The organism is Mucilaginibacter gotjawali (assembly GCF_002355435.1).
Taxonomy (GTDB): domain Bacteria; phylum Bacteroidota; class Bacteroidia; order Sphingobacteriales; family Sphingobacteriaceae; genus Mucilaginibacter; species Mucilaginibacter gotjawali.
Map to the genome: position 1 here is coordinate 6,107,139 of NZ_AP017313.1, position 230,686 is coordinate 6,337,824.

Below are 230,686 nucleotides of genomic sequence, written 5' to 3' on the forward strand. Positions count from 1 at the left end.
AAATATCTTGAACAGCCCATAATGGTACCGGTGGTGCCCATCGAGCTAACAAAATGGGTGATCTGCCCTTCGGTATCTTTCCAGATCTCCGGGCCGGTAGTATGGTAATGGGCCAGGTAATTATCCGGGTTGGCAAACTGGTTTAACAGAAAATATTCGCCGCTGGCGCCTTTTTCTTCGGCATAATCCCGGCAAAGTTCAATACCTTCCAGCAGGGTAACCTTCGCGCCAAAGGCCTCCATGGTAAGTGTCCGTTCGCGGGTGGAGTTATCAGGCATGACCAGTTCGATCTCCAGCCCGTACAGGGAGGCGATCATCGCCAAAGCGATACCGGTATTGCCGCTGGTGGCCTCGATCAGTTTGGTGCCGGGCTTAATGTCGCCCCTTTCCATCGCACTTTTGATCATGTTTTTGGCTGCACGGTCCTTAACGCTTCCCCCGGGGTTATTGCCTTCCAGTTTGCCAAAAATGCGCACGTTTGGGTTTGGGTTGAGTTTTTTAATCTCTGCCATCGGGGTATTGCCGATCAGATCAATAATGCCTGCCATAAAACTTAAACTTTTTTCTTTTTAAATACGCTGATCTCCGACTTATGGTATACTGTTGAATGTGCAGGAACGCTTTTGGTAAGCCAAACATTCCCGCCGATAATGCTATCGTGGCCGATAACCGTTTCGCCGCCTAAAATGGTAGCGCCTGCGTAAATCACCACGTTATCTTCAACGGTGGGGTGGCGCTTGCTGTAAGCCATGCTTTTGTCAACGCTAAGAGCGCCTAAAGTAACCCCCTGGTACAGCTTTACATGTTTACCGATGATACAGCTTTCGCCGATGACGATGCCAGTGCCATGGTCGATATAGAAATATTCGTCGATCTGCGCTGCCGGATGGATATCGATCCCGGTTTTTGAATGCGCCCATTCTGTCAGGATCCGAGGCAGCAGCGGTACCTGGTGTTTGTATAAACTATGTGCCAGCCGGTAAAACGAAATAGCAAAAAAGCCTGGATAGGTACGGATTACTTCAAATTCGCTGCGTGCCGCCGGGTCGCCGTTAAAAATTGCCTGGATATCTGAATTTAAAACCCGGAAAAGGTTGGGCATTTCTTCAAAAAACAATTTGGCCAGCAACTCATTATTACAATCGCGGCAGGCGCGGGTAGCATTTAAAATATAGGCGAGCTCATTCTCCAGCCGGATGAATTCATTTTTTACCTGCTTAAAGTCGATATAGTCCTGTTTGGATTGTTCAGGAAACAATAAACGGATCACCTGCAGGGCCCATGCCGTAATTTCCTTATTGGAGGGCACGGCATCCACCAGCTGGTGTTTGTTGTAAATCTCCCTGTAAAATTGATCGTCCATTTTAAATTTAAGTCTATGATCGGAATGCTAAAAATCAGGTAAAATAATCGTTATAAAAAGACTTTCAAACCCGGGCGTACAAGTTTATATAAAATAATGTTGTTTGTTTGTAAAAAGAAGTGGAATAGTGATTAGAGACTGGAGATCAGAGATTAGGCCGAACTTGTGTCTTTTCCTGATTTCCAATCACCGGTCTCTAATCTCTAACAGAATGTTGATTAGAGTTTGGAGATCAGGTCGAAACTAATGTCTTTTCCTAATCTCTAATCTCCAGTCTCTAATCTCTAACACCATGCAACGACGTTCATTTGTGAAAACATCCTTACTGGCAACCGCAGCAACGGCGGTAAGCCCAAAACTAGGCAGCGCGGCCGAAAAGCTAAAAGGCTACAGGGAATTTTACGAACTAAGGGCTTATACCCTTAAAACAGAACAGCAGCAAAAGCTGGTTGAAGGCTATTTTAAAGATGCGCTGATCCCCGCGTTAAACCGTTTGGGCAGTAAGGCTATTGGTGTTTTCGCAGAGTTGAAACTTGCGGGGCAAACAAAAATCTATGCGCTGATCCCTTATAATTCATGGGACGATTTTATCAATGTGCAGGATAAACTGGCTGCCGACGCCGCTTATTTGGAGGCCGGTGCCGCTTACCTAAACGCCCCGGCGACTGATCCGGCTTATGAAAGGATAGAAAGTTCGCTATTAAAAGCCTTTGCCCATATGCCCAAAATGCAGGCGCCTGCACAAAAGCCGCGTATTTTTGAGTTGCGCCGTTATGAGCACGCCAGCGAAAGCGCAGGGCAAAAGAAACTGGAAATGTTTAACGATGCCGGCGAAATAGATATTTTTAAAAGGCTTGGGTTTGACCCCGTATTTTTCGGTGAAACCATTATCGGCGACCTGAGGCCCAATCTCACCTATATGGTCACTTTTGATGATATGGCCGCGCACGACAGCCATTGGAAAGCTTTTGGGAGCGATCCGGAGTGGAAGAAGATCAGCGCCATTCCTGAGTATGCCGATGCAAAGCTGGTTTCGCGCATTACCCCCACCTTTTTGGTGCCCTGTAAATGCTCTCAAATTTAATGTATTAAATTAGTGGCATTTTTTGATTGTGTCAATAATACACATATATTTACCTCACCAATTTATAAATCATGACAACCAGACGATCTTTCCTCAAAACTTCGGCGGTGCTTTCTGCCGGGCTGTTAGTGGCCCCTAAATTATTTGCTTACGATAAAAAATATATCGGGCTGCAGTTATACACCGTTCGCGACGCGATGGACAAGGACCCCCAGGGTACCCTGGCTAAAGTGGCAAAGGTTGGCTTTAACTCGGTTGAGGCGGCAACTTATACCGGCAGCGAAAAGTTTTACGGGATGGATGGGCTAACTTTTGCCAAAGTTTTAAAAGACAATGGCCTGAGTTTGATCAGCAGCCATTATCGTTTGGGTGAGGACATCCCCGGAAGTAAAGGCACGCTGTTAAATGACTGGCAGAAAGCAGTAGATGATGCCGCTCAAATCGGCCTTAAATATATGATCTGTGCATGGCTGTCCCCTGCCGAACGCGGGCTCCTTGATCATTACAAAAAAATTGCGGGTGATCTTAACACGGCCGGCGAAATATGCAAAAAAGCAGGTATCCAGCTTTGCTACCATAACCACGATTTTGAATTCATCAAACAGGATGGTAAATATCCGTACGAAATGCTGCTCATCAACAGCGACCCAGACCTGGTAAAAATGGAAATGGATATGTACTGGATGACCAAAGCCAAGCAAGACCCGATGACGCTGTTTAACCAATACCCGGGCCGTTTCCCGCTTTGGCATTTAAAAGATATGGACAATACGCCTGAACAAAAATTTACCGAAGTGGGCAATGGCATTATCGATTTTAAAGCCATATTAAAACATGCCAACAAAGCGGGGCTTAAATACTTTTTTGTTGAACAGGATATTTGCCCCGGCGATCCTTTCGACAGTATCACCAAAAGCTATAATTATATTAAAACCAATTTGGTTTAACGATCTAAAATCAATCATCTCTGGCCGGGCTTTCAATTGAAAGTCCGGCTTTTTTACGCGTTGAAGTTTGTTTAAAACATGGAATATGCAGCGGGTTCAGGTTTTAGTTTCCCGGTAACCAGCGCTTCAAGGGATTGGCCTATGGCCAGCTGAACATCATGGTGCGGTTTTTCCAGTTGCTGCAGTTGTTTAAGCTGATCATCCTTGATGCCTTCGTTATTTAATGCCTGTAAAGCAATGCCGGCCGCATTTGAAAGATTGTCAGACAGGTCGGCGATCTGCTGCAGGTACGGCGAGTTGGCCGCCAAAGCATCAAACCTCGCCTTATTACTTTGCCACCTTTGCAGTTGCGATTTAATTTGCGCCAGGCTGGCCGCATCGTGTTTATCCAGGTAGGTTGCTACCCAATGCCTGAAATACCAGCCGGTTTCCGAGTCCGTATGTACCGCATCGGCGATACCAACCAGCGGGGTGGTCAGGGTAGTTTTTGCATGAACCTCACCCGGAGATAATAGCGCTGCCATCAGGCGTTTGTATCCTTTTACCTGGGTGTAAACATTGCAAAGGGTTATGGCCGGGTTCAGATCCTCGTCGTTTACCCAACGGTCGGGTATTTTGATATAGTTGCCATATTCATTTACCGCCCTGTCGTTCAGTTCAAAATCCACGGCCCATAAACGGCGGTACATATCATCGGCATCCCTTACACCGGCAGCCGACCAGAATCTTTCTGCAATTGCGGCAGTACGTGGCCAAACGCGGATCTCTTCGTTGCCGCCGTCCACCAGTTCGCTCCACATCGCCGCTTCTCCGCCCAATATGCCTTTATCAGCCGCGGTTGCAGTAAGGTTGGCCGGAACCGGGTCGGTTAAATAGTGAATATAAGCCGGGAAATATAAATCCAAATAATAACCTGCTGAAACGATCACCTGGTTATGATGCCCTACAATGCTTTTTACCAGGGTATCCGCCGGCGCTGCAGGTTTCCATTTTTGGATGATCACATCCTGCGGAACAGTAGCGTTAAAGGTCTCTTCCCAGCCAATGATGCGTTTATTATATTTTTGGGCGATGCCATGCATGCGGTTAACAAAATAGGCCTGCAGGTCATCCGTGGTTTTCATACTTTTGGCTTTCATAAAGGCGGCTATTTGCGGGTTTTGTTTCCAGGCTACCCCGTTATTTTCATCTGCGCCAACGTGCAGGTACGCATCTGGAAAGATCCCGCTCATTTCCTTAAAAAAACGGTCGAAGAAAACGTAGGTGGTTTCTTTAGTTGGATCGATGGTGGGCGTTTGGGTTTGGTTAATCAGCTGCATGATCTTCCCAAGGCTGGGGTTTTTGATCGTGTCAACATTAAAACGCCTGGCGGGTTTGTAGCTGGCGGGGTAGCTGGCTAAAAAAGGATAAGCCGCTAAAATGCTTGAACAATGGCCCGGCAGGTCGAATTCAGGTACAATGATGATGCCCCGGTCATGTGCGTAATTCACCAGTTCTTTAACTTGGTCCTGGGTATAAAACGAGCCATTTGAGCCGTTTTCCTGCAGCTTCGGATAAACTTTCGATTCTACCCTGAAGCCTTCATCGTCCGAAAGGTGCAGGTGCAAAACATTCATTTTTACGATAGCCATCGCATCCACATTCCGTTTCAAAACGTCAAATGGTATAAAATGCCTTGCTACATCAATCATCAGCCCGCGCCATTTAAACCGTGGCACATCATTGATCTCAACAGCCGGACAATAAAAGCCGCTACCGGCAGGAGTTACCAACTGGTAAAGCGTTTCAAGGCCCCGCCCGGCGCCGATATCGGTGGGTGCGGTCAGCGCAATTTTTTCAGGGGTAACTGTTAAGGTATAACTCTCATCCATCCCTATTGCAGCGTTTATACTTTTTTGGTAACTGATCGTCAATTGCGCATCCGCAGGGTTCTCCTTACCTGAAATATATTCCTGCGGAAAAACAACACCGGTACGCTTTCCGAGCGTCAGGTAAAAACGGTTAGCTGCCGCAATCAATTTAGGGCTGCCCGGCCCGTTTATGCCAATAGCGAACCTGCCTGTAAAAACAAACTTACCGGTTTGCAATTTAACCGCTTGCGGCCGTGGCATCAGGTTAAGGGAATCGGGGGCCTGGGCGCCGGCTGATAAAAGGCCTGAAAAAATGAGCAGGGTTGTAAAAATGATGCGCATAATTTTAATTTAAATAGACAGTTCTTTCAATTGGGTTATTATCGCTAATCCTTTATCGGTGCATATTCCCCTTAAATAGATCACAATGGTATGTTTGATCAATTCACGCTTCAGGGTGAAGTCTTTATAAGTGCGATTGCGGGTAACCGAAGCATACATTACTGTAAGCGATTCCAAAACAATAGGGGCCTTCAAATAAGCCAAAAAATACCCTTCATTTATTCCCTGCTGAATAAGTGATGTTACCGTTTCAAGTGCGCTGCTTACATACTTTTTCATCACCTTATCCTGTAATTCGGGATAATAATAATTCAGGTCGTGGTAAAACAGGTGTGTGGTCCCAAAATCCAGTTCTATCGCTTTTGAATAGATGCTAACCAGGCCGGCCACGGGGTTAGGTGAATCACGGAGCATTTCCGCCATTCCTTTTTCGGTATCCTTATAATGCAGGCCCAGGCATTCTTCCAGCAACGCTTCCTTATTGCTGAAATATTTATACATGGTTTTTGTAGAGATCCCAAGTACCAATACCAGCTTTTGCAGGGTCATCTTGCGGATACCATGTTCAAGGAATTGCTGCAACGAAGTCTCCATAATTCTTTCTCTCATCAGTATTGCGGAAAATATTATTCAAAGATAATTTTCCGTTTGGTATTGGAAAATATTAGTAAAAAAATATTTTCCAAAAATTCTCTCTGCTTTAATGAATATATTTTCAATTCATAAATCGCAAATGGGATAAATTCCCGTATGTTGTATATGATGAAGAACAAATTACCCCGTTTCCTAATGGCTATACTATTACTGGTAGCTGTAAATTTTAAAGCCCGGGCGCAGGCTGCAAAAAGCACGCTGGCCGTGGGCGACAAAATGCCAAACTTTTCGCTGACCGACCAGGATGGAAAAGTTTATAATAGCAACGATCATACTGGCAAAAACATCCTTGTTATTTATTTTTACCCCAAAGATGAAAGCATGGTTTGCACCAAAGAAGCCTGCTCTTTTAGGGATAGTTTTAATGATTTTACCAGCGCCGGGGCAAAGGTTATCGGCATAAATGCCGGTACAGTTGCCAGCCATAAGGCATTCAGCGAACATTATAAACTGCCGTTTACATTGCTTAGCGATCCGGATAACAAGGTGTATGCCCTGTTTGGGGTAAAAAATAAAATGTTCATGACCGGCAGGGAAACGTTCATTGTGGATCTTCATGGCCGGATCGTTTTTGCCTACGAAGCCATGATGCAGGGTAAAAAGCATGCAGACGATGCGCTGGCGTTTATAAAGGCGCAGCGTAAATAGTTGATTGGGTTGATTAGGTGAATGGTTGATTAAGTTTGACCTATTTGACCAGTATGATCGCCCCAAGACAAAAAATAATTTTAAAATAGATATCGATGATTGAATGATTAAATTTTTAACCCAATCAACAATTCAACTTAATTAACTAATGATCTCCATCTTCTTCCTCTGCCACAGGTACCAGTCGCCCTTTTTCCAGGCATTTTTTTTGCGCAGGTGTGCTTCTCATAAAATGTTTAAAATGAATGGTTTTTGGGAGAGGACATTTTATTTAGCTACTTTTATTTTACAGGGATTCTCATTTTTAAAATCCAGGGCTTATACTATTACGCACTGGCTCCCCATTATCAGATTACGAAAAGCATAACCCAATGATCACTGCATTAAAAATCCTTTTTAGTATCCTGTTTGTGAGTATGTGCTATACCGTTATCAGCACCAGCATGCATAGCAATTTGTTTGAGCAATGGAATTTTCTGGCGACCATTCCCTGGATGCGTGCTACCCTTTGGGATTTTTATGCCAATGTAACCGTGATATTTTTGTGGGTATGTTATAAGGAAAATAGCGTGTTTTTGCGGATTGTGTGGTTAATATTGCTGGTAACACTGGGCAGCATAGGCTCTTGTGCCTATGTGCTGATCCAGCTTTTCAGGCTCAAACAAAATGAAGGTTTAAAAGAATTATTTGGCAAGCAAAATGGATAACAGTTCAATTTACGCACTGGTGGGCTATTCGGCACTGGCCTGTTGCGTCATCATGTTTTTGGTATGGCTCTGGTCGCTCAGGATAAAAAATGCAGGAGTAGTTGACATCTTCTGGTCATACAATTTTCCGATAATAGCCATCATCCTGTTGCTGCTGGCGCCGGGGTTTGAAACGCGAAAGCTGCTGCTCTGCGGTATGGTGATCATTGCCGGCGGGCGCCTGGGTACGCATTTGGCAGTAAGGGTATTAAAACACCTGCGGCAGGAGGAGCCGCGATACGCACAGATCCGCAAGGATTGGGGGAAAAATGCGGAAGTAAAAATGGCTTTTTTTTTCCAGGCGCAGGCCCTTTCGAACGTTTTGCTCGCTGTCCCATTTTTTATCATCACACTGAATACCGCCCCGCAACTTGGGGCGCTTGAATATGCCGGGACCGCTTTATGGCTGATCAGTGTGATTGGCGAAGCAACAGCTGATGCGCAGCTGGCCGCGTTTAAAAAAGACGCTGCCAATAAAGGCAAAGTTTGCGATACCGGCCTCTGGGGCTATTCAAGGCACCCCAATTATTTTTTTGAATGGCTGATGTGGGGCTCCTATTTTGTTTTTGCCCTGGGTTCCCCTTATGGCTACCTGGCCATTATCAGCCCGGCTATCATCCTTTACCTGTTGTTAAAGGTAACCGGCATCCCAGCTACCGAAGAGCAATCCCTGCGCACAAAGGGCGAAGCATTTAAAAAATATCAGCAAAAAACCAGCGCTTTTGTGCCCTGGTTTAAGAAGGCGTAGTGCGCCAATGTTTTATTTTTTACCCGTTCCGTTTTGCAGCCCTGAAAGGGCGCGATATGTCTGCGATGGGCATAGCCCATCGGACAAATAAATAAAAATAAAGCTTTTAAATCTGTTGCAATCTTTCACTACTTTAGCTTTTCAAACTTAACCTGCATGAAAAAACAAATTTTTACGCTCCTCATTTTCTGTGCATTTATAAGCCGGTCACTCGCGCAGGACCACTTGCTTTGGATGCAGCAACCTGCCATTTCGCCCGATGGCAACTGGATCGCTTTTGAATATAAAGGCAACCTGTTTAAGGTCTCATCCGCCGGGGGGCGGCAGTTCCTTTAACCATCAACAGCGCCTATAACGGCTACCCGGTTTGGAGCCATGATGGCAAGTCGATCGCTTTCGCGTCAGACAGGAATGGCAATTTTGATGTGTTTATTATGCCCTCAAGCGGCGGTGCCGCCACCCGTTTAACCTATAATTCGAGCAAGGATATCCCTTACGATTTCTCGGCTGATAACCAGACCGTTTATTTCGGCACCCGCCGCTATGATGTGGCCAGTTCCGTTCGGTTTCCGGATGATTATTATTTCACCAAGTTATACCAGGTGCCTGCAAAGGGCGGCCGCAGTATCATGGTAAATTCTGCCGGTACCGAATATGTTCACTTTAACAAAGCAGGCGATAAATTCATTTTCCAGGACCGCAAAGGCTACGAAAATCCCTACCGCAAACACCATACTTCAGCGGTTACCCGGGATATCTGGATCTATGACCTGAAGAATAATGCTTATACCAAAGTATCGCCATTCGTTGGCGAAGACCGCGAACCTGTTTGGGGCGACGGCGATAAATTTTATTACCTGAGCGAACGTAACGGCAATCAAAACCTTTACGGCTCCTCAGAAGCGGATATCAATAACATCACCCAATTGACTCATTTTGAAAAAGACCCGGTACGTAACCTGTCCAGAGCTGATAATGGCACCTTCTCTTTTACCCAGGACGGTGATATTTACACGTTGAAAGAAGGCGCGCAGCCCCAAAAAGTATTGATCACCGCGACAGCTGATTTCAACGGCGACCAGGTAAAAAATATCCCTGTAATGGGCCAGGCTACAGAAATGGCGGTATCTCCTGAAGGTAAAGAGGTGGCTTTTGTTTACAGGGGCGAGATCTTTGTTACCTCAGTTGACGGCAGCATTACCAAACGAATAACCAATACACCCTACCAGGAGCGGATGATCCAGTTTAGCCCGGATGGCCGCAGTATTTTGTATTCGGTTGAAAATGGAAAGTCGTGGGACATTTACAAAGTATCCATCGCCAATAAAAACGAGCCCTACTTTTATGCCTCCACCACCCTGAATTTTGAGCCGGTAATCGCTACGGATAAGGATGAATTCCAGGGCGTTTATTCGCCGGATGGCAAAAAGATAGCTTACCTGGAAGAAAGGAATATTATTAAGGTTTATGATATCGGCACTAAAACTTCAACTACTTTGCTGCCCGAAGGCGTAAATTATTCGTATGCCGATGGTGACCAGTATTTTACCTGGTCGCCTGACGGCAAATACCTGCTGGCGCAATCAAGCGAAGGGCATATTTTTACCAACCAGGTCATTTTATTTAAAACCGATGGCAGTGGCAAACGGGTTAATTTAACCCAAAGCGGTTTCAATAACGGGCAGCCGCAATGGGGAATGGGCGGAAAAATGATGTATTGGTTCTCGGACAAAAACGGTATGAAAAACCTGAGCCGCGGCAGCCAGAGTGATATTTTTGCAATGTTTTTTGACCAGGCCGCCTGGGATAAATATCAGCTAAGCAAGGACGACATCACCATACGGAACGAACAGGAAAAACGCGATTCGGCAGAAATTAAAAAGAAGCTGGCGGCAACAAAAAAAGGGAAAGATACAGCCAAAGTAAAAGCCCCTGATTTTGTGCCTAACCTGGATAACCTTGACAACCGCACGGAGCGGCTTACCATCAGCTCAACCGATATTGCTGATGCCAAACTATCGCCCGATGGCGAAAAGCTTTATTACCTGGCCCGGTACGATAAGGGCTACAATTTATGGGTAACCCAGCCACGCACCAACGATACCAAAATGCTGGCCGAACTAAAAGACCCCAATGGTTCGCTGGTGATGAGCAACGATGGAAAATCCTTATTCCTGCTGGCCGACGGCAGCATTATGAAAGTAGGTGTGGATGACGGCAAAGTAACGCCCGTTCAAATAAAATCAAATATGGACCTGGATGCCGCTGCAGAAAGGGCTTACATATTCGACCATATTTACAAACAGGTACAGAAGAAGTTTTTTGACCCTAAACTGCAGGGTGTAGACTGGAAATATTACCACGACAATTATGTGAAGTTTTTGCCCTCCATCAATAACAATTATGATTTTGATGTATTGCTTAGCGAGTTTTTAGGCGAATTGAACGCTTCGCATACGGGCAGTGGTTATGGCCCCCGTTTTCCTGACGGCGATGCGACAGCCTCATTAGGTTTATTGTATGATAATTCCGTTGGCGGCAACGGCCTGAAGGTAGTGGACGTTATTGCCGGCGGTCCTTTTGATATCGATAAAACTAAATTGAAAAAAGGCGATATCATTGATAAAATTGATGGTATGCCGATTACAGATAATGAAGACTGGGCAAAATTATTGAATCATAAGGAAGGGAAATACACCCAGGTAAATTTCCATAACCCAAAGACAAACGAACAATTCCAGGAAACGGTAAAACCTATCAATACCGGAATGGAAGGCAATATGCTGCTTTATAACCGCTGGATAAAAAAGATGGAACATTTAACCGACAGCCTATCCAACGGGCAGGTGGGTTATGTGCATGTGCGCGGTATGGATGACCCAAGTTACCGGGTTACATTCGACAAGGTTTTGGGTAGAAATATTGATAAAAAAGCACTGATAGTTGACACCCGTTTTAACGGCGGCGGATGGCTGCATGATGACCTGGCCACCTTTTTGAGCGGGAAAGAATATTTAACCCTGCGCCCGCAAAGCAATAAAACCCAGGGCGGAGAATCCATGAACAAATGGACCCGGCCAAGCTGCGTTTTAATGAGCGAAGGCAATTATTCAGACGCGTTTATTTTCCCTTACGTTTATAAAGAATTGAATATTGGAAAGCTGATCGGCATGCCGGTAGCCGGTACCGGAACAGCCGTATGGTGGGAAGACCAGATTGATAATACCATATTTTTCGGCATCCCGATGATCTCCACCTATGGCATCAATCAAACTGAACCTACCGAAAACCACCAGCTGGAACCGGACATAAAAATAAGCAATGATTATGTAAAAGAACTGGCCGGAGAAGACCAGCAACTGGAAACAGCCGTAAAGGAAATGCTGAAACAGATTAATTGATTTTGTGATTACACCGATTTTTTTGTGATTGCACCAATTGAATCCCAATCGGTGTAATCACTTTCTCAAAAAATCGGTGTAATCATTCCTTTTTGAAATCCTTATGTACCACTAAAAAACTTGCCCGTTCTGTTTTATGAAAGGGCACATCCCAGTTACCCTGGTAGGTGATCTTTACGGGCAATAACTCGCCATTTACTTTTCGCAGCTCAATATTCATCTGCACATCAAAGCTAAAAAGCCAGTTGTCGTATTTTAGGTCGACATAGCGGCCAAGGATTTGGAAGTTGCGCATATCAAATATAGTAGTCATTTCCTTTACCACCACGTCATTATCTCCTTCGCTTGGTTTTCTTACCACCCTGAACCGATACACCGGGATAGAATCCAGGTATTTACCGCGCGTGAACTGGTAGTAATAGTAACCCCGCATATTGCGCGAAAACAGCTCTGTTTTGCCGCTGATAAAAGGCAGGCCGCTTACTTTATGCCCCGGCGAAAATATCAGCGTCTTTAATTTATCCTTATACGATTCGTTTTTACCGCCCGATCCCGGTAGCGCCGGGCCTTTTACAAAGTCCGAATTATAGGCATTCATAAAAATAAAATCAAACATCTCTACCGTATACAACTGGTATTTGCCGTTGGATTTGTAAACGCTGCCGGTATCCTGCTTTACCAGGAAATCCATCCGGTGTTTCCCGTTCACGTTGCTGTGCCTGATCTTGCGGTAAATGCGCCCGTCAACCTTGTTCTTTTTATTGTAGGTATAAATGCGGTTTTCGGCAATGAAATCGTATTTTTTCATGTTGCGGAAAGCCTGGTAAAAACCGGTATCAGCCAGAACGGCATCAATAAAATCCTGCGCGGTTAAATGATGCGAGTGGATATTGATGGCCGAATCAATAGTGATGGTACGGATGGAATCTGGATTAAAACGCTTGATCTGTTGTGCGTAGGCGGCCGGAATGGATATTATTAGTACTGAAAAGATTATATACAGCTTTTTCATCATTTAATTGGGTGAGACCGCTAAATTAACGATAGTGAATGTAGCAAAAAATGACAACGATCAGGAAAATATGTAACCTAACTCTAACAACTTTCCGCAAACGTTCATGTATTAAATAACGTGTAGCAACTAATAATCTTAACGTGTTTTGCCAGGCAAATTTTAAAGCCGGGCCTGTGCGACACCCCTCTTGAGAGGCCTGCCGCCGCACCACTGGCCAACGCACCCCCCTCTGAAGAAGGGAGCTGGCGCAACTATCATGTTTTCAATTAGTTATTATCAATAATATCGGGATTTTCACGGCCTAATCACGTTGATCTTGATTAGATTCCAAAGCCTGACAAATGCTCAACCCAAAACAAAAAGTATCTTCATAAACCTGTTTTACGATGAACTATGTCCATGTACTATGAACTCAACAATCAATTCCCCAGCTGCTTAATAGCCATATAAGCCATCAACCCGGTGCTGATCTTAAACGCGTCTTCTTCCACATCAAAAGTGGGGGTATGTACGGATGAGGTAATGCCCCGGCTTTCGTTACGGGTCCCCAAACGGTAAAAGCAGGAATCAGCCACCTGCGAGTAATAGGCGAAATCTTCGGCAGCCATCCAGATATCCAGGTCGAGCACGTTTTCCTTACCCAGGTAATCTTCGGCAAAGCCACGGGCCGATGCGGTTAGTTTTTCTTCGTTAATCAAAAATGGGTATCCGCGCATGATATTAAAATCGCAGCTGCCGCCCATACTTTCGGCAATGCCTTCTGCCATTTTTTTCATTTTGACATGCGCTTCACTTCGCCATTTTTCATCCATGGTACGGAAAGTGCCTTCCAGGTAAACCTCGTTCGGGATCACGTTGGTAGCGCCGTTGGCTATTACTTTTCCGAAGGAAAGGACCGACGGGCTTTTAGGATCGGCAGACCGGCTTACTATGGTTTGCAATGCGGTGAGTATATGAGCGGTAATAATTACCGGGTCGATGTTTTGCTGCGGCTGCGCGCCGTGGCCGCCCTTGCCGTGTACGGTTACATAAATTTCATCCGTCGAAGCCATGTACTTGCCGGCACGGAACCCAACTTTTCCCGCATCTATCAATGGCATTACATGCTGCCCGATGACCGCCTGAGGTTTCGGGTTTTCCAGTACGCCTTCCTTAATCATTAAACTTGCGCCGCCGGGTAACTTTTCTTCTGCCGGTTGGAAGATCAGTTTAACGGTACCACCAAACTCGCTTTTCAGCGCAGTCAGTATTTTTGCAGTGCCCAATAATGACGAAGTATGCGCATCATGACCGCAGGCATGCATCACTCCAACGTTCTGCGACTTGTAGGCAACTTCATTAACTTCGGTGATCGGCAAAGCATCCATATCGGCGCGCAGGGCCACCACTTTATCTGACGGTTTTTCACCTTTTATCAGCGCAACCAGGCCATTGTCGGCCATTTTTTGGTAGGTGAGCCCCAGTTCGTCCAGCTTACGGCCGATGAACGCTGAAGTTTCAAACTCCTGAAAGGATAACTCGGGATGGGAGTGCAGGTGGCGGCGGTTGGCTACCACATCATTAAAAATATCTTTGGATAGCTGTTGAATCTGCTCTTTAATCATTTGACGCGTCGGGTTTTGGGGGATTTATTTTGGTTGGGATAATAAAAAGGGTGCTGAACATGCCCTTCAAATCGCTTTGTAATTTCTGGGCTTCCAGTCTTGTACGGAAGTCGCCCACCTGTACTTTAAAATTTGGTTCGGTATAAGTAACATAGGTTGGCACATCCGGGTAATCACTCATGAACTTAGCCTGCGCACTATAAGCCGACTGCCGGTTCGATCCAAAATAAATTTGAACCCGGTACCCGCTTGAGGTGCTTTCGCCAGCGCCCGGGGTTTTATTTAACTGAGGCCGCCGGGCAATAAAAGTATCTATCAGCGGGTCTTTTACCACCTCAACTTTGCCGCGGGTTTGTGCCGATGAAACCAAAGGGGCAAAAAAAATACAGCAACCTGACAGGCCTAATTTAGCGATGTAAGATGCTGCGTTTTTCATTTGCCAAGACTGTATCCTTTCACAGGAAGACCCTTTTTAATTTCATTCTATTAAAAGAATTTTCATTTAAGAATTTTAATATCGAACACCCCATATCGAATGTAGAATGATGAAGTAAGAAACTTCGGCGTTCGACATTCAAAATTTATTATTCGATATTTAACTTCTTATTTTTTTACTGAATTGCATTGAGTGGGGCTACACCAGCCCTACACCATGGCAATTCTTATATTTTTTACCGCTGCCGCAAGGACAAGGGTCATTTCTGCCTATTTTATTTTCAACCCTAACCGGGGCTGCTTTTTGCAGTTCGCGCATATCCTGCATGGCTGCGCCATTTGCTTCGCTTACCAGCTCGGGTTTCGAGGTGCGCATTTTTTTCAGGTCCAATTTGGGTTGCGGTTTTGCTTCGCGCACTTCATCGGGCTCCTGTTGCACAGGTATCCCGCCCCTGAACAGGAAGCTTACCAGCTCCTTGTTCACGCTGGCCAGCATCTGGCGGAACAACTCAAACGCTTCGAACTTATAAACCAGTAAGGGGTCCTTCTGTTCGTAAACCGCATTTTGTACGGATTGTTTTAACTCGTCCATTTCACGCAAATGCTCTTTCCAGGCATCGTCGATCAGGTAAAGGGTCACATTCTTTTCAAACGATTTGAAAACTTCCAGGCCGTGATTTTTTATAGCTTTCTTAAGCGGAACAGATACCTGGATGCCATGGATCCCATCCGTAAATGGCACCATGATATTTTCAACATACTCGCCGCGGGTTTCAAAAACATCTTTTAAAACCGGGTAAGCCTGCTGTGCAATGGCTTCCTGTTTGCGTTTATAAAATTCAGTAACGGCTGCAAATACCTTATCGGTTAAGCTGGCAATGGTAATGCCGGCCCAATCTTCCTGGGTAATTTCAAAATCCAGCGAAAAAATGCGGATCATTTCCATATTAAAGCCTTCGTGATTGTTGGCTTCCTTATATTCTGTCACCACATCTTCAACAACATCAAAAACAGTGTTGCTGATATCCACATCCAAACGATCGCCAAACAACGCGTTTTTACGTTTGGAGTAAATAACGGTACGCTGCGAGTTCATCACATCATCATATTCCAGCAAACGTTTACGGATACCAAAGTTATTTTCTTCAACTTTTTTCTGCGCACGCTCAATGGAATTGGAGATCATGGAATGTTGGATCACCTCGCCCTCTTCAATACCCATCTTCACCATCAGGTTGGAGATCCTTTCGGAGCCAAACAAACGCATCAGGTTATCTTCCAGGGATACAAAGAACTGTGACGATCCCGGGTCGCCCTGCCTGCCCGCACGGCCACGCAACTGACGGTCAACACGGCGCGATTCATGGCGCTCGGTACCCACAATGGCCAAACCACCGGCTTCCTTAACGCCGGGGCCTAATTTAATATCCGTACCACGGCCTGCCATGTTGGTTGCTATAGTAACTGTCCCTGTCTGACCAGCTTCGGCTACAATATCCGCTTCCTTTTGGTGCATTTTGGCATTCAGCACATTATGCTTAATGCCACGCAATTTCAGCATCCGGCTTAGTAATTCCGAGATTTCAACCGAAGTGGTACCCACCAGTACCGGTCTGCCCGCCGTTGTTAATTTGCTGATCTCTTCGGCAACTGCATTATATTTTTCCCTCACGGTACGATAAACCAGGTCCTGCCTGTCTTCGCGGCTGGTTGGGGTATTGGTTGGTATTTCAACCACGTCCAGTTTATAGATCTCCCAAAACTCACCAGCTTCGGTAACTGCAGTACCTGTCATACCGCAAAGCTTGTGGTACATCCTGAAATAGTTTTGCAGGGTAATGGTGGCAAAGGTTTGGGTGGCGTCTTCAACTTTTACATTTTCTTTCGCCTCAATTGCCTGGTGTAAGCCGTCTGAATAGCGGCGGCCATCCAATACACGGCCGGTTTGCTCATCAACAATCTTCACCTTTCCGTCGTCAAGGATGTATTCTGTATCCTTTTCAAACAGGGTATATGCTTTCAGTAGCTGGTTAACGGAGTGTATACGTTCAGATTTGATCGAAAAATCGCGCATCAGGGCGTCCTTCTTCGCTATTTTTTCTTCGGCAGGCAGGTTTGATTTTTCGATATCCGATATTTCGGTGCCCACATCCGGCATTACAAAGAAATGTGGATCCTCACCAGAAGTAGTGATCAGTTCGATTCCTTTTTCAGCCAGTTCCACCTGGTTATTTTTTTCGTCGATAATAAAAAACAGCTCAGCATCAACCTTTGGCATTTCCTTGCTTTGGTCCTGCATGTAATAGTTCTCTGATTTTAACAGCAGCTGCCGGTTGGGACCCTCACTCAGGAATTTGATCAGGGCTTTGCTTTTTGGCAGGCCACGGAATGCACGTAATAATGCCAGGCCACCTTCGTCGGGGCCGGTTTTTCCTTCGGCTATTAATTTTTTTGCTTCGTTTAAAGCGCCGTTTACATAGTTTTTCTGTGCATTTACCAGGCGCTCAATACGCGGTTTCAACTCATAAAACTCATGTTCATCACCGCGGGGTATCGGACCCGAAATGATCAGTGGCGTACGCGCGTCATCAATCAGCACCGAGTCAACCTCATCCACCATGGCATAATGCAGCCGGCGTTGAACCAATTCTTCGGGGCTACGTGTCATATTGTCACGCAGGTAATCAAAGCCAAACTCATTATTGGTGCCAAATGTAATGTCAGCAAGGTAAGCAGCGCGGCGTTCCTCCGAATTTGGCTCGTGTTTATCGATACAATCAACACTTAAACCGTGGAATTCGTACAACGGGCCCATCCATTCGGAGTCACGCCGTGCAAGGTAATCGTTCACGGTTACAATATGTACACCTTGTCCGGCTAATGCGTTTAAGTATGCGGGTAACGTAGCTACCAGCGTTTTACCTTCACCTGTCGCCATTTCAGAGATCTTTCCCTGGTGCAATACAATACCGCCGATCAGCTGTACATCGTAATGAACCATATCCCAGGTAACTTCGTTTCCGGCAGCAATCCAGGTATTATGGTGGATGGCCTTGTCTCCTTTAATGATCACATTTGATTTGCGGGCAGCCAACTCACGGTCAAACTGGTAGGCGGTAACTTCGATGGTCTTGTTTTCTTTAAACCTGCGGGCGGTTTCCTTTACCACAGCAAAAGCCTCCGGAAGTATATTCATCAAAATAACTTCCAGCTCTTTATTGCGGTCTTTTTCCAGCTTGTCCAGCTGGGTATATAAACCCACCTTTTCGCTGACGTCCATATCCGGGGTATTCTCTGTTTGATCCTTAACTGCAGCAATTTCTGCATCAATTGAGGCCAGCCCGTCACTTATAGTTTTCTTAAAGCCAAATGTTTTGTCCCTAAGTTCGTCATTGCTTATTCCGTCCAGTTTGGCGTATTCGGCCTTCACCTTGTCTGCTAAAGGCCACAAAACCTTTACATCCCGTTCAGACTTGTTCCCAAAAAGTTTACTTATAAAATTTAACATGTTGTTCTTTTATGATGCGATAATACTCAACAATTGCGCCATAGCAAAATTGAGCCAATATGACAGGCAAAGGTAACGTTTAATCACAGATTTTTAACAGATTATTGAGATTTCACAGATAATTGAAGGTGGAATGTGGATTTTGAATGGGCGTTGTTGCCAAATAAAAATGCCCTTCGTAGTTAACCAAAGGGCATCGTATATTAAAATTATGACTTCTTAAATCTGCGAAATCATAAAATCATCTTAAAATCTGTGATCATCTGTCCTGCGCATTCATGATGCTGCCCACTATTTTACCATAGGCTAAAACGGGTAATGCGGCTATAGATATTTTTTTCTTCCAGTTGATGTACCGGTCCTTTATAAAATTATCCCAATTATAGCCATTGAGTTGGGCGCGGCCAAGGGAGATGCATGGTTCGTTTATTTTTGTGGTATGCCACCATCCCGAAGGAAACAGCAGTGTTTCGCCCTCAAGCAGCGTAAATTCTATCGGTTTGGCGTTTTTAAATAAGGGGAATTTTTCATAATCAGGGTTGAGGAAATTTACCTGCGAAAATTTGGGGTTGTCCGGGAACGGGTACATACATGGTGTTTGATCAGGAGGGTACATGATAAACACCTTTGAACCGTATACCTGGGTGATCTGCGTATGCATAAACAAAGCATCAAAATGCAGGTAGGGGAAGCTTGAACCCTTGCCGCCCAAAAATATTTCGTAAACAGTGGTGCCCTGTAATAACTTTTTGGGCATCAGCTTATGGTTGATCCTGTCGATATTTCCGTAAATGATCTCGGGCAAAAAGTCGTCCATCAGTTCCGGAAAAACTTTTTTGACATCAAAATTATAGGGATACGGCGCCGGATTTTCGGCAGTTGAGGTTAACATCATGTCGATAAAATCGCCCATGTTATAGTTAACGCCATTGATATTTTTGTTGATGTGCGCGTAATGTTCTTTAAACCAGGCAGGTGTGAATTTCTTCATCGCCTTCCAGTTTTTTGCAGCATCCGTTAAAACAACAGGCAGTGATTTCTTTACATATTCGTTGATAAATTCCTCGTGCGGAAGGTTTGTGCGCCTGTCGACCGTAGTAATTTCCTGGTAAAGGGGTGTAACCGGCAATTCGTCTGTCAGCATCTTCAATAAATTTTAATTGTATCGAAAAGAACTTATACGGAGTAAATATTACAAAGGTTTGGTGTTTGCATTCAGCACATTTTTAAGGTGCTAGGTAATAAAAAAGCAACCTGCAATCAGCAAACCGGCTACTCTTCTTCCTCCGGATCGTCGCCGGTTTCCTCGTCTTCGTCAAAATCGCTAAAGAAACGGTCCTCATCAAACATCAGGTCTTCCAGTTTTTCCTGTTCGGGGGTGCTGGTATCAAACCGGATGGCCCAGTTATCGGGGATATCATAGCTTTTATCAAATCCCCTTATCCACTCCACAAAAACCTCCCTGAACTCTTCCACCTTATCGCGCATCAGGTCGACATAATCTTCTTCATTGATCTCCACCATCGACGAAAATGATACTGCGTTAAACATATCCTGCACTGCCAGTTTTATTAAAACCGCGTTTTGCATACGCAATGAATAGAGTCCACCACCTTCGGCCCCGGCAATTTTCGCCTGTACCATTGCCGCATTGCTTAACATCTGCGCCGCCAGGTGTTCTTTCATTTCGTCTTCTTTCAGCGCTTCGGCGATTACTTCAGCCAGGTCAAATAATTCCTCGGCTTTTTGGTACACCGGCAACTTTTCATATTTATCTAATCGGCGCGACATAGGCAGATGTTTATGTAAAGGTAAGTTTTAATGTGCAAATGTGCAGATTTCAGATGTGCAGATGGGAAAAAAGGCAAATAATGCTGCAATAAAGCAAATTAAAAACGCCTGCGCATCTGCATATCCAAAACATCCGCACATTTGCACATTTGCACATCCGCACATTTCCATATCTTTGCCCCATGAATATCCTGCTCCTCGGTTCGGGCGGAAGGGAAAGCGCCTTCGCCTGGAAAATTTCTCAAAGCCCAAAATGTCAGCAGCTTTTTATAGCGCCAGGTAATGCCGGCACCGGCCAATATGGTAAAAACCTGGATATTAAGGTGAATGATTTTGAAGGTATAAAAAAGGCAACACTTGAGCACATGATCGACCTGGTTTTGGTTGGCCCCGAGGAACCATTGGTTAAAGGGATTCATGATTTTTTCCTGGCGGATCAGCTATTGAAAAACATCCCTGTTATAGGCCCGCAGCGTGAAGGCGCCCAACTGGAAGGTAGCAAAGATTTCTCCAAACAGTTTATGGTGCGTAATAACATCCCTGCCGCCGCATCAAAAACTTTCACCAAAGATACCTTACAGGAAGGCTGCGAATACCTGGCTTCCATAGGCTTGCCCATCGTTTTGAAGGCGGATGGCCTTGCTGCAGGTAAAGGCGTTTTGATCTGTGCTTCCGTAGGCGAAGCCCGGCAAGAACTAAATGAAATGCTGCTGGAAGCCAAGTTTGGCGACGCCAGCTCAAGCGTGGTGATTGAACAATTTTTATCAGGCATTGAGCTTTCGGTATTTGTGATGACCGATGGCTCACACTATAAAATTTTACCCGAAGCCAAAGATTATAAAAGAATTGGCGAAGGCGACACCGGCTTAAATACCGGTGGTATGGGCTCGGTAAGCCCGGTACCTTTTGCCGATGCAGCCTTTATGAAAAAGGTTGAAGATAGGGTGATCATCCCGACAGTTGAAGGTTTAAAAAAAGAAAATATCCCTTATAAAGGCTTTATTTTTATCGGCCTGATGAATTGCGCCGGCGAACCCTGGGTAATTGAATATAATTGCCGAATGGGCGATCCTGAAACCGAAAGCGTAATGCTGCGGATAGAATCGGATTTTGTGGAGCTGCTTTCAGGTGTTGCAGAAGGCAATCTTGACCAAAAGGAATTAATTATTTCAAAAAAAGTAGCTGCAACCGTAGTAATGGTCGCAGGCGGATATCCCGGCGAATATTTAAAACATAAAACCATTACCGGAATTGAAAACGTGCACGATTCAACCGTTTTCCATGCGGGCACCTACCTGGATGGCGAAGAAATAAAAACTTCAGGAGGCCGCGTTTTAGCGGTTTCAACTTTGCAGGATAATTTATTTAATGCCTTACAACAAGCGACCGCCGATGCTGCGCGGATCTATTATGACGGTATGTACTTCCGGAAAGATATTGGATTTGATTTGTTGTAGGGGAGTCAGAAAGTCAGTAAAGTCCGGAAAGTCCGAAAGAAGCTTCAAATAAAAAGTCCGAAAGGGAAGACAAATTCTTCATCTTTCGGACTTTTTATTTGTAGGGACAAATCTATTTACCTGTATTTGACTTGGCAAAAATCTCCGCTAATTTAGCTTCCAGTTCTTCACCTGTAAGGGTTTTGGCAATGATCTTCCCGTCCGGGTCTAGCAAAAAGTTTTGCGGTATTCCCCTTACAGCATAAAGATCGGCGTCTTTGCTGCTCCAACCTTTCAGATCCGACACCTGGGTCCAGTTAAGCCCGTCTTTTTTAACGGCAGTGAGCCAATTCTTTTTGCCATTTGGCTGATCTAAAGATACACCGAGAATAGTAAATTTCTGATCCTTATAATGATTATACGCCCTTACAATATTGGGGTTTTCACGGCGGCAGGGCCCGCACCACGATGCCCAAAAATCAACCAATACATATTTACCCCTGAAGGAAGACAGGCTGACCATAGTGCCGCTGCTGTCGGCCTCGGTAAATTCAGGAGCGATGGCGCCCAGGGCCACCGCTTTAATTTTTGGCAGCCTGTCGCCAAACTTCTTACCTGCATCAGTCTGTTTTAACCTGGCAGATAAACTGTTGTACAAGGGCGCAATGTCAGCATAATCGGCGCCATAGGCATACATTTCCAGCGCAGATAAGCTGATATACGAATCCGGATTATCCTGCACGAATTTTTTATTGATTTCGGCGCTTTGATCATCAATCGCTTTTTCGGCCCTGCTGTTTTCTTTTTGAAAAGCCTCAGTTTGCAATTCCTCTGGTTTCGCTGCCTTTCGCTTTGCTGCCAGGACAGCGTAGGCGTCGTTAGTCGGTTTTAACAGCGCGTTATACCGATCATTATCTGCGTTGGTTTTTGAGCCCTCAATTTTCGCGTTAGCAATAAAATCATAACCGTTTACTTTTAAAGCGCCCTGTTCAATATAAATTTCCTTGTAGTTGTTTTCAGTAAACTTTGCGCCGGTGCCTTTTTCATTAAATATCAGGTATGCACTAACAGGTTCTGCCCCAACGGTGCCATCGAAATGGAAGGTGCCGTTTTTAAGGATTACTGAATCGGTCGCCTCCTTTTCATTAATATAGGTGCGTAAATATATTTTGGCAGGCTTGTTAAACGATCCCAAAGTGCCGTCTATGGTGTATTTACCGGCTTGTGCCCATCCCATTGCCGGTATTGCTGCCAGCGCTATTAACAGTATTTTTTCATATTTTTTATTTTATTCCAAAGGCAGGCTAATTATCGTGAAAATTTATCATTTCCCCAAAACCTGGTCCAGCATGTTCTCCAGGTCGCCCCCGCGAAGATCTTTTGCAACGATCTTCCCATTGGGGTCTATCAGGAAATTTGAAGGGATAGAAGTGATGGAATAAAGCGTTGCCGCTTCGTTGTTCCAAAATTTGAGGTCGGATACCTGGGTCCAGCTTAAGCCATCAGTTTTAATAGCCGACAGCCAACTGTTCCTGCCTTCAGGTTTATCCAGGGACACACTTAAAATGGTGAAGTTTTTATCCTTATATTTATTGTATGCCTTTACCACATTCGGGTTTTCTTCACGGCATGGGCCACACCATGATGCCCAAAAATCAAGCAATACATATTTACCCCTGAAAGATGATAGTTTTACAGGCACGCCATTCACATCGTTTTGGGTAAAATCTGGTGCCATAACACCCACCGAAGTGTGTCTTAAAGCATCAAGCTGTGTTTTAAAAACCTTTGCGGCTTCCATGTTTTTTAATTCGGGCGAGAGTGAATTATACAAAGTATCCAGCTCACCCGGATCGGGTGAAGGCCCGCCTACCGAATATAGGGCCAGTATGCTTAAATAACTGTTCGGATTGGATAAAATGAACATCTTGATCACTGCTTTTTGTTCTATCTGCAATTCTTTAAATCTCGTCTCCATCTTATTTTGGAAATCCGCAGAATTTAATTGTGCTTCCGAAGCGCGCTTTTTCTCGGCATTTAAAGCATTGGCCCTGTCATTTATCGGTTTAAGTTGGCCGATCAGCCTTTTACTGTCATCATTTATTTTTGAACCTGTAACAACAGCTTTATAGGCCGAGTCCGGGCTGGTAATCACTATTTCGCCCTTTTCAATATAAAAATTCAAAATATCCGAAGTGCTGTCTGTTTTGGTAATGCCGGTTCCTTTGTGGTCAAGCAGCATGGAAGCATTGGTTGGGTTCAATACATTTCCGCTAAAAGTGAAGACACCGTTCGTAATCACTGCGGAGTCAATCACCTTGGTGGCGCCAACCTGGTAGGCTAAATAAACTTTCGCTGGTGCATTCAGGGTACCTATTTTGCCTTTTATTACAAAAGCTTGCGGATCCTGTGCAAATAGCGCGACAGGTAAAAACAGGGAAATATATAAAAACAGTTTCTTCATTTTTTGATATTGACTAAGCTGTGTTAACGCTTAAATACGATTTTTAGTTTAATTTTTGAAAGGTACGCCACCAAAGATCGGGCATTTCGCCCGATACGGCGGTCTTGTAATCGTCATATCTGCAGGGAACCAAATGAAAGCGCTCATTTTTTGATCCGCGGCTGGGGTACGGCACCTGCATCCACCACCGGTCGGTTTTTTTGCTTTTTACAAATACCAATTCATGTTCATCGTGCTTTAAACTGGTTTTGTAAATTAAGTATTGTGATTTTGGATGGAGCGGAAAATCCTTTTTCCGGCTGTAAACCCCATCCATAAAATACCATATCATCTGGGCCAGCAGCAGCGCGGTTTGGCCGTTATTATCGTAAGCCGGGTTAAATTCATAAAAGCCTACCGAACTCAGCTTGTCATTAATACCGGCATAGCGCGCCAGCTGACAAGCCTCGTTCCCCCAAAATCCATTGGGGTTTGCGTTGGCATTTCCGGCAGCATCAGATGATCTGATGGCCCCCATATCAAAACTCACCATACTTGCATTCCGTATAATTGGCTCTGCAACCGCAATATTTCCGGCTATTTCGCCAAGGCGATGGGTATCAAAGTATAATTTATCCATCACCCGCAAACTGTCCTGGCTGGTATAATAGGTTTGATAGCCCAGGTTACTGAAATTAAACAGGTAATTCGGATCGTGTAAAAATATTTTATTAAGATAAGATGTGGACGTGGTTTCGATGGTATCAATACCCTTATCGTCGTCATCCAGGTCAAAGCGCGGATCTATGATCACCAGGTCGACTTTCTGTTCCAGTGTTTCGTAGGCCAGGTATTGTGCATAGGTAAGGTCCTGCCCGCCCCCTATAATTACGGGAATTATATCCTTTTTTACCAGTTCATTCACCACCGTCTTCAATGCGAAATAGGTATCGGTTACTGCGGCGCCCTGCCTGATATTACCAAGGTCAACAATCTTGGTATTGTAATTACCTTCATTCAACAGGTAAAATTTTTCGCGTACATAATCAGGACCTAAGGCACAGCCCGCATTGTTGATGGCGTTACGGTCTTCCAGTACCCCGATGATGGCGATATCTGTTTTTTGTTCCAGGTCGGGAAAATCAACCGAATAGTATTCGATCTTACTGCCCAGCTGGCTGGTATAATATCCCTTTTTTGGGATGATCTTTTCAGCATCAATAGGTGTAAAAAAATCAGATAAAGACATTTTTGATTTGAAAATTATTTAATTTGAAGATTTGATAATGACAAATCTGTATAGCAATATAAAAGACAAACATATTCAAATTATTAGATTAGTTGATTTGAAAGTTTGATTTAGCATCTTTGCAGAAGACATTTTCAAATAGTCGGATTTTCAAATTTTCAAATTAATGATATTAGTTACCGGGGCGACTGGGTTTTTAGGTTCAGAACTGGCTTTGCAGCTGGCAAAACAAGGTAATCGTTTCCGGTGCACCAAACGGGAATCATCTTCAATTCCCGCAATTTTGCGCTCCTTTGAAACAATTATCGATTGGGTAGACGCAGATCTGCTGGATATTTTTGCTCTTGAAGAGGCGTTAAAAGATATCTCACAGGTGTATCATTGTGCTGCCTGGGTATCGCTCAGGCAGGCCGACAAAAAGCCGATGATAAAAACCAATATTGCCGCAACCGCTAATTTGGTTAACTTATGCATGCAGCAAAAAATCAGGCTGGTGCATGTAAGCTCAGTTGCCGCGATCGGGCTGGCCAAACCCGGGGACCTGGTAACAGAAAACCATAACCTCGACCTTGACAGGGAAGACGATGGATATGCCATATCCAAACTTGAAAGCGAGATGGAGGTTTGGCGCGGTATTGCCGAAGGTTTGCACGCTGTGATCGTTAACCCTTCAATCATTATAGGCGCTAATGCAGGTATTAAAGGCAGCGGGCAACTTTTTGAAACTGTAAGAAATGGCCTTAAATTTTACACGTCAGGTAGCTGCGGGTTTGTTGACGTGGAGGATGTTGCCAAAAGTATGATAGCGCTGATGAATACTAAAATCAGTGGCGAGCGTTATATTGTGAGCGCCGAAAACCGGAACTACAAACAACTTACCAGCGAAATTGCAGAGGATTTTGGTATTAAACCACCAGCAATGCATGCCGGCGCCTTAATGATGGGCTTTGCCTGGCGCGGGGCAGCATTAGCAGCATTGCTTACCGGCAGGGCGCCGGCAATTGATAAAGTATCGGCACGCGCAGCCACAATTACCCGCGATTACGATAATTCTAAAATCAAAAAAGCTATCGGTATTGATTTTAAGCCGGTAAGTATTACGATAAAAGAGATCTGTGAAAAATTAAACAGGTAGAGACGCAATATTTTGCGTCTCTATTTTGCGTCTCAGGATGAAATTCCTCTCTGGATAAAGCCCTAATACTGCCCTATCGAAAGCAAAACCAGCGTACAGGCATATTCCGTTTCAATACCCTGCTCATCAGCCAGTTTCCGAAGTTCCGAATTTTCCGTTCCCGGGTTAAAAATGATTCTTTTAGGATGGGTTTTTAAAATATAATCATAAAGGTTTTCCTGGTGCTGTGGCCCCACATATAAAGTGATGGTGTCAATATCTGCGTAAATGGTTTCGGGGCGCTCAATAGGTACACCGGCAACTTCCCCCTTTCTGATGCCAACATTTACAATGCTATGCCCGCTCCGTACCAGCCGGTTGGCGGCAAGATTGGCATATCGGGCCTCGTTAGGCGTTGCGCCTAAAACCAAAGTCTTTTTATTTGTTGTTTTTTGTGATGCCATTTTTATGATTTCACTGATTTTGTGTTGTTGATTACACCGATTGCTGTTAATGATTATTTACCAGGTGTTTATTTTTCATTGGTGTTCGTGAGTTCGCTACGCCCGGTTTCACTGATTTTATCATATCGATAATCGGTGCAATCCTTCTCCAATCGGTGTAATCCTAATCAATAATCCGTAATAATAATGAAACTTGCCCCGAATGATAAATATGATGTTGTATCAAACCTTTTATCAATGCCTCAAATGTTGTGCCCGGATCGTTTTCAACAACACCTGTAACATGTTCAGTCCATTGCTCTTTCGGAAAATTTTGGATAATACCCAGCAAATTTACGTTAACCAGTTTTAGGTCACTGACATAATTTTGCCATTTTTGTTCGTCGGGCGTTCCCGGGTCAGGCCAGTCTCCGCTTGAAGGAACCTGCGATGGTAAGCCATTCATCCGGTCGATCACTTCCTCTGTCCAGGAGATCATATGCAGCAGGATCCCTGCTATCGAATGTACTGATCCGGGCGGTTTTTCAAAGGCTGCCTCAAAACTTACCTGTTCAATGATTTCATAAACTGAAGGGCCGTACCATGGGTTTCCCTGCAATACTTCTGTTAAATCATTACTGAGTTGTGTTGATATTTCCATTGTTAGCTTAAGGTAATTGGCGTTTTATTATCGCCAAAGATAAATCTAAAATATTGCGACGGCTGTATCTTTTTGATTCGCCTGTCGATTGCCGAAGTTTTTTTATGCCCTGCCAGGCAATAAAAAAAGCGATGAGCCCGAAAACCCATCGCTTAAATATTAAATCTTAACTAATTCCGAAATCCGAAATTAAATCAATAGCCTTACCGGTTCTTCCAGCATTGACTTTAAGGTCTGCAGGAATGCGGCACCTGTGGCGCCGTCAACCACGCGGTGATCACAGCTGAGGGTAACCTTCATTACATTGCCGGGCACTACAGCGCCACTTTTAACTACAGGTATTTGCTGTATGCCGCTAACGGCCAAAATACAGGCGTTTGGTGTGTTAATGATAGCAGTAAATTCGTCAACCCCAAACATACCTAAGTTTGAGATGGTGAAAGTTGAGCCTTCCATTTCATTTGGCTGCAGTTTTTTGCTTTTGGCTTTACCTGCAAATTCCTTTACTTCAACAGATATGGCGCTTAATGATTTGCCATCAGCATATTTAATTACCGGTACAAGTAAACCTTCGTCAACTGCAACAGCAACGCCAATATGTACGTGCTCGTTAAAGCGGATCTTATCGCCCAGGAATGATGAGTTGATCGCCGGGTGTTGTTTTAAGGCAACGGCGCAGGCTTTCAATACAAAATCGTTAAATGATATTTTTACCGGGGCCACTTCGTTGATGCGGGTACGGGCGGCAATGGCCTGGTCCATATCAATGCTCATGGTTACATAAAAATGCGGTGCGGTAAACAAACTTTCCGACAAACGGCGGCTGATGGCTTTGCGCATCTGGCTAACCGGTTTCTCGGTAAACTTCTCTTCGCCGGTGTAACTTGCAATTACCGGGGCAGGTTTAGCAGCAGCTGGCGCGGCGGCAGCTGGTGCTGCTGCTGGAGCGCTTACAGCAGGCGCCGCAGCCGGCTTGGCAGCCGGAACATATTCTTCAACATCTTTCTTGATAATGCGGCCGCCTTCGGCGCTTCCTTTTACATCATTAAGGTTGATGCCTTTTTCTTTTGCAATTTTACGCGCCAGCGGCGAAGCCTTTACACGGCTGTCGTCAGCTATTGACGGGCCGTCTGTTTCAGCTTCAGCTGTTGCGGCCGCTTCGGCAGTAGCCGGTGCGCTTTCGTCAGCAGGTTTAGCGGCAGGTGCATCATCATCCTGTAACAACGGGGTAATATCAGTGCCCTCTTTACCTACAATAGCTATAATGCCATTCACTGGTGCAGCTTCACCTTCTTTAGGGCCTATATATAGTAAAGTACCTTCTTCATAACCTACTACTTCCATGGTTGCCTTATCGGTTTCCACGTCCGCCAGTGAGTCGTCTGATTTTACTTTATCGCCAACTTTAAAGTTCCATTTATTGATCACTCCTTCAGTCATGGTGTCGCTAAGGGCAGGCATGCGGATAACTACCGCAGGGATACCGCTTTTGTCAACCTTTGGTTTTGCTTCAACCGGGGCAGCAGGTTTCTTTTCTTCAGCAGCCGCACGTGTTGCAACTTCTGCTGCGGGCGTGGGCTTGCTTTCAGCCGCAGGTGCTGCTGATGCCGCATCGCCGGCCAGTAAAGCTTTATAGTCTTCACCTTCTTTTCCAATGATCGCTATAAGCGCATCAACCGGGACCGCTTTGCCTTCTTCAACACCAATATAAAGCAGTGTTCCGTCCTGGTACGATTCAAAATCCATGGTGGCTTTATCCGTTTCTATCTCGGCCATAACATCGCCTGATTTCACCTTATCACCAACTTTTTTATGCCATTTTGCTAATACCCCTTCAGTCATGGTATCGCTCATTTTCGGCATCTTAATTACTTCGGCCATATACTATATGTATCTGTAGTTATTTTTAAAATCCAGTTTAAATGTAATGATTAGCTCCTTATAAAAGGGTAATCTTTTTCAACATACACATCAGTATATAATTCCGATGCCTCAGGCCATGGCGACTCTTCCGAAAACTTAACGGATTCTTCCACTTCAGCTTTCACTTTCGCGTCAATCTCTTCAAACCACTTGTCATCAGCATAACCTTCCGAAATAATTGTATGTTTTACCAGTTCGATAGGGTCCTTGGCCTTGTAGCTTTCCAATTCATCTTTGGTACGGTATTTCTGCGGGTCGGACATGGAGTGACCTTTGTACCTGTAAGTACGCATTTCCAAAAATGTTGGTCCTTCACCCGCACGCGCACGCTGGCAGGCTTCGTCCATTGCTTTGTGCACAGCGGCCGGATCCATACCATCCACCGGCGAAGACGGGATACCATAGGGCAATCCTAATTTATAAATGTCGGTTTGTACGGTGGTACGTTCAAGAGAGGTGCCCATAGCATAACCATTGTTCTCGCAAACAAAAATTACGGGAAGTTTCCATAATGCAGCCAAATTAAAAGTTTCGGTCAAAGCACCCTGCCTTACGGCACCATCACCCATATAGGTAATGTTCACAAAATCAGTGCCTTTAAATTTTTCAGCAAATGCAACGCCGGCACCCATCGGGATCTGTCCGCCTACAATGCCATGGCCGCCATAAAAGTGGTGTTCTTTACTGAACATGTGCATCGAGCCGCCCTTGCCTTTGGAACATCCGGTAGCCTTACCATATAGTTCAGCCATGATGGCATTGGAGCTAACTCCCTTGGCAATGGCATGCGCATGGTCACGATAAGCGGTGATCATACTGTCTTCCGGTTTAATTACCGACATGGCTCCCGCCAAAACAGCTTCCTGCCCAATGTATAAATGGCAAAAGCCCCTGATTTTTTGCTGTCCGTATAATTGGCCTGCTTTCTCCTCAAACTTGCGCATTAAAAGCATCGACTCGTACCACATCAGGTAGGTGTCTTTATTTATTTCGATTGAACTCATGTAATATATTAAACGATCAATTTTACGAGTAAAGCGCAAATCTAATTATATCCTTGAAAATATCGAAACTGCGATGAATTTGTTATAGAGTTTTATGCTTATTTTTTTATTTGTTGCGTAAAAGGCAATAAACCGTTCTTTTAAGGAGTTAAAGTTTGTTAAATACGGGCACATTTGACAATGAAATTAGAAAAATCGAAATAAAAGAGAGGGTTGTGTTGTATATAAACCCCCAAATTATTAACAGTGTGTTACAATTGTGGAAAAAAATGACCTTTTTATTGCAATTATCAAAATTTTAAATAGTTTTGTACCCAACAATAGACAGGGTGTCCAATTTAATAAACATTTGTTGGCCTAATAACAACAAAAATTCAGTTAAATGAAGAAAATTACTATCGTTATTGCACTATTTTTCAGCGTTTTAGCCGTTCAGGCGCAAACAAAAGAAAGTCCAAGCCCTGCGGACAATAAAAATTCAGATGACCAGGAAAGTTTAGCTAAAGATTATTTATCCCAAATTATGGGTGTTGCGCTTTCTGCTACTTCAAACATGAAGTTGTTCCATTTTGTATATGATTGGATTGGTACACCATACCGATTTGGCGGAAGCTCAAGGCGTGGTATCGATTGTTCAGCATTTACCAAAGAATTATATAGCCAGGTGTTCAATATGGACATTCAACGCAGCTCAAGGGATATTTTCAGCATGGTTAGTCCTGTAAGGAAGGACGATTTGCAGGAGGGCGACCTTGTTTTCTTTAAAATACACAGTCGTCGTATCTCGCATGTAGGCATTTATCTGGGCAATAACCGTTTTGCACACGCTTCTTCAAGAGGAGTTGCAATCAGCAGCCTTGATGATGCTTATTACAAGCGTTATTTTTACAGGGGAGGCCGTATGCTTGATTCGTTTAAAGCTGAGCTTCAAAAACAGGAAGACGATAACAGCAAGAATTAAAAATATTTTATATTTCAGAAAAAATCCTTTCATTTATGAGAGGATTTTTTTTGAATGAGCAGACGTTTCTTACTACTAATTATTGCCGCTACTTTATATTTTTCTTCCTGCGGGGAAAAACAGGAAAACAGACAGGCTGAAAAGCATCAGCCTAAAGCTAAACCCGTGGTTGTTGCATCAAAGCCAAAGGTAGTCGCCAATTCTGTTTGTATAGCCGCCGTTGGCGATATCATGCTGGGCACCTCCTATCCTGATAACCGGACCTTACCACCCGACAGTGCCAAAAGCAGTTTTAAAAATGTTTTGGATGAATTGAAAAATGCCGATATTACTTTTGGTAACCTTGAAGGCACTTTACTGGACACCGGCGCACCGGCATATTTTAAGTTGCACCAGCTACAGCCTGCTTTTTTATTCAGAATGCCGGTGAGTTACGGTGCGGTAATTAAACAGGCAGGATTTAATGTACTTAGCCTTGCCAATAACCATAGTAATGATTTTGACCAAAAGGGGCGCGTAAGTACGATGAAAGTGCTCGACAGCCTCGGCATTCAATATGGCGGGCTTAACAGCAAACCTTCGGCCATCTTTAAAATTAATGGCATTACCTATGGGTTTTGCGCCTTCGCACCAAACGGACAAACATTGCCGCTCCTGAACCTGAAGAAATCGGCAGCAATTATACAGCAATTAAAACAACAATGTGATATTGTAATTGTTTCCTTTCATGGCGGTGGCGAAGGCGCCGCCTATGAGCACATCCCCTGTACTTACGAAAAGTTTATTACCGAAAACCGCGGTGATGTACATGCCTTTGCGCATAATGCTATTGATGCCGGCGCTGATATCATACTGGGAAACGGACCACATGTTTGCCGGGCTATGGAACTTTATAAAAACCGGCTGATTGCCTATAGCCTCGGTAACTTTTGTACCTACAGGTGTGTTAGTGTAGCGGGCATTTGCGGCATGGCCCCGGTATTAAAGGTTTATCTAAATAAAAAAGGCGAATTTTTAAACGGCCGTATCATCTCGAACATGCAATCACATAACAACGGCTTAATGCCCGATAGTCTGAACCGGGTAGCCAACCATATTAAAATGTTAACTGCTACCGATTTCGAACAACCCGGGTTAAATATAACCGATGACGGAACGATTTTGCCTGTAAAATATTAATATTACTATAAATTACTTGGCATCATCATTAGTGGTGCGGACAAGACTGATACCGGTAAAGAAAAACATAACGGCAATTACGGCTACAACAATAAGGGTGGTATAGTTGCCGCTGTGGTTAATAATTTCGATGCCGGCATAAATTAAGCCTATAATACCCAATACAGTTAGAATGGCTCCGAATGTTCGTTTTAAGTTCATAATGATTTCTGCATTTTTATTTCATGCTTTTTATACAAAACAAATAGCACACCAATAATTACCATTATATTTATAGGCATAAATCTATTCGTTATGACACCTGAAATAGGCACTTTAATTTTTGTTTTTATTATCCTCGTAGTTTTATTTTCATCTTTTGTGTCTGTAAAACAGGGCACTATCGTAGTAATTACCATTTTTGGCAAGTATCGCCGCATCTTAACTCCCGGCCTTAACTTTAAATTGCCGTTTATTGAAAGCATCTATTCAAAAATATCTATCCAAAACCGTTCGGTTGAACTGGAGTTCCAGGCGGTGACCTTTGACCAGGCCAACGTTTACTTTAAAGCGATGCTGCTTTATTCGGTACTCGATCAGCAGGAGGAGACCATTAAAAACGTAGCCTTTAAGTTTGTTGACGACCGGAATCTGATGCAGGCACTTATCCGCACGGTCGAAGGTTCAATAAGGGCTTTTGTAGCCACTAAGCGCCAATCGGAAGTATTGATCCTCCGGAGGGATATTGTTGAACACGTAAAAGAACAACTGGATGTAGTGCTTGAAGGCTGGGGTTATCACTTGCAGGACCTGCAGTTAAACGATATTACTTTTGATGAAGTGATCATGAAATCAATGAGCCAGGTGGTTGCCTCCAATAACCTGAAGGCTGCCGCCGAAAATGAAGGCCAGGCCCTGTTGATCACCAAAACAAAAGCTGCCGAGGCCGAAGGTAATGCCATCAAGATATCGGCAGAAGCTGAGCGCCAGGCATCGCAGCTGCGCGGGCAGGGTGTTGCGCTGTTCCGCGAGGAAGTGGCCAAGGGGATGTCAGTAGCAGCCAAAGAAATGCAGGATGCTAATATGGACACCTCGGTTATCCTGTTTACCATGTGGACAGAATCCATCAAACATTTTGCAGAAAACTCTACCGGCAACGTTATTTTCCTTGACGGATCAACCGATGCCATGCAGCATACCATGAAAGAATTAATGGCGTTAAACCAATTGCATGCTGATAAAGTCAAAAAGTAAAAATTTTACTTTTAAATAAATGGAAATAAGGGTCAGGCGGCTAATTCTCGTAGCCGCATTAATGTTTTTTTGCTGCCAGGCGTTTGCACAGCCTTATAAGAGGTTAACGGTAAATGATTTTAAAGGCGCACCCAGTAACAATGGCGATGGCGCAATTGCCTACACCAATTGCACCATTGAATACAGCTACACCGCCAGGCCCGAAAAGGATTATTATGTTTTAACGTTCTATATAAAACTGATAATGAACAGTGATCGTTCATGGATGAACCTGTCTAAGATCGGCTCCAGGGAAATGCTTGAAGAAATATTAAAACATGAACAGGGCCACTACAACATCAGCTATATGGAGCAGCAGGAGCTATTAAGAACGGTTGGCCGGACCGTTTTCCGGTCCGATTATCATAGAGTGGCTGATAATATCTTCGACCGTATTGAGGCAAAGTACAAGCAACTTAACCAAAATTACGACACCGATACCCAAAACTCAACCAATCGGGTACAGCAGCATAGCTGGGATGCCTATTTTCAGCAAAGATTGAATTATATGCCGATCGCCAAGAATTAAAATTGACTCTTATTCCGCTATCCAGATCGCATCGGTAAACCATTTCCGGCTGTCAAAAAAATGGTCAACCGGTTTAAATCCGGAACTGATGGCCATTTCGTTGGTTTGGATGACAGAAAACTTTTGAGAAATCTCCATAAAAATATATTCATCCTTCAAAAAGCTAATGGTTTCAGCGCCAATGTTTACTTCCTGATCGCAGGTGCTTACCAGGTAACTTTTGCAGGCGCCGTTTTCGGGATCATAAGTAGGATAGTGTTCAAATTTAGCTATATCAAAATGACCATCCAGTTCCCGGTTGATGCGTTCCAGTAAATTAAGGTTAAACTTTTTAGTGATGCCCTCTTTATCATTATAGGCAGCCAATATAGTTTTTGGATTTTTTTTAAGGTCGAAACCAATCAGCAGCATATCGCCTTTTGACAGATGCGCCCGCATGTTCCGGCAAAAATCTACAGCATCATCATGCTGCATATTGCCAATGTTTGATCCTAAAAACAGCACTACTTTGCGTTTATTTGAAGCAGCAGCAGCTCTTTCAAGCATTTCAAAATATTCGCCGTTCAGGCCTTTTATTTTAATTCCGGGCAAAGTTACCGGCAGGGTGATGTTTAGGTAGGAAATCACATTATCAGAAATATCAATCGGCAGATAAGTGAAACCGGCATTGTTTTCCAAAAGATAAGCTAAAAGATAGGCTGATTTGGTAGCATCGCCGGCGCCTAACTCAATTAAATCAAAAGCATCTCCTTCCCCCATGATGGCCCCGCATATCTCAGCTGTTTTTTCGCCGAATATCTCCAGCTCACAGTTGGTGGGGTAATACTCTTCGCAGTTCATCAGGTCCTGGAAGAGTTTATCGCCAACGACGTCATAAAAATATTTAGAGTTTAAATATTTCGGTTGTGCATTTAAACCCGTTATCACATCCAGGTAAAACTGGCTGCTTTTTATTTTTTCAGGTCGGGTTATCCCGATAGCCATCGGGACAGCCTGCATGTTTTCAATGTTTTTCATAGGTAGTATATCATCTGGATGTTATTTGGCCAACCTAATGCCTGTAAACTGCCAGCGTAAATGTGTTTGAAAAAAGTTTCTATAGGTAACACGGCTATGCCCCGGAGGTGTTACTTCGGAAGCGCCGCGCAGCACCTTTTGATTTACCATAAATTTGCCATTGTATTCGCCAATGGCGCCGGGTGCTTTTACGAAACCGGGATAAGGAAGGTAACTGCTTTCGGTCCATTCCCAGTTTTTGCCCCAGCTAAATTGGTTGGCGGCCGCTTCCCATTCAAATTCTGTTGGCAGCCTCAATGCTTTCCATGCCGCATAAGCATAGGCCTCGAAATAACTGATATGGCAAACCGGCTCTTTGGGATTCAATAGCCCCAGGCCATGATAGGAATACTGGTACCACTCCCCGTCGATTAAATGCCAGTACATGGGCGATTCTATTTTATTGTTTTTTACCCAGTCCCAGCCTTCGGCATGCCAGTGCCTGAAATCATGATAACCGCCTGCATTCATAAAATTCAGGTATTCGGCATTGGTTACCTGGTTCGGGCTGATCTCATAGGCCTGCAGGTAAACTTTATGGCGATTCAGTTCGTTGTCAAAACAAAAACCGTCGCCGGCAAACCCGATCTCATAGATATCTTCCTTTACGCTGATGAATTTTTCGTTCTCCACCCAATTAACCTTCGGCGAAACGTAATCCTTTGAATAGGCAGGAAAAAGCGGGTTATGGCCCAAAATGTATTTGATATCGGTGTATAATAGTTCCTGGTGCTGTTCCTCATGGTTCAGGCCAAGTATCAGCAACTCCTTTATTTCGTCACCAATACTTTCGTGCAAAAACTTTAGCATTGCCTCGTCCACATACTCCCGGTAACGGTAAATCTCCATTACTGTTGGCCGGCTCAGGTTACCCCTGTCGGTGCGGATCACCCGGTTTCCTACCGTTTCGTAGTAACTGTTGAATACATAGTTGTAATCGGGATTATATTCCCGGTAGCCCATAAAATAAGGCTTCAGGATAAAGGTTTCAAAAAACCAGGTTGTATGCCCGATATGCCATTTAGGCGGGCTGACGTCAACTACAGGCTGCACCACATAGTCCTCGGTCTGCAGGGGGCTGCATATCTGCTCTGTGCGTTTGCGAACCCCGATATATCGGGTTGCCAGATCACTTGAAATTATTTTTTCGGCTGTGTCCATTGGTGTTACCTGTTATCCAAATATCGTTTCAGGTTAGAAATTGTTTTAATATTTAAATTTTTGGCCTGCTGCCTCCGCATCATCAAAGCATACGCATTATTAAACCCGATTGGTTTTAGCCATTTGACATTATATTTTTTCTCAAATCCATCCTTTACATAAATATAGGTTGCCTGGCTGCCGGTGCTTACTGAATCAATAACTTTAACCGGAGGCTGTAATATGGCCAGTAAACCTGTTCCTGTATATTCAGGGTACAGATCGATCTGGTCATTCATTAAAGCATCAAAGCATATTTTTGTACCCCCCAGCCCTGTTTTGGTGGCAACATCGTAACGGGAATATCCTTTAATCAGCATGCTGTACATATTCGCCAGGATGTATTGTTCGCCAAATATTTTCGACCCGATCCGTACCACACCTTCATTTCCATTTTGCGCCGGCCTCCATAATTTTTGTGAAACCAGGAAGTTTTTTGCCACTTTTTCAGGGCTTTGATGAAGGTAATCAGTTTGATAGTTCAGGGCGGTCATGGTGCTGTCGTTTATTTTCCCGGCTAACAAATTTAGTATTTTTTCTAACAATGCAAATTTTGTTAGTGAATTTTCTCTAACGATGGGTGCGGCGTAATATGGCGGAAAAATTCCTTTGTCATCTTTTAATACCACCAGGTCGTATGCCCTTAGCCTTCCATCAGTTGAATAACCGCTGATCACGTCGAGCTGTTTTTCGTAAGCGGCCTTATACATCACTGCATCACTGATCACTACGGTACGGATACGCAAGCCGTATTTGCTTTGCAGGCCCAGGTTACCATCGCGCCTGCCCATAAACTCCGGGGTGAACCCTGCCTTGAGTTTGCTGCCATAGGCAGATGGGATCCAGTAAAATGAGGACAATAGAACAAGCAGCAGCGGCAGTATTATAGTAGCAGTTTTTAGTCTTTTTAGGTTGAGCTTTTGCAATCGCGACAGCAAAAAATCAAATAAAACAGCCAGCAATGCCGCCGGGATGGCGCCGGCCAGGATCATATTGGTATTGTTGAGCGAGATGCCACCGAAGATAAACTCACCCAGGCCGCCTGCAGCGATATATGATGCCAGCGTCGCTACGCCTACAGTTATTACGGTGGCTGTGCGGATGCCCGCAAAGATCACCGGCATCGCCAGCGGCAGTTCCACCTTTTTTAATACCTGCCATTTGCTCATGCCCATAGCTACCGCGGCCTCTTTAACAGCAGCGTCAACCCCGGTTATCCCCGTAAAGGTGTTGCGGATGATGGGCAGTAAGGCATAAAGTAACAGGGCGGTAATAGCGGGTTTGGCCCCGATGCCCAAAACCGGGATCATAAAACCCAGCAAGGCTATGCTGGGGATGGTTTGTAATACGCCTGCAACACCCAAAACCGGGCCGGAAAATCGTTGTCTCCGGCTGATAAATATGCCCAACGGTAAGCCAATAAGTACAGCAATGAACAGGGATATAAAAGTAAGCCCGATATGCTGAACGGTTTGTTCGGCAAGCTTGCCCGATTGCTGGCGCATAAAATCCCATAAAGATTGCTGCTCATTCACGGCTGTGCCCTTTCTGATATTGATAAAAAGCTGACATTAAAGTTTCAAAAGACACCGTCTTCATTTCCTTGTTTTCCAAATTTGCCATATTTAAGCGTTCAGCATTAAAAAATGCAGCCCGTTCGAAAACTGTCCATAAATCAGTTGTATAATTAACCAGTATGCCAGGCTGTTGCCCTTTTATCTCTTCATCTGAAAGTAAATGCCAGAGTGATTTAACCGTGATTGTTTTAAATTCCAGCAGTAGCCTTTGCTCTTTCAAAAATTCCTTTACAAAATCGTTTTTGGGCTTGAACAACAACGCTGATGGAGTGCCATTTTGGACAATTTCCCCTTTATCCATAATGCAAATGCGGTCGCCCAGTTCAAAGGCTTCCTGCACATCATGGGTAACCATAATAATGGTCTTTCTTTTCAGTTCATCCAGCGCCTTAAACTCTGCCTGTATTTTTGAGCGGGTAACATTGTCCAGCGCGCCAAATGGTTCATCCATCAGCAATACCGGAGGGTCAGCCACCAAAGCCCTTGCCAGCCCTATGCGCTGTTGCTGGCCACCGCTTAACTCGCTGGGATAGGCGCTGAGGTGTTTTGTGGAGAGATGCAATTTTTCAAGTAATTCGCTGGTGCGTTTTTCTATCCGCTTTTTATCCCATTTTAACAGTTGCGGTACGATGGCAATATTTTCGGCAACGGTATAATGCGGAAAAAGACCGTTATTTTGCAGTACGTAGCCAATGCCGCGCCGCAATACTTCGGGCTGTTGCTCCAGGATGTTTTTTCCGTCGATAAAAATTTTACCTGATGTTGGCTCAATAAGCCTGTTGATCATTTTAAGTGTGGTGGTTTTGCCGCAGCCGCTGGTGCCCAAAAGGATAAGATTCTCCTGCTCCTCCACTTCGAACGAAATGCCGTTTACGGCTTTAACTTTGCCAAAGTGTTTGCTGAGCTGTTCAACCTTAATCATCTTTTCAACGGGATTGAGTAATAAAGGATACTATCCGCATAGGCAATCGCATGTACACACCCCTCCGCCCCTCTCAAGAGAGGAATCGCACACCCCGGGCTTTTCATTAATTTCATTTCAAACAGTTATGTATCCATCGCCATAAAAAGGTTATTTAACGATTCGGCAAAAAGCGGGTGGGCGAATACAAAATAGCGGATCTCATCATAAGTAATGCCGCCTGCCATGGCCATTTGCAGCACCGTCATGGTTTCGCCGCCTTCAGGGCCTAAAATAGTGGCGCCCAGAATCTGTTTGGTATCCGGATCAACAATGGCTTTCATGAAGCCGCGGGTATCGCCTGTCTCAATGGCGCGGGCAACATAAGCCATGGGCAGTTTTGCTACTTTATAATTCAGTTTACGTTTTTTGGCCTCAGTTTCATTGATGCCGATACAGCCCAGTTGCGGATCGGTAAACATACAGTAAGGCACGGGACGGTCCTTTATGCTGAGATTCTCATTTTTTACCAGGTTACGGTAAACAATGGTATAGTCGTTATAACTGATGTGCGTAAAGGCCGGGCCGCCTTTTACATCGCCCAAAGCGTAAATGCCTTTAATATTGGTTTCCAGTTTATCATTTACCTTAACGTTGCCGCGTTCATCCATTTCAACCCCGGTTGCCGGCAGGTTTAAAGTGGCCGTTTGTGGCACGCGCCCCACGGCAACCAGTACGTGCGAGCACCTGACCTTTTTTTCCGACCCATTAATTAACACTGTTGCGGTGATTTTTTCACCCTGTTTCTTTTTGATTTTTGATGTTGAGGCATTGCAAAGAATGGTGATATCCTCTTCCTGTAATATTTTGGTAAGCTCTTCCGAAACATCTTCGTCCTCACGGGATACGATCCGGCCTGACTTTTCGACAATAGTAACCTTGCTGCCAAAGCGGCTGAACATTTGCCCAAACTCCAGGCCGATATAATTGCCACCGATCACCAGCAAATGTTCGGGCACTTTATCCAGGTCCATAATGGTGGTTGAGGTTAGATAGTCAATGTCGTTTAAGCCTTCAATTTCAGGAATAAAGGGTTTGGCGCCGGTATTGATAAAAAATAAGTCGGCATTAAACTCCTTTATCCTGCCGCTGTTCAGTTTTACCGAAATGGTTTTGTCACCCGTAAAGGTAGCTTCGCCGAAGATGACATCGAGGTTTCTGGTAGCCTCCAAGCCTTTCTGGCTGCCATTCCTGAATTGGTGAACGATGGCGTCCTTTCTCTTTTTGATCTTTGCCATGTCCACCGAAAAGCCTTTTATTTTTACACCGAGCGCCTGGCTGTTATCGGCCATATAAGCCATTTTTGCCGAAGCCACCATGGTTTTTGTGGGCGTGCAGCCATCATTTACACAGGTGCCCCCGATCCAGCGTTTTTCTATCAGCGCCGTTCTCTTGCCCGCGAGGGCCAGTTTTTTGGCCAGCGGTCCGCCTGCCTGGCCTGATCCGATAACTATTGCATCGTATTGTTTCATATCAGGCTATTACTTTTACACCTTTCCAAAAGGCGATGTAATCTTTAATTTGAGCCGCCGCAGGGCTCGGATCCGGGTAAAACCACGCAGCATCCAGGTTTTCTTTTCCGTTTACTTCAAGCGTGTGGTAGGATGCCTTACCCTTCCAAATGCAGGTGGTATGTGCAGGCGAGGGCCTCAAATATTCGGTATTAACACTCTCTTTCGGGAAATAATGGTTATTCTCAACTACAATGGTGTCATCGCTTTCGGCAATCACCTGGTCGTTCCATATTGCTTTCATATAACGGGTAAGGTATTTTTGTATTATAAAGGTAAGCGGATATTATGATATATAAAATGCAGGGAGCTGCATTTTGTTTGAGGAATGTCAAATGTTTAGGAGTCGGGAAGTCGGGAAGTCCGGAAAGTCCGAAAGATAAACGCGAGTGAAAGTACTTTTCGGGGTAAAAAAACCACCCACAACCATCTTTCGGACTTTACTGACTTTCCCGACTTTCGGACTTTTCAAAAAAATTTCAAACTTTATTTTATTTTTCTCTTTAAAACTTTATCTTTGCAATCCCAAAATAAAGGGACTCATTGGGCCGAAAGGTACATGATCTCAAAAATTGGCCCGTTCGTCTAGGGGTTAGGACGTAAGATTTTCATTCTTGAAACAGGGGTTCGATTCCCCTACGGGCTACAAAGCCTCCAGCGAAAGTTGGAGGCTTTTTGGTTTTAATCTGCTTATTTTTTCGGCTTGATCCCTAAAATAACATAAAGCAAAAAAGCTCCATCCTTTTGGGATGAAGCTTTTGCGGAATGGACGGGACTCGAACCCGCGACCCCGTGCGTGACAGGCACGTATTCTAACCAGCTGAACTACCACTCCGTTAGCCCGTTGGATTTCTCCGTTTGGGATGGCAAATATACGCTTCGTTTTTAATTAAGCCAAGTGTTTTTTAAAAAACATGCTTTTTAATCGCTATTCGCCTTAATTTCAGCGGGTTTTACTTTTATTAAACTTGTTTATCCTGCAATAAAAACCTGTTTCCGGTAATAATAATTTATCCCTTCGGCCAAAATAAGGTTGGGTACCCAGCTTAAAAACGAAATAATGATGTAGTTATTTGCAAAGCCTACGCCACTGCCAAATACCGTAAAGGCCCAGATATAAAAACGCAGGGTAACTGCGCCAAAAGCCAGGGCATAGCTTCGGCGCATCATTTTGATGTGGTCGTCAATCCTTTTGTTTTTTACAAGCAGCCAGGCCGACAGGGTAAATATTACCCACAATGTATTTTGCAGCAGGAACGATAAGAAAACCCACTTGCCGCGGTCGATAAACAGCGTCATGATATAAGCGCCCGGGGCAGCAAAGAATAGCACTCCGAACACATAAACTTTACCCAGCGCCTTATGCAGGGGCTTATTCCTATACACCTTTTTGGAGAATTGAAAAAAGCCGGCCATCAATATAATACTGCTGCCTATGATATGGCAATAAAATGCGGGCAGGTACCAGCCTGTTTTTACAGCAGCCTCTTTTATCTGCAAAAAGTGCGAATCGTTTTTAAAATCATAGTACTGCAAAAATGTACCTGCGCACAACACCAACACCCAAAAAAAGGCAAAATACCATAGCACCTTTCCCGCTATTTTCATTTGGCGGCAAGGGTGGTGTTGGGTTTGGTTTTTACCCCTTTTAATTTCTGGCTGATCCAATTGATGTTGTATTTATCAATGGTTGTCAATGAGTCGTCAACATTCGCATTGCACGGTTTTTCCTGCCCGGTGTAGTTGTTATAGGATGCCATATCAGCAAATACCTCTGTCCATCTTTTATCTTTAAACTGGTAACGATAATCGGCGTAGATCTCATTTTTCATATAACGGAGTATATCGGGGGTAATTTCATCTATCGTTTTTTCTTCCCTTTTATCAAAACGGCCCGTGCCTATAAGCATTTTATAACAAGCACTTAAATACGAGTCGTCCATTTTAACGTATTTAGTAAAACCAAAGGTCCGGTTATTTGGCAACTCCGTTAATTCATTATTTCTAATTGCCAAATAGTGATAGAACGGCCCCCCGGAGATATACTTTGTGGTATCATAAAGTTCTATTGAGAGTATAGCCCCAGCTTTTACCTCGAAAAGAGAATCGTTGATTACCTTAAAACTATTCACATCACATACACCGCCTAACAAACCGCTGCCATCGGGTTCAAAATCGGTGGTAATATCCTGTGTATAAATTCTGTCCTTCTTCTTATCAACAATTACTATATTCTTTTTGTCATAAAAGCCGGAACGTCCGCCTAAAAAATAATCTTCAATTGAATAAAATGATGCTTCCAGCCAGTTTTCCGGCTGCTTACCTTTACCAGTGAAGCTTATGTCATAACTTTGATGCAAACCGTCATCTTCTTCCCCGTTTTCCTCTACTGGTTTTCTTAAGGGATTTTTAAAATCCTTTGACTTTTCGATCATATTCAGATCGGCCAAATAGGACGGCGGAATATAAACTACACCGCTTTCCTGACGCGAATTATATTCGGTAATAATATTTAGTGCGCTTTTATATACGTCAAAATGGTTCGCAATATTTTTAATTTTCGAAAAAATATCGGCCATTTTCAGGTTAACCTTCTCAGAAATGCTCTTGTCTTTTTTAAAGTAGAAATAATCGGCCCCATTCCGCAGTACTGCTAAATTGGCGTCATCGTCAATGGGAAATACCTGGTCATAAACAACGGGAATGACAATTTTACCTTCAAGATCATAAAAACCTCTTTTCTTATCTTTTTCAACCTCTACAAGGCCGGGGAACGTACCGCTGATATTATGGATCAAATCATAATCCGGAGGAATGATCTCTTTCAGGTCCGGATTAACCAATCCCATCTTATAAGGCACAATAACAGAATCTTTGGGGCGATTGATATCCTTTTCCATATCCCAATGCCCCTTCACCACATAAAAAAAAGTCTTTTGATCAAGGTGGGCAAACCAAATCACACTGTCATACCTTGTTTTTAATTGGCCGGCTGTTTTAAACGCAGCAAGTGTAATGGGGCTATATATATCCTTTTCATCTACCGTTTTACTCCTTACAAAATTTTCATATACCATATAATCGGTTAAAAACTGCCGTGCGTCCACCTGGGCTATTTTTAACTTATGCGGTGCAACTTTATGTATTTTCAAGATCAATACCGATGCTTTTGAGTCCAACGCGTCATGACTAAAAGTTGCGGGGATGCTCACCGTCACCCATTCATCATCAATAATTTTGATCCTGGCAGCGTCAACATCAAGGTTAATTCCTGCCAAAGGCTTTTCTTTACCGTTAAGGCTCTTTTTACCGGACAATAAATTAACCAGCCGCTTTAATACTTTCAGTTTTCTGTCAGCATCAAAATAAGTCATCAGCGAATCGGCATTACCCTCTTTTACCCGGTTATTAAAGCCGTTCAAAAATTGGCTTACTTCGTCCTTGCCGGTTTTTTCGGCAGTTTTACAACGAACAAAAAGAAACAGGCCTGAAAGTAAGATAATACAGGCAAGATAAATTGGGCCAGGTTTGGATTTCATAGCCCCTAATATAAATGGTTTTACATCAAATAATGAAAGAAGTTTAATATCACCTGGAAATAATCCAGTTTGTGTATCCGCGAGATTCCAGGCGTAATTCTAAACCCGAAATAAAACGAATAACGAAAAAAACCGTCTGTTTTTTAGTTAATAATTTAAAGCGTGGCAAAATTTCATCTAATATTCATAAATAATATTAAACCCTACAAATAAAATTTGCGTTTATCCTCAAAAAACTATTACATTTATACCCTAGATTAAATAAACCCTGGCGAAATAATATATTTTCTTTGAGGTAGTTAGGATACCGGGGCGGTGATAAAATTTTAATTGTAGTTTTTTGGGGAAAGCCGCCCGCCTTTGGCGGACGGCTTTTTGCTTTTAGTGGGCATCGACCGGCAGTTTAGCCGCTTTCTTAAATGGCTGCAAATAGAGCAGCGGGATCGAAAACAGCATTACCAGGCCCGAGATCCAGTAAGCATCATCATAAGTAAGTAAGATTGACTGACGGGTTACTGCGCCTTCAATAGCCATATATGCCATATGCAATGCATCTGTTGCTGATTTGCCTTTTGCCATAAAGGCATGCTGCAGCATATTCAGCCTGTCGTTAAATGCATTGTTATATGGGTTGATGTTCGATAACAGGTCGCTCCTGTGTTTTGCTGTGCGGATATGGATTATGGTAGTTAATACCGCAATCCCGAACGAGCCGCCCAGCTGGCGCATCATATTGTTTAATCCGGTGCCCTGGCCTAATTCGGGCCCTTTCAAATCTGCAATTGCCAGCGTAGTTAACGGAACGAACAGCAGGGCCATGCCTACACCTCTTATCAACAAGGGGATCAATACATCTTTCTCTCCGGTGCCGAGGGTTGAGTTGCTTAGCATTGTAGTGAATACAAAGAACAAGAACATGCCCGCTGTGGCCATAAATTGCGCCGGTATGCCCCTGTTAAGCATCTTGCCGATAAAGGGCATCATGATGATCGTACACAATCCACCAGGGAATAGAAGCTCGCCGGTTTGCTGCGCCGAAAAGCCGAGCAGGTTTTGACAAAATACCGGGAACACGAAGACGGACCCATACAGGCCAAACCCGAGAACAAAGGAGGTGAACATACCCACCGCGAAACTTCGATGCCGCATGATCCCGAAGTTTACTATCGGGTAATCGATACTCATTTCGCGCCATATAAACAGGAACACGCCTAAAATTGCGGCAATGGTGAGCACAAGTATGTAGGTTTTTGCAAACCAGTCTTCCGATTCACCTTTTTCCAATATGGTTTGCAAACTGCCTACCGCTATAGCCAGCAGGGCAATTCCCCACCAGTCAACCGGCTTTCCTTTTGCTTCTTTTGGCGTTTCCCTCACAAAGGTGTAAGCACAAAATGCTGCAATAGCGCCGACAGGTATATTTACATAAAAAATCCACCTCCATGTAGCGTGGTCGGTAATATAGCCACCTATAGTTGGCCCTACAGTGGGCCCAACTACAGCTCCCAAACCAAACAACGCAGTTGCGGTTCCGATTTGTTCGCGGGGCCAGGTCTCGATTAGTATAGCTTGCGAAGTTGATATTAACCCACCGCCGGCTAGTCCCTGCAATATCCTGAAAAGCACCAGTTCATCCAGGCTGGTGGAGTTTCCGCAAAGGAAGGAGGCAATAGTAAATACAACGATAGAGGTGATGAAATAATTTTTTCGCCCGAAGCGGCTTCCAAGCCATCCGGACATGGGGAGTACAATTACATTCGCAACGGCGTATCCCGTAACCACCCAGGCAACATCTTCCAGCGTGGCACCCAGGTTGCCCTGGATGACAGGCAAGGATACGTTTACGATGGTGGTATCGATCAGCTCCAGTAACGAAGCAACGATAACCGTGATCGTAATGATCCACTTTCTAAAGCCAGTTTCAGCCATTATTTTTTATTGTAGTGTTAATTTTTAGTCGATAGACCATAGTCCATGGACCATGGTTAAAAACCAATAAACTGTTATTTTCTGCCATGGACTATCGACCATGGACCATGGACTTATTCAGCAACGATCACAGAAACATTCACGCTCATCCCCGGGTGAAGTCTGTCCATATCTTCTTTGCTGCCGCTGATCTTAATTTTTACAGGCACACGCTGTACAACCTTTACAAAGTTGCCGGTGGCATTGTCAGGAGGCAATAAAGAAAACTTGGCGCCGGTTGCCGGTGAAAAATTGAACACTTCTCCTTTTAATTTCATTTCAGGGTAAGCATCAACTTCTACTTCAACTTTTTGTCCGGAACGGATCTTATCCAATTGGGTTTCTTTAAAGTTAGCGGTGATATAGATGCTGCTATCGTTAACAATGGAGAATAAGGTTTGCCCGGCCTGAACCAGCTGCCCTACCTGAACGTTCTTTTTTGACACCATGCCGCTGGCCGGTGATTTTATCTGGGTGTACGATAATTGCAATTTTGCATAATCAACATCCACTTGTTTCTGTGTTACGCCTGTATGGGTAACATTCAGTTGATTCTTTGCCGCGCCTTCAAGTTCAACGGCCGCCTTATACTGGTCCTGCGCAGCCCGGTAATTAGCCTGTGCAGTTTCCAGGTCGGCTTTGGCCTGGTCAAATTGCTGCTTGGTGATTGATCCATCCTGTACCAGGTTTGCATAACGTGCATAATCCTTGGTAATTTTATCCAGTTGAGCTGCAGCAGATGCCACTTTAGCTTTAGCGCTTGAAGAGTTGGCCGCATTTTCAAAAATTTGCGATTGCCCTACATTGATATTTTGGCTTGCACCGGTTTTCGCGGCTTCTGCCTGTTCAACTTTTATTTTATAATCATTGTCGTCAATTTTTACCAGCTCCTGGCCTTTATTAACGTGTGTGTTTTCCTGGAAGAAGATGCTGTCCACATAACCGCCTACCCGCGCAACAACCGGGCTGATGTCGCCGTCAATTTGTGCGTCGTCGGTATCAACGTGTTTACCGTAATATATATATTCTTTGATCCCGAAAATAATGCCGATTACAAGTATCAGCCCTAAAATAATCGGGAGTACTTTGTTTGGTTTCTTTTTAGGTTCATTTTCCATTGAGTCATTTGCCTTTGCCATCGTATTTTTAATTGTTGAATTAGTGATTTAGTGAATTAATGAGTAGTGTAATTGTTGATTTCTGATTATCTGCATATTTGCTCATCTGTACAGCTACTTATTGAGTTTTCCGGTTGATTTTATTAAGGTATAATAGGCCAGTCCGGCATCGGCTTTCGCCAGTTCGAGGTTGATCTCCGCCTGGTAAAGCAATGTTTCTGCATCGGCCCTGTCAGTTGCTGAGGCGATATTGCTTTTGTATTTTGATTCGAGTATCTTGTTGTTTTCTCCCGCCTGTTCTATAGATGTTTGCAATAATTTTATTTTATCAAGCGCCATCATGTAGTTTTGATAATCCTCGTTCACCTCGCGCCTCACATTATTCATGGTGATGAGCTTGTTGAGCGACACTTCATCCTGTTGGATCTTCGCCTCTGCTACTTTATTTTTATTGGTCCACAGGGTCGAGAAGTTCCATGAAACGCCGACACCTAAGGTGAGGGGTAAAATATATTTTCCGCTCTGAGGAAAAGGATCTATCTGTGTATCGATATAGTAGGCCGCGGCCGATGCATTTACCGTTGGCAGCGCATTGGCTTTAATATTTTTAACATTTGTTTCGGCAACCTGCGAGCGGAGATCAAGCGATCTGACTTCAGTACGCAGCGTCAAGGCCGTATCAATATAGGCGGTTACAGGTGCTACCGGCCTGTCGGCCTCAGCAATATCGTTAATAGCTAATTGTGTTCCTTCGGGTAAACCAAGCAATATATTGAGGTTATAGTTCACAATTTTTCGGTTGGTCTCCAAATCTATGCCGTTTAACTCAATATTTGAGCGTTGCAGCTGGAACCGGAGCACATCGTTTTTGGTAACAATACCCTGGTCGAAAAAACGCTGTGCTTGTTTTATTTGCTGATCCACCGTTGCCAGGTTTTGTTCAACAACTTTTTTACTTTTTAAAACTTTGTAAAGATTATAGTATTGGTTGATGATATCGTAAGCTACGGCATCCTTATCGTTTTCTGCATCAATCCGCGAGATCTGTGCCAACAATTCTGTTGATTGTTCTGCATATTTTAAACGGTTACCTCCGTAAATTACTTCGTTAACCGAGGCAATACCCAGAAACGCGTCAGCGCTTTTTGGCAAGGTTAAGCTTGCAGGGCCAAAATCCAGCTTGTTTGCCGGGATCTCAGCCCGGTTATAAGTAAAACTCGCCTTACCGGTAGGCAGAATGTTGTCTTTCGCCTGGTTATACTGCGAAATGGCCTGGTCGATCTTTGATTTTGAAAGCTTTACTACATTGCTGTTTGCCAGGCCCATTTTCAAGGCTTCATCAAGGGTGATCACCCTGTCCTGGGCGTTAACAGCATTAAAGCCAAGCAAGATTAAAACAATTGCCGGGGCAATGAAACGTTTGAACGCAGCGGCCGCGGCATTAAAAAATTTAAGGTTGGTGTGTTTATTCAGTCTAGTCATTGTTGTTCATTAAGTAAGATTTTAAGAGCTGTTTCATGTACGTTTTGAACCTCGGTTTGAATTTTTCTTCCAAAAATGCTTCATCCCGGATATCGTGCCCCAGCATTAAAGATGCTATATGTGGCGCGTTAATAATATAATTTTTAGTGCCAAAAATGGTCGCTATCATCAGTTCGGGATCGATATCTTTCCCGAAGCTGCCGTTTTTGATCCCTTCTTCAAATATTTTTTTAAACTCCATCACATTGATCATCAATATTTCGGTGATCTTATCTGTAAGGTCCCAACGTTTACCCATGGACATTTCGCGGTTGATCAGTTTCTGAAAGCAATTATTGACAATCATCCTGTCAACATAATTATCAATGCATTTTTCCAGCTTGTCCCACGATGATATGCTTTCATCGTTGCCAATATTTTGAAGCAATGTTTGAAATGAAGAGATTTTCCGTTCAAAAACCGCAAGAAACAGCCCTTCCTTCGACCCAAAATAGTAATTGAGCATTGCCATGTTCACGCCAGCCTCGCCCGAGATCATCCGGGTAGAGGCCCCGTCGAAGCCAAGGTCCGAAAACACCCTTTCGGCTACATCAAGGATATGATCCTTTTTATCAATTTTATCTTTATCCATTGTATTTCTTGAACAAAATTAATCAAACGATTGATTGGCTTGGTCATTGTTTTGTCAAGTTAGATTAAGTATTTGATAATCAATGAGAAAAACTTAAGCGATTGATTAACAACCGGGAAATAAATATTGTTTTTAATTATTTTAATTACGATCAGGCAGTTAAAAATTCGACAGGGGGTGTTGGAAGGTTGTAATGTTGGAAAGTTGTAAGGTTGCAATGTTACCAGTCAGTTCAATATAATTAGCGACCACTGCAAAAAGCGCAAAACCAAACAAATCCGAAACGACGAAGCCATCTTGAGCACCCAAAATAAATAATTGCGAAAAATTGAACATCCCTGCCTGCGGCAGGCAGGGGAAATCCGAAATATCCTCGCATTGTTAAATTATGGATACACTTTAATATGCAAAATATCTTTCAATATATTTGTTAGCTATGAACCGCATCAAAATTATTTTTTTCTTTTTTTTTATAGCACAGTTTGGTTTTGCACAAACTGCGCCGCCTGCCGACCTGGTTTCCATCGAGCAGAATTTTAAAAAATTAGATGTTTTAGGCAGCGTGCTCTATGTAGCCGCTCACCCTGATGATGAAAATACGCGCCTGCTGGCTTACCTTGCCCAGGAAAAGCATTACCGCACCGGGTACCTTTCCATGACACGCGGCGATGGCGGCCAAAACCTGATCGGTAATGAGCAGGGTGAACTGTTGGGCCTGATCCGCACCCAGGAATTGCTGGCTGCCCGTAAAGTTGACGGCGCGGAACAGTTTTTTACCCGGGCCAACGATTTTGGTTTCTCAAAAGGGCCGGATGAAACTTTAAAAATATGGGATAAAGAAAAAGTGTTGAGCGATGTGGTTTGGGTGATCCGCAAATTCAGGCCTGATGTGATCATCTGCCGGTTCCCCACTACCGGCGAAGGCGGGCACGGGCATCATACTTCATCGGCCATACTGGCGCAGGAAGCATTTTCGGCAGCTGCCGACCCAAATCGGTTTCCTGACCAATTAAAATATGTGCAAACCTGGCAAGCTAAGCGCCTGCTATGGAACACCTTTAGTTTCGGCACCGTTAATACCACTGCGCCCGACCAGTTTAAAATTGATGTGGGTGTTTATAACCCCATCATTGGCAAAGGCTATGGCGAAATGGCTGCAGAAAGCCGGTCCAACCATAAAACACAGGGCTTTGGCTCGGCCAGGCAACGCGGCCAGGCATTTGAGTTTTTTAAAACCATTTTAGGCGATGCCCCGAAAACCGACCTGATGGATGGCGTAAACACCAGCTGGGGAAGGGTAAATGGAGGTGAAGCTATAGGGTCGGAGATTGAAAAGGTTCGGAAGGATTTTGATAGGGATCATCCGGAAAAATCTGTAAAGTCATTGGTTGCTTTAATTGACAAAATTGATAAAACACCGGATGAATATTGGAAGGAGCAGAAAACTGAAGAGCTGAATAATATAATAGCGGCTTGCGCAGGATTGTGGTTTGAGGCTTACACCGCCGAACCTACCTACGCCCTGGGCGACCAGATGAATATCCGTTCGCAGGTGATCAGCCGTTACGGACTGAACATCACATTAAACGGTTTAACAGTAATACAGCACGCTGATAACACTGGCAGCACTTCAGACTTTATGGAGCCGATGGCCCATTATGATCTGCCGGTCACCGGTAAGGATAAATTTATCCCTGCAAATGAATTACAGACGTTTAGCAATGATTGCATAGCCGGTAAAATATCGCAGCCCTATTGGTTGGAATCGCCGCACCCTATAGGCACCTATGAAGTTGGCAATGCCGGCAATATTGGCAATCCGGAAAACCCGGATGCGCCGATGGTTGAATTTACTTTTCAGATTGATGGTCATTCAATTGTGTTTGACAGAAAACTGGCATATAAATATGTTGACCCTGCAAAAGGCGAAATTTACCAACCAGTTGAAATTACGCCGCCCGTCACCGCCAATATCACCGCAAAAAACTACATCTTCAATTCAAAAAAACCGCAGGACGTAGAGATTAAACTGCAAAGCTTCACCAAAACCGCCGGAAGCATCACTATAAAACCAATGGCGGGTTGGAAGGCGAGCCCAGAAAAAATTGATTTTACCGGGAAAAATAAGGGTGATGAATGGGCGGTGAATTTTGAAGTGACGCCAACCGGCAATCAACCCCAAGCCACTGAAATGGAGGCCATTGTTGAAATAGGCGGCAAAACTTTTTCAATGGGCATACAGCACATTAAATATGAGCACATCCCAAATATTACTTTGTTCCCACCGGCAGAGGCTAAACTGATCGACCTTAATTTAAATATTGTTGGTAAAAAGATCGGCTATATCCCCGGTGCAGGAGACCTGGTGCCGGATGCCATGAAACAGGTTGGCTATGACGTTCATATATTAACGGAAAATGAAATCCTGAACGGCGACCTGTCGGGATACGATGCCATAGTTACGGGAGTTAGGGCCTACAATGTAAATCCCCGCCTGGCGGTTGAACAGCCAAAACTGCTGGAATATGTGAAGAACGGAGGCAACCTGGTAGTACAGTATAATAACAACAACGGGCTGGCCACCAAAAATATCGGTCCGTATCCGTTCAACGTAGTAAACAAAAGGGTTACAGATGAGGATGCCAAAATTACGGTCTTAGATCCGCAAGAGCCCTTGCTTAACTATCCAAACAAAATTACTCAGGATGATTTTAACGGCTGGGTACAGGAACGCGGCTTGTACTTTGTTGGGGACATAGACCCTAACTACAAAGCCCCGCTGCAAATGAATGACCCTGGCGAAGCGGCAACTAATGGTGCGGTGATCGTGGGTAATTACGGGCAGGGCAGGTTTGTTTATACCTCGCTGGCCTTCTTCAGGCAATTGCCCGCCGGGGTTCCGGGAGCATACCGGCTGTTTGTGAATTTATTGAGTAAGCCGAAGAATCAACCGTGAGGTTAAAAAATATGCCAGGATATTTAAATTTGTAATTTTTATCTTTGTATAAAATTCGTGAAAACAGATGGAAACTTTAACAATCGAAATACCGGATAAAGAAGTTAAAATTTTTAAGGAATTATTAAAAAAATTTAATATCAAGATCGTTAAGACCGAGGTGTCAGAAACACCAAATGCTTTAACGGTTAAAACTATTAAAGACGCGCGTACTGGAAAGGGGGTCGAAAAACCTATTGAAAACGTACGCTCTTTTATCGATTCCTTATAAATGTTCACACTAAAGCCAACTAACCAGTTTAAAAAGGATGTTAAAGCGGCAAAAAAACGGTCTGCTAAAAATGTTGAATTAATTGTTGATTTCTTAGAAAAACTTGAGGAAAATGGAGTTGCAGGGATTGATAAAAAACATAGGTCGCATAAACTGAGCGGGGAATTCGAAGACAACTGGGAGGCACATATCAAACCCGACTTATTAATCATCTGGTTTGAAATAACTGAAGAAAAAGAAATAATACTTATGAGATTAGGCAGTCATTCGGACTTGTTTTAAAAGCACAAAAAATCAAAACTCAATTAATATATTTGCAACGATAAAACACAACTCATGGCACATCATCATAACGAAGAAGACGAAAAAAACTACAAAACTATATTTACCGTGGTTGGTACCTTAACCGGCTTGTTTATAGGGGTGGTTATCAACCAAACCTGGGAGCTGGTGGTTATTTTAGGGGTTGTAGGTTTCCTTTTTGCTGGCTTTTTCCGCCAGCTTTTGGTAAAAGGCCGTGAAAACGCCTGATCCGGACCTGCCGTCATTTATCCGTAGCTGGAACCAATTTTATGCCATAGTTATTGGCTGGCTGGTTCTGCTGATCATCCTGTTTTGGCTCATTACCATTTGTTATAAATGAGCTTAGCCGACTGGATAGTTTTGGGCCTTACGTTGCTCGGCATCGTTGCATACGGTGTTTGGAAAAGCGGGCAAAGCCAAAACATCGGCCAGTACCTGATGGGCGGGCGCACCCTGCGCTGGTACCATGTGGGCCTTTCGGTTATGGCTACGCAAGCCAGCGCCATCACTTTTCTTTCTGCCCCCGGGCAAGCCTATTCGGACGGGATGCGCTTTGTTCAATTTTACTTCGGCCTGCCGCTGGCCATGATCGTGCTGTGCGTAACCTTTGTGCCTATATTCCACCGCCTTAAAGTTTATACCGCTTATGAGTACCTGGAGCAACGCTTCGACCTGAAAACACGGGCGCTCACTTCATTTTTATTTTTGATCCAGCGCGGACTTTCAACGGGTATAACCATTTACGCGCCTTCCATTATCTTATCCACTATCCTGAACATCAACACCGTTTACACTACGCTGTTTATCGGCGGGCTGGTGATTTTTTATACTGTTTACGGCGGCACCAAAGCAGTGTCATACACCCAGCTGCTGCAAATGAGCATTATTTTTTTGGGGATGTTTTTTGCAGGGGTGATGGTGGTTCACCTGTTGCCCGGTGGCATAGGTTTTGGCCACGCGATTAAACTGGCAGGTAAGCTGGGAAAGATGAACGTGATCGACTGGAAATTCGACCCCAAAAATCAATATAATATATGGAGCGGCGTTATCGGCGGCTTCTTTTTGCAATTATCCTATTTCGGCACCGACCAAAGCCAGGTGGGGCGCTATTTGACAGGCAGTTCGGTAGGACAGAGCCGCATGGGCCTTATCATGAACGGCCTGGTTAAAATACCGATGCAGTTTTTGATCCTGCTGATTGGGGTTTTGGTTTTTGCCTTTTACCAGTTTAACCGCCCGCCTATGTTTTTTAATCAGTACGAGGTGAAACAGGTGAAGAAAAGTAGTTATGCGGCACAATATAACCAGCTGGAAAACCAGTATACGGCGGTGTTTGAACAGCGTAAAAACAAAGCGGATGACCTGGTAAAAGCCTTCGACAGTAAAGATCAAGCCCAAATCAATAAAGCGCAGGCTGCTTTAAAAGCAGCCGATGGACAATCAATGGCAATCCGCAAACAGGCCATCGCGGTAATGAAAAAGAATAATGATAAGGCGAATGAAGACGACACCAATTACGTATTCCTCACTTTTGTTACCCAATATTTGCCGCGTGGATTGATCGGTTTGCTGGTAGCTATTATTTTCCTGGCTTCCATGGGTTCAACGGCCAGTGCATTAAATTCATTGGCATCAACTACAGTGGTAGATATTTACCGGCGGATACTGAACCCCAATGCTACCGATAAGAACTACCTTAATGCATCAAGACTGGCAACCGTCTTCTGGGGCCTGGTTTGTATCGGGATGGCCCTGTATGCAAGTAAAGTTGGTAACTTACTGGAGTACGTGAATAAATTAGGCTCCTACATTTACGGCACCATTTTAGGCGTGTTCGTAGTGGCTTTTTACCTTAAAAATATAAAAGGGAGCGCTGTATTTATTGCAGCAATTATTACAGAGATACTTATAATTATCCTGGGTAATTTTGAGCTGGTAGCTTATTTATGGCTAAATATGATCGGTTGTATCCTGGTGATCATCATTGCAGCGGCAATCAATCCCCTCGTCCGGGAGAATGCTATTACGGACATATAAGAACGCAATTCGAAATTCCGAAATAACAGGTGTTTTAAAAATTCATTTTCGCTCTCTGCTGCTCGCAGGACAGCGAATGCCATGCAATGGCGCTAATGTCCTACGGGTGGACTCTCCCCGACTGCGCTACGCCCGTCTATCGTCTCTTTTGCAAGCAAAAAAGAGGGTAGCTGCAATTATCTTATAGTTTAAAATCCGAACCCGGTAGCTATCGGGTTGAATATCCCTCCCTGCTGCGGGCAGGCGGTTTCCGAAATAAAAAATCACTCACCAGCCTGGTCGATCACTGCCTGGTTGAGGCGTACATATTCATCATCTTTGTTTGCCTGCGCCATCCTGATGCCTTCTTTAGCGGCAGTAATCGCCGCGGTTTTATCACCCATCCTTAACCTGATCCGGGCCTCCCATAACTGGTACCAGGCGCCAGGTTCAGCCTTTTCAGCCTCCAGGGCCCAGGCCAGGGCCTTGTTCATATCTTTGTTATTCTCGTAATAATATTGAATGGCATTAAAGTAGGGCTTGTGTTCGCCTTTCATCAAAGCGTCAATATTAGCGGTGATCTGCGCGTCGTCGTCAGTTTGCATATGGATAGAGACTTCCGTAAGGTCCCAAACCAGGTGCAGGTCGTTTGACTGTGTGGTAGCGTTAGCAAACTGGATGGTAAAGGTTTCCCGTTTTTCCTTCAGATGGATAGGCTTTACTTTAAAACGCAGAAAATCTTCGGAATCTTTATAGCTATAGGCGCCCCATTGCTTTACCACCTTATTTAGTATGATGGTCCATTCATTCTTTTCAGGAATGGTAAACAACGAGTATGTCCCCGCTGGCACCTTATTACCCTCCATGATCACATTTTCGCTGAAATTAATGGTGGTTGCTGAATTTGCCCCGGTGCGCCATACCTGGCCCCATGGATTAATGCCGCCAAATATTATCCTGCCTTTTACATTTGGCCGTGAATAGGTGATGGTTATTTTACCAAGCCCGAAATCCTGGATAATGGTTTGGGTTGAACTGGCTTCGGGAATGCGCGGGGCTTGTGCGAAGCAGGTAAAAGTTACTGCCGGCAACAGCAAAACGGCGAAAAATAAGTTTAACTTTCTCATAATTAAATTTATATGTTATAGCAAAAGACTAAATATTAATTTATTGGTTTAACGGCTGAAAATTACGAAAATAAAAAAGGAAAGTTCATTAAAGATCTTTCCCTGGTAGCCCGCAGGGCGTTTGTAATAACCGGCATAGCCGTTTATCCTGAAAAGATTAAAAATAATCAACAGTAAAGGCGCGTTGGTGTTTGAAACCCTGGCTATGACAAAATCCCGCAATTATTTAATTTGCAGGCTTTTGCTGTGTTTTGTCGTCAAAATTGCGGAGAGACGGGGACTCCAATCGAACACCTTATACCATTTTTGACCTTTTTCGATGGTTTAAAATAGTTCCAAATCAATGTTACAAAGTCCGAATATTGCCAACACGACGCACCAAGCAAAACCGACTTTTTCATCAATTGAAAGAATCTCCAAAGCTAATCAAATCAGCAAGATAAAAGCTACAACTTGACTCTTCACCATTTTTTGGTAAACTACTTTAATACCTTTGACACATTAATAAAGGACAAAAAATGATAGATAGTATCCCTGATGCTTATATTTCCCGGAAAGCTGAGATTTTGGCCCAATTCAAGCAGATCTTAGACAGCCATCTTGATGACTTCATTGCTGGACGAATAGAAAAAATGTACGAACTAAAACAGATTGCCTCTATCATCGGCCTGCATCCTGTTCATCTGAGTAAAGTTATCAAACTAGAAACGGGTCATCATGCCTGCTACTTTTACGAGCAACGGATCTTATTGGAAGCAAAAAAACTTTTAGCTGATAAGACTTTAGCTATCGGGGCGATCGCTCACAGGCTAGATTATGACATTTCAAATTTTACCAAATTCTTTAAAAGATTCATGGGGATAACACCAACATTATACAGGAAAACATTAGAAACTACGATTTAAATTAAAAAAATGAGAAACGAAGAAATTATTATTGGAGCGGACACGACAAGTCCGCTAGCCGCTCGTAGACCAGGTTATGGAACTATGCGTTTGACTGGTGAAGGTTTCTATGGAGAACCACAAGATCGCGATGGCGCCATTGCACTTTTGAGAAAAGCCGTAGAACTTGGTGTTAACTTTTTCGACACCGCAGATTTTTACGGGCCGGGGGTAACCAATAGATTATTAGCAGAGGCCTTATATCCATATCCTGCTGACCTTATTATTGCTACAAAGGTTGGAGCAAAACGGGGAACTGACAAAAGCTGGCTGCCTTACGGCGAGCCTGAGGAATTGAGAACGAGTGTCGAAAACAACCTAAAACAACTAAAAATAGAACAACTACCTTTAGTGCATTATGGTAAAGCAGCGACTAGTCCGGGAGACTATGAAGAAGGCTTAGCAACCATGATGGCGTTGCAAAAAGAGGGTAAAATACTGCATTTAGGACTCAGTAACGCAACCATTGATCAGTTTAATACCGCGATCAAAATGGGTAAAGTTGCCAGTGTAGAGAATATGTATAGTTATACGCAGCGGGTTACTGATCAGGCGAGTCCTTACGGATTTCAGGGTGGTGAGCTGCTGCCTTTGTGCGAGGAACATCAGATTCCCTTTATTCCTTTCTTTTCACTACAAACGTCATTACCAACCGGGCAGGACAAGATGAAAGAGTTAGCAGATACAAAAGGTGTTACGATTGCGCAACTCAACATCGCGTGGCTGCTTCAACAGTCTGCGTGGATATTACCAATTCCCGGCACTACATCCATCGGGCATCTGAAAGAAAACATAAAGGCATCTGACATTTCGCTTTCAAAAGAGGAATTGGAGTTTTTAGGTTGACGTAGTGAACTAATCAAGGCTATCTTCGTCGGTAGTTTCCAAGCCTCCGTGGTATTTGTTGATAATCTTCGGACTACCAAACGAAAAAAGAGGCTGTTTGAAAGTAATATTTCAGACAGCTTTTTTATTATTGAAATGAACTTTGTTAGTTAATTGTTTTGTCTTCTGCTTTATAATATTCCTTCAATAATTAGCTTCGCAATAAGATAGAGTAAAACTTTTGCTATTTCCACCTCATTTTGGGCATGGAAAAGCATTGATTTTTAGATCTAAATTTTCTTGGTTTTTTACGTTGTGATTTCCCTGCCATAAAACTGATTTACCGTAAAAGAGAAAGGGATTCGAATACACAAAACACCAAAAATAGCTCATTTTCAGCTAATTGTACTGATGCTTGTTTAAACTATTAATGAAAGGTAATAACTCAAAAGAAAATAGCCTGCTAAAAATCAATGATTTAGCAGCTATTTGTATCATAATGCGGAGAGGGAGGGATTCGAACCCCCGGTACCTTTGACAGTACACCTGATTTCGAATCAGGCACATTGAACCGCTCTGACACCTCTCCATTGGATGTTGGGTAATTGGGGCTGCAAATATATCAAGTCTTTCAACAAAAAAATCATAGTTTATCATCATTTGACAAAACTGTTTAAAACCGTACGGCATTTTTTACTAATCTTGAACAATAGAAATGAATAAAAAAATAAAAACCATTTTAAAGGAAGATGCAAGGGTAAAAGTGAGCGGCAGTTTATGGCTGGAATCGGACGGGAAGCATTTTTTCGGCCCCGGGCCTGTGGAGTTGCTCGAACGGATCGCCGAAACAGGCTCCATCAGCGAAGCCGCAAAACAAATGCAAATGTCATACAAAAAAGCATGGGAGCTGGTAAACGCGCTAAACTCCCAAACACAAAACCCGGTTGTAATCCCCCGCACCGGCGGCGAAAAGGGAGGCGGCTCAACCATCACTGAAGAAGCAAAAGTTTTAATTGAATATCATCGGGAGCTGCGAAAAAGGTTCGCAGCCTTTTTGGAAGATGAAACCCAAAGACTAAAAGGCTGACCTGTTTTTTTTAAACATCGTTATATATTTAAAAATATAACGATATTTGACTTAAAGCACAACCTTAAAGCCTATTTTAATTTTAAACTTTTATGGCCACATTCATACCTTCAAAGAAAACTTATGCATTTAATTTCAAATTCCTTTTCCTCTTTTTTTTACTCGCTGCGTGTTCGTGCAAACTGTTGGCCCAGGCCCAACTGCCCGATTCTGCAATTAACCAGGCTAAAATAACGGCCCAAACAGGTGTAAAGCCGTCTTACCCAAAAGTGGTTGGCTACCTCAGCTTTATTTTCCCGCTGGTTACTGTATCAACTTCTACCACGCATAACTTCAATGGCACTACAAGTGTCGGTTTTCCTGTCGGAATTAACGTTCTTTATAGCGATAAATTCGGCTTCAGTTATGAAATTACGCCTACTATAAAAGCGGGCGGCGGCACCAGTAAAACCAGCAATATTTTGTTCGATCCAGGTACTATGTTTCGCTTTCAACATGGGTTTACTATTATTACCCGCCTGGCTTTTGAGACGCAGGGCCGGTATGGATTTACCCCGGTATTTAACCAGGTTTACCTGCGTTCAAAAGATGTAAATTACTTTGTTGCGCTTTCAACACCGGTAAGGTTTGGCAACAGCCTTGCTGCTTCGGTTGGCCTAAACCTGCAGATAGGTTTCATTTTTAACTAATGTATTTTATTGGTCATTTAAAAAATGATTAGTATAAATAACAACCAAAAACTGACGAGGATCACTTTTTACGCTGATAGTTATCAATAGAATTTTATTGGAAATCCGGGAATTTTGGATATTATTTTAACGACCATGACAACAGCAATTGAAGACGGCGAATTGAATACCGAGCTGCAGGAACTTTACCTGGAAGCAAAACAATGGATAGCAGACCTTGATTTTTTAGACAGCGAACTAGCTTTTTTAAATAAGTTGACCGCCAACATGGCTGCAAAGGCCGAAAAAAAGGGAGAAATTGAAAAGCTTACCGGCATCGAAAAAACCTATCTCAGTTTAAAAGAGGAAATGAACGCTTACCTGCGCCAACTGGAACCGCTGATTACGCAAAAGAAAGAAGACTTTGACCTGGGCCTTATTGAAACTTATACACATTTAAAGTGGAGGCTCGATGAGGTGTTGCATAGTTGTCAAACTGTAAAAAATTCGGTATTTGACCACAGCAAACACGGTTTAGCTGAAGGAAACGCCTCTTAAAAGAATTTTTAACCCGATATTTACACAAAATCTTTTTAAAAAAAATGGCTAAAACTATTTTTATAGCTTCTGCCGAGCCCGGCAGTGGAAAGTCCGTAGTTACTATTGGGCTGGTGAATATGCTCCTGTGCAAAACTCAAAAAATAGGTTTCTTTAAACCGGTGATCAACTTTGATCCGAAGGAAAAAAAGATACACACATCCAAACGATACTTGAATATTTTAAACTGCCTATAAAGTACGAAGATGCATACGCTTTTACCAGGCAGGAAGCACTTGAATATATTGAGCGGGAGAGCCGGGGAGAGATGATTGATACGATCATCAACAAGTTTAAAAAAATTGAAGAAAGCTATGATTTCACAGTTTTGGAGGGTAGCGATTTTACCAGCGAAGGCGTAGCCTTTGAGTTTGAACTTAATGTGCTGATCGCTAAAAACCTTGGTAGCCCGGCATTACTGGTGGTTTCAGGCGAAAATAAAACCACTGCGCAAATAACAAACGAAAGTTTAAATTTCTTTCATAATTTTAAGGATCATGAAGTACAGGTTTTAGGTGTTATTGTTAACAAGGCCCAACTGGGCCAGGTGGATAGTATTAAAGAAGTGCTTTCTGCGCAATTACCTGAAGATACTATTATTTCCGTGATCACTTGCGCACCCGGCCTTCAAAACCCAACCATTAAAGATATCTGTGAAAGTCTGCATGGTAAACTTCTTTTTGGTGGCGATTATTTGAGTAACCGTGTGGACAACTTCGTGACGGGAGCAATGCAATTGCCTAACTTTTTAAGTTTTATTAAAGAAAATGTGCTGATTGTAACACCCGGCGACCGGGGCGATATTATTATAGGCTCATTACAGGCCAACCTGTCATCAAGTTATCCAAAAGTTGCAGGCATTGTGTTAACCGCGGGAATTATGCCCGAAGAGCCGGTTATGCGGCTGGTTAAAGGCTTGCATAATATAGTGCCAATTATTTCTGTTGAAATGGGAACCTTCCAGACCAGCGCGGAAATTGGCGCAATTAAGCCCAGAATAACGCCTGATGACCCTAAAAAAGTGCAGCTTGCCATTGACATGTTCAATAAATATGTTGACGTAACCGCATTGGATAAAAGTATTATCACCTACAAATCTGATGCTATTACCAGTCATATGTTTCAATACCAGTTGGTTAAATGGGCAAAGCGCCAAACCAAAACCATTGTATTGCCTGAAGGTAATGATGACCGTGTGTTAAAAGCAGCGGCACGCCTGGTGAGCCAGCACGTTGTTCATCTTATTTTATTGGGCAACATTACTGACATCAACGATTCGATTAAGCGGCTGGGATTAGTAATAGCTCCCGACAGAACAAAAATTATAGATCCTACGGTTTCTGAAAAACTGGAGGATTACGCCAATACCTTGTTCGAGCTGCGTAAAAGCAAAGGCGTGACCCTTGAAATGGCCCGCGACCTGATGACCGATGTATCGTACTTTGGCACCATGATGGTTTATAAAGGCGAAGCAGACGGAATGGTTTCCGGCGCGGTACATACCACCCAGCATACAATAAGGCCCGCCCTTCAGTTCATCAAAACCAAGCCGGGCATCCAAACAGTATCTTCAGTGTTTTTTATGTGCCTTGAAGACAGGGTTTGTTTGTTTGGCGACTGTGCAGTAAACCCTAATCCTACCGCCGAACAGCTGGCTGAAATTGCCATTTCATCTGCTGATACGGCGAAACGTTTTGGCATTGAACCCAGGGTGGCGATGCTTTCGTATTCATCAGGAACCTCGGGCGTCGGCGAAGATGTTGACAAGGTGCGTAATGCTACCAACATTGTAAGGAGTAAACGCCCGGACATAAAAGTTGAAGGCCCGATACAATACGACGCAGCTGTTGATCCGGTTGTAGGCAAACAAAAAATGCCGGATTCAAAAGTAGCCGGGCAGGCAAGTGTATTGATCTTCCCCGATTTGAATACCGGCAACAATACCTATAAAGCCGTGCAACGCGAAACGGGAGCTTTGGCAATCGGCCCGATGTTGCAGGGATTAAATAAACCAGTTAACGATCTCAGTCGTGGATGCACTGCCGATGATATTTTCAATACCATTGTTATTACCGCAATCCAGGGCCAGGAAGTTAACCAACCCAAACCAGAATTAGTAGCCTGATATGAATATTCTTGTAATCAATAGTGGTAGCAGTTCTATCAAATACCAACTGTTTAAAATGCCATCTGTAAAACCGGTATGTTTTGGACTGATCGAACGGATCGGGCTGCCAAACTCAGGTATTGTACACAAAGTTTATACGGATGGCCAGGAAAAAGTGATCAGCTTAACCCTTGATATACCCAATCATGATGTTGGCATGCACGAAGCTGCAAAACTTTTAACCGAACCGGGAATAGGTGTAATACAAAACCCTGATGATATTAACGTAGTAGGGCACCGCATCGTTCATGGCGGCGAAACTTTAACAAAAACCACCATTGTTACCGAAGAGGTTAAAGAGGAAATAAAAAAAATATTTGCCCTGGCTCCTCTGCATAATCCCGGCAGTTACCAGGGCATACAGGTGGCCCAAAAATTATTTGACAAAGCAACCCATATTTGTGTTTTCGATACCGCTTTCCACCAGACACTGCCCGAGAAAGCTTTCAGGTATGCCATCCCTCAAACTTTCTATCACGACCATGGAATCCGCGTATACGGGTTTCACGGTATAAGCCATAAATTCGTAACTGATAAAGCGTTAAATTACCTCAATAACCCTAAGGCAAAACTTATTACCATACACCTGGGTAACGGCTGCAGCATGGCCGCTGTAAATGCAGGCAGGTGCATTGATACCAGCATGGGGCTTACTCCACTGGAAGGTTTAATTATGGGAACCCGCAGTGGCAGTATAGATCCATCTGTATTAATTTATATGATGACGCAACTGGGGTATGATATCAAACAGGTGAGCAGTATCCTGAACAAGGAAAGTGGCATGTTTGGCCTTACCGGTTACAGTGATATGCGTGATATAAAAAGGCTGATTGAAGAAGGTGATCCTAATGCCCTGCTGGCTTTTGAAATGTTTGCCTATCGTATAAAAAAATATATCGGTTCATACACCGCGGCACTCAATGGCCTTGATGCAATCGTGTTTACGGCCGGTATTGGTGAAAATGATGTCTTGATCAGGCAAATGATCTGCCAGGAAATGGATGTTTTCGGCATCCGGATAGATGAACAAAAAAACAGTTTACGAATAAATGACACGCACGAAATAAACGCCGGCAGCTCTCCCGTTAAAATTTTGGTGATCCCTACCAACGAGGAATTGGAGATTGCAACAGAATGCATGGAGTTATTAAACGAGCAAAAAGCGCTGCAATTTAGTTAATACTATACTTCCAGGTCATTGATGTCGTCAAGCATAAAACAATACTCATGGCGTTTCATGCCAATTTTTGGATAATAATTTACGGCAGCCGGAGCCGAAAGCAGGATTAATTTTGCTTGTATGCTATGCTTTTTTGTTTCCCGGATTAACCGCACCCCTATACCTTGTTTTTGGAGCGAACTGTCAACCGCCAGGTCGGACAGGTAAGTACAATACACAAAATCAGTTATCGAACGGGCAACGCCGACGAGTAAGCCATTTTGCCGCGCGGTTATAATTAAATTGGCATTCCGGCACATTAGTTTTATCCTTTCAGGGTCGTCAACCGGGCGGCGTTCGGCCAGTGTGCTTCTTCTCAATACATCAATAAATTCATCAGGATTTAGTGCAGATTCCCTTGCATAAATAATTTTACTATCAGCCATTGCTTCGTTATTTTTTCGATGTGTAATATTACAATTATTGCCCGTGCTGCCCAAGCAGTAAATACCATTTTGCAAGCCGCTTTATTAATAATTTTAACTAAATTGTGGCTTCCAATTATTCCGTTACTACAATTTATTGCGTATGAAAAATAAGTCTGACCGGAGGGACTTTCTAAAAAATATTGGCGTAGGCAGTGCAGCGGCCATTTTACCGTTGCGGAAGTTAGGTATTGCAGATCCCCCAAAATTAAACCGCGAGGAGGCAGCTTCATCCGGTGAACAAGCTGCGAAACATTCCTATAACTCAGCCTATACCGGGCAACATTTAAGCCGCGTTGCTTTTCCGATCGGGGGTTTGGGGGCGGGCATGTTTTGTTTGGAGGGATCAGGCGCTATCTCGCACGTATCCGTTAAAAATACGCCCGATATATTTAATGAACCGGGCCTTTTTGCTGCGGTATCAGTTAAAGGCATTACAAACGGGGCTAAACTATTGGAGGGCCCGGTGCCCGACTGGAAAAAATTCGGTTTAAAGGAGGCGGCCAACGGATTGGGTGGCGCTACAACCGGATTACCCCATTTTCATCATGCCAGTTTCAAAGCCAGGTTCCCGTTTGCTTATATAAATATTACAGATAATGATCTTCCGTTAAAAGTGCAGCTAACCGGCTGGAGTCCGTTTATTCCAACCGATGAAGACAATTCGGGTTTACCGGTTGGCGCAATTGAATATAAGTTTTCCAATACAGGTAAAAATCCCCTTGAAGCCATTTTTTCATTTAATACCAAGAACTTTTTGACCGTCGACAGCGGAAAAAACGCCATTCGCCCTATCCAAAATGGTTTTATTTTAACGGAAGCCGGAACTAATGAAAAGCCTTTTAGAACCGATTTTGCAATTTTTACGGATGAAGGGGACACTTTGGTTGACCATTGCTGGTTCCGCGGCGGTTGGTGGGATCCGATTACTATGGCCTGGAACGAGATAAAAAGCGGCAAGTACAAGTCAAACCCGCCGGTTGAAAAAGATGCACCGGGCGCAAGTTTGTATGTGCCTTTTAAACTTTTACCCGGAAAGGAAAAAACAATAAAAGTAATGTTTGCCTGGTACACGCCAGACTCGGAACAAACCTACGGGCAAATGGGAACGCGTAAAGAAAACTGCGACCCGGCGACAGGTTGCTGTAATACGCCCGAAGATTTGGCTATTGACAAATACGATAAGGGCTTTAGCGGCAAATTCTACAAACCCTGGTACAGCAGCAAGTTTGCCAATATTGAAGAAGTGAGCGCTTACTGGTTAAAAAGCTATACTGAACTAAGGGAAAAATCAACGCTTTTTAAAGATGCGTTCTTTTCATCGACCTTACCGCCCGAAGTTATGGAGGCGGTGGCATCAAATCTGTCCATATTAAAATCACCAACGGTAATGCGGCAGTTTGACGGCCGGTTATGGAGTTTTGAAGGTTGCGGCGATAACTGGGGTTGCTGCCACGGCTCCTGCACCCATGTTTGGAACTATGCGCAGGCGGTTCCGCATTTGTTTCCGGCGCTTGAAAGAAGTTTAAGACATACCGAATTTTGCGAAAACCAGGACGCCAACGGACATCAGACTTTCAGGGCCAACCTGCCGATTCAGCCCACTAAACACGATTTTCACGCAGCGGCCGATGGCCAGTTAGGCGGTATTATGAAAGTTTACCGCGAATGGCGTATTTGTGGCGATCATACCTGGCTCAAAAAAATGTACCCCATGGTAAAAACCAGCATGGATTATTGCATCAGCACCTGGGACCCAAGGCACCGTGGCGCTATCGAAGAGCCGCATCACAATACCTATGATATTGAGTTTTGGGGCGGCGATGGGATGCATACCAGCTTTTACTGCGGTGCATTAAACGCTATGATCGCTATGGGGAAAACCTTAAACAAGGACATCCGGGAATATGAGCAACTATCCGCCAAAGCAAAAAAACTGCTTGAAACAGAACTGTACGATGGCGAATATTTTATCCAGGAAATAGCATATAAAGGATTAAACGCAAAGGACCCGGCTAAGGCGCAATCATTTGGTGGCGAATATTCAAAAGAAGCACAGGAACTGCTTCAAAAAGAAGGCCCCAAATACCAATATGGCAAAGGCTGCTTATCGGATGGCATTTTGGGTGCCTGGATAGGGCGGATGTGCGGGGTTGAAGAAACCATCGATCCCCAAAAAATAAAAAGCCACCTGCTGGCTGTTTATAAATATAACCTGAAGAAAAACCTGAGCGAGCACGCCAACCCGCAGCGCCCCACTTACGCATTAGGCGATGAAGGTGGCCTGTTGTTATGCACCTGGCCCAAAGGCGGTAAACTGTCGTTGCCTTTTGTTTACAGCGATGAGGTATGGACAGGCATTGAGCACCAGGTAGCGTCGCACCTGATGCTGATGGGGTATGTAAAAGAGGGGCTGGAGATTGTGCGCGCATCGCGAGACAGGTACGACGGACGCATCCGCAACCCTTTTAATGAATATGAATGTGGCAGCTGGTATGCCCGCGCACTTTCAAGCTACGGTTATTTACAGGCCTTAACAGGCGTGCGGTATGATGCGGTAGATAAAACCCTGCATGTGGATTCAAAAATCGGCGATTTTACAAGCTTCCTCTCTACTGAAACGGGTTTCGGAACGGTAAGCCTGCACCGGGGGAAGGCATCCTATAAAATTGTTTATGGTCATATAGATATTCAAAAAACAATGGTTTCGGGGAGGCTGGTTTAGGTGCCTCAAATTAAATTTAAAAGATGGAAGTTGCGGCAAATACTGTAGTTGCTATAAGATACGTAATGAAAAACGGGCAGGGCGAGGTTTTGGAAGATATAATGGATAAACCTCCTGTTGAATATTTGCATGGATCTGGCGATATATTGCCGGGGCTTGAAAAAGGATTGGACGGCCTGCCTGCGGGGTTTTCCAAACTGATCAAATTTACCATTGACGATAATTCACAGGAAACCTATTTCATCAACGTTAAAATTGACAGTATCAGGGCGGCAACACCTGCCGAAATTGAACGGGGTAAACCTGAGCCAAAACATGCTGATAATAGCTGCGGGCCTGGTTGTCGCTGCTGATAGAATTCAGGGAAAAACATTTACCTTGCCTTATGACGTTTGCCGATAAAGTAATCTTGTTCAATAGAAACCTGGAGTATACCGGGCCGGCGCTTCCGGAGGGGATCCGGATTATGAATCCTTTTAAGGAATTTGCGCAAACCATGCAAATTGCGGACGCTTTTTACCATAAATATTACAACGACTATAATACCCGCCATTTGATATTGGGTATTAACCCTGGCAGGTTTGGCGGTGGGCTAACGGGTATCCCTTTTACTGATCCAAAAAGATTAGTCTCGGAATGTCATATCGATTATAAAGGCAAACCAACGCACGAGCCCTCTTCGGTTTTTGTGTATGACATGATCAACGCTTTTGGCGGCCCTGAAGCGTTTTATAAAAAATTCTACATCAACTCACTGTTTCCACTTGGTTTTACAAAGGTTGAAGCAAACGGGAAAGAAAAGAATTACAATTATTACGATAGTAAGGAACTGAGCAAAGCTGTGACGGAACCCATTGTGGACAATATCAGAAAGCAGATTGCCTTAGATGTAAAAACAGATGTTTGCTTTTGTTTTGGCACCGGAAAAAACGAACAATTTTTAAGCAGGATTAACCAGGAAAATCATTTCTTTAAAAAGATCGTCGCATTGGAGCACCCCAGGTTTATCATGCAATATAAAACGTTAAGTAAACAATTTTACATCCACAAATACCTGGAAGCTTTTAACAACTGCGAATGATGAGCCATTCATTTTCTTGATCATGTTCAGCGGCTAGCGTCGTGTCAACCATAAATTGACCAACCGTAAATCTACAAGTTCATTGAACACAAAAAGCACAAAAAAGGGTTTACAAAAGGTTTACATATTCAAAAGCAGTAGTTCTGTAAATATTTAATAATCAGTTGTTTATATGCTTACGTATTAAAATAGGGTTTACACTATTTTAAATAACCTCACTTTGGTAAAACCGTTACAATCACCCGTTTATATCTTGTCAATGCGGGTGTCCCCTTATCGGTAACTTTCAAAATAAAATGGATGGTTACTGCGCTATCAACAACCGGCGCGGTTACAGGCACATCGTAGATGTTTGCTGAATAGGGCGCAAAGCTAATGTGGCCGTTGTAAGTGCCAGCCTCAGCATATTGCAGCCACAGGTAACTTAGCGAGTCGCCATCAGGATCGCTGGTCCCGGCTGCGCTGAGGTGGAACTGTTGCCCGGATTTTACTGTCATCCTATCGCCGGATGCGAGGTGTGGAACCGGGGGGTGATTGCATTCTTTATAGCTTTTGGTTGTCCATTGCATACGGGCTGCAAAATCGTTCTGATACTCCAAACGCCAGCGCCAGATCGTAGCCTGGTTGTTGTTATAGCCCTTTTTGTCAACGGGAGATATCAACGAGTCATTAGCGTTCGTCCATATCGGACGCGTTTCCGGCTCGTCTTTCGGCCAATTGTCCCGGTGGAAGCGGCCTGTGTTGGAATCTTCAAACTTTGGCAGGTAATATTCATATCGCCCGCCCCAGCCACCATAATCAGGATGTTCAGGGTCACTGAGCCCATTGTCAACCAGGTTTAAAAAACTGGGCGTATCGCCTTCCATGCCATAAGCAACATCAGGGTAAGCAGCGCCAAGCGGGCCATGGCCCTGTTGTATGTTTTTTGCCAGCCAATCTGCTGATACCACTTCTGTGTTCGACCCCGGCATACCAAATGACATACCCAGCCAAGTTGCCCTCGTATAGTTATATCCAGGTGTTACAATAAAAAATATTGAAGGGAAAGACTTTCTGATCCATGGGCCGCTGTCATCCTGGTCGGAAATGGTATAAATTCTTACCTTTTTATAGATCTTCTCTGCATCGGCAGCCGGAAGCGTGTTTTTAATTTTCCAAAGCGCCTGTGCAAGTGCATTGGTGCCACCCCAAACCGTAAACCATACGGGTCGGGCATCGGGCTTTTTTAACACATTAACAATCAATTCAGCGCCTGGCGAATCGTGCCCCTGCCCTACACCTTCCATGCCGTAAACGGCGGGTCCATAGCTTACTTTTCCCTTCAATGTCAATGCCGCAGGGTAGCCCTGCTCGTGTTTAAGTAAATTGGGTTGTGCCTTATCATAAGCATCCAGTATTCTTAAAATGCTTTCCGGGGCAACCCTCGTCTTTTGGTGGATAGAGGTGGTAGCAATCAAACCTTCTACATCCCATTCATTGCAATAAGTTAAAAAACGCACCAATGATTCAGCGTCGTCCGGGTCGGCCTCGATATCTGTCATCACTACTACCCTCGGTTTTTTTTCAGGCTGAGCCGTCAGTTTACAGGGCGCCATCAATAAATACACGCCGGCAATTAGCAGTAAAAATTTAATCCTGTTCATGTTTCTGGGTGGATTAAAGCTGGTTATAAATGAGATGACGCTTTTAGCTGTCATCGGGATTTTAAAATTGGTTTGCGTTTGTTTGTTAACCGGTCAGTCTCCAATGGGTTCACAACTTTCAGCATGGCTTGCCTCAATCCATTGTAAAGCCATGCCGCCTGCATAGTTGTTGTTTATTTTGCAGTATTTGCCTCATAAAACGCCCGCGGAGCATATTTTATCTGGCATGCAAAATGCAAATAAAACGGTATGAATCAAGTAATTTAATTTTAATAGTTTTACGGCATGATTGCTAAAACGTTTTATAAGCTTGTTAACGGCAGGATATTATTGCCCGGTTTGTTTTTTTTTATTTTTAATACAGGCGCTGCGCAAATTGTGCTGCCCGCCTGTTTTACCGATAACATGGTTTTGCAACAGCAAACAAAAGTGAACCTTTGGGGAACTGAAACTGCAGGTAAACCTTTTACCATTGTAACCTCATGGAATAGCAAAACCTATAAAGTTAGCGGCGATGCAAATGGTAACTGGCAACTTAAAATAAATACACCTGTTTACGGGGGCCCTATACCATTACATTTGATGATGGCAAAATATCGACGCTGAAAAATATTTTGATTGGTGAGGTTTGGGTATGCTCGGGGCAATCAAATATGGAAATGCCTTTAACCGGTTTTTATGGCGATGTACTTAACCTGGAAAAAGAGTTGATGGATGCGGCTAATTACCCCGAAATAAGGATGCTGAAGATTGATAATAAAACCAGCTTTACTCCACAACCCCACGTGCAGACCAAAGGCGGCTGGGCCATATGCGATCCTCAAGCCGTACGCAATTTCTCGGCAGTAGCTTATTTTTTTGCAAAGAATTTATTTGCTGACAAACATATACCTGTAGGTATTATCAATAGTACCTGGGGCGGCACGGTTGCCGAGGCCTGGACAAGCGGCAGCGCCTTAAAAACAATGCCCGCCTTTGCACCATTTGTAAAAGCTATTGAAGGTGGCCTCACACAGCAAAAAATTGATGCGCAGTATCAAACGCAGGTAAGGGAGTGGATAGATGCTGTCAATGATAAGGATCCGGGTTTTCGGCAAAGTAAGCCAATTTGGGCCGAGCCGGCTTTTGACGATTCTGCCTGGCAAAAAATGACACTGCCGGCCTATTGGGAACAAGCAGGCGTCCCCGCCTATGATGGTACTATCTGGTTCAGGAAAAAGGTGATCATTCCGGCATCCTGGGCCGGCAAGGACTTAAAACTAAACATGGGCGGGATTGATGACTACGATGTTTCTTATTTTAACGGGACCGAAATAGGTCATACCGAATCGTTTTTTTATAAACGAAGCTATACCATTCCCGGGACCCTGGTAAAAACCGGCGAAAACACCGTTGCCATCCGTGTTTTTGATAACGGCGGCCTTGGCGGTATTGACAAGGGCCCATTGCAATTGACGCCGGCTGCCGATACTACTGGTCAGATTGATTTGGCGGGGGAATGGGTTTATCACGAAGCCAACGTGCTTACGTTATTGCCACAGCCGCCGGTACAATCAAACAGCCCTAATCGGCCAATGCTTATTTATAACGCCATGATCAACCCCATTTTACCCTACACAATAAAAGGTGTAATATGGTACCAGGGTGAAAGTAATGCAGATAGGGCCAGTCAATACCGCCAGCTGTTCCCCCTGTTAATAAAGGATTGGAGGCGGCATTGGGGCGAAGGCGATTTTCCTTTTTATTTTGTGCAGATCGCTAATTATGCTGCAACAGACCAACCGCCCGCAGCTGATTGGCCCGCACTGCGCGACGCCCAGTTAAGCGCGCTCAGCCTGCCTAATACAGGTATGGCCGTTACCATTGATATAGGCGATGCGTACCGGATACACCCCCAAAACAAACAGGAAGCAGGGCGCCGCCTGGCATTAATAGCACGTTCAAAAACTTATAACGAAAATATACCCTATTCGGGACCTGTTTATAAATCACAGGTAATTAGGGGCAATAAAATTGAACTGAAATTTACCCATACCGATAATGGCCTGCTTGTGAAGGGCGACACGTTGAAAGGATTTACCATAGCGGGTGCTGATAAAAAATTCTACCCCGCCCTGGCTTATATATCCGGAAATAAAGTAACAGTAATGAGTAACAGGGTTGCCATACCTGTTGCTGTGCGTTATGCCTGGGCAAATAACCCGGCCTGCAATTTATATAATGGGGCAAATTTACCTGCTTCACCATTCAGGACAGATGATTGGTACGATATCAGGTAGCTAAAAGTAGCAGGATTGTGCTGGTAGTGGAATAAAAACGGGTTGGGAATATGATCGGCGCGTCCTTATTTAAAAGCTGTTTTAAATTTCAAAGAAACCAGTAACCATCATGCAGCAATGATTCTAAAAAATGGTTTCGTCCTGTGCTCCCGGATATTAAAAATTCATTTATCCTTAACACATCTGAAGCCACCGTTTTCGGTGCTGCTATCTTCGGTGTTTTTCATCCTTGCGGCAACCTGGAAGCCCGAGCAATAACTATCGTTACATAAAAATGAGCCTCCCCGCAGTACCCTTTTCTGCGCATAGGGCGCCATGGGGTCGTAACTTTTAGCTGGCCCTTCCGGATTGCGAACGCCATTAATCGTATTGATCGTGCTATAATATTTAGAACTATAGAGGTCGCTGCACCATTCCCATACATTCCCAGCCATGTCATACAGTCCATAACCGTTCGGGGGGAATGACTTTACCGGAGAGGTATAGTAAAATTTATCAACCAATGTGTTTTGATCGGGAAAATGCCCCTGCCATATATTAGCTTTGGGTTTTCCGACATTGACTGGCTCATTTCCCCAGGCATATTCTTTGTCAATCAAACCTCCCCTGGCGGCCCATTCCCATTCAGCTTCTGTTGGTAAACGTTTATGTGCCCATTTACAATAGGCCTGGGCATCATACCACGATACTTGTACAACCGGGCAATTTCCTTTTCCATTTATATCACTACCCGGCCCATGAGGGTGTTTCCAGTTGGCGCCATTTTTCCACGACCACCATTGGCTCACGTCGGTAAGGCTGATCGGGTGATCCGGCGGCGTAAACACCAATGAAGCAGGCACAAGCAATTTATCATCGGGTTTTGGTGTGCCTGGAGGGGCCTGTTTTTTCAATTCATTCCAATCGGGTTTTCTTTCGGCCGTGGTAATATACCCGGTGGCCTTTACAAAGGCATCAAATTCATTATTGGTAACCAGCGTTTTATCCATCCAAAAACCATCAAGGATTACTTTATGCCTTGGAAATTCATCGGGAAAAGCCTGTTTAACGGCTGATCCCATCATAAACGAACCGGCGGGGATCCAGGTCATCCCATTTTTTGAGATGGCAGTTCCATTATCATTGTGCAGTATTTCTGTTTTGGCGGGTTTCGCCAGCACTGCAAACCTGGCTGGTGTATTTGATGAACAGCAAACTGCCACTTTTACATTTTTTACCGGCGACTCTTTTAGGCCTGAAATATGAATATCAGGCTTGTGTTTGTTTTCGCACGCATAAAGCAATGCAAATAATACTAATGATCCGATAGTGTTGCTTAACCTCATCTTTATGTAATAGCTCTTAAAACCGGCTCATGGCAATTGCTCCTGGCTCAACGCTTTTTGAAGTTTTTGTTTTATAACAAGCTCTGCCGGTGTTGGCTGCTTAATTGGGTATCTTTCATCAAGATCTGTTGTAAAATGATAAAACAACCCCTTACGATTACCAAGGTTATAGAGCTTATATTCAGTATCCTGGGCATAGCTAATCGGCTTAGTCGTCGTGAACACATTTGGCACCAGGAACGGGTAGGGGTCGAAATAGCAATACGTCCAATTACGTGCGTTCCCATTGTTGCCAAATAACTGGGGATAAAATGAAACTCCGTCACCGGGTGGCCTGCTTTTTACTTTTGCCATATCCAAAAAAGTAGGGGCAAAATCGGTGAAATCTATCAGGTTGTTATTAACCCCGGGTGTAATATAACCTGGCCAATACACAAAAAGCGGCACATGTGTTCCAAACTCCGTAGTTTGCCCCTTTTCGCCAGCAACCATTTTGCCCTTATAAAGGGAATGATAAGTCACTTCGCTGCCATTATCACCGGTAAAAACGATAATTGTATTTTTATCTAAACCGTCAGCCTTTAATTTGTTTATTAAAACGCCAACTTTTAAATCTAAATAATGGGTCATTGAACCTATATACGTTGTATCGTCAATTCGATCATCAAACGACTGAAATGATGCATCTAATGGCGTAGGTTGATGGGGCTGGTGCACCAGCATAAATGAATAGTAGATAAAAAACGGCTTATCCTTATTTTGATCTATAAAACTCAATGCATAATCGCTGGTAATGTCTTCGCTGTATTTACCGATAGTTACATTCATTGGCAAAACGCCCATTGGATCATACAGAGTGGGATCTTTATACATATAACCGACCCTGGAAAGGGTGCTTGCGTCCCAAACACAATAATCATCAAAACCCACATCCTCAATTGCGGTATTACCGCCATCCAACTGCCATTTTCCTACCACGCAGGTTTTGTACCCGTTATTTTGAAGCGTCTTGGCGTACGAAATATATTGACGGTTATATGCTCCCCAGCCCAATTGAAGGTAATTCCGGTAATTATAAACGCCTGACAGCAATTCGACGCGTGATGGTGAACAAAGGGGGGTGCCCCTGCATTGATTGAATACCATTGCATTTGCCGCAAGGCTATCTAAATGAGAAGTATTATAAGATTCCCCGCCGTCGAACGTAGGCATTTCATAACCCATATCGTCAGCAAGTATAAATATAATATTGGGTTGGCCCGGAGGCGGAGCGGTGCCACCACCGCCAGGTTTTGTGGTGGTATCGCGGGTTGGGGGAGTAACAGGTATTTTATTTTTTTTACAACTACAGGTAAAAAAAACCAGAACAATCCCCAGAAGGAGTATTCGTTTGGCGATCATGTAATAGGGGTGTTAATGTAATAAGTTGGTACTAATTGTAATGTTATTAAGTTGCCACTAAATATAAATAATTTTTGTGTTAAAAAAAATGACTTATAGCATAAAAAAAGAACGATTGTGCCGGCAATTCTTTTCCGTTTAACGGAATCCCTTTCTATTAAACAGAATTCTTTATCCGTTAAGCGGTTGGTTATTACTAAAATAGTAATACGTAACATCCTGTAGTTTCGATACAAATGTTAAAAAAAAAGCTACCGCGGTGATTTTGCCATCACTTTTAATTGCTTACGCCTGGCTAAAAAAATTCAGGTATTCGTTATTAAAAAAGGCTGCAGTAAGACAATGCAGTTTTAATCGCAAAACTTTAAAAACACGATAGTGGAATGAGAGGACTTGCAGGGGCATAAAAAATAAAAGCCCCCCACTTTGCGCGGGGGACTTTCAACCTAAACCTTATCACAATTAACTGGCGAGTGCCAGTCAGTTTACCATATTACAATTATTGTACCAACCGCAAAACACAACCCTGATAATGAACATCCCTTCAAAATCATCTTTTTTTGATGTTCCAAATTGCCAGAAAACTGAACATTTTTGCAGAATTTGTCGGTTTTGCCATACAACGTATTAACCCTGCGTTGCTGACGCCTTTTTACGCAGGTAGCTGTCCAGTAAATATAATGCCAGTATTACATCAAAAAACACAAAGCCTTCTACTGCAATTTTGGTTTTTCCAGGGTCAATGCTCGGCATTTTAACGCTATATGTCAAATTGACAGGCGCGCCTACCGCCGACCAGTTGACGCTTGCAAAAACCATCACCAGCATAGCCACAAGGGTAACCGCAAAGAATATGGTTATGCCGATAATTATCTTTTTATTGATCCTGGCTTTAAGGGGCACCATCGCGTTTTCGGTACGGATGGTTTCCAATACATTATAAGTAAAAGCCATTGATGGCTCATCCAGTTCAATTGCCGAAAACTCCTTATCCAGGCTCAATAACTCCTGGTACTTCATCCTGTATGCTTCATCCCCGGCAATAAGCGCTTTAATGATTTTTTGCTCCTCGGGCGTGCAATTACCATCAATATAGTTCCAAAGTATTTCCTCTATGCTATTCATATCAGTTCTTTAGCTTCGTATTTTAAATTGCGTTCCAGCTTTTCCTTTAAACGCTGGCGCGCTCTGAATAATTTTACCTTAACCGTATTTGCCTCCATCCCCAATGCCTGCGCTATCTCTTCCAGCGATTGCTCGCCTTTGTAAAACATCGTTATAATAGCCGCATCATCGGGCAAAAGCTGGTCAATCGCCTGGTTAAGGTAAAAGGACCTCGATTTATTTTCTACATTGTTAACATCATAACCTGATGGACGGTTTTCCAGTTGAATGATGGTATTTTCGTCATCAATTGAATCTGTATCCACCCGCTTCTTACGTAAAAACGTCATCGCCGTAGTATAAACAATGCTGTACAACCACGTACTGAACTTTGATTGCCCCTGGAAAGATGCCAGCGAACGATATGCTTTGATGAAACAATCCTGCGCTATTTCTTCCGCATCTTCCCTCACCTTAGCAAAACGCATCGCCAAAGTAAACACAAAACGCTGGTGCCGCTTCACCAGGTCGGCGTAAGCCGCCTGGTTTCCTGCCAGTGTCTGTTCAATCAACTCGGTATCTGAAAGCTTGCTTTGCATTTGTTATAGCTCTCTGACGTGCGTTTGCTTGTTGAGGTTACACCATTTGTAAATATACTTATTTAGTTTGCAGTTTGGAGTGAGCAGTTTGCAGCAGGAGCAATGCGCTTGTCGCCCTCATGCCAGGCGCCCCTTTGTTTAAGAAAACGGTCGGCGCCAACGCGAGCATTTGAATCGCGCCCATTTGCAAGTTAAGCCTGCCAACTGCAAATTACTAACTGCAAACTTTTTTTCTAAAGAGTGTAACCTCCTTAAAAACAAGGTCGTCATAGCTTGCAAATACACCGGAAGGGGTGTTTAAAACAAAAAACATTTATAAACTTTTAAAAAATAAATATTATGGATCGCGCAGCAGAATTAGGCGTAATGGCCGGAATCATAGTTCCTTTAGCATTATTCGCCATGATCTTTGGCATTGTATACCTGGCAAAACGGGAAAGACTGGCCATGATTGAACGTGGGATGGACCCACGCAGGTATAAACCCCAATCAGCACCTTTTCAAACCCTTAAATGGGGATTGTTACTGATAGGTGCCGGTACCGGCTTGTTTTTAGCCTATGTATTGGATCACACCTTATTCAGTAAAATCAGCGATATGGAAGATGGCGGAAATGTAGCTATCTACTTTGCCTTAATCGCCATATTTGGCGGATCAGGTTTATTCCTTTCCTACAGGATCGAAAAAAAGGAAGCTGATAAGAATGGTGAGAAGGTTGATTGAGTTGGATTAAGTTGATTAAGTTAGATTAAGTTGATTAGGTGAGTGGTTGTTTTCCAACTTAATCTAACTTAATCAACTTAATCCAACCCAATCAACCAATTACAAATACCGTTCTTTCAAAATCTTAATATGATGCATCTCATGGCCTGCAATCATATAGGCCAAAGCCCTGACGGAAACCGGATTGCCGCTTGCAATCCCTTTCTGCAAGGTTTGCTCTTCGGTAAATGATTTAAATAAATAAAGGGTTGATTCACGCACTGTATTAAACTCATTGGCCAGGTCTTCCAGTGAGCGGCTGTTAAAAGTAGCTTTTTCCATATAAACATCCTGGTCAAAACCCGGCAACGCTATCGCTTCGCGCGAGAAAACAAGCGCACGGTAAGCAAATACCCTTTCGGTGTCGGTAATGTGGCCTACTACCTGCTTCACTGTCCATTTACCGTCTGCATAGGCATATGCCGCCTTATCCGGATCTATCCTTAAAAATAGGTTGTAGGTCATTTGCTGCAGGTACTCCAGTATTTCAATAATCGGGCCATTGCCCACCAGGTCTACGTACCGGGCGGCAAATGCAGAATATTCATCAGGCTGCGGTCTGTTTATCATGTCGTATGTTTTTTAATATAATCCTGAAAGTTGTTCCTTTGCCCATTTCCGAATCGCGCACAAAAATCTGCCCGTCGTGGTAGTTCTCCACCATTCGTTTGGTTAAGCTGAGGCCAAGCCCCCAGCCACGTTTGCGGGTGGTGTAACCCGGCTGAAACACCGTATCGAATTTCGAACGGGGAATACCTTTGCCAGTATCCGAAATATCAATAAACACCTGTTTTTTGATCTTATTCCCGGAGATGTCCACCTTTATTTTACCCTTGCCTTCAATTGCGTTTACAGCATTTTTCATCAGGTTTTCCAGCACCCAGTCAAACAGGGGTACATTGATGCCGGCCAGCAGGTGCGGGTTACCGGTTAACTCGAAGCTGATGTTTTTACTTACACGTATTTTAAAATAATCAACAAAATCCTTCACCACATCATAAACTTTATGCTCTTCCAGTTGCGGTTTCGAGCCGATCTTTGAAAAACGGTCGGCCACAATTTCCAGCCGTTTCACATCGTTTTCCATTTCGCCGATCAATGGATCATCTTCTGCGTTGAATTTCTCCTTCATCAGCTCAATCCAGGCCATTAACGACGAGATGGGCGTACCCAGCTGGTGGGCCGTTTCTTTGGCAAGGCCCACCCAAACCTGGTCCTGTTCCGACTTGCGCGACGAACTGAAAGCCGTATAAGCCAGTAATAAAAATATCGCGATAACAGAAAGCTGGATGTAAGGGAAGTATTTTAGCTGGGTAAGCAAATCCGAATCCTTATAATATACCAGCCATTCGGTATCCAAAACCTTCAATTTAATTGGCGTATGCTGCTTCTTCATGTTAGCCAGCTCGGCTTTAAAATACGCTATATCGTATTTTTTGTGAATTTTGCCCGGTGTATTATCCTCGGCCTCCAGTTTGATAAAGGTTTTGGTTGGATCAAGGCCCCTTGAAAGTTGGATGTCTCCCCTGTTATTGGTAACGATTGCCGGCACTATCGAACTATCGCGTACAGCAAAAACATAACTTAAAAAGTCATTATCGTCTGACGCCAGCACCTGTTTCATGCTCATGGCCCATACCTGCGCGCGGGTTCGCTCTGATTTGGCTATATTCCTCACCAAATAACTGGTGTATAGCAATGAGCCACTGGCGATAACCACCGCGAAGGTGAGCAGCGAGTATTTCCAGCGTTTTTTTTGTTGGTACGGGTTCATGGGTATAGTCCGAAAGTCCGGAAAGTCAGTAAAGTCCGAAAGATAATTTTGCCCAAAATACGGAAAAAGTGGGGAAAGTGCGAAATTGGGTTTGTATGCCGGCCTTTTCCATAGCGATGGGTTTAAAATCTAGAGTGTTCGAAACTTTTTTTTTCACCCTCTTTACGGCGTGCCGTAGAGAGGGTCGGAGAGCCTGCCGGCAGGCAGGCGAAGCGAATCCGGGGTGAGTAAACTCGCCGCCATGCATTGGCGGTAATGTCCGCCGGGGTTGACTCACCCCGACTACGCTCCGCTGGTCGACCCTCTCTTTTGCAAGCAAAAAAGAGGGTAGCTGCAATTGTTTTTGTTTCGAACACTCAAGGTTTAAAATTCATCGCTATGAGGGAATTGCGGTGTAACCCAACACGCACAGCATTACAACAATTTTCGTCTTTCGGACTTTCGGACTTCCCGACTTCCGGACTTTCCCTATCTTTGTCCCACTATGTCCGATAAAAAAGTTAGAGTAAGGTTTGCGCCAAGCCCTACAGGCGGTTTACACCTGGGTGGCGTGCGTACGGTATTGTTCAATTATCTTTTTGCCAAACAGCATGAAGGCGATTTTATTTTAAGGATTGAAGATACCGACCAGAACCGTTACGTTGAAGGCGCCGAGGATTATATTTTGGATTGTTTAAAATGGTGCGGTTTAACACCGGATGAAAGCCCGGTGGCCGGCGGCCCTTATGCTCCCTATCGCCAGAGCGAACGCAAAGCCATTTACCGCGAGTATGCCGAAAAACTGGTGCGCCAGGGCCATGCTTACTACGCTTTTGATACCCCCGAAGAACTGGACAAAAACCGTAAAGAGATCCCCAACTTTCAATACGGGCAGGTGTACCGTGATGGTTTGCGCAATTCACTCTCGTTAACCGAACATGAGGTTGATGAACTGTTAGATGCCCATACCCCGCATGTTATCCGTATAAAAATGCCGGCTGATGAAAGGGTGAGTTTTACCGATATGATTCGCGGCAATGTGAGTTTTGAAACCAACCAGGTGGATGATAAAGTATTATTAAAAGCCGATGGGATGCCAACCTATCATTTGGCTGTAGTGGTGGATGATTATCTGATGAAGATCACGCACGCCTTCCGCGGGGAGGAGTGGTTGCCATCGGCCCCGGTGCATTTATTGCTCTGGGAGTATTTGGGCTGGAAAGCCGATATGCCTGAATGGGCGCATTTGCCGCTGATATTAAAACCCGATGGCCATGGCAAATTAAGCAAACGCGATGGTGCGCGCCTGGGTTTCCCGGTATATGCCATGAATTGGTTTGACGCAAAAACAGGAGAACTTACCCCGGGGTTCCGCGAACTGGGCTTTTTGCCCGAAGCCTTTTTAAACCTGTTGGCTACCCTCGGCTGGAACGATGGGACCGATCAGGAACTCTTTTCGCTGGATGAACTGATCGAAAAATTCTCTATCGATCGCGTAAGCAAAGCCGGCGCGAAATTTGATTTCGAAAAAGCCAAATGGTTCAATGCAGAATGGATTAAGAAGTCTGAAGCCTTGAGTCTGAAGTCTGAAGTCAAAAAGATTTTGGAGGACAAAGGCGTTGTGGTTTCAGATGAGGCCTATTTGCTGAAAGTTATTGATAAAATAAAGGACCGCGTTGTTTTACTGCCTGATTTTTACCAGCAGGCGGCTTATTTTTTGAGCAGCCGAAGGAATATGATGCCAATTCCGTAAAGCCCAAATGGACAGATGCCAAAACTCAGTTTTTCATCAGCCTGATAACACTGTTTGGTGCAACAGAGGCATGGGATGAGGCCAGCCTGGAAGCGGCATTCAAAGCGCACGCCGAAGAAAAAGCCATCAAAGTAGGCGAGCTGATGTTGCCTTTCCGCATTATGCTGGTAGGTGGTAAATTTGGCCCGCATGTATTTGACATTGCCGCGCTGCTTGGAAAGGTGGAAACCATCAGGCGGATTGAAAAAGCGCTGGAGGTGTTTACGGCTGAATAAAACCAATTCAAGTTGTATGGTACAGACGTTTGCAGGCGATAGTTGGGCGCCTTGTTAACTGACGCCCCCCCCCGGGCCCCCTGAACCACCCGATACAGATGAATAAGCCTGGGACACCTGGTACGCCAATAAATTCTGTGTTTTGCTTGTATTTTTAAAGAAAAATCCGTATAAACACAGCGTCCAGTTAATTTATAGGCCATTCTTTCCGTTTTTATATGCCATGGTGCTTAGGATTACGGCGCCTTCTTTTTATCTTAGTGAAAAATCACAGATGAAAAAACTTTGCCTGCTGCTCCTTTGTGCCCTATCAAGCGCTGCTTATGCTCAAACCGCTCTGCTAAAAAAAGAAGTGATACGGAAGGCCGATTCCCTGGAAAAACAGGTGATCGCCTGGCGCAGAGATTTTCATGAGCACCCCGAACTGGGTAACCACGAGGTCCGCACGGCGGACATCATCGCCAAATATCTGCAATCGCTCGGGCTCGAGGTAAAAACAGGAATAGCCACAACCGGCGTGGTTGGTATACTGCGCGGCGGCAAACCCGGCCCGGTGGTTGCCCTCCGTTCCGAAATGGACGCTTTGCCGGTTACCGAACGTACACCCGTTGCATTCGCATCAACTGCTAAAACGACCTATATGGGCCAAACAGTGGGCGCAATGCATGCCTGCGGGCACGACTCACACATGGCGATGCTGATGGCGGTTGCCGAGATACTCACTTCTATGAAAAGCGGGCTGCATGGCTCCGTAAAGTTTATTTTTCAGCCTGCCGAGGAAGGCCTGGCGCCGGGAGAAGTTGGCGGCGCCGAAGAAATGGTTAAGGAAGGCGTACTTGAAAATCCCAAAGTGGACGTGATCTTCGGGCAACATATTATTTCTTACATCCCAACGGGCACTATTGTGTACCGGCCCGGCGGCGAGATGGCTGGTGTAAACGGTTTCCATATAGTAGTAAAGGGCAAATCGTCGCACGGCGCAATGCCCTGGATGGGTACCGACCAGATCGTGATCTCGGCCCAGATCATCAATAACCTGCAAACCATCGTAAGCCGTAATATAAACCTTACTGAAAACCCGGCTGTTGTTACCGTTGGGGCCATCAAAGGCGGCAACCGTGGCAATATCATCCCTGATTCCGTGGAGATGGACGGCACCTTACGGTCGTTTACCGATGCGGATAAAAAATTGCTGTGGGATAAAGTAAATGAAATTGCCACAAAAACGGCCGAAATGCAGGGGGCAACTGCAAAAGTAACCATGGGCAATAATTACCCGGTGACTTATAACGACCCGGCACTGACCGCTAAAATGGGTGCTACATTGCAGCAAACTGCCGGCGCGGCAAACGTAAGTATTGGTCCCGCGGTTACAGGCGCCGAGGACTTTAGTTTTTACCAGCAAAAAGTACCGGGTTTGTTTTTCTTTTTAGGCGGCATGCCCAAAGGCGGCGACCCAAAAACTACTCCCGCAAACCATTCGCCCGATTTTTTTATTGATGAAAGCGGATTTGCATTGGGTGTAAAAGCTTTGTGTAATTTGACTTTGGACTATATGAGTGCTAATAGTAAATAGATTTTTAGCAATAGTAATATTCAGACTAAAAGGGTGGTAACAGTTGCCCTTTTATTGGCTTCTCGTTTTATAATTTTCTAATTCTTCTGTTGTCAGCTCACCGTGGGCAACCAAACGATAATGTTTTTCAGTTGTTATTACTATTTCATTATTATACATCTCAAATTCAAAAAGAGCAATTGCTTTATTATTCATGAACTGAGCTGCAATCGGCTTACATATCAGAGACGGAAATTTTGATGCGCCAATTGCAAAATCTTGCTCAATTTGCACGACGCCCAATTTATCAGTGCCGCCCTTGGCTTGTACAGGAATGATATAATGAACGCCTCTTTTGTCAATACCAATGTAAATTTCATCAGTTTCTACCTGCCCTATTTCAGGAACCGTTGTTCGCAAATGGCTTTGTAATGAATAGCAAGTCAAACCCGTGAATATATCAATAAGGCGATTATATCTGATACCTGCTAAAAGTGCTTGTTCATCATTCATCGCATAACTGCTAATAATACCTGGCGTAGAATCTGGAATTTTTGTTTCTGCTAAATGCTCTGTTGGTTTAAAATAGGTTTGTTTGGTTATAACGAGTTTATATAAGGCGCGGCCTGTTGACCGGATAATCCACTCAAACCCTTCTGGTGCCGTATCAATTATTGTTTTAGGCAATGCAATACGATACCGAAAAGAATAAAGAACATCACCCAAATTCTTTGGCAGTTTAATTTCCAATTTAGCCGCTGTGTGTTCAATTTCTTCCCTGGTAAAAGGTATTTCAGTTGCGCCGGCTTGATAAGAATTAAAGAAAATGGATTCTATTATTTGCGAATAACGATTTATTTTTGCCATATTATTTTCAGTAATTTAACCACGCCATCTTAAGATCACGACTTCTTCATTTAAATTCGTTTTCGTTATTGTCGAATACCTTGTTCTAAATAAATCAATCCGTTCAAGTTCATACCCTAATGATTCTGCAATCTCACCTATGAGTCTGCCGGTAGGAATCATTACACGTAGATAAGATGCTTGATCTCCTACAACGTAAGCCAATTGGGCATTAGGTTTTAAAACAGACTGCAATTCAATAAGATGCTTCGCTATCCCACCAAAATAAAGTTTTGTTACTCTATGGTAAAGTCTTTCAAAGCCTGACGTTTTTCCCAATTCGATTCTTTTATTTTCAATTTCATCGGCTATTCTTTGAATTTCTGGAAAGCCTTTTACATAATCGTCATCACTGTCCCCCTTATAAACTCCTCTTGTATTTGAGCGCAATAAAGATTTTTTTAATACTCTTAATTCTTCTTTACTATTTATAAACCCCAATAATACAGATTCAAGCCTGGTTGTACGGGTATAATCTTTTTCATTAGGGTATGGCGGAGATGTGATAACCGCAGATATTTTTCTCCCATTAAGTAGGTTTTTTAAATTTCTGGAATCGGAAAAAATGGACTCAGATTTGGCAAAATACTTTCCTTTAGATGATTGAATGTCGTCACAAATCATTTGCATCTGTTTGAACCACGTTGACACTACGTTAACATCCTTTTTTATTTTCCCAATTCCCACTTCTGGACCAAAACGAAGGTTGCTCACTTGGTATACCAGCGAATTACCAAAGGCCACTGCAAAGTATTTATAATAGGACGTTTCCTTATATTTATTTATTTGATCGAGTAGAACAAGAGATTTATGAAGAGGTAAGGCGCTAATTGAATTTTTCAAAATTAATTTCCCCTGTTCGTCACTTAATTTCCTTAAACAACGGGCTTCCCCAGAATTTAGCAGGGGATCGTCGAAAATTCCCTGTTCACCAAATTCTTTGAGGGCATTGTCGCTAATTACATTTGCGTGTTTCAATAAAGCGATTGGATCTATTTCCCAATTTATTTTTACAGCACTAGCTAAATGGACAAAATTGTTTGCTTCAATACCAATCGAAGGAATGTTTTGCAGTTTAGCCTCTATGAGCGTTGTGCCCGTGCCACAAAAAGGATCAAGAAGCAGGTCTTCCGATGTTAAGCGAAATTCATTTATATACTTTCTGACGAGATGTGGAGGATATGAAAGAACAAATCTGTACCAGTCGTGAAATTCTCTATCTGACTTGCCAAGTTTGTTTTTTTCCGAATTTTTAATTTCGTAATCTGTTGCTACTGCTTGCACCCTTTGTTTTTTATTCAAAATAACAATTTATCTGGTTCATTTTATGTTAAGCAAACTTTAAAGCAAGTACAAAAAATAACAAATTGGATTTATTTTTAAGTATTATCAACAGTTCATTCGATTTACTTTCCTTATAGTTCTTGATATCAAATCTAAAACATTGGTTATGTCACGTAATCCTTTCCATTTCACTAAATTTGTACCCTGATTGTTAAATCATTTACTTAATGAAACAAAAATTTTATGATACTGCTGTGAAGCAGGAACGTGCTGTTTTGGTTGGGGTGATCATCCAGGGTGAAACAGATGAACAAGCGAAAGAATACCTGGAGGAGCTGCAATTTTTAGTGGCTACCGCAGGCGCGGAAACCGTTAAAAGTTTTACGCAGAAATTGACGCGGCCTGACAGGGCCACCTTTGTCGGCTCGGGCAGGCTGGAAGATATCAAAGCATTTGTTACTGCTGAAGAGATAGATATGGTGGTTTTTGATGACGAGCTCACCCCCTCGCAGTTGCGCAATATTGAAAATGAGTTACAGGTAAAAATCCTCGACCGCAATAACCTGATCCTGGATATTTTTGCGGGCCGGGCACAAACGGCCCAGGCAAAATCGCAGGTGGAACTGGCGCAGTTACAATATTTACTGCCCCGTTTGACCCGTTTATGGACCCACCTTGAACGCCAGAAAGGCGGTATCGGGATGCGTGGCCCGGGCGAGTCGCAAATTGAGACTGACCGCCGGTTGATCCTGAACAAAATAGATCTGCTGAAGGATAAACTAAAACTTATTGATAAGCAGAACGCCACACAGCGTAAAAACCGGAGCCAGCAGATCCGGGTGGCTTTGGTAGGTTATACCAACGTTGGCAAATCCACCATTATGAATATGATCTCCAAATCGGAGGTTTTTGCAGAGAACAAGCTCTTTGCAACGCTCGATACTACCGTAAGGAAGGTGGTGATTGAAAATGTACCCTTCCTGTTATCGGATACTGTTGGGTTTATCCGCAAACTGCCTCACCATTTGGTAGAGTGTTTTAAGTCGACGCTTGATGAGGTGCGTGAGGCGGATATATTGGTTCATGTGGTAGATATTTCGCACCCTAATTTTGAGGACCAGATCCGCACGGTAAGCGAAACGTTAAAGGACATCGGCGCAATAGATAAAAAAACCATCACCGTATTCAATAAAATAGATGCCTTTAAGCCGCTTCAGCACGGAATGGAAGAACAGGCAGAACCTATTACCCTGCACGACTTTAAAAATAGCTGGATGGCTAAAAATAACAGCCCCGCCATTTTTATATCGGCCACTAAAAAGGAAAACATAGAGGAATTCAGGTCGCTTTTATACGAAGAAGTAAAAGCCATGCATGTGGAAAGGTATCCTTACGACCAGCTGCTATATTGAAATTGGTAGAGACGCAATACTTTGCGTCTCCGGATTACATTAAATGTTGCATCTGCGCAGCATAAAAATCAAAGACGCAAAGTATTGCGTCTCTACACCACCTGTAAATTGTAGCCGCTCAGGATTAAACCAATAATAACAGCCCCAACTACAATTCGGTACCAGCCAAAAAGTTTAAATCCTTTTTTCTCTAAAAAAGTGATGAATGATTTGATAGCGATCATCGCGATGACAAAGGCGATCACGTTGCCGATAACCAATAGTTTAATCTCGTCGCCCGTAAAGGTATACCCGTCTTTATGAAAGTCCCATAGCTTTTTAGCTGTAGCCGCAAACATAGTCGGCACTGCCAGGAAGAATGAAAATTCAGCGGCGGCCGTACGGGTTAGTTTTTGTGACATACCACCCACGATAGAAGCGGCCGAACGCGATGTGCCGGGGATCATAGCCAGGCATTGAAAAAAGCCGATCTTAAGTGCGGTTAAACGGCTAATATCTTTTTCAGCAGTTACCGTTGGCTTGTTGAACCATTTATCAACAAACAAAAGAATGATACCGCCAACAAACATGGTAATACCCACAGTCAGCGCGCTTTCAAGCATTGCATCTATTTTTTTGCTGAACAATAGGCCAAAAACGGCTGCCGGTATAAAAGCAATTAAAAGTTTAATATAAAAATTAAATGACTGTAAAAACCTTTTATAGTACAAAACCACTACAGATAAAATAGCGCCCAATTGAACGGCAACGGTAAAAAGTTTTACAAACGGATCGGAAGCTATACCCATTACCGAAGAGGCAATGATCATGTGGCCCGTTGAAGATATTGGCAAAAACTCCGTAATTCCTTCAATTATAGCGAGGACTATTACATGTATAATATTCATGTGAATGGATTGAATAAGTTGATCGTGGTGGATTGAGTTAGGATGACAAGATATATGGCAGTTGAGTTCGATTAACTCAATCAACCGCGCTCTTAATCAACGTAATCAACCATTACCCGGTTTCTTAAATATGGCAAAAAAACCTATTGTAAAACCGCCGAGCACCACTAATGGGGCGATCACAATTTTAGTAGTGCTGTAAATATCGGTATTGCCTGACATGAGGATAAAACCGAAAGCCACCACCGCGATACTAATGATCAGCAGACGGTAATTGCCTTTATCAAATATAAAATGCAATGAATTGGTATCAGGTGATTTGACTGCGGGCTTTACCGGCGCAGTTATTTTAACCGGAATTACTTGTTTTGCAGGTTGTTGTGCCATATCTTTTAATTAGTGAATTGTTGAATTAATGAATTAGCGATTTACTGCCGAAATAAACCTTTCAGCTTTAACCTTTCGCTTTTTACCTGTATAAATTATATATTTTTAAGCGTAAAAATTTGTTGACTGCCAAAAACGTGCTGAAGCCCGAAATGAAAATTCCCAGGCCAATTATCACGAAAAAGATAAGGCCGAATTCGGTGTAATTGCGCAATATCACCAGGTCGGGTATTTCTTTATAAGCGAGGCTGAGGGTACCCACCAAAATGAGGATAGCGATTAACGCACCTAATATCCCGTGCCAGATACCATAAAGCAAAAACGGTTTCCGGATAAAGCCCTTTGTAGCGCCTACCAACTGCATCGATTTGATGAGGAAACGCTGGGAGTAAATGGCAAGGCGGATAGTATTGTTGATCAACGCCACCGACAGCACCACAAAGATCCCTGCAAAAACCAAAATAACCAGGCTGATGGTTGTGATATTCTCATTCATCTGGTCAACCAGCGATTTTTGGTACTTTACTTCTTTGATCACCGGGTTTTTCAGCAGTTCAGTTTTAAACTTCCCGATATCTGTGTTATTGGCATATTCGGCCTTTAAATAAACGTCTATTGATTGCGAAAGGGGGTTATAGCCTAAAAACTTTACAAAATCTTCGCCCAGGTCTTTTTGCAGGTTACGGGCCGCAAGCTCTTTGCTCACATATTGCGCCTGTTTTACCATTGGGTTGGTTTCAATCTGTTTCTGCAACTGCATAACATCCGATTCATGTGCGGCGTCATCCACGTACACATTCAATACGATGTTTTCCTTTACGTAGTTCGAAAGGTTGTTGGCTTCAACCAAAATAAGGCCCAGTAAGCCAACCATTGATAATACCATGGCAATGCCAAAAACGGTAGATATGTATATCGTTTTTGTTTTTTTGCCGATGCGCTTTCTTCGAACTCTTCCATGTTGTTTTGAGTGAATGGTGAGTAGTGAATGGTGAGTAACAAGTGCTTTTAACTCACTACTCACCATTCACTACTCACCATCTTATTTTGCGAAAATAAGAAACCTTGGCCTAAAGGTAAAAGTTTATCTGTTATTATTATTGTTAAAGGCGATAAACCGGCCGCGTTTAACAAAATTTAACGAAGCTACCCCTGTAGTTTATTGGTTATATTGAATCCGGAATTATTTTTCAAACTGATTAAAACACTATTTTTTGAGGCAGGAAGAGAAAGGCCATTGCAAAGGGTGGTAAATTATGACTACTTTTAAATAGGTGATTAAAGATCGCCCTGGTTATATCTTGCAGGAATCAACATAAACGTACCTCTCCAATAATAAACCCGGTTAGCCGTTGTTTTTTCTATAAAGCACGTCAATGAAGAAGTTATATCCAACTTTATCGATAGGATAAGTAGAATTTTAAATATATTTGTCGGCCTTTAAAATATTTTAACATGAAAAACCTAATAATAGCCCTTTTAATTACAGCCTCAGGTACCGGTGTATTGGCCCAGGCTTCGCCCCCTGTTAAGCTTACGGATACGGCGAAATTATATCATCCCGGCGCTGATGCCAAAGCCGAAATTGCACAGGCAGTTAAAAAAGCCACCCTTGAACACAAAAATATTTTGCTGCAGATTGGCGGAAACTGGTGCGTCTGGTGTATCCGCTTTAACGACCTGGTAACCAAAGATTCTGTTTTAAACAAATATGTGCGCGACAACTACGTAGTGCTGCATGTAAATTACAGCAAAGAAAATACGAATGATGAATTGCTGGCTAAACTTGGTTACCCGCAACGATTCGGGTTCCCGGTATTTGTAATACTGGATAATAAAGGAACACGGCTGCATACCCAAAATTCAGAGTACCTGGAAGAGGGAAAAGGACACAGCAAAGAAAAAGTACTGGCGTTTTTTAAAGACTGGTCGCCGGCCGCTATTGACCCCAAAAATTACCAAAAAACAAAATAACCGGTTAAACCATCGCCCTGCCAGGTAAGTCCTACAAAAAAATTAATAAGGAGCGCTATGAAAACGATCGGGATATTGTGGAATTATTATTTTGCCAACACTGACAGGCTTTTTTTAAAAGTATGTGAGGCCGGGGTGTTTTAGGTTGTTGTAAGGTTGAAAAGTTGGAAAGTTGTAATGTTTTTAAAGGCTGTTAACCTTTCAACATTACAACTTTCCAACCTTACAACAATTACTCAATAATCGCCACCTTAAGCATATTTGTTTTTCCCTGTTTTCTGATAGGGATAGCGGCGGTATTGATCACCACATCACCTTCCTGTACCAGGTTAGCTTCTTTAAGGATATTGTTTACATCGCTTATGGTTTGATCGGTACTTTCTAATTTATCGTAATAAAATGTTTTTACGCCCCAAAGCAGGCTTAAGGCATTTAACAGGTGTTTGTTGGCGGTAAAAATATAAGTGCCTGCTTTAGGCCTGTAGCTTGATATTTCAAAGGCGGTATAGCCTGACGATGTCATGGAAACTATGCCGGCGGCATTTGTGTGTTCAGCTAAATAAACTGCCGAACCGCAAACGGCGTCGATGAGGTAATCAGGTGACGACGGATCTTTTTTGCTTGATTTATCCATATTAAACGGATAGCCCAGTTCCTCTACATTTCGCACAATTTTAGCCATGGTTTCAATAACGATCACCGGGAACTCGCCAACAGATGTTTCACCGCTCAGCATCACGGCGTCAGCGCCATCAAGAACCGAATTGGCTACGTCGTTTACTTCTGCACGGGTTGGGCGCGGGGTAGTGATCATTGATTCCAGCATCTGGGTGGCAACAATTACCGGTTTTGAGGCCTCGCGGCATTTGCGCGCAATCATTTTTTGAAGTAACGGTACTTCTTCCAAAGGCATTTCAACGCCAAGGTCGCCACGGGCAACCATTACGCCGTCAGTAGCTGCAATAATATCATCGATATTATCAATTGCCTCGGGCTTTTCAACCTTGGCAATTACTTTTGCTGATTTACCGCTGTTGCTGATGATGCGTTTCAGGTCTAAAATATCCTGGCCGGTACGTACAAATGAAAGGCCGATCCAATCCACATCCCATTCAAGGGCATATTTTAAATTTTCAAGATCTTCTTCGGTTAAACTTGGGATAGATACTTTGGTATTGGGAAGGTTAACACCTTTACGGCTTGTTAATATGCCGCCATGTACCACTTCGCAAACAACGGTATCATTCCTGTTGGTCTCAATTACCCTCATCTGGATCTTTCCGTCATCCAGCAAAATAATTTCGTCCGGCTGCACATCCTGCGGAAAGGTTTCATAAGTGATATATATACCATCTTCACTTCCTATGCATTCGTGTGTAGTAATATTAATACGTGTACCGTTAACCAGGTGTATACCGCCATCTTTTACCAACCCGATGCGGATTTTAGGACCCTGCAGGTCGGCAAGGATGCCTACATTGGTCTTATACTGGTCATTAATTTCGCGAATGGTATCAATTACTGCCTTGTGGTCCTGGGCTTTTCCGTGGGAAAAATTAAGGCGGCAAATATTAACGCCGGCTCTGATCATGGCAAGTAAAACTTCCTTTTTGGCCGAGGCAGGGCCCATTGTGGCAACAATTTTAGTTCTGTTATGTTGTAATTTCATATTTTTTTTGATTAAAACAGGCTTATTTGGCTGTATATAAGTGTAACGACTACACTTCAAAAATTTGCGCTAAAATAAGAGATTTTCGCGTGATTTTATTTTTTTCGGATCAATCTTTACTGCGGCAACAATTTCAGGTATTTTATTGAGGCTTGTTAACAGGTTATCTAGGTCATTTTCATCAATATAATTTTTTATCATTAAAAAATAATCTGCCTTTCTGAATTCAGGAATTAAATAGCCATCCGAGCCTTTATTTCCCATAAAATAAAAATCGGTCTCGGTAGTTTCCCAATTATAGTGGTATAAGGAGAATAAAACAGGCGCTGAACCCGGATTTATGTCCACAGAAAGGTCTTTAATTTTTGCAAAATTAAATGCTAAGTGCTTATTAATCAGATAGCAAATGCGGTAATCTTTTAACGAAGTGGTAACAGCGATCAAAACAAAATCAAGATCGATCTCAAACTTTAAAAATTTCCTGTTCAAAATCATTACTTTTGCGGCGGTAAAAATACAAATCGAAACTCTTGCAATAAAATTTTGTTGCAGATTATACAAAAGTTTTTAGATTTGATATTTATCAGAATTTATTTTTCCTTTGCACAAATTTTTTATTAATCATTAAACTATAAGACTATGTCTGATATCGCTTCAAGAGTAAAAGCTATTATCGTAGAAAAATTAGGTGTTGACGAAAGTGAAGTAACACCCGAAGCTAGCTTCACCAATGATCTTGGTGCTGACTCGTTGGACACCGTGGAATTAATCATGGAGTTTGAAAAAGAATTTAACGTAGCTATTCCTGATGACCAGGCAGAAACTATTGGTACTGTAGGGCAAGCGGTTGCTTACCTCGAAAAAAACGTTAAATAAGAACTCCCCAATAGTATTAAATGGAGTTTAAAAGAGTTGTTGTAACCGGGCTTGGAGCACTTACTCCGATTGGCAATACTGTTCCTGAATACTGGGAATCGTTGATCAATGGAGTGAGTGGCGCTGCCTTAATTAAAAGTTTTGATACCGAAAAGTTCAAAACCAAATTCGCCTGCGAAGTTAAGAACTTTGACGCGGATGGATTTTTAGGCAGAAAAGATGCCAGGAAACTTGATCCTTTTGTTCAATACGCCCTATTCTCAACAGAAGAAGCCGTAAAAGACGCAGGGGTTGATTTTGCGGCACTGGATACCAGCCGTATAGGTGTTATCTGGGGCTCCGGTATCGGAGGTTTAAAAACATTTTTAGACGAGGTAACCAACTTTGCCAGAGGTGATGGTTCTCCCCGTTTTAATCCTTTCTTTATTCCAAAAATGATAGCGGATATCGCCCCGGGGCATATTTCTATCAAGTATGGTTTACGCGGGCCAAATTTTTCAACGGTTTCTGCCTGTGCTTCCTCAAATAATTCGCTGATCGATTCATTTAACTATATCCGTTTGGGTAAAGCTAATATGTTTATCAGCGGCGGTTCTGAAGCGATCATTAACGAAGCCGGTATAGGCGGGTTTAATGCCATGCATGCACTTTCCACCCGGAATGATGATCCTGCAACGGCTTCGAGGCCGTTTGACCTTGACCGCGACGGCTTTGTCGCAGGTGAAGGCGCCGGAACCATTATTTTAGAAGAGTTGGAGCATGCCAAAGCAAGGGGCGCAAAAATTTATGCTGAAATGATTGGCGGCGGTATGAGTGCCGATGCTTACCACATGACTGCTCCCCACCCGGAAGGACTTGGCGCGGCACTGGTAATGAGGCATGCTTTGCAGGATGCCGGTATTACCCCAGCCGACATTGACTATGTGAACGTTCACGGTACGTCGACCCCAATCGGCGATCCGCAGGAAGTTAAAGCGATCCAGGATGTATATGGTGATGAAGTTTACAGGATCAATATCAGCTCCACCAAATCAATGACAGGGCACTTATTGGGCGCTGCAGGTGCGGTTGAAGCCATTGCCGCTATATTGGCAATCAAAAATGATATGATCCCGCCAACCATCAATCACTTTACTGATGATCCGGCTTTCGACCCTAAAATTAATTTTACCTTTAACAAGGCACAACAAAGAGTAGTAAACATTGCTCAAAGCAACGGTTTCGGGTTCGGCGGTCACAATGCTTCCGTGATATTTAAAAAGTACGAAGAATAAAATAACCGGATGCCTATAAGTCGTTTTTACAAACTCTACATATCTCCCAATAGAAAATACGTAAAGGTTTTAAAAAACTTGCTGGGTTTTGTGCCCGGCAATTTGTCGCTTTACAAGATGGCGTTCCGCCATAAATCGGTAGCGCAAAACGTAAAAAAGGGCGTAAAAAACAGTAATGAACGACTTGAATTTTTAGGTGATGCGGTTTTGGGCAGCGTTGTTGCCGAGGTGCTTTTTAAATTATACCCTTATGAAGATGAGGGATTTTTAACCGAATTACGTTCAAAAATAGTTAGCCGTGTTAACCTTAACCAGCTGGCCCGCAAACTTGGTTTTGATAAACTGATTGAATATGATAGCCGGATGCTTAACTCATCAAGGCAGGGATCATTACTTGGCGACGCTTTTGAAGCCCTGGTAGGCGCTATTTACCTGGATAAAGGTTACGACTTTACCCGAAGCTTCCTGGTGAACCATATTATCAAATCACACATCGATATCCACACGCTGGAGCAGACGGAAACTAATTTCAAAAGCAAACTGATAGAGTGGTGCCAGCGCCACAGCAAGGACATAGCGTTTGACCTGATCAGCAATGAGGAAGGTGAAAATGTGAAACTATTTACCGTACAGGCGGTTATTGACGGCGAGGTAATGGGCCTTGGCAAGGAATTCAATAAAAAGAACGCCGAAAAACTGGCTGCCGAAAAAGCCTGCGAAACGCTGGGGATATAGCCCCGGCCCCCTAACCCCCTAAAGAGGGAATATCATCGGCTTAAAAGTTTAATATCGAACAGCGAATTTCGAATTTTGAATTACGAAGTGAAACTTCGGCGTTCGTTATTCAAAATTCATTATTCGATATTTTTGCTTTTTATTTTGACTTAATCCCTGCTATTTTATTGTACCGTCATCCAGCGACACCGGCGCTAAGGATTTATCAGTAGTTTTAAAGACCGGCTTCGGCTGCGTTAGCCTTGATTTATTGAGCACGTAAAAATCGTAGTTCTTTTTTACTTTTTTCATCAGGTCGTAATCATTCCAGGCTTTAATATCTTCGTACGAGGGACGGTAGTACTCCATAAATTTCTTTACGGTGGTGTCTGGGGCGTTGGTTACTTTTTTTACAAGGGCAACAGTATACCTTCTGTCAACTGCCGATGCTTCCAATTCACCCCTGGTGTAGTTTTTAAACCGGCGCAGATTGGCCGCATCTTTGCCAAACCACGTGTGCAGGTCGTTCAGCGGGTTCAATAAAACAGACAATAACGGCGGGTCGCCGTTATAATAAACCCCTTTACGGTTATAATCCTTTAAAACATCATTTAATTCCTGCTTTTTTGATTCACCCTGTACAGTAACGGTGTTCAGTTTAATTACCGGCTGCATATAAACCGGCATATCACTTCCGTTAAGTACAACAATTTTTTGTTCGGTAAAATCATCCTTTGTAAACCGCAGGGTATCGCCGGCGGCAGCTTTAATGGTGAACCATCCCAGTTCATCACTCATTATGCGCTCCCCTGTTTTTAAATTATGGATCACTACCTGCGGAACCCTTTCTCCGCTTAATTTTTTAGAGGTTACGCCACGTATGGTAAATACCTGTTGCCCCGCAGCGTTTAAAAAAGCGAAAATGCATAAAACAAACAGGGTTAAACAGGCGATGCGCATGCTAATAAATTGAGGTACAAACTTAAAGATAGTATTTGAGAGCAAATGTGAAAAAATGTTAATTACGGGTTATTACATTTTTTAGCTTTTTGTGTGTAAATTATTTTGCACTTTTTGTTGAATGTGCTTAACTTTGAGTTAAACCTGGTAGCCTTATTACAAATACCCGGAATTCGTTTTTTTATCAACCTAAACGTATAATCATGAGTTTTAAAGCAAACCTTAAAACACTTGGCCAGCAGCCTGATATTATCCTGATCATTACTGACCAGCAGCGCGCCACACAGCATTTTCCGATTGGATGGGAAGAAAAAAACCTGCCCAACCTTACCTTCTTTAAAAAGAACGGCTTTAGTTTCGACCGCGCTTTTTGCAATACCTGCATGTGTTCGCCCAGCCGGGCAACCTTGTTTACCGGTACGTACCCGGCGCAGCATGGTGTTTCGCAAACATTAACCGCCCAGGGCAATTTTTCACCGGCTGAGATACAGCTTGACAGCACCCTGCCCAATATGATGAACATGCTGCAGGGCGTTGGGTATGATGTACAGTATCGGGGGAAATGGCACCTTAGCAAGGGCACCACATCCTATTACACGCTTACCGCGGCAGATGTGGCCTTATTCGGCGCGATGGGCTGGATGCCGCCTGATTCCGGCGAAGATGCCAACCCCCTTAATTTTGGCGGCGGGTATGCCAATCATGATGCACGGTACGTGGCTGAGGCTGTAAAATATTTGAAAGAGGTAAAAGTAAAGCGTGCAAACGGTAAACGTACGCCCTATTGCCTTATTGTATCGCTGGTGAACCCGCATGATGTGCTGAGCTATCTGCAAAATGCCAGTTTATACGGCTACCATGGTTACGAGTGGTCGGGAAGGGAAATTGATCTGCCCAATAGTGTGGATGAACAGTTGCTCAGGAATAAAAAGCCAATGGCCCAGGCGCAGGCCCTGGCCGTGCAAACAGCGGGCCTGGGCGCGCTGACCACCGACGATGACAAACTTAATTATATCAACTTTTATGGCTATCTGCTTTCAAAAGTGGATACTGAGATCAGTTATATTACCAATGAACTATATGCGCCCGATGAAAACGGCAATAAGCTGGCGGATACTGCCATCGTGATCCAGACTTCGGACCATGGCGAAATGGGATTGGCGCATGGCGGGCTGCGGCAAAAAATGTTTGTTAGTTATGAAGAAGCCCTGCGCGTTCCGCTGGTAATATCAAACCCGGTACTGTTTAAAGATCAGCAACACCGCAATTCGTTTAAACTTGCCTCGCTGGTTGATTTGATGCCCACAGTGGCAGAGATTGCTGCTGTGCCCGCGCCCCCTTCGGGCTTGCGCGGTGTTAGCCTCGTTCCGGTAATTGAAAACAATACAGCTGTGCAGGATAGTATCCTTTTTGCTTATGACGATACCAAAGCGGGCCTTAACAACCAGCCATCGATGGTGAAAGCGGCCAACCGCGTGCGCTGCATCCGCACTGAAGTGTGGAAATACGATTACTATTTCCATGCCATGGGTTCATACGCTAATCAATATGAAATGTATAACCTTATCGAAGATCCGGGCGAAATCACTAACCTGGCTTATGACGCTAAATGCTCAACCGAAAGGGAGAAGCTGAAAAAGCAGTTGCATGAACTGGAAAGAGAGAAGCTGCAAGTACATGATTTGGCGGGTGCAATAGAATAGGATATTGGCGTTGATAAATATATCCTGTTACTATTTGTTTTTATTTTTTCACCTTTTTCTTCCGGGCTTTCCTGGCTTTTCGGACTTTCCCGACTAATTCCCTATCTTTGCGCATGATAAAATCCATGACCGGCTATGGAATTGCCAGTTTTGACTCCGGGAGTACAAAATATACGGTTGAGATAAAATCCCTCAATAGTAAATTCCTGGAATTGTCGCTGCGGCTACCCAAATCTTTTACCGAAAAAGAATTTCAGCTGCGTAACGAATGCAGCAAGCAAATTGAACGCGGTAAAGTAAACCTTTCTTTCAACGTTGAAAAGGCCGACTCGACGGTGAGAGCTGCCGGGATTGATAAAGAATTGCTTAAACACTATTATGAGCAATTAAAAGCGGTTAGCCTTGATTTTAATGAGCAATCCAATAATTTACTGGAATTGGCGCTTGGCTTACCCGAAGTGGTTAAATACGACGAGGAAACCGTTTCGGAAGAGGAGTGGAAGGTTGCAGAAAAAACCTTTAAACAAGCTTTAGCAGCGTTTCAGCAATTCAGGATAGATGAGGGCAAGATCCTGGAGCAGGATACCAAAATGCGTATCGGCATCATCTTAAAAAACCTTTCGCTGATAGAAATAGAAGAGCCCAAACGGGTTCCGGTGATCAGGGAACGGTTAAACCAGTTTTTAGCCGAAGCCGTTGGCCGTGAAGCGATCGATCAAAACCGTTTTGAACAGGAGTTGATCTACTATATTGACAAGCTTGATATTACTGAAGAAAAGATCCGATTGAAAGCGCATTGCGATTATTTTATTGAGACTTTAAAAAATGACGATGCCAATGGCAAAAAACTTGGTTTCATCTCCCAGGAAATCGGCCGCGAAATAAATACCCTGGGCTCAAAAGCCAATGATGCCAATATTCAAAAGTTGGTTGTAGGCATGAAAGAAGAATTGGAAAAAATTAAAGAACAATTGCTAAATGTGTTGTAAGGTTGAAAGGTTGTAATGTTGAAAGGTTATCATAGATATCGGAACAACTTTACAACCTTTCAACTTTTCAACATTACAACAAAATAATGACCACAGAAGGGAAACTCATCATATTTTCGGCGCCATCGGGGGCGGGTAAAACAACCATCGTTCAGCACTTGCTTGGTAAGATTCCCCAGCTTGAGTTTTCTGTCTCAGCAACTACCCGCAAGCCCCGCGGCGATGAGCAACAGGGTAAAGACTACTATTTTATCAGCAAAGAGGAGTTTTTGCACCGTATTGCCAAAAAACAATTTGTTGAATTTGAAGAAGTATATACGGGCACTTTTTACGGCACCCTGCGCACCGAAATTGAACGGATCTGGGCCGAAGGAAAAACAGTAATCTTTGATATTGATGTAATTGGCGGATTACACCTTAAAAGAAAATACGACGGGCAGGCGCTGGCCATATTTGTACAGCCGCCATCACTTGAGGTACTCATTGAGCGATTAACCGGCCGTGGTACTGATAGCGCTGAAAAATTAAAGGAGCGTTTTGCAAAAGCAGAAAAAGAATTGAATTATGCGCCTGAATTTGATATTATCCTAAAAAATCACGATCTTCAAACGGCTTGTGAAGAGGCGGAAGAGTTGGTGCGCCAGTTCATTGGGCGGGGATAGTTTGCAGTTTTTAGTTGGCAGTTTGCAGGGTTTAAAATGGGTACTTATCGCGATTTAGTTTTATATAAAAAAAGCTTTGTACTTGCTATGGAGATATTCGTAGTCACTAAACAATTCCCAAAAGAAGAAACTTACTCTTTAACTGATCAAATTCGCCGATCTTCACGCTCCACAAACATTTGCACTATTGAAGCTTATCGTAAGCGAAAATACCCTAATCATTTTGTTAGTAAACTAACCGATGTTGATATGGAGAACAGTGAAACGCAGGGGTGGCTGGAATTTGCAAAAGAATGCAATTATATTTCTATAGAAGTATACAATAAACTTCATGGACTATCGGATGAAATAGGCCGACTTGTTCAATACATGATTGACAACCCTGGAAAGTTTGGCGCAGGATAGGGCTTTAACTTCTGTTGCATATTGCCAACCGAAAATGCCAATTACACGTTGCAAACTGCCAACTTAAAACTGCAAACTAATGAAGATCGGTTTACTATTCGGTTCATTTAATCCTATACACGTCGGGCATTTAATTATCGCAAATTATATGGCCAACTATACTACCCTCGATAAGGTTTGGCTGGTAGTATCGCCCCAAAATCCTTTAAAAAAATACCACGACCTGATCAATACTTACGACCGGCTTGAGATGGCCAAACTTGCTACAGATAATTCTACCAAACTGGAGGTAAGCGACGTGGAACTGCGGTTACCGCAACCATCCTATACCATCGATACCCTTACCCATTTAAAAGAAAAATACCCGCAGCACGAGTTTGCGCTGATTATGGGGTCAGACAACCTGGTATCGTTGCCCAAATGGAAAAACTACAAACTTATCCTGCGCGATTACCAGATCTATGTTTATCCCCGCCCGGGTTATGAAAACACCGAGCTGGCAACCCACCCATCAGTTACCATAACGATGACACCCCTGATGGAGCTGTCGGCGACATTTATCCGCCAATCCATCGCCCAGAAAAAGAATGTACAGTATTTTGTACCGGATATCGTTTTGGAGTTTATTGAGAGTAAGCATTTGTATAGGTAGTTCAGCCCCCTAACCCCCTAAAGGGGGAATTATCAGCTTTTGTTAGAAATTGGACAATAGCTCAATATACATTCAAATATTATCGCCATGACGAAAGAAAACGCATTAAGACTTGTAGAATATCTGCCGCAAACTGTTCCTGTCGACGGATTAATAAAAGCTTTTTACCGTTTAGAAAATATGGAAGAAGAACAAGGCGCCGATGAAATAGATTGGGACGAATTAAAAAAGGAAATAGATTCCTGGTAAAACCTTTTAGCCTTCGCCTTTACCCTTTCACCTAAATTCACCTTATCTTTGCCCTGTGAGCGAAAAAACCATTCTTAAACTGCAGTTACCAACTGACCCGCTTTGGGTAAAGAATGTGGTGGAAAGTAATATTGAAGAGTTGTTAACCGACCATGCCTTTTGCGAGCAAAAAGCCGCAAGCAATGCAATTACTTTAATTGTTCAAAACCCCAATCTATCCGACCTGGTACAGGAAATGGCCAAATTGGTACAAGAGGAAATGGATCATTTTAAAAGGGTTCATGATATTATTTTGGAACGGGGTTTTGTGCTCGGTCGCGAACGAAAGGATAATTACGTAAACGAGCTGCGCAAATTCATTGTTATCGGCGGCGGACGGACAGAGCAATTGATCGATCGTTTACTTTTCTCCGCAATGATCGAGGCCCGCAGTTGCGAGCGTTTTAAAGTATTGTCGGAAAATATTAATGACGAAGCCTTGTCAGCATTTTATCATGAGCTGATGATCAGCGAGGCCACTCATTACGCCATGTTTATCCGCCTGGCAAAAAAATATGCCGGTGATATTGATGTTGACAAACGCTGGAAACAATACCTGGATTATGAAGCCATCGTAATTCAAAATTATGGCAAGACAGAAACGATACATGGATAGGTTGGTTGGACCATGGCCGATGGACCATAGTCCATGGCCATTTTGGATAAACCTTTTTACCATGGTCCATGGACTATCGACCATGGACTACCCTACATCACCCCAACAATATTCCTCAAATAATTATCCGTCAAGACCATATCCACCTTATCGTTGATAAAGCCGATGTGCATGTCGGGGCGAACAATGAGGGACTTTACACGGTTTGGATTAATTTCAAAGGCCTCGAAAACGTGCAGGTTTTTTGCAGACGGCGGCAGGTAGAAGAAATTTAATGTTGCCGGATAATTTTGCGTGATCCATTTCGCAAGCGTAAAAAGATCGCTTTCTGCCAGTTTCCCCAAAACAATAAAAGTAAAGCCCGCTTTGCTGCACCATTCGTGCAGGTCGGTTTCTTCCTGCTTTTTTTCATCAAAAACTTTCAGGTAAGGCAGCCTGTCGCCGGCCTTTACTTTTGTAGATTGACTTATTTGCAGGTTGATGGCGCTATCGCGGTAGCTAATGTCAATTTGCGAAACACGTTTAAAAAGCGCCTCCCGTATGCCTTTGTTGTTCCAGGCAAATTTCAACACCGATGGCATCAACCAGGTTTTAAATACCCTGCTATACCATTTGTTTGACATCACGATGTTGAAGACCCTGTCGGTAGTGTTAAGCAGCGTTTTGGCGACGGGCATACGTTCAGCGGCATAGCTGTCAAGAATAGGGTGTTTTAAACGGCCGTTTACAACCCCGGCAAGTTTCCAGGCCAGGTTATAGGCATCCTGTAAACCGGTGTTCATGCCCTGGCCGCCCACCGGCGAGTGAATATGCGCGGCATCGCCAATTAAAAAGCAGCGCTGCTCCCTGAATTTATCAGCCATGCGGTGATGCAGCCGGTAGGTGGTAAACCAGTAATTATTTTTGACGTTTACCTGGATACCAGAAATATTTTGCAGGTAAGGCAATACCTCTTCAAGCCGAAGGCCTTCTTTTTTTTCCAATTTCGCCGGCAGATTACCGATAACGCGGTACCGGGTAAACTCCGGCATCGGGAAAAATCCCGAAAAACCTTGCCCGCCGAGGCAAAGGTGTACATAACCATCGTTTATTTCTTCATTCAGCAGCTCAACATCAGCCAGGTAAAACCCGTGCGCATAGGTATCACCGCTAAACGGGATGTTTAATTGTTTGCGGACACTGCTATGGGCGCCATCCGCGCCGATCACCCAATCACAAGTTAAAGTGATCGCCTGGCCGGCATTCTGAAGATTTACTTCAACACACTTTTCAGTTTGTTTAAGCGACATTAAATTGGTTTCCCAATATACCGGGCAAACATGACGGGTTAAAAAATCGAGCAGCAGTTTTTCGTTTTTGCTTTGCTGGTACAAATGGATAAAAGGAAAAGCCGTTTGCCCTTCGCCAACGTTATTAAATGAAAGGGAGGCTGCCTTTTTGCCATCCAGGTTAAATGAAAGGCCCTCTGCCGCCTTGCCGCCTTCAAGCACGCGGTCAATAAGCCCCATCTGCCTGTAGATCTCGAGTGACCGGGCTTGTACCGCAAGGGCTTTTGACTCGTCTGTAGGGCCCTGTTTGCTATCAATAATTATCGGCTGAATCCCATACCTGAGCAATTGTGCGGCCATCATCAGCCCTGAAGGCCCAGCGCCGACGATCAATACCGGGGTATGTTGCTCATTGAGGATCACCTATCATTTATGAAATAGTAAAAATATAGCCGGGCGCTTATGCAGCTCAGGCACTTTTTTCTGCCAGTCGGCAATGGTTTTGGTTTGAACAAATTCTGTGGCCGCCGTCAAATCGCAGGCAATGCATAAACGTGATTTTGGGTTGGCAGTTTTTAATATTTCCTCCAGCAAAACATTATTGCGGAACGGGGTTTCGATAAAGATCTGAGTCTGGTCAATCCGTTCGGCAATACTTTCCAGTTCTTTTATTTTTTTTGCGCGTAAAAGTTTATCAATAGGCAGGTACCCGTGGAAAGTAAAGCTTTGCCCGTTAAAACCCGACGCCATCAGCGCCAGCAAAATGGAACTCGGCCCAACCAGCGGAACAACCTTTATACCCATGCGATGCGCTTTTTCGACGATTTCCGCACCGGGGTCGGCAATGCCGGGGCAACCGGCTTCACTCATCAGGCCAACATCCTTGCCGGTTTGCAATCCTTTAAAAAATTCGGCCTTGCCCAACTCGCGGTTGTGCTTGCTATAATCATGGATCAGCAATTCGCTTTGCGGCGTCTTCAAACCCGCTTCCTTCAGGAACCTGCGCGCTGTTTTTTCATTCTCAACAATATACTCTTTGATGTGGTTTATCGTATCTACTAAATATGGTGTAAATGATTTGGCGGCGGCCTCATCGGCAAGCGGCACAGGGATCAAATAAAGGGTTCCTAAAGGCATCTTGCAAAATTGCTGTTTTTTGTTTAATTTAAGCTACTGAAAGGAAATGTAAAAAATGAAAGAGCTAAGTAAAAACTGGTTTATTGAGGGATCAATCGATTTTGAGCATAAAAAATACATCCTGCTGGATTATTTACAGGAAATTAACCGCCATTTTGATAAAAGCAGGCTATACCCCAACCTTACCGACCTGATCTTCCACTTTAATAACCTTTTATATTTTAAAAAGAACAAAACCATGCTGCAACAGGCTTTTCCGCAACGTTTAACCCTGGCCGATATTGAAGCCGTAAAGCTTACCTACCAGAAAATTGTGGATGATGACAGCTCCATGCGTGAGATAGAGCTCATCATCACCTATGCCATGCAAAAAATGGACCCGGCTATACAAACCGGTAAAGAAATTTATGATTTTGTAGAAAAATGCCTGGTTATAGATCCGGTAGGTATTGTGCCGCTGATGCCTTACCATGGCTACTTTTCGCTGCGCAACGGAAAAGAAAAAACCCACGGCATCTATGAGTACCAGATCACCATTTTTGAAAATAAGGATGATAAATACCGGGGCATTAATATCCAGTTTGTAGAGACCTACGAAGAAAGCATCACCAAAACACCGGAGGCCATTAAACTCGACCTGATCCGCAGAAATAAATATATGCCCAACCCGGCGGTTTATTATGTGCAGAGCGATATAGCCTTCCCGCTGGAGCAAACCCTGCTGCCCGTGGCTAAAAGGAGTTTGGTGAAGTATATTTCGAAAGCGGCGTGAGGAGCCCCTCCTAAATCCTCCCCGGTAGGGAGGACTTTAAAATGCGTTCATAAAATGATTGGTTCTTAAAGTCTCCCCAACCGGGGGAGATTTAGAGGGGGCTCCTATTTCAAAATCAACACCGGCCTGTCCGAATTAAGGGTGAGGGCTTTGGTGATGCTGCGGTGGGTTAAATTATAAAAAAAGCTGTATTTGCCCGGCAGCGCAATGATGAGTTGCGGGTTATGTTTGCGGGAGAAATCAAGGATGCCATGTACGGTGTCTTTATCTTCAGAATAAAAAACCTGGTATTCATAGCCCTCCATTAAATCTTTAAGTCCGATTGTTAGTTTGGGATCATCTTCAGGGTGCTGATGTTTCGCATCAACATTTAAAAGCAGGAGTTTGGGGTGAAGCCATTTTGCCGGGTCGCGGTAGGTTTTAAAAGCGTTGAGGCGCGAGATCGCTGCAAAATCGCAGGGCACCACCGCTTCTTCCATCTTTTTATACCGGATATGGTTGGGGATGATCATTACCGGCCGCGGGCTTGTTTTAGCTATCGCGATGATCTGCTCGCTGATGTAGGGGTCATTTTCATATAAAGCTTTATCGGTACCCATCATTACCACATCGGCTTGCTCGTCTGCCAGTACCTGGTGTACCGCCCGCAGCAACGGCAAGTCACTGATTACCGTTTTTATTTTAATAGTTGGCAGGCATTTTTTAAGCAATTGCTGGCCAAGAACTTTTAATTTCTCCAGCTCAGCCCGCTTTTCTGCATCTATCTCCTCAGCGCTTAGCTGTACAAAATCCGCATCAGGCAGTAACTGGGTATACACCGACACATAAAAACTTTTCAGTAAAATGATGCGCTCCACATGGGTGTCGCAGCTAAAATCGGCGGCGTATTGTATGATATTTTCAGATGATCCTGAAAAGTTTACGGGGATCAGTAATGTTTTCATAATTATTTAAGTTTGCCGGAAACAAAGGTTGGTCTTCCGGTTTCCGCTTTTATACGATTTAAATTTACGATAAAAGATCAGCTGTTTTTTAATTTGCTGATTATTTCGCCTGGGGCATTTGTCAGTTATTTTAAAAAAGTTAGTTAAGCGCCCTTTTCTTCGATTACCTAATAAAAGCCCTTATGCTTGATCTTTGAGATACAAACTAATATTGTAAAGAGAGTGTAAATGTTTAACTTTTTCTCTGTAATGCGGTTATTCCATTGTAAACTTTCGCTATTAGCGAAATATCCAAGCGAAAATTACAGGAACAAAAATAGACAATAGCAACCCTGATAGATAAATTCTAAAAGGCGGCCAGTAGGACTTATCCTTTTTTACCGCTTTATGCAGCGTCCAGAATATTAAAAATATATTAGCAAGAAATGCAATCAGGATGAACAGGAGATCCAACCCTGGTCCGCCTAAACCAGAAGGTGCTATTGCGTAACCAATTGTAACCGTAAAGATGGCGACTGGATAGAATAAAATAGCTGCTAACTTTTTACTCATTATTTAATTTTGGAATTCGGATAAATCGGGCATTCTTTACGTCATTTTTAAAGGAACAAGATCCCGACTAAAATAATTACGCCTAAAAAATGAATTACAAATGGCATCCAGGCAGCCGCACGCCGTTGTGCTTTAAATAATGCCTTTACCAAAAACACTACGCTGCAAATAAGAATGATCGGGTAAACAAAAAATCCAAACCAGGCCCTGCAAGGTTGGTCGGATCAATCTTATGAGATATAATAATCAGACTAAACGCTATAAAGTAATAAACTAAAGCAAATGATACTTTATTCATATTACATTCGCAAATATTTCGCTAATTCCATTGGAGAACATTCGCCCTCATTCGTGAAATACGTGCCTATCAATTTATTTGTCACTCAGCATGATCGGATTTTTCCCGCCGCCCATGATAATGATCTTGGTATTGGGCGATAAGGCGATCTCCTTTTGTGCCAATATAGATTGGTACTCCAGCTGCTGCGCAGTTAAACCAGTTGACAAGATTTTCTGGTAATCAGCAATACCCTGGGCTTCTACGCGTTTACGGTCGGCTTCCTGGCGTTCTTTTTGCAAAACAAACTGCATTTTTTGCGCATCCTGTTCGGCATTTATCTTTGACTCGATACTTGCTTTTACTGATGGTGGCAATGAAATGTTGCGTACCAGTATGGATTGCACTACAAGTCCCCGTTTTGCAAAGCTCTGCGTAATGGTTTGGTTTATTTTCGCCTGGAATTCCCCCCTTTTGATTGAATACAGATCAACAGCCTGGTAGCTCACAGCGTTGTCGCGGATAGCGGTCCGGGTAACCGGGCGAACAATTTTATCCTGGTAGTCCTGTCCGATATTTTGAAGGATATATGGGGCCTTTGCCGGGTCTACCGTATATAAAACAGAAAGATCGATAGTAACTTCCAATCCATCAGACGAAAGGACCGTTATCGCGTCATCCCCCTGTACCTGGCCTTCATTCGATTTGGCGCTCATTGTATAATTCTGCGTTTGAATGTTAAAGGGAACAACATCAACTACGGGGTCTATAAAGTGCAAACCGCTTTCAAGGATATTATCCTGTACTTTACCAAAAAGCACCTGTACGCCTATTGTACCGTGGTCGATTTGTTTAACTGATGAAAGGCCGAGGCCTGCTATTACAACGATAATACCTACGGTGCGGGTAATGCCGGCAAAATGGCTGCTTGGTTCGGGCGAGCGCTTCATCACTATACTTACTATAAGTATAATGAGACCTAAAACTGCGATAAGCATAATTTAAGGGGGTTATGGTTTTTTGAGTGTGTCTTTGATATCCTTCAGGATCTTTATCTTGAGGTAAACAAATATACCAATTAGTAACACTGCGCCCGCTAAAAACACATAATTATGTCCCTCAATTCCGTATTGATAGCCGCTGATAATGCATACAAATATCCCAACGGTATACAGCACGTTGGGGATAGCCTTTTTCCACATGGCTTAATATACGTTAATGGTGGGGTCAATCTCATCGGCCCAGGCAAGGATGCCGCCTTTAAGGTTTATCAGGTTGGTAAAACCCTGTTGTTCCAGCTGCATAATGGCAGCGGCGCTGCGTTTACCGCTACGGCACATTACCACAACCGGTTTTGTTTTGTCGATTTTATCAGCTTCAATTAATATGCCTCCAAGGGGTATTAAAGTACCGCCAAGGTTCGACATTTCATACTCAAAATCTTCCCTTACATCTATTAATTGAAAATCTTCGCCTTTGTCTTTTTTCTCTTTTAGTTCCTGTACGCTTATTTCTTTCATGGTCAAATATAAAAATTTTTATAAAGGTAGCTGACCTATAAATATTTAGGCCCGCCTTTTGTAACAAACATTAGCTAAGTGCGTTTTATATATGTTTTAAAGGCAAAGTTATATTTTATTAATGAAGAAAGTAACCCGTTTTTTTTGGTTCTGTTCGGGAGCACATATTGGCACACTAAAAAAATACCCTATTGAGCATAATAAATATGTAGGTATTGGGGCCACTATATTTTTCACAGCGTTATTTGCAGCACTTTCAGGCGGTTACGCCATGTATTTTGTATTTGCGGGCAATCCGCTCGCGGTGATTTTTGCGATTATTTTTGGGTTGATATGGGGTACGGCTATTTTTAATATGGACCGTTATATTGTATCCAGCATTGATAAGCAAGGAACCACTAACCAGCAAATCCTGCAGGCTTCGCCCCGTATTTTGCTGGCCATCATGATCGGGATCGTTATTTCGAGGCCGCTGGAGCTGAAAATATTTGATAAAGAGATCCGCCAGAAGTTAAAAACCGCCTATTTAAAAGGTCAGCACCGCAAAATTGATACGCTTCAAAAAACATATACCGAAAAATATGCGATGGAGCTTAGCAAAAACAACGACCTGAAAAAGGAAAAAGATTCCCTCGAAACTGATATCAACCGCTCACGCTACCAGCTGAACCAGGAGGTATTTGGCGATAAAAGCAACCAGACGTCGGGCATAGTGGGTTATGGCACTTATGCCAAACAAAAACAAGCCATTTTACAGGAAAAAGAGGACCGCCTGAAAACAGTGACCGATAACCAGGCAAAAATGGACCAGTACCTAAGTTCCCGTAAAAACCACGAAGGTGTGAATGATATTCGCCTTTTTAACGACCACCAGTTAGACAGTCTCTCTAATGTTGCGGGATTTTCGGACCGTAACTGGGCGCTGGGGCAGTTATCCTATAATGAGAACGGCACGCGCGACCTGGACACCTATCTTGCAGAATCATTCATCAGTTTTCTTTTCATCTTATTTGAATGCCTGCCGGTATTCGTTAAGCTGATGTCGCCAAAAGGGCCCTATGATGTGGCCGTTTCAAAATTGTATGACGCCGATATCCATTACGCCGAAAGGGATAAAGAACGGAATATCCAGGTGACCGACAGCGTGTACGATCATCACCTCGGAGAAGAAATTGAAAAACAAAAAAAGATCATTTCCGCGCAGTCAGACTACGACCTGGAGCGGCATCGGTATGATTAGTTGATTGGGTTGAATGGGTTGATTAAGTTGGATGGGTTATATTAAGTTGAATGGGTTGATTTAGTTGGATTAGGTTGATTTAGTTCGTGCGGAAAATACCGGATAGTAAGACCCAAAATCACCAGCTTGAGACTGCCTGCCAAATTTCACAGCAACGTTCAAATTCAGTAAAACCAACCTTTTCCGCAAAAACCCGCCAATAAAATTCATTGACAATCAACCGATTGCCAAAAAAATCAATGAAATCCTTTAATCATTAAAATCTGTGGTCTACCTTTGCGCCATGGACATATTACCCCATGACCTGCAAACATACCTGGATGATCATTGCGATGCAGAACCAAAAGCATTGCAAAACATCAACCGCGAAACTTATTTAAAAGTGCTGCGGCCACATATGCTTTCGGGGCATTACCAGGGCAGAGTATTGAGTTTTTTGAGCAAATTAATACAGCCGAAACTCATCCTTGAAATAGGAACTTTTACCGGTTATGCAACGATTTGCCTGGCGGAGGGCCTTGTTGAGGATGGAATTATTCATACCATTGAAGTGAACCGCGAGCTGGAAGAAATGCTTAATTCACACTTTGAATCCACAAATGTTGGTAAAAAAATAAAGCTGCATTTTGGCCAGGCAGAACAAATTATAGGCGAAATGCCGTATACAGGCTTCGATCTGGTTTTTATTGATGCAGATAAAAAGAATAATTATAACTATTTTCAACTTATATTTGAAAAAGTACGATCCGGAGGATTAATAATAATTGATAATGTGTTGTGGAAAGGAAAGGTGTATGGCGAAGAAAACGACGCCGATACACAAGTTATCCGCAAACTAAATGACCTGGTAGCCGCTGACGAGAGGGTTGAAAAGCTCATCCTTCCTGTTCGTGACGGGTTGCTGGTCATCAGAAAAAAGTAAATTATGAAGAAACTCTTACTGGTTACATTGCTGCTGGTTCCGTTTTTAATGGCATCGGCCCAAAAAAATACCCCCCAATCTTATATTGACCAATTTAAGGAAGATGCGATCCGCATCATGCACGAAACAGGGGTTCCCGCAAGTATTGTTTTAGGTGTAGCTATGCACGAGTCGGGCTGCGGAAACAGCGCACTTGCGAAAAATTTAAACAACCAATTCGGCGTAAAAGGCGGAAGCAGGATAGTTTATTATAACAAGCATAACAAAAAAGTAAATACCGCCTATAAAAAATATGGGTCTGTTTATGATTCATTCGAGGATTTTGCCCGGATCATGACAGAGCGCCAGGCGTTTAGCGGCCTGTCTGACAAGTTCACTCATTTTGATTACCAGGGCTGGGCGCACGGTATCCAAAAACACGGGTATGCGCATGATCGGCGCTGGTCAAAATATGTGCTTGATATTATCGATAAATACCATTTGTATTTATTTGATGAGAAACCAGCCAACCAGGACCAACTGGCGCAAAATAATTAAAGCATAATTTCCTGATTAACGTTTTCCTGATATCCCGGCTGAATTTAGCCTGATTTATGGTTGTTTTTTGATATTTCACTCAATAAATGACGATAAAGCTCAACCTAATTAACCAAAACAACGTATTACGGGTAATAATTGGCGGTACGCAACTTGCCAATGGTTTGGTATTTATAGCGATGAGAAAAACAATTTATTTATTTATCGGGCTTGCGTTTTTTACTTCATGCTCGGCGCACAGGATTACAGTTTCAAACAGGGCGGCAAAACAAAACAACAGGCATATCAGGCAACAAAATGATGGAGCGGACTATACGCCGCTTACCTCCCTGCAATATATTGACCGGTATAAGGCCATAGCCATACAGGAAATGAATTCGTACGGCATACCGGCGAGCATAACACTGGCCCAGGGCCTTTTTGAATCGGGCAGCGGCAACGGCGAACTGGCCAGGGTGGCTAACAACCATTTCGGCATAAAAAGCACCCCCAGCTGGACCGGGAATGTTTATTACAAAGATGACGATAGTAAAAACGATGCCTTCAGGGTTTATAACAGCCCCGAAGAATCGTTCAGGGACCATTCCCTGTTTTTAAAGAGGAAGAACTATACCCCATTATTTGACCTGGATATAACCGACTATAAAGGCTGGTGCAGGGGGCTAAAAAAAGCTGGTTATGCTACCAATCCTAATTACCCATCTATTTTAATAGGTATCATCGAAAAATACAACCTGCAGCAATACGACAATCCGGGTTATAAACAAGTTGAAATTAAAACGCAGGATCCGGCGCCTTTAACGCAGCGTCCGGACAGTATTTATGCCATTAAAGATTCGGCGGTTCAAGCCAATCCGCGTAACAAAACTTATACAGTTAAGCAGGGGGATACACTATATAATATTTCCAAACGTTTTGGATTATCGGTTGATGACCTTAAAGCACTAAACAACCTCGACGGGGCTGCTATTAAAATTGGCCAGGTTTTGGTTGTAGTGAAATAAGGCTGTTAATTTTTGTTAAACTATATTGGAAAGAATAGCCGAAAGTTTACTTTTAAATAAATATATGAAACCCCGGTTATTTCTGTTATTGCTACTGCTTACGCTTAAAGGCTTTGGACAGCCAAAACCCCTTGAAGGCATTGTGTTTGATAAGGAAAGCAAAGAACGCATTGCAAGTGTAAGTATTCACGATCTGACCAACGGCATAGCCATTTATGATAACCTGAAAGGCGAATACCAGATTATAGCCGCTGATGGCGATATTTTGGTTTTTTCGAAACAGAATTATCGCTCAGACACCATAAAAGTTCAGTCCCGTGCGCAACTGGCTGTTTCCATGGTGCGCCTGGCCATACAGCTGAAGGAAGTTACGGTACATAACACAACCCTTACCCCCGACCAAAAACTGGAAGCAACCAAAAATGACTTCACAAAAATTTACGGCTCATTGGCCTATGGCGATTATTTATCCACACCTTACGGCGGCGGTGCGGGTTTAAGTATTGATGCGTTATGGAATTCAATTAGCCGCAGCGGGCGAAATGCTTCAAAATTAAGGGATGTCATCCAGCAGGATTATGAACAGAACGTTATCGATTACCGCTTTAACCGGGAATATGTAGCCGGCATCACAGGTTTAAAAGACGATAAACTTACTTCGTTTATGTTCAGGTACAGGCCGGGTTATTATACGGCTTCAACCATGAGCGATTATGAATTTATAACGATGATCAGGGCCAACCTGCGCAGATTTTTACGCAGCCAGCGGACCTACGGGTTAGCCCCGCTGGTAAGCAAATAGTAAAACAGCCACTTCATATAAACACAAAAAACCCGGTTTAGATACCGGGTTTTTTCATTGTTGTAATAGGGGGAAATATTTATGATTTTGGATGGGATGACAAATCAAAAGGTACCACTACCTTAAAACTGATGTTGCGGCCCATGTTAAAAATACCTGGCTGAACCCCAGCCGGAACTGTTGGGTTATCAAAATATTTAAGCCGGCTCATGTTTGATTGATAGCTCACATTGCCCAGGTTGGTGCCTTCAATAAATAATTCGATAACCTTTTTCCCTGCTGAATTTACAAGATTGCCACCAATGCCTGCGCTAACCAGGTTATAACCCGCGGTATAAGTCTCTGTTCCGTAGGCAGACAAATAATGATTTTGCGCGTCGAAATGATCAAAACCAACAAAGCCATAAACATTCTTCAGGCTGCTGAAGCCTTTAGCAAAAGTACCCCGAATTTCGGAATGGGTATGTGCCGGGGGTATAAATGGCAGGTATTTCAAACTATCCGGCACATGCCCGCCGGTCCCCAGGTTGGTGCCATACGTTAAGGTAAGCGAGTTTTCAAAATGCAGCCATGGCCATGGGTGGATATCCAGGCTAAATTCCCCGCCCTGTATCTGCGCTTTGCTTTGCATATAGCTAAACTTACTATACTGCCCTGTTGGGTTGGAAGATCCATCGGCGTTTACCCGCTCAGGGTTGCCGTTGGCATCAAGCAATTGCTCCTGGAAGATATAGTTTTGCAGGTTGTTCCTGAAAACTTCGGCACTTGCCGATACATTGGGCAAGGTTAAAAAGGCGCCGATATCCTCCTGCGTGTTAAATTCGGGTTTAAAGCTGCTGTTGCCCACATGGTAGATCTGCGAACCAGGGTCGGGGCCGTTAGCAGATAACTCGGCGATACTTGGCGCCCTGAAACCGCGCGCAATATTGGCTTTTATCAAAAACCTGTCGGAGAAATTATAGGTCCCTCCAAAACTTCCCGACATGCCCGAGAAACTTTTACTTAATGCGCTGAACTGCCGGGTAACATTTGGCGTCGAGGTTGGGTTTGTCCCGGTATACAGTGTTGGATATTGAGTTGCCGTATCGATATAAGCTGCTTGTCCGCTGAAGGAGCGGCTATCGTACCTTAAGCCGCCTTCAAGGTCCAGTTTGCTAAAGCTCTTTTTTACAGCAAAGAAAGGACCGATATCAAACTGGTGGTATGCCGGTATCGGGAAATCAGTACTATAGCCAAGGGCATTGCTTTGGTACATGCCGTTAATGCCAAAGGTGGTTTCATAACCTTTCCCAATTTCAATATTATATTTAACATCATAGGTATAGCTGCTTAGCGCAAGGTTTAGCCCGGGAATAGTGCCGTCTTCGGGGTGTGTAAACTCCCTGCGGTGGCTGTATTCATATCCCAGGTTAACGGCCAGGTTGCCGCTGCCCAATATAAAATTACTGTTATTGTAAATACGGTATAGCTGTACGTGCTGGTGCAGCGTAGGCAGGCTGTAACTATTTAATTCAGATGCCGGTACAATGGGCCTGTAGGTATCCGCCTCGGTAATCTGTTTGGTAAACTGCCGGGTAAGCGAGTCGCGGCTGCCATCGGGGATCGCCTGCAGGTCATCAAATACAGATGCATTTAAGTAAGATGACCCCCATGACTTATTAAGGCCGACCATCACCCTTGCATCCTTTTCGTTAAAATTGGTGGCATATACCCTTCCGTCGTGCGGGTCCTGGTAATCCTTCGCCATTTTGTCTGAAATCACTGTTCCCCAAACCAGCCCGTTATTGTTGCCCTGCAGTTTAAGTGAAGTATTGATGAGGCCGTTATTTGTTCCGTAGATCCCGGTAAGCGAACCCAGGATCCTGCCCTCCGGAACGGGCGATGATGTGATCATGTTTACTACCCCGCCAATTGCATCGGAGCCATAGGTTAAACTGGCCGGTCCTTTGATGATCTCCACCCGGTCAATAGAATTCTGGTCTATTTCTATACCATGTTCATCGCCCCATTGCTGCCCCTCCTGCCTTATGCCATCCTGCAGCGTAACCACCCGGTTATAGCCCAGGCCGTGGATATACGGCTTTGAAATATTGGGCCCGGTAGTAACCGCGCTTACACCCGGTAAGTTGGCGATCACGTCGATCACGTTCCCGGAGGCTGAATGTTCATCAATATAATTCTTACCAACAGCAACCATAGGTACCGGGTCTCTTTTTATTTCGGTAGCCTTACTAACGCCGGTGATCACCACTTCGCCGGTTTCAATGGTGGAGGACGTCAGTTGTATATTGAGTACGGTGGTTTTTGCGAAATCCACCTTTTCGGTATAAGTTGAATAACCCAGGTAGCTTACCTGTACCAGGTATACGCCTTTAGGCAGGTTATTGATATTAAAATGCCCGTTTACGTCAGTAATTGTGCCCGTTTTTAAATCGGGGATGCTGACGGTTGCACCAATAATGGGTTTGCCATCGGCTTTATCGGTTATCGTTCCCGTAATGTTACCTATCGTGACATCGCCGGGCGGTTTTTTACCTTTTGCAAATGATGTAAACCAACTCGTGACTAAGACCAGGAATAATATATAGGATCGGATGATTCTCATGTAAAGTGTAAATAGGGAAATGATTTAAAAATGTATTTCATTTATGCGGATAGCTAACAGGTAAAATAGATAGCGTCCTTTGATAAAAGTTTAATCGCCTGACAGCAAGAATTTTTGTATGAATTGCTTTTTGGCAGAAAAGCAGCAAAACTTTTAAACGATGTTTGTTGAATGACAGCACGGAGGAGCCCGGCCACCAGCTGAAATAAGTTTTACAGCTGAGGTTTTATATTCACAAACTTTAAAAGAATGAGCAATAAACGGCACCGGTTTTAAAAAAACCTGGTACGTGGCCATCATCGCGTTATGGTGCATTACGTCGCACATATAACACTTCTCTTTTACGATTTGATGATCCGCCGTTTTTGAATGGGTATAAATCCTGGCAGCCGCTACTGAATCAGGATGCTGGTGTGCAAATACCATTAACTGGCCGGCAATAAAGCAAACCAGCAATATCCACGTACGGAGCATATGGTATTTATCCTTTTTCAAGCCGGTAAATGAGGTCGTTTCTAAAAATTGAACAAAAGTAAACAATTAAAGTTTGCCGCCCATGCGCCAACGTAACAATCTTGTTAAATGCAACAGAGTTCTATTTGGTTTATTAGTTCACTGGTTCATTAGTTCATTGGTCTTTTCAGGTTGACATGGAAGATTAATAATTAAATCAGCTATAGTCTTAACCCGCGAAAACCATATCGAACTTTTCACCAATGAACCAGTGAACTAATGAACCAATGAACGATATTAAACTTTTCACCAATGAACTAATAAACCAGTGAACCAATGAACTATCTTTGCCCGCATGAAGCCTGCGGAAATTAATTTGAAATGGAATGCGTTACAGCAAAGGATAGCTGAAGAGTTTGACAACGAAAAGCCCGATGTAAAAGTGATGCTCTTTTTAATCGGAGTGCAGGAACTCGGCCAGGGGCCAAAAAAATTCAGCAAAAGGCAAAAAGAGGAGCTGATGCATATCGCTACCTGCAAACTATTCAGCATGATAGGCTTTTATGAACTGGAGGGCCTCGACCAGGATGGCTGGCCGCATTGGAAACTGGTAAAAACTATCCCCAATTATACCCTGCTTGAACAGGAAATGTTGATGAAATCGTTAATAGTTAGTTATTTTGAGGAATTGGATGTAAGTTGATTGGGTTGATTAAGTTGATTAGGTGAGTGGTTGATTATTTCAAATATTTATAAAACAGATCATTTATGAAGAAATTTTTATCGGCATTATTATTAACCGTATTTACTATTTCGGCAGTATTCGCCGGCGTGCCCAGGAACCAGTATGTAAGGATAAAAACGAGCTATGGCGAATGCATTATCCGGCTGTACAACGAAACACCTCAACACCGGGACAATTTTATCAAGCTGGTGAAAAAAGGCTTTTATAACGGAACGCTTTTTCACCGGGTGATCCAAAACTTCATGATCCAGGGCGGCGATCCGGATTCAAAGGATACCACTAAGGCAAAACCCGGCGCCGAATTGGGCAACGGGGATGTGGGTTATACCGTGCCCGCTGAGTTCAGGGATAGCCTGTTCCATAAACGCGGCGTACTGGCCGCTGCAAGGGATGACAACCCGGCAAAAGCATCCAGCGGCTGCCAGTTTTATATTGTTGAAGGCAAACGTTTTACCAATGCTAAAATGGATAGCCTGGAAAAGACCCCACGCATGAACGGGCATAAGATTCCCTCCTGGCAGCGCGAATATTACAGCTCAGTTGGCGGCGCGCCGCACCTCGACCAAAATTATACCGTTTACGGTGAGGTAGTGATGGGTATCGATATGATCGACCGCATTGCCGCAGTAAAAACTGATAAAAACGACCGGCCGGTTTCAGATGTGCCTATGACAGTTGAGCTGTTGAGTAAAAAGGAGTGTGAAGAGTTAGACAAACTTAGCCCCCCAGCCCCCTAAAGGGGGAGCTTGCGGGTTAAAAATTTCAAATTCATACAATTAAACATTAAATAAACACCCCCTTTAGGGGGCTTGGGGGCATGAAAATAATCACTTATAACGTTAACGGCATCCGCTCAGCCATGAGCAAAAACTGGATAGACTGGCTGCGGGCTACTGATGCAGACGTGGTTTGCCTGCAGGAAATAAAGGCTACGCCCGATGTATTAACGGATCTGCACCTGGTGGAGCAGTTGGGCTATGAACATTACTGGTTCCCTGCCGAGAAAAAAGGTTACAGTGGTACCGCCATCCTCACCAAAAAAACGCCCAAACATGTGGAATACGGCTGCGGTATCAGCGACTACGACCGCGAAGGACGTAATATCAGGGTTGATTTTGACGAGGTGTCAGTAATGAGCGCATATTTCCCGTCAGGCTCCAGCGGCGATGACAGGCAGGCTTTTAAGTACCGTTTCCTGGATGAATTCGGCAGATACCTGGAGCTGCTGCAATCTCAGTGCCCCAAACTGGTGGTATCCGGCGATTATAATATTTGCCACCGGCCTATTGATATCCATAACCCAAAATCAAACGCCACTTCATCAGGCTTTTTGCCCGAGGAGCGCGAGTGGATGGAAAACTTTATTGAATCGGGCTATATCGATACCTTCAGGCACATGAACAAGGAACCGCATAATTATACCTGGTGGAGTTTCAGGGCCAATGCAAGGGCCAAAAACTTAGGCTGGCGAATTGATTACAATATGGCGACAAAAGCCCTCGAAGAAAATATTAAAAGAGCCGCTATTCTTCCCGAAGCCCGGCACTCCGATCATTGCCCGGTTTTGCTGGAATTGGCCTTTTAATAGTTGAATTTGGACTTTATTCAAACGATATAACATTCAATATATCAAAATCGCACAATGTTTTCGCGCGGTGATGTGGGTTGATAAGAATAGCTTACCAAACAAAATGCCCCATAGGGGTTTCCGCTTTGTAGAAACCAAATACCAAGGATAATTGCCACGTCAGTGGCTACCCTTCGCGAATTGGGTAGCCGCCGACGCGGCAAAAATGACGTTTAAACATCGTGCTACAAAGCGGTAGCCCCTATGGGGCAAGGATTATAATGTTTTGAACCTGTGCTATTTATGGGCAAAAGCTAAGAGATTTATTATTAGGAATAGCGAACCCGCATAAATTCGCCCACCCAACAACTCCCGTATTACACTATCCCTTATGCTTCGGCCCCATCACAAAAGTAATTTCGCCGCCATTCATAATATCTGAGTGGCTGATGAAATAACCGCTCAATACCTGGCCGTTTAATAATATCTTCTGTACATACACATTTTTATCGCTTTGGTTTTTTGTGTTGATGGTAAAGGTTTTGCCATTCTCCAAATTAAGCACTGCATGGTAAACTGACGGGCTGCCTGTAGCATATTGATCAGATCCCGGTGCAACGGGATAAAACCCTAATGCGCTGAAAATATACCAGGCGCTCATTTGCCCGGTATCATCATTGCCGCCCAAACCGTCAGGCGTGTTTTTGTACATCTTTTTCAATATCATGCGGATCTTATCCTGGGTTTTCCAGGGCTTATCGGTCCAGTCGTACATGTAGGCGATCTGGTGCGAAGGCTCGTTGCCATGCACATAGTTGCCAATGATGCCGTCTTTGGTAATATCTTCGGTCTCGGCGAAATACTTATCCGGCAGGTTATAACTAAACAGGCTGTCAACATAGGTTACAAACCTTTTGTTACCGCCCATCGCTTTAATCAGCCCCGGCACGTCATGCGGTACATATAGGGTATAGTTCCATGCGTTACCCTCAATAAAACCCATACCTATAGTGGTAAACGGATCAAACTTAGTTGGGCGGAAAGTGCCGTCGGCCAGTTTGGGGTGCATAAAGCCGCTCTTCGGGTCAAATACATTTTTCCAGTTTTGCGACCTTTTGATAAACGTATCGTAATCAGCCGTGCGGTTCAGCTTTTTGGCGATTTGGGCGATACACCAATCATCATAAGCATATTCAAGGGTGGAGGATACAGAATTGCCATCCTTTTCATCCGGGATATAACCCATATCGTTAAAATAACCTATGCCTTCATAATCGCGGTGATTGGCCGTGGTAATGGCCGCATCCAAAGCCTTGTTGGCGTCAAACGGCGCGTTGCCTTTGATAATGGCATCCGCCAGTACCGATACACTGTGGAAACCGCTCATGCACCAGTTTTCGTTGGCCGAATTGCTCCAGATCGGCAGCATGTGCTCCGGGCTCTGGTCGAAATGGGCCAGCATGCTTTGGGCTATATCCGCATTTCTTTTGGTTTCGATGATGTTGAACAGCGGGTGCAATGCCCGGTGCGTATCCCAAAGGCTGAAGGTGGTATAATTGGTAAAGCCATCGGCATGATGGATGCCCTGGTCAAGCCCTTTATAGTTGCCATCAGCATCCATGTACACCGTAGGGTTAATCATGGCATGGTACATCGATGTATAAAAATTTTCCTTATCATCCTTGCTGCCTTCAATCACAATTTTATGCAGCTCGGTTTCCCATTGCTGCTGCCCGTCGTTCTTCACCTTGTCAAAATCCCAGCCCGGGGCTTCGGTTTGCATGTTATTCAACGCACCCTCAATACTCACCGGCGACAGGGCCATCTTGATCTTAATCTTTTCATCCTGGCTGGTTTTAAAATCAAACCAAACTTTTATTTGCCTGCCGGCAACATCAGGGAAGTTTTTTACCCCGTTAAATTTGCCCCAAAAGCCGCCGTAAACTTCGCGCTTGCTAAAGTTTTTATAGCCCATTTGGGTAAACGGCTTATTAAACGTCATGGCGAAATAAAGGGTGCGGGTACGCGCCCAGCCATTGGTAATGCGGTAACCGGCAACGGTACTGTCGTTTATCCGGCGCAGGTACACCCACAGGTTTTTATCCGGGTAATTGTAAATGCCCGCCATCAAATCCAGGATAATGTGCGCGTTATCCGATTTCGGGAACGTATATTGGTGAAAACCCACGCGGGTGGTAGTCGTCATTTCGGCAATAATGCCGCTGGCATCCAGTTTCACCTTGTAATAATTGGCTGCGCTAACCTCGTTGTCATGCGAAAACGCCGAGCGGTAGCCGCTGCCCGGTTTATCTGCCGTGCCGGGGTTCAGTTTCAGCGGGCCAACAGTAGGCATCACCAAAAAATCACCCAGATCCGAGTGGCCCGTGCCGCTGAAATGCGTATGGCTAAAGCCCACTATGGTTTTATCATCGTACTGGTAACCGGCGCAGTATTTATACACATCGGGGTTGTAGTGGCCGTTAAGGTCGTAACTGGCCGTATCCGTTTCGGGGCTCAGCTGTACCATGCCAAAGGGCACGGTAGCGCCAGGGTACACATGCCCCATGCGCTGCGTGCCGATGATCGGCCTCACATATTGCACTAAATTTTCGGAAGGTTGATTTTGTGCTGCCGCGATAGAAACAGCGGCGCTAAAAATAGCGGTCAGTATTTTCTTCATTTTTGGTCAATTACTAAAGCCCAAAGATAATGGCATTTACGAATTACGAATTACGATTTTAGATTTGTTACATGCGCCAATCGTAAATTTCTTCCCGTCCGTCCGGTTTTGGATAACGGGTGATGCGGATGGATGCGGACGGAAAACTCACCCAGCCGTCATCCCGATCCATATCGGGATCTCACACGCTAAGCCGCGCGATAAGTGACCAGGTGCTGAGCCGACTGTTTGGTGGTGCACCTGTCAATCGCTTACCTGTCAGCGGGCTACCCAACGCACTATGCTTCGAGAGCCTCAGCATGACACCCCTTTTTTGTCGTTCGTTCGGTTTTGGATAGCGGGTGATGCGGATAGGGGCGGACGGGATGCGTCATTAAGTCATTGGGTCATTGGTTGGGTGGTTATTTTGTCTGAACTCGAATTTTTGGAATTAGCAGAATTTTTAGAATTACATCTTAACAATTCTGTTTAACAATTCTGTCAATTCTTTAATTCTATAAATTCCGGTTCAGACTTTTATCCCGTCCGTCGGGTTTTGGATAGCGGGTGATGCGGATGGATGCGGACAAATTGCAAAACACGTTTTATGGTATTTTTGCTTAAATTTGAAATGCCGTAACCGAACCAAACCTGGATACAATGAAAAATTTGACATCATTTTTTTATCTATCGCAATCGCATTCATCGTTCTGTGGATATACCTTGATGATGTCGTAGAATTGCGGAGTTTGAATTGGTTGATCGTTAAATACAGTTGCATTTTTCTGTTAACTATCACTCCAATTGTCTATCGGATTATAGTAGAAAAGTATTCTATTATAGGCATTTTGATTGGAGTTCTCTACTTCGGTGTCATGCTGCTTAACGGCTGGCAGATGGCTAAGCGAGACATCGACAAATACAAAAACAGTATTTGCCAGGATAAATTTGGCATGACGTTTAACGCCCGAAGGCTAACCAGGGGCATTCCGGTGATACCCGCAGGGTGGCATAACACCTCTTCTTATGGCTTTTTCGAAGCTGATTGGAAACCTAAAAACAAAGTAACTGGACATGGGGAGAAGCTAATTTTTTTTACTAACGACTATGGCGTTGAATTCGAGCGTGACGATTATACAATTAACCCAAAGCAAGGGGTTCCAACGGCTATTTCTATCCTAACCAAATTTGCAAAAGGAAAGGGTAAGGACACCATTTCCTTTCTCTATTCATTAGGCGACAGTACGCACGCTATCACGCGCCAACAAGCAGACAGTATATTTTCTGCAGGAAAAATAGCGAAGGATTATTGATAGCGTATCCTCCCGTCCGTCCGGTTTTGGATAGCGGGTGATGCGGATGGATGCGGACAAAAAACTCACCCAACTGTCATCCCGATGCATATCGGGATCTCACACGCTGAGCCGCCCGTTTGGTGGTGCACCTGTCAATCGCTTACCTGTCAGCGGACTACCCAACGCACTATGCTTCGAGAGCCTCAGCATGACACCCTTTTTTTGTCGTTCGTTCTGTTTGGGGTATTTGTGATGAGTGAAATTGGGCAGAACAAACATTTCGTTATTTCGGGCAAGCGACATATTTACCCGGGCGGGTGGTTTAGTCCCTGTGATTGTACATTAATATTTTATTTCCTAAATTTGAAATGATATGACCCCGATTCCACCTAAATCGTTTAAAAAATTCCGCGCACTTTCTGTCTTCGTTATGTCAATACTATTGATTACCGCGGCTTACCTTGATTTCTTTTGTGGTACTGTAAACATCTACACCATCGTCATAAAGCAATCTTGTTTATTACTCGTATACATTAGTCCAATAGTTTATTATATGATTACAAAGGACAAACAGCAACGGTGGTGGGCAGTTTTTGGATGTATCTGGGTGGTTACAATTAGCCTAAGGACAAAAAATGAAATTCATGATTATAACGAAACGGTTTGCAAGGCTAAATTTGGCAAAACGTTTAACCAGCAGCGGCGCAATCGGGGGATAGCCGTGATTCCGCAGGATTGGCAGATAACGTCAAGCCTGGGTAGCGAAATAGACTGGAAGGGAAAAGATCAAATCATTGGCCATACCGATAAATCAGTTTATATCGACTCTGCCTGTGAAGATGCTTTTGAGCGCGATAATTATGAGCTGAAACCCATCAGGGGCATTTCAAGGTGGATTTCCATTGGCAGGGTGGTCACCAAAGGAAAAGGAGCCGACACTGATTCCTATGCGTTTGAGTTCGGAGCTAACAGCCGCAACATCACCCGCCAACAAGCCGACAGCATATTGGCCTCGGAAAAAATAACGAAGGATTACTGAAAGCGTATCTCTCCGTCCGTCCGGTTTTGGATAGCGGGTGATGCGGATGGATGCGGACGGGATACGTCATTAGGTCATGGTCGAAATGACAAAGGTTGTTATGGAGTATTTACCAGGTTTTTGTGAACCATTTTAACCACCCAAGCAATGACGCAATGACGCGCAGCAAACCTGCCGGCCGGCAGGTGACCCAATGACATTTGTGTCTGGATGCAGGTTTACCTGTCGCAACTCAAAACCGGACGGACAGCAAAAAGCAGGCCGTTGGCAATACCCGTTGGCGCTATCATCTAAATACTCAGGTAACCTAGTTTGCGGTAGCTCTCAAATTGTTCTTCTGTAAAAAACTGGTCGCTGGTAGGTTGCTGGGGGAATAAATTATTTTTTTGGTGATATTCCAATACGTCTGTAGTTTCAGTACCAACCAGGCCGGCTTTTATATAGGTGATTTTGCCTGATGGATGGCCTGTTTTATCCCCCGGGTAAAATATCGTTCCGTCGGTAATGGCATGCGCCGAGTTAAAGCCGAGTGCGTTTTTAGTACTGATCTGGCTGGTATTGATCACAATCTCGGCCCCAAAGTCAATCCGGCACCTCCTGATGGCGTTTGCAAGGCCTTCAAAGCTGTTACCGGGGTCTTCTTCCGCGTCTACCAGCATAATACTGCTGCAGCGCCGCCTTACCAGTTCATATAAGCCCATGTTATCAAAATGGCCGCCATCCGAAAGGCACACAAACCGGGAATCAATATCAGAATTACCGATCAGGTCGCTGATCAGGTATGCTACGCCCGAAGTAGGGTCGGAGTATTTATAGGTGCTCCTCCTGGGGTTGCCCATCCACCAGCCCAGCCTTACGTTAAACATAGTGAGCAAAAAAGCCGTAGCGGGCGCTGAATGATAACCCATATTGGGGCTTACCGCCGCGCCCGAAATAGCCATGGCCGTACCTATCATAGGCCCTTTTTCGTAAGCGTAAACAGCGGTAGGCCTGTAACCATATTCGTAAACCTTATTTTTGGCATAAGCGGCAGAACGGGTAGGGCTGAAATCGAACCCTGAATACAATGGCGAGAATATAAACGACTCCGCTTTGCGGTCTTGCCGGTCAAGTTCGGATACGACGGTGGCGTTAAGCGTGGAATTAATAATAGGGTAGGGCCCTATGTAATCGCCGTCGCCGCTTGTATTGATGAAGGTGGATAATTTTATATCGTCATTTTTATCAAACCCGGTAAAGTTATTGGCTGTTTTGTCGCGGTCGGTTCGTTTTCGTGTTGCGCCCAGGTAGGCCCTTACCAGCCTGTTACGGTAAAAATGGTGCAGCGAAAACTCGTTTACCCCAACACGCCAGCTAAATAAATAGGTAATGGCCGCAAGCGCTATCGTCAGCCTGAAATATTTGTTGCCGGCAGGGATCCAGTGGATGAACCTGGGCAGCAGGTGCGCAAGACCACGAAACGCATTTGCACCAATAATTATAAAGCCGATCATAAAAATATAAGGCGCCACACGTACAAAAATATCCTTTACCGCCGCCGTGTTGGTATCGGGTTTGCCCGGGTTTTCTTTTGATTGATAGGCCATTTTTACTGCTGACCCTACAAGGCCGGCCCAGCTAACGCCTAAAACCGTTTTGATATCAAACCCGTTAAATTGCTTGCAGAATAACTTAAATTCATCAGGCAGCTCACGGGCGCTATAGGTAACCAAAATCCACATCAGCATGGTGCGGTGTGTAATGGCGCCCATCCGGCCCCACCACTCGCGGCGCTCATCCGGAAACAATTTTCCCATCAATGCCATACGGATAACCACGCAGGTGCTGATGCACTCGAGCACCAATGGCGGCCCTAAAATAAATACCCAGTCCTTTTTAAGGTAATCAAATAACAGCCAAACCCCTGCAAGCATCAGCCAGGCCGCCCCTGCGGCGATAGCCGATGAAAGGATGATTGCTGCATCAACCAGCTTTTTTTCGAGTGGTTTTTGTGCGCATACGCGGTATAACCCTATATAAGCTATTGATACCATAGCAACAAAGCCCGTTACCGCCGCCGGCCACAGCAGCCCCAGCCTGTTTGAAAATACGATTGGGAAAGGTTGCGGATATAGCCAGGAACTAACCACGTAGGTAACTAAAACGGTCCAAATGATTAAAAAAATGATTAACAACCGGTTGCGGCCGAAGCTGAACAGGTTACGCTCGTCATGTGCGGAATCATAGGTTTTCATGCCCGCACCTACAAACCATACCGCAGGCACAAATATCAGCACGCTCCATTTGGCAACCACTTTCCAGTCGTACGAGTTTGGTATTTTGGTGAAATAGTTCCAGGTAAAAGCCAGGTCGGTAACCACTGAAAGGGCGGTGCATAACAGCAGTAGCAGGAGCACCTGGTTGATCAATGTATTACGCAGCCAGGTAATCCCCATGGTCCATGAATCGGCCGACATAACACTTGCATCCGGCGCCAGGTAATTGCTAAACATGCGCAGCCAGCGGATGGGCCGCACCTCCTCGCCCAGCGGATCGGCTGATTTTTTTTCATTCAAACGGTCTGCCACTTTTGATACGGAACCGCTGCGCTTTATCCAGCAGGCAAGCCAGGTGCCGATGTAGCCGCCGCCTGATACCGTAGAAAGATAATCAAAGCGGGGCAGCTTACCATCTTCGGCCAGTTTTTGCAATACGCCCAGGCTAAACGTTGCCGACCGGATGCCGCCACCCGATAAGGCCAGGCCGTGAAGATCCATTTTTGCCGCCCGCTTTAATGGGTCCTCTATATGGGGTGCTTCCGGTATATCGGTTACCAGCCTTTCTTCAAATGCGCCCGGATCATCTTCCATGCGGTCAATCCGGCTCCGGCAAATCTCATTAAGTTCGTCGTTAAAAAGGCTCTCAAAAGGCAGGGGCACCTTCTCCATATTAAGCTGCTTCAATAAAGCGGTATCATCTTTCAATAATATTTTTGCGAATTCACTGCGCTTAACCTCGTTGCCGTCGTAAACCCTGTCCCACCATTTGCTGTAGGCCTTATAGTCAGATGGGGTAAGTAAACCATCTGTTTCTTTTATTTCCCAGGTTTGAAAAAGGCGTTGTTCAGCCTGGCTAAGGTCTTTACCGCCCAGCGATAAAATAATCTGAACCGGCATATAATGCATTGCCTGTGCCAGTGTCAGCCGTGCCGATGGGTCGTCAAAAAGGATTTCCCTTACTATATTGCGCCACTGGTAGGGCGTACAATATAAGGTGCCGTTTTTAGCTAAACCCGCTTTTACATTGGCCTTATCCCGCACGGCATCGTGTTTATGATTAGCCTGCAGCCATTGCAGCAGATCGCCGGCAAGTTCCAGGAAACAACGCTTAAAGGTATCTGTATGCTCAATCCCGATGCTGCACCAAAGCACGTCCTGGATGCTTTTTGCAACAGATTCAGGGCACTCGTTTTCAATAACTAATACCTTTTGATTAAGCTGCCACAGGTAAAGGTCCTGCGCAGATTTCCGTTCATCTACGCTCAGCTCTTTTTTACAGATGTTTTGAATAATGCCGATGTTGGCAACAGCCTGGGCGGTAAGGTCGGTTACAATATCCATGGTTTAAGGGATGATGTGAATAAAAAATGTTGCACGAGCAACAAATTGGTCCGGTTTTATTTGTTAAGATAAAGTTAACATATAATTAAACAAAATCAACAGGTGTTTTTACGGTAAATACTTGGTGGAAAACACGTTAGGTGCCGCGTGTTACCCGCAAAACCGCAGCAGGCAGATCATGGTATACAGCAGGCGCCAAGTTTAACAGTAATGCTCAAATCAGCCAGGCCCTGGCTGCAATAAACCGTTCCCCAACATTGACCGCCGTCATTTTTCATTCCATTCCTTTTCACTACATTTACAAAAACCAAAGCTATTGCCATAATGGCATAACAAATAAGCAATTGTAACAACGGTATGTGTTTTGTACTCTAAATTGTAAATTCACAGGAATTAAAATCAAACAGAAAAAAAAATCATGAAAGGTTTATTTATAGCAATTGGTGTCGTTGTCGGCATTATTATTATCTGGGGCCTGATATGGCTTTATGGTCAGAGTTTAAACAATGGCATTGTTGCCAAGGATGAGGCTGTAAAAGCTAAATGGGGTGCCGTACAATCGCAATACCAGCGCCGCAGCGACCTGATCCCAAATCTGGTGGCTACCGTTAAAGGTGTGGCCAATTTTGAGAAAAGCACTTTGGTTGAAGTTACCGATGCGCGTGCACGTGCCACTTCTATCCAGGTTGACCCGACCAAACTTAACCCCGAAACTATTCAGAAATACCAGGCTGCACAGGGCCAGTTAAGCACTGCTTTGGGCCGTTTGCTGGTGGCTTCAGAAAGGTACCCCGACCTGAAGGCCAACCAAAACTTCAGCGACCTGCAGGCCGAACTGGAAGGTACCGAAAACCGGATCTCCGTAGCCCGTATGGATTTTAACAGCGCCGTACAGGATTATAATACCACGATCCGCTCGTTCCCGTACAGCATAGTTGCAGGGTCGCACGGGTACACCGTAAAAGGCAGCTTTGCAGCCGAAGCAGGGGCACAAAATGCGCCGAAAGTGCAATTTTAATAATTAGTGAGGGAGTGAATTAGTGAATTAGTGATTAAAAAGGGTCGCGTAAATCGACTTGAAAAATTCACCAATTTACTAATTCAACCTTAAAAAATTCACTAATTCACTAAATCAATAATTCACTAATTAAAAAATATGGCCGTATTTAACGACGAGGAACAACAGCGGATCCGCACCGCCGTTGAGGATGCTGAAAGGCATACCTCCGGGCAGTTGCGCGTTTGTATCGAAAAAACCTGCAGCGAGCAAGTGCTCGACCGTGCTGCCAAATATTTTCACCAGCTGGATATGCATAAAACCAAACTGCGTAACGGCGTGCTTATTTATGTGGCCACTGTCGACCGTAAGTTTGCCATCATTGGCGATGCAGGCATTAATAAAGTGGTGCCTGATAATTTTTGGGATGACACCAAGGACGACATGCTGAAGCATTTTAAAGTAGGCGATATTGTTGAAGGTATTGTTACCGGCCTTGCGATAGCGGGCGAGCACCTCCAAAAATATTTCCCTCACCATACGGGCGACAATAACGAATTATCAGACGACATTGCCTTTATGGATGGCGAATAAACTTAAGATCATGTTTAAAAAACTCACCATATTATTTTCGCTGCTGTTCATCGGGCTGATGGCTTTTGCGCAGCAGCTGCCGCCAAAATCAACCACGCTGGTTACCGATTATGTACACGTATTGCAGGATGAAGAAAGGCATATGCTGGAGTATAAGCTGGCTTCGTTCAGCGATACGTCATCAACGCAAATTGCAGTAGTAATTATCAAATCTGTCGGCCAGTACGACATAGCCGATTACGGGCAAAAGCTGGGCCGCGCCTGGGGCATAGGCCAAAAAGGAAAAAACAACGGCATATTGATACTGGTTGCCTTTGACGACCATAAAGTTACCATCCAAACCGGCTATGGGGCAGAAGGCGCGGTGCCCGATATCAGGGCTAACGAGATCATCCATAACGATATGCTGCCCCGCTTTAAACAAAGCGATTATTACGGTGGCCTAAATGCCGGCGTAGATGACCTGATAAAATTAATGAAGGGCGAGTATAAGGCGCCTAAAAAAGCCGTTGCTGAAAAAGAGCAGGATTACAGCGGCAGTTACGGTATTATATTCTTCATCGTTATTATTGTTGTCATCATCGTACTGCGGGGCAGGGGCGGCGGCGGTGGCCATATTATTGGCGGCCGGGGCGGTGCAAGCCCCTTCTGGTGGTTCCTGGGCGGCACTTTGCTGGGCCGGGGGAGTGGTGGCTGGGGAGGTTTCTCCAACGGCGATGGCGGCTTTGGCGGCGGCGGCGGTGATAGCGGTGGCGGAGGTTTCGGCGGCTTTGGCGGCGGAGATTTCGGCGGCGGCGGCGCCAGCGGCAGCTGGTAGGGGGAAGTCAGGAAAGACCGAAAGACCGAAAGACCGAAAGTCCGGAAGTCAGAAAAGACGGAAAGACCGGAAGAGAGAAAGCCTGCCTTGCGGCATGCAGAAAGGCGTAACTTATTTAGAGCGATTAGCCGGTAAAATCCTATTTTTGCGCTTTAATTTTTTGATTTGGGAAAAGATAAATTAAGGCGTTTTGCCGAAGTAAATACGTTCAGCAATGTTTTGCAGCTGGATGCCGGGAAACCATTTAAAGGGCAATGGAGCCCCGGTCATTTTAAAAATAACAACCCTGTAGTACTGGAGCTGGCCTGCGGTAAGGGCGAATACACCGTTAACCTGGCCCGTTTATTTCCGGAAAAGAATTTTATAGGAATTGATTACAAGGGCAACCGTATTTGGCGCGGCGCTAAAACGGCGCTGGAAGATGGCGTTCCCAATGTGGCATTCCTGCGGATCCAGATAGAAACCATATTGGATTATTTTGGCGAAGGCGAGATAGATGAGATCTGGATCACCTTCCCCGACCCGCAGCCGCAGTTAAGCCGCGAAAAGAAGCGGCTCACTTCCTCCCGGTTCCTCGATAAATACAAACCGCTGTTAAAACCGGGTGGCTTTATCAACCTTAAAACAGATAACGATGGCCTGCATGCCTATACCGCTGAAAAAATAACTGAGACCGGCATGAAGCTGCACATCAGAACTGAGGACCTTTACCATTCTGAATTTGCGGATGAGGTGCTTTCCATCAAAACCTATTACGAAAAGAAATATCTGAAGCACGATAAGAATATCAATTATTTGAAGTTTTCGTTTGAGTAGAGGCCTCACGCCGGCCCTCTCCAAAGGAGAGGGAGTGAAAACTTCTTTTTAAGCCCTCCTTTGGAGAGAGTTGGATGAGGCGATAATGGTTTTAGATACACCTATGAAAGATGATAATTTTTTTGAACAGGTTTATGAAGTGGCGCGGCTGATCCCTGCCGGCAGGATAACTTCATACGGGGCTATTGCCGCTTACCTGGGCACAAAAGGTTCGTCGCGGATGGTAGGCTGGGCCATGCAGGCCTGCGGAAAAGCGACGCCCCCGGTACCGGCGCACCGGGTGGTAAACAGGCAGGGTTTGTTAACCGCCAAATTTCATTTCGGCGGTAACCTGATGCAGCAATTGCTGGAAAGCGAAGGCGTAAAAGTGGTAGATGACCAGGTGCAGGATTTTAAAAAATTGTACTGGGACCCGTCAATTGAGCTGGCGCTATAAGGTAGCCTCGTTAAAGTCGTTACCCATGTAATCCGTTACCAGCCAGGTAAGCAATATCACCGTACCGAAGATCACAAAAAAAAGCTTGCCATCGGGGTTGTCTCCAAACAGGGTGTACGCCAGTGCAATGAGTATGACCCCAACTAAAACCTCAATAGTGGCATGTATGGTAACCGGGATAGCCTTAAAAATCCCCAAAGGATAATCCGTTAAAATTGATAAAAGCAAATGAACCGCCCCGAGCGCATAGGTAAAAATAGCTAATGTACCGGTGAAGGAAAAAAAGGCCGGTGAACATAGCAATACGATTACCATTAAATAATCTATAACACCATGAATTTTGGGGGAAATGAATTTCATAAGCCGTTTAGTATGTTAATTTAATGCTAAATCTAAATAATATAATCTTATTAATCAATCATTTGCAACAATTCCATCCGGTTGCCAAATGGGTCGATAAAAGCAAAACGGTTACGGCCCGGTATTTTTGGTTCTTCCAAAATTTCAACATTGTTTTTTTGCAGCAAATGCCTTGCAGCTTCCACATCGGCAACTTCAAAGGCGGTATGCCTGATGGAGCGCGGCAATGAGGGTTCCACCCCGATATGTAATTGTATATTGCCGATATCAAACCAATAGCCCGCGTTGCCGAAGATCTTGTCGGGACGTCCAATCAGTTGCAGGCCGATGATGCCGGTATAAAATTGCCTGGCCTCTTCCAGCCGTTCAGGGGGAACACAAATATGAATATGGTCGGCACGAATAAAATCGATCATTATTCGTCCTCGGCAAAAGTTAAAACGTAGTTATTATTATCCAGGATAGAAAACTCGGTAGCGCCATAAAAAGTGGTTTCAAGGCCTTTCAATACCGTTACCTTTTCATGGATCAGCTCAAAAAACTCCCTGATCTTTTTTAGTTTGATATAAAACAACAGCGAGCCGCCGTTCCTGCGGCTGATATTCGGGAGTTCCTTACCTAAACTTTCAAAGGTCTGGAACATAAAGGTTACGTCGCCATTGCTCATCATCGCCCAAACCAATTCAGTGCCGGCTTCGGGTACGGTCATTACCAATTGAAATCCGATAGACATGTAAAAGCTGATGGTTTCGTTCATGTCTTCAACAAAAATATTGGGGGAGAGGCTTTCCATGGGGGGAGTTGATTAAGTTAGACGTAGTTGATGGGGTTGATTAAGTTATTTTTGGTGATTCAATATTAAATATAAATTTGGTCAATTACTAACACTCAATTTCAACAATACAACATTCATTAATTCACTAATTCAATAATAAATATATGTCCCTGATAGCAGATTTTGAATCCTACCGTACCAGAATGAACGACAGGATAATGGAAACAGCCAATACCAATATCAAACGCTTTTTTGCGCTGGATACCACCACCTATGCCGAAGGTGCACTGGATGTAAAAACCAAAGAAATGCTGGGCCTGGTAGCCTCGATGGTTTTGCGTTGCGATGATTGCATTAAATACCATTTAGGCAAATGCCACGAAGCGGGGGTCAATCACGATGAAATGAATGAAGTATTTATGATCGCCAATTTGGTGGGTGGATCAATTGTGATCCCGCATTATCGTAGAGCGGTGGAATATTGGGATGAGTTGTGTTCAGTGGGCAGTTAAAAGTTGGCAGTTTGCAGGGAAGGACAGGTATTAATTTTTAATTTAGCATTTTAAGACACCGCTATGCAAACTGCAAACTCAAAACTGCAAACTCAGGAAATAAAACGTTGCACATGGCCGGGAGCAGACCCCCTCTACATGGATTACCACGATAATGAATGGGGCAAAGAGGTACATGATGATAAAAAGCTGTTTGAGTTCCTGGTATTGGAATCTGCCCAGGCAGGTTTAAGCTGGATCACTATTTTACGCCGGCGCGAGGGTTACCGCAAAGCCTATGCTGATTTTGATGTGCAGAAAGTAGCCGCATTTGATGATGAGGATGTTGCGCGTTTGTTGAATGATGAAGGGATCATCCGCAACCGCCTTAAAGTTTTGTCTTCTATAAACAACGCTAAGCTTTTTATAGAGGTTCAGAAGGAATTCGGCTCCTTTGATAAATACCTGTACAGCTTTATGCCCAATGGTAAACCCATCGTCAATTACACAACCGCTATTCCGGCAAGTACACCAATATCCGACGCCATAAGTAAGGATATGAAAAAGCGGGGCTTTAAGTTTTTTGGAACGACGATCTGTTACGCCCATATGCAGGCCACCGGTATGGTAAATGATCATTTACCGGATTGTAGTTTTAAATAGATTGACACGAATTTTCACGAAAGCCTATTTATCGGATTTATACAGAAAACGCTATAAGGTATCACGTCGCATTTGCATTTTAAACCATCAAAAAATTCGGGAAAATTCAATTTTATTCGTGTAATTCGTGTAAAATTTCATTCGTGTAGATTCGAACAAATTCGCGGGCATTCGTGCCTGATTTCATTCGTGTATATTCGAACTCATTCGTGAGCATTCGTGCAAAAAAAATTATGAAGAAACTATTTCTCCTGGATGGCATGGCCCTTATTTACCGGGCGCATTTTGCGTTGAGCAAGACCCCCCGTTTTACTTCGGGCGGTATAAACACTTCGGCGGTAATGGGTTTTACCAATACCCTGCTGGAGGTGATCAGAAAAGAAAAACCTACCCATATGGCCGTGGTTTTTGATACCGAAGCGCCTACCGAACGTCATATTGATTTTGCAGCCTACAAAGCGCACCGGGAAAGTATGCCCGAAGACCTTTCGGCGGCTTTGCCTTATATATTTAAAGTGATCCTTGGGTTTAATATCCCGGTGATCACCTCTGATGGTTACGAGGCTGACGATATTATCGGCACCCTTGCCAAAAAAGCAGAGATACAGGGCTACCAGGTATATTGCATGACACCCGATAAGGATTTCGGACAGCTGGTATCCGAAAATATTTTCATCTACAAGCCCGCACGTATGGGTAACGAGATGGAGATACTGGGCGTAAAGGAAATATTGGAGAAATGGGAGATTGAGCGCGTTGAACAGGTGATTGATATCCTTGGCCTTTGGGGCGATGCGGTCGACGGCATCCCCGGCATCCCGGGCATCGGCGAAAAAACCGCCAAGGCATTGATCAAGCAATATGGCTCAGTGGAAGAGATCATCAGCCATAGCCACGAATTAAAGGGTAAGCAACGGGAAAATGTAGAACAATTTGCGGAGCAGGGCATGATGTCAAAAAAACTGGCCACCATCAACTTAAATGTTCCGGTTGAACTGGATGAAGAGGGCCTGGCTATGGGTCCGCCAAGCAAGGACCTGCTGGAACCGTTATTTGCCGAACTTGAATTCCGCACGCTGGGCCGGCGCGTTTTCGGGGATGATTTCAGTATTACCGAAACACGGGCGGTAAGTATCCAAACAGACCTTTTTGGCCAACCCGTAGCCGATGGCCGCACCACGATGGCGGTAGAGGTACAGGATATTTATGAACCGCCTGCTGCTGCAGATGCCAAAAACATTCATAATGTTACGCACGAATACCACTTAGCAGATAACCCTGAAAAAAGAAAAACGCTGATTGAGACCCTGGCGAAGCAAAAAAACTTTTGTTTTGATACTGAAACCACTGGAACTGACGCCAATGATTGCGAACTGGTAGGCTTGTCCTTTGCTGTAAAAGCAGGCGAAGCCTGGTATGTACCCGTGCCCGCAGACCAGGAAATAACCCGGGGCATAGTAAATGAGTTTAAGCCGGTACTGGAAGATGCTGCCATCGGCAAAACTGGTCAGAACCTGAAGTTTGATATTTTAATGCTGAAATGGTATGGCGTTGAAGTAAAAGGTGAGTTGTTTGATACCATGATGGCCCACTATGTAATCGACCCCGACACGCGTCATGGCATGGATGTGCTTTCAGAAAATTATTTGAATTACAAACCTGTTTCTATCACAGAACTCATCGGCGCCAAAGGCAAAAACCAGGGCAGCATGCGCGATGTGGAGATAGAAAAGATAAAGGAATACGCTGCAGAAGATGCCGATATTACCCTTCAGCTGAAAACCATCTTCGAGCCAAAACTAAAAGAAGTAGAAAGCGAAAAGCTGATCCACGAGATAGAAAATCCGCTGATTTATGTGCTGGCGGATATGGAGTACGAAGGCGTATTGATCGACCATGAAACGCTGAAAGAGTTTTCAAAAGAACTGGAGACAGATATTGCCAAATTTGAAAAGATCATCTTTGAAAAAGCCGGCGTGCGGTTCAATATCGCATCACCAAAACAACTGGGCGAGGTGCTTTTTGAAAAACTGATGCTTGATCCCAAAGCAAAAAAAACCAAGACCGGCCAGTACCAAACCGGCGAAGATGTGTTGATGGGACTGGCCGCCAAAAGCGATATTGTTAGGGATATCCTTGATTTTCGCCAGCTGCAGAAGCTGAAATCAACCTATGTGGATGCACTGCCAACTATGGTAAACCGTAAAACCGGCAGGGTGCATACTTCCTATAACCAGGCGGTGGCTGCTACCGGGCGTTTGAGCTCCAATAACCCCAACCTGCAAAATATCCCTATCCGTACCGAGCGAGGGCGGGAAGTTAGAAAAGCATTTATCCCACGCGACAGTGGTCACACTATTGTTTCTGCGGATTATTCGCAGATCGAACTGCGCATTATTGCCGAAATCAGCAAGGATGCCAATATGATGGAAGCTTTCGTGCAAAACCTGGACATTCACACCGCCACCGCTGCAAATGTATATGGCATCAGTTTGGAAGAAGTGACCAGCACCCAGCGCCGCAATGCCAAAGCGGTAAACTTTGGGATTATTTACGGGCAGTCGGCATTTGGTTTATCACAGAGTTTGGGCATCCCCCGCAAGGAAGCCGCAGAAATTATTGACAACTATTTCGCGCAGTACCCCGGCATCAAAAATTACATGGCCGATACCATGAACTTTGCCCGCGAAAACGGTTATGTATGTACGCTGATGGGCCGGCGCAGGTATTTGCGGGATATTAATTCAGCCAATGCTACCGTGCGTGGTTTTGCGGAACGAAATGCCATTAACGCGCCGATACAAGGCTCCGCTGCCGACATGATAAAAATAGCGATGATCAATATCCACCGCGAATTTAAAGCGCGCAACCTGGATGCCCGTATGACCATGCAGGTGCATGATGAGTTGGTGTTCGATGTTCCGCATCACGAAGTGGAAATTGTGAAACCGATCATCATGGAAAACATGAAAAATGCCATTAAAACAACTGTGCCGATTATGGTGGAAATTGGAACGGGAGTGAATTGGTTAGAGGCGCATTGATTTGGGATCACACCGATTTTGGGTTGATTACACCGATTAGATTCAATATTATTATGGAGAACATGAAGAAGTCTAATAAAACCAATGTGCCGGTAATGGTGGAAATCGGTGTGGGTTCAAATTGGCCGGGGGCACATTGATATATATTATAACACAATAAGCATGCTACGTGGTCTATTGATTTTTCTTCTTATAATTTCGATACAATGCATGTTTATAACGCTGCATGCCCAAACAAAAATAAGCAGCTGTTTATATATAGGTGACAAGGAAAAGTATGTTCTGTCAGAAAAAATCAGATCTGAAGACGGTAAAGTTCAAACATTTAACAGCTTATTCATTTGGGATAAGGACAAAGTAATAAGAATAGTTTTTTTGTATGACAGAAAACTTTCCAGGTTATCCACATCAGTTATTAATCATTTACAAACTTTCGAAAGCTTTCTACCTACTTTTAAAAGATGCACCTGGTATGAAAACCCAAAATACAAGTCGAAGAGAATTGTAATATTTGGAATAGAAATTTACGACGAAACTTTTGCCGACGGCCGTGAAAACGATACGAGAGGAGATGAGTTCCGTGCTAAATTGAAAACCTTAATTAATGCCAGGAATAAAAAATATAACCCATTAGCAGATAAATTCGGAAGCATATATGTTTCCGATGGCGACCCTGAAGTAATGATTTACAATGAGAAGCGAAAAGTAAAGGAGATTAATAATTTTCCTCTGTTAATTAATTCGGCTAAAGGAGATTCTCCATTTATAATAAGTCCGATACATATTGATGTTTACAGGATAGATAAATCCGAAAAAAACACCAACAGCATTTCAAAAAAAATTACTGGTTATAGGTTATATTCAACAGTATCCTTTCTTAAACAATCAATAAAATACCCAACAAAAGAAGAAATTAACGAGTCTTATAAAGGGCCATTAGGAGATGTTATAGAAAATAACGATTTGTTATACTTATACAGAATTAATTTTTCTGTTGATACGGCTTCATTAATGAACGAATTATCAGAACTGAGACTATCGGACAAACCATATTTTAATAACATTCGGATTGATGAGCCTAAAGTTTTCCGCTGGGGAAAAATGTCAAAAAAGGATTCTATTAATATCAAAGAAGATTCAGTCAGAAAAAAAGTTGATTCTATTAAGTTAAGAGAATCCAGTAGATCGCGATTTTTAAATGGTATTGCTTTTGATTACCAATACTGTGCGGAATGCTATGATGCTGAAATACCGAAAAAAACAAGAATAAATAATCACTGTCCATTTAAATTTTCGTTGTACAAAAATCTGTCTGATGACAATTGGAGTTACGCTTTTTCTAATAAGTACCGGCATTTTTTTGAGGTCGAAAATCGTCCTCGGGAAATTATGCAGGACATGCATGGGATTAGTTGGTTAATGATGTCCCCGGGAATTGGCTTTTGGATGTCTAATGTTGCAAATTACAATAGTCGATACTCAACCAATTTTTACAATCTGTTTTTGAATGGAAAAAAGATAAGTGAATAATTAGTTCTCTTTAGCACAGATGTTAAAACCTGATTGTTTTATAAATCACCCGTAATGCGTAGTCTATTAAAACATTAATTCGCATCAAAGGAATTATAAAATGCACAAATTTTTATAATGAATAAGTTATATTTGTTACTGACGATGAAATTCTACGAAAAATATCCCCAGCTTAAAGAGAAAGAGTTTTTGACTCAGATTTTAACAGATACTGTTTTCTCAACAATGTCGTTGGAAGACCAGGAAGTGCCTAAGGAGAGAGTCGAAGAGATCGTATTATCTTTATTGCATGAAGAAGAATTAAAGGGGGGCCAATTCTTTTCTGATCAGGTCCATTAATGGGGAGAAATTATGTTTGTCTGCGAGTTTCATCGCGTCAATGTAAATTTTTCTGTTATTACCTTCACGGTGATATAGTTCAAGCGGCTTATAACCAAATTTTAAGGCAACGAGATTCATCAGTATTCGTCCGGTTCGTCCATTCCCGTTGTTAAATGGATGAATGCGGATAAATTCGTAATGAGAAAAAGCGAGGCAATCAATGTGGTCATTATACTCTTTTGAGTTGCCGATTTTGAAATTCAGATTATCTATAAACTGATACATTAATTGAATGATTTGAGTTGGTTCGGGCGGCATTAATTGCCCAACGGTAACAGAAACCGTCCTCCACTTTCCAGCCCATTCATAAAGCTCTGAAAAAGCCGTACGATGAATTTCGCGAATTAATTGAACTGAGATTTCCGTGTCGCTGTCAAGCGAAAAAACCAAAAGCTCCGCGGTTGCAATTCCTTTAGCCTCATATTCGTTTATAATAACCTTGTCTGTTAGCCCAAGGTTGTTATCGTCGGGTGAAGGAGTCCAATTTGTATTGTCTTGCATTTATCAAAGTTATAATTTTTTGATACTTGAAGCGCGCCCTCTGATATCAAAGATGCTTTCATAGCATTAATATACCTCAATCCCTTTATTTACCCGGAAAGAAAACAAATCATTAAAAAAGTTCATCATTTTTATCGCTCGTTGAATTAGTAAATCCTCAAAATTAGACGTAAAAGACCTTCGTTTTGTGCAGATTTAGTAAAAAAAGGCGGAATAGAATTGCAATCTGTAAATGAATCGGCTTTCAGGATGAACAATTAATAAAAATATTTTTTTTAAAAATTATATCAGCACACATTTGTTTATTTGATGGTTTCTTTGCTTAAATTGAGCCAATAATATTACTGATGAGAGTTTTTCACCTGAGTGCCGAATGTTATCCTGTCGCCAAGGTTGGCGGTCTTGCCGATGTGGTGGGTGCTTTGCCCAAATACCAAAACCTGCTGGGTTTAAAGGCGGCTGTTGTTATGCCGTATTATAACCGCAAGTTTGTGCAGGAAAATCACTTCGATACCGTTTTCCAGGCCTCAACCCTGCTGGGGACCCGCCGTTTGTATTTTGAGATCCTGAAAGAAAGAACCGATAAACTGGGTTTTGAATTGTACCTGGTAAGGATCCCCGGTTTAATTGACCGTGAAGAAGTTTACCAATACCCCGATGAAACGGAACAATTTATCGCCTTCCAGATCGCATTTCTCGACTGGATCAGCTATTCGCAGCAAACGCCCGACCTGATCCATTGCCATGATCATCACTCGGGTCTGGTGCCATTTTTATTGCAGCATTCAAAGCTATATACCCGCCTGGCAAATGTGCCAACCATACTTACCATACACAACGGGCAATACCACGGCGCGTTCGGGTGGGATAAGCTATCGTACCTGCCTGAAATTGACGTAACTAAAACAGGTTTGCTGGATTGGGGCGGATCCATCAACCCGCTGGCTTCAGCAGTAAAATGCTGCTGGCGTTTTACCACTGTATCGCCAAGTTATTTGCAGGAGCTTTCGATCAGCTCCAACGGCCTGGAATATTTGTTTTACCTGGAGCGTGCGAAGGGATCGGGCATTATTAATGGGATTGATACAGAGATATGGGACCCAAATAACGACCCGATGATCCCGCATAAGTTCTCGATAAAACAAATTGCCAAAGGGAAACAGGCCGATAAACAAGCCCTTTGCGAAAGGTTTGGTTTTACGCCTGAAAAACCGCTTGTATCTTTCATTGGCAGGCTTGTTCTTGAAAAAGGCGCCGACATTTTGCCGGCTGCGCTTGAAAGAAGTTTTAATGAGCATCCCGGGAAGTTTGATATGCTGATTTTAGGAGCGGGCGAAAAAGGTGTTGAAAACGGCCTGTTGCATTTAAAGAAGGTTTACCCCGAACAGTGCAATGTTTTTATTGGTTACGATGAAGCGCTGGCGCACCTGATCTATGCCGGGTCAGACTTTTTGCTTATGCCATCCCGGGTTGAGCCTTGCGGGCTTAACCAACTGTATGCCCTGCGCTACGGAACTTTACCCATGGTGAGGAGCACTGGCGGTTTGAAAGACACGGTTGTCGATTTTGGCGATGAGGGCGGCTATGGTATCAGGTATAATAATGCCAGCATTGATGACATTTGCGATGCAATAAGCCGGGCCCTGACGCTCTTCGAAAACACTAAACACGTGCAACATTTGCGAAAGATAATGATGGCGCTCGATTTCTCGTGGGATCGGTCGGCCAAAGAGTATATAAACCTTTATGAAAGCTTAAATCCAATAATATGACCTCAAAAGTAATTTGTATTGTACTTGGCGGTGGCCAGGGAAGTCGGTTATCGCCGTTAACCGCAACACGTTCAAAACCAGCTGTTCCTATTGCAGGTAAATACAGGCTGGTGGATATCCCTATTTCAAATTGCCTTAATTCGGGTATTCACCGGATTTATGTACTGACGCAGTTTAATTCGGCATCGTTAAATAAGCACATCAAAAACACTTACCATTTCAGTAGTTTCAGCGAGGCCTTTGTTGACATCCTGGCTGCCGAGCAGACCCCGTCAAGCGTGGCGTGGTTCCAGGGAACTGCCGACGCGGTGAGGCAGAGTTTACATCACCTTGCAGTACATGACTTTGAATATGTACTCATCCTTTCAGGCGATCAGTTGTACCAGATGGATTTTGAGGCAATGATTGCGGAGCATATTGAAAAAAATGCAGAGATCTCTATCGCCACCATCCCGGTTCACGCAAACGATGTGCCCGGATTTGGCATATTAAAAACGGATGAAAATAGCATGGTTTCGGCATTCGTTGAAAAGCCGAAAACCAATTTTGAAAGCTGGGCATCGGAAGTTAGCCCGCAAATGGCCGCAGAGGGCAGGGTTTACCTTGCATCGATGGGGATTTACCTGTTTAACCGCAAGCTTTTGTATGACCTTTTGCAGGGGAATGAGCGCACGGATTTTGGCAAGGAAATTATACCCCAGTCCATCACAGAACACCGCGTATTAAGTTACCAGTACGAAGGTTACTGGACAGACATTGGTACCATCCCATCATTTTTCGATGCAAACCTTGGCCTTACAGATGATATCCCGCAATTTAATTTGTTTGACAAACACCCGATATACACCCGCGCACGTATGTTGCCGCCGTCAAAAATGTCGGGGACGCATGTGGATAAAGTAATCATCGCTGATGGGTGTATCATTAATGCCAGCCACATTACCCGCTCCGTTATAGGTGTTCGTACGCGTCTCGGGTTCGAAACCGTTATTGAAAACTGTTATGTGATGGGTAGCGACAATTATCAAACGCTTGAACAGATCCAGGAGTCGCATTTAAGCCAGACACCCTTAATGGGCGTTGGCGACCGGTGCCATATCAAAAACGCTATTATCGACAAAAACACCTATATAGGCGATGACGTTCAAATAAATTGCGGCGAAAAGCTGGAGAACGGCGATTACGGGCCTTATGTAGTTCAGGATGGTATCGTGATCGTTAAGAAAAGAGCCGTTATACCAAACGGAACGGTAATATAAGTTGCAGTTGGCAGTTTACAGTGGGCAGTTTTTATGGAAACTGCTAACGGTGAACTGCCAACTTCTGCTTCAACTGGTTCAGCTTAAACCGGATCACTTCTATCGATTCCTTTTGCCGGGAGATAATAACATACAAATAACCATTCCACACCATTGTATGCGGATAGCCATATTGCCCGCCTTTCCATAAACCAGCCTGTTTTAATTGATAAGGTTCGTCAGCAATGATATATTGTTTGTCAAAATACCGACCATCGTCGCTTAAAGCCAAAACCAGCGGGGTTCTGTCGTAATGATGCAGGGTATCAGGGATACCAACATAATAAAACCGGTTATCGGGCAAGCGCCCGAAATGAAACTTACTGTCGTTATCGGTAAATGGTGTTTCAACCGGTTTTGACCAGCTGGCGCCATTATCACGGCTCCCGGTAAGCCAAAGGCGGCCTTTCCAGCCTTTACCGGTTACCCGTAACAGCATGTGCAGCACCTCATCTCCCGTCTGAAAAAAGGAACCTTCGCATAACGGAGGTAGTCCCCACTTTTTTGCCGGGTCGTAAAACGCGGCTGAATTATCCTGTGTATAAAAACCCGGTGGGTAAAAGCTGGTCATTTTCCATCCTGATAGTCCTCCCGGGTCATCTGTATACGGAAAACTAAAGTTACCGCTGATGATGAGCCTGCCGCTTTTAATTGCTTCAGGTCCGTGGTTGGGAATTACTGGAAGATGCATGTCGAGCGGAGCGCTCCAGTGCTCACCATCGGTAGTGTATTTGGCCCATAAACGGGTGTTGGTACGGTGTTGCTCATATTCGCCATAATAAGCAACCAGCGTATCTTTATGCTGGTAAAAACCAGCAGCAGTAAGAACATTTAAAGTATCTGCCGGCCCCTTTGACGGTTCTGCTAAAACATGTGCCTGCGACCAATGCTTAAAATCCGCAGACACCGAATACACTACCCGCTGGCCCGGCGAGTCTTCTCCGATTAAACCGTTTGACCATACTGCTATTAACTTTCCTTTAAAATGAGTTATGGACGGATGATGATTATACCACCAGTTTACCTGCGGCGTGTAGATCATGGCCCGTGCAATTTTTAAATGCAGCAGGCCATTTTCATTTTTATAATTATTACGGATGGCAATTTCCTGGCCATTTGCATGATTACAAAGGGTAATGATCAAAAAAAATGATAGTACAAGGTATAAATAGATCCTCATGCTGCAAAAGTAGCGATTTTAAAAGCTACCCTCTCCAAAGCATCTGTGGTTAGTAATTATTTTGATAGCAGGTTATCCGGAAAATTTCAATAAGATCGTCTCCAAATATCCCGGGAAAGATAATATGCTGAGTTTTCTCATGTCTGTTTGACTTTACCAATTCCACCAACCAGCAAACCCTTCACCCCCAATTAAAATCTACTTCCCGACCATTTAATTTCCATTTGGCTGCCAGCGAATTATCCAGCCAGTCTAATGGCTCACCAATGGGTTGAACTTTGGCCGCATTGGCAAAACTTTGTTTGATCAGTGCCTTTTGTTCTGCGCCCAAAGCGGCTGGCTCTGCCGAAATAAATAATGGCGCGCTGCTTTCTGCCAGTAATTGCATCCACTGTTTGTTCTTATCCCAGGGCACCTGGTTGGTTAGCCCTACGCAGTCGCCATCAGCAGCATAAAAAATATTGTGCTGGTGCATCCTTGCACCCACTGTATTTACGCCCATTTTACGGGTGCGGCCCCATTCTTTGCCGCTCGTATCATCCCCTATCCGGTTCAATTCAAAAACTCCGGCTGATAAATGACTCACCGTATTGCAACCGATCACATACATATCACCCGCGGCCTCACGAATAGTATGATATAAATGGTTGATGATCTCGGCGTTAGTTTTGCTTTTATCATAAAAACTCCAGCCCGGTTGTGTCATGCTATCGGTCATTTCTACTCCCCAACGACCGAAAATATCATAAGTGGTGTAGTCGTGCTTTACCAGTTCAAAGCCCCACTGCCGGTAAACCGACAAATTATATTTGATGCGTTCAATGTTCTCGGGAATAGTTGGATCAAGAACTGGGTTTTTAGGATCATCGCGGCCTGTTATTTTAGGGGCAAGCAGCGTACGGCTATCGTTGTATTTTGCACATAGCGGCCGCGTCCATAAACCGGGGCGCATACCCAGTTTTACAATATCGTCCGCCATTACATGCATGTCCTTAAATTTATCATTGGGCCTCGAAAAATCATCCGCCCAACCACCGTCGCCTGGCAAATATGGCGAGTAAACGGCCCAGCCCGCATCAATTACCGAAAATGGCCGGTTGTTGGTATCAGTTACCAGTTCGGCCATTAACGCCGTAGTTTCTTTGATGAGCGATGAAGAGTTATTACCATAAGCATAATACCAGTCGTTAATTCCATAAACAGGTTGTTTTGGTAAACGCTGCTTTTCGCACATCAGTTTGCAAAACCTTCGGGCGGTTGCAAACGGATTTTCTGCCGGCATGCTCTCTGTGCTAATAATATCGCCCGCATGGAGTTTGCGCGAACCTAATTCAACACCGGCCCCACCCGAATGGGTATCCATCGTTAGTTCAAGGCTGCCGGGGTTCACTGCCCACCAGCAAAACGCGCTACATCCGGTTTTTACACCAAAACAGGCGGTTTGCCTTTCATCATGTAACAAAATATACCATGCGTTCTTTTTTGTTCCGCCGGATGTTTTCCATCCGGCATCGCCGTAGGTTCTTTCCCAGCTATCGCCAAAAGTTTTAATGCCCGGTTTAACATCATATTCCCATTTCATCCGGATACAGGCTAACTGTTTACCGGGAGATTGCAGGTAAACACCCAGCGCATTCCCGTTTTTTACGAGGCTAACTTCTATATCGTTTAAAGTGAATAATGCAGACCCTGCTTTTTTCATGCGAAACCACCCGGCTCCGGTATCGGCCCAAACCTCATCGGGTGCGTGCAATAGCGGCCCTTCGGCTACTCCATAGGTTATTCTGCTGAACAATAATGCCGCCGTGGTAGTGGCGGATAGTTTTACAAAGTTCCGTCGGTTCATAAAATCAAAGTTTATAAATGCAGCTGCCAATTTGCCACCTGCACTAACCAATAAAAATAGGTTTTAAAACTTTAATTTCAACGCGGTTTAATAAATAAGCAATAAATTAAAAACAGGGACAAACTCCGGCGGGGCGGTATCAATTTATGGCTAAATAACATAAAACTTAACCTAATACCAGCCTTTTTCGCCGGCATTTCATGCACTTGTATCTTTTCAGCGGAAGCCAAAAAAGCAGCGTTTTTACAAGGACTCCCCGATGGATACGCTCAAGGTCGGCTCGATTTCCTTTGCCGCAAGGGCATAATTGATCCAAAACTGCGGTTGGCCTGGCCGGATTGTTTATCATAGCACCAATGGATTTAAGTAAAACAACAATAGCATTACTCTTCCCGCAATTGATCTATAATTGGTAGTAACCAAATATACGTTAAACAAGCTTAAAACGAAATAGTTATTTGAAAATTGTTTCACTTAAGTTTAACCAATAGTTTATCAAGTTGGTTGGTTCTTGATTTTTAAGAAATCTTTAAAATGGGCGCACAATTGACGGCAAATTTTTGCATTTTGTTAAAATAATGGATAAAAAAATTTTGATGCGCTGTTATAAAAATGAATTATACGATATATTAGCAGGGAAAATAATACCTTAAAGGAAGTCAAAATTAATGACTAAAATTCTCATCATCATTCCGTGCTATAATGAGGGGAACTCGCTCCCTTTGATATTGGAGCAATTGCTGCATCTTAAATTACCAGCTCATTTTAAAATGGAGATTGCGGTTGTGAATGATTGCTCCAAAGACGACACCAAATGGGTGGCCAGTCTTTACCCCATTATTTTGCTCGACCTGCTGGTTAACCTGGGTATTGGCGGCGCGGTACAAACCGGCTTTTTATATGCGCGGGAAAATGGCTTTGACCTGGCCTGCCAGATAGATGGCGACGGCCAGCATCCACCCTGGGAACTCATCAAATTGCTGGATTTTTACGATCAAACCAAAACAAACATCATCATTGGTTCCCGGTTTTTAGATGAAGGCGGATTTAAATCATCGTTTGCCCGCAGGCTTGGGATCCGTTATTTTCATTGGCTCAATAAGTTGCTTACAGCAAAGAATATATATGACAGCACCTCGGGCTTCAGGTTGTTTGATAAAGCTGGCATTGCATTGGCCGCAGAAAAATACCCTGACGAGTTCCCGGAACCTGCGTCACTGGTGCTTTTCTCAAAATATGGTCTTTCTATAAAGGAAGTGCCCGTAGTGATGAGCGAACGCCTGGCAGGAAAATCGTCTATCCGTAATTTTAAGTCGGTGTATTACTGTATAAAAGTAACTATCAGCATGTTGTTTATTTTTATCCGAAAAAAAACTTAGCCATATGTCCAGGATCCAGGTTATTACCATCATCATTAACTGTGTTTTTATCGGGTACATTGCCCGGCTGATTACCAAGGGAAAGCTAAGGGAAGAGTACGCGATAGTTTGGTGCTTATGTACCTTTATATTAGTGCTTTTCTCTTTTTGGACAAAAGGCTTAAACCTGATGTCGAAAATATTTGGTGTGTTTGACCCGCCCAACCTGGTTTTTACCGCCTTCATTTTTTTAATTTTGATCTATCTGTTGCATCTTTCGGTGGTAAGCTCAAAGTCGCAGCATAGCATCACCCGTTTAACACAGGAAATGGCGCTGCTGAAAGAAAAAATGAAAAAGGGTGATGATGCAGAACAGAATAATTAATTTTTGAACAAATACTATTTCATGGACCATATGCAATGCCCGGTTTGCGGCAATTCGTCAAAGCTGAAGTTTAAGTTAAAATTCAATGTTTATAAATGTCGTGAATGCGGTTTGTTTACTTCGGACGCCAATTTTGATTTTTCTTTTAAATCAGATCTCGAACTGCAATCACGCGAAATAGGCTTGAAGAAACTCCGTTTCAGTAATTTTGAGACGATCATTAAAAAACTGGAAGAACTTAAAGGCAAAAAAACAAAAGGCCTTGAAATTGGCAGCGGCAATGGCTGGTGGCTAAAGGTGTGCCAGGAAAAAGGCATTGACTGTATTGGCATTGAACCTGAGAATTCGCACCAGGATTATTATACCGAAAACGGGCTAAATGTTTACTATGGCTTTTACCCCAGCCCGGAAGTTAAAAGTGAAAAAGGCTACGATTTCATTATTTTTAATGACGTTTTTGAACACATTAAGGAACTTGATGAGCTGATCACCGCCTTGAAAAAAGACCTTGCTGAAAACGGAACGCTGATTATTAACCTGCCGATGAGTGATGGCTTTTTTTACAGATCGGCCATGCTGCTGCATCAATTCGGCATCAATTCTTACCTCACCCGGATGTGGCAATTCAATTTCCATAGTCCGCATATGAATTACTTTAATCAAAAAAACCTCACCATGCTATTAAACAGGCACGGTTTTGTAAAGGCCGAAGATATCCAGCTCGAGTCACTTGATTTTTCAACGGTAAAAGAAAGGATTAAAGCCGATGGTGGTGTAAATAAACTAAAGGCCATGTTTTTATCAACCGGCATTAGTTTATTGAAGCCTCTGATCTTATCCTCGAAACCAGATATCAGGGTTTTCTTTTTCAACAAAAAATAATGTCGGCGCTGCCTGATCTTAATTGGATTTACGCCCGGCATTCTTCCCGCTTATGGATTGCGCCAGGTTGTTTTTAAGGACCTGGTTATTTGAATTTAGCTGCAGTCCTTTTTTAGCGGCGACTATTGCCAGATCCCATTGCCCGAGTTTATTATAGGCTGCGCACATGTTATTATAGGCTATATCATAGCCAGGCCTAAGCATTAGGGCGTATTTACAAGCTTTTATACATTCGTTATATAATTTATTGTTAAAATAATACAGGCTCAGATCAATATAATCAGCAGCAGTTAGTTTGGTGGTTTTTATGCCTCTGGCCTCAATCTCTTCTTCAGCCAACACGAGGTTATTTTGTGCCAGCACAAAACCAGGCGCCAATTTTAAAGCTTGTTTCAGGGCATCAATTGCTTCATTATATTGGTGCAATTTAGTGTAAGCGGCACCCATGTTATTGTATGCTTCAGCAAAACCCGGCTTCAGTTTCAGGGCTTCCTGTGCCATAGCAATACACTGGGGGTAACGTCCTGCCTGGTAATTCAGCAAACTCAGGTCTGCATATTTTTCGGGCGACGGATCCACTTTAATTTTATCTGCCTGCAGATCCAGTGCATTTTGCTTTTTTCCGGCAATTACGAGGTATTTAAGGGCATCCGTATTTTGAGGAGAAAAGCTAAGAGTTTGGCGGCATAATAATTCCAGTTTGTCCCAATCGCCTTTTATCGAATAAATATTCATCAACAATACGCGGGGCGCTACATATAATGGCGATACTTTAATTGAAGCGTTTAGCAAAGGTATAGCCTCTGCATAACGCATTTGTTTGGTTAAAAACCTGGCATAAAAGTACAACGGATCAGGAAACCTGCTGCCTAACTTAACACCTGCTTTGTAATAGTTTTCAGCCAGGGTCATATTCCCTTTTTGCTCTTCCACTATACCCAGGTTGGTATAAACGAAAGAGTAATCGGGGGTGAGTTTCTCTGCCTTTTTCAGGTAAATTTCGGCTATATCATAATTTCCCAAATCTAATTCCGCCAGGGCGTAGTTCATCATGCCACGGCCATTTCGGGGGCTTTTAACTGTTACGTCATGCCATAAACTTTCTTCTGTATGCCAAACAATATTTCGCTGCCAGGTACCGTAAGCATATGCAACAAGTAACACGGTGACGAAACCTATTACGGCTTCTTTTTTAACAAAGGCGCTGTACCTTACCCACACCAGGCCCAAAGCCCATGTTACCCCCATCACCAGGCCTATAAACGGAAAATACATGCGATGGTCGTTTAGCACCTCGCCAAGCGGGATGATGCTTGATGTAGGTACAAGCGTTAAAAAAAACCAGTTTATTCCAAAACTTACCGGGCGTAGCCGTTTCTTTTTTGAAGTGTAAAAGGCAGCAACAATCATCGCCAAAATAAAAACACAACCGGCAAAAAAGCGGATATCCCAAACTGATGGCAATAACTTCCAGTCAGTATCGGCACTTAAACTGGTGGGCACAAAAAACTCGCAGAAATAATGGAGTATTACAAAAGGTTGGGTAATGAGGTAATCAAGCGGTTTGGTGCCGCCAGGTTCCCAGGTTTTTGGGGTCATCCTATCGGTTAGCCAAAACATAAAGGCACAAAAAATTAAAGCCGGCAAGGTTTTTAACAATACATTCCAAACCTGCTTCAAATTAGCTGGCCTGAAAACATCCGGGAGACTGAGCCTGGCTTCGAAAAATAAAATATAGAAAAACAAAAGCGGAGCAAACATAACGGCAGTTGTTTTACATAGCACGCCAACCCCAATGGCCAGCAGGTACAGGTATGTCTTTCTGCAAAAGGGCGAGAAAATATAAAGCATAAAACCCAGCAGCACGAAAACGGTTGACAAGACATCTGTGCGGGCGATAATGTAATTCACGGTTTCTGCATTGACGGGGTGCACCATATACCACGTTACCGCAATAAGCGCCAGCCAGCCGTTGGGGCTTAGCTTAAATGTATCGTCAAATATTTTTTTGAACAGGAACACCAACATGAGTCCCTGCAATAAAAAAAACATGAAGGTTGATGCTTGAAACCATGCCGCGTAATAATCGCCGGCAAACCAATAATCAATAGCCAGGCTGGTAACAACTACGGGCCGGTAAGCCTGGTTTTGCGGCAATACACTGCTGGTGCTGCCATCAGTAAAAAATCGGGGAATATTTTTCAGCGAGCGGATGTTCGCATTATTGATGATGGTATGAAAATCGTCAAAATGAAAAGCGTTGTTAAAATGATTGGCGTAAACGAGCAGGGTAATCAGCATCATTATACCAATGCCGGTACGTAAAGGGCGTTTTATCATAGTTGGACAATAATTAAGGCAACAAATTGTTACTTTAAACTATCTTTTTATGCCGTAAAGATAACATTGTACAATAATAATAAACGAGGAAAAGATTAACGGATGGATAAAGCAAATTTTAAAAAAACATCCCCTTCACCAAAAAAGAATGGCGCTTAAGCTCCCTTAAATTGGAAGCCCAAACGCCATACCACTGAACAAATGCTGCTGTTAGTTTTTATCGCCGGGGCGGGGTCCACCAGGACCGCCGGGACCGCCGCCGGGAGGGGGGCCGCCCGGGTCTCCAGGGCCAAAATGGTGTTCTTCAGGAACCTTTATTTCGGGGTGCGAAGTTCCATGGTGGCAGGTATTGCAATTTACACCGGTAGTGATGACCATTCCAAGCGAATCTTTTTCTGCCTTAAAAAACTTTTTATTGATCTTTCCCATCATCAAATACATATTACGGGCCGCCGTTTTCTCGGGTTTGGCATCGCTGGCAAAATCCATTTTACCGCTCTGTGCATCCCGTACATGGCAAAAATTACAATGTACCCCCAACGCATCCGACCAGATATCCATCTGGTGATCCAGCACCCTGAACGGAACGTTTTTTGGGAATACCTTTAAATTAACCAGCTTCGGCGGCCCCTGCTGTTGCTGTTGCGGCAGCGTTGCTGATACGCACAATGCAATAACACCAATGAGGCCGGTTGTTATAGCAAATTTTTTGTTGATGATCATAAACTGTAATTAAAATTTGATTGTATTTAGATTGATTGTTTAGTTGCTGCTTATACTCCCGGAAGATACTTCAGGGCATAAAATGATGCAAATAAAAGTACATAATGGCAAAATATAAAAAATAACTAATCGCCGGGCAGTTAATTTTCACCGACAAACTATCATTATCTACCGATGGCCGCCTTTCCCCCACGACGCTAAATATATAAAAATATATCAATAGTGATCAGCGTCACTTTTAAAAGTGAGCAATGTTATTTATTACGGTAGTTATGTTTTAGAGATTGCACATTCCAAATGCCCTTTTTTAATGTCAAAACCAATTACTGTTCCTCGTCCGCACACAATGCTATCACCACGGGGTGTTTTAATCTGGAGGGTCGTCCAGACTATTTTTTGGCTTATTGGGATGTCCATTTTTATTAGCCTTGTCTTTTATCCAAAAGTTGGCCTGATCGGCCTTTGGAACGTACTGATCCCCGCAGCGCCGGCATTATTGGTTATTGAAGGCGGCCTGTGGCGCAATGTTTGCCCGCTGGCGATCGTTAATTTACTCCCGCGCCATTTAAATCTTTCTAAAAAGAAAATAATGCCGGCTGCGCTGCAGGCTAAACTCCAGTTAGCAGCCATTATCGCTTTGTTCATCATCGTTCCGTTACGGCATCTTATCTTCAACACAAACGGCGGGGCAACAGCTATTTTGCTTTTTACAGCCACTGCGGTAAGCGTATCCATGGGTTTTGTTTACGACTGGAAAAGCGGCTGGTGCAATTCTTTATGTCCGGTGCACCCGGTCGAAAAGCTATATGGAGGGAATACTTTATTTTCTATGCCCAACGCGCATTGCGACCAATGCATCAACTGTTCGGTGCCCTGCCCTGATTCTACGCCCAACCTTCATCCTTCATCATCCAAAAAAACCACCTACAATCACATTAGCGGGGTCTTAACTATTGGTGGTTTGCCCGGTTTCATCTGGGGCTATTTCCAGGTACCCGATCAGTCCGGATCAATTACCTATCAAAACTTATTCAGCGCATTTGAAATGCCCGTTTCGGGCCTTTGTATAACATTGTGTTTGTACCTGTGTTTAAAAAAGCTGGTTAATAAAAAAAGCGAGCGCGTCCTTATCAACTGCTTTGCTGCGGCGGGCGTATCATGTTATTATTGGTTCAGGATTCCGGCGCTTTTAGGCTTCAGTAAATTTTCAAACGATGTGGTTTTGCTTAACCTGAAAAACGCAATTCCCTATGGGAGCATTTTAGCAATCACTGTCTTAACGACAGTCTTTTTTTTCTGGTGGCTGGTACTCCGCAAGCCCAATCATAAAAGCTGGGTAATCCGCCCTGAATTTGCAAAAGGAGCCAAGCATAATAAGACCTCTGCAGCAATTCCTCAAACAGGGGTATAGCCCCCGAAATCATGTTTGAAAAACCAATCATATTTAATGGAGGCTAAAGCCATCTTTATTGCTTCAGGTTACCCGTTGGCTGAAGCCAACGGCAATGAATGAATGAATGAATGATGATGCTTCTAAAAGTCATTTCCGCTTCTTAAAAGGAACGAAAAAAAAACAAACAGGCAATGGCTTTAGCCACAACAAAGCGACAGGTTTTTAAATACGATTTCCCGGGCGTGTAGTGACGGGCCGGGAAATAAACTGCTAAGCAGAAACGAGTTTTTTAACATCTTCCAGCTTGCGGCAACTATTGGTAGTGATAATGTTGTTGGTGTTGTGCTTAAAGTAATTTACGATGATGGCCTCCTCGCTATCATCAGTAAACACTTTATCAAAAGCCAGCTCTGTTTCGGGGATGCTTTCAAAATTTTTATCCTCCGATGCCTGCTTAACCAGGATATTCTTCAAGGCAACCGGCCGCCGGTTTCTTACACTCACGGTGGTACTTACGCCAAATAACACCTGCGGTTTGGTTTCAAGGCCTATATTGAAAACATATTGTTCCATTTCTTCAAAATCAAGGTTCTGGCAGTTGATATACAAACAACCGTCGCGAATGCCTATTACCTTGCCGCTATACCGGTGCCCCTCGGATACTGACCTTACGATGATTTGCCCGTTTTCAAGTTCTTTTAAAATAAATGGCGTCTTTATCACATTCCGGCTACCATCGGTTTTAGGGTAATACAAAAAATAATCGCCCAGGTAGTAACTTTTGATAATAGATAATGATGACCGGCTGAAACCATTGTTAGCATAAGAATGCCTTGACAAAGTATTATGATAAACCTCCTTGCGGTCTTCGGGTACTTTTTGCCATTCGTCCCATTCAGAAAAAGGAATCTGCAAGAATACGACCAGGCAGTTTATCTTTATATATTTTGCATCGCCGCCACTCCAGTAACTTTGCAAAGTTTTACCGCTAACCCAATTAAAAACCCGGTATTCGCCCAGGTTGCCCAGGTATTTAATAAAATCATACAGGTGGCTGCACCGCAGGGCCCGCAATTGCTTTTCAAGATTTTGTTTGCCGATGATCAGGTTCATTTCTACCAGGTCGGGGTTCGCCAATACTTCTTTACTGATTTGCTTATTGATCAATTTCGCAACCAGGTTAAATTGCGTCCGTGTAAAATTATCCCATTTGTTGCCCTTGTTTTTATTGTTTAATGAGGCGATAATAGCCGGGTGTTCTTCAATGGCTGTTTTTAGCTTTTCGGATAGCTGCATTGTGTAATTTATGTTTTTTTTATTTTGATGATTATCTCCGTTTCTCTTCTTTTCCAGTCAAAAAATCTTTAAAACAGTGATGACCGTGCACGGTCAAACGCTTTAATCATTTGTCAAAAATTTGACCAATAAATATACTTAAATTTGACTAACTATAAAACCTTGTAAATCAAATAATAAACTTTTTTTTATAATTTTAATATGACTTATATTTATACTCATTTGACTTATTGATATTTAGTTAAAAAATATTTCGTGCATTTAATTTGTTAACGCACGGTTTATTTTCGGTATAAAAACGACGATTTTGCACTACCTGGGGTTTCGTTTTCAAGGAGAAACATCTGTGATAACACCCTGATTTTTATCACTCAAAAAAATAGCGCTTTAAAAACTAAAAACATTCTATGAAGAAAAATTTACGCTTACTTACCGTTACGCTTTCTCTTTTACTCTGTTGCATGGTCCCGCGTTTGGCAATGGGCCAGTCTCATCTATTAAAAGGGGTTGTTGTTGATTCGCAAGGAGAACCTTTACCCGGCGTATCCGTTATTATCCAGGGCACAAGCCTGGGTGTAACCACCGCTACCGATGGCAGCTTTTCATTGTCATTAAAAGGAGAAAGCAATGTACTCGTGCTCTCTTTTATCGGTTTTGATAAAAAGACGGTTCAGGTTAAATCAGAAACCACCATTCGCATCACCCTCCAGGAATCAAAAGCCGAACTTAAAGAAGTGGTTGTAGTAGGTTACGGCAGCCAGAAAAAAAGTGAGGTTACCGGTGCTATCTCTTCCATAAAAAACAAGGAATTTAAGGACCAGCCGGTATCGAATTTAGCTGCCAGCGTAGAGGGCAAACTATCGGGCGTAAATGTAACACAACCATCGGGCACGCCTGGTGCAGGCCTGCTGGTAAGTATCCGTGGCGCGCAAAATCCTTTATATGTTGTTGATGGAGTGCCGATGGAAAGCGAAAGCAATTCATCCCTGGGTACATCCTATAACCTTACCGGCCAATCCGTAGGCAGTGGCCAAAACATCAGTTCAATTTCGGATATCAACCCGGATGATATTGAATCAATTGAAATACTAAAAGATGCTTCAAAAGCCATCTATGGTTCGCGTGCGGCTAACGGCGTAGTATTAATCACCACCAAACGTGGCAAGGCCGGCCAAACAGTGCTTGATTTCAATATGAATGTAGGCGCCCAGTCGGTTGAAAAAAAGATCCCGTTTTTAAACTCGCAGCAGTTTTATAATCTCACCAATACTGCTATAAAAAACGATATCTGGATCTATCAAAACGATCTCGCGACCAACAACCCGAACCCTCATTTCGCATTATCTGATATGCAGGCAGCCGGAATAGTAGATGCCAACGGTAAAGCCATACCCAACCCGGCCGCACCTTATTATGATTTAAAAAGCCACATCAATACCAATTGGGAAGATGCCATTTTCCGCACGGCCCCGGTTGCAGATTATGAAATATCCGCACGCGGAGGCACCGATAAAACAAAGTTTTTTGTTGGTGGCAGTTATTACGACCAGGATGGTATTATCATTAACAACTATTACCGGCGGTATAATGTGCGTGCCAATATTGATAATCAGGCCACCGATAAACTATCCTTCGGTTTAAATACGAGCGCATCGTACTCTGATGATAAACGAAGCTTCAATGATAACACCTATACCGGCGTTGTTACCAACGCTTTAGGCGCATCGCCCTTAATGCCCGTTTATTCCTCGCCGGGGGTATATGCTGATTTTACACAATACCAGGCGTATTGGTTGTCGGACAACCCCGTAAAATCTGCCAAAGAGATCAATGCGCACACCTATACCAACAGGTTCATCTCTTCCTTATTTGCTGAGTATAAGATCATGAAGGACCTGAAGTTTAAATCAACATGGTCAATTGATTATAACGACGTAAGCGATAACCAATTTTTTTCGGCACTCACTGTTGACGCACAGGCCGTTGGCGGCAAACTATTACTGGGCGAATCAAAAACGCTTACCTGGTTAAACGAAAATACTTTTAATTACCAGCATCAATTCGGAAAAAGCAACTTAACGTTATTGGCCGGCTACTCGCAACAGCAAAGCAAACTGGAACTTTCGCAAGGCGGCGGGGAAGGCTTTCCTGCTATCGGCGGCGTTCAAAATATAAATAATGCAGCCACGCCTATAGTGGTTATAATTCCGTATCCACTGGTTTATGATGCGCTACGGTCATTTATTTCGCGTGCCAATTATAGCTATGACGAAAAATACCTCCTGTCGTTCATTATGCGTGCCGACGGTTCATCAAAATTTGCTCCCGGTCACCAATGGGGTTACTTCCCTTCTGCCTCGTTGGGCTGGAATATCAGCAATGAAAACTTTTTAAAGGATAACAAAAGCATCAACTCCTTAAAATTACGGGCCAGCTATGGCTTATCCGGCGACCAGGACAATGTGCCTTCCTACCAGGATTATGCGTATTGGGGCGCAGCAAAATATAATGGCGATGCAGGTTTCGTTCCTTACAATATTTTAGGCCCTGCGCCACTTACCTGGCAAACCAATAAGACTTTTAATATTGGAACTGATTTTGAGTTATTCAATCATTTTATCAATGGCTCAATTGAATATTTCATCTCGGATGAAACCAAACTATTGAACCAGGAACAGATCCCCGGCACCACGGGCTTTCAATGGGCCTATGCCAACTCAGGTAAAATTGAGGATAAAGGGCTGGAAATTCAGTTAAGCACCAATAACATCAAAACCAGGGATTTTACCTGGACAAGTTCATTCAATATCTCCTTCCTTAAAAACACCATTAAATCACTGGCGGTTGACAACCAATACATCAGCTCATATAATGACCAGTCGCCAACCAATATTTTAAAAGTAGGGCAACCCGTAGGTACATTTATCGGCGTACGTTTTGCAGGCGTTGATCCGGCCAACGGCGATGCCCTTTACTACGCAGCTGACGGCACTAAAGAACGGGCCGACCAGGTGAACTTTACGCGGGACGCTACCGTGATAGGTAATGCCCGCCCCAAATTTTTCGGAGGGTTTACCAACGAATTCAAATACAAACAATTTGACGCGCTTGTTTCCACACAGTTCAGTTACGGCAGTAAGGTATTCAACCTGATCCGTACCACCTACGAAAGTTTAGGATGGAGCAGCGGATCAACACCGAGTGGCGCCTACCTGGGCGGTGTGTACGCCAATAACGATACCCGGGTGTTAGGCGCTTGGTCGCACCCCGGCCAGGTTACCAATATCCCACGGCCCTCGTTTTTACTGCAAAACTATTTCCCTAATTCGGATGAGTTCCTTGAAAATGGTTCATTCCTCAAGATTCGCACCGTTAACATTGGCTATACCATCAGCAAAACAAAATACTTTAACAGCATCCGGTTCTATTTACAGGCCGAAAACCTGCTGACCGTATCAAACTATATCGGTTTTGATCCCGAAGTAAGTTCAACAGGCGGCGCGAATGCAGCCACAGCGGGTATTGATTATGCAGCCTACCCGCCTGCCCGTACATTTAGTTTAGGTGTTGATGTTAAATTTTAATAAAGAAGTAAAATGAAGAAATTAATCCATATATCCTTTGTTAGTTTAATCGCTGCATCAGTAATAACGATAAGCAGCTGTGTTAAGCTAAAGCAAATATCGCCAACTGCCGTTCAGGCATCACAACTTTTTAAAGATTCAACGGGGCTTTCCTCGGCACTGGTCGGGCTTTATAGCACCCTTGAGGTGCAGGATTATTACGGGGCAAATTACCCTATGATGTGCGACCTCAATAGCGACAACGGTGTTGCCGGTGGTTATAACAATACCTCGTTAAACGAGTTTGGTTCCTATAATGTAACCTCATCCAACATTTTTATCCAAAACACCTATGTGGCAATTTATAAAACCATTGCGACAGCTAATGCCATATTAGCCGGCGAAAGCACGGTTACCGGCGCATCACAACAATACCTCAATTCGGTAAAGGGCCAGGCTTTAACCCTCAGGGCAATGGCGCACTTTGATCTGCTCCGCGCCTTTGGTTATCATTGGGACCTCACTTCACCATTTGGTATCCCGGTAGTAACCACCGTGCAAAACAGCACAAGCGTTGTACCGCGCAGCACCGTGGCTGCTACCTACACCGCTATTATTGCTGACTTGCAGCAGGCCGCAACTTTATTGAAAAACAATACCGACCGCAACCCCAATTATATTAACCCGGCAATTGTAAATGCTTTACTGGCGCGGGTGTATTTGTATGAAAAGGATTATACCAATGCTGCCAAATATGCAACGCTGGTTATCAATGACGGGGCTTATGCGGTGCTTGATAAAAACAATTTTACCAATATTTACACCTCGCATAACAGCAAGGAGTCTGTTTTTGAGCTACCATTTAACCAGCAAAACCAAAGCGAATATAATGCCACCACATATGCCCGCCCGGATGCGGCTTCAACAGAGGTTTTATTTCTTTTAAACCCCGACTTACAAGTATTTTTTGAAAGCCGTCCCGGTGATTTACGATACAATTTGGTGGATACTCTCAACCCTAACGGCTACCTCCGTACCCTTAAATACAGCAGCGATATCAAGCAAAAGGATAACTCTGCTCTGGTGATCCGCATTTCAGAAATGTATTTGATCAGGGCCGAAGCATTAGGCCGAGGTGAGGGGCTTGCAGATGTAAATATGATCAGGACCAATCGCGGCCTGGCAGCGCTAAGCAGCGAAGATGTGCCGGATGATGCCACGTATGCTCAGGTAGTGTCGGACGAGAACAGGGCAGAATTCAATTTTGAAGGCCACCGTTATTTCGACCTCGCAAGGACCGGACAAGTAGTAAATATATTAACCCCTTTAACAAGTTTAACTGTAACCATAGCCAATTCATGTTACCCGATACCTTTAAGAGAGATCAGCGCGACAGGAGGCACTGTAGTTCAAAACCCGGGATACTAAATAATTAGCGAATGGGTGAATTAGTGATTTAGTGAATGGGACAATTCGAGGTACTGGAAGGACCATCAATAAACATTCAAAACTTCTTCAATTCACTAAATCACTAATTCAATAATTCACCAATTATAAAAAAGATGGCACATTACCCCATTGCCCGTTTATTACGATCTGCCTTCTGCTCAGCTATGAGCGAAGACAAACAAGCAGCTGAATTATATAACGAATACAGCGATAGCCGCCGCAAGTTTTTAAAACAAATGGCGATCACTGCAGGCGCAGCTGCACTTACGCCTGGTATACTGAGCCTTTCTTCGTGCGGAAAAAGCAGCGAAGGGAGCATAGCGATCATTGGCGCCGGGATCGCTGGTTTAAATGCAGCGTACCAGTTACAAAAAGCAGATATTAAATCCACCATATACGAAGCATCTGATCGGATCGGCGGCCGGATGTTTACCCTAAGGGATGAATTTGGCAAAGGGCTTACGACGGATATCGGCGGTGAATTTGTTGACACAACCCACACAGATATTCTTCAACTGACTAATGAGCTCGGCCTGTCTTTGTACGACCTGAGAAAAGATGAACTGGCGCGCAAAACTTTTTATTTCGGCGGTAAGCGCTATAATGAAGACGACCTGAAGGCGGCGCTAAAGCCTTTTGTAGCTCAGTTGGTTAAGGATATTAAATCATTACCCGACATCATTAGCTATAAAGCTGCTGCCCAATTTGAACACCTCGACAAACAAACCATCACCGGATACCTTTCAGCTATCGGAATTAAAGGGTGGCTATTTGACTTTTTGAATGTTACGCTCACGCGCGAATATGGCATGGAAGCCTCCGTCCAGTCGGCCGTTAATTTCCTCATTATGTTTGAAGCGCCGAAAGAAGCCGAAAAAGGTTATGCGCTGTTCGGTTCGGATCATGAAGTATTTAAGATACAAGGCGGAAGCAGTACTTTAACCGATGCTATATATCAAAAAGTAAAAGGATCGGTAAAAACTGGTTATACATTAAAATCGATCAGTAAAGCCGATGACAAAGGCTATAATCTCGAATTTGACAACCAGGGGACTGCGGCTACTGTTCAGGCCGACCATGTAATCATCGCTATTCCGTTTACCATGCTCCGATTGGTCAGGATCGATGTACCATTTCCTGCCGAAAAAACAAAATGTATCAACGAAATCGGGTACGGCAACAGCAGTAAATTTATTGTGGGCGTTAAAAATGGCAAACCATGGCGGCTGCACGGTCAACAGGGCTATACATTTACCGACTTATTTTTTGGCTGCGGATGGGATAGCAGCCAGATGCAATCGGATACCGAAGGCAGCTTTACTATTTTTGGCGGCGGTAATTTTAGCGATAAGGTAAAAGACGCCAGCCTCGACGACCTGAAAAACAAGATCGTTCCCGAACTGAATGCCATATTTCCAGGTATGGATAAGGCATATACCGGTAAAAATACCAAATTCTGCTGGAGCGAAAATCCCTATTCAAAAGCGGGATACAGCTCATTTAAAGCCGGGCAATGGAGCACTTTGGCAGGCTGGGAAGGCGTACCGGTTGGGGAAATTTACTTTGCCGGCGAACATGTAAGCCGCGAATTTCAGGGCTACATGAACGGGGGTGCACAAACGGGCCGGGTCGCAGCAGAAATGCTGATGAAATCATTGGCGGGGAATGGGTGAGGACGGCGCTGTACCAGATAAATAATTAATGATTGTGAAGAATATCTAAATTTTGTTAAAATGCAATTATCCGAAAATAATGCGATTGCACTTTTGCTAGATCTTAACGAGGATATCGAAGAGTATGCTGATTGCGCTGTGAAAAATGTCATCGTGGACAAAAACTTCGAATACCTCAATTATCCGCCTAATTGTGGCTTTAGTGATTTAGAAAAGGAAGAGCTACATAAACTTGATAATAACCCACATCTTAAAAATGCATTGAGAAAGATTATTGCAGATAGCAGTGCAGGCGTGATTTTTAATATGCTGAATTTACTTGACGGCACAGGATCTCCGAAAAAAATGTATAAAGAATGGACCGGTGTGCAACTTGTGAATGAAGAACCTGAAAATGACAGTGAATCTTTTGCCGGTACACTTCATGACTATCTGTTTGAAACCTATTGGACATGGAAAAAAATAAGGGACGATAAAGACTGGAAACTTGACACGCTGGAAGAAAATTAGAATAGTTTTATTCGAATTAATAATCGGTGAAATCAATTATATAAATCGGTGAAATCAAAATGACAAATAGTAAAGAAATATTAGCGAGAAGGAGGCAGTTTGTACCGGATGCGATTGGCATATTCAATCCGTCAACTGCAGTAAGTGCAAAAGGCGCGGTGATCATTGACGCAGATGGGCAGGAAATGATCGATTTTGCCGGCGGGATCGGCGTGGTGAACGCCGGCCATTGCCCGGAGCCGGTTGTTAAAGCCATTGCCGACCAGGCTGCGAAACTGATCCACTGCAGTTTTAATGTGGCCACTTACGATCTGTATATGCAGGTTGCCGAAAAACTGGTGAGCCTGTTTCCGCATGGTGATCATACTAAAGTGATGCTAACTAACTCCGGCGCCGAAAGCGTGGAGAATGCCATCAAAATAGCCCGCCAGGCAACCGGCAGGCCCGCCATAATTTGTTATGGCGGCGCTTTTCACGGTCGCACCATGATGAGCATGACGCTTACTTCTAAAGTGGGATACAAACTGGGCTGCGGGCCATTCGCACCCGAAGTTTACCGCATCCCCTTCCCTGATTATTACCATGATCCGAGGGGCGCAAACCTTGATGAATTTTCGGATCATCACCTCCGCGAACTGGAAGACTTTTTTCATACCAATGTACCGGCCTCACAGGTAGCGGCTATTATAATGGAGCCCGTGCAGGGCGAAGGCGGATTTAACGTCGTTCCCAAAAAATACATGGAAGGCCTGCGCACTGTTTGCGACAAGTATGGCATATTACTCATTTTAGATGAAGTACAAAGCGGTTTCGGCCGTACCGGTAAATGGGCCGCTTACCAGCATTATGAGGTAACGCCTGATATATCTACCTGGGCAAAAAGCATGGGCAGTGGTATGCCGATTGGAGCCGTGATCGGTAAAGCACACATTATGGATGCCTGCAAACCTTCTACCATCGGCGGCACTTACCCGGGCAACCCGGTTTGCTGCGCGGCATCGCTGGCTACGCTCAATTATATGGAAGAGATCGATATCAATGCACTGGGCGAAAAAGTGGGTAATATCGTCAGGAAACGATTCAACAGCTTTAATAAACAATTCAGCGCCATAGGCGACGTGCGCGGCCTTGGCGCAATGATGGCTTTTGAACTGGTAAAAAATAACGACCCACATCAACCTGATGCCGACCTGTGTAAAAAACTCATCAGCTATTGTGCCGATCATGGGTTAATCGTCATCAATGCCGGGATCAACGGCAATATCATCAGGATCTTAAGCCCGCTGGTGATAGAAGAAAGTTTATTGAATAAAGGACTCGATATAATAGAAGCTGGCTTGACCCATTTATGCGGTGAGCCTGTTAACGAATCAAAAATGGAGATCAGTGATGTCAGTAAATAAACAATTTATCAATGGGGTTTGGGTAGATGCGGTCGATGGCCATGAAATCTCCCTGGTTAACCCGGCTACCGAAGAAGTGCTAAGCAGGATCAGTTTCGGGAACGGCAAAGATGCCATTTTAGCTATTGATGCCGCAGATGCGGCCTTCAAAACCTGGAGCAAAACCACCCCATATTATCGTGCCGAAATATTAAAAAAAGCAGCCAATTATTTACGGGAGAACCTGGATAAAATAGCACACGATATGGTGCTTGAAAGCGGGAAACCTTTATTGGAGGCCCGCGGTGAATGGACCGTAGCTGCCAATTTATTTGAATGGTATGCCGAAGAAGGTAAACGGGCCTACGGCAAAGTGATCCCAACCAACAGGGTGGATAAACGGAGCTCCGTTATCCTGCAGCCAATGGGCGTTATCGGTGTGATTACTGCCTGGAATTTCCCGGCATATAACCCGGCAAGGGCCTGGGCGGCAGCATTGGCTGCGGGCTGTACGGTGGTTGCCAAACCATCGGAAGATACGCCACTATCAGCTTATCATCTGGTAAATGCGCTTTCAGCCGCAGGCTTGCCCCCCGGTGTATTGAACCTGGTAATTGCCGAAGCATCGCCGGTGGGCGATGCGATGTTGCATGACAAACGGGTAAAAAAGATTAGTTTTACCGGCAGCACCCGCGTAGGCAAAATCCTAATGGATGGCGCCAGCCGTACCCATACCAAACTCTCGCTGGAGTTGGGCGGCAACGCCCCTGTTGTCATTTTTGATGACGTGGATGTGGACGAAGTTGCCAAAGCGGCAGCCATCGCCCGCTTTCGTAACAACGGGCAGGTTTGTGTAGCGCCGCAACGCTTTTATATCCATAAAAACATTTACGACCAGTTTGCCGAATCGGTTAAAAAATATGTATCCCTGTTAAAAGTAGGCAGCGGCTTTGAAGAAGGCGTAAACGTTGGCCCGCTTATTACAGGCAAGCAACGGGACAGTGTATTTGATTTACTGGAAAAAACAAGGATCGAAAAGGCGGAAGTACTCACCGGCGGCCACCGGCCCCATCATTTGGATAAAGGCTATTTTATCCAGCCTGCAGTTGTGGCAAACCTTAATCAGTCATCCACCCTGGCACGCCACGAAATTTTTGGGCCAGTGTTACCACTGTTCAGGTTTGATGATTTGGAAGATGCGCTGCATAAAGCCAATGATACCGAATACGGCCTGGCGGCTTATGCCTTCACCAACAATTTAAAAACAGCCATTAAAGTATCCGAAGGTTTGGAATTTGGCATCGTAGGCATCAACGAATGGGCCCCGCATGGCACTGAGTTGCCCTTTGGCGGCTGGAAATACAGCGGCCAGGGCCACGAAAGCGGCAGCGAAGGACTTTATGAATATATGGAGAAGAAATTAATAAGCATCGGAGGAATTGTTTAAGTCCGGAGTCTTGAGTCGAAAATCTTAATTCATAACCAATTACAATCGGTGAAATCAAAAAGTAATCGGTGAAATCAAAAAAAATATATGGCATACGGCCCAATAGCATTAATACCACCGGCAGTAGTTATTATACTGGCCATCAAGCAAAAAACCTCGTTTGAGCCTTTGCTGATCGGCTGCCTGGTTGGCTATGCGATCATTGGCTTTCACGACAAAACCAACTTCTTTACCAATTTCGTTGATTCGTTTGAGGGGGTAATGGGCAAGTCTGATTCGGTATGGGTGATATTGGTATGTGGTTTGTATGGTTCATTAATCGGTTTAATGGTACGCAGTGGCGGTACGATGAAATTTGGCGAATGGGCCTTAAAAAGAATCAAAACCAAACGGAGCGCTCTCATGGGTGCATGGTTCCTGGGCTTGTTTATTTTTCTGGATGATTATTTAAGCGCACTTACCGTTGGTATTTCGATGCGGAAGATCACCGATGCGTTTAAGATCCCCCGCGAAAAGCTGGCCTATATTGTAAATACCACCGCCCCACCCTGGTGTGTAATTGTTCCCATCTCCACGTGGACCATCTTTATCGGCAATATCCTCGAAACATCACATGTCGCTGCAAAAGGCCAGGGATTGGTGACCTACTGGAAGATGATCCCTTTTGTATCTTATGGCTATGTGTCCGTGTTGATTATTCCATTATTTATTTATGGGCTTCTGCCATGGTTTGGCAAAATGAAAGCGGCTGATATCCGTGCTGAAGAAACCGGGCAACTAACCGCTTCCGAGTTCAGCGATACCGCGTCTTTGGACATCAGCGCCATGAACCCCGGAAAGCCCTCCAAAGTGATCTATTTTTTACTGCCGATCATTGTATTACTGGCTGCAACTATATTTTTTAATATCGATGCCTTAAAGGGGGTAATGGTGGCCGTTGCGTTTACATTTATTTACTACCTGCTGATCAAACTCGGGTCGTTCAGGCAATTATCCGAAACCATGTTCGGCGGCTTCAGCAGTATGCTTTATGCCCTGGCCATCTTAATGATGAGCTATGTGCTGAAAGATGTAAACGATAAGATGGGGCTTACCCAATATGTTTTACACGCCGCATCGCCTTACCTCAATAAAGAATTTTTGCCGGTTATTGTGTTCGTTTCGCTTTCGCTGATCTCCGTTACTACGGGTTCATCATGGGGTTTATACGCTATCGCGATCCCGCTGGTAGTGCCATTGGCCCAGCACTTTGGTTCCAATGTTTTATTGAATTGCGGTGCGGTCATCAGCGCCGGGGTATTCGGTGCCAATGCGTGCCTGTACTCCGATGCTACCGTGCTTACCGCGCAAAGTACAGAGTGTAATAACCTGGATCATGGCCTATCGCAACTGCCTTACGCCACCATCGCTTTTGCACTATCATCAGTTGTTTACATCATAATGGGTTTTACCATCCATTAATTAAAATATTACAATGCATACCATTATCAAAAACTATTGCATTACAACAAGCTCCGGCCTGGTGGTACAAAACACCCGGCGGGAACATGCAGCGCAGCTGGAGGAGTTGCAGCGGGTGGTATTCCCCACACTTGCCGAAGATGAGCTGATCTTAAGGCAACACTACCTGCGGCACCTGGAAATATTCCCCCAGGGCCAGTTTGTGATCACCGATAAAGACAGGGTGATTGGAATGACCACCACTATGCGCTGTACTTTCAACATGTCAAACCATCACCACACCTTTAAAGAAACCTTTGCAGGCGGCTGGATGACCAATCACGAACCCGATGGCGACTGGCTCTATGGCCTGGACATTGGCGTACATCCGGATTATCGCGGGCAGGGGCTGGCACGGTTGCTTTACAGGGCAAGGCACGAGGTTGCCCGCCAGCTGGGGTTGAAAGGGCAGATTACGGTTGGGATGATGAGTGGTTACGGCTGGGTAAGCGAATCAATGACCGGCGAACAATATTATGCTGAATTAATTGCCGGCAAAAGAACCGACCCCACCATCACCCCGCAAATGAAGATCGGATTTGAGCCTATAGCGTTAATACCCGATTACCTTACGGACCCTGTTTGCGGCAATTATGGGGTATTGATAAAACTGGATATTGATAAGGACGTGTGAAAAGAAGTCCGGAAGTCGGAAAAGTCCGAAAGAAAAAGTTTATTAAATAGTTATTTGAACAAAAAACAACGAATAAAATTATACCATTTTAATCTTCCGGACTTTTCGGACTTCCGGACTAAACAAACAACCATGTCGTTTATAAAATTAAAAACAGCATTACCGGGCCCTAAAGGACTGGCAGCATTGGAGAGAAGAAAAAATAGCTTACCGGCAGGCCTGGCAAAATCAACCGAAGTAGTGGTTGAAAAAGCCGAAGGCGCATTGGTTTGGGATGTGGATGGCAACCAACTCCTTGACTTTGCCGGCGGTATCGGGATGATCAACGTGGGGCACCGCAATGAGCAGGTAGTGAATGCCATGAAGGAACAACTGGATAAATACATCCATACCTGCTCCCTGGTCACCACAATGGAACCGTATCTCGACCTGGCCGAATTGCTGAACAGTATAACACCAGGCAATTTCCCAAAAAAAACCTTGCTGGCCAATTCAGGTTCCGAGGCGGTGGAGAACGCGGTAAACATTGCCAAGTATTATACCAAACGTAATGCGGTGTTGTGTTTCGAGGGTGCCTACCATGGCCGCACACTACTAACGCTTAGCCTTACCAGTAAATATGCTTTATTTAAAAAGGGTTTTGGTTCGTATGTGTCTGATATTTACCGGATCCCTGCTCCAAATGCCTATCGTGGTATTGATGGCATGAGCGAGGATGAATATGTAGCTTATTGTATTAAAAAACTGGACGAGGCTTTTATCTCACAAGTCGACCCGGAATCGCTGGCGGCTATTATTATTGAACCCGTGCAGGGCGAAGGAGGATTTTTGCCGATTCCGCCTGCTTACCTGCATAAATTGCGCGAAGTTTGTGATAAATATGGTATCGTATTTATTGCCGATGAAATTCAGTGCGGCGCCGGGCGTACCGGTAAATTTTTCGCAGTGGAGCATAGCGGGGTAGTCCCGGATATTATGGTGAGTGCGAAATCTATCGGGGCAGGTATGCCGATCAGTGCGGTTACCGGGAAAGCCGAAATAATGGATGCGCCGCATTTAGGCGGCATTGGCGGCACCTACGGCGGCAGCCCGGTGGCCTGCGTGGCAGCTATTGAAGCGATAAAGATCATCAAAAGTGAGAGTTTTTTACAAAGGGTAAATGAGGTAGGTGAAATCATTCGAACTACTTTGGAAAGCTGGAAAGATAAATATCCACTCATCGGTGATGTACGCGGTATCGGCGCTATGCGACTGGTTGAATTCGTAAAAGATCGCGACAGCAAAGAACCTGATGCAGAAGCAACGCTCGAGATCATTAAAGATGCCGTGGCGCATGGCCTGATTATGATCCGCGCCGGCTTGTTCAGCAATTGTATCAGGCTTTTGCCACCAATTGTGATCACAGACGAACAGCTAACTGAAGGATTGCAAGTTTTGGAAGACGCCATTGCCCGCGCACAGGTTAAAAGAACCCCAATATTAGCATAAAATAAATTTGGTATGCCCACACTGATTATCCATAATGTCAACCTGCTTTCCTTTAACGATGGTTTTACCGGCAAAGGGTATGATGCTATTGCGATAGATGGTAACCATATTAAGGGTATTGGGCGCTGGGATGAGCTAAAATCTTTGGTTCAAGCAGGCACAGAAGTAATTGATGCCGGTGGCAAAACTTTAATGCCGGGCTTTAACGATTCGCACATCCATATCTGGAAAGTGGGCAACCTGGCCACTTATATGCTGGACGTGCGTAAGGCCGGCAGTTTGGCTGAAATGCTGGGAATGATAGAAAGCTATCATCAAAACAACCCCGATCTCGGCTGGATAACCGCCCGCGGCTTTAACGAGGCGGGTTGGAAGGAAGGACGGATGCCTGATAAAAACGACCTGGATAAAGTTGTTAAGGACAAACCGGTTTATCTGATCCGCACCTGCGCCCATATTGCCGTTGCCAATACCCGTGCGCTCGAAATAAGTAACGTTACCTCAAGTACGCCCGTCCCTGAAGGGGGTGTAATGCACAAAGGTAATGATGGCAAACCGAACGGCATCTTCTCCGAAACCGCCCTTGGTTTGGTAAGTAAAAATATTCCGGCCTACACCAAAGATGAGTTAAAAACGATGGTGACGGCTGCCCGTAAACAATTATACAGCTTTGGAATCACGGCTGCTACCGACCCTGCAGTCGACCCTTTGTTACTGCAGGCCTATTATGAGATGCATCAAGCCGGGGACCTTGGTTTCCGGCTAAATGCAATACCCATTTTATTACCTGACGGCGGCGAAAAACCCTATGATTTGCCTGAAAATTTTTCATCGGATGGGCTCAATGTAAATACCGTTAAATTTTTTAGCGATGGTGGGCTGAGCGGCAAGACGGCCGCCCTGAAAAGGCCCTATAAAAATACCAATGAACACGGAGTATTGCGCTTGCGGCAGCAACAATACCTGCGGTTAGGAAAGGCCGCAATGGAAAAAGGACTTGGCCTTGCTACCCACGCCATAGGCGATGCGGCAATTGAGTTTGTTATTGATACCTATGTTAAACTTGGAGAAATGCTGCCCGGCGTTTTAAGAAGGATTGAACACCTTGGCCTGCCCGAAAAAAAGCACCTGGAATTAATGGCCAAACACCAGATCGCTACCTCCATGCAAACCATATTTATCAGCGAACTGGGTAAAAATTTCAGGCAATACCTGGATCAGGACTATTTGAACCAGTGTTACCCTGTCCGCTCGGTGTTAAAGCATGGTATTCTTACGGCACTATCATCGGATGCGCCGGTGGTAAGCAATTTAAACCCTGTTAAAGGCATGGAAGCTGCCGTAACCCGCATGGATAATGAAGGCTTTGTAATTGCAGCTGACGAAGCCATCAGCGTAGCGGATGCATTAAAGGCTTACACCATAAACGCTGCAACTATTGGCCAAACACCGCAGTTTGGCACGCTTGAGCCGGGTCAACTGGCCGATTTTATTATGCTGAACCGCGACCCGTTGGCCATGGCGCCCGCAGACATTTCAACACTAAAAGTTGAGCGGACATTTATTGATGGGAAATGCGTTTATGAAAATTGAAGTTGTTTTTTATAACAAATAATGGCAAAAAATAAATTTACTTTAATACTGAAGAGCCGTCATCACTGCTTTCACGAACTATTTTCGTAACTTTAATGTATGGTATCACCTTGTTACACCCTTTATTGAGATGTAAATAAAAAGAGATCATAAAAACCAATATGTTAGTACAAGTTTTATCCTACCAGATAGCTGATAGCATTGATATAAAAACCTTCAGATCTGCATTTAAAGCAGAATTATATTTCGGCGATACCGATGAATTATTTTACATCACCGATGAGGGGCGGTACATTTATGTTTTTAAATATGGGGTAGTTTGCTTTTTAAATTACGACCCGATCAAGATCTCCGAATTTTTAAGGCTGATATACGCGTACTGCAAAGGTAAGTTCGACGAGAGTTTGGAAGAGGAATTTAAGATCCAGACAAACTCTGCAAGAAACAAAATCGGCTTTAATTCCATCGAAATCATCGGGTCGGATATTGAGGTATTGCGCCTGATCATGCTGAATGTCTCCCAATCAGTCGCCCTTGATTATTACCAGGAGCAAACCACAAGGCTGATGGAGGAAACCAACCTGCATACCCAGATGTTGGAAGAAACCGGAAACCTGAACATATCGGGAATAAACCTGAAAAAATACATCGGCAAGACATTGCTGTTGAAAAACCGGATTGCCGAGAATATGTACATTTTCGATGCGCCGCCTGAAACCTGGGAAGACGAAAATCTAAACAAGATCCACACCGACCTCATCCGCACCTTCGATTTGAACGAAAGGTTCCGGAACATTCAGGAAAGTTTGAATATTGTAAAAGATAACTACGAACTTTTCCGCGACCTGCTGCAATACCGTACCAGTTTCAGGCTTGAATGGGTGATCATCATCCTGATCATGGTTGAAGTGCTGAATATCTTCATCCCGAAAATATTTAGTTAAGTTTGGCAGCAAGGATTGAAAAAGGTAAATTACCAGCATTATGGGACTATCGTCGTCAATAAAATCAAACCCCGGGTTAAAAAAATAGTCCATAAAATGATTGTTGGCAATGCACGCCCGCGCTGGTGGGTGCGCTGGTTTGTAACCCCTTTTATCCATCACCGAGGTAAAGGCTCATCCATCCGCTGGAGCGCCCGTGCAGATATATTCCCATTTAACAAATTTTCACTCGGTGCAAACACTACTATTGAAGATTTTTGTACCGTTAACAATGGCGTAGGTCACTTGCTCATCGGCGATGATTCGCGCATTGGGCTGGGGAGTGTTTTGATAGGCCCGGTTACTATTGGCAACCAGGTTATTTTAGCTCAAAATATTGTATTAAGCGGCTTAAACCACACGTATACAGATGTCACTATACCCATCCGCCTGCAAAAAGTAACTACCGCCCCAATTATTGTTGAAGATGAAGTATGGATAGGCGCCAACGCCGTAATTACTGCAGGGGTTACTATTGGTAAACACAGCGTTGTTGCCGGCGGTTCTGTTGTTACAAAAAGCATTCCCCCTTATAGTGTAGCAGTCGGCAATCCAGCCCGCGTAATCAAAAAATATGATTTTGAAAAAGGCGAATGGGTTAAAGTTTCCTGACGTTAGGTGAGCGTTTTCAAATCTTTTTAATGTGCCGGCACTCCCCTTTTGTATCCGAAGTTTGAAATACGAGGTGGATGCTCAAAAAGTCTTCTTATATGCATATTCTTTTTTAGGCTCATTTAATTTGAGTTAAAAAAAGTAAAAACAGGCCTTACTGCCACAAAATTGCTATTAATTTGTTTTTTAAAGATTGTTTTTTTAAATTACGAAATAAAAATTTAACCTAAATGAATAAACACGCCCTTGTCAAATTGATATGCTTTTTCGCTTTGGTTATCACGTGCAAAACCGCAGCCTCGCAACCCGACTCAGACAGCGTAATTTACAAACAATCTGTTTTTAACCTCGCCAGTCGCTTTGACCATGCAATAGGCGAAGAATCGTGGCTTTACAACGGTTACAGTTTCCGCGGCTACGATGCAGGGATAAAAGGGACCCCTTTTTTAGAGGATGCAACGGGCTGGCGAAATGGCTCCGTTACTTACGATGGGGAAACATACCAAAACGTCCCTATGTTGTACGATATTAATGCGGACCACCTTATCGTGCTTTTAGATAACCACAGTTCGCCCTATCGGCTGGTAAGCGATAAAATAGCAAGTTTTGACCTGATGACCCGGCACTTTATCAGAATTCAGGATAATTCCGGCGGCCTGAAGACAGGATTTTATGAGCAGCTTTATGGAGGCAGATCAACCGTTCTGAATAAATGGGAAAAAACCATTAATACCAGCCGGGGCGGCTCGGGCATGGAACGCATTTTTGTACCCATTAACGACAATAAAGAATACTACATTAAAAAAGGCGATAAATATTACAGCGTAGGTGATGCCAGCCTCGGTACAGTACTGGATTTTTTTAAAGACAAGAAAAAAGAACTCAAACAGTATATCAGGGATAATAAAATAAAGTTCAACAGTCTTCACGATTTGGCTTTGGTCAACATAGTGACTTATTATGATCAAATAACCAAATAGTATGAAAATAATTTACGCTTTAGTTATCCTTTTATTTATCTCTGCCGTTGTTAACGCGCAAAATGCTCCGTTAAAAACGTTTAGTGTGAATTTTCAGCAAGCCGGCACAGAGCAAGTGGTGAAAGACCTTGAATCGAAAACAGGCTACCATTTTTATTACAATGCAGCGCAGTTTGACAGCCTTAAGGTAACGTTGCAACTTAATGATAAAACGCTGGGTGAAATCCTGAATGCTGCATTTCTCAATACATTCTATCATTATACCATTGTTCCGGCAAAAATGTGGGTTTTTTTGACCAGGGATAAAGAAATCCACCCCCTTGTAGCAACCGGTTATTTTACCCCTAAACCCAACCAGGTCACCATTAACAATACCGAACCGGTTACCGACCTGACAGCCACCGATAAAAAACCGGCGATTGAATCGACCATTGAGAACAAACTTTACGAGATCGGGATAAAAACAAACGAAGTTAAACCCGGCAATGCAACTATCTCCGGCTATGTTAAGGAACTTAAATCAGGCGATGCTATAGCCGGCGCCAGCATTTTTGTAGCCAACACAAAAACCGGTGTAGTTTCTGATAAATTTGGTTACTATACCTTATCGTTACCGCGCGGAAGGGAACAATTGATAGTGAAGGCGATCGGCATGAAAGATACCCGGAGGCAGCTGATGCTTTATACCGATGGCGAATTGAATATTGAATTACAGGACCAGGTTACCCGTTTAAAAGAAGTAAAAATATCAGCCGACAAGGTTGCCAATGTTCGTGGCGTGGAACTGAGCGTTAACCGGCTTGACATTAAAAACATTAAGCAGGTCCCCCAAATTTTTGGCGAGACTGACGTTTTACGCGTAGTATTAACGTTACCGGGCGTGCAGTCAGTAGGCGAGGCGACAACAGGCTTTAATGTTCGGGGTGGCGCCGCCGACCAAAACCTGATCTTGCTGAATGATGCCACTATTTACAATCCCGCTCACTTTTTTGGTTTCTTTTCGGCATTTAATCCAGACATCGTAAAAGATGTAGAATTATACAAAAATAGTATACCCGAAAAATTTGGAGGTCGTTTATCTTCCGTTCTGGAGGTAACAGACCGCGAGGGCAACAAAAAAATCTTTACAGGTTCAGCAGGGATCGGCCTGTTGACCAGCCGGCTGAACGTTGAAGGCCCCATAATTAAAGATAAGACTTCGTTTATTTTTGGCGCACGCACCAGCTATTCCGATTGGCTTTTGAGTTTGCTGCCCGCTGAATATAAACACAGCCATGCTTCCTTTTATGATCTTAACCTTGATATCAGCCACCAAATTAACAAGAATAACAATATATACATTACCAGCTACCTAAGCAACGATAATTTTAGGTTAAATAGCGATACCACTTATAATTATAGTAACCAAAATGCAAATATTAAATGGAAGCATAATTTCAACACCAAGCTTTTCGGGGTATTAACCGCAGGTTATGACGGATACAAGTATGATATTTCGAGTATTCAAAACCCCGTTGACGGCTATAAACTGAAGTTTAATATCAACCAAACCAATTTTAAGACTGATTTTACCTATTATCTTAACAGTAATAACACGGTGGATTTTGGTGTTAGTTCAATTTATTACCAATTAAATCCGGGTGATGAAGAGCCTTATGGAAACGGTTCGTTGGTTGTACCTAACGTGGTTCCGGCGGAGCACGCGCTGGAGAGTGCTGTGTATCTTGGCGACAAATATGATATAACCGATGACCTGACGATAAGCGCCGGGGTGAGATTTTCTGTTTACAATTACCTTGGTCAGCAAACTATAGATAATTATGCCCCAAACCTGCCGCGGTCGCCAGCCAATGTTACCGACAGCACCACTTATGGCAAAGGAAAAATCATCAACACTTATTCTCACCCTGAAATAAGGATATCTGCCCGCTATAATTTAAGCGACGATCTTTCCATAAAAGCAGGCTATAATACACTTGCACAGTACATTCATTTACTTTCAAATACGACTGCCATCTCTCCTATTGACGTTTATAAGTTAAGCGACCCTAATATAAAACCTCAATACGGCGACCAGGTTTCGCTGGGCTTATATAAAAATGCAAAAGCTAATACCATTGAGGCCTCAGTTGAAGTTTACTATAAGCGTATTAATAATTACCTCGATTATAAAAGCAGCGCCTCGTTACTGCTCAATCAGCATATTGAACAGGATGTGCTCAACACACAGGGCAAAGCCTATGGTATTGAGTTTTCGCTGCGAAAAACTGCAGGCAAGTTAAACGGATGGGTCAACTATACCTACTCGCGAACTTTTTTACGTCAAAACGATCCGAATGCGGGTGAATTGATCAACGGCGGCGCTTATTACCCTGCTAATTACGATAAGCCCAACGCTTTTAATTTTACCGGTAATTACCGTTTTACGCACAGGTATAGTGTTTCATTAGATGTTACCTACAGTACAGGGCGGCCCATCACCCTGCCAATTGCCAAATATTATGCCTACGGATCAGAAAGAGTATTTTATTCTGACAGGAATGAGTATAGGATACCTGATTATTTCAGGTCCGATTTCTCCTTAAATATTGATGGGAACCATAAGGTGCACCAGCGTTTCCACAACTCGTGGAGCGTGGGCGTTTATAATTTAACGGGAAGGCAAAATGCGTATTCAACATTTTTCCAGGAACAAGGCGGCGCTATTAACGAGTACCAGCTTTCCATATTTGCAAAGCCCATACCCTTTATAAATTATAACATAAGGTTTTAAAAAGAATTGTGACTATTTGAAAAGTAAAGAGCTGTATGTTCAAAATAGAAAAGTATTATTTGATTTTCCTTTTACCTGTTTTTTTGATGACGAATTGTAAAAAACAAATTAGTTCAGCAGCCATAGCCGCTCCCAACAATTACCTGGTAGTTAATGGGAACATTGCTGTTGGAGACTCAACAACTATTTCGCTGAGCCGGACAGTAAACTTATCAGGAAAGGTGAATTCAAACCCCGAATTAAATGCAAAAGTTAGCATCGAGGGTTCGCAGGGAGGCAACTATTCATTAACTGCATCAAAAAACGGAAATTATGTGTCTGCCGCACTGAATTTATCATCATCCCAAACCTACCGGTTAAAAATAGTCACCGCCGATGGTAAGCAGTACGCTTCGGATTTTGTACCGGTTAAAAACTCCCCGCCTATTGATACCATAAATTATGCTATTCAAAGCAACGGCATCCAGGTTAAAGTAAACACCCACGATCCTGCCAATAACACCCATTATTACCGGTGGGAATATACGGAAACGTACATTATCCACTCCATGTACTACTCAAATTATATGGAAGTTAACCATGATACAACCGCTATCAGGCCTGCCGACAAACAAATATATCAATGCTGGGTTAGCGATACATCGAGCACTATTGTACTGGGATCATCCGCGAAATTGGCGCAGGATATTATCAGCGAACAGCCGGTTATCGCTATTCCTTCAAGTGCCGAGAAGCTACACATCAGGTATAGCATCATGCTAAAGCAATATGCATTAACAACAGATGCCTTTAATTATTTTACCCTATTGAAAAAGAATACAGAACAATTGGGAAGCATTTTTGACGCCCAGCCATCCGAACTTAGCGGCAATATTCATTGTTTATCAAACCCTGCTGAGCCGGTTATCGGGTATGTTACGGTAGGAGCAGTCGCAAAGCAGCGCATATTTATTGATAACAAAGATCTGCCCGCCTGGACCCCGGATCTGCCCGGTAAAAATTGTCAGCTTGATACGCTGAGATACGTGTTCCTTATCCCGAAATCTTCCCCGCCTCAACTTATTTACTATGTAAAGGAATATATTTATACGGATGCTGAAATCCCAATCGATATCGTCGGGTCGTATCCCGATGGTGGATTTACCGCTGCGTTTCCGTACTGCGTTGACTGTACATTAAGGGGCGTTAATAAACCGCCATCATTCTGGAAATAACGTTATGGCAGGAAAAAGGAAATTTATTGTTGTGCTGATAGTAACCGCGACTTTGTTTGCCTGTAAAAAGCAAATCAGCTCGTCGGTAACCAGTGCGCCCAATAATTACCTGGTGGTTACCGGCAATATCATACCTAACGATACTTCGACAATTTCGTTGAGCCGTACCGTAAATATCGCAGGAAAGCCAAATTCAAAGCCGGAGCTTAATGCGTCGGTGAGCATCGAAGGGTCACAGGGTGGTAGCGATCACTTAACTGCAACCGGCAACGGAAACTATGTATTATCCCCGCTAAACTTATCAACAGCACAAAGTTATCGTTTAAAAATCACAACAGGTGACGGCAAACAGTATGCATCGGATTTCGTATCAGTTAAAAACTCTCCTCCTATAGACACCCTGAACTATAACCTTAAAAACAGTGGTCTGCAGATTAACGTAAGCACACATGACCCGGCCAGTAACACCCATTATTACAGGTGGGATTATACAGAAACGTACATTATTCACTCCATGTATTACTCGCATTTTATGGTAGTAAATCATGATACGACCGCTGTGCGCCCGGCCGATCAGCAAATTTATCAATGCTGGGCAAGTGACACTGCGAGTACAATTGTTTTGGGTACATCTGCAAAATTATCGAAAGATATAATCAGCGATCAGCCGGTAATAGCTATTCCTTTTAATTCCGAAAAGGGATTTATTCGATATAGTATACTAGTTAAACAATATGCGTTAACTGCTGATGCCTATAACTATTTCGTCCTGCTAAAAAAGAATACGGAACAATTAGGAAGTATTTTTGATGCGCAGCCATCGGCTTTGAGGGGTAACATACATTGCACTTCAAATCCAGCTGAACCAGTTATTGGGTATATTACAGCCGGAACAACGACGCAAAAAAGGATATTTATTGACCATAACGACCTTCCTGGATGGGCTGCATCAAAGCCAGATACCGCCTGTTCGGCAGATACGTTGCTATACATGCGCATTATTAAATTAAAATCGGGGGGTGATACATTTGCCATGGAGGTGCATGACCTTATTTACGGCGGGATAAAAATACCTATTGATATTGTAGGGCGCTATCCGACCGGCGGCTTTACGGGCGCATTCCCGCAATGCGTTGACTGTACATTAAGGGGCGTTAATAAACCGCCATCATTTTGGAAATAGAAGACATGAGTTTGAAACCAAAATATATATTTTTAACAGTACTAATGACGGCCGCGTTTGCCTGTAAAAAGCAAATCAGCTCGTCAGTTACCAATGCCCCCAACAACTACCTGGTGGTAAACGGGAATATTGCGCCTGATGATACTACAACGATTACCCTTACCCGGACGGTAAATATTTCGGGCAAAGTAAATTCAAAACCCGAGTTAGGTGCCGCGGTTAGCATTGAAGGTTCGCAAGGCAACCACTATAACCTGGCTGCGAATAGCAAAGGCGACTATATATTGGCGCCGGTAAATTTGTCGGCCGGGCAAAATTATCGCCTGAAAATTACGACCAGCGACGGGAAGCAATACGCTTCGGATTTTGTACCGGTGAAGAATTCGCCGCAAATTGACACGATTAATTATGCAATTCAAAGTAAAGGTCTCCAAATCAATATAAATACCCATGACCCGGCCAACAGCACGCATTATTACCGATGGGATTATACCGAGACTTATATTATTCACTCCCTATATAATTCGCACTATATGGAAGTAAATCATGACACCACTGCACCCCGGCCAGCCGATAAAGAAATATACCAATGCTGGGCCAGCGATACCTCAAGCACTATTGTTTTGGGTTCGTCAGCGAAATTATCAAAAGATATCATCAGTGCACAACCCGTTATCACCATCCCTTCAACTTCCGAAAAAATTCACATCAGGTACAGTATAATGGTAAAGCAATACGCATTAACAACCGATGCCTATAACTATTTTGTATTGTTAAAAAAGAACACCGAACAGTTAGGCAGCATTTTCGATGCGCAGCCCTCGGAGCTGACCGGTAATATCCATTGTTTAACAAACCCGTCTGAGCCGGTTGTCGGATTCGTAACAGCAGGTTCGGTTACACAGCAACGTATTTTTATTGATAATGCAAATTTACCCGCATGGCAGGCCGATCTTCCCTTTAAGGGTTGCTCAGCAGATACGCTCGTGTATATTTACACCATACCAAAATCTGTTCCGCCGCAATCAATTTTACAGGTAAAAGAATTTATTTACACAGATGTGATGATCCCAATTGACTATGTAGAAGGTATTTACCCAAACAACGGCTACACCGCAGCATTCCCCTATTGTGTTGACTGTACTTTAAGGGGAAGTAACAGGCAACCCTCATTCTGGAAATGAAACAATAAATAATTAAACGCAATGCACCGCATATGAAGAACGCAACAGTTATTTTTTTCGCATTGGTAGGTTTGGCAGCAGGCCGTGTAATGGCACAGCAGGCCGTGCCCGCCGAAATGGCTCCCATTCAAAAAAACTTCAACGATTACAATACCAATTCGTTGCAGGAAAAACTATTTGTACATACCAACAGAAACTTATGTACGGCAGGGGAATTGTTATGGTTTAAAATTTATAATGTCGACGGCATTTACCTGCGCCCGTTAAACATCAGCAAAGTGGCTTATGTTGAGGTGCTGGATAACAACCAAAACGCGGTACTGCAAACCAAAATAACGATGAAAGATAACGGGGGCGATGGGTCGTTGTTTATCCCCCTAACAATGCCAACGGGCAATTACACCCTTAGGGCCTATACCAATTGGATGAAGAATTTTAGCCCGGATTATTATTTCTCAAAAAAGATTTCCATTATCAATCCTTTAAAAAGCCCCGAATCGGCTGGTAAAACAAACGCAAACGCCTATGATATACAGTTTTTCCCTGAAGGAGGCGAACTGGTAAATGGTATGGAAAGCGTTGTTGGCGTTAAAGCAACCAACCAGTTTGGTAAAGGCATAAACTTTAAAGGCGCAATTTTGAACGAAAAAAATGACACCGTTGCCAGGTTTGCCCCGCTTAAATTCGGACTGGGTCATTTTACCTTTAAGCCTGAGAATTTTGGAGTTTACCACGCCGTAATAAAAATTGACGGTAAAGAAGTTCAAAAAAAGTTACCGGTTATTTATGCAAACGGGTATGTAATGCAATTAACAGATAACGGGTCCGGAATGCTATCTGTTAAGATAAACTCAAACTTACCAAAAGAAAACCTCTACCTTTTTGCACAAACCAGGAATGTAATAAAACTAATTGAAACAACCGTTTGCGATAACGGCACAGCAAATTTCAAGATTGATAAAAGCAAGCTTGGCGACGGTATTTCGCAAATTACTATTTTCAATGGCGAGCGCAATCCTGTTTGCGAACGACTTTATTTTAAACGCCCGCAAAAGCAGTTGATGTTAAGTGCAGCAACTAATGCAGGTGGATATGGGCTCCGTAAAAGGGTTGACGTTGCCATTACCGCTAAAGGCCAAAATGGAATGCCCGAAGCTGCTGATCTTTCCGTAGCTGTTTACCGGATCGACTCCCTGCAGTATGACGATAAAACGAATATCCTGAATTATTTATGGTTAAGCGCCGACCTGAAGGGGACCATCGAATCGCCTGAATATTATTTCAACAGCAATGATGCATTGTGGCCGCAAACTGCTGATAACCTTATGCTAACCCAAGGCTGGCGCAGTTTTTCATGGAAAGACGTATTCGAAAATAAAACCCGCTCATTTACATTTTTACCGGAATTTAACGGCCCGATCATCAATGGTAAAATCACTAACCAATCAGGCCAAAAGCCTGCGAAAGATGTTTTTGTTTACCTGGGCATACCCGGCAAAAGCGTTCAGTTATCTGCTTCAAAGAGCGACTCCCTTGGCCGTTTAACTTTTAATATGAAAGCTTTTTATGGCCCTTCTGAAATTATTGCTGAAACTAATACCGAAATCGACACCAATTACCATATCGATATATTAAGCCCCTTTTCGGAACAATTTGCCCAAACAGTTTTGCCTCATCTTGACATTACCCCGGCTATGGAAACAAGTTTTGAGGACCAAAGCCTGGCCATGCAGGTGCAAAATATTTACAATGGCCTCTTATTAAAGCAATTTAACGAACCCCGGGCCGATAGCGGCGCGTTTTATGGTGAACCGGCGAAAACTTATTTATTGGATAATTATACCCGGTTTACCACCATTGAGGAAATCATGCGCGAATACGTCCGCGAGGTAAACATTAGCCGCCCGCACGACCAGTTCAGGATAAAGGTAATTGATGGCGTTGGCTTTTTGAGTGAAAATGACCCCATGGTGTTGGTAGATGGTATTCCATTTTTTAAGATGAACAAGGTATTCGCCATTGACCCCCTAAAATTGCGCAAACTTGAGGTTGTGCCCTATACCTATTACCTTGGCCCTTCTACCGAACAGGGTATATTCAGTTTTACAAGCTATAAGAGCGATTTCGGCGGGGCCGAGATCGACCCGCATGCTGTGGTTATTGATTATGAAGGCCTTCAAATACAAAGGCAATTTTATGCGCCGGAATATGATACCGAACAAAAGGCATATACCAGAACACCTGATTTCAGGACAGCATTGTACTGGTCGCCTTATGTTGTTACCGGCACTGATGGCAATAAAAATGTTTCATTTTATACCTCCGATTTGCCCGGGAAATACATAGGTGTGATCCAGGGTATCAGCCAAAATGGCGATGCCGGGAGCCAAACGTTTACATTTGAGGTGAAACCCTATTTAAGCGCTCAAACAAATAAATAGAAAAAGGGCGCTTATTTTTCACCCATTCGTTAATGGCTAATAAACAACCACACGTGACAAATTTTTATTTGCCAAAATTTTGCCCCCTGCTTATGCACTGTCGATTATAAAGACTTAAACGCGGGCGTAAGCATAAAGTAACCGGGAGCAAAAATTGTTAAAATGATAAAAATTTAATTTTTTTATTTAATTCCTACTACTTATATGGGAATAATACTATATTTGTGATAATGATTTTAGTTTTTACGCAGACCGCGCTATGGCTGCTATGACAAAGACTTAAGGCGGTTGAGATAGCGCAGAAAATGCAATATGAACAAAATGAGGCGTTGTATGGTTACCGGCAAACCATAACGACCGTGAAACGTGTACACGGATGAACCCAAATAGGGGAATTGATTAACTGATATACAAGAGAACGGCTTGCGGTAATGCGTCCGGTATTGTATTACCTGTCCAATGCTATTATAAACAATAAAAAGGGTGGTGAATTGCGCCTTAGCCGCCAATAACTATCTTTCTCATTGGTATATTTAATTAGGGCAAACAAACTCCTTATTTAAGAAATGCTGACATTTTTGTATTCCTGTTTATTATTTGTATCGTTCATCTTTTCTATTGCCGATCGATATTCAACACTATTGAACTTAATCTTCTCATAAAATAAAAGCCATAGAAAAACAACATTGGTAATAAGGTATCTTTTAAACAGCCTTCTTGGCTCTAAAAGCAAACGGAATAACCATTCAAGGCTGTTTCTTTGCATCCAGATTGGAGCCCGTTTTTGTAATCCTACAAATACAGGTAAGGCGCCACCAATCCCGATCATCACTGACTGGATCCTGCCTTTCATTTCGGCCATCCACCACTCTTGTTTGGGGCATCCCAGGGCAACAAAAACGATATTGGCTCCTGATTGATTGATGTTTTCAACAACAGCAGATTTTTCAGCTACTGTGAGGTATCTGAAAGGCGGAGAATAGATGCCGGCAATGTTTAACGATGGGTAATTTTCTTTTAAAAAAAATTTGGCATGTTCTATTAATTCAGGCGAGCCGCCATAAAAATAAACAGAATGGTTCTCTTTAATCGATCTTTCTATCAATAAAGGAAGCAGCCCCATCCCGTCTACCCTAACTTGCTCAATACCATATAACAGTTTAAAACTTTTTGCCAAAGGCATGCCATCAGGGGTTATAATTTCAGCATCGTTTATGACACGCTGAAAGGACTTTGACCTATGTGCTTCAACCAGCATATGTGCGTTGGCAATACAAACATAAGAGGATTTCCTTTCCCTGCCCAAACCAAGAATCAAGCTCACAAATTCTTCATATTTCCCCCAGGATACATCGATTGATAAAATTCTTTTTTTGTTCAACATTGCGGGTAAAGCAGTTATTATTAGTTCCGTTAAATCAATTTAATATAGAAATAACATTTTCTCCAAGAGAAAATAATATTGATTTCTTTACATATTAATTTAATTGCTGTTTTTGCATTTTAAATGCTATTTTGTTGCATTTATTTTAATTTTAAATGCATTAGTTTAATTAAATTTTCCATTATTATGTAAATTATGCAATTTGCCCGACAAAGAAACGTTAAAAAAATTATTATGTTTCATTAAAATAATGGAAAATAGATTAGAATTTGATTAAAAGTTAAATACTGTAAAATATAATATCTAAACTTGGTACCAAAATTTATCGCCTGCTAAAATCGGGTTGGATTTGGTTTGAAAGAGGAAATTTGCAAACAATTGATACCTACTGAAAAACGTGAAATTACATGAAAAAGAAAGCGTTACTTACTGGAGTCACCGGACAGGACGGTGCCTACCTAACTGAATTACTATTATCAAAAGGCTATGAAGTTCATGGCATAAAACGACGTTCATCATTATTTAACACGGAACGGATTGATCATTTATACCATGATCCGCATGATACTGAGCGTAACATGGTCCTTCATTTTGGGGATCTGAGCGACTCAACAAACCTGATCAGGATTGTCCAACAGGTTCAGCCTGATGAAATTTATAACCTTGGTGCAATGTCGCATGTAAAGGTTAGTTTCGATACCCCCGAATATACTGCGAATGCCGATGGTATTGGTACGCTGCGGCTGCTTGAAGCGATCAGGATATTAGGCCTTGAGAAAAAAACACGGATATACCAGGCCTCAACATCAGAGCTGTACGGGCTGGTACAGGCTGTTCCTCAATCAGAAACCACCCCATTTTATCCACGCAGCCCTTACGCGGTAGCTAAACTTTATGCTTACTGGATAACTGTTAACTACCGCGAAGCATACGGCATGTACGCGTGCAACGGCATTTTGTTTAATCACGAGAGCCCTTTGCGTGGCGAAACATTTGTTACGCGCAAGATTACCAGGGCCGTAGCTAAAATTGCTATGGGGCTGCAGGACAAACTTTTTTTAGGCAACCTGGATGCACAGCGTGATTGGGGACACGCTAAAGATTATGTAGAAGCGATGTACCTCATTCTGCAACAGGATCAGCCCGAAGATTTTGTGATCGCGACAGGTGTTACCACCCGGGTAAGGGAGTTTGTTCGTTTGGCATTTGCCGAGGTTGGCATTGAGGTGGCGTTTAAGGGTGATGGTGCAGATGAAAAAGGGTATGTGGTTTATTGCAGTAATCCCGACTTTCAAATTGAACCCGGAAAAGAAATTGTTTCTGTTGACCCCCGTTATTTCAGGCCAACCGAAGTTGAACTGTTAATTGGCGACCCTTCAAAGTCTACCTCAAAACTTGGATGGAAACCTAAATATAATTTACAGCAATTGGTTGAAGAAATGGTAGCCGCGGATCTTGAATTATTCCAGAAAGAAAGACTGCTTAAGGAGGCCGGCTACGCCATTAAGAATCAATTTGAATAAACTTTCTATTTATTAAACAACTATCCCAATATTATAATTGTGAAATTCATTAAACAAGTTGGATTACTGTTCCTGGTAACGATTATATTAGGTTCATGCGTAAGCCAAAAAAATGTGGCTTATTTTCAAACACCCAACCCGTCGTCAGACTCGGCCAGCTTTGAGATTTCAAACCTGTACGCAGCCACGATACAGCCATCGGATATTTTAAGTATCGATATAAGCAGCCTAAGCCAGGAGGCGAGCCTGATGGTTAACCCGCATTTACCCATGCAGGCAGCCAGCGTAACGCAGCAAGCCACACAATATAATAACCCTCCGGCTGCTATCGGGTATTTAGTTGATAACCAGGGGCAGGTTACCATTCCTTTGATCGGGAAGGTAAAAGTTAGCGGTTTAACCACATTTGTAGCTGCCGATACGATTACCCGCAGGCTTGATAACCTGCTTGTGCAGCCCACCGTAAATATTCGCATCCTTAATTTCAAGATTTCTGTTTTAGGTGAAGTTGTTCGCCCGGCAGTTTACACCATCCCAAATGAAAAAGTTTCTATTCCGGAAGCTATTGCTATGGCTGGTGATTTAACCATCTATGCAAAAAGAGATAATATTTTATTGGTTCGCGAAGTTAATGGCAAAAGGACCTTTAACCGTATCGACATAACTCAAAGAAACTTGTTTAATTCACCATTTTATTATTTGCACCCAAATGATATTTTATATATCGAGCCCGGAAAAGGCAGGATAACATCGAGTGACCGAAGCATACAGCTGGCTCCAATAATCATCAGCGGGTTAACCCTGATAGCAACACTTTTATTGGCCGCTCTTAAAAAATAAATGATATGAGTAAAGATCCTTTTGCGCCATTATTGTTACAGGATTCAAACGAGGAAAGTAAATTTCATCTAAAAGAATTCGTGTTCAAATATTCCATTTACTGGAAGTGGTTCGTGATAGCGCTCGCGCTATCATTGGTGTCCGGCTTTATTTATTTAAAGGTGCATGCGCCCATTTTTTCTATCCATAGCAGCATTTTAATCAAAGACCAGCAAAAAGGCCTGGGCCAGGAAGATGATATGATGAAACAATTGAACATTTTTTCATCAAATAAAGTTGTGGACAACGAGATCCAGGTATTGGGCTCATACACCCTGATGAAAGAAGTAGTAGATACCCTTAAGCTAAATGTAACCTATTACTGGCAAGGTTTGTTCCGCAAAGTAGAACTCTACAATAGGAGCCCTTTAAAATTGGAGCAAATTTCCACGACTTCGGAAACATATAAAAAGCCATTAAAAATAGCAATACTGAATGGAGAAAGTGCCGCTGTTAACGGCCAAAAGATATTTTTTAATAAAGAAACCAAAACGCCTTATGGCATTATCAAACTCAGCAAAACCGGGAAAAGCCCCGAAATGAAGTCGATAATCGTCAATATTGCTCCACCAAAAAACGTTGCTGAAGACCTTTCAAGTGCAATAAGGATAGAGCCGAGCAGTAAAATGTCAACCGTACTGGTAATGACAATTGAAAATACGATCCCTGAAAAAGGCGAGGATATATTAAATCAATTGATCAATGCTTATAACGCTGCCGGTTTGGCTGACAAAAATTTGTCGGCGTCAAATACATTGCTATTTATCAACGAACGACTGAAGCTGATATCCGGCGAATTGGGTACTGCCGAAAAACAGGTTGAAGATTATAAATCGAAGGAAGGAATTACAGATATCAGCGCAGCATCGCAGATATTTTTACAAAACGTTCAAACAAATGATACACAGTTAAATACAGTAAAACTACAACAAAGTGTATTAAATGACATTGAAAAACATGTTACTTCTGCCAGTAACGACCAGGGCTCCATTCCACAAACCCTGATGGGGCTCGACGACCCTACCCTGCTCAGCCTTATCGGGCAACTCTCGCAGATGGAATTGCAACGACAGGCAACGGTTAAAGTTGTTAAACCAGGCAATCCCATAGTACAGGGTATTGACGAACAGATAGCTACCTTAAAGCACAATATCTACGATAATATTGAAACGCTTAAAAGGAGTTTGGATGTTACCCGTCAGCAATTGGAAAAAACGAGCAATAACATGACCGGTATGATCAAAACTGTGCCGGTTAAAGAACGAAAGCTGGTTGATATTACCCGTCAGCAAACTATAAAAGACGACTTATATACGTTTTTACTAAAAAACAGGGAACAAACTGAATTATCCTTTGCGTCAACAGTGTCAGATACCAGGACAGTTGACAGGGCCATTAGCAGTGATGAACCTATAAAACCCAAAAAAGGCATCGTCCTGCTTTTGTTTTCTTTATTCGGGCTCGCGATCCCAGTTGCGGTAATCTATGTAATGGACCTGTGGAACGATAAGATCAAAAGCCGCAGCGACATTGAAAAAGATTGCAGCATTCCCGTTCTCGCCGAAATTTCTCAAACAGAGAATTCGAATGAGCTCGTTCTGGAAATGGGCAGGTCTGCAATTGGAGAGCAGATCCGCGCATTGCGTACCAATCTTTCTTTCTTATCCCCGGGCAAAAAACTGCAAACCATTATGCTTACTTCAAGTATCAGTGGCGAGGGAAAATCATTTATTTCGTTAAACCTGGGTGCAAGTTTGTCCATTACCGGCAAAAAAGTGATCATTCTTGAATTCGACCTCAGGAAGCCTAAATTACAGGAAAAGTTAAATATTGATCATAAAACCGGGCTAAGCAACTACCTGATCGGGTATGCCGAATTAGATGATATTATCTATTCGGTTCCCGGGTATGAAAATTATCACATCATAACCTGCGGGCTCATACCACCTAACCCTGTGGAGTTATTGGTAGATGGGCGCATGGATGAATTATTTACCATACTCCGTCTTAGGTATGATTATATAATAGTTGACGCACCGCCAATTGGCCTTGTAACCGACGCCCTTGTTATTGAAAAATATACTGATGCTACGTTTTATGTTATCCGTCACGAGTATACACCCAAAGTCCGCTTAAAGTACATCAATGCGCTGTATAAAGAGGGCCGTTTTAAAAACCTTAATTTGATTATGAACGGTATCCAGCAAAAAGGCAAATATGGCTATGGTTACGGATATGGCTATGGATACGGGTACGGGTACGGGTTCGGGTATTATGAAAGTCCGGAAAAAGCAGTAAAGTGAATTTTATTGGTGGGATATTGAAAAATGGGCATATCAGCAATTACTGAATGTTAATTCAATTAAACGAGTTAAATGGCCGAAAAAGAAAATATCGTAGGGGAAGGCAGAAAAAAAGCGACCATTTGGAATCTTTTTTTCCTGAACATTGGGTTTATCATCACATTGATAAACGGTGTATTGATCATTCCTTTATATCTGCACTATATGGACGGCGCAGTATATGGGGCCTGGCTGGCAACCGGCAATGTACTCACCTGGATTACTATCGTCGACCCGGGAGTAGCCGGCGTTCTTTTACAACGTGTATCTTATGCGTTGGGTGAGAAAAATGAAAAAGAGCTTGGTTTAGCCATAAGCTCGGGCATTTTAATTGCGATTGTATTATTCATATTATCAATTATCGTTGGTTATGGTCTGTCATATTTTATCGGTAGCATCGCCAATATTGATATGCATTACCGCAGCGATATTGTCAAAGCCTTCAGGATCGCCTTATGGGGCACCTCGTTTAGCCTGTTAGCCGACACTTTTCGCAACATAATATTAGCCTGGCACAAAACCAAACTTCACGGAATCCTTTTATACAGCTGTATTGTTGCAGCAAATATTGTTACTGTAGTGCTGTTAGTGCTTAAATTCGGGGTGTATGCACTTGCCTACAGCAGCCTTTTTTTGGGTCTGTCTATTTTACTTTTCGCTATTACCTGCACCTGTATTTTGCTTAAGCGAAATAAAATCAAGTTGGCCTTTCAATTTACTTATTTCAAATCGTTTTCAAAGGTATTCGTCTTTACATTTTCCAGTAACCTTTTTGAAACCCTGGCCGCCAATATCGACCTCATTATAGTATCGAGATATATTGGTTCAAAAGCAGTAGCGGTACTCGACCTGTCACGCCGCCCGCTCAGAATTGTCTCTGGCCTGGCTAATAACATTACTATTTCAATGCTGCCTTCATTGCCCCATTTATTCGGGGCAAATGAAAAGGAGAAGATCCGGATTGTTATCATGCGGATTTGGACGATACTGCTTTGGGTAGCAGGCTTTATTATATGCGGATTTATTTTGTTTAGCGCTAACCTTACTGAAAATTGGGTGGGGAAACAATTTTGGATTGGAAACAGCAACAATATCATCCTGTGCACCTCATTCCTCTTATTATCCATCGGCTATAACTTATCAAACATTACCCTTTCTATGGGGCATATAAAAAGCAACAGTTTAATCAGCATGGCAAGAAGCATTGCTTATGTGGTCCTGTTATTGGTGCTTTCAAAGGTGCTCGGCATGACTGGTGTTTTACTAGCATTCCTTATCCCTACGCTGATACTAATCGCCTATTACCCTAAAAAGGTGTTCCGGAAGGCAAACCTGTCTGCACAAAATTTAAAAGAGTTGATACATGAAAGTTTATTGACAGGGATTATAGTGGCAGGTTGCATCCTGATTTCTTATTCTTTTAAATACCACCTTTCATGGTTTGGTTTGATAGGATTTAGTGCGCTTTACAGTGTTGTATTCCTTGTTTTGCTTTTTTCACTAAGCAAGCGTTTCCGTGGGGAACTGAACATAGCTGTAGGCGTGTTTACAGTAAAGGCCAAGGCGATTGTTCAATTATTATTACCAAGTTTTTAAATGAAAAAAGGAAGAATATGAATGCTCCCTCAACAAGTTTTGCTCCGGCGCCAATGTATGAAAAAGAGCTGAAGCGGGAAAAGCTGAAGCGAAAGATCAATTCTTTTATCCTGCGTAAAATTGATGGTACACCTTTACAGTTCAGGCTGTACCGCGCCTACTGGCATTACAAATTAAACAGTAACAAAAAAGCAATAAATGCAGAATTTAAAAGCACACATTTTTTAACCCAGAAACCAAATTATGGGGCTGGTATAGGCCATCAGTTGGCAAACTGGAATTCGGGATTGTATTTTTCCGGCCTTTTTAAAGTACGGTTTGCACACTTCCCTTTTTCAACAGCTAAATGGGAAAACTTTTTGGGCTTTGGCGAGGGCGAGCTTTTGGCCCCTCCTTTTTTTACGGATAAAAGATTTAAAGTGGTACGGTTGCCAAGGTTCAACTCCATTAAAAAAGAAGAAATACAGTTAATAGGCGATATTATAAATTCGTATGAGCGCCCCTTTATATTATTTCTTTTGGAGATCGACCAGGGTTATGTAAATCAATTTGATACATATCAACTGCTATCGGAGAAATTTTTCAAAGCCAAGGCCCGAAAAAATGACCGACTGATCTTTTCTCCCGAAAAATTCAATATCGCCATCCACATCAGGCGCCGCATGAAAATTGAAACAGAGGAAGTATGGAAAGAACGGGGGCTTAATAATGATTACTATGCAACTATTTTGCGTAAGGTGCTTGCCTTGCTTAAACACAACAAAATTGCAGAGGTTTATTTATTCTCGCAGGGCAACATCAATGACTTTCCCGAATTCAAAGAATTTGACAATATCCATTATTGCATGGATATGGGCCCGGAGGATTCTGTTTTGCATATGATAAACGCCGATCTGCTCATCAGCAGCAAAAGCTCCTTTTCATATAAGCCGGCATTAATATCAAGGCATATACAAATATGCCCGGCATCCTTCTGGCATGGCTACCCTTCATCATCAAATTATATTTTGGCCGATAACTCCGGCGATTTCAAAAAGGCCCAACTTTCGGAACAGCTATACTCTTCTGAAAAATTAAAGGGTATATATAATTCTAAACCGCAATAAAAACAACTTGTATAAATGAAGAAGGCAACTATAATCGGTTCGGGAATCTCAGGATTAAGCATAGCAAATATGTTATCGGGGCGGTTTGCAGTTAAAGTTTTAGAAAGATCAGATAAAACAGGCGGCTTAATAAAATGTGAGCGGATAAATGGCAATCTTTTTCACAGGGTTGGCGGACATGTATTTAACAGCAAAAATCAATTGGTGCTGGATTGGTTTTGGAAGCATTTTAACAGGGATAACGAATTTCTTCAGGCAAAACGGAATGCCAAAATATTGCTTGCAGGCAAACTGATTGGATATCCGCTGGAAAACTACCTTTATCAACTGCCCGAAGAGCAGTTAAGGCCGATAATTGACGAACTTTTAACATTAATTGCAACCGGTAAAAAGGAGGCCGGCAGCTACGGTAATTTTAAAGACTTCCTGGTGGGCAACTTTGGGGTAAACCTTTACAATCTATATTTCGGCCCGTACAACTCCAAGATCTGGAATACCGATATCAGCAAGGTACCGCTTGAATGGCTGGACGGCAAATTGCCGATGCCGCAAATACGCGAAGTGATTGTCAGTAATATCATAAAGCGCGAAGAGTCATCAATGGTACATGCTGCATTTTATTATCCAAAAAGAGATGGCTCCCAATTTATTATCGACAAACTGGCAGAACAGCAGGATATCAGTTTATCATACCATGTTTCTGACATTAAATTTCAAAATGGCCAGTTAGCATTGAACAATGGAGACATCGTTACCGATGTTTTGGTTTATTGCGGCGATGTACGCCAGCTGGCATCTATCATTAACATTGATGATGATACGCTGAACGAGGCGCTGAAAAATGTAAGCGATTTGCTTTCAAACGGAACATCAAATGTTTTGTGCGAGACGGATGATAATGATTTGTCGTGGTTATACCTTCCCGAGGATAAATTTAAAGCGCACCGGATTATTTATACCGGAAATTTTAGCGGGACAAATAACGAAGGCAGTAAAAGAAAGACGTGTGTGGTCGAATTTTCGGGCAAGCAGGAAAAGCCAACAATGATTGAAGAGTTGGCCCTGCTTCCCGGAAACCTTTCACCGCTGGCCTTTAATTATGAGCCCGACTCGTACATCATCCAGCAAAACGGAACGCGCGACAAAATAGCCAGGTTGAAAGAGTTGCTGGTCACATATAATATTTACCTGCTGGGCAGGTTTGGCGAATGGGAATATTACAATATGGATAAATGTATTGAAGCTGCAATGGAATTAAATGAAAAATTAAGTTAACCAGGTTAAAGTAAATATCAGACCTATGAAATCCATCGCTGTAAATCGAACACAAAAAGAAAAAGGAAGCCGGTTGGCCGAATTGGATGCTTTAAGGGGGCTTGCTGTTTTAACAGTGATGCTTTATCACTATACCTATGCTTACGACTTTCATTTTAAGCTTTTTTCGGATCATAAACTTTATTTAAGCCATGGTAACCTGGCTGTTCATTTATTTTTTATCATCAGTGGGTTTGTAATATTCATGACCCTTGAGCGAAGCAAAAATAAGTTTGATTTTATTGTCTCCCGGTTTTCACGCTTATACCCCGCTTACTGGACAGCTATATTCCTAACGGCATTTATTATAACTATTTTACCGGTACCCACGCTGGGCCATTATACTCCAAAAGAGATTCTGTACAATATAACCATGTTCCAGGGGTTTACCAAGGTGCGGTTGATTGATCAGGTTTACTGGACTTTAAAAATGGAGCTTACGTTCTATATTCTTATGTATGGCCTTTACCTGGCCAGGTTGCTTCGAAAGATCGAGATCATATGTATAGGCTGGCTTACTTTATCGCTCATATCCTCACTTTTCAGCATTCATTTTAAAAAATATATCGATGTGCTGTTTATACTGGAATACGCGCCATTATTTATTGCCGGCATTAACTTTTACCGAATAAAAACAAACGGCGCAAGCTTTTTAAACAATGTAATTATTGGCACAAGTTTCCTGGTGGAGTGTAAATGGTTATTAACCCATCCGGATGAAAACTACGGCTCGCTGGCTATCCTGGCTGGTATTTATGCCGTGTTTTACTTATTCACTTACGAAAAACTTTCGTGGCTTAATAATAAGGTATTGCTGTTTTTAGGTACAATTTCCTATTCGCTATACCTGCTGCACAATGTTATCGGGTACGCCATAATTTACCGGTTGCGCCAGTTTTCAGATCTGCAGTTGTTTTATGTAATTGTGCCGCTCATATTTTCGGTGCTGCTCGCCACAACCTTGACTTACGCTATTGAAAAACCTGCATTGAAGTATATCAGGGATGCTTACAAAAAATGGAAAGCAAAAAAAGTTGTTTATGAAACGGAGGCGTTGGTTAAGGAGCCACTAAGTAACTGTTAATCAGCTAATTGATAATGGAAAACATTCTTAATATCCCCATCAGGTCCTTAAAAGGAATTTACAGCAAGATTGATGCTGAAAGCTCAAATTTTGGCCGTAACTGGAAATTGTTCCCGGTAAAGGAGTATGCCAATGATTTGATAAAAAACGCGCTGCTGACTGATGATCCTTTTATGGTGGCCAGGTTAGGATCAACAGAACTGGCCTGTATGATTAACTATTTGGGTGTAAAGCAGCAAAGTAAATACAAATCGGTTAAAGGCTATGTAACCGGCAAAAGCCCGGCATGGTGGTGGAGCCAATCCATTATGCAGCAAATGCAGGATTGGTCGGGCTTTTTCCCGGTAGATATTGGAAACATCGAAAGATTTTGCGAAATGATGATCGGAATTTTGCCAAATGTTGATGTTTTGGGTTCGTGGCTAAAAGAGGAAAAGTTTTTTAATGAGGAGCTTTCCCGTTCAAAAAAAGTAGTGCTTGAAGACCTTGAACCATTTTTTACCCCTAATCCCTGGACGTGGGGTTTAGAGGGAAAAAAGGTATTGGTTGTGCACCCTTTTGATGAGGCGATAAAAAATCAGTTTGATGTACGCGAATATTTATTTGAAAACAAACTGCTGCCCGATTTTGAATTAACAACCATACCGGCAGTGCAAAGCCTGGCGCGCGAAAATACACCCTATGACAGTTGGTTTGATGCCCTGGATTCCATGAAGGAAAAGATAGCAGCAACCGACTTCCATGTTTGCATACTGGGTTGCGGCGCTTATGGTTTTCCATTGGCCTCTTTTGTTAAAGACATGGGTAAAAAAGCAATTCACCTGGGAGGAGTAACCCAATTGCTGTTTGGTATAAAGGGAAAGCGATGGGAGAACTACATCGTATACCCTTATACTAATTTATATAATGAATACTGGATCCGGCCCGGCGATAAAAACCGGCCTAAAAAAGCAGCCATTGTTGAAAGTGCCTGCTATTGGTAGGCAAATGGAAAGTTGAGAGATAAAAATGAAGTGGATAAGATTTTCTTTAAAAATAATTCTGTTGCCTGTAAATAATTATTTAAGGGTAACCTTTTCGTTGATCAGGCTTAAATATAAAAACCCAACAATGAAATTAGTGGGGAAAGTTAGTGTTTCAAAAAGCTCCCGATTTGGCAGGAATAATTACCTGGCACTTAACTGCACGGTGATAAACACCACCATGGGTGATTTTTCATACGTTGGCGCAAATTCATTTATTCAAAATGTTACGGTTGGTAAGTTTACCTGTATAGGGCCAAATGTTTATATAGGATTGGGAAACCACCCTACGGCTGAGTTCTTTTCCATCCATCCTATCTTCTATTCAAAGCTTGCTCAGGCAGGCGGGATCACGTTTGCCGACGATCAATATTTCAATGAATATTCAGATTCCTTAATCGGCAATGATGTTTGGATTGGTGCATCGGCAATCATCCGGGGAGGTGTAATGATCGGCAACGGGGCTGTGGTTGCTTCCGGAGCTGTGGTTACTAAGGATGTCCCTCCTTATGCTATTGTAGGCGGAATCCCTGCAAAGATTATAAAATACCGGTTTGCTGAAGATGAGATTGCGAAACTTGATGACCTTAAATGGTGGGATAAGGACGATGAATGGTTTAAACACAATTTTAAGCGAATGCATTCGATAAAAAATATTAATCATTTAACCGGCAATGTGCGATGACTATTTTTTCTTTTTTATACAGGTCGTTTAAAGCGGTTTTTGAATACATCTACCGGGTATTTTCTTCGGTAGTTACGATTATAAAATTGAATGGTAACCAGGTGAATTACGGTTTAGGATTAGTAAGCCGGGGCATTCCACAAATTGAGGTCAACAGTAAAGGAAAAATGTCTATTGGAATAAATTTCAGGATGAACAATGGCAACAGGTACAACAAAATCGGCCGTCAGCGTCCTTGCCTTTTTGTGGTTAGCCCAAATGCGGTATTAAGTATTGGTAACAACACGGGCATGAGCGGAACTACTATCGTTTGCAGGCAAAAAGTTACCATTGGCGACCACGTAAAAATTGGGGGGAACACCGTAATTTATGATACTGACTTTCACAGCCTTGATCCTTCTTTAAGGCGAGATCGGTTCACTGATGCGGGAAATACATCAAATGCAGAAGTTATTATTGGTAACGATGTTTTTATCGGGGCCCATTCAACAATTTTAAAAGGGGTAACTATTGGTGAAGGCGCCGTCATCGGCGCCGCCTCGCTTGTTGCAAAAAGTATTCCGGCCTATGAGATATGGGCAGGAAATCCGGCCCGGTTTTTAAAAAAAGTAAATAATGTACAGGTAGAAAATAAAACGCTGGTATACAACAAATGAAGTTCCGAAAGATCTTAATATTTAGCCTCATCTTCCTGGTTGTTTCTGATGCTTTGCTATACATCGGAAACAAGGGGATTGAAAGTACTTTAATAGTGCCTGTTTCACTAGCGGCTAAATATTTGGTCTTAATTAACCTGATCTGGGTTGCAAGTAAAAGCGACTGGAAGGATGATCTCTCCGGCACCGTTTCCGTGCTGTTTAAACTCTTGCTGGTATGGAATATCATTACGATTATCAGAGGTGTATTTTTGGCGCACGATTACTGGGACTGGAAATTCCTGTTTTTTAACTCGGGCTTGTTTTTCTTAATACCACTGGCCTTTTTCATTGGTAAAAGCATGAGCCTCTCTCAGGCCACATTTAACTATGTGATAGGATTTCTTTTTCTCCTTGGTTTCCTGGCAATACCAATTGGCTTTGTAACCAACCGTCAGTTGTATTCGCGTTTAATGATCCCGGTAAGTTTTTTTATAGTGATGATTCCGTATTTAAAAATGAGGTACCGGGTGCTCATTCTGATTGTGGCGATAACTTCCGTAGTAGTGGTAACCGATTTCAGAACGAATATTATAAAAATTGTTATTTCTATCCTTATTCTTCTTACCTGGTATTTAAGGAGCTACATTTCCGTCGGATGGCTTAAATTGATCCATTTCGTTTTGATTTTTGCACCCCTCGTCCTTTTGTTTTTAGCGGTAACCGGGCAATTCAATATTTTCGACCAGGCCTCACAAAATGACAGTTACGTTGTAAAAGACAACAAAGGCAATGCCGGCGATGACGAAAGTTTAACTGCCGATACGCGGACTTTTATCTACCTGGAGGTTTTTAAAACATTGAATGCCCAGGATAGCTGGCTGTTAGGTGGCAGCGCTGTAGCAAAATACAAAACCGAATCTTTTGATAAACTTGTTGAAAACAACCAGCGGTACGGTTCGGAAGTTGGCTTTTTGAACACCCTTTTATATTCAGGTATTATCGGCGTTGTCCTTTATGCTTTATTGCTTTTTGTGGTTTCGCACAACGCCATTTATTATTCCAATAACTGGCTTAGTAAAATGATCGGCCTGGTAATCATATCCCGCTGGCTATTGTTTTTTATGGAAGAATTCACACAGTTCGACCTCAATTTTTATTTTTTATGGATCATTATTGGGTTGGTAAGCACAAAGCAATTCAGGGCAATGACCGATACGCAGGTCGCCTTGTATTTTTTAAATTTTAAAAATTGGTATTTAAATGTTTTTCGCGCTAAAGCTTTACAATTGAATGAGTTAACGGTTGATAATAATGAAGAGTAATCAGTAAAATTTAACATGTTATTTATAATTATCCCTGTATATAACCGATGGCATTTTACCCATGCCGTTTTAAATAGCTTAATGCGGCAAAGCAATAAGCTATTTAAAATTATTGTTGTTGACCATGGCTCGACAGATGGAACAAGTGATCATATTGCTTCACAATTTCCGGAGGTTATTGTATTGAAGGGCGATAACAGCATGTGGTGGACAGCCGCAGTAAATAAGGGAATCCGATACGCTTTACAGGAAAATGCACTGCATATACTCACACTGAATAATGATACGGTTGCGGAGTCCGATTACATCGCGCAATTATATAAAGCAATAGATAATGCGCCTGCAAATTCAATTATTGGTTCAGCTTCAATCGACGTAAATACTAAAGAAATTACTTATTGTGGCGAAAAATTGAATTGGTTCCTTGAGTCAAGCACAAAAAATATAAAGCACCTGAATAGTGTACAAACGGACAAAGGGTTATTGCCGGTTACGCATTTCCCTGGCAGGGGGTTGCTGATTCCGGTACAGGTATTTGACCAGATCGGTTTGTTTGACGATAAGTATTTTCCGCATTACATGGCAGACTATGAATTCACACTGCGCGCCGTAAAAAATGGGTTTCCGTTATTTTGCGCCACTGACGCAAGGATAGGCACCTATCCGGAAGCGAGCGGTGCAAATCAAATTAAAGCCATGAAAACTGTTAAAGGGTATAAACAGCATTTATTTGGCATAAAAGGCGGCGGTAATCTGCCCTTGTTTTACCGGTATGCATTCAGGCATTGCCCTGTTTATGCATTACCAACACATCTATTTTTAGGAACGTTTCGAAGGCTAATCGGTTATTGGGTATAAGTTATGTTTAGAGTAATTCTATCGGCATTTTCATGTGATCCTTCAAAAGGGTCCGAGCCCGGCCTGGGATGGAACTGGGCTATCGGCTTGGCGTCAAGAGGGTTTGAAGTACATTGCTTTACCAGGAATATTGGAAAAACAGAGATCGAAAAGCAAATTACTCCTGAAAATCTTTATTTCCATTATATTACCCTCCCCTTGGGATTAGAGCGGTTATACAGATTTTCGACAGCCGGCATGTATGCTTACTACATTTTATGGCAGTGGTTTGCCTGGCGAAAGGCGAGGATTCTAAAACGGAATTTAAAAATAGACATTGCCCATCATGTATCCTGGGGAAGTGCTCAAATGGGCTCGTTTATGCATAAACTCGGTGTCCCCTTTATTTTTGGCCCGGCTGGCGGAGGCCAGGAAGCGCCCCTGGCTTTTAAGAAGTATTTTAAGGAGCATTGGGCGGCCGAAGAAAAGCGGGCGAAGGTTACCCGGCTTATGCTCCGTTACAACCCGGCCTGCAGCCCCATGTTTATGAAAGCGCAAACGGTAATTGTATCAAACCCCGATACGTTTAAAATGCTTGATTCTTTCGGGGTTAAAAATATAAAGGTTTCTCTGGACGCTGCGCTTCCTGATAGTTTTTTCCCGCAGCATCCTATTATTAAATCTCCCCAAAAAGGAAAGCTTAACTTGTTGTGGACGGGCCGTTTTTTACCCCGCAAAGGAGTTTTGCTGCTGCTTGATGTAATGAAAGAACTTAAGGAATATAAGGACATTGTGTTAACTGTAGTTGGGGATGGTGAAATGAAGGAATCGTTCCTTGATAAAATAAAGGAATACCAGTTACAGGATACCGTGTTGTGGAAAGGAAAAGTACCTTTTGAAGAGATAAAAAAGTACTACCGGGACTATGATGTTTTCTTTTTCACCTCCCTGCGCGACTCCTGCCCGCCTCAATGTATCGAAGCAATGGCATACGGTATGCCAGTTATAACACTAAACCTGCACGGGCAAGGCTTTATCATTAACGACCAGACCGGTATACGCTGTAGTGCGGATAACCCGGAGATCGCTATCGGCGAATTAAAAGCTGCTATTTTAAAGCTTTCCCAAAATCCTGAATTGGTAAAACAGATGAGCGAAGCTGCAACTGAATTTGCTTTAAAACAGAAATGGGAAGAGAAAATTAACACAATTGTTGAACAATATTATCCAACAGTATGACACTTGCACCTATTATCATCTTTACTTATAAACGACTGGGCACGTTAAAACAAACCATCGGCACGCTAAAGGATAATCCCCTGGCAAGTAAAAGCGAATTATTTATTTTTTCAGACGGACCAAAGAATGAAAATGACACTAATTCGGTAAACCAGGTTCGCGATTACATAAAGCAGATTGATGGCTTTAAAAGTGTGAAGTACGTTTTTTCTGAAACCAATAAGGGTTTGGCATCATCCGTTATATCTGGCGTCTCGGATGTGTTTAAAACTTATAATTCAGCCATCGTTTTGGAAGATGATCTTTTATTAACGCCTAACTTTCTGGCTTTTATGAACCAGGCACTTGATACCTACACTTCAAGTAACAAGGTGTTTTCTATTTCCGGGTATTCCTTTAGTTTAAACCCCTCATCGAAGAATGATGACGATGCTTATTTTTTAAACAGGGGTTGGTCATGGGGGTGGGCCACATGGAAAGACAGATGGGAACAAATAGATTGGGAGGTTAAAGATTACCCTGAGTTCGAAAAAAGCATAGCACAAAAAAAAGCCTTTAATAAAGGCGGAAGCGACCTTTCGGCCATGCTGCATAAGCAAATGACCAATAAACTCGATTCATGGGGGATCAGGTGGCTTTATCACCAGTTCCGGATCAATGGACTTACATTATATCCTAAAAATTCAAAAATACTGAATATCGGATTTGATAACCAGGCTACCCATACAACCGGATCTGATAGCCGTTACATTCCGGAACTGGACACCAGTTTAAAGGAAACCTTCAAATTTCCGGACAGGGTGGAAATAACCCAACATTATCAAAATGCTTTTCAACGGAAAATGGGGATTGCCTCCCGGATAAAGTCAAGGATAGATACCGCTATAAAACATTCAAAAAGAAGAGTAGCTGATTTGTTTTCAAAACCCTATGCGGATAAAACAGGCGATGCAAATTTTGTGGAGGTGAAGAAAATTTAGAAAAAGATTATTCCCGGCGCAGAGGATGTGATACCGGGAGCGGCAAGGATATGTGCTTTTATACTTTTTATTAATGAAAAATTTAAAGAAGAAAATTTCATTCAATTTGTTTTTGTCATCAATTAATGGCTTTTATCGAAATTATTTTCAAACAAGGCGGTCAAAGTTTGGAGCAATCCACGCTACCTCACGTGTCAGATTTCCAATTCTTATTAAAGGCATTGAGAATGTGTATCTAAGCGAAAACACACATATCCTGGGGCGTTCGTTATTAATCACAACCAAGGCAAAGTTTATCATGAAAAAGAACTCTGCTTCGGCCGAAGGACTAACTGTGGTAACAGGAAGCCACCCATCAGTGGTTGGTAGACTTTTTTTAGACATAGCAGCAGACGACATACAGGAAGCTAAAGATGTTATTGTTGAAGAAGACGTATGGCTGGCTGCAAATGTTACCCTGCTGGCGGGTATTACGGTGGGGCGCGGCGCAATAATAGGCAGTGGCACGGTTTGCCGCAGCTCGGTACCGCCATATGCAATTGTTGTGGGCAATCCGGCAAAAGTGGTCGGCTTTAAATTTTCACCGGAAGAGGTTATTGCCCACGAAAAGATGCTATACCCTGAAAATGAAAGGCTTGAACTGGCGATTTTACAAAAAAACTACAATAAATACTTTATAAACAGAATTAGTGAAATTAAATCACACCTTAAACTATAAAAACATACAACCATGGAATTACAAGATTTTGTTAAAAAGTTTGCCGATCAGTTTGACAATACTGATCCGGAAGAAATTACGGCATCAACCAGATACCAGGAACTGGAAGAATGGAGTTCATTAACCATTTTAGTTGTCATCACTTTTGTGACAACAGAATATGGTAAGCCTGTAACAGGCGCAGAACTCCGCAGCTGCGAAACTGTTGAGGATTTATATAATTTGATCGCATCAAAATGATCGGTGAGAATGGTCCTTTTTCATTATCCGGCAAAAGAATATTAATAACAGGCGCCTCCTCGGGTATTGGCAGATCATGCGCAATTGAATGTTCAAAACTGGGTGCCGCTTTAATAATAACAGGCCGCAATTCCGAACGTTTGGAAGAAACTATGGCTATGCTATCTGGCGATGGGCATCTTTTTAAAGCGCTGGACCTAAATGATGGAGATGCGGTGTCGGGCTTTATCGGCAACATCTCCAATCTGGATGGCGTTGTATACTGTGCAGGGATTCAAAAAACCTGCCCTTCCAAGCTCATTCAACGGGCAGATATTGAAGAGGTGTTTGAGACGAATTTTTTCTCAATAGCCAACATGAACAGCCTGCTGTTAAAAAAGAAAAAGATAAATAAAGGCAGTTCCGTTGTTTTTATTTCTTCGACAGCCGCCGGGATTGTTGCCGAAAGCGGGAACGCTATTTACAGCGCATCAAAAGGCGCTATTACTTCGTTCGCGAAAGTGCTGGCACTCGAACTCAGCAACCAAAAAATAAGGGTGAACTGCATTTTGCCTGCAATGATAAAAACGCCCCTTTTGGAAACTATTTCGGTGGATAAGGAGCAGCTGGCGCTGGATGAAAAAAGATACCCTTTTGGCTATGGCAGCCCTGAAGATGTAGCTTATGCGGTGATCTATCTGTTATCCGATGCTGCAAAATGGGTTACCGGTACTAATTTATTACTCGATGGCGGTTTAACTTTAAGATAAATGAAAGCATATATAAATTCTATATCATACTATTTACCCGAACATACACTTACCAACCAGGATTTGGTGAAGGAATTTCCTGAATGGAGTGTTGAGAAGGTTACAGATAAAATAGGGGTTAGTCAAAGGCATATTGCGTCAGGAGAAGAAACTGCGGGCGACATGGCGGTGAAAGCGGCCGGAAAGTTATTTGCAGAACATGCGATTCGACCCGAATCAATAGATTTTATATTATTTTGCACACAAAGCCCCGACTATTTTTTGCCTACCACGGCTTGTATAATTCAAAATAAGCTAGGTATTCCTACTACGGCTGGCGCCCTGGATTTTAACCTCGGTTGTTCGGGGTATATCTATGGCTTATCCCTTGCGAAAGGCTTAATATTTGCAGGAATCGCAAAAAATATATTGTTACTGACAGCCGAAACCTACAGCAAATATATCCATCCGCTAGATAAGGGCAACCGGTCAATTTTTGGGGATGGCGCTTCCGCTACGCTTGTCTCAACCGAAGGATTTGCGGAGATTGGTGATTTTGTGTTGGGAACAGATGGTCGTGGTGCCGACAATTTAATTGTAAGGGCTGGCGGCGCCCGCAACCCGGAGACGGAAAACACTGTTAAAGCCGATGAAGGAGGCGCACTTTTATCTGCCGACCACCTTTATATGAACGGATCCGAGATTTTCAACTTTACGCTGCGCTCGGTTCCTCCTTTAGTTAAGGAAACCTTAACTAAAAATGGTTTGGAAATGGCTGATGCTGACCTTTTCGTATTCCACCAGGCGAATAAATATATGCTTAATTCGCTCCGAAAACTGTGTTCAATAAGCCAGGAGGCCTTTTACGTTGATATGGAAGATTTAGGGAATACGGTGTCGTCAACTATCCCCATTGGCTTAGCACGCGTAAGGGAAAAAGCAATAAAAGGCGAAAAATTTAACATCGTAATTATTGGTTTCGGGGTGGGTTATTCCTGGGGTGGTTGTGTTTTAAAGTGTTAATTTTTAATCCAAAAAATATTATGTTTTATTCAGTATTTAAAAGCACTATTATATGTATGGTGTTGATGGTTAATTTACACCTCTATTCGGTTGCTGTTCGTGATCAACCCTCAAAAAATGAAAGCTTTAGCGCAGATACGGTTAACGTAAAAACGTTTGGAGCCCGGGGCGACGGCGTTCAAAATGATAGCGCGGCTTTTCAAAAGGCAATTATATATGCTTCCGGAGCCAGGAAGGTTTTGCTGGTGCCAAAGGGTATATATAAAATAAGTAACCTGGTAGTTTATCCCAATAGTAAAATAGTGGGGGTTAGGGGCAGTTCTGTTTTGGTACTTACAAACGGGACTCAAAATAACCGTCAATGCTTCCTGTTAACGGATGTATCTAAAAACATCCTGATAAGCAATATTGCGTTTGATGCTAATGGGAAGAATAATGCAGGAAAAAATATTTTTTGTATCAAATCTACTCTTAGCCCCAAAGGATCAATTAATAATCTGACTATTCAAAATTGTTCATTTACCGGGTCAAAAAACTATGGTTCTGTGTTTTTGATCGGCCCTACAGATCATATTACCAATGTCGTGATTTTTAATTGTTTGTTCAATAATTTGGGTTCAAGTGCGGTTTCAGTAAGAGGTATAAATGGCTTAACATTTAATAGCAATACCGTAACCAATTGGGACCTGCTTGATAAAATAAATGCTGCATTCTCATTTCAATCGCAGGTTTGTTCTAACATCGTTTTCAGAAATAATTATTTTAAAAATAAGGATGCCGCCTATTTCGCGGTTGAGTGTGCAGGCACCTGTCTCAACCACGGAGTTTTTACGGGTAATACTTTTGACGGTAATGGGTATGATGCCTCTGGAATTTCCGGCGTATTTAATAATTGCCTTTTTAAAGACAATAAGCATTTAAACGGCGGCGGCACCCACCGCAGCGGGTACGAATTGGTTGGGGATAATGACACTTTAACAAATAATGTGATCGAACATGGGTCTATCCAATTGGGGGCAGGAACACCAAATATTGCGTACGCCGCCCACACGGGATCAGGATATATTGTTACCGGAAACAGGATTACCGGCAATTATGGCACCAATAATTTATGTTTATCCATAGGAGGTTTTGATACGGTTAAGAGTGCATGGATCGAGCATAATATTTTTGATAACCACGGTGGCAAAGGAAATGCACCGGTTATTGAAATAGGACAGCGCGGGCCCGCAAAAAATGTAACTATACAAAACAACCAGCTGCTCGGCTCTCCGGGAAATTCATGTATCAGGATGAAAGTATCGGCAGGAAACCACTACTCCGAAAATATCATGATCAGGAAAAACACCATCACCGGGGAAAACGGTATTCAGGTGTATGATATGCCGGTGTGGAAAGGCGTAAAAATTTCCGAAAACGATTTCACAGGAATTTCAGGGTCTGTTTTTATGAAAACCTCCGGTTTTTCTTCTGAATTTCATTTGGAAAAAAACAAGTCCTTAAAGAAACTTAATTAATGATTAAAATCAGAGTTGTCGTAAAAATATTTTATCATTTCCTATTACATATATAGGAATAATGGTAAATTTACATTCGAAAACAAAACATGAATCAGACAAGATGAGCACCGATATGCTTTCAAATTCCCTGATAAACGGCAGGCCTTATAGTGAAGTAGCCGCTTTATTTACAACAATAAGATGGTTAAATATTAATTAATATGGTGAAGAAATTGGTCTATTTATGAAAATCAAACTCCGTTGGTTATGTTAACAAAGGAAAAAATTTTATCTATAAATATTTCGAAAGGAAAACGGGATGAATTTGTGCAGTCAATTATGGATCTGGGCAGTAAAAATAAACCGTCGTATGTGTGCGTTGCCAATGCGCATATGCTGGTAGAAGCACATTGGTCTAAAGCGTTTCAGAAGGTAGTAAACGATGCTGACATCGTTACGCCGGATGGGATGCCTTTAGCGAAGAGTTTTAAAATATTACACGGTATCGCGCAGGAGCGGGTAGATGGAATGAGTTTGCTTCCATTATTATTAGAAAGTTCCATTGCCGAAAACCTTGCCGTATATTTTTATGGGGGGTCCTCCGGCCTCGTTGAACATACAAAATCATTTATAGAAAAGGATTTTCCGTTATTGAATGTGGTAGGTATGTACTCGCCACCTTTCAGGTATCTCACGGAGGCTGAAGAAACCCTTGTAATTGATAAAATCGCCAATTCAGGTGCAAATATTGTTTTTGTTGCCCTCGGCTGTCCAAAGCAGGAGCAATGGATGGCAGAAATGAAAGATAAAATACCCGCTGTCCTGGTAGGAATAGGCGGTGCATTGCCCGTTTTGATCGGGCTGCAAAAAAGGGCGCCTGTGTGGATGCAAAAAAGCAGCCTCGAATGGCTGTACCGACTGGTACAGGAGCCCAGGCGCCTGTTTAAAAGGTACGTGGTAACCAACACGGTCTTTTTATATCTTTTATTGAGGGCGAAAATTAAAACCCGGCGTGTTGAGGATGGGGTAGCCGGTCAGAAAATCAGTGATCCGGCTGCCGAACGCGCTAACTTCTAACATCGTTGGCATTTTCTCAAAAAATGAAATGCCAACGATGTATAATTTATTCAGCAGCGATTTATCCGATTTGGTAGGGTACAAAAATTAGCAAACGATAAAAATAATGCATATGCAAGAGATCAGCTTTTTTGAAAATAAAAATGTAATTGTAACACAAACAAGGTTTATTGTTGCACATAAAGTAGTCGAAATAAAAAATATTTCGGACGTCAAAATAGGTTCAGTCAGAGTTTACAGAACTTTTAAACTTGTGTTAGCGTTGATCGGCTTCCTGTTAATGTTTTTCAATGCCTGGAGGATCCCGGGGATAATCTTGTTTTTCGTTTCCATTTTAAGCGTGTATTTTACGGACGAGAAATATTCTGTCCATCTTAATACAAAATCCGGCGAAACAGACAGTTTAATATCAAAGGACCGGGATTATATTGAACAAGTTGTTAAAGCGATCAACGACGCTATGTGGGCTTATCATTTAAAAACAGCGCCAATGTAGCGTTGTGGGCTTATTGCTATAACTTCCCGCTGCCGGGGAATTTAATGGCCGATTTTCCTCTTTTTAAATTAAATGCTATCTTTGCATCCATTCCTGATTTGTAAACGCTTTAAATATCAAGGAACCATGACAGAGCAACGCTACATATCGCCCCTTTCGCTCATTGCCTAACCAGGCAGGCAAACACTATATTTTATTAACTTAATTAAAGGTTACCCTGGTGACCCTGTAAATTATTGCCTCCTGTTTTATCTGAGCGTTCTTAAGCGGCTATATCCTTACTCAAGGATGAATTGAGATCAAAAATCAATTTTTAAAAAAATTTAAATGGAAGTCCGATGGACATACATGAATGGCCGTGCCGTCTCAAATCGGCGCGGCAAAAAAAGCGGCTCGTTAAAACCGATCGCGATAAACAATTGATACGGCTTGACAGGAGGCACAAAGTACTGTGGGATCAGCAAGCAAAACTACCGTGGGTTCCACTTGAAGAACCTTACCAGCGTGGCTGGAAACGTTTTTTTGTATTGAGAGAAGATGTGAAGCATAGCCCGGGGGCCGAGTTTTACGAAGCTTTGCTGCCGAAGATAAACACCGTAGAATATCATCACGATAAATCGTTTAAACGAAAAAAAAGACGTAAAGGGAAATATGGGTATGTTGAGAGGAAGCAAACGCTACGCGAATTTGACCTGTATTGGTGGAACAGTGCCAGACTGAACTTATCGGAACAGGAAAAAGCCTGCTTCACTCTGATAGAGACATTTAGTATAAAAACACGGCGCCTTGAAATCAAATATGTGGTTACAGAGCAATGGCGCTTTGTGCTAAAGGTTGTGCCGAATATGATAACACATAAAAAACTCAAAGACAGCGATATTGAAAAAGAGCTGGCATGGATTGACAACCATATAGACCGTCATGATTTAGCACCTCGTATTAATTTATTAACTCGTGGCCGGGGTTACCGGTGGAACCGGTGGACTTGCGCTCGGACCAAATACATTAACAAAATTAAAAACATACCCAGGTATAGCCCGAAAGAAGCTTACCTGGATTTAGAAACATAAGCCACATGGGCAATTTAAGAACAAAAGATTTAAGTAAAATAGGCTATCATAACGACCAACTGCGAAGCCTGGTTATCGGTGTAGCCTCTAAAAATTTCAAACACCACAGTAAGCAGCAATTGCTTGATTTGCTGGTGAACATTAAAAATAATCCGGAAGCATTTTTGGATAACGAGTTAACTGCCAAAATAGCGGCAAAAATGATTGGCAAGGTCGAAGGGGTTCCGTCGAGATCCTTTGAGCTGAGAGATGAACCCGTTTATTGTAAAACTTACGGGGGCAAGGGTATCGAGGCTTCGGCTAAAAGGCAAATGGAATTGGCAAACCTATTACCGGTTAGTTTACAGGGCGCCTTAATGCCTGATGCGCATATGGGTTTTGGCTTGCCTATTGGTGGGGTATTGGCTACCGGCAACGCCGTGATCCCCTACGCCGTAGGGATGGATATCGGCTGCCGCATGGCGCTGTCAATTATTGACGGGAGTGATGGCTTTGTACAACGGTTTGCACATCAAATTAAACAAGCCTTAAAAGATCATACGCATTTTGGTATGGAAGGCGGATTGGACATGCGACAGGAACACGAGGTTTTGGACAGCCCGGTATTTAATGAGCTGTCGTTTCTAAGACCATTCCACGGTAAAGCGGTAAGACAATTAGGAACATCGGGCAATGGCAACCATTTTGTTGAGTTTGGGGAAATTGAGTTGCTGGCTGATAATATCCTGGGGTTACCCTCTAAAAAGTACCCGGCTTTATTAACGCATTCTGGCAGCAGGGGTTTAGGTTCGGCTATTGCCAAACATTATACCCAAATAGCTATGAACACCTGCAAATTACCTCGCTATGCGCAGCAACTTGCCTGGCTGGATATGGATGGCGAGGCCGGAAAAGAATACTGGATGGCGATGACCCTGGCAGGTGACTATGCCAAAGCCTGTCATGAACGTATTCATGCCAATCTATTAAGGGCGTTAGGTTTAAAAGCTTTACGTGTGGTAGAGAACCATCACAACTTTGCCTGGAAAGAGCACCTCGCTGATGGCAGGGAGGTGATCATTCACCGGAAAGGTGCAACGCCTGCACACCTAGGCGAGCCCGGTATTATCCCGGGCAGTATGACTGCGCCGGCTTACCTGGTATCTGGTAAGGGGGTGTCAGATGCTTTATATTCAGCATCGCATGGTGCGGGCCGGGCAATGAGCAGGCAAAATGCAAAGGATAGCATGACTGCATCAGCCATGAAGAAGCTGCTGGCAAATGCAGGCGTTACTTTAATTGGCGGCACAGTAGAAGAAAACCCTTTAGCTTACAAGGACATTGAAACTGTAATTGCCGCGCAACATGAGCTGGTTGAAATCCAGGGTAAGTTTTTTCCGCAAATTGTTAGAATGAATAAGGAGTAGTGATGAAAAAAATGATCGTACAAATTACATCGGGCAAAGGCCCGGCAGAATGCTGCCGGGTTGTAGCCTGCGTGCAAAGCCTGATGATAAAGCAGGGTAAACAGCAGGGCATTGAATTACAGGTGCTGGAAAATAAGTCCGGCGAATTGAATGGAACATTGCTTTCGGCTACGATGATGGCCATTGGTGATAGCCTGGACGCATTTATTAAGGATTGGGCCGGTACCGTGCAATGGATAGCCCCAAGCCCTTACCGCAAATATCATAAACGTAAAAACTGGTTTATAGGCGTAGTGGCTTTTAATGTGAAGGAGTTGATGCAATGGAACCCGAAAGATGTTAAGCTGGAAACATGCCGCTCATCAGGGCCGGGCGGACAAAACGTGAATAAGGTAGAAACCGCGGTCCGAGGCATACACCTCCCATCAGGTATACAAGTGATGGCGATGGATACCCGGTCACAACTGGAAAACAAGAAACTTTGCATGGCAAGGCTCGAAGCTAAAATATTGGCTTGGCAGACCGCGCAATTAATGGAGCAGCAGCAGAGCTATTGGCAGAACCACTGTGTCCTTGAGCGCGGAAATCCTGTTAAAACAATCACAGGGAGCTTATTTTAATGAACCCTGTCAGCAAAAACAATCGGTTTAAATACTGTCAGTTTAAACAGGCACATGATATTTTTCGCAGGCGGGTAGTTACTCATCAAACTACCTTTTTTACCTGTTCTTTCATTATGCATCATTGTGCTTCAAAACAAAATCTCAATTTATAGTATTTCTACATACCCTTCTGTCACCCCTGCCGGTATGCTCCCCGTTTTTGATCAGCAAGGACCCCCGCATCGGCCCGCAAAAAAACAGGACACCGGCCAGTCTAAACTGGGCAGGTTTTGCAAGAGGTGCCAGTCAGATTGAGAAATCATGATCGAATTTGCCGCGATTAAAAACAAAAACGCCTAAAATCAGTGGTTTTACGCGTTTTTGCTTTTTTGTAAACTACCCGGCGGAAAGGAGGGAGTGCAAAGGAATACCTTAAACCATTTTGGACCTCTTTGACGACTTTAAAAATTTAAACCGGATTTAAAGCCGTAATCAGATCTTACAAGCAAATGGTTGGCATAACTTTATGGCATTGAACCCGGCACCATAAAAGGGCCGCTTTTCTCTTCAGTTAAATTTACCCGTTATACTTTGGGTCAAATTCCACGATCCATTCAATACCATATTTGTCCCTGAACATGCCGGCGTAGGTACCCCAGGGACCATCGCCAATTGGGCCTTCAATATCCCCACCTGCCGATAATCCATTAAATATTTGATCGGCCTCTTCCTTACTTTCGGCGCTAACCAATATTTTAGACCTGTTTTCGCTTTCGTTTACCCTCCCCATAAATTCGGGAACATCGTTAGCTATTAACACATTGTGTTTACCAATTGGCAGGGCAATGTACATTAACTTGTTTGCCTCAGCTTCAGCTACAATAAACTCATCGTTTGCCAGGTCCTTGAAACGGATGATCTTGGTGAACTCGCCGCCAAAAACTGATTTGTAAAAAGTGAATGCTTCTTCAGCATTTCCATTGAAGTTGATCCACGGATTAATTGTTCTCATGATTTTATTTTTAAGTTTTTATTTTTCTTCTTGTCATTTCTGCGATAAAGTGGTTAATAGTTCTTCCAGGTTTTTTAAGGTCATGGTGAAGCCTATTTTAAAGCCCTCCAATAATTTTTCCAAGCGCTCAAATGATTCATTAAAAATGGTGATACTCACTTTTGTCCTGCCATTTTGTTCGCTGAAAATGTAATCCCATTCAGATCCCGGCAGCTCACGATTTTCGTCTTTATCTGCAAACGCGTTGTACATCTTAAAGTTGGTTTTCGGGGTAATGGATGTGAATTCCTGCACCGCCCAACGCTCCTGCCCGTCGGGGCTTATCATCGCGTAAAAGCGCCGCCCGCCTACTTCAAAATTCATGTACTTTGTTTTGGCACGCATAGGTGCTGGTGCCCCCCATTGGTCCAGTAATTCGGCTTTGGTAAAGGCATCCCATACTAAAGATTGCCCGGCATTAAACTCCCTGGTTATATAAACCATTTTCGCTGCCTTGTCAACATTAAAATCAAATAGCAAATCGTTGTTCATTATTTTTGATGGTTAGTTAATATTTTTGTTAGTATCAACGCTACTTTGTGGCTTGTTCTTTAATTGTTGTTAATAATTGATCAAGTTGGCTAAATTGAGTTTCCCAGTTTTGTCTGAATTGGGCTAACCAGTGGTCAAACTCCTGCATTTTTTTTGCATTAAAGTGATAATAAATCTCCCGGCCACTATGCTCGGGTTTAATTAATTCGCAGTCGTGCAATACTTTAATATGTTTTGATACCGCCTGGCGGGTCATATCAAATTTTTCAGCCATTGCATTTGGTGTTAATGCCTGGATAGCGATTAACGTTAAAATAGCCCTCCGTGTTGGGTCTGATATGGCCTGGAATATATCTTGTTTCATTCTTGGTTATTAATTAAGCAACCTTCAGGTTGCAAATATATGTGCAACTTTTGAGTTGCGCAAATATATTTGCATTTTTTTTCGGGCATAATGAAGGGGCGCTTAGTGGTCAGCGTAGCATTCGTTACAATAACAAAGCAAACTGTGTCCTACGTTATATGAAGAAAGGAGGTTGAACTCGCAAAACTCTATAATTATTTCATTTTAATAATTACAAAGCGTTCATAAAGGTTATGGATGAACAGCAGGTATTTGAAAAAAGAAATAGCCTGCTAAAAATTATCGCTTTAGCAGGCTATTTATATGAGAAGGCGGAGAGGGAGGGTTCCGAACATCCGCTATATGTAATCTGATTATCAGTATCTTACGTTAACAAATAATTTTCACGCTACGAATCACGCAATGAGGCGAAATAACTCTAATTGTTTCCCTAAAATAAGTAAATCTACCGTAAAAAGCAAATACAAAAAGTGATGATCATTCTTCCAAAGAACAAGGAATAATCCCGTTGGGATTTTGTATTATGTCATTGGGTGCTGTAAATGCACTTTTTTATCATTTTTCATCACGTCAGGGCACCACTGAGGGCACCAGTTATTTTGACACGATTTATTAAGCTTTAAAGAACGCTCGGTTATCCCAATTCAAAGATAAGGATCACGACCCGGGACCCCAAATATTTTGCCCTTTTTATTGTTGTAATTCCCTTAATGGCTGACCATTATTGTCTGCAAAATCTGCTGAAGAAATTGTCTGGTATGCGGTGCAAAAGAAAGCCTTCAATTACCCGACTAATTTTGAACGAATGCAAAATAGACAGTTTTGTAAGCCGGCTTTTTCAACTGCAACTTTAACGCCTTGAAAATTTTCATTGGCCCTTGCTTCGCGAATATATTGACCAACCAGGAAGGAAGCCTCCGGGATCGACCTGGATGGTATACTCAACTTCAATTTGATCTCTGCCCGATGGCTTTATGATCCATTTGCCGGTAGAGTCTTCGATCCTGACAATTCCCTTTTTTACCGGAATAAAGCCTGTGTATCACCCATTATGTTTATTTCTTATCTCAAATGAAAAGCAAATGAAAAGAAACTTTTTACAGACCTTCTGATGTTCAGTGAAGAAACGCATTTCTGGGCGGTCGCAGCGATCGCATCTTTAAACAGCTCCGGGTTGTTGTGTAAAGTCATTTCAGGCGATGTTCCAGGTCGTGGTGTTAGGTAATAAGTCCTTGTTCAGCCCGAATTTAAAAGTACTGAGCGGGTTAATGCTCTTGTGCAGTGCATTAAGATCTTCCTTGGGGCTAACAAGCTCCATCAAAGCCCCTGCCAAGGCCCTTACGCGTGGCGGGTATTTCAAGGCAAGCCTTTTAAAAAGCGCCCGGTCTTCGAGTTTACCGATACCGTCCTTCAACAGCCTGACCGCAGCTTCCTTGTTGAGGTCGGGTATCGTTTTAAAGTCCTTGATGGCATCGAGGTATTCGAGGTAGCGGTAATTATCATCATTGATATCTGCGTAGCTTTTGATCGACGTCACCTTCTGGTTACCCAGTGTCAACTCCAGCCGTTTGTCTCGGGTAGCTATTTTAATGTTTTTGGGCACCTGCGTGGTCAGCCCCATCCGGTTATACAACAGCGTCCCGGTTATATAGGCGATCCTTTTCCCGGCTGAAAATAAATAAGGCTTCAGCAATTCCTGTTCATCGGGTTTAAGTATACCGAAAGCAGAGCGTTTAGGTTTGTAAAACAGCCCGGTTGATGCACGCGTTATCAGGCCGTTTTTGACCAGGCGTTCGATGGCTTTCGCGGCGGCGGTGTATTCCTCGCGCTCTATCGGCAGTTCCCGGTAGCCGAAAGTACTGCCGTCGGGCATCCCGGCAATCTTGTCTGCAATTTTTTCGGCTACTTTCATTTTTTTTTAATTCTCGCAGATCAAAGTTACTTTTTATTTTTCAAATGTCAAGTAAACCGCACGTAATACTTGACATATAATTAATAATTATCAGGTATTGATAAATGCCTGTACACTTTCTTGTATTTTATGATGATATTATTAGTACAAAGTTATTAATGATATTATTAAAGCCGTCGAGTTATTGTCGAAGTAATGCTGTAGTAATGCTGAACTAATGTTTGCCTTAATTAAGGTGCTGTTACACTCGCTTTGATCAGCGCTTTCAACTTTGCCCGCGCATCCTGTTCAATTGCGGCATTCCGATCCCGTTTGATCTTGGTATTATTCCTGAGCAATAATTGATGCACGGCTTCAGGGAGTTCTGCTGTTGTATAGTGCGTCGACAAATAGATCCGGCGGTTATGAGCGAGTTTACCGGTAATAAAACCCCTGGCCAGTAATTCGCTAAGCAACTTATCGATCTGGTAACGTTTGCAATAGGTATCATACATCGCTTTGATACCCCCCTTTTTGAGCATTTGGGGCAGCAGGTCCTTTTTGCGCGCTCCGGTCATTCGCGTTAAAATGTAATCCTTGGTTGTTCCTACAAGCTCCTTATTGCCAATAATGCTTTTGATGCTTAGGAATGCTCTTAAAAGGTCGATCTCGTAGGGCATCTTAGTTTTGCGGTAAAACTCAAACATAATATTGATGCTCATCATCACGGTGACATCACGGCCACCCTTTTTCTCCCATTCATCAATAGCGCGTTGCGTTTTTGCGGCGAAGGCCATCATGGTATCAATATCACCGCCGTTCAGGTTCAATATCTTCATCGCCTGCTGCATCTGCCAGTAATCGATACAAGCCTGCCGAAAGTCCTCATCCTGTTCACCCGCCTGAGCAAATTCATCCACACCCGTTTCCGGGTTAAATTCCTGCCCGTCACCTGTAAATCCGTTATAATCCTCGTCAGGAATAAAAGCTTCTTCTTCAGCCAGGAAATTAATTTTTCGGAGTAAGGATGCAGGCAGGTTGCCGCGATAATAGGCATAGAGCACCTGCCGGAAAACCGTTGACAGGTCGGTATACTCTACCATCCTGGCGAATTTGGAGATGCCGTAATCAAAGATCTCGTCCAGATTGCCCGGCAGCCCTGAAATGAGATATAAAGGAAATGGTATATACTTCGCGTCTTTCGCCATAAACCTACATCCAACGAGGTCAGCCGCAATGGGCTACATACCCGTTTTTGAATAGACTAAAGTACGAAAAAATGGAGCTATTATGGAAACGGCACATGGACGCAATTATTGCATTAAGCCAAGGCATGAAACAGGTCATCAGTTCCTCCATTAAGTATCAAACCGTTTGAAGAAAATGCGTTCCAATGCCATGACCCTCTGCTATGGGTTTAAACGGCTTTTCCATTTGGCGCAATACTTAGTATTGTGACAAATACAATAAAAAAGTGGCGCGATATATAGTATCGCGCCATATATATAATCAAAATGGCGCGATACATAGAATCGCGCCACGGAAAACACACCGATCCGTCATTACCAGTATACAAAATAAGTAAAAATTAAAAGTCAATTATGCACATTATTAGCGGTCACTTCAATTTCGGCATTCAGGAAAGTATACGGAAGCAGGTCGCTAAAAGCAATTAAAGGGTTTGATTTAAAGGCAGGCTAAAACAAAAGGTGCTGCCTTTGCCAGGTTCGCTTTGAATGCTAAAAGTACCTTTATGCTTTTTGATGATCTCCGAAGCGATATATAAACCAAGGCCGACACCTTGGAACTGGATGGCGGTTTTGCTGACGCGATAAAAGCGCTGAAACAAGTTGTCGATGTCTGTTGCGGCGATGCCGACACCAAAATCTTTTACACAGACTTCGATACGACCTTTAGCAACTTTCGCATTAACAATGACCTGGCGGGCATCTGGCGAATATTTGATGGCATTGTTCAGCAGGTTGATTAATACCTGCTCAATCCGGAACTGGTCACCGGAATACAGTAATTCAACTGAATTTTCGAGAATGATCTCATGTTGATTAGCGGTCAGTTCTACATTGGCGATGCTATTGGTCAGTGCATCAGCAAAGTAAAACGCCGTAATATTGAGATCGATCTGGCCGGAATTGATTTTGGTGACATCCAGCAGGTCGGCGATCAGTTTTTCCAACCGCTTGATGCTGTTGCTTGCATTGGCCAGAAACGGATATAACTTGTCCGCCTTGTCCGTTTTTTTTTCCAGCAGTTGGTGAATCACTTTGATATTGGTTAAAGGTGTTTTAAACTCGTGGCTGACCATATTGAAAAACTCATCTTTCTTGGCTTCAGCTACAGCCCGCCTTTCCTTTTCGAGTTTCTGCACCAGTAGTTCCCGGTTGGCGATAATTAGTTCGGCGGCCCGTTTGCTTTTCTCTTCGTCCTGGTAGCCCAGTTCTTTCAATGCGATTAGGAGTTCAGCGGCGCGTTTTTCTTTTTCCTCGTCCTGGAAGTCCAGTTCGATATTGGCAATGATCAGTTCGGCGGCCCGCTTGCCTTTTTCCTGGTTCTCAAACACCAGTTTTTTATTAGCGATAATAAGCTCATCTGCCCGTTTTTCCTTTTCCAGGTTTTGAAAAATAAGCTCCTTATTGGCAATGATCAGTTCTTCGGCCAGTTTTTCTTTTAGCCGGTTTTGCAATAATAACTCTTCATTAGCGACGATGAGCTCCGCCGCGCGTTTCTCTTTTTCTTTATTTTGAAAGATGAGTTCGGTATTGGCTAAGATCAGCTCCGCAGCACGCTTTTCCCGCTCCCGGTTTTGTGCATCCAACTGGGTATAGGCAATGACCAGCTCGGCAGCAAGTTTTTCTTTTTCGGCAATTTGGAAGATGAATTCCTTATCGGCGATAATGAGTTCGGCAGCGCGCTTTGTTTTTTCTTTATTGAGCAGGTCCAGTGCATTGTTGGCGATGGTCAGTTCGGCGGCGCGCTTTAGTTTTTCTTCATTCTGAAAACCCAACTCGATGTTAGCCAGGATCAACTCTGCTTCAAACTTGGCCTTATCCTGGTTGGCTATGAGTAATTGCGCCGCTAAATTTTCTGTATCCATAAGGGCTGCTAGGGCAGTTAACGATTAGTAATTGTAAATTTTGAAAAAGCGTACAAGTAGTTCTTATTAATTCACCACAATAATCACTCCATAAACTAAGAAATCAAGGTTTTACCAAGTTTAAAACTACAGTTCCAGGCACCGCTGCGGATCTCGAACAAGACTTCTTCCTCCAGGACAGTAAATGTTCGATAACCCAGCCCGTAATTTCTTTTTTGACTTTCCGATAGCGGTGTAGAAAATCACCTTCCATTTCCGGCAGGTGGAGCAGGATATGTCCTTTAAAGAAGATCGTCTCCCAATCGGACGGACACTTTTCACGAATAAGGGCTATGATTGGCCATCAAATTAGATTTCTGTCATCACAAACACAACCTGGTTGCCTAAAGTCAACGGAATGAACTGATCAAGACTCCCAGAATATCCAAAATACGCATTAATTGGATGCCTGAGCATTCATTACTGATGGAAATTCAGCTTTTGTAGCCCCTGTGATCTCACCATTTGCTTTATTTTGCACAAAACCGATCAGCTCCCATTTCTGCGGATCAAAACCGTGGGGCAAGCTTAGATTTTCTGTCCCATCTTTGGAATTGTTTAAGGCGATACTTTTCAGCTGGGTCACTATTTGTACATGAGATAAGGTACGGCCGCCGTTTTCACCCCGTTGTACTTTGGTAGTGGCGTTCTTTTCAACCAGGGCAACAATCAGGACGGAGTTATTCACTGCACCGGTAGTATAGTGTATAGTGGCCTTGTCACCATCGACTTTAATATTATTCAAAGCCAGTTCAGACTTTGCCGCTATTTCCAGGTCCGATTTGATCGCATTGCGCAAGGTGCCTTCCTCAGAGCCCACAAATTCTTTACGGCCATTCACCACGATCTGCGGCGTGTAAACCGATGACAAGTTCAGCCAATCAGCATACTGGTTTTGCCTGGCCGAATATTCCGGGCTGCTGAAAACGTCTTTCCATCCCAGGCGGTTCCAGTAATCTACATGGTAGGCCAGGATATAAACCGGTTTATCGGTCACTTCCTTTTCCACACGGGCCACCAGCGCATCAGCGGGCGGACAACTGGAGCAGCCTTCAGAGGTAAACAGTTCGATCACTGCAAAACCTTTTCCCGGTGTTGCCGCTTTGGTTAATTTTTCGCTTTTAATAGAGGTAAATGCCTGAGCCACTATTGCTGTCAATCCGAGGCAGGCAACGGCTATAAATATTCTTGATGATTTCATTTTTTTTATTGTTAATTAGTTGAATAATTATTTTACGAATTGGTCGGCACGACAATCAATTCCTTACAATAAAAATTAGATTTTTTTCGATAGCGCAAGCCTCACCCGATTTGCTACGAGGTACTGGGGGCTCTTAAATAGAAGATTTCATTAACAAAAAAGTTTATATCCTACTCCGCGTAAGGCTTCTTCATTCCAAATCTTGAGCACGCAGCTAACCGTTGGTGAGATCGCTTACGTTTTGAGTAGGTTCAATCCTTCAATAACATTGATTTGGCCAAATTGCCAATGATTGCCAGCGATGAGTCGATCTTCGCGTTAAATAGCGGACAACTGTTAATCCGGATATAATTCTTGAAACGGTCCGAAGGAGAAAAAATATGCCCAGGGCAGAAGCTGATGCCTTTCATCAATGCCACCTTTTGCATTTCCGTGATATCAAGCTGCTCCGGAAATTCGATCCAGAAACTAAATCCTCCGGACGGGCTGGAAAGCTTGATAATTTCGGGAAAGTGCCTCAATATGGCCTCTTTATATTTAATGTGCTGTACTTTCATCGCAGCCCGCAGCTTTTTCAGATGAGCGTTGTAGGTACCGCCTTCGAGATATCTTCCAATAGCGTCCTGTAAAAGACTGTTGGTGGATATATTATTGGAAAACTTATGCTTTTCGATTTCTGCCTGATATTTGCCGGCAGCTACCCAGCCGATGCGGAAGCCCGGTGGCAGCGTTTTTGAAAAGGATGAACAGTAAAGCACATTATCATAGGTGTCGTAGGCTTTGGCCGGTAATGGTCGGGTAGCGCCAAAATAGAGTTCACCTAAAGCGTCATCCTCGATTAAGGGGATATTCCGTTCCCCGAGAAGTTTCACCAAACGTATTTTGTTTTCCTCGGGCATCGAGGCGCCGGTAGGGTTATGGCAGGAAGGCATAAAAACGCAGGCAGACACTTTGTTATGCATCAGGGCTACTTCCAGCTCATCAATATTCAGCCCGGTGGCCGGATCTACACTGATAGACAGGGCCTTCAGGCCTCTGCTTTCCAAACATTGCAGGATCGCGTGATAGCTCGGCGATTCCACGGCCACGATGTCCCCGCGCCTGGTCACGGTGTCGAGGCAAAGGCTGATCGCTTCCAGGCAACCGTTGGTAATCAGTATGTCGTCAGGAAGTATCCGTTTATTCCATTCAAAAGAATGAAGGGCAACCTGGCTCAGCAATCGCGGATGTCCTTCCAGGAATGGATATTGGTAATTGTCAATCGCTACCTCTTTTATGGCTGCCTGCATTGCCTTATTGATCTTCGCTATCGGTAATAACTCATTGACAGGAGCAAGGATTGAGAAATTGATTACGCCATATTTTCGGGTATTTTTCATCATGATACGCTCCATTGCGTAAACATTGACAAATTCCGGTAACGGAATAATGCCTTTACCGGAACTGGACGTGCCTTCACGTTTACCGCTGACCACGAATCCGGACCTGGGCCGGGGGGTGATCAGCCCGCGGTCTTCCATTATGGAATAAGCTTGAAATACGGTAGTCGTGCTTACGTTTAATGTAGTGCTGATCTTACGAACCGAAGGGATTTTGTCCCCAGGCTTAAGCTGAAGAATTTGTATCGTTTCTTCAATCTTTTGGATCACCTGTTCGTAACGGTATTGTCGTTGTTCTATCATGAGCTGATTAAATCAAATCTAAGAAGATTTTAATACACGTGAAGTGCCTGGAGGTGTTCTTAATGCTTATAAAGTTTTTAACTTCCAGTGGTGGTAAATTCATTTTTGAAATAAATCGATTCCATCATTCCTGCCCGCGGATCGTTTGGACGTATGTTTTGCCGTAAGGATAGAACAGTTCCTTGCGGCCTTCCTGCCATGCGCGTTTCATTTCAGGCGTGGTAATGTCCCAATCCGGCCTGCATTTCCTGGTGACCTCGCGCAAATCCTGACGCAAGTCCTCCATCGTCGGCCTTCCGAAGAACCAGTACCCGTCGTAGATCTTGTGGATGAAGAGTTCCGGCTCAAGAACAATAACGTGGGGGATCATTGGATTGTGCAGCGAGTCGGTATATTCGGCGATGTCAAGATCCTTCTGGACAATGCGGCCCGCGTCGGAAAGAAAGGGCCAGTGAGCGCCAACTCCACTACGGTACTCGTTCGTCTCCGTGAGGTTATCCGTGCTGATAGTGACAAGCCGGCAATAGCCTGCTTCCATTTCCCGGTGCAGGCCGACTAGTCCTTCGTTCTGGCGCCGGTCCTTTGGGCAAAAGCCGCCGCGGCTCAGCACGATGATCATCGGGTCCGGGCCTTGAAGTTCGGATAATTTCCGCCGTACCGCGGTATGGTCGGAGAGCTCGTAATCAGGAAAACGGGCTCCGGGTATGATGTCGTTTCTCATGTTTCTGAAACTTTATTTCGTCCAGGATTTTGACTTGATCAAAATCCAAAAGATCATTAAGTGTGAAAGAATTACTGCGGGAGCATAAAACGTATAGATGTACCAAATGGTACCAAGATTGAATTTTGGTAAATTTACCTGCAAAACACTGCGCAATCCGTTTAACAGGTCCCCGAATCCCCACAGGCTGAATACCCACACCAGTGGAATGGCACCACGCCACTTGTACCGCAGCGCAAAGATAGAAGCAAGCGCCAGCGCCGCCGCCAAAAGATCACCGTAAGCGGAAGCATTAAGGTAATCACTTGGCAGTCTCTGATCGAACATATCCGGAACCAATAAGGTCATTCCCAGATAACGGAAAACCTGCACAAAGAGTAACGCAATTAGTGCAGAATTCAGGGGAAGTTTAGTAAGTGCCGGCCAAATGTACCATACCATGACGATAATGCAGACGAAAAGTGACAGCAGAAGCTGCATCCAGAATATGCTGACACTGTTGATCGTGAGTAGCATTCCCACCGGAGCCTGGGTAGTTAAATAAATTTGTTGCATGGCTAAATTGGAGGTTAAGTTGTTTTGTAAAGTTTTATCGTATAAAAAATATTTGCGGCGGCTAAAATCAATACCGACACAGGAATAACAGGAGGCTTTATGCCCAGCGGTAAAACATTAGCGGGGACATTAGGTTGAAGATGGACATAAACAGCCACGACCATCGTTCCAACGACAAGACATGACCCGAATATAATGAAGGTAGAAAAACGCCGGGCGTGCATTTTACTTTCAAAGGTCAAAGCCCCAAGCAGGATCAGTCCCGTAATAATTTCTGTGCCTACGCCGAACGGCCAGGCAAAGTCTCCGATGCCGCTGGTTATTAACTGCGTGTGAAACCAGCCACCAATTGTGGGTATTACCAATTTTAAAACGCCGAACATAAACATAAAGACACCCAGTATCCAGGATCTGATTTTTAAAGATTTCATGTTAATTTTTCATTTAAAGTTATTTGTGATTTTTTTCGTTGTTTGACTAGGAGGCTCAAACTATTGTTCAGACCGGCAGCTGATTTTTCAGCAATCTGAAGTGTTTTACGCCCTCCAATCTTTTGGCGTTCAGACAGTCTGAAGGTGTGCAGACTGGCCTTCGTAAAAGGGATAATCGGTATATCCTTTTTCATCGCCGCCGTAAAATGTTTCCCGATCATAGGCATTCAGCTCATAGCCGTTTTTGAATCTTTCTACGAGATCAGGATTGGCGATGAAGAACCGGCCGAATACGATGGCATCTGCATCCCCTTTTTGAAGCGTGTTTTCAGCATCTTCGCGGGTAAATCCCCCGGCAGCCAAAACTGGACCTTTAAAGATTTGACTTAATTGTCCGGCAGCAACCGGCGCCACATATCCTTCTTCTTTTTCTACGTTGTTCACAATCCGGGGATCAACTACATGCAGATAAGCCAGGCCAAATTGATTCAGCTGTTCAGCGACGTGGCTAAATAATGCAGCCGGATTAGAATCGCCCATACCTCCCCAAGTTCCACTTGGAGATACGCGAACTCCTACACGGTCGCCTCCCCAAACTGATGCAATAGCCTCCACTACTTCCAGTAAAAAGCGTGCGCGGTTTTCGATAGTGCCGCCATATTCATCGGTACGTTTGTTGGAGATGTCCTGTAAGAATTGGTCCACCAGGTAGCTGTTCGCGGCATGGAGTTCTACGCCATCAAATCCTGCTTTCATTGCATTTTCTGCTCCTTTGCGGAAATCTTCGATGATTGCATGGATTTCCGGTACGGTTAAGGCCCGGTTTTGAGAAGCCGGTAGCCATCCATTTGGCGTCAAAGCAAAATTTTCATGATATACCTCTGAAGGCCCTACCGGCAGCCCACCACCGGGTTGCAAATCCACATGTGACTGACGGCCTACGTGCCAAAGCTGCGAGAACATTTTACCGCCCTTTGCATGAACCGCGCTGGTTACCTTCTTCCAACCTTTAGTTTGTTCGTCAGTGTGAATTCCCGGCGCTCCAAAATAACCATGTCCGTTTGATGACACTACGGTCGCTTCTGATATGATCAAGCCACCCCTGGTTGCTCTTTGACTGTAATAGCTTGCCATCAGATCATTGGGGATATTACCCGGCATATCTGTTCTTAGCCTGGTAAGCGGGGCCATGATTACCCGGTGACCCAGTTCTAACCGGCCTAGTTTTACCGGTGTAAAAAGTTTAGCGTTGCGAAAGTCAGTTCCGGTTGATGTTTGTGTGTCCATTTTATTTTCTTTAATATTTTATAATTCTTTACCCTGTTAGCTTAGTAGCTGTATTTATCGTGTTTTAATACAGTTCAAAGTTGAAGCTAAATCTGCCATTAAATAGTATGCAGATTTTGAATATTAAACCATATCAGATGATGGGTTTATCAGCGTTCTGTCATGGCAGACCGGTAATTTCCTCCGGAAAATGCAAATTGAACAGCTGGCTTTGCTTGGGCTCAGGGTTGTTGCCTCGGCATTTTTTCAGGATATTAAACGAACATTAATTTTCGCTGGAGATATTTGTGATTACAATTGCTGAGAAGAAGGTGGTTAAAAAAGGAATTCTTTAAACAAGAAAATCCGAAACTGCCTGGTTTAGGATTTTTTTTCCGATCGGGTGCATTGGACAAAAAAAAGGGCAATGAACGCCCTTTTTTGCAACTAAAACAACACCACCTTACATCTTACTTGCGGTATCTTTTTTGGCCATTTTGTCCTTAGACATTTTATCCTTGCTCATCTTGCCTTTGCTCATCTTGTCATCAGACATTTTATCTTTTGACATTTTATCCTTGCTCATCTTGTCTTTGCTCATCTTGTCATCAGACATTTTATCCTTGCTCATTTTGTCTTTAGACATTTTATCTTTTGACATTTTGTCCTTGCTCATCTTGTCCATCTTTGCCATTTTGCCGGTATCCGTCGGTAAGCCGTGAACTGGGTTTGCCTGTGTAGTGATAGTTAAGCAAACCATCATTGCGGTAGCCATAAGGCCGGTTACTACTGATTTTAATTTTAGAGTTTTCATCGTTTTTCTTGTTTTTATTTACGTTTTTCTTGATTTGTCGTAGCTATACTAAAATCCTTACAATTTATTTTTTTAATATTAATTTGATGTTTCAGCAATGAGGCGGATTATACCTGGGCCATGCCGCCATCCACGCATATCTCGCTGCCGGTAATGAAGCTGGAGTCAGCTGATGCCAGAAATAATGTGGTAGTTGCTATTTCTTCAGGTTGCCCTATTCGCCCCATTGGGATCTGCGAAGACACTTGTTGCTTCATCTCTTCCCTTCCTGCAAAAGCAGCCGTTTCAATAGGGCCCGGACTTAGTACGTTAACGCGAATGCCTCTTGATTTCAGTTCGTTGGTCCATACTTTGGCATAAACTAAAAGGCCGGCCTTGCTTGCGCCATATGCACTTAGGTTTGGCATCCCTTTGATTGTTGCTATAGTGCCGGTCATAATTATAGATGCGTGGTCACGAAGCAATGGCAGCGCTTTTTGCACTGTAAAGAAAGTACCCTTTGCATTGAGATTAAACTGCTTATCAAAGCTTTCTTCGCTGACCTCTCCAAGCGGGGCATATTCTGCGGTTCCGGCGCTGGCATACAAGACATCGATATGTCCTTTTTCCCGCTTAACCGTTTCAAATAATCGGTCAAGGTCGGCAAGGTTTGCCGAATCACCCAGGAATCCGGTCACATTGCTGCCGATGTTGGCTACGGCCTCGTCCAATTCTTTCTGCCTTCGGCCGGTGATAAATACATAGGCCCCTTCGGCAACAAATAGTTTCGCTGTAGCTAAAGCCATTCCAGATGTTGCGCCGGTGATAACCGCCACTTTATTCTCTAATTTCTTCATGGTAAATTATACGTTTAATGATTTACCTGATTGGTCGGTAATCGGAAATCATCCTTACAAGAAATCTGATTTTACCTGCAATTAATTCCAGTTTTTTTGAAGACAAGCCCTCAAATTGACTTTTGCGCGATGGATGATCACCCAAAAGTTTGCGTCTGATACCTTTAGTTCCGAACAAATGGTCGTAGTGGATTCGTCATCCACATGTTTCATAGAGAAAATGGAAAGCCATAAGGGCGGAAGCTTTTGTATGCAGGCCCGTAAGATCTTTTGGAGTTCCTTATTTTGCAGCGGGTCAGCGTCTTCGATGCCGAATGCTGCCGGCCATTCTTCTTTTTTCCAGTTATTCATTCCGGGCTCGAAAAATTGTGATTCCCCTTCCATAGCGTCGATACTTTTAGTTAGAGGTTGTTTTGATCTTTTACGATAGACATCCATAATCTTATTTTTCATTATGGCAGTTAACCATGTGCGTTCAGCGCTTTTGTACTCAAATTTATCCAGCCCTTCCAGGGCCGACAAAAAAGTTTCCTGCACTAAATCACGCGCCTGCTCCTCATCCCCGATACGCGTTAACGCGAAAGCGTATAGATAATCAGCATGTAAGGCTACCCATTGCTGGGGATTTGCTGTTGATGGTGTTGGTGTCATCTTGTTGATTGTTAGTTAACGTTTGTATGTGAATTTCAGGCGGTCACCATATGTTCTTTAGCAGCCAGGTAACGTTCTGCGTCGATGGCTGCCATGCAGCCGCTGCCGGCCGCAGTTACCGCTTGCCGGTAAATATGATCCTGCGCATCTCCGCAGCAAAACACACCTTCAATATTGGTCGTGGTTGAGCCAGGCGTGGTTTTGATGTAACCGACCTCATCCATATGTATCCAGCCCCTGAAAATATCCGTGTTGGGATGATGGCCGATGGCCACAAAGAATCCGGTAATATCCAGGACCCTTTCCTGCTGGCTTTTATTGTTGAGTACTTTTACACCGGTCACGTTCAGCCCATCGCCAAGGATCTCCTGCGTTTCCGTATCATAGATCAGTTCAATGTTCGGCGTATTTAACACCCGGTTAACCATTGCCCTCGATGCACGGAACTCATCGCGCCTGACCAGCATATAGACCTTACTGCAAAGCTTTGCCAGGTAGGTCGCCTCTTCAGCCGCGGTGTCACCCGCGCCAACAATGGCCACATCCTGTCCTTTAAAGAAAAAGCCGTCGCAAACAGCACAAGCAGATACGCCGAAACCATTGTACTTTTGTTCCGATTCCAAACCAAGCCATTTTGCGGACGCGCCGGTGGAAATGATCACCGCATCGGCCGTGATCACCTTGCTTTCATCGACAACCACTTTATGGGGCAAACTTGAAAAATCCACCGAGGTGATGTAACCGTACCGGATGTCGGCGCCTAAACGTTCCGCCTGTTTACGGAAATTTTCCATCATTTCCGGTCCCTGGATACCATCGGGGTAACCGGGATAATTTTCCACCTCGGTAGTTTGAGTCAATTGCCCGCCCGCAATCACGCCGGTGTATAAGACGGGCTTTAAATCTGCACGCGCGGCATATATGGCGGCAGTATAACCTGCCGGGCCTGAGCCAATGATCAGGCATTTTACATGTTCTGTTTCTGGTAACATCTTCATTAAGATTAAAGGTTTATTGAAAAATCAAGATCTTCAGGCGGCAGGCACTTTTGATTATTGCAGGTCATAAACTCCAACTTTCCATGCAGGGTGCCTTTGCCGGACTTGAGCCGGATCTTTTGCCGGAAGATCACCGCATTTTCAAAATAGGATACATTCATATTGAATGCACTCTCAAACCTGGTGCGTGGAGAGGGCTGGCTGGCTTTGCCAACCAGCGAATAATCTAGGGATGGCGCAAAGGTGAAGGTCGTTTTAATCGGGCCTCCCTCTTTTTGATCCAGCGAATAAATGTGCCAGCTGCTTTGTATCTCCGCCTTTAGAAAGACGATAGCTTCATTCTTATTTTCTTTTTTGATGGCGAAAGACCATTTTACAGGCTTTTCGATCTGACTAAAAGCGCTTGTCCCTACCAGGGCCATCGCTATGATCAATATTATCTTTTTCATTTTCTTTGCTTTATTTGATAGATCAGTTGATTAGGTGATTATTTACTGGCCAAACCGTCGGGCTGAAAATCCAGGGAGACGGAGTTCATGCAGAAGCGTTTGTAGGTTGGCGCAGGCCCATCGTCGAAAATATGGCCCAAATGAGAGCCACAACGGGCGCAGGTCACTTCTGTACGTTCCATGCCGTGGCTTTGGTCATCCCGGTAGATCACACTGTTTTTTCTGGTCGGGGCAAAAAAGCTTGGCCAACCGCAGGTGCTGGAAAATTTGGCGTCAGATTTAAAAAGCTCATTACCGCAGACAGCACAATAGTAGGTGCCTTTGGCATCCTTATTCCAGTACTGCCCGGTAAAGGGCTGTTCGGTAGCCTGTTCCCTTGCTGTAGCATATAATGCAGGTGGCAGTATCTTTTTCCATTCGGCGTCAGATATATTGAGCTTTTTGGTATCCGTGTTAGAGTAATAGGGGTTGTTCGCATGTCCGCTTGCAGACTTCAGGTGTTGCGCGAAAGCGCCGGTTATTGCGATCAGCATCAAGGCTGACAAAATGATGATTGATTTCATGGTCTTATTTATTAGAGGTTTTTAATTTATTGGCAAATGCTTTTCTGAACTTATCCAGTTCCGGCTGGATGACTAGCTTGCAGTAAGGAACATCTCCGTTTTTACTGAAGTAATTCTGGTGATAGCCTTCCGCTTTATAAAAAACGGTGAAGGGAACTACCTGGGTCACAACCGGGTTTGGATAGGCCTTCTCGTCATTGATTTTTTTGATGTAATACTGCGCCTTTTGTTTTTGAGCGCTGTTATGATAGAAGATTGCCGAGCGGTATTGGGTGCCTACGTCATTACCCTGCCTGTTTAATTGTGTAGGGTCATGATCCGTAAAGAACACTTCCAGCAATTCATCAAAACTGATCTGTTTGGGATCGAATACGATGTTACAAGCCTCGGCGTGACCTGTAGTGCCGGTACATACCTGTTCATAGGTAGGGTTAACAGTGTGGCCTCCGGCGAAACCGGACGTTACCTTTACCACACCACGCAACTCTTTGAATTTTGCTTCGGTGCACCAGAAGCAACCGGTAGCCAATGTGGCCGTATCTAAATGTGCCGCCTTAATACTGGATTGACTTTTTTCTTTTGGCGATTGGGCAAATGCTGCACAGGCACCAGACACCGTTAACAGGATATAGCAAATGATCTTTTTCATTTTTTTGAATTTGGTTTGTTTATGATTTAATGGATGGTTTTGTTCAGGAATGCTTCGAGGTCAGCTCCCCTGATATTTTTGGCGGCGATATTCCCCTGCGGGTCAATAATAAAGTTGGAGGGAATAGCCTCGATATGATAAAGCTGTTCAACTGTACCCTGGAAGCTTTGCAGGTCGGAAGTTTGTGTCCAGGCGAGCTTGTCGTCATTGACCGCTTTTTGCCATGCTGCCTTATCTTTATCCAGCGATACGCCAAGCACATTGAAACCCTTGGAGTGAAAGGTATTGTACTGTTTTAATACATTGGGATTTTCCTGCCTGCAGGGTACGCACCAGGACGCCCAGAAATCGACCATGACATATTTGCCTTTATAATCAGATAGTTTCACCGTCTTGCCATCAATGCTGCTGATCGTGAAGTCCGGTGCTTTATGGCCAACTGACAATGGTTTGATTTTGTCCATGGCCGTTATAAAATTCCGGATAACCGGATTTTTATTCAAATCCTTATTGACCCTGATATCATCCGCATAAGCGATCAGTTTGGACTCATACTTCACGGCATCCAGTGCTGCAGACGCATAGAATGCTGCAAGCGAATATTTATTGTCATCGATAAATTTTAAAACCGCATCGCTGTAAACAGACAGGTTCTTTTGGAACAGGGGCATATAAACTTTCAATAAGGAATCCGGTTGCTGCCCCGCCTGCTGAGATTTGGCATTGAACTCGGCTACTACCTTGTTGTTCTTATCTGTAAAAGTCTTGCTGAAATCATCGAATGCTTTTATTTTTTCAGAGGTTTCAGAACCGGCGATCTTATATTGATGCTGGCTGTCAGCCAGGTCGGTATTCAGTTCAATCGCATCACCGTTTTGCGCCACCAGGTCAAACTGCGTGGTATCAGCTTTTAGTTTATATAAATTGACGTAAGCTGAAGCATGCCTGAACTTATAGCTGCCATCAGCATTTATAGCGGATGAGTCAATTGCTTTAAACTGCGCCGAACTGTCTGCGCCCAGTAAGTAAACTGTTTTGAGTTTTGCCGGATTTTTGATGGTCCCGGAGATGGTAAATGCGGCGTTATCCTTGCAGGAAAACAGCGACACACTTAAAGCCAGCATACCGGATAGCATGATTATGTTTTTCATCGTTTTAGTTTTATTATTTGAATAAATTAAGGCCTGATTGCAGGTAAGTATAATAGGCTGCCGGATCATAATCAGCGCCTTCAGGTGTTACCAGTGTTGTTTCTGTAACCGGGTTAAGCAATACATAATAGGGCTGGGAATTGGTGTTGAAACGGGTTGCCTGGATATCGCTGTTCAACGCACCTATATTGGTGACCTTCCGGTGGCTGAAGCTGCTGACATACTGCTCATTTGCCGGCAGTTCTGTTTTGTCATCAACATAAAGCTGGATCAGCACGTAGCTGTCTTTCAATAATGGCAGCACCTTTTTATCAGGCCATACGGTTGCTTCCATTTTACGGCAGTTAACACAGGCATGTCCTGTAAAATCAATGATGACCGGTTTGTGCACTTTCTGCGCATAAGCAACGCCTTCCTTGTAATCAAAGAATGGATTCAGGTTTAATGGTTTATCAAAAAGGTTGGCGTACTTGTGCGGAGCTTCGTTAGACGTTATCGTAGAAACGGCATTGCTGTTACCGCCCGATAATGTGGGCGTATACAAATCAAAATCCTGGCTGGCCTGCGGTGGCAGGAATGCCGCGATTGATTTTAAAGGCGCACCCCAAAGTCCCGGTACCATATAAACGGAAAATGAAAGGACGATGATAGCCAGGAACAATCGTGGCACAGATATGTAAGCCACGTCCGAATCATGGCCGAACTTCAATTTACCCAATAGGTAAAACCCTGTTAAAGCTGCGATCACGATCCAAAGTACCAGGAACACTTCCCTGTCAAATAAATGCCAGTGATAGGTCAGATCCACGTTGCTCAGGAATTTCAACGACAACCCCAGTTCCAGGAAACCAAGGAACACTTTAACGCTGTTTAACCAGCCGCCCGATTTTGGGAGGTTATTTAACCAGGATGGGAACAGTGCAAACAATACGAACGGGAAAGACAAAGCAATCGAAAATCCCAGCATGCCTACTGCCGGGCCCAGCCGGGCCCCTGAGGTTGCTGCCTGCACCAATAGTGTGCCGATGATTGGCCCGGTACAGCTAAAAGAAACCAAAGCAAGCGCGGCTGCCATGAAAAATATGCCGGCAAATCCCTTTCTTTCCGTATTCTCTTCCGCTTTGTTTGCCCATTTGTTAGGCAGCGTAATTTCAAATGCGCCGAAGAAGGAGGCAGCGAACACCACCAGCAGCAGGAAGAAAACAAAGTTGAAGATGCCATTTGTGGAAAGGGCGTTTAATGCATCAGCACCAAAGATCACGGTGATCAGCATACCCAGTCCTACATAGATCAGGATGATAGACAGACCATAAATGGCTGCATCCAATATGCCCTTTTTAGGATTGCTGTGCCGTTTGGTAAAAAAGCCAACGGTAAGCGGGAGCATCGGGAATATACAAGGCAGCAATAAAGCTGCTAGACCGCCGATAAAGCCGGCAATAAATATCGTCCATAAGCTCAGCGACTTTTTAACCGGGGTAGTTACACCGGCAATTTTTGCGGCTGAATGGTTTCGGATGCTGGCCTGTACAACATGTTTTGCAGGCATTGAGGTTGTGTCCGCTGTCAGTGGCTTAAACTGCACATCAGCCGTGCTAACGCTGTCAGCTTTTTGCTTAGAACTTGCTGCCTGTACGCTTACAGTCAGCAAACAAAATAATACCAATAATAAATATGGCAGTCTTTTTAGGTGAGTTTTTATGTGATTTTTCATGAGCTTTTTTGAAAACTTTATGTCTCCAAAATTCGCTCATTCACCCCTTACAAGTTATCACAGAAGTATAACATATCCTCCGTTTATGGTACCTTTTGTGTGGGTTTTTGATAACTATTAATGCTGATAATAAAGCGATTATAATTATCATCAGCAATGCCGGCATTAAAGTCAAACCCGTGTAAATATAAAATGCGCTTCACTAACGCCAGTCCGAGCCCGGCCTGTTTTGGCCGGTGCATAGCCGCGTCCGCAGCGCTATTTTTGATCCAGTCCAGTAGCTCGCCGGTGATCAATTTCCCGTTATTTTCCAACAGCACGATCAGTTTACCGGGCTCACGTGATAAGACCACCTTGATGTACCCATTTTCGTTGGTGTATTTTACGGCGTTTTCCAGCAGATTCTGTACTACCCGTTCCATCATACTGATATCGGCATCGATCAGGCTGCTGTCCTCGCAGTTCTCGCAGCGAATGGTGATGTTTTTTTTCCTGGCCTGGAATTCCGCACCTTTAATAACTTCCTGCAGAATTTCTGAAAACACAAAAGGCTCTTTTTGCGGTGTAAAATTCACCGATTCCATTTTGGAAAGCTCAAAAAGCTGCAGCACCAGTTTTTCCACCTGCATGATCTTGTTCTGGATCATTTCGAGGTGGCTTACCTGTTCTTCCCGGCTGGCAGTAGTTTCGATCAGTAACGTTTCCGTATAACCCCTGGCCACTGCCAGCGGTGTGCGCAGGTCATGCGAAATATTTGCAAGGAAGTTTTTACGTTCGCTTTCCAGCAGCTTTAACCGGGTGAAATTCTCATCGAGCATCGCTACCATCTTATTAAATGCATCGGCAATGGGGAAGAACTCATCCTTTTGTTCAATATTAAACCGGACATTCAGGTTGCCTACTTTGAACTGATCTAAAACATAAATCACGTGGTTAAATCTTTTTTGCAGGCGTGATGTATAAAGTAAACTGAAAACGACCGTGGCCAGGATGATGATGAAGAATACTTTGGTTGCCCATCCGCCAACCTGCGATTTAAACACGAATTCGGCAACACTCCGGTATTCCATACCAGCCAGTATCACATAGATATAACCAATTTTTTGATTCTGGAAGCTGACGGGAGCCGCTGAAAATATTTTAGGGTTTCCCGGATCCCTCGGGTCGGCATTTTTGATTAAGTGAAGATGATCGCTTAAATAGGCCTCGATTTGCGCAACCGGAACTTTTCTTTCCTTGATCAGGGAGTCCGGTGCGTAATAGTACTTCACATTGCCCATCGTGTCCAGGAAATACACCTCTGTGTTCGGGCTGATGATCATCGTACTGTTGAAAACCGAATCTGCTTTTTTATGATCGATCCCGTCCTTTGAAAAGGGTGCGGATAACCTGGCGATATTTGCTGCGACATCCTTATTTAATAACTGTGTACTGGCCTGGAAATAGTCGCTGGTCGCATTATAGGTAACCACGACAAATAATACGCCCAATGTGGTAATGACAAGGAATACAAAGACCCCTATACGTGAGAATATACCTGTAGACTTTGTTTTCATCCGATAAATCTGTAGCCGATGCCCCAGCTGGTTAATATATACTCCGGTTGATCGAGGTCAGCCTCAATTTTAATCCTCAACCGGTTGACATGCGCGGTGACCGTATGCTCATAACCTGAAAACTTATAACCCCAAACCTGTTCCAGCAGCTCCTGTCTCGTAAATGCTTTTCCCGGATTGGAGGCAAGGATGACCAACAGGTCAAATTCCTTATGGGTAAGTTCGAGCCGCGTTCCTTTCAGTGATGCTTTCCTCAGGTTGAGGTCAATGGCCAGGTCTTTGATCATTATTTCCTTAGCCGGTTCTACTGCCGGTTGAGGCAACTGTTCGGCTCGCCGTATAAGCGCTTTTGACCTCGCCATCAGTTCCCTGACCCCAAAAGGTTTGGTTACGTAATCATCGGCCCCAAGTTCCAGGGCAAGTACTTTATCGATTTCTTCAGATTTGGAAGTAAGCATCAGGATGGCACTGGAAATCTTATTTTCCCTGATACCTCTGCAAACTTCCATGCCGTCCATATCCGGCAAGGTCAGGTCGAGGATGACCAGGTCGAAATTACCGGTCAGCGCTTTTTCCAATCCGGCTTTGCCGCTGTCGGTGTGGGTTAAGCGGTAATTGGGTTCCTTATAATGCAGCTGCAGTAATTTGGCGATCTCAGGGTCATCTTCAACCAGCAGGATGTTTTTCATTCTTTAAAATATCTTCTAAGGTAACAAATGAATGGTGCCATTTAAAGTCTGGGCATTAATTTGCTAACTGGAGTGCAGCCGACTGCAAGTCTTCAACATCGGCGAAACCCTCAGTTTTTTTAGCAAGGCTGCCATCTGCTTTAAAGAAGAACAAGGTCGGCGTGGCCCTGATCGGATAGGTTTTTTGCAGCTCTTTTCCGGCAGGGCTGTCAATATCGATGGCAACATTTACAAAGTCCTGGTTATAGGTGGCTCCCAATTCTTTCCTGATAAGGACCTCCTGCTCCATTTTTTTACAGGTCGGGCACCAGGAGGCGTGTGCAAAAACGAACAGCGGTTTATTTTGGGTTTTCGCGGCCTCTTTGGCATTCGCCAGCGTTGTAACTTTAAAATTTATCCCTTCCTGTGAATTGAGTATAGGTTGATAGCTGGTCTTACAGGAAACCAGGTAGAAGCATAAGCCAATAGCGGCAAAAAAAACTAATAATCTTGAAGCGGTCTTTTTCATGTTACTTTTTTGTTGATAGTAAACCTTTATCGGTCTTCGCCAGTTAGTCGACGGTTCACACCATTCCTTACAATTTTTTTTGTTGGCGGATTAAGCTGCCACGACTAAAAAAAAGCTGCGGACTTGCGTTCCTTTCGTGGTGCGGTACATTAGCATTGCGCATTGATATTAGCCCCGGAATAAGCCGGCTGTTTCTTAACTTAGGCGGGTCAATAAAAAAATCAATTTGATGGAATCTGCTTTAACAATTGGCATCGCCCAGATCGCCCCCGTATGGCTTAACCGGGAAGAGACGGCCAAAAAGATGTTAGCCTATATCTCCGATGCTGCAAATGAGGGCTGTCGCCTGGTCGTCTTTGGAGAAGCCCTTTTACCCGGTTACCCGTTTTGGGTAGAACTGACAAACGGCGCGCTGTTTAATTCACCGGTTCAAAAGGAACTTTACGCTTACTATTCGCGCCAGGCGGTATCCTTAAGCTCTGGCGACCTTGACAGCTTTTGCAAGCAGGCGAAAGAAAAAAAGATCATGATCATCCTTGGATTTATCGAGCGTGCAGAAGACCGTGGCGGCCACAGTTTATATTGCTCGCTGGCCAATATTGATGCGGACGGATCGATCGGGTACATCCATCGTAAGGTGATGCCAACTTATGAAGAGCGGCTGGTTTGGGCCATTGGCGATGGTCACGGCTTGCAGGTGAGTAAACTTGGCGCATTTACCGTCGGCGCTTTAAACTGCTGGGAGAACTGGATGCCGCTTATCCGTTCTTCCCTTTATGCACAGGGCGAGGACCTGCATATCGCCCTGTGGCCCGGAAGTACCCGCAATACGGAGGATATCACCCGGTTTATCGCCCAGGAGTCGCGGTCTTTTGTGGTGTCCGTTTCGGGTATTTTAAGAAAGCAGGATATCGGCGCTGACTTACCTTCTTCCGCATTGATATCCGGGAACAGTGAGCCATGGCTTGGGAACGGTGGTTCCTGCATTGCAGGTCCTGACGGGAAGTGGGTAGTCGCTCCGCTCGGTAACGAAGAAAAGCTGATTATCACAACAATTGACCAGGCGCGGGTGATGGAAGAACGTCAGAACTTTGATCCATCGGGACATTACTCAAGGCCCGATATCGCGCAGCTCTCAATAACCCGGGAAAGGCAACGCTTGGTCAAGTTTACTGATAAGGACTAATGGAACTGGTCATATAACTTATGGCCTGATAGCATTTCCGGAGGCGTCGCTCAACGTGCCCGGCACAATCAACTATTATCGTTGACAATTACGAATTGACTTAAGACGCGCCTGTCGTCAATTCTATCTACAACACAACACCTTACTTTTAATTTTTTCTGATTCAGCTTGCCTCCGCTATACCATCATACTTTTATCAACACAGCTGATAGCATCGGGGTGCACGTATTTGAAATGATTGTTATAATTCACATTTTATCGTACACTTTATTCAGAGGTAATCATACACCTTCGTTGTCTTACCTACTTTGCGATATTTATGCCGGAGGCCGTGATGTATTGTTCTCCCCAATTATAAAGGTCTTCCAGCACAGGTAATAAGGTTTGTGCCTTTTCGGTCAATGAATATTCGACACGTGGGGGCATTTCGGCGTAGATCTTCCGGTTAACCAGTTCGTCCTGCTCCAGTTCTTTTAACTGCGCGCTGAGCATTTTAGTAGTGATAAATGGCATTTTCTTTTGCAATAGCCCAAAACGGTGATGCCCCTGGTGGATAAAATACAGCAGGGCGATCTTCCAGCGCCCGCCCAATACCCGCATTACATTGTGCATCGGGCAAATAGCCGCCAGCTCTGTTTCGTTCGAAAAGTTGGTTGAGGTGGTTTTTCGCATTACTTTCTTTTTGGATACTATAGTACAAATAAGTATGTACTGGTGATTATGAAATCTAAGATAGAACTTTGTCTCAGCAAAAAGAAAAAATAAAATGAGAAAGACTATCGTTGTATTAGGCGCTACCGGGAAAGTTGGCGGTAAGATAGCAGACATCCTGCTTCATCAAGGACATAATGTCAAATTAATGGCCAGGTCGGAAGATCTCAAAAATAGGTTCAGACATACTAAGGCAGAACTGTTTCCCGGCGATATCACCGATGCAGATTTATTGACTGCTGCATTTCAAAGTGCAGACAGCGCCTTTATTTTGTTGCCGCCAAATTTTACCGCCCCCAACTACCGGGCATTTCAACGGGAAGTTGGCGATGCCGCTATTGAGGCGATCAAAAGATCAGGCATTAAATATGTGGTGAATCTGAGCAGCGCGGGCGCACAGTTGCACGAAGGCAACGGCCTGATTGCCGGTCTGGCCGAACAGGAAGTCAAGCTGAACCAACTGAAAGACGTCCATGTGATGCACCTGCGTCCGGCTTATTTCCTGGATAATGCCCTGCTCAATATCAACCTGATCAAACATAGGGGCATCAATGGCACTACAGCGGATACAAACCATCCGATACCAATGGTAGCGACCAGCGACGTGGCTGTTGTTGCAGCGGAAGCATTAGCAAACCTCGATTTTACTGGCAAAGTCGTTCGGCCCGTTCTTGGCGATCGTAACTATTCCTTTAGCGAGATCACCGGTATCATAGGAAAATCGATTGGGAAGCCTGATTTGCAACTGGTGCAATTTCCGGCCCGCCAAGCTAAAGCCGGCATGATCAGTCAGGGTATTTCCGAAAACGTCGCTGAAGATATCGTTAACATGGAAACTTCCCTGAAAAACGGTATTATGAACTATCAGCAAAGAACTGCTGAAAATACATCGCCAACATCAGCAGAAACATTTATCCGGGAAGTATTCGCACCAGCATACCAAACCGCTTAAATCAGGAATTCGGAGAACATTTTAAATCAGTAAATTCAACGTAATAAAAATAAGATTTATGGAAAAGAGATCAATAAACAAGAATGCTGAACCTTTTTTCAGCATCATCATGGAAGGCCTTAAAGGGGAAGTTGATGGCCCGCATTTTTGGGATGCAGTAGCAGAAAATGCAATTTTCGAGTTTCTCTATAATTTCCCCGGCTTTACCAACAAAATAGAAGGCCGCAAAGCTTATATGGACTGGTTCGCCGGTTACAGCAATGTGTTGCATTCAGCGGACCATTTGAAGGTCTATAAAATGCAGCAACC

General features: G+C 43.5%; 211 protein-coding genes, 3 tRNA genes and 1 pseudogene (2 of these 215 only partly in view). 119 read left to right on the forward strand and 96 right to left on the reverse strand.

What is annotated here, in order from left to right; all coding sequences use genetic code 11:
* Together cysM and epsC are read right to left on the reverse strand one after the other, a co-directional pair.
* On the reverse strand, window positions 1-548 hold the 5' portion of the coding sequence (gene cysM, locus MgSA37_RS26890) for a cysteine synthase CysM (RefSeq protein WP_096356790.1). Its footprint begins 325 nt before the window's first position; 548 of the gene's 873 nt are visible here — the first part of the coding sequence; its start codon is at window positions 546-548; its stop codon lies off the left edge, out of view.
* Between the two features lie 5 nt (window positions 549-553).
* Window positions 554-1,363, reverse strand: coding sequence for a serine O-acetyltransferase EpsC (epsC, locus tag MgSA37_RS26895; protein WP_096356792.1), 810 nt, complete (start codon window positions 1,361-1,363; stop codon window positions 554-556).
* Window positions 1,364-1,655: 292 nt separating this feature from the next.
* On the opposite strand from epsC, the gene MgSA37_RS26900 reads away from it, so the two are divergent.
* Both MgSA37_RS26900 and MgSA37_RS26905 read left to right on the forward strand, forming a co-directional pair.
* Entirely contained in the window at window positions 1,656-2,447 is a 792-nt protein-coding gene (locus MgSA37_RS26900; RefSeq protein ID WP_096356794.1) for an NIPSNAP family protein, read from the forward strand.
* 71 nt (window positions 2,448-2,518) lie between these two features.
* Window positions 2,519-3,394: a TIM barrel protein gene (locus tag MgSA37_RS26905; protein ID WP_096356796.1), complete on the forward strand. Its 876-nt coding sequence runs from the start codon at window positions 2,519-2,521 to the stop codon at window positions 3,392-3,394.
* A gap of 71 nt (window positions 3,395-3,465) precedes the next feature.
* On the opposite strand, the gene MgSA37_RS26910 is transcribed toward MgSA37_RS26905, so the two are convergent.
* Together MgSA37_RS26910 and MgSA37_RS26915 are read right to left on the reverse strand one after the other, a co-directional pair.
* Complete coding sequence (locus MgSA37_RS26910; RefSeq protein ID WP_096356798.1) at window positions 3,466-5,586, reverse strand: beta-N-acetylhexosaminidase; 2,121 nt, start codon at window positions 5,584-5,586, stop codon at window positions 3,466-3,468.
* Window positions 5,587-5,595: 9 nt separating this feature from the next.
* Window positions 5,596-6,195, reverse strand: a complete 600-nt coding sequence (locus MgSA37_RS26915) for a TetR/AcrR family transcriptional regulator (RefSeq protein WP_096356800.1) — start codon at window positions 6,193-6,195, stop codon at window positions 5,596-5,598.
* 180 nt (window positions 6,196-6,375) lie between these two features.
* Between MgSA37_RS26915 and MgSA37_RS26920 the strand changes: the two genes are divergently transcribed.
* The 5 genes from MgSA37_RS26920 (at window position 6,376) to MgSA37_RS26935 (ending at window position 11,783) form a co-directional block, all read left to right on the forward strand.
* Window positions 6,376-6,888 (forward strand): peroxiredoxin, encoded by a 513-nt coding sequence (locus MgSA37_RS26920; protein WP_096356801.1) that lies wholly within the window; start codon window positions 6,376-6,378, stop codon window positions 6,886-6,888.
* A 320-nt stretch (window positions 6,889-7,208) separates the two neighbouring features.
* Complete coding sequence (locus MgSA37_RS26925) at window positions 7,209-7,595, forward strand: DUF1475 family protein (RefSeq protein WP_096356803.1); 387 nt, start codon at window positions 7,209-7,211, stop codon at window positions 7,593-7,595.
* Window positions 7,588-8,382: a DUF1295 domain-containing protein gene (locus tag MgSA37_RS26930; protein WP_096356805.1), complete on the forward strand. Its 795-nt coding sequence runs from the start codon at window positions 7,588-7,590 to the stop codon at window positions 8,380-8,382. The genes MgSA37_RS26925 and MgSA37_RS26930 overlap by 8 nt, the downstream gene beginning before the upstream one ends.
* Window positions 8,383-8,538: 156 nt before the next feature.
* Window positions 8,539-8,718 (forward strand): hypothetical protein, encoded by a 180-nt coding sequence (locus tag MgSA37_RS29275; RefSeq protein WP_232010740.1) that lies wholly within the window; start codon window positions 8,539-8,541, stop codon window positions 8,716-8,718.
* Window positions 8,719-8,816: 98 nt separating this feature from the next.
* Complete coding sequence (locus MgSA37_RS26935) at window positions 8,817-11,783, forward strand: S41 family peptidase (protein ID WP_232010741.1); 2,967 nt, start codon at window positions 8,817-8,819, stop codon at window positions 11,781-11,783.
* A gap of 82 nt (window positions 11,784-11,865) precedes the next feature.
* On the opposite strand, the gene MgSA37_RS26940 is transcribed toward MgSA37_RS26935, so the two are convergent.
* From MgSA37_RS26940 to MgSA37_RS26965, 6 genes are all read right to left on the reverse strand, one after another.
* A complete protein-coding gene (locus MgSA37_RS26940) occupies window positions 11,866-12,798 on the reverse strand; it encodes a hypothetical protein (protein ID WP_311732850.1) in 933 nt (310 codons plus the stop codon).
* A 419-nt stretch (window positions 12,799-13,217) separates the two neighbouring features.
* Window positions 13,218-14,402: a M20 metallopeptidase family protein gene (locus MgSA37_RS26945; RefSeq protein ID WP_096356809.1), complete on the reverse strand. Its 1,185-nt coding sequence runs from the start codon at window positions 14,400-14,402 to the stop codon at window positions 13,218-13,220.
* Complete coding sequence (locus MgSA37_RS26950) at window positions 14,395-14,838, reverse strand: SPOR domain-containing protein (protein WP_096356810.1); 444 nt, start codon at window positions 14,836-14,838, stop codon at window positions 14,395-14,397. Before MgSA37_RS26950 ends, MgSA37_RS26945 begins: the two co-directional genes overlap by 8 nt.
* Before the next feature lie 198 nt (window positions 14,839-15,036).
* A complete protein-coding gene (gene secA, locus MgSA37_RS26955; protein ID WP_096356812.1) occupies window positions 15,037-18,345 on the reverse strand; it encodes a preprotein translocase subunit SecA in 3,309 nt (1,102 codons plus the stop codon).
* Between the two features lie 259 nt (window positions 18,346-18,604).
* On the reverse strand, window positions 18,605-19,489 hold the full coding sequence (locus MgSA37_RS26960) for a cupin-like domain-containing protein (RefSeq protein WP_096356814.1): 885 nt from the start codon (window positions 19,487-19,489) through the stop codon (window positions 18,605-18,607).
* 128 nt (window positions 19,490-19,617) lie between these two features.
* A complete protein-coding gene (locus MgSA37_RS26965) occupies window positions 19,618-20,136 on the reverse strand; it encodes a hypothetical protein (RefSeq protein WP_096356816.1) in 519 nt (172 codons plus the stop codon).
* 182 nt (window positions 20,137-20,318) lie between these two features.
* Here MgSA37_RS26965 and purD point away from each other — a divergent pair, with 182 nt between their 5' ends.
* The gene (gene purD, locus MgSA37_RS26970) at window positions 20,319-21,593 is read left to right on the forward strand and encodes a phosphoribosylamine--glycine ligase (protein ID WP_096356818.1); all 1,275 of its coding nucleotides are present in this window, start codon (window positions 20,319-20,321) and stop codon (window positions 21,591-21,593) included.
* A gap of 112 nt (window positions 21,594-21,705) precedes the next feature.
* Here purD and MgSA37_RS26975 read toward each other — a convergent pair whose 3' ends face one another.
* The 3 genes from MgSA37_RS26975 to MgSA37_RS26985 form a co-directional block, all read right to left on the reverse strand.
* On the reverse strand, window positions 21,706-22,809 hold the full coding sequence (locus MgSA37_RS26975) for a TlpA disulfide reductase family protein (RefSeq protein ID WP_096356820.1): 1,104 nt from the start codon (window positions 22,807-22,809) through the stop codon (window positions 21,706-21,708).
* 87 nt (window positions 22,810-22,896) lie between these two features.
* Complete coding sequence (locus tag MgSA37_RS26980; protein WP_096356822.1) at window positions 22,897-24,036, reverse strand: TlpA disulfide reductase family protein; 1,140 nt, start codon at window positions 24,034-24,036, stop codon at window positions 22,897-22,899.
* Window positions 24,037-24,079: 43 nt separating this feature from the next.
* Entirely contained in the window at window positions 24,080-25,264 is a 1,185-nt protein-coding gene (locus tag MgSA37_RS26985) for a formimidoylglutamase (RefSeq protein WP_096356824.1), read from the reverse strand.
* Window positions 25,265-25,430: 166 nt separating this feature from the next.
* Here MgSA37_RS26985 and MgSA37_RS26990 point away from each other — a divergent pair, with 166 nt between their 5' ends.
* Window positions 25,431-26,399 (forward strand): NAD-dependent epimerase/dehydratase family protein, encoded by a 969-nt coding sequence (locus MgSA37_RS26990; RefSeq protein WP_096356826.1) that lies wholly within the window; start codon window positions 25,431-25,433, stop codon window positions 26,397-26,399.
* A 62-nt stretch (window positions 26,400-26,461) separates the two neighbouring features.
* Here MgSA37_RS26990 and MgSA37_RS26995 read toward each other — a convergent pair whose 3' ends face one another.
* The 4 genes from MgSA37_RS26995 to pdhA form a co-directional block, all read right to left on the reverse strand.
* Window positions 26,462-26,842: a CoA-binding protein gene (locus tag MgSA37_RS26995; RefSeq protein WP_096356828.1), complete on the reverse strand. Its 381-nt coding sequence runs from the start codon at window positions 26,840-26,842 to the stop codon at window positions 26,462-26,464.
* Window positions 26,843-27,005: 163 nt separating this feature from the next.
* Window positions 27,006-27,482, reverse strand: a complete 477-nt coding sequence (locus tag MgSA37_RS27000; RefSeq protein ID WP_096356830.1) for a DinB family protein — start codon at window positions 27,480-27,482, stop codon at window positions 27,006-27,008.
* A 189-nt stretch (window positions 27,483-27,671) separates the two neighbouring features.
* Complete coding sequence (locus MgSA37_RS27005; RefSeq protein WP_096356832.1) at window positions 27,672-29,363, reverse strand: pyruvate dehydrogenase complex dihydrolipoamide acetyltransferase; 1,692 nt, start codon at window positions 29,361-29,363, stop codon at window positions 27,672-27,674.
* Window positions 29,364-29,413: 50 nt separating this feature from the next.
* Entirely contained in the window at window positions 29,414-30,409 is a 996-nt protein-coding gene (gene pdhA, locus MgSA37_RS27010) for a pyruvate dehydrogenase (acetyl-transferring) E1 component subunit alpha (RefSeq protein WP_096356834.1), read from the reverse strand.
* A gap of 382 nt (window positions 30,410-30,791) precedes the next feature.
* Here pdhA and MgSA37_RS27015 point away from each other — a divergent pair, with 382 nt between their 5' ends.
* Window positions 30,792-31,370 (forward strand): C40 family peptidase, encoded by a 579-nt coding sequence (locus MgSA37_RS27015; RefSeq protein WP_096356835.1) that lies wholly within the window; start codon window positions 30,792-30,794, stop codon window positions 31,368-31,370.
* A 54-nt stretch (window positions 31,371-31,424) separates the two neighbouring features.
* Window positions 31,425-32,549, forward strand: a complete 1,125-nt coding sequence (locus MgSA37_RS27020) for a CapA family protein (protein WP_096356837.1) — start codon at window positions 31,425-31,427, stop codon at window positions 32,547-32,549.
* Between the two features lie 12 nt (window positions 32,550-32,561).
* Here MgSA37_RS27020 and MgSA37_RS27025 read toward each other — a convergent pair whose 3' ends face one another.
* Window positions 32,562-32,750 carry a hypothetical protein gene (locus tag MgSA37_RS27025; RefSeq protein ID WP_096356839.1) on the reverse strand — a complete coding sequence of 63 codons (189 nt, stop codon included), beginning with the start codon at window positions 32,748-32,750 and terminating at the stop codon, window positions 32,562-32,564.
* A gap of 93 nt (window positions 32,751-32,843) precedes the next feature.
* Between MgSA37_RS27025 and MgSA37_RS27030 the strand changes: the two genes are divergently transcribed.
* Window positions 32,844-33,782 (forward strand): SPFH domain-containing protein, encoded by a 939-nt coding sequence (locus MgSA37_RS27030; RefSeq protein ID WP_096356841.1) that lies wholly within the window; start codon window positions 32,844-32,846, stop codon window positions 33,780-33,782.
* Between the two features lie 19 nt (window positions 33,783-33,801).
* Window positions 33,802-34,350 (forward strand): DUF922 domain-containing protein, encoded by a 549-nt coding sequence (locus MgSA37_RS27035; protein ID WP_096356843.1) that lies wholly within the window; start codon window positions 33,802-33,804, stop codon window positions 34,348-34,350.
* Window positions 34,351-34,359: 9 nt separating this feature from the next.
* On the opposite strand, the gene MgSA37_RS27040 is transcribed toward MgSA37_RS27035, so the two are convergent.
* The 6 genes from MgSA37_RS27040 to MgSA37_RS27065 all read right to left on the reverse strand — a co-directional run bounded on the left by MgSA37_RS27040 (window position 34,360) and on the right by MgSA37_RS27065 (window position 40,899).
* Window positions 34,360-35,367: an L-histidine N(alpha)-methyltransferase gene (locus tag MgSA37_RS27040; RefSeq protein WP_232010742.1), complete on the reverse strand. Its 1,008-nt coding sequence runs from the start codon at window positions 35,365-35,367 to the stop codon at window positions 34,360-34,362.
* A gap of 21 nt (window positions 35,368-35,388) precedes the next feature.
* Window positions 35,389-36,567 (reverse strand): ergothioneine biosynthesis protein EgtB, encoded by a 1,179-nt coding sequence (gene egtB, locus MgSA37_RS27045; RefSeq protein ID WP_096356845.1) that lies wholly within the window; start codon window positions 36,565-36,567, stop codon window positions 35,389-35,391.
* 5 nt (window positions 36,568-36,572) lie between these two features.
* Entirely contained in the window at window positions 36,573-38,141 is a 1,569-nt protein-coding gene (locus MgSA37_RS27050) for an ABC transporter permease/substrate-binding protein (RefSeq protein WP_096356847.1), read from the reverse strand.
* Window positions 38,134-39,105 (reverse strand): ABC transporter ATP-binding protein, encoded by a 972-nt coding sequence (locus MgSA37_RS27055; protein ID WP_096356849.1) that lies wholly within the window; start codon window positions 39,103-39,105, stop codon window positions 38,134-38,136. Before MgSA37_RS27055 ends, MgSA37_RS27050 begins: the two co-directional genes overlap by 8 nt.
* Window positions 39,106-39,230: 125 nt before the next feature.
* Window positions 39,231-40,616, reverse strand: a complete 1,386-nt coding sequence (locus MgSA37_RS27060) for a mercuric reductase (protein ID WP_096356850.1) — start codon at window positions 40,614-40,616, stop codon at window positions 39,231-39,233.
* 1 nt (window position 40,617) lies between these two features.
* Window positions 40,618-40,899: a DUF427 domain-containing protein gene (locus MgSA37_RS27065; protein WP_096356852.1), complete on the reverse strand. Its 282-nt coding sequence runs from the start codon at window positions 40,897-40,899 to the stop codon at window positions 40,618-40,620.
* A 330-nt stretch (window positions 40,900-41,229) separates the two neighbouring features.
* Between MgSA37_RS27065 and MgSA37_RS27070 the strand changes: the two genes are divergently transcribed.
* Window positions 41,230-41,301: transfer RNA gene (locus MgSA37_RS27070), tRNA-Glu, on the forward strand.
* 115 nt (window positions 41,302-41,416) lie between these two features.
* On the opposite strand, the gene MgSA37_RS27075 is transcribed toward MgSA37_RS27070, so the two are convergent.
* The 7 genes from MgSA37_RS27075 to MgSA37_RS27105 form a co-directional block, all read right to left on the reverse strand.
* Window positions 41,417-41,490 (reverse strand) — tRNA-Asp (locus tag MgSA37_RS27075).
* Between the two features lie 137 nt (window positions 41,491-41,627).
* Window positions 41,628-42,263, reverse strand: a complete 636-nt coding sequence (locus tag MgSA37_RS27080) for a DUF2306 domain-containing protein (protein ID WP_096356854.1) — start codon at window positions 42,261-42,263, stop codon at window positions 41,628-41,630.
* A complete protein-coding gene (locus MgSA37_RS27085; protein WP_096356855.1) occupies window positions 42,260-44,194 on the reverse strand; it encodes a WG repeat-containing protein in 1,935 nt (644 codons plus the stop codon). Before MgSA37_RS27085 ends, MgSA37_RS27080 begins: the two co-directional genes overlap by 4 nt.
* A gap of 381 nt (window positions 44,195-44,575) precedes the next feature.
* Window positions 44,576-46,123, reverse strand: a complete 1,548-nt coding sequence (locus tag MgSA37_RS27090; RefSeq protein ID WP_096356857.1) for a DHA2 family efflux MFS transporter permease subunit — start codon at window positions 46,121-46,123, stop codon at window positions 44,576-44,578.
* Window positions 46,124-46,236: 113 nt separating this feature from the next.
* Window positions 46,237-47,301 carry an HlyD family secretion protein gene (locus MgSA37_RS27095; protein ID WP_232010743.1) on the reverse strand — a complete coding sequence of 355 codons (1,065 nt, stop codon included), beginning with the start codon at window positions 47,299-47,301 and terminating at the stop codon, window positions 46,237-46,239.
* Window positions 47,302-47,394: 93 nt separating this feature from the next.
* Window positions 47,395-48,762, reverse strand: a complete 1,368-nt coding sequence (locus tag MgSA37_RS27100) for a TolC family protein (protein WP_096356859.1) — start codon at window positions 48,760-48,762, stop codon at window positions 47,395-47,397.
* Window positions 48,755-49,393 (reverse strand): TetR/AcrR family transcriptional regulator, encoded by a 639-nt coding sequence (locus tag MgSA37_RS27105; protein ID WP_096356861.1) that lies wholly within the window; start codon window positions 49,391-49,393, stop codon window positions 48,755-48,757. Before MgSA37_RS27105 ends, MgSA37_RS27100 begins: the two co-directional genes overlap by 8 nt.
* Window positions 49,394-49,829: 436 nt before the next feature.
* Between MgSA37_RS27105 and MgSA37_RS27110 the strand changes: the two genes are divergently transcribed.
* From MgSA37_RS27110 to MgSA37_RS27130, 6 genes are all read left to right on the forward strand, one after another.
* Window positions 49,830-52,349: a PIG-L family deacetylase gene (locus MgSA37_RS27110; RefSeq protein ID WP_096356863.1), complete on the forward strand. Its 2,520-nt coding sequence runs from the start codon at window positions 49,830-49,832 to the stop codon at window positions 52,347-52,349.
* A 67-nt stretch (window positions 52,350-52,416) separates the two neighbouring features.
* Complete coding sequence (locus MgSA37_RS27115; RefSeq protein ID WP_096356865.1) at window positions 52,417-52,620, forward strand: hypothetical protein; 204 nt, start codon at window positions 52,417-52,419, stop codon at window positions 52,618-52,620.
* On the forward strand, window positions 52,621-52,902 hold the full coding sequence (locus MgSA37_RS27120) for a type II toxin-antitoxin system RelE/ParE family toxin (RefSeq protein ID WP_096356867.1): 282 nt from the start codon (window positions 52,621-52,623) through the stop codon (window positions 52,900-52,902). It abuts the gene before it with no gap.
* Between the two features lie 54 nt (window positions 52,903-52,956).
* Complete coding sequence (locus tag MgSA37_RS27125; protein ID WP_096356869.1) at window positions 52,957-53,151, forward strand: hypothetical protein; 195 nt, start codon at window positions 52,957-52,959, stop codon at window positions 53,149-53,151.
* Window positions 53,138-53,263, forward strand: a complete 126-nt coding sequence (locus MgSA37_RS29480) for a hypothetical protein (RefSeq protein ID WP_260146675.1) — start codon at window positions 53,138-53,140, stop codon at window positions 53,261-53,263. Before MgSA37_RS27125 ends, MgSA37_RS29480 begins: the two co-directional genes overlap by 14 nt.
* Entirely contained in the window at window positions 53,260-54,960 is a 1,701-nt protein-coding gene (locus tag MgSA37_RS27130) for a sodium:solute symporter (RefSeq protein WP_096356871.1), read from the forward strand. The genes MgSA37_RS29480 and MgSA37_RS27130 overlap by 4 nt, the downstream gene beginning before the upstream one ends.
* 263 nt (window positions 54,961-55,223) lie before the next feature.
* Here the strand turns inward: MgSA37_RS27130 and MgSA37_RS27135 are convergent, their stop codons facing one another.
* Together MgSA37_RS27135 and MgSA37_RS28480 are read right to left on the reverse strand one after the other, a co-directional pair.
* Entirely contained in the window at window positions 55,224-56,066 is an 843-nt protein-coding gene (locus MgSA37_RS27135; RefSeq protein WP_096356873.1) for a DUF2911 domain-containing protein, read from the reverse strand.
* Window positions 56,067-56,114: 48 nt separating this feature from the next.
* The gene (locus MgSA37_RS28480; protein WP_157750763.1) at window positions 56,115-56,288 is read right to left on the reverse strand and encodes a hypothetical protein; all 174 of its coding nucleotides are present in this window, start codon (window positions 56,286-56,288) and stop codon (window positions 56,115-56,117) included.
* Between the two features lie 296 nt (window positions 56,289-56,584).
* Here MgSA37_RS28480 and MgSA37_RS27140 point away from each other — a divergent pair, with 296 nt between their 5' ends.
* Both MgSA37_RS27140 and MgSA37_RS27145 read left to right on the forward strand, forming a co-directional pair.
* The gene (locus tag MgSA37_RS27140) at window positions 56,585-56,971 is read left to right on the forward strand and encodes a helix-turn-helix domain-containing protein (RefSeq protein WP_096356875.1); all 387 of its coding nucleotides are present in this window, start codon (window positions 56,585-56,587) and stop codon (window positions 56,969-56,971) included.
* Between the two features lie 9 nt (window positions 56,972-56,980).
* Window positions 56,981-57,856, forward strand: a complete 876-nt coding sequence (locus tag MgSA37_RS27145) for an aldo/keto reductase (protein ID WP_096356877.1) — start codon at window positions 56,981-56,983, stop codon at window positions 57,854-57,856.
* Window positions 57,857-58,337: 481 nt separating this feature from the next.
* Here the strand turns inward: MgSA37_RS27145 and MgSA37_RS27150 are convergent.
* A tRNA-Ser gene (locus tag MgSA37_RS27150) sits at window positions 58,338-58,424 on the reverse strand.
* Window positions 58,425-58,550: 126 nt separating this feature from the next.
* Between MgSA37_RS27150 and MgSA37_RS27155 the strand changes: the two genes are divergently transcribed.
* The 6 genes from MgSA37_RS27155 to MgSA37_RS27175 all read left to right on the forward strand — a co-directional run bounded on the left by MgSA37_RS27155 (window position 58,551) and on the right by MgSA37_RS27175 (window position 63,534).
* A complete protein-coding gene (locus MgSA37_RS27155) occupies window positions 58,551-58,922 on the forward strand; it encodes a winged helix-turn-helix domain-containing protein (protein WP_096356879.1) in 372 nt (123 codons plus the stop codon).
* Window positions 58,923-59,014: 92 nt separating this feature from the next.
* Window positions 59,015-59,611 (forward strand): hypothetical protein, encoded by a 597-nt coding sequence (locus tag MgSA37_RS27160; RefSeq protein WP_096356881.1) that lies wholly within the window; start codon window positions 59,015-59,017, stop codon window positions 59,609-59,611.
* A gap of 135 nt (window positions 59,612-59,746) precedes the next feature.
* Window positions 59,747-60,148, forward strand: a complete 402-nt coding sequence (locus MgSA37_RS27165) for a hypothetical protein (protein WP_096356883.1) — start codon at window positions 59,747-59,749, stop codon at window positions 60,146-60,148.
* Between the two features lie 44 nt (window positions 60,149-60,192).
* Window positions 60,193-60,384 (forward strand): AAA family ATPase, encoded by a 192-nt coding sequence (locus tag MgSA37_RS29485; protein ID WP_262497460.1) that lies wholly within the window; start codon window positions 60,193-60,195, stop codon window positions 60,382-60,384.
* Entirely contained in the window at window positions 60,381-62,312 is a 1,932-nt protein-coding gene (pta, locus tag MgSA37_RS27170; protein WP_262497489.1) for a phosphate acetyltransferase, read from the forward strand. The genes MgSA37_RS29485 and pta overlap by 4 nt, the downstream gene beginning before the upstream one ends.
* Window position 62,313: 1 nt before the next feature.
* The gene (locus MgSA37_RS27175; RefSeq protein ID WP_096356885.1) at window positions 62,314-63,534 is read left to right on the forward strand and encodes an acetate/propionate family kinase; all 1,221 of its coding nucleotides are present in this window, start codon (window positions 62,314-62,316) and stop codon (window positions 63,532-63,534) included.
* A 2-nt stretch (window positions 63,535-63,536) separates the two neighbouring features.
* Here MgSA37_RS27175 and MgSA37_RS27180 read toward each other — a convergent pair whose 3' ends face one another.
* Window positions 63,537-63,959 (reverse strand): GNAT family N-acetyltransferase, encoded by a 423-nt coding sequence (locus tag MgSA37_RS27180; protein WP_096356887.1) that lies wholly within the window; start codon window positions 63,957-63,959, stop codon window positions 63,537-63,539.
* 142 nt (window positions 63,960-64,101) lie between these two features.
* On the opposite strand from MgSA37_RS27180, the gene MgSA37_RS27185 reads away from it, so the two are divergent.
* The 3 genes from MgSA37_RS27185 to MgSA37_RS27195 are packed head-to-tail and all read left to right on the forward strand — an operon-like array spanning window position 64,102 to window position 67,804.
* Window positions 64,102-66,723: a GH116 family glycosyl hydrolase gene (locus tag MgSA37_RS27185; protein ID WP_096356889.1), complete on the forward strand. Its 2,622-nt coding sequence runs from the start codon at window positions 64,102-64,104 to the stop codon at window positions 66,721-66,723.
* A 23-nt stretch (window positions 66,724-66,746) separates the two neighbouring features.
* On the forward strand, window positions 66,747-67,076 hold the full coding sequence (locus MgSA37_RS27190) for a peptidylprolyl isomerase (RefSeq protein ID WP_096356891.1): 330 nt from the start codon (window positions 66,747-66,749) through the stop codon (window positions 67,074-67,076).
* 32 nt (window positions 67,077-67,108) lie between these two features.
* Window positions 67,109-67,804: an SMUG2 DNA glycosylase family protein gene (locus tag MgSA37_RS27195; protein ID WP_096356893.1), complete on the forward strand. Its 696-nt coding sequence runs from the start codon at window positions 67,109-67,111 to the stop codon at window positions 67,802-67,804.
* 215 nt (window positions 67,805-68,019) lie between these two features.
* Here MgSA37_RS27195 and MgSA37_RS27200 read toward each other — a convergent pair whose 3' ends face one another.
* Window positions 68,020-69,447, reverse strand: a complete 1,428-nt coding sequence (locus MgSA37_RS27200) for a DUF1593 domain-containing protein (protein ID WP_096357783.1) — start codon at window positions 69,445-69,447, stop codon at window positions 68,020-68,022.
* Window positions 69,448-69,732: 285 nt separating this feature from the next.
* Between MgSA37_RS27200 and MgSA37_RS28915 the strand changes: the two genes are divergently transcribed.
* On the forward strand, window positions 69,733-70,053 hold the full coding sequence (locus MgSA37_RS28915) for a hypothetical protein (protein WP_197706051.1): 321 nt from the start codon (window positions 69,733-69,735) through the stop codon (window positions 70,051-70,053).
* Between the two features lie 47 nt (window positions 70,054-70,100).
* Window positions 70,101-71,726: a sialate O-acetylesterase gene (locus MgSA37_RS27205; protein ID WP_197706052.1), complete on the forward strand. Its 1,626-nt coding sequence runs from the start codon at window positions 70,101-70,103 to the stop codon at window positions 71,724-71,726.
* Window positions 71,727-71,890: 164 nt separating this feature from the next.
* Here the strand turns inward: MgSA37_RS27205 and MgSA37_RS27210 are convergent, their stop codons facing one another.
* From MgSA37_RS27210 to MgSA37_RS27230, 4 genes are all read right to left on the reverse strand, one after another.
* Window positions 71,891-73,051 carry a formylglycine-generating enzyme family protein gene (locus MgSA37_RS27210; protein WP_096356894.1) on the reverse strand — a complete coding sequence of 387 codons (1,161 nt, stop codon included), beginning with the start codon at window positions 73,049-73,051 and terminating at the stop codon, window positions 71,891-71,893.
* Window positions 73,052-73,078: 27 nt separating this feature from the next.
* Window positions 73,079-74,452: a sulfatase-like hydrolase/transferase gene (locus MgSA37_RS27215; protein ID WP_096356896.1), complete on the reverse strand. Its 1,374-nt coding sequence runs from the start codon at window positions 74,450-74,452 to the stop codon at window positions 73,079-73,081.
* Between the two features lie 627 nt (window positions 74,453-75,079).
* On the reverse strand, window positions 75,080-75,577 hold the full coding sequence (locus MgSA37_RS27225) for an anti-sigma factor (RefSeq protein ID WP_096356900.1): 498 nt from the start codon (window positions 75,575-75,577) through the stop codon (window positions 75,080-75,082).
* On the reverse strand, window positions 75,574-76,155 hold the full coding sequence (locus tag MgSA37_RS27230) for an RNA polymerase sigma factor (RefSeq protein WP_096356901.1): 582 nt from the start codon (window positions 76,153-76,155) through the stop codon (window positions 75,574-75,576). The genes MgSA37_RS27225 and MgSA37_RS27230 overlap by 4 nt, the downstream gene beginning before the upstream one ends.
* Before the next feature lie 339 nt (window positions 76,156-76,494).
* Here MgSA37_RS27230 and MgSA37_RS27235 point away from each other — a divergent pair, with 339 nt between their 5' ends.
* Entirely contained in the window at window positions 76,495-76,878 is a 384-nt protein-coding gene (locus MgSA37_RS27235) for a DUF6249 domain-containing protein (protein WP_232010744.1), read from the forward strand.
* Window positions 76,879-76,977: 99 nt separating this feature from the next.
* Here MgSA37_RS27235 and MgSA37_RS27240 read toward each other — a convergent pair whose 3' ends face one another.
* Window positions 76,978-77,487, reverse strand: a complete 510-nt coding sequence (locus tag MgSA37_RS27240) for a DinB family protein (protein WP_096356903.1) — start codon at window positions 77,485-77,487, stop codon at window positions 76,978-76,980.
* Window positions 77,465-78,691, reverse strand: coding sequence for a sensor histidine kinase (locus tag MgSA37_RS27245; RefSeq protein WP_096356905.1), 1,227 nt, complete (start codon window positions 78,689-78,691; stop codon window positions 77,465-77,467). The genes MgSA37_RS27240 and MgSA37_RS27245 overlap by 23 nt, the downstream gene beginning before the upstream one ends.
* Window positions 78,692-79,175: 484 nt before the next feature.
* On the opposite strand from MgSA37_RS27245, the pseudogene gltX reads away from it, so the two are divergent.
* Window positions 79,176-80,698 (forward strand): annotated as a pseudogene (gene gltX / locus MgSA37_RS27255) (glutamate--tRNA ligase).
* A gap of 274 nt (window positions 80,699-80,972) precedes the next feature.
* Window positions 80,973-82,274, forward strand: a complete 1,302-nt coding sequence (locus MgSA37_RS27260; protein WP_096357787.1) for an amidohydrolase — start codon at window positions 80,973-80,975, stop codon at window positions 82,272-82,274.
* A gap of 51 nt (window positions 82,275-82,325) precedes the next feature.
* Here the strand turns inward: MgSA37_RS27260 and MgSA37_RS27265 are convergent, their stop codons facing one another.
* Window positions 82,326-83,120, reverse strand: a complete 795-nt coding sequence (locus tag MgSA37_RS27265; RefSeq protein ID WP_096356909.1) for an endonuclease — start codon at window positions 83,118-83,120, stop codon at window positions 82,326-82,328.
* 15 nt (window positions 83,121-83,135) lie between these two features.
* Complete coding sequence (locus tag MgSA37_RS27270; protein WP_197706053.1) at window positions 83,136-84,461, reverse strand: DNA methyltransferase; 1,326 nt, start codon at window positions 84,459-84,461, stop codon at window positions 83,136-83,138.
* Between the two features lie 209 nt (window positions 84,462-84,670).
* Here MgSA37_RS27270 and hflX point away from each other — a divergent pair, with 209 nt between their 5' ends.
* Window positions 84,671-85,855, forward strand: coding sequence for a GTPase HflX (gene hflX / locus MgSA37_RS27275; RefSeq protein WP_096356911.1), 1,185 nt, complete (start codon window positions 84,671-84,673; stop codon window positions 85,853-85,855).
* A 92-nt stretch (window positions 85,856-85,947) separates the two neighbouring features.
* Here hflX and MgSA37_RS27280 read toward each other — a convergent pair whose 3' ends face one another.
* From MgSA37_RS27280 to MgSA37_RS27290, 3 genes are all read right to left on the reverse strand, one after another.
* A complete protein-coding gene (locus tag MgSA37_RS27280) occupies window positions 85,948-86,742 on the reverse strand; it encodes an undecaprenyl-diphosphate phosphatase (protein ID WP_096356913.1) in 795 nt (264 codons plus the stop codon).
* A gap of 105 nt (window positions 86,743-86,847) precedes the next feature.
* The gene (locus MgSA37_RS27285; protein ID WP_096356915.1) at window positions 86,848-87,129 is read right to left on the reverse strand and encodes a DUF3098 domain-containing protein; all 282 of its coding nucleotides are present in this window, start codon (window positions 87,127-87,129) and stop codon (window positions 86,848-86,850) included.
* 82 nt (window positions 87,130-87,211) lie between these two features.
* Window positions 87,212-88,156 carry a cell division protein FtsX gene (locus MgSA37_RS27290; protein WP_317046617.1) on the reverse strand — a complete coding sequence of 315 codons (945 nt, stop codon included), beginning with the start codon at window positions 88,154-88,156 and terminating at the stop codon, window positions 87,212-87,214.
* 428 nt (window positions 88,157-88,584) lie between these two features.
* Here MgSA37_RS27290 and MgSA37_RS27295 point away from each other — a divergent pair, with 428 nt between their 5' ends.
* On the forward strand, window positions 88,585-89,103 hold the full coding sequence (locus MgSA37_RS27295) for a thioredoxin family protein (protein ID WP_096356917.1): 519 nt from the start codon (window positions 88,585-88,587) through the stop codon (window positions 89,101-89,103).
* 232 nt (window positions 89,104-89,335) lie between these two features.
* Here the strand turns inward: MgSA37_RS27295 and pyk are convergent, their stop codons facing one another.
* Window positions 89,336-90,772 (reverse strand): pyruvate kinase, encoded by a 1,437-nt coding sequence (gene pyk, locus MgSA37_RS27300; RefSeq protein ID WP_096356918.1) that lies wholly within the window; start codon window positions 90,770-90,772, stop codon window positions 89,336-89,338.
* Window positions 90,773-90,841: 69 nt separating this feature from the next.
* A complete protein-coding gene (locus MgSA37_RS27305) occupies window positions 90,842-91,261 on the reverse strand; it encodes an IPExxxVDY family protein (protein ID WP_096357793.1) in 420 nt (139 codons plus the stop codon).
* A 150-nt stretch (window positions 91,262-91,411) separates the two neighbouring features.
* Here MgSA37_RS27305 and MgSA37_RS27310 point away from each other — a divergent pair, with 150 nt between their 5' ends.
* The 3 genes from MgSA37_RS27310 to rnc are packed head-to-tail and all read left to right on the forward strand — an operon-like array spanning window position 91,412 to window position 93,657.
* Window positions 91,412-91,648, forward strand: coding sequence for an acyl carrier protein (locus MgSA37_RS27310; protein WP_031266521.1), 237 nt, complete (start codon window positions 91,412-91,414; stop codon window positions 91,646-91,648).
* A gap of 20 nt (window positions 91,649-91,668) precedes the next feature.
* The gene (gene fabF, locus MgSA37_RS27315) at window positions 91,669-92,922 is read left to right on the forward strand and encodes a beta-ketoacyl-ACP synthase II (protein WP_096356920.1); all 1,254 of its coding nucleotides are present in this window, start codon (window positions 91,669-91,671) and stop codon (window positions 92,920-92,922) included.
* Window positions 92,923-92,931: 9 nt separating this feature from the next.
* Window positions 92,932-93,657: a ribonuclease III gene (rnc, locus tag MgSA37_RS27320; protein ID WP_096356922.1), complete on the forward strand. Its 726-nt coding sequence runs from the start codon at window positions 92,932-92,934 to the stop codon at window positions 93,655-93,657.
* 159 nt (window positions 93,658-93,816) lie between these two features.
* Here rnc and MgSA37_RS27325 read toward each other — a convergent pair whose 3' ends face one another.
* Window positions 93,817-94,596 carry a hypothetical protein gene (locus MgSA37_RS27325; protein WP_096356924.1) on the reverse strand — a complete coding sequence of 260 codons (780 nt, stop codon included), beginning with the start codon at window positions 94,594-94,596 and terminating at the stop codon, window positions 93,817-93,819.
* Window positions 94,597-94,799: 203 nt separating this feature from the next.
* Here MgSA37_RS27325 and MgSA37_RS27330 point away from each other — a divergent pair, with 203 nt between their 5' ends.
* The 7 genes from MgSA37_RS27330 (at window position 94,800) to miaE (ending at window position 99,911) form a co-directional block, all read left to right on the forward strand.
* On the forward strand, window positions 94,800-96,299 hold the full coding sequence (locus tag MgSA37_RS27330; protein ID WP_096356926.1) for a sulfatase-like hydrolase/transferase: 1,500 nt from the start codon (window positions 94,800-94,802) through the stop codon (window positions 96,297-96,299).
* A gap of 113 nt (window positions 96,300-96,412) precedes the next feature.
* The gene (locus tag MgSA37_RS27335; protein WP_232010745.1) at window positions 96,413-97,288 is read left to right on the forward strand and encodes a YicC/YloC family endoribonuclease; all 876 of its coding nucleotides are present in this window, start codon (window positions 96,413-96,415) and stop codon (window positions 97,286-97,288) included.
* Between the two features lie 86 nt (window positions 97,289-97,374).
* The gene (gene gmk / locus MgSA37_RS27340; RefSeq protein ID WP_096356929.1) at window positions 97,375-97,950 is read left to right on the forward strand and encodes a guanylate kinase; all 576 of its coding nucleotides are present in this window, start codon (window positions 97,375-97,377) and stop codon (window positions 97,948-97,950) included.
* Window positions 97,951-97,986: 36 nt separating this feature from the next.
* Window positions 97,987-98,355, forward strand: a complete 369-nt coding sequence (locus MgSA37_RS27345) for a four helix bundle protein (RefSeq protein WP_096356930.1) — start codon at window positions 97,987-97,989, stop codon at window positions 98,353-98,355.
* Between the two features lie 79 nt (window positions 98,356-98,434).
* Window positions 98,435-99,007 (forward strand): nicotinate (nicotinamide) nucleotide adenylyltransferase, encoded by a 573-nt coding sequence (gene nadD, locus MgSA37_RS27350; protein WP_096356932.1) that lies wholly within the window; start codon window positions 98,435-98,437, stop codon window positions 99,005-99,007.
* Window positions 99,008-99,094: 87 nt separating this feature from the next.
* Window positions 99,095-99,256 carry a hypothetical protein gene (locus MgSA37_RS28485; protein ID WP_157750764.1) on the forward strand — a complete coding sequence of 54 codons (162 nt, stop codon included), beginning with the start codon at window positions 99,095-99,097 and terminating at the stop codon, window positions 99,254-99,256.
* A gap of 55 nt (window positions 99,257-99,311) precedes the next feature.
* Complete coding sequence (gene miaE / locus MgSA37_RS27355) at window positions 99,312-99,911, forward strand: tRNA-(ms[2]io[6]A)-hydroxylase (protein ID WP_197706054.1); 600 nt, start codon at window positions 99,312-99,314, stop codon at window positions 99,909-99,911.
* A 92-nt stretch (window positions 99,912-100,003) separates the two neighbouring features.
* Here the strand turns inward: miaE and MgSA37_RS27360 are convergent, their stop codons facing one another.
* Complete coding sequence (locus MgSA37_RS27360) at window positions 100,004-101,602, reverse strand: FAD-dependent monooxygenase (protein ID WP_096356934.1); 1,599 nt, start codon at window positions 101,600-101,602, stop codon at window positions 100,004-100,006.
* Window positions 101,603-101,605: 3 nt separating this feature from the next.
* On the reverse strand, window positions 101,606-102,316 hold the full coding sequence (locus MgSA37_RS27365) for an SAM-dependent methyltransferase (RefSeq protein ID WP_096356936.1): 711 nt from the start codon (window positions 102,314-102,316) through the stop codon (window positions 101,606-101,608).
* A 55-nt stretch (window positions 102,317-102,371) separates the two neighbouring features.
* On the opposite strand from MgSA37_RS27365, the gene MgSA37_RS27370 reads away from it, so the two are divergent.
* Entirely contained in the window at window positions 102,372-103,088 is a 717-nt protein-coding gene (locus MgSA37_RS27370) for a hypothetical protein (protein WP_096356938.1), read from the forward strand.
* Window positions 103,089-103,192: 104 nt separating this feature from the next.
* On the opposite strand, the gene MgSA37_RS27375 is transcribed toward MgSA37_RS27370, so the two are convergent.
* From MgSA37_RS27375 to MgSA37_RS27395, 5 genes are all read right to left on the reverse strand, one after another.
* Window positions 103,193-104,032 carry a universal stress protein gene (locus MgSA37_RS27375; RefSeq protein ID WP_096356940.1) on the reverse strand — a complete coding sequence of 280 codons (840 nt, stop codon included), beginning with the start codon at window positions 104,030-104,032 and terminating at the stop codon, window positions 103,193-103,195.
* A gap of 279 nt (window positions 104,033-104,311) precedes the next feature.
* Window positions 104,312-104,584: a hypothetical protein gene (locus MgSA37_RS27380; RefSeq protein ID WP_096356942.1), complete on the reverse strand. Its 273-nt coding sequence runs from the start codon at window positions 104,582-104,584 to the stop codon at window positions 104,312-104,314.
* A gap of 372 nt (window positions 104,585-104,956) precedes the next feature.
* The gene (locus tag MgSA37_RS27385) at window positions 104,957-105,859 is read right to left on the reverse strand and encodes a prohibitin family protein (protein ID WP_096356944.1); all 903 of its coding nucleotides are present in this window, start codon (window positions 105,857-105,859) and stop codon (window positions 104,957-104,959) included.
* A 12-nt stretch (window positions 105,860-105,871) separates the two neighbouring features.
* Complete coding sequence (locus MgSA37_RS27390; protein ID WP_096356946.1) at window positions 105,872-106,063, reverse strand: DUF6358 family protein; 192 nt, start codon at window positions 106,061-106,063, stop codon at window positions 105,872-105,874.
* A 3-nt stretch (window positions 106,064-106,066) separates the two neighbouring features.
* A complete protein-coding gene (locus MgSA37_RS27395) occupies window positions 106,067-106,381 on the reverse strand; it encodes a rhodanese-like domain-containing protein (protein ID WP_096356948.1) in 315 nt (104 codons plus the stop codon).
* A gap of 121 nt (window positions 106,382-106,502) precedes the next feature.
* On the opposite strand from MgSA37_RS27395, the gene MgSA37_RS27400 reads away from it, so the two are divergent.
* The 5 genes from MgSA37_RS27400 (at window position 106,503) to MgSA37_RS27420 (ending at window position 110,886) form a co-directional block, all read left to right on the forward strand.
* Window positions 106,503-107,621 (forward strand): DUF4407 domain-containing protein, encoded by a 1,119-nt coding sequence (locus tag MgSA37_RS27400; RefSeq protein ID WP_096356950.1) that lies wholly within the window; start codon window positions 106,503-106,505, stop codon window positions 107,619-107,621.
* Between the two features lie 283 nt (window positions 107,622-107,904).
* A complete protein-coding gene (locus tag MgSA37_RS27405; protein ID WP_096356952.1) occupies window positions 107,905-108,543 on the forward strand; it encodes an O-methyltransferase in 639 nt (212 codons plus the stop codon).
* 3 nt (window positions 108,544-108,546) lie between these two features.
* Window positions 108,547-109,080: a glucosaminidase domain-containing protein gene (locus tag MgSA37_RS27410; protein ID WP_096356954.1), complete on the forward strand. Its 534-nt coding sequence runs from the start codon at window positions 108,547-108,549 to the stop codon at window positions 109,078-109,080.
* An 86-nt stretch (window positions 109,081-109,166) separates the two neighbouring features.
* Window positions 109,167-110,084: a glucosaminidase domain-containing protein gene (locus MgSA37_RS27415; protein ID WP_232010746.1), complete on the forward strand. Its 918-nt coding sequence runs from the start codon at window positions 109,167-109,169 to the stop codon at window positions 110,082-110,084.
* Between the two features lie 64 nt (window positions 110,085-110,148).
* Window positions 110,149-110,886, forward strand: a complete 738-nt coding sequence (locus MgSA37_RS27420) for a peptidase associated/transthyretin-like domain-containing protein (protein WP_096356956.1) — start codon at window positions 110,149-110,151, stop codon at window positions 110,884-110,886.
* 79 nt (window positions 110,887-110,965) lie between these two features.
* Here MgSA37_RS27420 and MgSA37_RS27425 read toward each other — a convergent pair whose 3' ends face one another.
* Complete coding sequence (locus tag MgSA37_RS27425; protein WP_096356958.1) at window positions 110,966-113,491, reverse strand: TonB-dependent receptor; 2,526 nt, start codon at window positions 113,489-113,491, stop codon at window positions 110,966-110,968.
* 153 nt (window positions 113,492-113,644) lie between these two features.
* On the reverse strand, window positions 113,645-113,986 hold the full coding sequence (locus tag MgSA37_RS27430) for a hypothetical protein (RefSeq protein WP_157750765.1): 342 nt from the start codon (window positions 113,984-113,986) through the stop codon (window positions 113,645-113,647).
* A gap of 313 nt (window positions 113,987-114,299) precedes the next feature.
* Here MgSA37_RS27430 and MgSA37_RS27435 point away from each other — a divergent pair, with 313 nt between their 5' ends.
* The 3 genes from MgSA37_RS27435 to MgSA37_RS27445 all read left to right on the forward strand — a co-directional run bounded on the left by MgSA37_RS27435 (window position 114,300) and on the right by MgSA37_RS27445 (window position 116,274).
* Window positions 114,300-114,647 (forward strand): hypothetical protein, encoded by a 348-nt coding sequence (locus MgSA37_RS27435; protein ID WP_096356962.1) that lies wholly within the window; start codon window positions 114,300-114,302, stop codon window positions 114,645-114,647.
* Window positions 114,648-114,712: 65 nt separating this feature from the next.
* On the forward strand, window positions 114,713-115,426 hold the full coding sequence (locus MgSA37_RS27440) for a peptidylprolyl isomerase (RefSeq protein WP_096356964.1): 714 nt from the start codon (window positions 114,713-114,715) through the stop codon (window positions 115,424-115,426).
* An 80-nt stretch (window positions 115,427-115,506) separates the two neighbouring features.
* On the forward strand, window positions 115,507-116,274 hold the full coding sequence (locus MgSA37_RS27445) for an exodeoxyribonuclease III (protein WP_096356966.1): 768 nt from the start codon (window positions 115,507-115,509) through the stop codon (window positions 116,272-116,274).
* Between the two features lie 364 nt (window positions 116,275-116,638).
* On the opposite strand, the gene MgSA37_RS27450 is transcribed toward MgSA37_RS27445, so the two are convergent.
* A complete protein-coding gene (locus MgSA37_RS27450) occupies window positions 116,639-118,936 on the reverse strand; it encodes a GH92 family glycosyl hydrolase (RefSeq protein WP_096356968.1) in 2,298 nt (765 codons plus the stop codon).
* Window positions 118,937-119,811: 875 nt separating this feature from the next.
* On the opposite strand from MgSA37_RS27450, the gene MgSA37_RS28490 reads away from it, so the two are divergent.
* Window positions 119,812-120,228, forward strand: a complete 417-nt coding sequence (locus MgSA37_RS28490) for a hypothetical protein (protein WP_157750766.1) — start codon at window positions 119,812-119,814, stop codon at window positions 120,226-120,228.
* A 412-nt stretch (window positions 120,229-120,640) separates the two neighbouring features.
* Window positions 120,641-121,249 carry a hypothetical protein gene (locus tag MgSA37_RS27460; RefSeq protein WP_157750767.1) on the forward strand — a complete coding sequence of 203 codons (609 nt, stop codon included), beginning with the start codon at window positions 120,641-120,643 and terminating at the stop codon, window positions 121,247-121,249.
* 290 nt (window positions 121,250-121,539) lie between these two features.
* On the opposite strand, the gene MgSA37_RS27465 is transcribed toward MgSA37_RS27460, so the two are convergent.
* Window positions 121,540-124,848, reverse strand: coding sequence for a patatin-like phospholipase family protein (locus MgSA37_RS27465; RefSeq protein ID WP_197706055.1), 3,309 nt, complete (start codon window positions 124,846-124,848; stop codon window positions 121,540-121,542).
* 418 nt (window positions 124,849-125,266) lie between these two features.
* Between MgSA37_RS27465 and MgSA37_RS27475 the strand changes: the two genes are divergently transcribed.
* The 5 genes from MgSA37_RS27475 (at window position 125,267) to MgSA37_RS27495 (ending at window position 128,508) form a co-directional block, all read left to right on the forward strand.
* Window positions 125,267-125,866 carry a LemA family protein gene (locus tag MgSA37_RS27475; protein WP_096356976.1) on the forward strand — a complete coding sequence of 200 codons (600 nt, stop codon included), beginning with the start codon at window positions 125,267-125,269 and terminating at the stop codon, window positions 125,864-125,866.
* Window positions 125,867-126,004: 138 nt separating this feature from the next.
* Window positions 126,005-126,439, forward strand: a complete 435-nt coding sequence (locus tag MgSA37_RS27480; protein WP_096356978.1) for a TPM domain-containing protein — start codon at window positions 126,005-126,007, stop codon at window positions 126,437-126,439.
* 10 nt (window positions 126,440-126,449) lie between these two features.
* Entirely contained in the window at window positions 126,450-127,256 is an 807-nt protein-coding gene (locus MgSA37_RS27485; protein ID WP_096357800.1) for a TPM domain-containing protein, read from the forward strand.
* Window positions 127,257-127,421: 165 nt separating this feature from the next.
* Entirely contained in the window at window positions 127,422-128,072 is a 651-nt protein-coding gene (trmB, locus tag MgSA37_RS27490; protein WP_096356980.1) for a tRNA (guanosine(46)-N7)-methyltransferase TrmB, read from the forward strand.
* 103 nt (window positions 128,073-128,175) lie between these two features.
* Complete coding sequence (locus MgSA37_RS27495) at window positions 128,176-128,508, forward strand: MGMT family protein (protein ID WP_096357802.1); 333 nt, start codon at window positions 128,176-128,178, stop codon at window positions 128,506-128,508.
* On the opposite strand, the gene MgSA37_RS27500 is transcribed toward MgSA37_RS27495, so the two are convergent.
* From MgSA37_RS27500 to MgSA37_RS27510, 3 genes are read right to left on the reverse strand one after another with little or no spacing between them, the layout of a single operon-like run.
* The gene (locus tag MgSA37_RS27500; protein ID WP_096356982.1) at window positions 128,503-128,868 is read right to left on the reverse strand and encodes a hypothetical protein; all 366 of its coding nucleotides are present in this window, start codon (window positions 128,866-128,868) and stop codon (window positions 128,503-128,505) included. The genes MgSA37_RS27495 and MgSA37_RS27500 overlap by 6 nt on opposite strands.
* Before the next feature lie 50 nt (window positions 128,869-128,918).
* Window positions 128,919-129,284 (reverse strand): VOC family protein, encoded by a 366-nt coding sequence (locus MgSA37_RS27505; RefSeq protein ID WP_096356984.1) that lies wholly within the window; start codon window positions 129,282-129,284, stop codon window positions 128,919-128,921.
* Complete coding sequence (locus tag MgSA37_RS27510; protein ID WP_096356986.1) at window positions 129,284-129,661, reverse strand: VOC family protein; 378 nt, start codon at window positions 129,659-129,661, stop codon at window positions 129,284-129,286. Before MgSA37_RS27510 ends, MgSA37_RS27505 begins: the two co-directional genes overlap by 1 nt.
* A 146-nt stretch (window positions 129,662-129,807) precedes the next feature.
* On the opposite strand from MgSA37_RS27510, the gene MgSA37_RS27515 reads away from it, so the two are divergent.
* From MgSA37_RS27515 to MgSA37_RS27530, 4 genes are all read left to right on the forward strand, one after another.
* The gene (locus tag MgSA37_RS27515; RefSeq protein WP_096356988.1) at window positions 129,808-130,155 is read left to right on the forward strand and encodes a carboxymuconolactone decarboxylase family protein; all 348 of its coding nucleotides are present in this window, start codon (window positions 129,808-129,810) and stop codon (window positions 130,153-130,155) included.
* 63 nt (window positions 130,156-130,218) lie between these two features.
* Window positions 130,219-130,797: a DNA-3-methyladenine glycosylase I gene (locus MgSA37_RS27520; protein WP_096356990.1), complete on the forward strand. Its 579-nt coding sequence runs from the start codon at window positions 130,219-130,221 to the stop codon at window positions 130,795-130,797.
* 233 nt (window positions 130,798-131,030) lie between these two features.
* Entirely contained in the window at window positions 131,031-133,841 is a 2,811-nt protein-coding gene (polA, locus tag MgSA37_RS27525; protein WP_096356992.1) for a DNA polymerase I, read from the forward strand.
* Window positions 133,842-134,051: 210 nt separating this feature from the next.
* Window positions 134,052-135,371 carry a hypothetical protein gene (locus MgSA37_RS27530; protein ID WP_157750769.1) on the forward strand — a complete coding sequence of 440 codons (1,320 nt, stop codon included), beginning with the start codon at window positions 134,052-134,054 and terminating at the stop codon, window positions 135,369-135,371.
* A gap of 300 nt (window positions 135,372-135,671) precedes the next feature.
* On the opposite strand, the gene MgSA37_RS27540 is transcribed toward MgSA37_RS27530, so the two are convergent.
* Complete coding sequence (locus tag MgSA37_RS27540) at window positions 135,672-136,253, reverse strand: Fic/DOC family protein (RefSeq protein WP_096356997.1); 582 nt, start codon at window positions 136,251-136,253, stop codon at window positions 135,672-135,674.
* Window positions 136,254-136,600: 347 nt separating this feature from the next.
* Between MgSA37_RS27540 and MgSA37_RS27545 the strand changes: the two genes are divergently transcribed.
* Window positions 136,601-138,025, forward strand: a complete 1,425-nt coding sequence (locus MgSA37_RS27545; RefSeq protein ID WP_096356999.1) for a glycogen synthase — start codon at window positions 136,601-136,603, stop codon at window positions 138,023-138,025.
* Window positions 138,022-139,284 carry a glucose-1-phosphate adenylyltransferase gene (locus MgSA37_RS27550; protein WP_096357001.1) on the forward strand — a complete coding sequence of 421 codons (1,263 nt, stop codon included), beginning with the start codon at window positions 138,022-138,024 and terminating at the stop codon, window positions 139,282-139,284. The genes MgSA37_RS27545 and MgSA37_RS27550 overlap by 4 nt, the downstream gene beginning before the upstream one ends.
* A 43-nt stretch (window positions 139,285-139,327) precedes the next feature.
* On the opposite strand, the gene MgSA37_RS27555 is transcribed toward MgSA37_RS27550, so the two are convergent.
* Entirely contained in the window at window positions 139,328-140,503 is a 1,176-nt protein-coding gene (locus tag MgSA37_RS27555) for an exo-alpha-sialidase (RefSeq protein ID WP_096357003.1), read from the reverse strand.
* 181 nt (window positions 140,504-140,684) lie between these two features.
* Window positions 140,685-142,349: an alpha-amylase family protein gene (locus MgSA37_RS27560; protein WP_157750770.1), complete on the reverse strand. Its 1,665-nt coding sequence runs from the start codon at window positions 142,347-142,349 to the stop codon at window positions 140,685-140,687.
* A 668-nt stretch (window positions 142,350-143,017) separates the two neighbouring features.
* Between MgSA37_RS27560 and MgSA37_RS27565 the strand changes: the two genes are divergently transcribed.
* The 3 genes from MgSA37_RS27565 to MgSA37_RS27575 are packed head-to-tail and all read left to right on the forward strand — an operon-like array spanning window position 143,018 to window position 144,974.
* Window positions 143,018-143,728, forward strand: coding sequence for a glycosyltransferase family 2 protein (locus MgSA37_RS27565; RefSeq protein ID WP_096357007.1), 711 nt, complete (start codon window positions 143,018-143,020; stop codon window positions 143,726-143,728).
* A gap of 4 nt (window positions 143,729-143,732) precedes the next feature.
* Entirely contained in the window at window positions 143,733-144,092 is a 360-nt protein-coding gene (locus MgSA37_RS27570; protein ID WP_096357009.1) for a DUF2304 domain-containing protein, read from the forward strand.
* A 3-nt stretch (window positions 144,093-144,095) separates the two neighbouring features.
* Window positions 144,096-144,974 carry a class I SAM-dependent methyltransferase gene (locus MgSA37_RS27575; RefSeq protein ID WP_232010747.1) on the forward strand — a complete coding sequence of 293 codons (879 nt, stop codon included), beginning with the start codon at window positions 144,096-144,098 and terminating at the stop codon, window positions 144,972-144,974.
* 18 nt (window positions 144,975-144,992) lie between these two features.
* On the opposite strand, the gene MgSA37_RS27580 is transcribed toward MgSA37_RS27575, so the two are convergent.
* The gene (locus MgSA37_RS27580; protein WP_096357013.1) at window positions 144,993-147,314 is read right to left on the reverse strand and encodes a tetratricopeptide repeat protein; all 2,322 of its coding nucleotides are present in this window, start codon (window positions 147,312-147,314) and stop codon (window positions 144,993-144,995) included.
* A gap of 210 nt (window positions 147,315-147,524) precedes the next feature.
* Complete coding sequence (locus tag MgSA37_RS27585) at window positions 147,525-148,037, reverse strand: c-type cytochrome (protein WP_096357015.1); 513 nt, start codon at window positions 148,035-148,037, stop codon at window positions 147,525-147,527.
* A 409-nt stretch (window positions 148,038-148,446) separates the two neighbouring features.
* Between MgSA37_RS27585 and MgSA37_RS27590 the strand changes: the two genes are divergently transcribed.
* The gene (locus MgSA37_RS27590) at window positions 148,447-149,448 is read left to right on the forward strand and encodes a hypothetical protein (RefSeq protein WP_096357017.1); all 1,002 of its coding nucleotides are present in this window, start codon (window positions 148,447-148,449) and stop codon (window positions 149,446-149,448) included.
* A gap of 252 nt (window positions 149,449-149,700) precedes the next feature.
* On the opposite strand, the gene MgSA37_RS27595 is transcribed toward MgSA37_RS27590, so the two are convergent.
* Complete coding sequence (locus MgSA37_RS27595) at window positions 149,701-150,726, reverse strand: hypothetical protein (RefSeq protein WP_096357019.1); 1,026 nt, start codon at window positions 150,724-150,726, stop codon at window positions 149,701-149,703.
* Between the two features lie 407 nt (window positions 150,727-151,133).
* Between MgSA37_RS27595 and MgSA37_RS27600 the strand changes: the two genes are divergently transcribed.
* The 18 genes from MgSA37_RS27600 to MgSA37_RS27685 all read left to right on the forward strand — a co-directional run bounded on the left by MgSA37_RS27600 (window position 151,134) and on the right by MgSA37_RS27685 (window position 177,335).
* The gene (locus tag MgSA37_RS27600) at window positions 151,134-154,310 is read left to right on the forward strand and encodes a SusC/RagA family TonB-linked outer membrane protein (protein WP_096357021.1); all 3,177 of its coding nucleotides are present in this window, start codon (window positions 151,134-151,136) and stop codon (window positions 154,308-154,310) included.
* Between the two features lie 12 nt (window positions 154,311-154,322).
* Window positions 154,323-155,717, forward strand: coding sequence for a RagB/SusD family nutrient uptake outer membrane protein (locus MgSA37_RS27605; RefSeq protein ID WP_096357023.1), 1,395 nt, complete (start codon window positions 154,323-154,325; stop codon window positions 155,715-155,717).
* 134 nt (window positions 155,718-155,851) lie between these two features.
* Window positions 155,852-157,411, forward strand: a complete 1,560-nt coding sequence (locus MgSA37_RS27610) for a flavin monoamine oxidase family protein (RefSeq protein WP_096357025.1) — start codon at window positions 155,852-155,854, stop codon at window positions 157,409-157,411.
* Window positions 157,412-157,471: 60 nt separating this feature from the next.
* Window positions 157,472-157,921, forward strand: coding sequence for a hypothetical protein (locus MgSA37_RS27615; protein WP_096357027.1), 450 nt, complete (start codon window positions 157,472-157,474; stop codon window positions 157,919-157,921).
* A 59-nt stretch (window positions 157,922-157,980) separates the two neighbouring features.
* On the forward strand, window positions 157,981-159,324 hold the full coding sequence (locus MgSA37_RS27620; protein WP_096357028.1) for an aspartate aminotransferase family protein: 1,344 nt from the start codon (window positions 157,981-157,983) through the stop codon (window positions 159,322-159,324).
* Window positions 159,311-160,750 (forward strand): NAD-dependent succinate-semialdehyde dehydrogenase, encoded by a 1,440-nt coding sequence (locus MgSA37_RS27625; RefSeq protein WP_096357030.1) that lies wholly within the window; start codon window positions 159,311-159,313, stop codon window positions 160,748-160,750. The genes MgSA37_RS27620 and MgSA37_RS27625 overlap by 14 nt, the downstream gene beginning before the upstream one ends.
* Before the next feature lie 87 nt (window positions 160,751-160,837).
* Window positions 160,838-162,211, forward strand: coding sequence for a Na+/H+ antiporter NhaC family protein (locus tag MgSA37_RS27630; RefSeq protein ID WP_096357032.1), 1,374 nt, complete (start codon window positions 160,838-160,840; stop codon window positions 162,209-162,211).
* A 13-nt stretch (window positions 162,212-162,224) separates the two neighbouring features.
* Window positions 162,225-162,884 (forward strand): GNAT family N-acetyltransferase, encoded by a 660-nt coding sequence (locus MgSA37_RS27635; RefSeq protein WP_096357034.1) that lies wholly within the window; start codon window positions 162,225-162,227, stop codon window positions 162,882-162,884.
* A 132-nt stretch (window positions 162,885-163,016) separates the two neighbouring features.
* Complete coding sequence (gene gabT, locus MgSA37_RS27640; protein ID WP_096357036.1) at window positions 163,017-164,372, forward strand: 4-aminobutyrate--2-oxoglutarate transaminase; 1,356 nt, start codon at window positions 163,017-163,019, stop codon at window positions 164,370-164,372.
* A 12-nt stretch (window positions 164,373-164,384) separates the two neighbouring features.
* Window positions 164,385-165,965 (forward strand): amidohydrolase, encoded by a 1,581-nt coding sequence (locus MgSA37_RS27645; protein ID WP_096357037.1) that lies wholly within the window; start codon window positions 164,385-164,387, stop codon window positions 165,963-165,965.
* 161 nt (window positions 165,966-166,126) lie between these two features.
* On the forward strand, window positions 166,127-166,909 hold the full coding sequence (locus tag MgSA37_RS27650) for an RMD1 family protein (RefSeq protein WP_096357039.1): 783 nt from the start codon (window positions 166,127-166,129) through the stop codon (window positions 166,907-166,909).
* Window positions 166,910-167,005: 96 nt separating this feature from the next.
* The gene (locus MgSA37_RS27655; RefSeq protein ID WP_096357804.1) at window positions 167,006-167,560 is read left to right on the forward strand and encodes an acyltransferase; all 555 of its coding nucleotides are present in this window, start codon (window positions 167,006-167,008) and stop codon (window positions 167,558-167,560) included.
* Between the two features lie 230 nt (window positions 167,561-167,790).
* Window positions 167,791-168,540: a hypothetical protein gene (locus MgSA37_RS27660; RefSeq protein ID WP_096357041.1), complete on the forward strand. Its 750-nt coding sequence runs from the start codon at window positions 167,791-167,793 to the stop codon at window positions 168,538-168,540.
* Window position 168,541: 1 nt separating this feature from the next.
* The gene (locus MgSA37_RS27665) at window positions 168,542-171,313 is read left to right on the forward strand and encodes a TonB-dependent receptor (RefSeq protein ID WP_096357043.1); all 2,772 of its coding nucleotides are present in this window, start codon (window positions 168,542-168,544) and stop codon (window positions 171,311-171,313) included.
* Window positions 171,314-171,348: 35 nt separating this feature from the next.
* Entirely contained in the window at window positions 171,349-172,527 is a 1,179-nt protein-coding gene (locus tag MgSA37_RS27670; RefSeq protein WP_096357045.1) for a DUF4249 domain-containing protein, read from the forward strand.
* 4 nt (window positions 172,528-172,531) lie between these two features.
* The gene (locus tag MgSA37_RS27675; RefSeq protein WP_096357047.1) at window positions 172,532-173,710 is read left to right on the forward strand and encodes a DUF4249 domain-containing protein; all 1,179 of its coding nucleotides are present in this window, start codon (window positions 172,532-172,534) and stop codon (window positions 173,708-173,710) included.
* Window positions 173,701-174,894 carry a DUF4249 domain-containing protein gene (locus MgSA37_RS27680; RefSeq protein WP_157750771.1) on the forward strand — a complete coding sequence of 398 codons (1,194 nt, stop codon included), beginning with the start codon at window positions 173,701-173,703 and terminating at the stop codon, window positions 174,892-174,894. Before MgSA37_RS27675 ends, MgSA37_RS27680 begins: the two co-directional genes overlap by 10 nt.
* A 32-nt stretch (window positions 174,895-174,926) precedes the next feature.
* A complete protein-coding gene (locus MgSA37_RS27685; protein ID WP_096357050.1) occupies window positions 174,927-177,335 on the forward strand; it encodes a hypothetical protein in 2,409 nt (802 codons plus the stop codon).
* A 559-nt stretch (window positions 177,336-177,894) separates the two neighbouring features.
* Here the strand turns inward: MgSA37_RS27685 and MgSA37_RS27690 are convergent.
* Complete coding sequence (locus tag MgSA37_RS27690) at window positions 177,895-178,719, reverse strand: WecB/TagA/CpsF family glycosyltransferase (RefSeq protein ID WP_197706056.1); 825 nt, start codon at window positions 178,717-178,719, stop codon at window positions 177,895-177,897.
* Between the two features lie 407 nt (window positions 178,720-179,126).
* Here MgSA37_RS27690 and gmd point away from each other — a divergent pair, with 407 nt between their 5' ends.
* The 24 genes from gmd (at window position 179,127) to prfH (ending at window position 204,163) form a co-directional block, all read left to right on the forward strand.
* Entirely contained in the window at window positions 179,127-180,242 is a 1,116-nt protein-coding gene (gene gmd / locus MgSA37_RS27695; protein WP_096357052.1) for a GDP-mannose 4,6-dehydratase, read from the forward strand.
* Between the two features lie 39 nt (window positions 180,243-180,281).
* Window positions 180,282-181,082 carry a polysaccharide biosynthesis/export family protein gene (locus MgSA37_RS27700; protein WP_157750772.1) on the forward strand — a complete coding sequence of 267 codons (801 nt, stop codon included), beginning with the start codon at window positions 180,282-180,284 and terminating at the stop codon, window positions 181,080-181,082.
* 5 nt (window positions 181,083-181,087) lie between these two features.
* Window positions 181,088-183,424: a GumC family protein gene (locus tag MgSA37_RS27705; RefSeq protein WP_096357056.1), complete on the forward strand. Its 2,337-nt coding sequence runs from the start codon at window positions 181,088-181,090 to the stop codon at window positions 183,422-183,424.
* A gap of 72 nt (window positions 183,425-183,496) precedes the next feature.
* Window positions 183,497-185,059, forward strand: coding sequence for a lipopolysaccharide biosynthesis protein (locus MgSA37_RS27710; protein ID WP_096357058.1), 1,563 nt, complete (start codon window positions 183,497-183,499; stop codon window positions 185,057-185,059).
* 17 nt (window positions 185,060-185,076) lie between these two features.
* On the forward strand, window positions 185,077-186,165 hold the full coding sequence (locus MgSA37_RS27715) for a hypothetical protein (protein ID WP_096357060.1): 1,089 nt from the start codon (window positions 185,077-185,079) through the stop codon (window positions 186,163-186,165).
* Between the two features lie 15 nt (window positions 186,166-186,180).
* Window positions 186,181-187,440, forward strand: a complete 1,260-nt coding sequence (locus MgSA37_RS27720; protein ID WP_096357062.1) for a protoporphyrinogen/coproporphyrinogen oxidase — start codon at window positions 186,181-186,183, stop codon at window positions 187,438-187,440.
* A 25-nt stretch (window positions 187,441-187,465) separates the two neighbouring features.
* Complete coding sequence (locus MgSA37_RS27725) at window positions 187,466-188,563, forward strand: acyltransferase family protein (protein WP_096357064.1); 1,098 nt, start codon at window positions 187,466-187,468, stop codon at window positions 188,561-188,563.
* A gap of 14 nt (window positions 188,564-188,577) precedes the next feature.
* The gene (locus MgSA37_RS27730) at window positions 188,578-189,546 is read left to right on the forward strand and encodes a hypothetical protein (protein WP_096357066.1); all 969 of its coding nucleotides are present in this window, start codon (window positions 188,578-188,580) and stop codon (window positions 189,544-189,546) included.
* A gap of 25 nt (window positions 189,547-189,571) precedes the next feature.
* The gene (locus MgSA37_RS29610; RefSeq protein ID WP_311732844.1) at window positions 189,572-190,270 is read left to right on the forward strand and encodes a CatB-related O-acetyltransferase; all 699 of its coding nucleotides are present in this window, start codon (window positions 189,572-189,574) and stop codon (window positions 190,268-190,270) included.
* Window positions 190,267-190,926 (forward strand): acyltransferase, encoded by a 660-nt coding sequence (locus MgSA37_RS27740; protein WP_096357068.1) that lies wholly within the window; start codon window positions 190,267-190,269, stop codon window positions 190,924-190,926. The genes MgSA37_RS29610 and MgSA37_RS27740 overlap by 4 nt, the downstream gene beginning before the upstream one ends.
* Window positions 190,923-192,230, forward strand: a complete 1,308-nt coding sequence (locus MgSA37_RS27745; protein WP_096357070.1) for a hypothetical protein — start codon at window positions 190,923-190,925, stop codon at window positions 192,228-192,230. The genes MgSA37_RS27740 and MgSA37_RS27745 overlap by 4 nt, the downstream gene beginning before the upstream one ends.
* A 15-nt stretch (window positions 192,231-192,245) precedes the next feature.
* Complete coding sequence (locus MgSA37_RS27750; protein WP_096357071.1) at window positions 192,246-193,088, forward strand: glycosyltransferase family 2 protein; 843 nt, start codon at window positions 192,246-192,248, stop codon at window positions 193,086-193,088.
* 3 nt (window positions 193,089-193,091) lie between these two features.
* Window positions 193,092-194,306, forward strand: coding sequence for a glycosyltransferase family 4 protein (locus tag MgSA37_RS27755; protein WP_096357073.1), 1,215 nt, complete (start codon window positions 193,092-193,094; stop codon window positions 194,304-194,306).
* A complete protein-coding gene (locus MgSA37_RS27760; protein WP_096357074.1) occupies window positions 194,303-195,286 on the forward strand; it encodes a glycosyltransferase in 984 nt (327 codons plus the stop codon). Before MgSA37_RS27755 ends, MgSA37_RS27760 begins: the two co-directional genes overlap by 4 nt.
* 73 nt (window positions 195,287-195,359) lie before the next feature.
* The gene (locus MgSA37_RS27765) at window positions 195,360-196,004 is read left to right on the forward strand and encodes an acyltransferase (RefSeq protein WP_096357076.1); all 645 of its coding nucleotides are present in this window, start codon (window positions 195,360-195,362) and stop codon (window positions 196,002-196,004) included.
* A 12-nt stretch (window positions 196,005-196,016) separates the two neighbouring features.
* Window positions 196,017-196,244: an acyl carrier protein gene (locus tag MgSA37_RS27770; protein WP_096357078.1), complete on the forward strand. Its 228-nt coding sequence runs from the start codon at window positions 196,017-196,019 to the stop codon at window positions 196,242-196,244.
* Window positions 196,241-196,993, forward strand: a complete 753-nt coding sequence (locus MgSA37_RS27775) for an SDR family NAD(P)-dependent oxidoreductase (RefSeq protein WP_096357080.1) — start codon at window positions 196,241-196,243, stop codon at window positions 196,991-196,993. Before MgSA37_RS27770 ends, MgSA37_RS27775 begins: the two co-directional genes overlap by 4 nt.
* On the forward strand, window positions 196,994-197,995 hold the full coding sequence (locus MgSA37_RS27780) for a ketoacyl-ACP synthase III (RefSeq protein ID WP_096357082.1): 1,002 nt from the start codon (window positions 196,994-196,996) through the stop codon (window positions 197,993-197,995).
* A gap of 20 nt (window positions 197,996-198,015) precedes the next feature.
* Window positions 198,016-199,512: a glycosyl hydrolase family 28-related protein gene (locus MgSA37_RS27785; protein WP_157750773.1), complete on the forward strand. Its 1,497-nt coding sequence runs from the start codon at window positions 198,016-198,018 to the stop codon at window positions 199,510-199,512.
* 249 nt (window positions 199,513-199,761) lie between these two features.
* Window positions 199,762-200,571, forward strand: a complete 810-nt coding sequence (locus MgSA37_RS27790) for a WecB/TagA/CpsF family glycosyltransferase (protein ID WP_096357086.1) — start codon at window positions 199,762-199,764, stop codon at window positions 200,569-200,571.
* 106 nt (window positions 200,572-200,677) lie between these two features.
* On the forward strand, window positions 200,678-201,067 hold the full coding sequence (locus MgSA37_RS27795; RefSeq protein ID WP_096357088.1) for a DUF6232 family protein: 390 nt from the start codon (window positions 200,678-200,680) through the stop codon (window positions 201,065-201,067).
* 338 nt (window positions 201,068-201,405) lie between these two features.
* Window positions 201,406-202,137 carry a hypothetical protein gene (locus tag MgSA37_RS27800; RefSeq protein ID WP_096357090.1) on the forward strand — a complete coding sequence of 244 codons (732 nt, stop codon included), beginning with the start codon at window positions 201,406-201,408 and terminating at the stop codon, window positions 202,135-202,137.
* 5 nt (window positions 202,138-202,142) lie between these two features.
* A complete protein-coding gene (locus tag MgSA37_RS27805; RefSeq protein ID WP_096357092.1) occupies window positions 202,143-203,543 on the forward strand; it encodes an RtcB family protein in 1,401 nt (466 codons plus the stop codon).
* 11 nt (window positions 203,544-203,554) lie between these two features.
* The gene (prfH, locus tag MgSA37_RS27810) at window positions 203,555-204,163 is read left to right on the forward strand and encodes a peptide chain release factor H (protein ID WP_232010748.1); all 609 of its coding nucleotides are present in this window, start codon (window positions 203,555-203,557) and stop codon (window positions 204,161-204,163) included.
* A 559-nt stretch (window positions 204,164-204,722) separates the two neighbouring features.
* Here the strand turns inward: prfH and MgSA37_RS27815 are convergent.
* The 24 genes from MgSA37_RS27815 to MgSA37_RS27930 all read right to left on the reverse strand — a co-directional run bounded on the left by MgSA37_RS27815 (window position 204,723) and on the right by MgSA37_RS27930 (window position 227,528).
* Entirely contained in the window at window positions 204,723-205,157 is a 435-nt protein-coding gene (locus MgSA37_RS27815) for a VOC family protein (protein WP_096357096.1), read from the reverse strand.
* A 33-nt stretch (window positions 205,158-205,190) separates the two neighbouring features.
* A complete protein-coding gene (locus MgSA37_RS27820) occupies window positions 205,191-205,688 on the reverse strand; it encodes an SRPBCC family protein (protein ID WP_096357098.1) in 498 nt (165 codons plus the stop codon).
* Window positions 205,689-205,728: 40 nt separating this feature from the next.
* Entirely contained in the window at window positions 205,729-206,052 is a 324-nt protein-coding gene (locus MgSA37_RS27825) for an ArsR/SmtB family transcription factor (protein ID WP_096357099.1), read from the reverse strand.
* A gap of 1,192 nt (window positions 206,053-207,244) precedes the next feature.
* Complete coding sequence (locus tag MgSA37_RS27830) at window positions 207,245-207,964, reverse strand: DUF6088 family protein (protein WP_096357101.1); 720 nt, start codon at window positions 207,962-207,964, stop codon at window positions 207,245-207,247.
* A gap of 230 nt (window positions 207,965-208,194) precedes the next feature.
* The gene (locus tag MgSA37_RS27835; RefSeq protein WP_096357103.1) at window positions 208,195-209,151 is read right to left on the reverse strand and encodes a hypothetical protein; all 957 of its coding nucleotides are present in this window, start codon (window positions 209,149-209,151) and stop codon (window positions 208,195-208,197) included.
* 464 nt (window positions 209,152-209,615) lie between these two features.
* Window positions 209,616-211,055, reverse strand: a complete 1,440-nt coding sequence (locus tag MgSA37_RS27840) for an ATP-binding protein (RefSeq protein WP_096357105.1) — start codon at window positions 211,053-211,055, stop codon at window positions 209,616-209,618.
* Between the two features lie 436 nt (window positions 211,056-211,491).
* The gene (locus MgSA37_RS27845) at window positions 211,492-212,295 is read right to left on the reverse strand and encodes a DUF1223 domain-containing protein (RefSeq protein ID WP_096357107.1); all 804 of its coding nucleotides are present in this window, start codon (window positions 212,293-212,295) and stop codon (window positions 211,492-211,494) included.
* A gap of 251 nt (window positions 212,296-212,546) precedes the next feature.
* Window positions 212,547-213,977 (reverse strand): aminotransferase-like domain-containing protein, encoded by a 1,431-nt coding sequence (locus tag MgSA37_RS27850; RefSeq protein WP_096357109.1) that lies wholly within the window; start codon window positions 213,975-213,977, stop codon window positions 212,547-212,549.
* Between the two features lie 124 nt (window positions 213,978-214,101).
* Window positions 214,102-214,698, reverse strand: coding sequence for a redoxin domain-containing protein (locus tag MgSA37_RS27855; protein WP_172885380.1), 597 nt, complete (start codon window positions 214,696-214,698; stop codon window positions 214,102-214,104).
* Between the two features lie 12 nt (window positions 214,699-214,710).
* The gene (locus MgSA37_RS27860) at window positions 214,711-215,253 is read right to left on the reverse strand and encodes a hypothetical protein (protein ID WP_197706057.1); all 543 of its coding nucleotides are present in this window, start codon (window positions 215,251-215,253) and stop codon (window positions 214,711-214,713) included.
* Window positions 215,254-215,267: 14 nt separating this feature from the next.
* Window positions 215,268-215,684, reverse strand: a complete 417-nt coding sequence (locus MgSA37_RS27865; protein ID WP_096357111.1) for a hypothetical protein — start codon at window positions 215,682-215,684, stop codon at window positions 215,268-215,270.
* 129 nt (window positions 215,685-215,813) lie between these two features.
* Complete coding sequence (locus MgSA37_RS27870; RefSeq protein WP_096357113.1) at window positions 215,814-216,971, reverse strand: alkene reductase; 1,158 nt, start codon at window positions 216,969-216,971, stop codon at window positions 215,814-215,816.
* A gap of 442 nt (window positions 216,972-217,413) precedes the next feature.
* A complete protein-coding gene (locus MgSA37_RS28500; RefSeq protein WP_157750774.1) occupies window positions 217,414-217,764 on the reverse strand; it encodes a pentapeptide MXKDX repeat protein in 351 nt (116 codons plus the stop codon).
* Window positions 217,765-217,871: 107 nt separating this feature from the next.
* On the reverse strand, window positions 217,872-218,600 hold the full coding sequence (locus MgSA37_RS27880; RefSeq protein ID WP_096357115.1) for an SDR family oxidoreductase: 729 nt from the start codon (window positions 218,598-218,600) through the stop codon (window positions 217,872-217,874).
* 81 nt (window positions 218,601-218,681) lie between these two features.
* The gene (locus MgSA37_RS27885) at window positions 218,682-219,251 is read right to left on the reverse strand and encodes a sigma-70 family RNA polymerase sigma factor (RefSeq protein ID WP_096357117.1); all 570 of its coding nucleotides are present in this window, start codon (window positions 219,249-219,251) and stop codon (window positions 218,682-218,684) included.
* Between the two features lie 35 nt (window positions 219,252-219,286).
* Window positions 219,287-220,243: a thioredoxin-disulfide reductase gene (trxB, locus tag MgSA37_RS27890; RefSeq protein ID WP_096357119.1), complete on the reverse strand. Its 957-nt coding sequence runs from the start codon at window positions 220,241-220,243 to the stop codon at window positions 219,287-219,289.
* An 11-nt stretch (window positions 220,244-220,254) separates the two neighbouring features.
* Window positions 220,255-220,698, reverse strand: coding sequence for a protein-disulfide reductase DsbD domain-containing protein (locus MgSA37_RS27895; protein WP_096357121.1), 444 nt, complete (start codon window positions 220,696-220,698; stop codon window positions 220,255-220,257).
* A gap of 38 nt (window positions 220,699-220,736) precedes the next feature.
* A complete protein-coding gene (gene msrB, locus MgSA37_RS27900; protein WP_096357123.1) occupies window positions 220,737-221,261 on the reverse strand; it encodes a peptide-methionine (R)-S-oxide reductase MsrB in 525 nt (174 codons plus the stop codon).
* Between the two features lie 4 nt (window positions 221,262-221,265).
* Complete coding sequence (gene msrA, locus MgSA37_RS27905) at window positions 221,266-221,910, reverse strand: peptide-methionine (S)-S-oxide reductase MsrA (protein WP_096357125.1); 645 nt, start codon at window positions 221,908-221,910, stop codon at window positions 221,266-221,268.
* A gap of 26 nt (window positions 221,911-221,936) precedes the next feature.
* Window positions 221,937-223,061, reverse strand: a complete 1,125-nt coding sequence (locus tag MgSA37_RS27910) for a TlpA disulfide reductase family protein (protein WP_172885381.1) — start codon at window positions 223,059-223,061, stop codon at window positions 221,937-221,939.
* 13 nt (window positions 223,062-223,074) lie between these two features.
* Entirely contained in the window at window positions 223,075-224,775 is a 1,701-nt protein-coding gene (locus tag MgSA37_RS27915) for a protein-disulfide reductase DsbD family protein (RefSeq protein ID WP_096357129.1), read from the reverse strand.
* An 83-nt stretch (window positions 224,776-224,858) separates the two neighbouring features.
* The gene (locus MgSA37_RS27920) at window positions 224,859-226,331 is read right to left on the reverse strand and encodes a HAMP domain-containing sensor histidine kinase (RefSeq protein ID WP_096357131.1); all 1,473 of its coding nucleotides are present in this window, start codon (window positions 226,329-226,331) and stop codon (window positions 224,859-224,861) included.
* Window positions 226,328-227,020, reverse strand: a complete 693-nt coding sequence (locus tag MgSA37_RS27925) for a response regulator transcription factor (RefSeq protein WP_096357133.1) — start codon at window positions 227,018-227,020, stop codon at window positions 226,328-226,330. Before MgSA37_RS27925 ends, MgSA37_RS27920 begins: the two co-directional genes overlap by 4 nt.
* Before the next feature lie 55 nt (window positions 227,021-227,075).
* Window positions 227,076-227,528, reverse strand: a complete 453-nt coding sequence (locus MgSA37_RS27930; RefSeq protein WP_096357135.1) for a thioredoxin family protein — start codon at window positions 227,526-227,528, stop codon at window positions 227,076-227,078.
* A gap of 229 nt (window positions 227,529-227,757) precedes the next feature.
* On the opposite strand from MgSA37_RS27930, the gene MgSA37_RS27935 reads away from it, so the two are divergent.
* Window positions 227,758-228,714: a carbon-nitrogen hydrolase family protein gene (locus tag MgSA37_RS27935; RefSeq protein ID WP_096357137.1), complete on the forward strand. Its 957-nt coding sequence runs from the start codon at window positions 227,758-227,760 to the stop codon at window positions 228,712-228,714.
* Between the two features lie 303 nt (window positions 228,715-229,017).
* Here MgSA37_RS27935 and MgSA37_RS27940 read toward each other — a convergent pair whose 3' ends face one another.
* Window positions 229,018-229,386: a winged helix-turn-helix transcriptional regulator gene (locus MgSA37_RS27940; RefSeq protein WP_157750775.1), complete on the reverse strand. Its 369-nt coding sequence runs from the start codon at window positions 229,384-229,386 to the stop codon at window positions 229,018-229,020.
* A gap of 94 nt (window positions 229,387-229,480) precedes the next feature.
* Between MgSA37_RS27940 and MgSA37_RS27945 the strand changes: the two genes are divergently transcribed.
* A complete protein-coding gene (locus MgSA37_RS27945) occupies window positions 229,481-230,377 on the forward strand; it encodes an NmrA family NAD(P)-binding protein (protein WP_096357141.1) in 897 nt (298 codons plus the stop codon).
* A 58-nt stretch (window positions 230,378-230,435) separates the two neighbouring features.
* A protein-coding gene (locus MgSA37_RS27950) for a nuclear transport factor 2 family protein (RefSeq protein WP_096357143.1) crosses the window boundary here: on the forward strand, window positions 230,436-230,686 show its 5' portion. Its footprint extends 169 nt past the window's final position; the window shows 251 of its 420 coding nt (coding positions 1-251); its start codon is at window positions 230,436-230,438; its stop codon lies off the right edge, out of view.

What these genes read in the sequence shown, in the direction of transcription:
- MgSA37_RS29610 (WP_311732844.1), top strand. Translation starts at nt 189,572, where the DNA reads ATGAAGTGGATAAGATTTTCTTTAAAAATAATTCTGTTGCCTGTAAAT.
- MgSA37_RS27175 (WP_096356885.1), top strand. Translation starts at nt 62,314, where the DNA reads ATGAATATTCTTGTAATCAATAGTGGTAGCAGTTCTATCAAATACCAA.
- MgSA37_RS27245 (WP_096356905.1), bottom strand. Translation starts at nt 78,691, where the DNA reads ATGAACCCGTACCAACAAAAAAAACGCTGGAAATACTCGCTGCTCACC.
- MgSA37_RS28500 (WP_157750774.1), bottom strand. Translation starts at nt 217,764, where the DNA reads ATGAAAACTCTAAAATTAAAATCAGTAGTAACCGGCCTTATGGCTACC.
- MgSA37_RS27915 (WP_096357129.1), bottom strand. Translation starts at nt 224,775, where the DNA reads ATGAAAAATCACATAAAAACTCACCTAAAAAGACTGCCATATTTATTA.
- MgSA37_RS27230 (WP_096356901.1), bottom strand. Translation starts at nt 76,155, where the DNA reads ATGCAAAGCAAGCTTTCAGATACCGAGTTGATTGAACAGACACTGGCA.
- MgSA37_RS27910 (WP_172885381.1), bottom strand. Translation starts at nt 223,061, where the DNA reads ATGAAAAACATAATCATGCTATCCGGTATGCTGGCTTTAAGTGTGTCG.
- MgSA37_RS27625 (WP_096357030.1), top strand. Translation starts at nt 159,311, where the DNA reads ATGTCAGTAAATAAACAATTTATCAATGGGGTTTGGGTAGATGCGGTC.
- MgSA37_RS27720 (WP_096357062.1), top strand. Translation starts at nt 186,181, where the DNA reads ATGAAGAAGGCAACTATAATCGGTTCGGGAATCTCAGGATTAAGCATA.
- MgSA37_RS27870 (WP_096357113.1), bottom strand. Translation starts at nt 216,971, where the DNA reads ATGGACACACAAACATCAACCGGAACTGACTTTCGCAACGCTAAACTT.
- MgSA37_RS27415 (WP_232010746.1), top strand. Translation starts at nt 109,167, where the DNA reads ATGACGATAAAGCTCAACCTAATTAACCAAAACAACGTATTACGGGTA.
- MgSA37_RS27110 (WP_096356863.1), top strand. Translation starts at nt 49,830, where the DNA reads ATGAACCGCATCAAAATTATTTTTTTCTTTTTTTTTATAGCACAGTTT.
- MgSA37_RS27015 (WP_096356835.1), top strand. Translation starts at nt 30,792, where the DNA reads ATGAAGAAAATTACTATCGTTATTGCACTATTTTTCAGCGTTTTAGCC.
- MgSA37_RS27570 (WP_096357009.1), top strand. Translation starts at nt 143,733, where the DNA reads ATGTCCAGGATCCAGGTTATTACCATCATCATTAACTGTGTTTTTATC.
- MgSA37_RS27705 (WP_096357056.1), top strand. Translation starts at nt 181,088, where the DNA reads ATGAGTAAAGATCCTTTTGCGCCATTATTGTTACAGGATTCAAACGAG.
- MgSA37_RS27780 (WP_096357082.1), top strand. Translation starts at nt 196,994, where the DNA reads ATGAAAGCATATATAAATTCTATATCATACTATTTACCCGAACATACA.
- MgSA37_RS27670 (WP_096357045.1), top strand. Translation starts at nt 171,349, where the DNA reads ATGTTCAAAATAGAAAAGTATTATTTGATTTTCCTTTTACCTGTTTTT.
- MgSA37_RS26975 (WP_096356820.1), bottom strand. Translation starts at nt 22,809, where the DNA reads ATGGGATGGGCACAAGCCGGTAAATACACCATAGACGGCACTTTGGGA.
- MgSA37_RS27240 (WP_096356903.1), bottom strand. Translation starts at nt 77,487, where the DNA reads ATGATAAACAGACCGCAGCCTGATGAATATTCTGCATTTGCCGCCCGG.
- MgSA37_RS27940 (WP_157750775.1), bottom strand. Translation starts at nt 229,386, where the DNA reads ATGCGAAAAACCACCTCAACCAACTTTTCGAACGAAACAGAGCTGGCG.
- MgSA37_RS27435 (WP_096356962.1), top strand. Translation starts at nt 114,300, where the DNA reads ATGAAGCCTGCGGAAATTAATTTGAAATGGAATGCGTTACAGCAAAGG.
- MgSA37_RS26995 (WP_096356828.1), bottom strand. Translation starts at nt 26,842, where the DNA reads ATGGCATCACAAAAAACAACAAATAAAAAGACTTTGGTTTTAGGCGCA.
- MgSA37_RS27795 (WP_096357088.1), top strand. Translation starts at nt 200,678, where the DNA reads ATGCATATGCAAGAGATCAGCTTTTTTGAAAATAAAAATGTAATTGTA.
- MgSA37_RS27140 (WP_096356875.1), top strand. Translation starts at nt 56,585, where the DNA reads ATGATAGATAGTATCCCTGATGCTTATATTTCCCGGAAAGCTGAGATT.
- MgSA37_RS26965 (WP_096356816.1), bottom strand. Translation starts at nt 20,136, where the DNA reads ATGTCGCGCCGATTAGATAAATATGAAAAGTTGCCGGTGTACCAAAAA.
- MgSA37_RS27025 (WP_096356839.1), bottom strand. Translation starts at nt 32,750, where the DNA reads ATGAACTTAAAACGAACATTCGGAGCCATTCTAACTGTATTGGGTATT.
- MgSA37_RS27710 (WP_096357058.1), top strand. Translation starts at nt 183,497, where the DNA reads ATGGCCGAAAAAGAAAATATCGTAGGGGAAGGCAGAAAAAAAGCGACC.
- MgSA37_RS27080 (WP_096356854.1), bottom strand. Translation starts at nt 42,263, where the DNA reads ATGAAAATAGCGGGAAAGGTGCTATGGTATTTTGCCTTTTTTTGGGTG.
- MgSA37_RS27835 (WP_096357103.1), bottom strand. Translation starts at nt 209,151, where the DNA reads ATGGCGAAAGACGCGAAGTATATACCATTTCCTTTATATCTCATTTCA.
- rnc (WP_096356922.1), top strand. Translation starts at nt 92,932, where the DNA reads ATGCCTATAAGTCGTTTTTACAAACTCTACATATCTCCCAATAGAAAA.
- MgSA37_RS27035 (WP_096356843.1), top strand. Translation starts at nt 33,802, where the DNA reads ATGGAAATAAGGGTCAGGCGGCTAATTCTCGTAGCCGCATTAATGTTT.
- MgSA37_RS27600 (WP_096357021.1), top strand. Translation starts at nt 151,134, where the DNA reads ATGAAGAAAAATTTACGCTTACTTACCGTTACGCTTTCTCTTTTACTC.
- MgSA37_RS27655 (WP_096357804.1), top strand. Translation starts at nt 167,006, where the DNA reads ATGATTGTTGGCAATGCACGCCCGCGCTGGTGGGTGCGCTGGTTTGTA.
- MgSA37_RS28915 (WP_197706051.1), top strand. Translation starts at nt 69,733, where the DNA reads ATGATTGCTAAAACGTTTTATAAGCTTGTTAACGGCAGGATATTATTG.
- MgSA37_RS27930 (WP_096357135.1), bottom strand. Translation starts at nt 227,528, where the DNA reads ATGAAAAAGACCGCTTCAAGATTATTAGTTTTTTTTGCCGCTATTGGC.
- fabF (WP_096356920.1), top strand. Translation starts at nt 91,669, where the DNA reads ATGGAGTTTAAAAGAGTTGTTGTAACCGGGCTTGGAGCACTTACTCCG.
- gmk (WP_096356929.1), top strand. Translation starts at nt 97,375, where the DNA reads ATGACCACAGAAGGGAAACTCATCATATTTTCGGCGCCATCGGGGGCG.
- MgSA37_RS27210 (WP_096356894.1), bottom strand. Translation starts at nt 73,051, where the DNA reads ATGAGGTTAAGCAACACTATCGGATCATTAGTATTATTTGCATTGCTT.
- MgSA37_RS27675 (WP_096357047.1), top strand. Translation starts at nt 172,532, where the DNA reads ATGGCAGGAAAAAGGAAATTTATTGTTGTGCTGATAGTAACCGCGACT.
- MgSA37_RS27585 (WP_096357015.1), bottom strand. Translation starts at nt 148,037, where the DNA reads ATGATCATCAACAAAAAATTTGCTATAACAACCGGCCTCATTGGTGTT.
- MgSA37_RS27085 (WP_096356855.1), bottom strand. Translation starts at nt 44,194, where the DNA reads ATGAAATCCAAACCTGGCCCAATTTATCTTGCCTGTATTATCTTACTT.
- MgSA37_RS27100 (WP_096356859.1), bottom strand. Translation starts at nt 48,762, where the DNA reads ATGACTAGACTGAATAAACACACCAACCTTAAATTTTTTAATGCCGCG.
- MgSA37_RS27815 (WP_096357096.1), bottom strand. Translation starts at nt 205,157, where the DNA reads ATGAGAACAATTAATCCGTGGATCAACTTCAATGGAAATGCTGAAGAA.
- MgSA37_RS27825 (WP_096357099.1), bottom strand. Translation starts at nt 206,052, where the DNA reads ATGAAACAAGATATATTCCAGGCCATATCAGACCCAACACGGAGGGCT.
- MgSA37_RS27865 (WP_096357111.1), bottom strand. Translation starts at nt 215,684, where the DNA reads ATGAAATCTTTAAAAATCAGATCCTGGATACTGGGTGTCTTTATGTTT.
- MgSA37_RS27040 (WP_232010742.1), bottom strand. Translation starts at nt 35,367, where the DNA reads ATGAAAAACATTGAAAACATGCAGGCTGTCCCGATGGCTATCGGGATA.
- MgSA37_RS27215 (WP_096356896.1), bottom strand. Translation starts at nt 74,452, where the DNA reads ATGATCGCCAAACGAATACTCCTTCTGGGGATTGTTCTGGTTTTTTTT.
- MgSA37_RS27565 (WP_096357007.1), top strand. Translation starts at nt 143,018, where the DNA reads ATGACTAAAATTCTCATCATCATTCCGTGCTATAATGAGGGGAACTCG.
- MgSA37_RS27765 (WP_096357076.1), top strand. Translation starts at nt 195,360, where the DNA reads ATGAAAAATTTAAAGAAGAAAATTTCATTCAATTTGTTTTTGTCATCA.
- MgSA37_RS26940 (WP_311732850.1), bottom strand. Translation starts at nt 12,798, where the DNA reads ATGATGAAAAAGCTGTATATAATCTTTTCAGTACTAATAATATCCATT.
- MgSA37_RS26985 (WP_096356824.1), bottom strand. Translation starts at nt 25,264, where the DNA reads ATGTCTTTATCTGATTTTTTTACACCTATTGATGCTGAAAAGATCATC.
- MgSA37_RS26930 (WP_096356805.1), top strand. Translation starts at nt 7,588, where the DNA reads ATGGATAACAGTTCAATTTACGCACTGGTGGGCTATTCGGCACTGGCC.
- MgSA37_RS27135 (WP_096356873.1), bottom strand. Translation starts at nt 56,066, where the DNA reads ATGAGAAAGTTAAACTTATTTTTCGCCGTTTTGCTGTTGCCGGCAGTA.
- MgSA37_RS27370 (WP_096356938.1), top strand. Translation starts at nt 102,372, where the DNA reads ATGAAAGAGCTAAGTAAAAACTGGTTTATTGAGGGATCAATCGATTTT.
- MgSA37_RS27400 (WP_096356950.1), top strand. Translation starts at nt 106,503, where the DNA reads ATGAAGAAAGTAACCCGTTTTTTTTGGTTCTGTTCGGGAGCACATATT.
- MgSA37_RS27310 (WP_031266521.1), top strand. Translation starts at nt 91,412, where the DNA reads ATGTCTGATATCGCTTCAAGAGTAAAAGCTATTATCGTAGAAAAATTA.
- MgSA37_RS27105 (WP_096356861.1), bottom strand. Translation starts at nt 49,393, where the DNA reads ATGGATAAAGATAAAATTGATAAAAAGGATCATATCCTTGATGTAGCC.
- MgSA37_RS27405 (WP_096356952.1), top strand. Translation starts at nt 107,905, where the DNA reads ATGGACATATTACCCCATGACCTGCAAACATACCTGGATGATCATTGC.
- MgSA37_RS27225 (WP_096356900.1), bottom strand. Translation starts at nt 75,577, where the DNA reads ATGAATAGCATAGAGGAAATACTTTGGAACTATATTGATGGTAATTGC.
- MgSA37_RS27095 (WP_232010743.1), bottom strand. Translation starts at nt 47,301, where the DNA reads ATGGCAAAGGCAAATGACTCAATGGAAAATGAACCTAAAAAGAAACCA.
- MgSA37_RS27785 (WP_157750773.1), top strand. Translation starts at nt 198,016, where the DNA reads ATGTTTTATTCAGTATTTAAAAGCACTATTATATGTATGGTGTTGATG.
- MgSA37_RS27690 (WP_197706056.1), bottom strand. Translation starts at nt 178,719, where the DNA reads ATGTTGAACAAAAAAAGAATTTTATCAATCGATGTATCCTGGGGGAAA.
- MgSA37_RS27645 (WP_096357037.1), top strand. Translation starts at nt 164,385, where the DNA reads ATGCCCACACTGATTATCCATAATGTCAACCTGCTTTCCTTTAACGAT.
- MgSA37_RS26945 (WP_096356809.1), bottom strand. Translation starts at nt 14,402, where the DNA reads ATGATTAAAGAGCAGATTCAACAGCTATCCAAAGATATTTTTAATGAT.
- MgSA37_RS27555 (WP_096357003.1), bottom strand. Translation starts at nt 140,503, where the DNA reads ATGAGGATCTATTTATACCTTGTACTATCATTTTTTTTGATCATTACC.
- MgSA37_RS27510 (WP_096356986.1), bottom strand. Translation starts at nt 129,661, where the DNA reads ATGGAAAGCCTCTCCCCCAATATTTTTGTTGAAGACATGAACGAAACC.
- MgSA37_RS27060 (WP_096356850.1), bottom strand. Translation starts at nt 40,616, where the DNA reads ATGAAACAATACGATGCAATAGTTATCGGATCAGGCCAGGCAGGCGGA.
- MgSA37_RS26910 (WP_096356798.1), bottom strand. Translation starts at nt 5,586, where the DNA reads ATGCGCATCATTTTTACAACCCTGCTCATTTTTTCAGGCCTTTTATCA.
- MgSA37_RS27790 (WP_096357086.1), top strand. Translation starts at nt 199,762, where the DNA reads ATGTTAACAAAGGAAAAAATTTTATCTATAAATATTTCGAAAGGAAAA.
- MgSA37_RS27165 (WP_096356883.1), top strand. Translation starts at nt 59,747, where the DNA reads ATGACAACAGCAATTGAAGACGGCGAATTGAATACCGAGCTGCAGGAA.
- MgSA37_RS27410 (WP_096356954.1), top strand. Translation starts at nt 108,547, where the DNA reads ATGAAGAAACTCTTACTGGTTACATTGCTGCTGGTTCCGTTTTTAATG.
- pyk (WP_096356918.1), bottom strand. Translation starts at nt 90,772, where the DNA reads ATGAAATTACAACATAACAGAACTAAAATTGTTGCCACAATGGGCCCT.
- MgSA37_RS26990 (WP_096356826.1), top strand. Translation starts at nt 25,431, where the DNA reads ATGATATTAGTTACCGGGGCGACTGGGTTTTTAGGTTCAGAACTGGCT.
- MgSA37_RS27115 (WP_096356865.1), top strand. Translation starts at nt 52,417, where the DNA reads ATGGAAACTTTAACAATCGAAATACCGGATAAAGAAGTTAAAATTTTT.
- MgSA37_RS27505 (WP_096356984.1), bottom strand. Translation starts at nt 129,284, where the DNA reads ATGATCGATTTTATTCGTGCCGACCATATTCATATTTGTGTTCCCCCT.
- MgSA37_RS27605 (WP_096357023.1), top strand. Translation starts at nt 154,323, where the DNA reads ATGAAGAAATTAATCCATATATCCTTTGTTAGTTTAATCGCTGCATCA.
- MgSA37_RS27630 (WP_096357032.1), top strand. Translation starts at nt 160,838, where the DNA reads ATGGCATACGGCCCAATAGCATTAATACCACCGGCAGTAGTTATTATA.
- MgSA37_RS27945 (WP_096357141.1), top strand. Translation starts at nt 229,481, where the DNA reads ATGAGAAAGACTATCGTTGTATTAGGCGCTACCGGGAAAGTTGGCGGT.
- egtB (WP_096356845.1), bottom strand. Translation starts at nt 36,567, where the DNA reads ATGGACACAGCCGAAAAAATAATTTCAAGTGATCTGGCAACCCGATAT.
- secA (WP_096356812.1), bottom strand. Translation starts at nt 18,345, where the DNA reads ATGTTAAATTTTATAAGTAAACTTTTTGGGAACAAGTCTGAACGGGAT.
- MgSA37_RS27330 (WP_096356926.1), top strand. Translation starts at nt 94,800, where the DNA reads ATGAGTTTTAAAGCAAACCTTAAAACACTTGGCCAGCAGCCTGATATT.
- MgSA37_RS27395 (WP_096356948.1), bottom strand. Translation starts at nt 106,381, where the DNA reads ATGAAAGAAATAAGCGTACAGGAACTAAAAGAGAAAAAAGACAAAGGC.
- MgSA37_RS27580 (WP_096357013.1), bottom strand. Translation starts at nt 147,314, where the DNA reads ATGATAAAACGCCCTTTACGTACCGGCATTGGTATAATGATGCTGATT.
- MgSA37_RS27495 (WP_096357802.1), top strand. Translation starts at nt 128,176, where the DNA reads ATGAAAGATGATAATTTTTTTGAACAGGTTTATGAAGTGGCGCGGCTG.
- MgSA37_RS27290 (WP_317046617.1), bottom strand. Translation starts at nt 88,156, where the DNA reads ATGGTGAGTAGTGAGTTAAAAGCACTTGTTACTCACCATTCACTACTC.
- msrB (WP_096357123.1), bottom strand. Translation starts at nt 221,261, where the DNA reads ATGAAATCAATCATCATTTTGTCAGCCTTGATGCTGATCGCAATAACC.
- MgSA37_RS27325 (WP_096356924.1), bottom strand. Translation starts at nt 94,596, where the DNA reads ATGCGCATCGCCTGTTTAACCCTGTTTGTTTTATGCATTTTCGCTTTT.
- hflX (WP_096356911.1), top strand. Translation starts at nt 84,671, where the DNA reads ATGAAACAAAAATTTTATGATACTGCTGTGAAGCAGGAACGTGCTGTT.
- MgSA37_RS27450 (WP_096356968.1), bottom strand. Translation starts at nt 118,936, where the DNA reads ATGAAGAAAATACTGACCGCTATTTTTAGCGCCGCTGTTTCTATCGCG.
- MgSA37_RS27740 (WP_096357068.1), top strand. Translation starts at nt 190,267, where the DNA reads ATGACTATTTTTTCTTTTTTATACAGGTCGTTTAAAGCGGTTTTTGAA.
- MgSA37_RS27055 (WP_096356849.1), bottom strand. Translation starts at nt 39,105, where the DNA reads ATGATTAAGGTTGAACAGCTCAGCAAACACTTTGGCAAAGTTAAAGCC.
- MgSA37_RS27295 (WP_096356917.1), top strand. Translation starts at nt 88,585, where the DNA reads ATGAAAAACCTAATAATAGCCCTTTTAATTACAGCCTCAGGTACCGGT.
- MgSA37_RS27745 (WP_096357070.1), top strand. Translation starts at nt 190,923, where the DNA reads ATGAAGTTCCGAAAGATCTTAATATTTAGCCTCATCTTCCTGGTTGTT.
- MgSA37_RS27800 (WP_096357090.1), top strand. Translation starts at nt 201,406, where the DNA reads ATGGACATACATGAATGGCCGTGCCGTCTCAAATCGGCGCGGCAAAAA.
- MgSA37_RS27925 (WP_096357133.1), bottom strand. Translation starts at nt 227,020, where the DNA reads ATGAAAAACATCCTGCTGGTTGAAGATGACCCTGAGATCGCCAAATTA.
- MgSA37_RS29275 (WP_232010740.1), top strand. Translation starts at nt 8,539, where the DNA reads ATGAAAAAACAAATTTTTACGCTCCTCATTTTCTGTGCATTTATAAGC.
- MgSA37_RS27445 (WP_096356966.1), top strand. Translation starts at nt 115,507, where the DNA reads ATGAAAATAATCACTTATAACGTTAACGGCATCCGCTCAGCCATGAGC.
- MgSA37_RS27365 (WP_096356936.1), bottom strand. Translation starts at nt 102,316, where the DNA reads ATGCCTTTAGGAACCCTTTATTTGATCCCTGTGCCGCTTGCCGATGAG.
- MgSA37_RS27750 (WP_096357071.1), top strand. Translation starts at nt 192,246, where the DNA reads ATGTTATTTATAATTATCCCTGTATATAACCGATGGCATTTTACCCAT.
- MgSA37_RS28490 (WP_157750766.1), top strand. Translation starts at nt 119,812, where the DNA reads ATGGCTAAGCGAGACATCGACAAATACAAAAACAGTATTTGCCAGGAT.
- polA (WP_096356992.1), top strand. Translation starts at nt 131,031, where the DNA reads ATGAAGAAACTATTTCTCCTGGATGGCATGGCCCTTATTTACCGGGCG.
- msrA (WP_096357125.1), bottom strand. Translation starts at nt 221,910, where the DNA reads ATGAAAAAGATCATTTGCTATATCCTGTTAACGGTGTCTGGTGCCTGT.
- MgSA37_RS27000 (WP_096356830.1), bottom strand. Translation starts at nt 27,482, where the DNA reads ATGGAAATATCAACACAACTCAGTAATGATTTAACAGAAGTATTGCAG.
- epsC (WP_096356792.1), bottom strand. Translation starts at nt 1,363, where the DNA reads ATGGACGATCAATTTTACAGGGAGATTTACAACAAACACCAGCTGGTG.
- MgSA37_RS27895 (WP_096357121.1), bottom strand. Translation starts at nt 220,698, where the DNA reads ATGAAAAAGATAATATTGATCATAGCGATGGCCCTGGTAGGGACAAGC.
- MgSA37_RS27855 (WP_172885380.1), bottom strand. Translation starts at nt 214,698, where the DNA reads ATGAGAAACGACATCATACCCGGAGCCCGTTTTCCTGATTACGAGCTC.
- purD (WP_096356818.1), top strand. Translation starts at nt 20,319, where the DNA reads ATGAATATCCTGCTCCTCGGTTCGGGCGGAAGGGAAAGCGCCTTCGCC.
- MgSA37_RS27425 (WP_096356958.1), bottom strand. Translation starts at nt 113,491, where the DNA reads ATGAGAATCATCCGATCCTATATATTATTCCTGGTCTTAGTCACGAGT.
- MgSA37_RS27850 (WP_096357109.1), bottom strand. Translation starts at nt 213,977, where the DNA reads ATGATAGAACAACGACAATACCGTTACGAACAGGTGATCCAAAAGATT.
- gmd (WP_096357052.1), top strand. Translation starts at nt 179,127, where the DNA reads ATGAAAAAGAAAGCGTTACTTACTGGAGTCACCGGACAGGACGGTGCC.
- MgSA37_RS27065 (WP_096356852.1), bottom strand. Translation starts at nt 40,899, where the DNA reads ATGAAAGCAATATGGAACGACCAGGTGATTGCCGAAAGCGATGACACC.
- MgSA37_RS27160 (WP_096356881.1), top strand. Translation starts at nt 59,015, where the DNA reads ATGGCCACATTCATACCTTCAAAGAAAACTTATGCATTTAATTTCAAA.
- MgSA37_RS27145 (WP_096356877.1), top strand. Translation starts at nt 56,981, where the DNA reads ATGAGAAACGAAGAAATTATTATTGGAGCGGACACGACAAGTCCGCTA.
- MgSA37_RS27285 (WP_096356915.1), bottom strand. Translation starts at nt 87,129, where the DNA reads ATGGCACAACAACCTGCAAAACAAGTAATTCCGGTTAAAATAACTGCG.
- MgSA37_RS26950 (WP_096356810.1), bottom strand. Translation starts at nt 14,838, where the DNA reads ATGAAAAACGCAGCATCTTACATCGCTAAATTAGGCCTGTCAGGTTGC.
- MgSA37_RS27090 (WP_096356857.1), bottom strand. Translation starts at nt 46,123, where the DNA reads ATGGCTGAAACTGGCTTTAGAAAGTGGATCATTACGATCACGGTTATC.
- MgSA37_RS27935 (WP_096357137.1), top strand. Translation starts at nt 227,758, where the DNA reads ATGGAATCTGCTTTAACAATTGGCATCGCCCAGATCGCCCCCGTATGG.
- MgSA37_RS27130 (WP_096356871.1), top strand. Translation starts at nt 53,260, where the DNA reads ATGAGCTTAGCCGACTGGATAGTTTTGGGCCTTACGTTGCTCGGCATC.
- nadD (WP_096356932.1), top strand. Translation starts at nt 98,435, where the DNA reads ATGAAGATCGGTTTACTATTCGGTTCATTTAATCCTATACACGTCGGG.
- MgSA37_RS27500 (WP_096356982.1), bottom strand. Translation starts at nt 128,868, where the DNA reads ATGAAATTCATTTCCCCCAAAATTCATGGTGTTATAGATTATTTAATG.
- MgSA37_RS27005 (WP_096356832.1), bottom strand. Translation starts at nt 29,363, where the DNA reads ATGGCCGAAGTAATTAAGATGCCGAAAATGAGCGATACCATGACTGAA.
- MgSA37_RS27715 (WP_096357060.1), top strand. Translation starts at nt 185,077, where the DNA reads ATGAATGCTCCCTCAACAAGTTTTGCTCCGGCGCCAATGTATGAAAAA.
- MgSA37_RS27200 (WP_096357783.1), bottom strand. Translation starts at nt 69,447, where the DNA reads ATGAACAGGATTAAATTTTTACTGCTAATTGCCGGCGTGTATTTATTG.
- MgSA37_RS27615 (WP_096357027.1), top strand. Translation starts at nt 157,472, where the DNA reads ATGCAATTATCCGAAAATAATGCGATTGCACTTTTGCTAGATCTTAAC.
- MgSA37_RS26905 (WP_096356796.1), top strand. Translation starts at nt 2,519, where the DNA reads ATGACAACCAGACGATCTTTCCTCAAAACTTCGGCGGTGCTTTCTGCC.
- MgSA37_RS29485 (WP_262497460.1), top strand. Translation starts at nt 60,193, where the DNA reads ATGGCTAAAACTATTTTTATAGCTTCTGCCGAGCCCGGCAGTGGAAAG.
- MgSA37_RS27440 (WP_096356964.1), top strand. Translation starts at nt 114,713, where the DNA reads ATGAAGAAATTTTTATCGGCATTATTATTAACCGTATTTACTATTTCG.
- MgSA37_RS27180 (WP_096356887.1), bottom strand. Translation starts at nt 63,959, where the DNA reads ATGGCTGATAGTAAAATTATTTATGCAAGGGAATCTGCACTAAATCCT.
- MgSA37_RS27775 (WP_096357080.1), top strand. Translation starts at nt 196,241, where the DNA reads ATGATCGGTGAGAATGGTCCTTTTTCATTATCCGGCAAAAGAATATTA.
- MgSA37_RS27185 (WP_096356889.1), top strand. Translation starts at nt 64,102, where the DNA reads ATGAAAAATAAGTCTGACCGGAGGGACTTTCTAAAAAATATTGGCGTA.
- MgSA37_RS27540 (WP_096356997.1), bottom strand. Translation starts at nt 136,253, where the DNA reads ATGCAAGACAATACAAATTGGACTCCTTCACCCGACGATAACAACCTT.
- pdhA (WP_096356834.1), bottom strand. Translation starts at nt 30,409, where the DNA reads ATGAGTTCAATCGAAATAAATAAAGACACCTACCTGATGTGGTACGAG.
- MgSA37_RS27770 (WP_096357078.1), top strand. Translation starts at nt 196,017, where the DNA reads ATGGAATTACAAGATTTTGTTAAAAAGTTTGCCGATCAGTTTGACAAT.
- MgSA37_RS27635 (WP_096357034.1), top strand. Translation starts at nt 162,225, where the DNA reads ATGCATACCATTATCAAAAACTATTGCATTACAACAAGCTCCGGCCTG.
- MgSA37_RS27550 (WP_096357001.1), top strand. Translation starts at nt 138,022, where the DNA reads ATGACCTCAAAAGTAATTTGTATTGTACTTGGCGGTGGCCAGGGAAGT.
- MgSA37_RS28485 (WP_157750764.1), top strand. Translation starts at nt 99,095, where the DNA reads ATGACGAAAGAAAACGCATTAAGACTTGTAGAATATCTGCCGCAAACT.
- MgSA37_RS27515 (WP_096356988.1), top strand. Translation starts at nt 129,808, where the DNA reads ATGTCCCTGATAGCAGATTTTGAATCCTACCGTACCAGAATGAACGAC.
- MgSA37_RS27265 (WP_096356909.1), bottom strand. Translation starts at nt 83,120, where the DNA reads ATGGCAAAAATAAATCGTTATTCGCAAATAATAGAATCCATTTTCTTT.
- prfH (WP_232010748.1), top strand. Translation starts at nt 203,555, where the DNA reads ATGATCGTACAAATTACATCGGGCAAAGGCCCGGCAGAATGCTGCCGG.
- MgSA37_RS27390 (WP_096356946.1), bottom strand. Translation starts at nt 106,063, where the DNA reads ATGTGGAAAAAGGCTATCCCCAACGTGCTGTATACCGTTGGGATATTT.
- MgSA37_RS27685 (WP_096357050.1), top strand. Translation starts at nt 174,927, where the DNA reads ATGAAGAACGCAACAGTTATTTTTTTCGCATTGGTAGGTTTGGCAGCA.
- MgSA37_RS27195 (WP_096356893.1), top strand. Translation starts at nt 67,109, where the DNA reads ATGACGTTTGCCGATAAAGTAATCTTGTTCAATAGAAACCTGGAGTAT.
- MgSA37_RS27280 (WP_096356913.1), bottom strand. Translation starts at nt 86,742, where the DNA reads ATGAATATTATACATGTAATAGTCCTCGCTATAATTGAAGGAATTACG.
- MgSA37_RS27125 (WP_096356869.1), top strand. Translation starts at nt 52,957, where the DNA reads ATGGCACATCATCATAACGAAGAAGACGAAAAAAACTACAAAACTATA.
- MgSA37_RS27475 (WP_096356976.1), top strand. Translation starts at nt 125,267, where the DNA reads ATGAAAGGTTTATTTATAGCAATTGGTGTCGTTGTCGGCATTATTATT.
- MgSA37_RS27480 (WP_096356978.1), top strand. Translation starts at nt 126,005, where the DNA reads ATGGCCGTATTTAACGACGAGGAACAACAGCGGATCCGCACCGCCGTT.
- MgSA37_RS27465 (WP_197706055.1), bottom strand. Translation starts at nt 124,848, where the DNA reads ATGGATATTGTAACCGACCTTACCGCCCAGGCTGTTGCCAACATCGGC.
- trxB (WP_096357119.1), bottom strand. Translation starts at nt 220,243, where the DNA reads ATGTTACCAGAAACAGAACATGTAAAATGCCTGATCATTGGCTCAGGC.
- MgSA37_RS27345 (WP_096356930.1), top strand. Translation starts at nt 97,987, where the DNA reads ATGGGTACTTATCGCGATTTAGTTTTATATAAAAAAAGCTTTGTACTT.
- MgSA37_RS27620 (WP_096357028.1), top strand. Translation starts at nt 157,981, where the DNA reads ATGACAAATAGTAAAGAAATATTAGCGAGAAGGAGGCAGTTTGTACCG.
- MgSA37_RS27650 (WP_096357039.1), top strand. Translation starts at nt 166,127, where the DNA reads ATGTTAGTACAAGTTTTATCCTACCAGATAGCTGATAGCATTGATATA.
- MgSA37_RS27385 (WP_096356944.1), bottom strand. Translation starts at nt 105,859, where the DNA reads ATGCTTATCGCAGTTTTAGGTCTCATTATACTTATAGTAAGTATAGTG.
- MgSA37_RS26935 (WP_232010741.1), top strand. Translation starts at nt 8,817, where the DNA reads ATGCCCTCAAGCGGCGGTGCCGCCACCCGTTTAACCTATAATTCGAGC.
- MgSA37_RS27420 (WP_096356956.1), top strand. Translation starts at nt 110,149, where the DNA reads ATGAAACCCCGGTTATTTCTGTTATTGCTACTGCTTACGCTTAAAGGC.
- MgSA37_RS27260 (WP_096357787.1), top strand. Translation starts at nt 80,973, where the DNA reads ATGAAAAAACTTTGCCTGCTGCTCCTTTGTGCCCTATCAAGCGCTGCT.
- gabT (WP_096357036.1), top strand. Translation starts at nt 163,017, where the DNA reads ATGTCGTTTATAAAATTAAAAACAGCATTACCGGGCCCTAAAGGACTG.
- MgSA37_RS27885 (WP_096357117.1), bottom strand. Translation starts at nt 219,251, where the DNA reads ATGACACCAACACCATCAACAGCAAATCCCCAGCAATGGGTAGCCTTA.
- MgSA37_RS27485 (WP_096357800.1), top strand. Translation starts at nt 126,450, where the DNA reads ATGTTTAAAAAACTCACCATATTATTTTCGCTGCTGTTCATCGGGCTG.
- MgSA37_RS27560 (WP_157750770.1), bottom strand. Translation starts at nt 142,349, where the DNA reads ATGAACCGACGGAACTTTGTAAAACTATCCGCCACTACCACGGCGGCA.
- MgSA37_RS27335 (WP_232010745.1), top strand. Translation starts at nt 96,413, where the DNA reads ATGATAAAATCCATGACCGGCTATGGAATTGCCAGTTTTGACTCCGGG.
- MgSA37_RS27120 (WP_096356867.1), top strand. Translation starts at nt 52,621, where the DNA reads ATGTTCACACTAAAGCCAACTAACCAGTTTAAAAAGGATGTTAAAGCG.
- MgSA37_RS27380 (WP_096356942.1), bottom strand. Translation starts at nt 104,584, where the DNA reads ATGAGTAAAAAGTTAGCAGCTATTTTATTCTATCCAGTCGCCATCTTT.
- MgSA37_RS27830 (WP_096357101.1), bottom strand. Translation starts at nt 207,964, where the DNA reads ATGAAAGTAGCCGAAAAAATTGCAGACAAGATTGCCGGGATGCCCGAC.
- MgSA37_RS27545 (WP_096356999.1), top strand. Translation starts at nt 136,601, where the DNA reads ATGAGAGTTTTTCACCTGAGTGCCGAATGTTATCCTGTCGCCAAGGTT.
- MgSA37_RS27820 (WP_096357098.1), bottom strand. Translation starts at nt 205,688, where the DNA reads ATGAACAACGATTTGCTATTTGATTTTAATGTTGACAAGGCAGCGAAA.
- MgSA37_RS27760 (WP_096357074.1), top strand. Translation starts at nt 194,303, where the DNA reads ATGACACTTGCACCTATTATCATCTTTACTTATAAACGACTGGGCACG.
- MgSA37_RS27375 (WP_096356940.1), bottom strand. Translation starts at nt 104,032, where the DNA reads ATGAAAACATTACTGATCCCCGTAAACTTTTCAGGATCATCTGAAAAT.
- MgSA37_RS27725 (WP_096357064.1), top strand. Translation starts at nt 187,466, where the DNA reads ATGAAATCCATCGCTGTAAATCGAACACAAAAAGAAAAAGGAAGCCGG.
- MgSA37_RS27880 (WP_096357115.1), bottom strand. Translation starts at nt 218,600, where the DNA reads ATGAAGAAATTAGAGAATAAAGTGGCGGTTATCACCGGCGCAACATCT.
- MgSA37_RS27860 (WP_197706057.1), bottom strand. Translation starts at nt 215,253, where the DNA reads ATGCAACAAATTTATTTAACTACCCAGGCTCCGGTGGGAATGCTACTC.
- MgSA37_RS27235 (WP_232010744.1), top strand. Translation starts at nt 76,495, where the DNA reads ATGGATCGCGCAGCAGAATTAGGCGTAATGGCCGGAATCATAGTTCCT.
- MgSA37_RS26915 (WP_096356800.1), bottom strand. Translation starts at nt 6,195, where the DNA reads ATGAGAGAAAGAATTATGGAGACTTCGTTGCAGCAATTCCTTGAACAT.
- MgSA37_RS26900 (WP_096356794.1), top strand. Translation starts at nt 1,656, where the DNA reads ATGCAACGACGTTCATTTGTGAAAACATCCTTACTGGCAACCGCAGCA.
- MgSA37_RS27020 (WP_096356837.1), top strand. Translation starts at nt 31,425, where the DNA reads ATGAGCAGACGTTTCTTACTACTAATTATTGCCGCTACTTTATATTTT.
- MgSA37_RS27920 (WP_096357131.1), bottom strand. Translation starts at nt 226,331, where the DNA reads ATGAAAACAAAGTCTACAGGTATATTCTCACGTATAGGGGTCTTTGTA.
- MgSA37_RS27155 (WP_096356879.1), top strand. Translation starts at nt 58,551, where the DNA reads ATGAATAAAAAAATAAAAACCATTTTAAAGGAAGATGCAAGGGTAAAA.
- MgSA37_RS27660 (WP_096357041.1), top strand. Translation starts at nt 167,791, where the DNA reads ATGAATAAACACGCCCTTGTCAAATTGATATGCTTTTTCGCTTTGGTT.
- MgSA37_RS27030 (WP_096356841.1), top strand. Translation starts at nt 32,844, where the DNA reads ATGACACCTGAAATAGGCACTTTAATTTTTGTTTTTATTATCCTCGTA.
- MgSA37_RS27730 (WP_096357066.1), top strand. Translation starts at nt 188,578, where the DNA reads ATGGAAAACATTCTTAATATCCCCATCAGGTCCTTAAAAGGAATTTAC.
- MgSA37_RS27845 (WP_096357107.1), bottom strand. Translation starts at nt 212,295, where the DNA reads ATGAAATCATCAAGAATATTTATAGCCGTTGCCTGCCTCGGATTGACA.
- MgSA37_RS27755 (WP_096357073.1), top strand. Translation starts at nt 193,092, where the DNA reads ATGTTTAGAGTAATTCTATCGGCATTTTCATGTGATCCTTCAAAAGGG.
- MgSA37_RS27595 (WP_096357019.1), bottom strand. Translation starts at nt 150,726, where the DNA reads ATGCAGCTATCCGAAAAGCTAAAAACAGCCATTGAAGAACACCCGGCT.
- MgSA37_RS27610 (WP_096357025.1), top strand. Translation starts at nt 155,852, where the DNA reads ATGGCACATTACCCCATTGCCCGTTTATTACGATCTGCCTTCTGCTCA.
- MgSA37_RS27530 (WP_157750769.1), top strand. Translation starts at nt 134,052, where the DNA reads ATGTTTATAACGCTGCATGCCCAAACAAAAATAAGCAGCTGTTTATAT.
- MgSA37_RS27460 (WP_157750767.1), top strand. Translation starts at nt 120,641, where the DNA reads ATGTCAATACTATTGATTACCGCGGCTTACCTTGATTTCTTTTGTGGT.
- MgSA37_RS27840 (WP_096357105.1), bottom strand. Translation starts at nt 211,055, where the DNA reads ATGGATACAGAAAATTTAGCGGCGCAATTACTCATAGCCAACCAGGAT.
- MgSA37_RS26980 (WP_096356822.1), bottom strand. Translation starts at nt 24,036, where the DNA reads ATGAAGAAACTGTTTTTATATATTTCCCTGTTTTTACCTGTCGCGCTA.
- MgSA37_RS27805 (WP_096357092.1), top strand. Translation starts at nt 202,143, where the DNA reads ATGGGCAATTTAAGAACAAAAGATTTAAGTAAAATAGGCTATCATAAC.
- MgSA37_RS27520 (WP_096356990.1), top strand. Translation starts at nt 130,219, where the DNA reads ATGCAAACTGCAAACTCAAAACTGCAAACTCAGGAAATAAAACGTTGC.
- MgSA37_RS26920 (WP_096356801.1), top strand. Translation starts at nt 6,376, where the DNA reads ATGGCTATACTATTACTGGTAGCTGTAAATTTTAAAGCCCGGGCGCAG.
- MgSA37_RS26960 (WP_096356814.1), bottom strand. Translation starts at nt 19,489, where the DNA reads ATGCTGACAGACGAATTGCCGGTTACACCCCTTTACCAGGAAATTACT.
- MgSA37_RS27205 (WP_197706052.1), top strand. Translation starts at nt 70,101, where the DNA reads ATGGAAATGCCTTTAACCGGTTTTTATGGCGATGTACTTAACCTGGAA.
- MgSA37_RS27590 (WP_096357017.1), top strand. Translation starts at nt 148,447, where the DNA reads ATGTCCATTTTTATTAGCCTTGTCTTTTATCCAAAAGTTGGCCTGATC.
- MgSA37_RS27190 (WP_096356891.1), top strand. Translation starts at nt 66,747, where the DNA reads ATGGAAGTTGCGGCAAATACTGTAGTTGCTATAAGATACGTAATGAAA.
- MgSA37_RS27665 (WP_096357043.1), top strand. Translation starts at nt 168,542, where the DNA reads ATGAAAATAATTTACGCTTTAGTTATCCTTTTATTTATCTCTGCCGTT.